The organism is Streptomyces sp. NPDC050422 (assembly GCF_044458665.1).
GTDB lineage: Bacteria > Actinomycetota > Actinomycetes > Streptomycetales > Streptomycetaceae > Streptomyces.
This window is the reverse complement of the sequence record NZ_JBITIE010000013.1, coordinates 1-230686: the sequence shown is the minus strand read 5'-3', so window position 1 is coordinate 230686 and position 230686 is coordinate 1. Positions and strand designations below refer to the sequence as shown.

Sequence of the window (230686 nt, the reverse complement as noted above, 5' to 3'; positions counted from 1 at the left end):
GGCCGACTGCACGCCGCTCGCCCCCGGACTGACCCGCCGCCTCGCCTCGGGCACCCTCCGGCATTTCGTGGAGCGCGGGGTGCCGGACGAGCGGGGACTGCTGACGCTCGGCTGGTACGACACGTTCCTGCCGTCCACCCAGCCGTACTCCGGGCCCGCTTCCCCGTACTGGGCGAGCAAGGGCTTCCTCGGTCTGCTGCTTCCACCGGACCACGAGGTGTGGACGGCGCGTGAACTCCCTTTGCCCGTCGAGGAGTCCGACACGTACACCGCGCTGCCCGCCCCCGGCTGGCTGCTGCACGGCACCCGGCACGACGGCATCGTGCGCCTCGTCAACCACGGCAGCGACCACAATCCGCCTGCACCGGACCTCCCCGCCCTCGAAACCGGCGCGGATCCGGACCGGGGGGCGGGTGAGGACGATCCGCACTACGCGAAGCTCGCGTACTCGACGGCGACCGCTCCCGAGTCCGCCCCGCACGCCCTGGCTCGCGATGTCGACAACCATCTGGCCCTGCTCGCCCCGGACGGCACCCCGTCCCGTCGCCGCCGGATCCATCCGCTGCGCTGCGAGGACCGCGTCGCCGCCTCCTGGTCGGCGGCGCGGCTGCCCGGCGACGAGCACCCGTACCGCATCGAGACGACGAGTGTGCTGCACGGCCCGTGGGAGATCCGGGTGCACCGGGTCGAGGCGCCCGAGGGCGCGGTGGTCCGGGAGGGTGGCCACGCGGTGGCGCACGCGCAGAGCCCGTTCGCGTCGTCGGGGCCCGACTGGGCGCTCGCGCGCACGCCCGACGGGCTGAGCAGCGCGCTGGTCGCGCTGTACGGATGGGACGGGGGCGCGGACGGCGCCGCCGTGGCGCGCGACGTCGAGTCCAATGCGTACGGCCCGCACTCGGCGGTGCCGTATCTGCGCAGCGCACCGCGTGCGGGCGGCCGTAGCGTCCATGTCTCGCTCGTCGTGCTGTCCCGCGACAGCATCCACCCCGAGGCGCTGCGCACGGCCGTGCGGGTGCGGGTGGACGGTGACGCGGTGGTGCTCACCTTCCTGGACGGCCGTACGGTCGAGGCCTGACGGCCCCAGGCGTTGTCCGGCGCTCAGATTCCGAGGATGTTCTCCTCCCGCTGGTGGATGTGTCCGACGAGCTCCTGCGCCAGGGACTTGATCGTGTCGAGCCCTGCCCGTCCCCACGGGCGGGGCACGACGTCGACGGCGCAGACGGCCCCGAGGGCGATGCCCGTGCGGTCGATGAGCGGCGCCCCGAGGTAGGAGCGGATGCCTATGTCGTCGACGACCGGATTCCCCGCGAAGCGCGGGTAGTCGCACACGTCCTCCAGGACCAGCGCCTTGCGCCGGACGACGACGTGCGGGCAGAAGCCGTGGTCGAGGGCCACATAGCGGCCCCTGCGGCCGCTGCCTGCCGCCGCCGCCCCCAGATCCGAGCCTTTCCAGGTACCCGCCGGGGTGTGCAGCCCGGCATGGAACTGGCGGTTCCCGTCAATGAAGTTGACCATCGAGAACGGCACGTCGGTCACTTCGGCCACCCTGTCGGCGAAGGCGTCGAAGTTGTCGAACGAGGCGTCGGCCCGCTCTCCCAGACCGAGACTGCGCAGCCGCTGGGTCCGGACCTGGGCGTCGCTGTCGACGGGCGTCAGCAGCAGTCGGCCGAGGGCGTGCGGGGTCGTCACGGATGGGCTCCGTAGCTTCCGTGGCCGGTCAGCGGTGCGGGTTCGTCGGTGGCGTTGATGAGGTGCTGGACGAGGGTGACGAGCGCACCGGTGCCCGAACTCGCGATGCGTGCGTCACAGAGGACGACCGGTACCACCGGGGCGAGGTCCAGGGCCGCTCGCACCTCCTCGGGGCCGTAGCGGAACGCGCCGTCGAACTCGTTGACCGCGACGATGAATCCGATCCCCCGCCGTTCGAAGAAGTCGACAGCGGCGAAGCACTCCTCCAGTCTCCGGGTGTCGGCGATCACGACCGCTCCGAGCGCGCCCTGGGAGAGTTCGTCCCACATGAACCAGAAGCGCTCCTGTCCGGGCGTGCCGAACAGGTACAGCACGTGCTGCTCGTCCAGCGTGATGCGGCCGAAGTCCATCGCCACGGTGGTGGAGGTCTTGGACTCGATGCCTTCGAGGCTGTCCGTCGCCTCGCTGACCTGGGTGAGCAGCTCCTCCGTGCTCAGGGGCGCGATCTCGCTGACCGCGCCGACGAACGTCGTCTTTCCGACGCCGAAACCGCCCGCCACCAGCACCTTGAGCGCGACGGGAAAGCCCTCGGGGCTACCGGGGGCTTCCTCGTAACCGGACGTGCCGGGGTCCTCCCCGTACCCGGACGTGCCGGTGTCGCCCCCGTAACCGATGTGGCCCGGCGGGTCCGCGTACCCGCCACCCGGGGCGTCCGCGTAGCCGACGTGTCCGGGGCCCCCGTTGCCCGCGTACGGGGCGGAGCCGTCGAAGCCGTCAGAGCTGTCGTCGTAAGCCATCGAGCACTGCCTCCAGCAGGGATCGGTCGGTGGGCATGTCATGGAAGGCGGGCGGGTGCGCGGTGACCGCGCCGCAGTCGACCAGGTCCGAGAGCAGGACCTTGGTGACGACCGCGGGCAGCCGCAGATGCGCGGCGATCTCGGCCACCGAGGTGGGGCCGCCGCACAGCCCGAGTGCCACGGAGTGCTCGGGGCCGAGGTGCGTCTGCGGGACGGTCCCGGTGGCCATCACGAGGGAGAGCAGGTCGAGCACGGTCGTGGGACGGGTACGGCCGTTGCTCACCGTGTAGGGGCGGATGAGGCGGCCTGCCGCATCGTCGAGCAACGGCCCGTCCTGCGTGGCCGGCACGGTCACAGCCCCGCGGCGCCCGGCACCCCGGCCGCTTGTCTCGTCGGCGTCATCAGATAGGGCCGGACGCTCTTGACCAGCATCGTCATCTCGTAGCCGAGCACGGCGGCGTCGGCGTTCCGCCCGGCCAGCACGGCCAGACAGGTGCCGGAACCGGCGGTGGCGACGAAGAGGAGCGTCGAGTCGAGCTCCACCACCACCTGGCGGACCTCTCCGTTGTCCCCGAACCGGGCCCCTGCACTGCGGCCGAGCGAGTACAGGCCGGCGGCCAGCGCGGCCATGTGGTCGGCGCTGTCGGCGTCCATGCCGTGGAGGGATTTCACCAGCCCGTCGGCGGAGAGCAGGACCGCGCTGCGCGTGTACGGCACGCGCTGTACCAGCCCGCTCAGCAGCCAGTCGAGGTCCGAGACCTGACCGGACGGCATATCGGTCGCCATGGTGCATCTACTCCTTGGTGGTGTTCGTGTTGGCTTCGAGTGGGTCTTGGTCGTTGTGGTACGCGCCTGCCCCGAGCAGTTCCACGGGAGCGGCCCCGCGGACCGGGAGCGGCTCCAGCGGCGCCCGGGCGGGCGCCGGGGCGTCCCCGCCGGTCCGCATGTCCTGCGGCTCGTCGGCATCCGTCGCGGTGTCGCCGTCCGATGAGGTCCCGGCCTCGGACTCCTCACGTGCTTCGGCGAGATCGATGCCGCGCCGGAAGGCCGCCACCAGGCCCGGGTCGTGCAGGGTTGGCTCCTCCTCGGTACGCGGTGCGGGAGCCTCCCTGAGCTGTGGGACCAGGCTTTCCTGGTTGGCCCGCCTGGGGAGCTGGGGCCGCCCCATCGTGCCGCGCACGACACCGGTCTCCTGGGGGAGTACGGGGACCGCGTCGTCGGTGGCCCGGATGCCGGGGAGGGCGTCGGCGGGGGTGGGCCGGTCGAGGCGTTCGGCACGCAGCGGGAGCGGGGGGCCCTCGCCCTGGCGCGGCGTCTGCTGCGGTGCCTGGTGCATCCGCAGTTGCTGCTGCGGTACGTAGGGGCGCCGCTCCGGTTCGGGGTCGGGGGCCGGGCCGCGGCGGGTCGCTGTGCCGTCCGGGGGTGGCGGGCGGTGCACGGGGCCGAGTGGCGGGGCCGGAGCGCCGGCGGGCTCGCCGGACACGTCCTCGTCGGCGCCGAGCAGCGACTGCGGGAGGACGAGCACGGCCTGGGTGCCGCCGTAGATGTTGCTCTGGAGGCGTACGGCGATGCCGTGCCTGCGGGCCAGGGACGCCACCACGAACAGGCCGATCCGGCCGTCCTGGAGCAGTCGGGCGACATTGACCTGGTCGGGGTCGGCCAGCAGGGCGTTCATCCGCTTCTGCTCGTCGCCCGGCATGCCGAGACCCCGGTCCTCCACCTCCAGGGCGAGGCCCGCGGTGACGCGCTGGGCGCGGAGCAGGACCTGGGTCTGCGGGGCGGAGAACACGGTGGCGTTCTCCACGAGTTCGGCCAGCAGGTGGATCACGTCGGCCACGGCGTGCCCACGGAGCGTGCCGTCGATCGGGGGGACGAGTTTGACCCGGGGGTACTGCTCGACCTCGGCGATCGCCGAGCGCAGCACCTCCGTCATGGTGACCGGGTTGCTCCACTGCCGCCGGGAGACGGCGCCACCGAGGACGGCGAGGTTCTCGGCGTGCCGCCGGATGCGTGTGGCCAGGTGGTCGACGTGGAAGAGCCCCTTGAGCAGGTCGGGGTCCTCGACCTGGTGCTCCAATTCGTCGAGCAGCTGGATCTCGCGGTGCACGAGCGACTGCAGGCGGCGGGCGAGGTTGACGAACACCTCGACCTTCTGGTCCTCGCCGGAGTGCTCCGTCAGCCGGAACGCCTGGACGACGGCGCCCACGGCCCCCTCCTGCTGGCGCCCGAGCTCCTGCGCGAGCAGCTCGAAGGCGTCGCTGCCGGGGGCGACGGGCTGCGGGGGGCGCCGCGCGGGTACGGGTTCGCCGTTGCGGAGCTGTTCCACCACCCGTTGCAGATCGGCCTGGCCCTGTGCGCTGGCCCGGCGCAGGGCCAGGCAGCGGCCGAGGACGGTGGTCGCGACCCGGTTGGCGGCCAGGAAGGCGGCCACCATGGCGGCGACGGCCAGCGCGCCCGCGGCGCCGAGCGCCGTCCAGAGCTCTCTGGAGGGCCGGGCGCCGCCGGAGCGGGCGGTGAAGATGACGGCCGCGGCACCGGCCAGTGCGACGGCGACGGCCGGCAGCACCGCGGTGCGCAGGAGTTGAGGGCGTATGCGCGCCTCGGGAGACGGCCGGGCAGAGCGCGGCCTGCCCGCGGCCGAGTGGGAACGGGGACCCGGTCGGCCGTGCCGTCCGCCCTCTCGTCGTTCCGGTCGCGCGTCGGGTGCGCGAAGTTGAGACATCAGCGTCCTCGGTACGTGGGGCCCCAGGCATCGGCGTTCATGTGGTGGCACCTACGGTGGTCGGTCATTCTCGGGTCATCGGCCGGGCAGGCTCGGAGAATATGAGCCCACCGTTGATCACCGGGCACACACGGTAGTCGCCTTGCGCGAGGGTGCGACGGGCAGTTGTGGAACTTGCCCGCCATCCGTCCCGCTCTGGTATGACCTCTCGCACAAGCGAACGATTTCGCCGGTCGGATACCCGGCCGGCCGACACCCGATCGGCGGTACCGCACCGCATGAACGCGGTACCACCCGCGAACGCGGCAAGCCCCCTCGACCGCCGTCGAGGGGGCTTGCCGGGTGCGGGCGTTATGCCGAGTAGCCCTTCGGCGGGATCAGCGTGGCGAGCTGATCGAAGGAGATCCAGTAGATCTGGTTGCCGCTGAAGGAGGCGGGGTCGGCTATGAGAACGGTGCGGTCCACCTCGTCGTAGCCGAAGACGGTGAAGTAGTGGTAGATCGTCTGGTCCGAGGGGTAACCGGGCGGCTGGTTGCCGGGCGGAGCCACGATGTTGGTCACCAGCGGGTAGTTGCGGTCGATGTCGAAGACGATGTCGTACCAGAGCAGGTCCCGCTGGGCCTGGGTGGGCGGGTCGTTCGGCATCTCCTTGGTCTCGTACCAGCCCCCGCCGAGGTTCGAGTTGAGCACGCTCGTGACCTGGCCGATGTGGTCGGTGCCGTTCTGGGTGGTGCCGAGCTGCCGGGCCAGGTCTGCCTGGCTGGGCGGTGCCATCCGGGCGGAGAGCGCGATGCGGGTGGCGGCCGGACCGCACCAGTAGCCGGTCTCCTGGACCTGGTAGTCGATCTGCAGCCAGTGGGCGCTCTGTGTACGTCCGGCGGCGACCTCCAGCCGGGTACCCGGCTCGTTGCGCCCGCTGACGACGGCCGTACCGGCCTTCGAACCGTGCGCGAGCACGGACACGGACGGGGAGTGCGGTGCGGGCGACGCCTGGGCCAGGGTGGGCTGGAGGAGAGCTCCGACGGCGGCGACGGCGATCGCGGCGGACACGAGTCTCTTGCGCATGAAGGCTCCTGAGGAGGGTGGGGGGCGGCCTTGCGGCAGAAGTGCGTTCGGGAAGCGCTGAGCCGTGCGGGTCAGCGTGAATCAGAGTCGCCGTTGCCGCACGAAGGGCGCAAGCGACGAAAGCCCTGGCTTACGCCGGGACTTGAGAGGCCGTCACACCCTTCCCGCTACCCCCGGGGCTTCATGCTCCGCCGGACCCCGGCGACCGGCGGGACCGCTCCTCGGCGGCCAGCAGGGCCCTGCCCTCCGCGGTCGCGACGTGGAAGGAGCGGCCGGCCTTGCGCACCGTGACGACCAGCCCGGCCGCCCGCAGCACGTTCAGGTGCTGGCTGACGGCGGGGTGGGTCACGTCCAGGAGCCGGGCCGCCCCGACGGTGGAACAGCCGGTGCGGGTGGCGCGCAGGATGCCCGCACGGGTGTGTCCGAGCAGCGGCCCCAGGGGCCCGGCGCCATCGGCGGAACGGGACCTGGCGGCGGGAGCCGGTTCGGCCCAGTCCGGGGCGTGGTGGATGGGATAGACCAGAACGGGCGGCAGGTCCCCGTCGGCCAGCGTGATCGGCGTCGGCCAGCAGAAAAACGATGGCTGGAGTACGAGCCCCCGACCGCGCAGGTGCAGATGCTGATCCACGGGGTACGTCACCTCCAGGACGGGTGACCGCCAGCGGAACTGCGGTCCGAGCCCGGTCAGCAGGCCCTCGGTTCCCCCGTCGAGCAGGCTGTACAGCCGGACGGCGCGATCGGCGTCGACGTGGGCGTGGACGCGCTGCCAGTACGGGGCGAGCGCCTCACGCTGGTACGCACCCAGGGCTCCGCCCAGCCGACGCAGCGCATCGGTGTCGCCTCCGGCCAATGAGCCTACCCACCCGGGCAGTTGACAGGAGGACGCGAGATGGGTCAGGTCGGTCCGCAGCCGTGGCCGCGGGGTGCTCATCAGGATGTCGAGAGCCGCCTGCAGTGTGGCGCCGCCGGATGTGGGAGTGAGGAAGTCGGGCGAGTAGCCGCGCGGAGGCAGGAGCGAGGACAGCAGCCGGGGGCTGTCGGAGAGCCGCGGCCGCACCCAGCGGCGCCATGCGCCGAACACCCTTTCGCCGTCGCGCCGTTGCAGGGTCTGCACACTGTTGCTGATCTCCCAGAGGAAGTCCGGACCGGGAGCCACCCTGACCCTCGCCAGGTCCTCGGACGTGAAGTGCACCCGCAGCATGGCCGCTCCCCCGGGAAGTGAGCTCCTCGGGCCGCAGCGTACCGCTGCTCGGCCGTCGCCCCACCCGGCCCGGACGTGACCGCGCCGGCCGTCCCGGTGCACCGCCGGGGAGGCGGGTCAGCGGGGCAGCCGGCGCGCCCGTCTCACGCCTGGGGAGCCCGGTCGCGCTCGGGGGCGGCTGCGGCCTTGGCCCCACCGGGAAGCTGTACGTGCACCGGGGGCCAGTTGCCCCATCCCGGTGCCGGTTCGGCGGCCACGGCACGCCACCACGGCTCGACCGCCGGTGTGGCGGCGGGTTCGAACGGCTGGCCCGGTCGCGGGGCCGCCATCGTCACTCCGGCGAACTGCGTGGCGCGCATGGACCATTCGGCGGGTTCGGCCCACGGATGCAGGGCGAGGTTGAACGTACCCCAGTGGATCGGCAGCATGACTCCCGCCGACGGGTCGTCGCCCTGGAGGTCGATATGGGCCTGGACCCCCTCGTCGGGGCTCATGTGGATGTCGGGCCAGGCGCCGGGTTCCGGCTTGCTGTCCGTCCGGTCCTTCGGCCAGTACTGGCTGTACGCGCCGATCTGGATCATGGTGGCGTCGAACGGGCCGTGCTCGGCGCCGATCTCCTTGAAGCCGGGGAAGTAGCCGGTGTCACCGCTGTGGTAGATCCGGTGCTCGGGGCCCGCCACGACCCAGGACGCCCAGAGGGTGTGCTGCTGGTTGCGCAGACCGCGCCCGCAGAAGTGCCGGGCGGGCGTCGCGGTCAGGCTGATCCCGGCGACGGTCGTGGACTCGTTCCAGTCGAGCTCGTGGATCCGGTCCAGCGGTACGCCCCAGCGCTCCAGGTGCGCACCGACGCCGAGCGGCACCGCGAAGACCGTGGCGGTGCCCGCGAGGGAGCGGATCGTGGGCAGGTCGAGGTGGTCGTAGTGGTCGTGCGAGATCACCACCACGTCGACCGGGCCGAGGGCGCCGAGCGGCACCGGTGCGGGGTGCACCCGCTTGGGCCCGGCGAAGGCGAAGGGGGAGCAGCGCTCGCCCCAGACCGGGTCGAAGAGCACCCGCCGTCCGTCGATCTCGGCGAGCACGCTGGAATGCCCCATCCAGGTGAGCCGCAGGCCGGAGGCGGGGGGCTCGGCGATGTCGGCGAGGGTCGTGGCGTGCACGGGCACGGTCCCGCTCGGCGCCCTGAGGACGCGCTCCTCCTTGCGGAAGTAGACCTTCGCGAACTCCAGCGCGGACCCGGAGGGTCTGATCCGCGCCCCCACCGGGTTCTGGAAGACCCCGTCGGCGAAGTTGGGAGAACGCCGGATGCGCTCCATACGGGCGCCACCCGGGTCGGCCCCGAAGGCTGCGGGGCGCAGCGCACGCAGCCTGGTGCGGAGCGGAAGGTTGGAGTCAGCGCCGGTCACAAGATCTCCTGAGGGAGTCGGTGTCGTCTCATTATGGACAGGGGGGACGACTGTGCGAGAGCGGAGCACCCAACGGGATGGCTCTCCGGGAGGACCCGTTCAGCCACGCTGCTGTCCGTACACGTGCTCGACGTGGAGCCGCAGGACGATCCGCCGGTCCCTGACCATGGCCTTGCGGTAGTCGTCCCAGTCGGGGTGCTCCCCCTGGACGTCGCGGTAGAGCGTGATCAGCTCCTCGACGGTGGCGTCGCCGGGATCGGCGGCCACCGGGGTGAGCTCGGCCGTGCCGTCCACAACCGTCCAGGCCCAGCGGTCCTGGCTGGTGACGTGGTAGCTCGCCCGCGGGTCCCGCAGCAGGTTCCGGGTCTTGGCCCGGCCCTCGGTGACCGAGACACGGACGATGCGCTCGTCGGGGTAGTAGAAGTGGTTGACATTGGAGAGCTGCGGCCTGCCGTCCCGCCGGAGCGTGACCAGCACACCGCCGTCCTCCTCGGCGACCAGCCGTAGCAGCGCCTGCTGCTGTGCGTCGAATCCCGTCATGCCGAATCCAACGTCCGGTCCGCCCGCAGGATTCCGCATCGAGTGGGGGCTCGTTCCACGACGTCCGGATCCGGCCACCGCCGGGTGCGGACCGGCACCTGGGCCGAGCGCGGGCCGACAGCAGTTCCGCGTGCCGGCCGGCACCCGTCGGGCAGACGCACTCCGGCCACCGGCCGACGATGCGGAGCGGGCCGCATTGACAGTGCGGCACCACCTCCCAATACTGACTGGCGATTCAGTAGCTGATCGTCGGCCGGCACCGGGGGCGGCGGGCCCTCTCCCCGGACCGCGGCACCTCCCCCCGGGCCCGCCCCGATCACCATGGCCGAGGAGTGCCCCCGATGACGACACCTCCGGTGTCCCCGCCCACCCCGTTGATCTCGCTGACCTGGACGGACCACGTCACGGGTCGCCAGGGGCACCTCGTCGTCGACCGACTGGTGCGCGGGGTGTCCAGCGGCGGGCTGCGCATGCGGGCGGGCTGCACCCTGGACGAGGTGGCCGGGCTGGCGCGCGGCATGACCATGAAGGAAGCTCTCCACTTCGACGCGGACCGGCCCGGGGCGCGCTACATACCGCTGGGCGGCGCCAAGGGTGGCATCGACTGCGACCCGCGTGATCCGGCGGCGTACGGCATCCTGGTGCGCTATCTGCGTGCGGTACGTCCGTACGTGGAGAGCGTCTGGACGACGGGCGAGGACCTGGGGGTCACCCAGGACCTCGTCGACCGGGCCGCCGTGGAGGCCGGGCTCGTCTCCACCGTCCAGGCGGTCTACCCCCTGCTCGACGACGAGGCGGGGGCGCGCAGGCGGCTGGCCGACGCCTTCGCCGTCGAGGTGGACGGTATCGGCCTGGACGAGCTGGCCGGCGGCTGCGGAGTCGCCGAGTCCGCGCTCGCCGCACTGGACGGGGCGGGGGTCGCCCACCGCGACGCCCGGGTCTCCCTCCAGGGGCTCGGCACCATGGGCGGGGCGACCGCCCGGTTCCTGTCCCGGGCCGGCCTGCGGGTGGTCGCCGTCGCCGACGTCAAGGGCACGATCGCGAATCCGGCCGGCCTCGACGTCGAGGCCCTCCTGGGCGCCCGCGACGCCTACGGCACGGTGGACCGCGGCGTGCTGCGCGACACCGATCAGGAACTGCCCGCCGACGCCTGGCTGGCCCAGGACGCGGACGTGCTCGTACCCGCGGCCGTCTCCTACGCCATCGACTCGACGAACCAGGCCCGGATCACCGCCCGTTGGGTCGTCGAGGCCGCCAACATGCCGGTCCGGCCCGAGGCCGAGTCCCTGCTCACCGCGCGCGGGATCACGGTGCTGCCCGACGTGGTCGTCAACTCCGGTACCAACGCGTGGTGGTGGTGGACCCTGTTCGGCGACATCGGCGCCGACGCGGACGAGGCCTTCGCACACATCCGACGCTCCATGCGCGCCCTCGTCGCACTCGTGCTGGCCCGCGCCGCGACGGACGGCTGCACTCCGCGTGCGGCAGCGCACGCTGTCGTCGCCGACCGGCTGCCGGTGATCGCCGACCGCTTCGGCTGGTACCGATGACGACGGTGCCGCCCCCGGACCGCTCCGGAGCGGTCATTGGCTAGGCTGACGCCGTGGCAAGAGTGCGGTTGGGTGTGGCGGAGCGACGCGAGGAGCTGCTGCGTGCTGCCGTCGAGCAGATCGAGGTACGCGGCGTCGCGGCGGTACGGATCGCGGATGTCGCATCCGTGCTCGGTGTGAGCAACGCCCTTGTGCTGTACCACTTCTCCACCAAGGAGAAGCTGGTCGCCGCCGCCTTCGCGCACGCCGCCGAAGCCGATCTCGCCCATCTGCGCAAGCTGCTGAGCCGACGCACCACCGCGATCCGCAGACTGCGTGCCGCCGTGCGCTGGTACGCGCCGACGGGTCAGGCCAAGGGCTGGCGGCTGTGGATCGAGGGCTGGGCGGCCTCCCTCCGCGACCCGGCGCTGCGCAATGTCGCGGGCGATCTCGACCAGCAGTGGAAGGCGGAGCTGGCCGAGGTCATCGAAGAGGGCGCGGCTGCGGGCGAGTTCCAGTGCGACGACCCCATGTCCGTCGCCTGGCGGCTGACCGCGCTGCTGGACGGCCTGGCGGTGCAGATGACCTCGTACGCGGGTCCGCTGTCCCGGACCACGATGCTGGAGTGGACCGAGGAGGCGCTAGCCCGCGAACTGGGCATCGACCACGAGACCCTGACGGCTTGACAGGTTGACGGCTCGTCGTCGACTTGTTGACCGCTTGACGATTTGTCGACAGCTTGACGGCTTCGTGGCGGCGGCCTCCCAGGGCGCCGGTCAGGTCTGACGCAGTGGCGCGTAGGACTCACCCTGGAGCCCGAACGTCCACGCGACGCCCTCCCTCGCCGTCCTGGTGCGCGGCGGCACTCGCAGCCAGTACGTGCGATGCGTCCCGTCCGGCTCCGGAGTGGAGTTGACCACCTCCACCATGGCCACGTCCTCGTCGCCTTCGAGCGGGATCCGCCAGAGGACGCCCGTCTCGTCCCGGTGCACCGGTTCGGCTCCGGACTCGGTGAGATAGCGGTCGTACCCGTAGAACTCCAGCATCACGCGGCGCAGCTCCGCGTTCTCCTCGGCACGGATCCGCTCGGGAGTCAGCGTGCCCAGCCCTGTGAGGAATGCGGCGGGGACGGGCATACCGCGCCAGGCGTACAGGGCGAAGCCGTCGCGGTAGGCGAGTGCGGGACCGTCACCGCTGTCCAGCCGGCCCGCCTCGTCCCGGTGCAGCGCATCGGGACGTTCGCTCATCACCACGGTGCGCTCGTAGGGCCACCACCAGCCCGCGTTCCTCGCGACGGCGGAGAGGCCGGCGAGCCGGTCGCCCCGCCCGTCGAAGGCGGCCAGCCAGGCCGCGTCGTGCTGGCCCAGGACGGCGTCGAGCAGCACCAGCCGGACACCCGACTCGTCCTCGGGCTTCACGGCCAGGTCGGCCACGACCCCCGCACGTATGCGGTCGGCGAGCGCCGACGTGCTCTCCCAGAGCTGTGCGCCGGTGGCGGACCACAGCGCGGACCAGCCGCCCGGGCCCAACTCGTCGTACATACGGCGCCGCTCCTCCGCCCAGGGCCGAGTCCGTACCTCGTCACGCACCGACCGCCCCGCGTCGGTCAGCTTCTCCACCGCCTCGACGGCGGCCCTGGGCGATTCGGCCCAGACGAACTCCGCCGGCTCGGCCAGTCCCGCGCTGCGGTAGGCGAGCCGCACCCCGTACTCGGCCGCTCCCCGGTCCGCCGCGCCGGTCGCCGCCGCCACGGCCCGCCAAGAGTCCACGTACTGCATCGGTTTCCCCGTCCCCTGTACCTGTGCGCCTGTGCGCCTGATGCTTTGAGCTTCTGAACGTTTCCGGTTTCTCAGTCCGCGACGATGCGGACCGCCCCCGGTGCGTACTCGCGCTGGCGCACCACCCGGAACCAGCCCTTGGGCAGCGAGATCACCGCGTGTTCCTCGTGCACCACACGTCCGCCGTCGGGGAGGTGGAGCAGCATCGGGCCGAACACCCCGGCCTCCCGGATCAGCCGTCCCGGCCCCGGCACGGCGTGCGCGTGTCCGGTGACCTCGCCGAGCGCGAGGACCAGCCGGCCGCGCCCGTCGCGCAGTTCGCCCGGTGCCTCCACCAGGTTCGCGGGCACCGCGGACTCCTCCAGCGCCATGATCAGTACGTCGCCCTGCCGGTACACAGACGTCTCCCCTCCGCGGCGGCACCCGCTGTGCCGGCCACATGGAAAACGCTACGGCGGGGGTCTGACACACGGCTCAACGACCGCCGGCGGACCGGGCCCGGTCGCCTCGTTGTCAGTGGGCCTTGATAAACCTTGCGGACATCAATCAGTCGCCGTCATCAGGAGCTCAGAGCCATGTCCGATGCGGACCACCTGCACGAGTTGCTCGGCCTCCCGGCCGTCGATTTCCAGTCCGGGACGAACGACAGCCGCCGGCCGGCCGCCGACGCGGCGGCCTGGCGTGTCTCGATCGAGCCGTACGAGGACGAGGACCGCACCTGGGAGCAGGAGTTCGCCGCGTTCCTGGACGAGGTGGACCCGGCGGGTGTCCGCGCGCTGATCATCGGGCAGTGGGGCGAGTCGTACGAGGAGAAGTCGTCGTATCCGATCGGCCTGGTCATCGCCGCGGCCGAGCGGCTGACGTCGCTGGAAGCGGTATTCGTCGGCGATCTGACGGGTGAGGAGGCGGAGATCTCCTGGATCGAGCAGAGCGATGTCACCGCACTGCTCAGCGCTTTCCCCGCGCTCGTGGAGCTCGGGGTGCGTGGCGGTACCGAACTCGTCTTCCCGGCCACGAAGCACGAGAAGCTGCGTTCACTCACCATCGAGACCGGCGGGCTTCCGGTGGCGGTGGTGCGCGGGGTGTTGGACAGTCAACTGCCCGCGCTGGAGCGGCTCGACCTCTGGATGGGTGTCTCCGCCTACGGGGGCGACACGAACGTGTCGGACCTGGCTCCGCTGCTGTCGGGGACGCGCTTCCCGGCCCTGCACCACCTCGGTCTGCGCAACAGCGAGGTGGAGAACGAGATCGCGGCCGCCGTCGCGTCGGCCCCGATCGTGGCCCGGCTGCGCACCCTCGATCTGTCCTGCGGCACACTCGGCGACGAGGGCGCGGCGGCCCTGCTGGAGGGTCAGCCGCTGACGCACCTCGACGTCCTCGATCTGCACCACCACTTCCTCACCGAGCCCATGGAGCGCCGGGTCGTGGAGGCCCTGGAGCCGCATGGGGTGCGGGTCGATCTGTCGGAGCGCTGCAAACCGTGGGGCGACCGCGGGGCAGCGGGCCGCTACGTCACGGTGTCGGAGTGAGTGCCCGATGACGGACGTCGAGCACCCCGAGACCTTCCACGGTCTGCCCGTCTTCACCCTTCCTCCCCCGAGCGACGAGGAGGCTGCCCCGGCTGCGCTGCCCGCGGCGGACACCGTGGCCTGGCGGCTGGAGTGCGTATGGGAGGGGCCGGGATTCCCGGCGCTCTGGCAGCACTTCCTCGACACGGTCGACCCTGCGGGAGTCCGGTCCCTGTTGATCGGCCCCTGGTGGCCGGACGACTACACGTCCTTCGCTCCGGTGGCCGAGCTGATCGCCTCCCACGCGAGCCGCTTCCCGGCGCTGCGCGGGCTGTTCCTCGCCGATGTCGTCGGCGAGGAGTGCGAGGTGTCGTGGCTGGAGATGTCGGACGTCACCGATCTGATCGAGGCTTTCCCTCAGCTTGAGGAGCTGGTGGTGCGCGGCGGCGGGGATCCCGTTCCCGAGAGGGAGAAGCTGCGGCTGCGCCGGCTGAGGCATACGGCCCTGACGTCGCTGAGGTTCGAGTCCGGCGGCCTGCCCGGACATGTCGTCCGGGCGGTCGCCGCCGGCGAACTGCCGGCGCTGGAGCGGCTGGAGCTCTGGTTCGGTGCTTCCTGGTACGGGGGCGACGCCACGGTGGAGGACATGCGGCCGATCCTGTCCGGCGGCAGCTTTCCCCGTCTGCGCCATCTCGGCCTGCAGAACAGCGAGATCCAGGACGAGATCGCCGCGGCGGTGGCCTCCGCCCCGGTCGTCGCCCAGCTGGAGTCGCTCGCGCTCTCCATGGGAACGCTCAGCGACACGGGCGCCCTGGCACTTCTCGGCGGTCAGCCGCTCACGCATCTGGCCTCACTGGATCTGCACCACCACTACCTCACCGATCCGGTGATGTCGCGTGTCCGGGAGATGTGTGCCCGCGAGGGCGTTCACGTCGACCTCGACGAGGCGGACTACTGGGACCCCGAGGACGACGAGCCACGTTATGTCGCGGTCAGCGAGTAGCGCGCCGCGGCTGGTGGCCGTCGGCAATCCCGGCAGCCGCCGGGTCGGCCTCTTCCAGGACGCCGTACGCGCCGCGGGGCTGCCGCGGGCCCGCACGGTGTCCTGGCTCGATGTGCTGAAGGGCGAGGCGGACTTCCTGCCCGGGGAGACCGTGCGCATCGACTCACCGGGCGAGGACCCCGAGGTCGACCACCTGCTGCGCGGGACCGACGACCCGACGCGGGTGGAGGGCTCGGCCCTCTGGTACGCGCGCTTCACCGCCGCCGTACGGGACGTGGCACGGGCCGCGACGACGGCGGGTGCGCGCCTGCTGGACAGCCCCGGCGACATCGCGGTGCTCTTCGACAAACGGCTGTGCCACGGGGTCCTGGATGCCGCGGGCGTCCCCGTTCCCCCCTCGCCGACATCGGGACCGGGCGTGCCTCCGGTGGGGGGCTGGGCCGATGTGCGTGCGCTGATGGCGGACCACCGCATGCCGCGGGTGTTCGTGAAGCCCGCGCACGGGTCCTCCGCCTCCGGGGTGATGGCCGTGGAGACTGCCGGTCCCGGCCGGATCCGGGCGGCCACCTCGGTCGAGCGGGATCCGGCCGGCCGGCTCTACAACTCGCTCCGGGTGCGTCGCCTCACGACGGAGCGGGAGGTCGCATCGATCGTCGACGCGCTCGCGCCGGACGGACTGCACGTCGAGCGCTGGCTGCCGAAGGCCTCGCAGCGGGGGCGGGTCGCGGATCTGCGGGTCGTGGTGGTCGACGGCCGCGCGACCCATGCCGTCGTCCGCACCAGCCGCTCCCCCATGACCAATCTGCACCTCGGCGGAGCGCGCGGCGATCTCGACGAGGTGCGGACCGCCGTCGAGGCGGCGGGCGGCAGCTGGAGCGAGGCGCTGGCCGTGTGCGAGAGGGCGGCCGCCGTCTTCCCGGACACGTTGTGTGTGGGCGTGGACCTCCTCCCCGCCACCGGCTGGCGGCGCTTCGCCGTCGGCGAGGTCAACGCCTTCGGCGATCTGCTGCCGCGGCTGACCGGTCTGCCGGGCAGCGGCGCAGAAGGCCTGGACACCTACGCGGCGCAGATCGCCGCCGTACTGAAGCGAGCAAGGAACCACCGTGTCAGCGCAACACCCTGAATCGCCCTCGGGCGTCACCGACGCCGTCGACCCGGACATGAGTCAGGTCGTGGGCAGCCACGATCTGCTCCTCGTCACCCTGGACACCCTGCGCCACGACGTCGCGGTGGAACTCGCCGCCGCCGGGCGCATCCCGAACCTGGCCAGGCATCTGCCGGGCGGCGTCTGGGAGGAACGGCATGCCCCGGGGAGCTTCACCTACGCCTCGCACCAGGCGATCTTCGCGGGGTTCCTGCCCACGCCGGCCTCCCCGGGGCCGCATCCCCGGCTGTTCGCCGCGCGGTTCGCCGGCAGTGAGACCACGGCGGATCGCACCTTCGTCTTCGATGCGCCCGACCTGGTCTCGGCGCTCGCGGGGGCCGGATACCGCACGGTGTGTATCGGCGGGGTGGGGTTCTTCAACCGGCAGGCGCCGCTGGGCTCGGTGCTGCCCGGGCTGTTCCAGGAGGCGCACTGGGAGCCGGAGTTCGGCGTGGCCTCGCCCACCTCGTTCGAGGCGCAGGTGGCCCGCGCCGAGCAGGTCGTCCGGGATCTCCCGGACGGTCAGCGGCTGTTCCTCTTCGTCAACGTGTCGGCCCTGCACCAGCCGAACTGGTTCCACCGGCCGGACGCCACCCGTGACGCGGGCGACAGCCGCGCCACCCATGCGGCGGCGCTGGAGTACGTGGACGCCCACATCGGCCGCCTCTTCGCGGCCGCGAGCAGCCGCCGCCGCGCCTTCGCCATCGTCTGCTCGGACCACGGCACTGCGTACGGCGACGACGGCTACACCGGTCACCGGCTCGGCCACGAATCCGTCTGGACCGTTCCGTACGCGCACTTCTTCCTGGAACCGGGGGCCACCGCACGATGACCAGTCGGCACACCACTCGCCCGTACCGGAGCTACGTCTACGCCTATCCGCACAAGACGGCGTACGCCAGGCTCGCCGAGCACCCCGCCGGCCGGCCCGCGCTGCGTGACCTGTGGGCGGGTGAGAGCAAGGACGCGCTCTCCCTGTACCTCCACATACCCTTCTGCGAGGTCCGCTGCGGCTTCTGCAACCTGTTCACCCGGATCGGCGCGCCCGAAGAGCTCACCACCCGCTATCTCGACGCCCTGGACCGGCAGGCGACCGCCGTGCGGGAGGCGCTGGGCGACGGGGAACCGGTGCGCTTCGCCGCGGCCGCGTTCGGTGGAGGGACGCCGACGTTCCTGACGGCGGGCGAGCTGGAGCGCCTGTGCGACATCGCGGAGAAGCGCATGGGCGCCGATCTGCGGTCCGTGCCGCTCTCCGTCGAGACCTCGCCGTCGACCGCCACGGCCGACCGGCTGGCCGTCCTCGCGGACCGGGGGACGACCAGGATCAGCATCGGGGTGCAGAGCTTCGTCGAGGCCGAGGCGCGGGCGGCGGTCCGCCCGCAGCGGCGGTCCGACGTCGAGGCGGCCCTCGGCCTGATCAGGGACAGCGGCATCCCGGTCCTCAACATCGACCTCATCTACGGCATCGACGGCCAGACCGAACGGAGCTGGCGCACCTCACTGGACGCGGCGCTCCGGTGGCGGCCGGAGGAGCTGTACCTCTACCCGCTCTACGTCCGCCCGCTGACCGGCCTGGGCAGGCTCGGGGACGCCCAAGAGGCCACCGATGAGGCCGCGGCGGACGCGGCCTGGGACGAGCAGCGGCTGCGGTTGTACCGGGCCGGCCGCGACCATCTCCTCGCCCACGGCTACGAGCAGGTGTCGATGCGGATGTTCCGCCGCGCCGGCGCCCCGCGGACCGAGGGCCCCGACGACTACGCCTGCCAGACCGACGGCATGATCGGCCTGGGCTGCGGCGCCCGCTCGTACACGTCGCGGCTGCACTACTCCTTCGACTACGCGGTGGAGATGCGCGAGGTGCGGGCGATCATCGACGGCTACACGGCCACCGAGGACTTCTCGCACGCCGAGGTGGGCCGGTTCACCGACGGCGACGAGGCGCGCCGCCGCCACCTCCTGCAGTCCGTCCTGCAGGCCGAGGGCCTGCGCCTGTCCGAGTACCGCGAGCGCTTCGGCACGGACCCGGACGAGGACTTCCCCGAGGAGCTCGCCCGGTTCGACGCCCGGGGCTGGCTCGACCGGGACGCTGCGGGCGCCGGCCTGCTGCGCCTCTCGCCCGAGGGGCTCGCCCACTCGGACGCCCTGGGCCCCGATCTCTTCTCCCCCGCCGTACGGGCCGCGATGGCCGCGTACGAGCTGAAGTGAGGCCCACATGGACCTGACGATCCTCTACCGCGGTCCGCTCGCGTCGTGCGATTACGACTGCCCGTACTGTCCGTTCGCCAAGCGGCGCGACAGCCGGGAGCAACTGCGGGCGGACCGGGCCGCGCTGGAGCGCTTCACGGCGTGGGTGGCAGCGCAGACCGGTGACCGGATCTCGGTGCTCTTCACCCCGTGGGGCGAGGGGCTGGTCCGCTCCTGGTACCGCCGTGCGGTGGTGGAGCTGGCCCTGCTGCCGCACGTCAGCCGGGTGGCGATCCAGACGAACCTCAGCGGCCGTACGCAGTGGCTGGCCTCGGCAGGTGCCGCGGGCCGCGACAAGATCGCGCTGTGGTGCACGTACCACCCGGGCCAGACACCGTACGAACGGTTCCTCGGGCGGTGCGGGGAGCTGGTGACCCTGGGAATCCGACACAGCGTGGGTGTCGTCGGGCTCGACGCCCACCTCGGCGAGGCGCGGCGGCTGCGGGCGGCCCTTCCCGAGGAGGTCTACCTCTGGGTCAACGCCGCCGAGGGGCACACCTATACGGACGAGGAGGCGGACCGGTGGACGGAGATCGACCCGCTGTTCCCCTACAGCCGGCATCCGCACCGCTCGGCGGGTCTGCCCTGCCGGACCGGTGAGTCGGTGATCTCGGTGGACGGGGACGGCACGGTGCGCCGCTGCCACTTCGTCCGCGCCGAGCTCGGCAATCTCTACGACGGCGGCTACCGCGCGGCACTGGGGCCCCGGGCCTGCCCGCTCGCCGTCTGCGACTGCCACATCGGGTACGTGCACCTGGAGACGCTGCCGCTGTACGACGTCTTCGCCGGCGGGGTGCTGGAGCGCATACCGGCGCTGCCGCTGTCCTCGGTCGCCCCGAGTCCCCGGGGCGACTGAGAGGGCCCGGTAATTGGGGGGTGGGTGAAGGAGCGGGGCTGGGCGCGTGCAGCTGCAAGGCGGAGGATTGAGGCATGGCGAATGGGCCTCCCCTGCTCGAGCGCAGCCCAGAGCTCGGGGAACATGGTGATTGACGACAACGCCGCAGATGCGCGTGACCGGCCCGGCGACGCCGCCCCCCAATTACCGGACCCTCTGAGGACGGCGGGCCCTCAGAGCGGCAGCAGGTCGGGCCGCTTGGCCTCCACATGGTCGCCCGAGGACTCGCCGCGCAGCCGTCGGCCGATCCACGGAACGAGGTACTCGCGTGCCCAGTGGATGTCGTCGCGCCGTACTTCGAGGGTTCCGCGCTGTGCCTGCGGCGGCCACTCCTGGTCCGGGTCGGCCGGCACGTCGAGGCCGAGGACCTGGGCGGCACGCAGTGCGACCCTGGTGTGCCCCTCGGGCGACAGGTGCAGCCGGTCGTTGTCCCAGGCCCGCCGGTCCTGGACCGAGCGCAGGGACCACAGGTCGAGGACCGGGCAGTCGTAGCGGTCGGCGATGGACCGCACATGGGCTGTGTAGGTGGCGATCTTGCCGCGCAGATGCCGCAGCACCGGAACGTTGCGGGTGTCGAAGCCGGTGGTGACCATGACCGTGCCGACCGACCGGGTCAGGTCGGCCACCGCACGCTCGAAGCGCTCGGCCACGTCGTCGGGATCGGTGCCCGGCCGGATGATGTCGTTGCCGCCGGCGCAGAAGCTCACCAGATCGGGGGCGAGTTCCTTGGCGCGCGGCACCTGCTCCTCGACGATCTGGTCGAGGAGACGTCCTCGTACGGCGAGATTGGCGTACCTGAAGTTTCCGTGAGCGGTGCCTGTCGCCGCACCGAGGTCCGGGAGCTGGTCCGCGAGGAGTACCGCGAACCGGTCCGCCCAGCCGACGAAGGTTCCGTCCGGGCCGGGGTCACCGACTCCCTCGGTGAAGCTGTCGCCAATCGCCGCGTACGACCCGATGGCGCCCCGTTGGTTGATGACGCCCTGCTGGATGTTGTTCGAATCGTCTGCCACAAGGGCATATCCTGCACCGCCGAATGTGACCTACGCGACCGTAATATGGGGTTGACGGGTGGTGAGATAGACCACCCGGTCAGTTTTTGGTAAAGGGGGAATAAGTGCGGCTCCCAGCGCCCACGTCCAAGTGCCGGACGCCATAAGCAGAGGGACGGTGCGCCACCGCGCACCGTCCCTCCATGCATTGCTCAGGCCCGGGTCACCGGACCGGTGTTGCCCGGATCAGACGTTGATCCCGTGCGACGCCAGGTAGGCGATCGGGTCGATGTCCGAGCCGTACGCCGGACCCGTGCGGACCTCGAAGTGGAGGTGCGGGCCGGTGGCGTTGCCGGTCGAACCGGACAGGCCGACCTGCTGGCCCGCGGTCACGGTCTGGCCGGCCGAGACGGACAGCGAGGACATGTGGCCGTACTGCGAGTAGTGGCCGTCGGCGTGCTTGATGACAACCTCGTTGCCGTACGCGCCGCCCCAGCCGGCGGTGACGACGGTGCCGGAGGTGATCGCCTTCACGCTCGTGCCGGTCGACACGGGGAAGTCGATGCCGGTGTGGCTGCCGCTGGACCAGTTGGCACCGGAGGCGCGGTAGGCGGTGGTGTGGTTGCCCGGGACCGGGTGCACGTAACCGGAATCGTTGCTCTGGGAGGCCGGGGCCGAGGTCTCCTCGGACGACGAGGCGTCGGAGGAGGAGTCCGAGGTCGTGGAGGCCTTCATCTCGGTCTTGACCGGGGCCTTGGAGGCGGCCTTCGACGGGGTGGTGGCACCCGTGGAGGCGGTCGAGTTCTGGCTCACGGTCTTGCCGCCGAGCGTCAGCTTCATGCCCGGGAAGATCAGGCTCGGGTCGTCACCGACGACCTTGCGGTTGTCCTGGTACAGCTTCTCCCAGCCGCCCTTGAGCTTGTGCTCGGCAGCGATCTTCGACAGGTAGTCGCCGGAGACCACGGAGTACGTCTTGGAGCCGGCCTGCTTGTTCGCCACCGGCTTGGCCGGGGTGGCGTGCGTGGCGGCGGCCGACTTCGAGGTGGCGGGAGCGGCCTGCTCCGCGGCGTTGGCACCGGTGGCGCCGAGCAGCGGAAGGGCGATAACGGCTCCACCGGCACTCGCGACGACGACGCCACGGGCGATGATGCTGGGCTTGGGACGACGGTGCTTACCCGATATGGGCATGAAGGTTTTCCTCTCCGGCGCCTACGAGGTGAGCTGTCGGGTTCGGACTGGAGATGTCCGGTCGCGACTGGCGCGACTTCACCCCGAGCCGGCCGGATTCCCGGTCGGCGGCTTACCTGGTTCCCCCGCTCCTGCCACGCGGTGAGTGGGTGCGAATTCCGGGCGGCGGCAGGATTAGGCGGTCCGTCCGGATTGCAGCGAACGTAAGCGAGCCGGGACGACGGAAACAAGCCACGGGTTCCGTACGGGATTCCGTTCCGCGAAATCGGCGAGGAATTCCGGTCACACTCCGTGGATTACGGATCTTGGCTTTCCGCACGGTGCACGGAATACCCCGACGCCCCACCGCCACACACCGTCACGGATATGATCCCGCTCACGAGGGGCCGACCATCTCCCGCGCAAGCGGGGCATGTTCATCCAAAAGCCCCAATTCAGACATGTCATGCCCATCGCCCCATCCCGTCATGACATCCACACCGATCGGGCCCCTCCCAGCCGTCACGCCGACCCGGCGCGCCGACCCGCCGGGCGGGCCCGAAGTGCGGGCACGCCCAAGATGATTGCCCGAGGAATCAATGTCGTATCGTCACGAGAGTGGACCCGCGGGCGACACGCGCCTGCGGCAGAGCCTCCAGGAGTGACCGTGACGCAGCAGCTGCCGCAGACCCCGTCGACGGAGCCCGAGCTGGCGGGTGTCCGCAATTTCCGTGATGTGGGCGGCCTGCCCACCTCGGACGGCCGCCGGGTGCGGTACGGGCGGCTGTACCGCAGTGGTCACCTGGCGCACGCCACGGCCGAGGACGCCGCGTTCCTCACCGGCCTCGGACTGCACACCGTCTTCGACTTCCGCAACGTGGCCGACCACAAGCTGGACGGCCTGGACGTCGAGCTGCCGGGCGTACGCAATGTGAGCATCCCGCTCAGCGACCCGGCGGACGGCGCCGAGTTCTGGCGGATGGTGCGCGACGGCGACATGGACGAGCTGCGGTCGATCCTGGCCGACGGCAAGGGATCCGACCGCATGATCGCTTCCTACCGCCGGATCATCCTCGACCGTACGGCCGAGCACAGCCGGGTACTGCACGCCCTGGCCGAGGACAGCGTGCCCGCCCTGATGCACTGCGCCGCGGGAAAGGACCGCGCGGGCCTCTCGATCGCGGTGTCCCTGCTCGCCGTCGGCGTCGAGCGCGAGGCCATCGAGGCCGACTACCTCAAGTCCAACGACGCGCACCGCCGCTACAAGGTGCGCCGCAGCGACCCCTCCCCCGCCGGAATGTCGCCCGAGGTGATGGAGCTGCTCAACCCGCTCTTCGGCGCCCACCCCGACTACCTCGCCGCCGCCTTCACCACCATCGACGAGACCTGGGGCACCACCGACCGTTACCTCGCCGACGGCCTCAAGATCACCCCGGAGACACGGGAGCGGCTGCGCGAGCGCCTTCTCGACGAGATCTGACCGGCCGGCGCCCGCGCCCGTGGCTACTGGTTGTGCATCCCGACGGCGAACAGCAGATAGAGGAAGCCCGCGATGATGTGCCCGGCCACCAGGTAGGCGAAGAGCCTGATGACGAGCCCGCGGGGCATCTTCTTCTCCTGCGGGTCGTAGTTCTTGGGGCGGCCCGGGCCGAGCGGGTCGTAGTTCTCGGAATCGGACATGACAGGTCCTCTCTGACGACCGGCGGGCCGGTTGCGGGGACGGCGCCTCAGCGACGGTGGATCCCGCTGCCGAGGCACAGCTCGGCGGCGGGGCTCTGCAGCAGGGTGTGGACGAAGAGCAGCTCGGCACCGTCGCGGTCCAGGGCCGCGATCCGGTGCGGAGTGAGCGAGTCGAAGTGCGCACTGTCACCGGGAGCGAGGTCGTGGACGGTGTCCCCGAGGGTCACCCTGAGGTGTCCGGCCAGGACGTAGAGCCACTCCTCGCCGGGGTGGACGCGCACCAGGTCGCCCTGGGCTCCGTGCGGGACGCGGACGCGCAGGGCCTGCATCGCCCGGCCGGGCCCCCCGGCCTGCTGATACATCCAGCCGTCCGCCTCGGCCCCCTCGAACCTGCGGCCGCGGACGATCGCGTCACGTTCCGGGGGGATCTCGCCGAGCAGCTCGGAGACCGTCGTACCGTAGATCCTGGCAAGTCCGAGCAGCATCGGCAGCGAGGGCTGACGCCGGCCCGTCTCGAGCCGGGACAGGTGGGCGGGAGAGAGTCCGGCCCGCTGGGCGGCGGTCTCCAGGGTGAGACCACGGCTGCGGCGCAGATCGCGCAGGCGCGGCGCGACGCCGGGCAGCTCGTCGGCCACCCCTCCTTCTGGAGGATTCATATCCTCATTGGGCCAGGAACTTTCCTCGGAGGCAAATTTCTTGCCTCCGAGGCAAATCCCTCGGAGTCGGTCAGCGGTTGGCGACGGCCTGCTTCACCAGGGTCCGTCCGAAGTCCCACATCAGTCCGCCGCCGCTGTGCGCGTCGTCCATCACGGCCGTGAACGCGCCCACAAAGCGATCCACGTCCCCCTCGTCGATCACGAGGGGCGGAATCAGCTTGATCACTTCGAGGTGGTCACCGGAGACCTGGGTCAGGATCCGGTGCTTCTGGAGCAGCGGCACGACCACCATCTGCGCGAAGAGTCCCTTGCGGGCCGCCTGCAGCATGGTCCAGCGGCTGCGCAGCTTGAGCGAGCTCGGCCGGCCGAACTCGATGCCGATCATCAGCCCGCGCCCCCGCACCTCGTGCAGCAGCTCGTACTGCCCGACGAGCGCGGCCAGCCGTTCGCGGAGCAGGTCGCCGGTGCGGCGCGCGCCCGCCACCGTCTCCTCGTCCTCCATCACCGCGAGGACCGCGAGTCCGGCCGCCATCGCCTGGGCGTTGGAGCCGAAACTCGCGGAGTGGACCAGGACCCGGTCCATCGAGGAGTAGACGCGTTTGAAGATCCAGTCCTTGCCGAGGGTCGCCCCCACGGGCACGTAGCCGCCGGAGAGCGCCTTGGCGACGCAGACCAGATCCGGTTCCACGCCCTCCTCGTGCTGGTACGCGTAGAAGTCCCCGGTCCTGCCGAGGCCCGTCTGCACCTCGTCCGCGATGAGCAGGGCCTTGTGCTTGTGCAGCAGCTCCTGGGCCTCCCGCAGGAACCCGGGCGGCGAGGCGTGCACCCCTTTGCCCTGGATCGGTTCGACGACGAGCCCCGCCACGTCGCCGCGCTTCAGCTCACGGCGCAGGGCGTCGAGGTCACCGAGGGCGATGGCGGTGTCGGGCAGCAGCGGCGCGAAGCCGTCCCGGAAACCGGCCTCGCCGTTGACCGAGAGCGAGCCGGTTGTCAGCCCGTGGAAGGCATGCGTGCAGTACAGGATCCTCGGCTTGCCGGTGGCGTACCGGGCGAACTTGAGGGCGGTCTCCACCGCCTCCGTGCCGCTGTTGCCGAAGAAGACCCGGTCCAGGTGCGGGCTGTGCGTGAGCAGCTTCTCGGCCAGCAGGCCCGGCAGCGGCTGGCAGTCGAACCGGGTGAGGTCGGCGAGCGAGGCGTCCAGGACGTCGTGCAGTGCCTTGCGTACGACGGGGTGGTGCCGGCCGAGCCCCATCACCCCGAAACCGGCGAGCATGTCCAGGTAGTCGTTGCCCTCCGCGTCCCAGAAGTGCGCGCCCTCGGCCCGTTCGTAGACCTTGTCGAAGCCGATGGTGTGCAGCATGCGCGGGAGCTGGTGGTTGAGGTGCTTGGTGTGCAGCTCGTAGCGTTCGGCGCCGCGCTCCGAGAGGAGCCGTGCCAGGTCGAAGCCCTTGGGCCCGTCGTCTTTCATGCCCCGCTCTCCTTGTGCCCGTTGTCCGGGGCGTCCGGCCCCTTGCCCGTGGCCGCGTCCCGGGCGGTCAGCGCGGCGCTGATCCGGCCCGCGATCTCGACCGGTGTGAGTCCGATGTCGGCCAGGATCTCGGCCCGTTTCCCGTGGGCGAGGAACTGGTCGGGAATGCCGAAGGTCCGCAGCGGTACGTCGACGCCCGCGTCCCGCAGCGCCTGTCCGACCGCCGAACCGACGCCTCCCGCCCGGCTGTTGTCCTCGACGACGGCGACGAGCCGGTGCTGCGCGGCGAGCGGCGCGAGCTGCTCGTCGACCGGCTTGACCCAGCGGGGGTCGACCACGGTGCAGCGGATGCCGGCGCCCGTCAGCAGATCCGCGGCCCGCAGGCAGACGGGGGCCATAACGCCGACCGCGACCAGCAGCACGTCGGCGTCCTCGGCGCGGTGCAGGACGTCCATGCCGCCGATGGTGCCGATCGCGGGGACCGGTTCCCCCACCGACTCCTTCGGGAACCGGATCAGTGTCGGAGCGTCGTCGATGTCGACGGCCTCGCGCAGTTCGGCGCGCAGCCGCTCCGCGTCGCGCGGTGCGGCGATCCGCAGGCCCGGCACGACCTGGAGGACGGACATGTCCCACATGCCGTTGTGGGAGGCCCCGTCCGGCCCGGTGACCCCGGCCCGGTCGAGCACGAACGTCACACCGCACCTGTGCAGGGCGACGTCCATGAGCAGCTGGTCGAAGGCCCGGTTGAGGAAGGTGGCGTACACGGCGACGACGGGGTGCAGTCCCCCGGTCGCCAGCCCGGCCGCCGAGACCGTGGCGTGCTGCTCGGCGATCCCGACGTCCCAGACACGGTCGGGGAAGGCCTCGGCGAACTTCGTCAGCCCGACGGGATGCAGCATCGCCGCCGTGAGGGCGACGACGTCCGGCCGCTCCGCGCCGATCAGCGCGATCTCGTCCCCGAACACGGAGGTCCAGGACGGACCGGCCGCGGGAGCGAGCGGGGCGCAGGTCAGCGGGTCCATCGCGCCGACGGTGTGGAAGCGGTCGGCCTCGTCCCGGAGTGCGGGGAGGTAGCCGCGGCCCTTCTCGGTGAGACAGTGCACGAGCACGGGGCCGTGGAAGCGTTTCGCGCGGTGGAGCGCGGACTCGACGGCCGCGGTGTCGTGGCCGTCGATCGGTCCGACGTACTTCAGGCCGAGGTCCTCGAACATGCCCTGCGGCGCGAAGGTGTCCTTGAACCCCTTCTTGGCACCGTGCAGCGACTCGTACAGCGGCTGCCCGATGACGGGGGTCTGCTGCAGGACTCCCTTGCCCCATGAGAGGAAGCGCTCGTAGCCGTCGGTGGTGCGCAGGGTGGCGAGGTGGTTGGCGAGGCCGCCGATGGTCGGGGCGTAGGAGCGCTCGTTGTCGTTGACGACGATGATCAGCGGGCGGTCCCCGGCGGCGGCGATGTTGTTCAGCGCCTCCCAGGCCATGCCGCCGGTGAGCGCCCCGTCCCCGATGACCGCGACGACGTGGTCGGGGCGGCCGAGGAGCTCATTGGCCTTCGCCAGACCGTCGGCCCAGCCGAGCACGGTGGAGGCGTGCGAGTTCTCGATGACGTCGTGCTCGGACTCCTCACGGGAGGGGTAGCCGGAGAGGCCGCCCTTGCCGCGCAGCTTGGAGAAGTCCTGCCGCCCGGTGAGGAGCTTGTGTACGTAGCTCTGGTGGCCCGTGTCCCAGAGGATCCGGTCCACGGGCGAGTCGAAGACCCGGTGCAGGGCGATGGATAGCTCCACCACCCCGAGGTTGGGCCCCAGATGGCCACCCGTCCTTGCCACCGCCTGGACGAGGAACTTCCTGATGTCCTCGGCGAGTTCACCGAGCTGCGGTTCGTTCAGCGCCTTGAGATCGTGCGGCCCCCGGATGGACTGCAGCAGCGTCATGCCCCGGGCCCCCTCTCTGGTCCTGTTATCGGCTCACAGTGACGGCGAGGACCCCCGGCGGTGTCCTCGTGCCGTCCCTGCCCTCGGCGGGCTCGCGCCCACCGGCCGCTGCGGGCCCGGCCCGGATGCGCCGCGTGAGCGGCGCATCGCGAACGGCCGGACCCGCAACGCGAGGAGACCCGGTACGACCGGCTCTCCGGCAGTCGTCACCTCACCGGTTCCCGCCGATGGTCTCCCGCGCCGCGCGCAAGGACTCCTTCAGCGACCCCATGGTGGCGAGGACGGCGGTGGGCTCGTAGCCGCAGTGCGCCATGCAGTTGGCGCAGCGCGGGTCCTTGCCGCGGCCGTACTTCTCCCAGTCGGTCTCCTCGATGAGCTCCCGGTACGTCGGCACGTACCCGTCGCTCATGAGGTAGCAGGGCCGCTGCCAGCCGAACAGGGAGTAGTTGGGAATGGCCCACGCCGTGCACGGGAAGTCCGCCTTGCCTTCCAGGAAGTCCAGGAAGAGCGGCGAGTGATTGAGCCGCCACTTGCCCCGGTTGCCGCCCGCGAAGGCCTTCTTGAACAGCTCACGGGTCTGCTCGACGCCCAGGAAGTGCTCCTGGTCGGGTGCCTTCTCGTAGGCGTAGGCGGGCGAGATCATCATCTCGTCGACCTTCAGGTCGTCGTTGAGGAAGTTGAGGACCTCGATGATGGTCTGGGGTGTGTCGGTGTTGAAGAACGTGGAGTTGGTCGTGACGCGGAAGCCGCGCCGCTTGGCCTCCTTCATCGCCGCGACCGCCTCGTCGAACACCCCTTCCTTGGCGACCGATTCATCGTGGCGCTCGCGCAGCCCGTCGATGTGGACGGCGAACGCGAAGTAGGGCGAGGGGGTGAACTTCTCGAGCTTCTTGCGCATCAGCATCGCGTTGGTGCAGAGGAAGACGTACTTCTTCTTCGCCACCAGTTGCCGGACGATCTCGTCGATCTGCGGATGCATCAGCGGCTCGCCGCCCGCGATGGAAACCATCGGGGCGCCCGATTCGAGCACGGCGCCGACGGCCTGGGCCACCGGCATGCGCTGCTTGAGGACTCCGGCCGGGTGCTGGATCTTCCCGCAGCCCTCGCAGGCGAGGTTGCAGGCGAACAAGGGCTCCAGCTCGACAATCAGCGGGAACTTTTCCCGCTTTCGGAGCTTCTGTTCAATGAGGTACGTCGCAACCTTGATGGACTGACGGAGCGGCATGGCCATCTAGCTCACCTCCTGGGGAGCAGCAAAGATCGGTGCCATTCATAGAAAGCCGGCAGGACGGCACGGAGAACGCGGAATGCCGATATTCCACCGCGGACCGTGCCGATGCGGACGAGCTCATGCTCCGGAGCGTCCACGACCACCCGTACGGCCGCAACCGGGCGTGGCCCGGACCGCAGGGCGATGTGCAGGGTCGCGGCGGACTCCATGTCCACCGCGATCGCTCCGGTGGCCCGCAGCTCGGCCCGCTCATGTCCTCGTACGACATGGTCGGAGCCGGTCAGCGGACCGGTGTGGACAGTACGTCCGGGTACGGCCCTGGCGAGTGCGTCGGCGAGCAGTCGCGTGCCGGTGCAGGCGTCCGACTGCCCGGCTGTCCGGGTCTCGTCGGCCACCACCAGGTCTCCGGGGTGCATGCCGGGTGCGAGCCCGGCACAGAACCCCGAGGCGATGACCGCGGCGCCGAGCGCCCGGCCCTCGCCGAGCGCCCTCGCCACGGCCGTTTCGGCCGCCTTCGGCCCCATGCCGGTACGGAGTACGGTCACGGGGCCCGGGGCGGTGCCCGCCCTGGCCCTGCCGGTGCGCAGGGCCAGGTGCTCGATGCCCAGCGCGCAGGCGATGAGCAGCGGGGCGGTGGGGCCGGCCGGCCCCGTGGCATCGCCCATCAGACCTCCCCGCGGACCGCCGTGCGGCCCGCGAACGGGTCGCCGTGCACGTACCGTCCGAGTGCGGTCAGCGGGAAGACCTGCCGGTAGAGGTGGTAGTTGATGGAGAAGTCCCAGGGGAATCCGGTCCCGGTGAAGTACGGCTCGTCCCAGGACCCGTCGGCCTGCTGGGTCTCCGCCAGCCAGGCGATGCCGCGGGATACGGCCACGGTGTCCCGCCGTCCGGCCGAGAGGAGTGCGAGCAGTGCCCAGGCGGTCTGGGACGCCGTCGAGGCTCCGTGGCCGATCCACTTGTCCTCGTTGTAGGAGCGCAGGTCCTCGCCCCATCCGCCGTCGTCGTTCTGGACGGATTCCAGCCAGCCGACCGCGCGGCGGATGGAGGGGTGCGAGACGGGCAGTCCGGCGGAGACCAGCGCGGGCACCACCGACCCTGTTCCGTAGACGTAGTTGACACCCCAGCGGCCGAACCAGCCGCCGGCCGCGTCCTGTTCGGCGAGCAGCCATTCGATTCCCCGCTGGGTCGCGGGATGCCGGGAGTGCCCCTCGATGGCCAGCATCTCCACCACGTGCCCGGTGACGTCGGCGGACGGCGGGTCGATGACCTCGCCGAAATCGCAGAACGGCAGCCGGTTGGGGAACGCGCTGGTGTTGTCGGCGTCGAAGGCGCCCCAGGCGCCGTTACGGGACTGCATGCCGACGTTCCAGCGCACGCCGCGCTCGATGGCCGCCTCGACCTTCGCCTGGTCCGGGTGGCGGACCCGGCGCAGCGCGAGGACCACCTCCGCGGTGTCGTCGATGTCAGGGTAGTTGTCGTTGTGGAACTCGAACGCCCATCCACCTGGGGCGAGTTGGGGCCTGCGCACGGACCAGTCGCCCGGCCGCGCGATCTCCTCGCCGAGCATCCAGTCCGCCGCCTTCACCAGCGCGGGGTGGTCGCCGGCGACCCCGGCGTCGGCGAGGGCGATGGTGGCGAGGCAGGTGTCCCAGACCGGGGACTGACAGGCCTCGATCATGCGGGCGCCGTCCTCGCGCCAGATGGCGAAGCGGTCGAGCGACTCGAGCCCGGCCCGCATCACCGGGTGGTCGAGGTCGTAGCCGAGCAGGTGCAGGGCGATGACGGAGTACACGGCGGGCGGCTGGATACCGCCCCAGCAGCCGTCGTTCTCCTGGCGCTCGATGATCCAGCGGGCGGCCGCGTTCATGGCGACCTTGCGCAGTCTGCGCGGGGCGATCCGGTGATAGAGGTGCAGCGCCTTGTCGAGGCGCTGGAAGACGCCGTCCCAGCTGGCGGCGGGGGCGGGGCGGCGGGGCGGGTTCGGTTCGCCCGGATCGGTGTGCAGTTCGTCCAGGGCGAAGGGGGCGGGCCGTACCGGCCGCTTCGCGGAGACGACGGTGAGCGGGACGATGGTCTGGCGGGCCCAGCAGCCGAAGTCGTAGATGTTGAGCGGGACCCACTTGGGGAAGAACATCAGCTCGGGCGGGAGTTCCGGCAGGTCGTCCCATTTCCACCAGCCGAAGAGGGCCAGCCAGATCCGGGTGAACACCCGGCTCGCCGCGATCCCGCCCTGTTCCCTGACCCAGCCCGCGGCGCGGGCCATGTGCGGTTCGTCCGGACGGTCCCCCGCCAGACGCAGGGCCACGTACGCCTCGATCGTGGCCGAGAGGTCCCCGGGGCCGCCGTGGAAGGTGGCCCAGGTGCCGTCACCGAGCTGCTCGCCGCGGATGAAGCGGCCGGCCGCCTGGACCGTGGCGGGGTCCTGGATACCGAGGAACTGCCGGAGCAGGAGGTCCTCGGCGTCCATGGTGACGTTGGTGGCGAGGTCGCCCTTCCACCAGCCCTGCTCGTCCTGCCTGCCGAGGAGGTGCTCCACCGAGCGTTCCGCGGCCCGCCGCGCGGCGGCCAGTACGTCGTCCGCGGCGATGGTTGATTCGGTTGTCGGTTTACTGGCCGAGGCTGCTCGGGGGTCCACAGCCCCGGTGCTTCCGTCGGTCGTCGCTGTCATGGCTTCCCCTTCGTGCAGTTGGTCCTCTGCTGTGCTGGGGTCTCCGTCGGCCGGCGCCCGTGAGGGGCGCCGGCCGGCGACTGCGAGTCATATTGAGGGGATGGTCATCATCTCTTTCGTACGACGACGAAGTCCGCGAGCGCCGTGAGCTGCGCCCGCACGGTTTCAGGCATGTCCACACCATGCAGCGCCTCGATGGCGACCGCATGCTGACGACGGGCCTCCTGGGCGGTCCACTCGCGGCCGCCCGCCTCCTCGATGAGCGCCGCACGGGCGGCGAACTCCTCTTCGGAGAAGCTGTCGAAGTCGCTGCTCTTCGCGTCCGCGGCGAGCAGTTCGCCCAGGCGCTCCGAGGCCGGTCCGCCCGCGGCGAGCGCGGCGACGACCGGCAGGGACTTCTTGCGCTGGCGCAGATCGCTCCACGTCTGCTTGCCGGTGGACTCCGGGTCGCCCCAGATCCCGAGCAGGTCGTCGACCGCCTGGAAGGCGAGACCGAGGTGGTAGCCGTACGCCTCCAGGACGTCGGCGGTGCGGTCGTCGGCGCCGCCGAGGACCGCACCGATGGAGCAGGCGCAGGCGAGCAGGGCGCCCGTCTTGTTGCCCTCCATCTCCAGGCACTCCTCGACGGTGACCCGCTCGCGGTGCTCGTAGGAGATGTCCTGGGCCTGCCCGTCGATGAGCTTACGGGTGGCCGAGGTCAGCCGCCGGGCCGCGCGGCCCGCCTCGACGGTGCCGAGCTCCAGCAGGATCTCGTTGGCCAGGGCGAACAGCGCGTCGCCGACCAGGATCGCCTGGGCGGGGCCGTGCACCTTCCACACCGTGTCGCGGTGACGCCGCTGCTCGTCGCCGTCCATCAGGTCGTCGTGCAGCAGCGAGAAGTTGTGCACGAGTTCGACGGCCACGGCGCCGGGGATGCCGGCCTCCGCGGCGGCGCCGGCCGCCTCGGCGGACAGCAGGGCCAGCGCCGGGCGGACGGCCTTGCCGCCGTCGCCGTCGGAGGGCCTGCCCTGGGCATCGATCCAGCCGAAGTGATAGGCGGCCACGGTGTCCATGGGCGGTGCGAGCCGGTCAACGGCGGCCCGGAGCACCGGCGCGGAAAGGGCCCGTCCACGCTCCAGAAGCGCGGTGACGTCCGTGGTGTCCGCCACGGTGTCGGAAGCCGGATTCGCCGGGGTCACTGACTCTCCTCTTGTTCCGGTGGTACTGCTCATGCCGCCTCCTGCAGCGGATGTTCGTGGGGGCGGCCGAGCGCCAGGAGTGCGGCGTCCGCGGCGCCGGCACCGCTACGGACGGCGCCCTCCATCGTGGCGGGCCAGCCGGTGGCGGTCCATGCGCCCGCCAGGAAGAGACCGGGGGCGCGGGTGCGCGTCCCCGGCCGCAGCCGGCCGACGCCGGGAGCGGGCGCGAAGGTCGCCGTACGCTCCCGGGTGACGAAGAAGTCCCTGATCCCGGCCCCGCGGGCGGCGGGCAGAAGTCGCTCCAGCTCGGGCAGGTAGCGCGCGCGGAGCTCGGCGACGGGCAGGTCGATCTCCTCGTCGGCGGCGGACTGGGAGACCGCGAGGTACTGGCCGGGGCCGGTGAGCCCGGAGGCCTCGGTCCGGTCGAAGACCCACTGGACCGGCGAACCGAGCGCGGCGAAGAACGGCTGCCTGAGCACCTTGCGGTCGTAGACCACGTGCACGTTGAGGATCGGTGAGGTGCCGATCTCCAGCAGCCGCTCGGGGGCGTCGAGCGCACCCTCGGGCAGCAGGTCATGGGCCTCGCGCTGCGGTACGGCCAGCACGACCGTGTCGGCCTCGATGCGCTCGGCGCCGGTGTCGACCACCCAGCGTCCGTCGTCGGTACGGGTGAGCGCTCCGGCCTTCGTCCGCAGTTCTGTGCGGACCCCGGCGGAGTCCAGGGCCTTGCGGCTGAGGGTGTCGTGGACGTCCCCGAGCGGCACGGAGGCCCAGCCGATGTCGGCGGCGCCGGGGTCGGAGAGGAGCCCGGTCTTGAAGACCTTCGCGGCGAGCGCGAGCGAGGAGTTCGGCGCGGTGGCGTTGAGGGTGGCCACGCCGACCAGATCCCAGAGGGCCTCGACGGTGCGCGGCGACTGGCCGTGCCGGGCGAGCCAGCTGCCGAAGTCGATGTCGTCGAGCGCGGGGTCGTCCGGGTCCAGCCGGCCGAGGGCCAGTGCGGCCCGCCCGACGCTCGCGCGCTCGGCGAGCGAGAGGTGCGGGTAGGCGGCGAGTCCGGCGGCGAGGTGGAACGGGACCGGGAGGCCGTTGCGGCGCAGCCGTCCGAGCCGTGGTCCGGCGAGCCGCCCCACGTCGAGAACCGGCACGTCCAAACGGTTTTGCAGGGGTGACAGACGTGCGCCGTCGACCCGGTCGAGGAACCAGCGGTAGGCGGTACAGCAGCGCAGGTAGACGTGCTGGCCGTTGTCAACCGTCAGTTCGCCGCGCCGGAAGGAGAAGGCGAGGCCACCGAGCCGGGGCCGTCCTTCGAGCAGGGTCACGTCAAGCCCGGTGTCGGCCAGGCGCAGGGCCGCCGTCATGCCGGCGAGCCCGCCCCCGATCACGACAGCGCGCGACGAACGCAGGGCTTCGTCCGTCATGCGTCCCCCTCTCGCCAGGTCTTTTCAGTCAGGGACGCATCCGTGTGGCAAGGGGTTGCCCGCCGTACGGAGTGATCATCCATGATGCACATGGTGCGCGAGATGTCCGTGTGGCGCATTCAGACACGCCCTCTGGTCGTGCGGCGCGAGATGTGGCGCGCGTCGAGACCCGACAGGCCGCGCACCGCCACGTACGCCTTCTCATGGCCGGGGAGCGAGACCCTGCCGCGCAGCACCGCCTCGGGGTCGCGCTCGATCCGGTCGAGGAGCCTGCGGTAGATGCCGGCCATGGCCGCCACACAGGCCCCGCTGCGCCGGTCGAGCATCGGCAGCAGCCGGTAGCCCTCGGCGAACAGGGCCCGGGCGCGCCGGACCTCGAAGTGGACGAGCCCGGCGAAGTCGGAGCCGGGCGGCGGGGTGGCCCGGTGGAAGCCGGCGGAGCAGCCGAACTTGGCGAGGTCGTCGGCGGGCAGGTAGGTGCGCCCGTTGCCCGCGTCCTCGCGCACGTCGCGCAGGATGTTCGTCAGCTGGAGGGCGAGGCCGAGCGTGTCGGCGTACTCGGCCGCGCGCTCGGTGCCCGGGGCGCCGGGTTCCGTACCGAAGACGCCCAGGCTGAGGCGGCCGATGGCGCCCGCGACGCACCGGCAGTAGATCTTCAGGTCGTCCCACGTCTCGTAGGTCGCGCCCCGCACGTCCATCAGCACGCCGTCGATGAGCTCGTCGAGCCCCTCGAGCGGCAGCGGGAACCGGCGGGCGGCGTCGGCGAGCGCGACGGCCACCGGATCGGTGTCGTCCTCGTCGACCGCTCCGTCTCGGATCCGGTCCAGCACCGCGCGGGTGCTCTCCAGGCGGACGCGCTTGGTCTCCGGCTCGAGTTCGCCGTCACCGATGTCGTCGACCCGCCGGGAGAAGGCGTACAGGGCCGACATGGCCTGCCGCTTCTCGGCGGGCAGCAGCCTGATGCCGTACGCGAAGTTACGCGCCTGTTGTCCGGTGACCGCCTCGCAGTAACTGTATGCGGCCTGTACCGGTGCCGACATGTACGTCGTCTGTCCCTCCACGGTCCGGCTCACCCCTCTCTACGCGCTCTTCGCAAAACAACTCCCACCTCGCGCAGCAGGCTGGGCTTGGTGGGTTTCGGGGGTCCGGGCAGTACGTCGAACCCGGCGGCCGCGATCGCGGTGAGGGCGGCACGCCCCCCTCCCACAAATCCGGCGAGAAGCAGCTTGAGCCTGCCGTGGACGCTACCCACCAGCGGGGTGCCTTCATTCAGCAGATGCCCTGCGCGTTCGGCTTCGTACGCGATCAGCGCCCGCACCGCTGCGCCCCCGGAGGGTGCCGCCAGGTCGGATTCGGTGACATGGAACCTGGCCATGTCGTCGGCCGGCAGATAGATCCGGTCACGGCCGAGGTCCTCGGTGACGTCCTGCAGGTGCTCGACGATCTGCAGCGCGGTGCAGACGGCGTCGGAGCGGCGGACGCGCTCGGGACTCGCGGTTCCGGTGAGCTGGAGGACCAGGCGGCCGACGGGGTTGGCGGAGAGCTCGCAGTAGGCGAGGAGCTCCTCGTACGTCCCGTAGCGGCGGATCTTCTGGTCCTGCCGGTTGGCCTCGATGAGGCCGAGGAAGGGTTCGGGGGTGAGCGTGCGGCGCCGCACGGTGGGGCGCAGTGCCTGCAGGAGTGGATGGTGCGGGGTCTCTCCGGTGGTGGCGAAGGTCCGGCGCAGGTCCGCTTCGAGCGCGTCGAGCATCGCAAGGCGGTCCTCGCCCTCCGCCGGGTCGAGACCGAGGTGCCGTGCGTCGGCGCCGCCGGGGGCGAGGTCGCCGTCGCCGATGTCGTCGACGAGGCGGGCGAAGCCGTAGACCGCCATCAGGTCGTCGCGCCAGGCGCGCGGCAGGAAGAAGGGGGCAACCGGAAAGTTCTCGTCGGCGGCCTTGTCAAGGGTTCCGGGTACGGCGGAATCAAGCCGCGCCTGCGGGGTACGGGTCACTGCGTACCGCCCTGCGCGAGGACGGCGTGAGTACCTCGGAGCTGGAGATCGTCCGTCATAGCCGTCACATCTCCCGTTCTACACTGCCGACCCAAAACATCCCATTCCGGACACGCCGCCCGCTCTCCCGAGTGCGGAGGACGACTACGAGCCGTCCACCCAGGCGGTATCGCCCCACTTGCAACGAATCAGCACCGGTACAGCTTACGTTGTACAACGCTCATCCATACGCCGGGGTGTGGGGCGCGCAACACCTGCGCGCTTTGCCCTGTCAACTTTCCCCTCGTGCAAGGAAATTGACGTCATCCGGCGGGAGGAGATCTTGCCGGGCGCCGTACACCGAGCCGTGGACGCCCGGGCCACGGTCCACGATCCGGAAGCAGCACAGCGGCCTTTGCCGGAATGCTCCGGCAAAGGCCGCTGCGGTACGCGACGTCGGCGACGCCCTACTTGCCCGTCTCGCGCTCGTACGCCTTGAGGACCTCGTCGGTCGGGCCGTCCATCAGCAGTTCGCCCCTTTCCAGCCACAGCACCCGGTCGCAGGTGTCCCTGATCGACTTGTTGCTGTGGCTGACCAAAAAGACGGTGCCGGCCTCCTTGCGGAGCTCCCGGATGCGCTCCTCGGAGCGGATCTGGAACTTGCGGTCACCGGTCGCCAGCGCCTCGTCGATCATGAGGACGTCGTGGTTCTTGGCGGCGGCGATGGAGAAGCGCAGCCGGGCGGCCATACCGGAGGAGTACGTCCGCATCGGCAGGGTGATGAAGTCGCCCTTCTCGTTGATGCCGGAGAAGTCGACGATGTCCTGGTACCGCTCGCGGATCTCCTCGCGGCTCATCCCCATGGCGAGCCCGCCGAGCACGACGTTGCGCTCGCCCGTCAGGTCGCTCATCAGCGCCGCGTTCACCCCGAGCAGCGAGGGCTGCCCGTCGGTGTACACCTTGCCCTGCTCGGTCGGCAGGAGCCCGGCGATGGCCCGCAGCAGGGTGGACTTGCCGGAGCCGTTCGTACCGATGAGGCCGATGGCCTCGCCCCGGTAGGAGGTGAAGGAGACGCCGCGTACGGCGTGCACCTTGCGGACCCCGCGCTCCTCGCCCTTGCCGCGGCGCAGCATCCGGCTCAGTGCCGCGGTGGCGCTGCCCCTGCCACCGCCACCGCCGTTGACGCGGTACACGATGTGCACATCGTCGGCGATCACGGTGGGGACGCGCCCCGCGGTGTTGTCCTCAGCCACGGCCGTACCGCTCCTCTGCCTTCCAGAAGTACACGAAGCCGACCGCGCCCACCACGAGCGCCCAGCCGAGACCCGCCACCCAGACGTGCGCCGGGAGGTTCTCGGAGCCGTATCCGTCGATCATCGCGAACCGGACCAGGTCCATGTAGATGGCCGCCGGGTTGTACTGCAGCACATCGGTGATCCAGGCCGGCTTGTCGGCGAGCATCACCGAGATGGAGAACATCACGCCGGAGGCGTACATCCACGTCCGCATGACGAACGGCATCAGCTGGGCCAGGTCGGGGGTCTTGGCCCCGAGCCTCGCCATGATCAGCGCCAGTCCGGTGTTGAAGAGGAACTGCAGCGCCAGCGCGGGAATCACCAGCAGCCAGGACAACCTCGGATAGCTGCCGAATCCCACGGCCACGGCGACCAGCACGATCATCGAGTACAGCAGCTGCTGGAGCTGCTGGAGCGAGAACGAGATGGGCAGCGAGGCACGCGGGAAGTGCAGCGCCCGCACCAGCCCGAGGTTGCCGGAGATCGCGCGGACCCCGGCCATCACCGAGTTCTGGGTGAAGGTGAAGACGAAGACCCCGGTCACCAGGAACGGGATGAAGACCTCCGGTGACATCCCCCTCTTCGTGCCGAGAATCAGGCCGAAGATGACGAAGTACACCGCGGCGTTCAGGAGCGGGGTGGCCACCTGCCACAACTGGCCCAGCTTGGCCTGGCTGTACTGGGCGGTCAGCTTGGCGCGCGAGAACGCCATGATGAAGTGGCGTCGCCCGCGGAGCTGGCGCACGTACTCGAAGAGCCCGGGCCGTGCACCGCTGACCGTCAGACCGTATTTCGTGGCCAGTGCGGCATGGCTCAGGCCGTCGTCGGCCGATGGCGGGGTGCTCAACGCAACAGCACCGTCATGGGTTGTGTCACTCACCAGATGAAACTCTCGTATTCAAAACGCGCAGCCAGTCGTGGGCGCGGCTCAGGGCGGACAGGTCCCGAAAAAGAAAACTTACGCCTCATGCTCCCAGAGGCGAACCCCTCAGATGACCGGAGGCCGGCCCAGTCTGGTCAGCCGCCACACCGTACGCCACTTCATCGGACGGCGTGGTCCGCAGGGTGTCGTCCAGCCTTCCCGGAAGCCGCCGAACCATGCCTTCAGTGCGGGGCCCGAGGGCTTGCGGAGCAGGGTCAGCAGCAGCCACACGCCGAGGTACACGGGGACCAGGGGCGCGGGCAGGTTGCGCCGGGCCAGCCAGACCCGGTTCCGGGCCACCATGCGGTGGTAGACGGCGTGCCGGGACGGAGCGGTCGTCGGGTGGTTGAGGACCATGTCCGCGCGGTAGTCGATCAGCCAGCCGGCGTCCAGTGCCCGCCAGGCGAGGTCGGTCTCCTCGTGCGCGTAGAAGAAGTCTCCAGGCAGCGGACCGACCTCGGCGATGACGCGGGTGCGTACGGCGTTGGCGCCGCCGAGGAAGGTCGTCACCCGCGAGGAGCGCATCGGGTCGGCGGCACGCAGCCGCGGCACATGGCGTCGCTGGGTCTCGCCGGTGTCCGGGTCGGCGATCCGGAAGCTGATGATACCGAGCCTCGGGTCGGCCTCGAACGCCTGCCGGCAAAGCTCCGCGGTGTCGGTGAGCGGCAGATGCCCGTCGTCGTCGAGGAAGAGCAACGCGTCGACGTCGGCGCCGGAGGGCCCGAAGGCCTCGATGCCCACGTTGCGGCCGCCGGGGATGCCCAGGTTCTCGGGCAGCTCGACGGTCCGCACGCCTGCGGGGACGTCCGGTACGGGGGAACCGTTGCCGACGACGACCACCTCGATCCGGTCGCCGTCCTGCTTGGCGACCGAATCGAGCAGCGCGCGCAGCTCGGCCGGGCGGTTGCCCATCGTGATGATGACCGCGCCGAGTTTCATGGGGGAGCTCACTTCAGCCTGCTCGATGCCAGGACCGACACGAGGTGGAGGAGGGTCTGCAGCAGGGCGATGCCGGCCAGCACCGCGACCGCGAGGCGGCTGAAGAAGAGGTCGTCGCGGACCGCGTCCAGGACGGCCGCGACCAGGATGACCAGCGACGCCTCGACGCACAGGATCAGCCGGTGGAACTTGAGCGCCCCGGCCGCCCGGCGGGCGAACGCCATGCCGGAGGAGCGCGGCTCGGAGGCGGCCTCCTTGACCGGCGGCAGCCCGCCCTGGTGGCGTGCGACCCCGACCAGGTCGGTCTCGGCCTTGATCAGGATGGCGCCCAGTGCGGCGAGCGTGCCCAGGAAGGCCCACAGCCAGTCGATGCGGCCGGTGCCCCACAGGTCCGCCGCGCGCAGGCCGAAGCCGACCAGCACGGCGGCGTCGCACAGGTAGGCGCCGACCCGGTCCAGATAGACCCCGCCCAGGGAGAACTGCTTCTTCCAGCGGGCGAGCTCGCCGTCGACACAGTCCAGCAGCAGGTAGAGCTGGACCATGAGGACGCCGAGCAGCGCGCCGGGGATGCCCGGGACGAGCAGGGCCGGAGCGGCGAGCACACCGGCGACGGTCATCAGGTAGGTCAGCTGGTTGGGCGTCACCTTGGTGTTCACCAGGTACCGGTCCACACGCAGCGAGACCTCGCGCATGTATATCCGGCCCGCCCAGTGTTCGCCGCTGCGCCGGTCCTTGACGCCCGGGGGGTGAACGACCGGGCGGAGTTCAGCTACTGATGGTCTTGGCATAGTCGACGTACGCGTCCCTGATCTGGTCGGTGGACAGGTTGAGGTGCTCCAGGATCGTGAAGCGTCCCGGACGGGTCTGCGGGGCGTAGTCGACGGCCTGCACGAACTCGTCGACGGTGAAGCCGATCTCCTCGGGCAGGACCGGCAGACCGTGCCGGCGGAGCACGTCGGCGAAGAGCCCGGACTCCGCGCGTGCGCCGCGCAGGTGCATGGCAAAGGCGGCGCCGAGGCCGACCTGCTCGCCGTGGCTGGCGGCGCGCTTGGGGAAGAGCAGGTCGAAGGCGTGGCTGATCTCGTGGCAGGCGCCGGACGACGGGCGGGTGTCGCCGCTGATCGAGATGGCGATGCCGGAGAGCACCAGCGACTCGGCCAGGACCGTGAGGAACTCGTCGTCGGCGACGGTGCCTGGGTGCCGCAGGACGGCTTCGCCGGCGGTACGGGCCATGGCGGCGGCCAGTCCGTCGATCTGTTCGTTGTTGACCTGGTGCGAAAGCTCCCAGTCGGCGATCGCGGAGATGTTGGAGATCGCGTCGCCGACGCCGGAGCGCACGAAGCGGTCCGGGGCCTCGCGGATCACCGAGAGGTCGATGACCATGGCGATCGGCATCGGGACACCGTAGGAGCCCCGGCCGTTGTCGTTGTCCAGGGTGGCGACGGGCGAGCAGAGACCGTCGTGGGCGAGGTTCGTGGCGACCGAGACCAGCGGCAGGCCGACCCGGGCCGCGGCGTACTTCGCCACGTCGATGATCTTGCCGCCGCCGAGACCGACCACGGCGTCGTAGCGCTTGCCCTTGATGTCGTCGGCCAGCTGTACGGCGGCGTCGATGTTGCCGCCCGCGACGCAGTACCAGTCGGCGCCCGGCAGGGCCGGTGCGAGCTTCTCGCGCAGGGCCTGCCCGGAGCCGCCGCTGATGGCGATCGCGAGCTTGCCGGACGCGGAGATCCGCTGGTCGACGAGGAGGCCGGCCAGGTCGTCCATGGCGCCCCGGCTGATGTCGACGAAGACCGGGGAGGGGATGAGTCGGGTCAGTACCGGCATGCGATCTCCCTGCCCTTCGCGAGGTCGTCGTGGTTGTCGATCTCGACCCAGGTCACGTCGCCGATGGGGGCCACGTCGACGGTGAAGCCGCGGTTGACGAGCTCCTGGTAGCCGTCCTCGTAGTAGAGGTCCGGGTCGCGTTCGAACGTCGCCTTCAGCGCGTCGGCGAGTTCCTCGGCGGCCTCGGCCTCGATGAGGGTGACGCCGATGTACTCGCCGGTGGCGGTGGCCGGGTCCATCAGCTTCGTGATCCGCCGCACACCCTTGTCACCGTCGGTGATGACCTTCATCTCCTCGTCGGCGAGCTGCTTCACCGTGTCGAGGGCGAGGATGATCTTCTGGCCCTTGCCGCGCGCGTCCAGCAGGGTGCGCTCGACGGAGACCGGGTGGACGGTGTCGCCGTTGGCGAGGATCACGCCCCGCTTGAGGATGTCGCGGGCGCACCACAGGGAGTAGGCGTTGTTCCACTCCTCGGCCTTGTCGTTGTCGACGAGGGTGAGCTTCAGGCCGTACTTCGCCTCCAGCTCCTCCTTGCGGTCGTAGACGGCTTCCTTGCGGTAGCCGACGACGATGGCGACCTCGGTGAGTCCGATCTCGGCGAAGTTGGCCAGCGTGAGGTCGAGGACCGTCTTCTCGCCGTCCACCGGCACGAGGGCCTTGGGGAGCGTGTCGGTGTAGGGGCGCAGGCGCCGTCCTGCGCCGGCTGCCAGTACGAGGCCGATCATGCGGGTTCTCCTTCGTCGTGAACGGCGGGCGCCCCGGAGGACACCCAGAAGCGGATGGACTCCACGAGCACGACCAGTGCGACGGCCACCGCCAGGGCGGTGAGGGCCACGGTGAAGTCGGAGGCCCCCGTGAGTACGGCGGCGAGTACGGCCACCACCAGGGTCCGGCCCTCGTGCCCGCCGATCGTGCGCACCAGCCACTGGGGCGGGGCGCCGGTGCCGCCTCGAATGCGGTACACCGTGTCGTAGTGATGGTAGGCGACCGCCGAAACGAGGCCGAAGGCCGCGGGGAGCGCACCGTCGATGTCGCTGCGTGCGGCCAGGATGAGGATCGTGCAGTACTCCGCCGCCCGGAAGACGGGGGGGACGAGCCAGTCGAGTGCGCCCTTGAGGGGGCGGGCCACGGCTATGCCGGAGCAGATCGCGTAGAACACCGCGGCAGCGATCATCTGCCGGCTGCCGAACGGCTGCTGCAGTGCGGCGGCGATCAGGGCGCCGGTGCCGACGACCGCGGCGACCGGGGCGCTCCAGGCTCCGGGAATCCGGGGACCGCGGGCCGCCACGAGCTGGGCGAGGGGGCCGGAGTCGGCGAGGTCGGCGAGGGCCTGGGCGGCTCGGTCGGTGCGGCGGGCCTTGCGGGTCAGCGAGCGCAGCACCCGGCCCGCGGTGGTGTAACAGGCCGCGAAGGCGCACCCGACGAGCAGCGCGTAGAAGACGATCCGCGGGGTGGTCACCGCGGTCAGTACGGCGATCATCGCCCAGCGCTCACCGATCGGGAGCACGATCATGCGGCGCACCCAGACCGTCCAGCCGACGCTGTCGAGCTTGTCGGAGAGGGCGGCCGTGGGGCTGGAGTTCGCGACCGCGTCGTGGTTCGCCTCGTTGAACGAGAAGTCGATGACGTGGCGGCAGGACTGGAGCACCATTGCGCCGAGGGCCAGCGCCCAGACGTCGTCGCCGCCGCGGGCGGCACCGAGGGCGAGGCCCGCGTAGTAGGCGTACTCCTTGGCCCGGTCGAAGGTGGCGTCCAGCCACGCGCCCATCGTCGAGTACTGCAGCGAGTAGCGGGCGAGCTGCCCGTCGGTGCAGTCCAGCACGAAGGAGAAGAGGAGCAGCAGTCCGGCGGCGACGTATCCGCCGCGGGTGCCGGTGGCCGCGCAGCCCGCCGCGACCAGCGCGGTCAGCAGGGAGGCGGTGGTGACCTGGTTCGGGGTGAACCCGCGGCGCGCGCACCAGCGTGCGATGTAGCGCGAGTACGGGCTGATGCAGTACGTGGTGAAGAAGCCGTCGCGGGCCTTCACGGCGCTGCGCAGCCGCACCGCCTCGTCGTCGACGGCGGCGATGCCGGACTGCGCGGTGGCACGTGTGGCCTCGTCCGCCGGAACGGCGGCGACGAGCGAGCCGAGCTCCGGGCGCTGGACCGCGGTGCCCTCGGCCTCCATCGTGGCGGCGAGCCGCCCGGGCACGGTGCGGTCGGTGACCACGACGGTGCTGCCGGGCGGACCGGCGGGGACTCCGGCGCCGACCGCCTCGGTGGTGGTGCGCAGGGCGCGGACCAGGGCGGGGCGTGCCTCGGGCTGTGCGGTGAGCGCACCGGCCACGGCGGCGGCGGGGAAGCGGGGGTCGGTCAGTCCGAGCCGCAGGGCGTGGACGTGACCGACGAAACGGGGATCGACGAGGGCGACGCGACTCTCGGCCGGCACCGCGGACAGCAACCGGGCCGCCTCGGTGACATCGGCGGCGGTCTGTACGTCGAAGCCCAGTGACCTCAGATCGTCCTGGAGCGACGATCCGGGTACCGGAGCACCTGTGAGAATGGCGGTCGACAGACGAACTCACTCCTTGGTGCTGACACGGGTCGGCGCGCGACAGTGCGGCCCTGAATGCGGCCGGCGGCATGTCGGCAGAGGCTATCGGATGAACGGAAGCGGGAGTTCACTGCCCGTTTGTGCTCCGTTCCGGGCGGACCGGCATCATCCGGCCCCGTTCGCGATCATCATCGTCGATCGCCGCCTCGCCTGACAAAACACGGGCCCTCCGTCACGGGGACGGGTGGGCGACGCCCCGCCCACGTCGCCGGACTAACCTGGCCGGCATGACATGGCTGATCACAGGCGGGGCCGGATACATCGGGGCACACGTGGTGCGGGCGATGAGGGGGGCCGGGGAGCGGGTGGTCGTCCTCGACGACCTCTCGACGGGCAATCCGGACCGGCTGCCGGACGACGTCCCGCTGGTCCGCGGCTCGGCAGCCGACCGCGCGCTGCTGGACCGGGTGCTCGCGGACCACGAGGTGACCGGTGTGGTGCATCTCGCAGCGAAGAAGCAGGTCGGCGAATCCGTCGAGAAGCCGCTCCTGTACTACCGGGAGAACGTCGCCGGGCTGAACGTCCTCCTGGAGGCCGTCGTGGCCGCCGGGGTGCGGCGCTTCCTGTTCTCGTCGTCGGCCGCGGTCTACGGCGTACCGGAGGCGGAGATGATCACCGAGGCGGCGCCCTGCGTCCCGATCAGTCCGTACGGCGAGACCAAGCTCGCCGGCGAGTGGCTGGTGCGCGCGGCCGGGCGGGCGCACGGCATGTCCACCGGCTGTCTGCGCTACTTCAACGTGGCGGGCGCCGCCGAGCCGCATCTGTCGGACACGGGCGTCTTCAACGTGATCCCGATGTTCTTCGACCGGCTGACCCGCGGTGAGGCGCCGCGGATCTTCGGGGACGACTACGCCACGCCCGACGGCACCTGCATCCGCGACTACATCCACGTGGCCGACCTGGCCGACGCGCATCTGGCCGTCGCCCGGCAGCTGACCGCGCAGGACGGTCCCGGGGACCTGACCGTGAACATCGGCCGCGGTGAGGGCGTCTCGGTGCGCGAGCTCGCCGATCTGGTGGCGGAGATCACCGGCTACGGGCTGAAGCCCGAGATCGAGCCGCGCCGGGCCGGGGACGCCGCGAAGGCGGTCGCCTCGTGCGACCGGATGTCCGGCGAGCTGGGCTGGACGGCCCGGCGCGGGGTGCGCGAGATGGTCGAGTCGGCCTGGCGGGGCTGGCAGCTCCACCACCCCGGCACGTCTGCGCCGTAGGGGTTCGCGCGGGCCGGTCCGTCGCTCTGACCTGCGAGCATTTCCGCAGGTCAGAGGAGTTGACAACGGTGTTCACTGCCGTGTTGCCCGATACCCCCCACCCGTAGTTCACTGACAGTGCCCGGGCCGTTCGCGTCCGGGCCCGCAGACGACCGGGAGGCGTCCCCATGGGGGCAGGGCACGATCACGGGCACGCGCACGGAGGACCCGCGCCCACGGGCACGGCGGCCGCCGCGTACAAGGGACGGCTGCGGATCGCGCTGGGCATCACGCTCGCCGTGGCGGTCATGGAGGTCGTCGGGGGTGTGCTGTCGGGCTCCCTCGCGCTGATCGCCGATGCGGCCCACATGGCGACCGACGCCCTCGGGCTGGGCATGGCGCTGCTGGCGATCCACTTCGCCAACAAGGCGGCCGGACCCAACCGGACCTTCGGCTACGCCCGTGCCGAGATCCTCGCCGCGCTGGCCAACTGTCTCCTGCTGCTGGGGGTGGGCGGCTATCTGCTCTTCGAGGCGGTGGAGCGTTTCATCACCCCGGCCGAGACCCGGGGCGGGCTGACGATCGCGTTCGCCCTGGTCGGCCTGGTCGCGAACATGGTGTCGCTGTCGCTGCTGGTGCGCGGGCAGAAGGACAGCCTCAACGTGCGCGGCGCCTATCTGGAGGTGCTCGCGGACGCCCTGGGTTCGGTCACCGTGCTGGTGTCGGCGGCCGTCATCCTGGCGACCGGCTGGCAGGCCGCGGACCCGGTCGCCTCGCTGGTCATCGGGCTCATGATCGTCCCGCGCACGGTGAAGCTGCTCCGCGAGACGTTGAACGTGCTGCTGGAGTCGGCGCCGCCGGGGGTCGACATGGGTGAGGTGCGCGACCACATCACGGCCCTGCCCGGGGTGATCGAGGTCCATGACCTGCACGCCTGGACGATCACCTCGGGGATGCCGGTGCTCTCCGCCCATGTGGTGGTGCATCAGGAGTTCCTCGACTCGATCGGGCACGAGAAGCTCCTCCACGAACTGCAGGGCTGTCTCGGCGACCACTTCGACGTCGAGCACTGCACCTTCCAGCTGGAGCCGAGCGGCCACGCCGAGCACGAGGCGAGGCTGTGCCACTGACCCGGGGCCGGGTGAAACCGAGGTGTAGGGTTTTCGCAGCGGTGTACGAATCTCTGCCCGCGTGAGTTCTGTGTACGTGAGAGGAGCTGGGACTGATGACCGCCGCGAAGGCGCCCACCCGGCGCACCCACCGGTCCTGCTCCCACTCCAGGGTTCTCGGCTGACACCCGGCTCACACCGAGTCGGCCCGTCGGCCGGAGCCCGCTCCCCCAAGGGTTTCCCACGTTGACCGACAACAATCACTCCTTCGATCACACCGCGCCTTCCTCGCCGCACGAGTGCGGGCCGGAGCGCCCGCGGGCCGTCGCCCACTGGTCCGCCCGTCCAGAGACGGCGGCCGACACCGCTGCCGTGCACGCGGTCAACGCCGCCGCGTTCCCGACGCGGGCGGAGGCCGATCTGGTCGACGCCCTGCGCGAGGACCCCTCGGCCTGGCTGCCCGGGCTCTCGTACGTCGCCGAGGCCGCCGACGGGTCGATCGCCGCATACGCCCTGCTGACCCGCTGCCTCGTCGGGGACGTACCGGCACTCGCGCTGGCCCCGGTTGCCACTGCCCCCGGGCATCAGCGCCGGGGCGCGGGGCAGGCCGTGGTGCGGGCCCTGCTCGACGCCGCCAAGCGGCGCGGGGAGCCCCTGGTGCTGGTGCTCGGTCATCCCGAGTACTACCCGAAGTTCGGTTTCGTGCCCGCGTCGCGGTATGGAATCCGGCCGGGCTTCGAGGTGCCGGACGAGGCGATGATGGCTCTGGTCCTGGACGCTTCCGTGCCCGTTCCGCGGGGCACGATTGAGTATCCGGCGGCTTTCGGGGTCTGACGCTCTGTCCGGCCCCGCCGCGCCCGGGTGGTGCGGCGGGGCCGGACATGCCAGGACCCGAAGTACGGGCAAGCCGCCTTTGTACGGCAGACTTGAGCAGACTCGACGGGACCGGCGCACGGGGCCGGGACCATAGCGAAGGATGGGTATGCCGACCACACCAGCCACCGCGGCGAACAGCTCGTCGAACGGCGCAGCAGAAGCGATCATGCTCGAACTGGTCGACGAGAACGGCACCACCATCGGCACGGCGGAGAAGCTCGCCGCTCACCAGGCCCCTGGTCAACTGCACCGGGCTTTCTCGGTGTTCCTCTTCGACGAGCAGGGCCGGCTGCTGCTCCAGCGCCGCGCGCTCGGCAAGTACCACTCCCCCGGTGTCTGGTCCAACACCTGCTGCGGTCACCCGTATCCGGGCGAGGCGCCCTTCGCCGCCGCCGCCCGGCGGACGTACGAGGAGCTGGGCATCTCGCCCTCGCTGCTGGCCGAGGCGGGCACGGTGCGCTACAACCACCCGGATCCCGCGTCGGGTCTGGTCGAGCAGGAGTTCAACCACCTCTTCGTGGGCATGGCCCAGGACCAGCTGCGGCCGGATCCGGAGGAGGTCGGAGAGACGGCTTTCGTGACGGCCGGAGAGCTGACCGAGCGGCACGCCCGGGCCCCCTTCTCCGCCTGGTTCATGACCGTGCTGGATGCCGCCCGTCCCGCGATCCGGGAGCTGACGGGACCGGCCGCCGGCTGGTAGCGGCGACGCGTCGGCGCGGAGGGGTCACAGGCGGGTGCGGAGCGGCAGCGCCGCCCAGATGACCTTTCCGCCGCCCGCGGTGTGCTCCACGTCGCAGATGCCGCCCGCTTCCCGGGTGATCTCACGCACCAGCAGCAGCCCGCGCCCCCCGGTCTGCGCGTAGTCCGTCTCCAGCGCCGTCGGCCGGTAGGGGTGGTTGTCCTCGACGGACACCCTGATCCACTCGGCGCCGACGGCGACCTCGACCGCGAGCTCCGGCGAGAGCAGCGCGGCATGCTTCACGGCATTGGTCGCCAGCTCGGAGACGATGAGCAGGAGGCCCTGGGCGATGTCGTCGTCCAGGGGGACGCCCTGGCGTTCCAGCAGATCGCGTACGGCGTGCCGGGCCTGGGGTACGGAGACGTCCGTGGCCGGGGCGGTGAACCGCCAGACCCCCTCGTACGACACGGGCCGGGCGGGGACACTCCCGCGGCTCTCCATTGTCCGGTACCCGCTCTCCACTCGGTGGTGACTGCACGTCGAGTACAGGGTGCGGGGCGTAGTCGGTTCGGTCCGTACCACTGAACAGAAGTCGACCCCAATCGACGGAACTTGACCGAATCGGTGTGGGTGCGTCAGCTTTCGGACCGCTTCTGGACTTCCTCCGGGGGTTCCGAAGGGCTGTCCGCGCCTGTGCCGGGCACCATCCGGTCCGAGACCATCGACACGATGCGGCGGCCCCCGACACCGACCGCGATGAGGCCGAGCCCGTCGAAGAGCAGGGCGAGCGAGAAGAAGCAGCCGAGTACGTAGAGGCTGCTGTGCGGCCAGTCGAAGAGGACCAGCAGCCCGAGCAGCAGTCCGAACGCGCCCTGCAGCAGCGTCCAGCCGAACTGGGGCCCGCGCACCACGACGCTGCCGACGAGGCGGAACACCCCGCCCGTCAGGAAGAGCAGCGCGGCGAACATCGTCAGCGCCTCCGCGGTGCCGTGGGGGTGACGGATGACGACGACGCCGGCGGCGATGTTCAGCGCCGCGACGACCACGCCCAGCCAGAAGTAGCTGGTGCCGCGTGACTGGACCGCGTGGAGCAGGCCGACCAGGCCGCCGATGAGCAGCAGCCAGCCGAAGAGGATCATCGAGGTGAGCGTCGCGACGCCCGTGTAGACGAGGCCGACCAGGCCGGCGACGACGAGCAGGATGCCGAGCAGGGCCAGACCGCTGAAACCGCGGTGGAGCTTCCTGCCCTCTTCTACGGGATCGGCCACCACGAACTCCTCAGGGTGCGTGCCTGCTTCGCGACCCCTTCTTGATCATAGGTTCGAACCGCATGGATAGCATCCGGCGTATGGACCGTACGGAACCCCGGCTGGAGCACGCCGTCGTGGACGGCGTCGCCACCGTCGTCATCAGCAACCCCGCCAAGCGCAACGCGATGACGGCCGCCATGTGGCAGTCGCTGCCCGTGCTGCTCGAAGGGCTGGCCGCCGACCCCTCCGTGCGCGCCCTGGTGCTGACCGGCGCCGGGGACACCTTCTGTGCCGGTGCGGACATCTCCTCGCTCCGCGATCCGTCCGGCGCCCCGCAGGGACTCGCTGTGGCGGCGGAGGAGGCGCTGGCCGCCTTTCCCCGGCCGACGCTCGCCGCGGTGCGCGGCTACTGCGTGGGCGGAGGCAGCCAGCTGGCCGCCGCCTGCGATCTGCGGTTCGCGGAGGAGGGGGCGTCCTTCGGCGTCACCCCGGCCCGGCTCGGGATCGTCTACGCGGCGTCCTCCACCCGTCGGCTGGTCGCGCTGACCGGCCCGGCGACGGCGAAGCACCTGCTGTTCTCCGGCGAGCTGATCGGCACGGAACGGGCGCTGCGGACGGGCCTGGTGGACGAAGTGCTGCCCGTGGGCGAGCTGGAGACGCGGGTCGGGGCGTACGTACGGACGCTGGCGTCCCGTTCGCAGCTGACCCAGGCGGCGGCGAAGGAGTTCGCCGCGGGGCGCGAGGACCGGGACGCGCACTGGGCGGAGCAGGCGCGCCGCAGCGGCGACACCGCGGAGGGTGTCGCCGCCTTCCTGGAGCGCCGCGCCCCGCGCTTCAGCTGGCCGGCCGGAAAGTGAGCGCTCCCTACTCGAGGATGAAGCGGCTCTTGGCCCGCCACTCCTGAACCATCGCGGCCGGGGCCTTCGCGGGTGACCCCGCGTCGTACGGCGGCTGCGGGTCGTACTCCGTGAGCAGTTGCACGGCCTGGGCGTACTCGTCACCGGCGATCCGGCCGAGCAGGGTGAGGCCCATGTCGATGCCCGACGAGACGCCTGCGGCGGTGACGTACTTACCGTCGGTGACCACGCGTTCGCCGGTCGGCTCGGCTCCGTACTCCTTCAGCGTCTCCAGCGCGAGCCAGTGCGAGGTGGCGCGCCGCCCCTTCAGGAGTCCGGCGGCCGCGAGCAGCAGCGATCCGGTGCAGACGGAGGTCGTCCAGGTACTGGTGGCGTCGGCCCGGCGCAGCCAGCCGAGGAGGTTCTCGTTGTCCATCTGGGCGCTCTGCCCGGGGCCACCCGGGACGATCACCAGGTCGGGTGCCGGGACGTCGGCCAGTGTCCGGTCGGCGACCAGCGCCAGACTGCCGCCGCTGTCGTTGCGCACCGCGCCGGCCGACTCCGCGACGAACACGGTCTCGGCGCCGGGCGCCCGGCTCAGGATCTCGTACGGTCCTACGGCGTCCAGCGCCGTGAAGCGGTCGAAGAGGAGGATGGCGATCTGCATGGGTGAGTTCCTGCCTTCCGGTCGGTGAAATCACTTCGGGTGGGGGCTGAACCGCCGGCGGTATTCGGCGGGTCCCGTGCCCACCGCCTTGAGGAATGCCCGGCGCATCGCCTCCGGGGTTCCGTATCCGCAGGTGCGCGCGATCCCGGTGACGCCGTCGGTGGTGTCCTCCAGGAGCCGGCGGGCCTGTTCGAGGCGGACGCGGTCGACGTACCGGCCGGGTGTCATGCCGGTCTCGGTCCGGAAGGCGCGGGCGAAGTGGCGGGGCGAGAGCCGGGCGCGGGCGGCGAGGGACTCTATGGAGAGGTCCTCGCCGGGGTGTTCGGTGATCCAGTGCTGGACCTCGCGCAGCGGTTCGCGACGGGCCGTCTGGGCGGTGAGCTGGGCACTGAACTGGGACTGGTTGCCGGGCCTGCGCAGAAAGACCACCAGGTGCCTGGCCACGGTGAGCGCCACCTCGCGGCCGTGGTCCTCCTCGACGAGTGCGAGTGCCAGGTCGATGCCCGCGGTGACCCCCGCGGAGGTGGCGAGCCGGCCGTCCCGCACGAAGATCGGCTCGGGGTCGACCTCGACGGCGGGGTGGGTGCGGGCGAGGTGGTCGCAGACGTTCCAGTGGGTGGTCACCCGGTGCCCGTCCAGCTGTCCGGCCGCGGCGAGGAGCAGGGCGCCGGTGCAGACGGAGACGAGCCGTTCGGGGTGCGGGCCGTGCACGCGCAGCCAGTCGACGAGAGCGGGGGCGGGATCCCGGGTGCCCGCACCGCCCGGGACGAGAAGGGTGTGGGGCGTCGCGGCGTCGGCGAGGCTGCCGTCGGGGACCAGTGTGAGGCCGCAGGACGCACGCACGGGCGCGCCGTCCGGCGAGGCGGTGCGCAGCTCGTACGAGACGTCCGGAAACCGGGAGGCGCCGGCGAAGACCTCCATGGGCCCGGTCACATCGAGGCTCTGGATGCCGTCGAAGAGGAGGACGAGTACGGATCGCTGCTTCATGCACGCCATCCTGGGCAGCCGGACGGATGGCCGCAATGACGAGATTCCCACCTTTCCTGCCATGCCGGTTGCGGCACAACTCACGCGGTTCCCGGGGTTCCGGCACGTACCGACCAGTCGGTAACGTGCGGGTATGAGTACTCTCCCGCCCCGTGCCGGTCGCCGCTGCCACAACGCCCTCAACCCGCTGCACTCCACGCTCTACTTCTCCCCCGACCTCAGCAAGGAGCTCGGCGGGATCGGGATCGACGATCCCGCCACCGCCTACTTCGCCGCGCGCGCCGCCGCCCTGGGCGCGGTCGGCCCCGGCACCGTCACCGCCACGTTCTACAACTTCAACCACGAGTTCGTGGCCCGGTACGTGCCCGCCGTCTGGGACATCGCCTCGCCCGAGACGGTCCTGGCGGCACGGCTGCGGGCCGCCGACTCGACACTGCGCCGGCTGCTCGGCGAGGAGGTCATCGCCTCCCCCGAGATGGCCGAGGCGGCGCGGCTGGCTCTGCGCGCCACCGAGGGCTGTACGCGACACGCCCGGCCGCTCTACGCGGCGCACGCGGATCTCCCGGTGCCGCAGCAGCCGCACCTGGCGTACTGGCACGCCGCGACGCTGCTGCGTGAGCACCGCGGCGACGCCCATCTCGCCACTCTCCTCGCCGCCGCGCTCGACCCGGTGGAGGCCCTGGTCAGCCACACCGCCACCGGCAAGGGCATGGCGACGCGCTGGATCCTGGCCAGCCGCGGCTGGCGGCGCACCGACTGGGAGGAGGCGTCCGCGCGGCTGCGCGAGCGTGGACTGCTCACCGCCGAGGGCGAGTTGACGGACGAGGGCACCGCGCTGCGGGCCGGCCTGGAGGAGGCCACGGACCGGATGGACCTGGCACCGTACGAACATCTCGGCGGCGCGGGCGTGGCCCGGCTGACGGAGCTGGGGCGCGGATTCCTCGGCATGGCGCTGGCGGCCGGTGCGTTTCCGGCGGAGGCGACCGGCTGACCTGCCGGAAACCAGCGGCCGGTAACTGGGGTGGTCGGGCGACACGGCACCCGGCCACCCGGCACAATGCAGGCGAGTGGCTCCGGCGCCGGTCCGAACGGCCGGCCCCGGGCCCGACCAGCACAGCCAGCAGGAGAAGGCGAGTCGGTAGAACCGTGACGACGTCCATCGAAGGCAGGATCGCCGAGGAGCTCGGCGTACGCGAGCGACAGGTGAAGGCGGCCGTGGAGCTGCTCGACGGCGGATCGACCGTGCCGTTCATCGCGCGCTACCGCAAGGAAGCGACCGAGATGCTCGACGATGCGCAGCTGCGCACGCTCGAGGAGCGGTTGCGGTACCTGCGGGAGCTGGAGGAGCGCCGCGCGGCGATCCTCGAATCCGTACGGGAGCAGGGCAAGCTCGACGAGGCGCTGGAGGCGCAGATCCGGGCCGCCGACACGAAGGCACGCCTGGAGGACATCTACCTGCCGTTCAAACCGAAGCGGCGGACCAAGGCACAGATCGCCCGTGAGGCCGGTCTCGAACCGCTCGCGTCCGGGCTGCTCGAAGACCCGTCGACGGACCCGCTCGCCGCGGCCGCGGCCTTCGTCGACGCGGACAAGGGGGTCGCGGACGCCGCCGCGGCCCTGGAGGGGGCCCGCGCCATCCTCACCGAGCGCTTCTCGGAGGACGCCGACCTGACCGGCGACCTGCGCGAGCGCATGTGGTCGCGCGGGCGGCTGATGGCCAAGGTGCGGGATGGCAAGGAGGAGGCGGGCGCCAAGTTCGCCGACTACTTCGACTTCGCCGAGCCGTTCACCGCGCTGCCCTCGCACCGGGTGCTGGCGATGCTCCGGGGCGAGAAGGAGGACGTCCTCGACCTGGTCCTGGAGCCGGAGGAGCCGTCCGAGACATCCGGTCCGTCGTCGTACGAGAACATGGTGGCCCGCCGCTTCGGGGTGAACGACCGTGGGCGCCCCGGTGACAAGTGGCTGGGCGACACGGTGCGCTGGGCGTGGCGGACCCGGATCCTCGTCCACCTCGGGATCGACCTCCGCCTGCGGCTGCGTACGGCGGCGGAGGACGAGGCGGTGCGTGTCTTCGCGTCCAACCTGCGCGATCTGCTCCTCGCCGCACCGGCCGGGACGCGGGCCACGCTCGGACTCGACCCCGGCTTCCGTACCGGGGTGAAGGTCGCCGTCGTCGACGCGACCGGCAAGGTCGTGGCGACCGATGTGATCTACCCGCACGTCCCGGCCAACAAGTGGGACCAGTCGCTCGCCAAGCTGGAGCAGCTGGCGAAGGCGCACGACGTCGATCTGATCGCGATCGGCAACGGCACCGCGTCGCGCGAGACGGACAAGCTCGCCGGTGAACTGTGCGACAAGCACCCGGAGCTGAAGCTCACCAAGGTGATGGTGTCGGAGGCGGGTGCCTCCGTGTACTCGGCCTCCGCCTTCGCCTCGCAGGAACTCCCCGACATGGACGTGTCGTTGCGTGGCGCCGTCTCGATCGCGCGCCGCCTCCAGGACCCCCTTGCCGAACTGGTGAAGATCGACCCGAAGTCCATCGGGGTCGGGCAGTACCAGCACGACCTGTCCGAGGTGAAGCTGTCGCGCTCGCTGGACGCGGTCGTCGAGGACTGTGTGAACGGGGTCGGGGTCGACGTCAACACCGCGTCGGCGCGGCTGCTTTCGCGCGTGTCCGGCATCGGGTCGGGGCTGGCCGAGAACATCGTGGCGCACCGCGACGCCAACGGTCCGTTCCGTTCCCGCAAGGGCCTCAAGGACGTGGCCCGGCTGGGCCCGAAAGCGTACGAGCAGGCCGCCGGCTTCCTGCGTATCCGGGGCGACGACCCGCTGGACGCGTCCAGTGTGCACCCGGAGGCGTACCCGGTGGTCCGCGCGATGGTGAAGCGGACGGGCAGCGATGTCGCCTCGCTGATCGGCAATTCGGGCGTGCTGCGGACGCTGCGGGCGGACGACTTCGTGGACGAGAAGTTCGGGCTGCCGACCGTCAGCGACATTCTCAAGGAGCTGGAGAAGCCGGGCCGCGACCCGCGTCCCGCCTTCAAGACGGCCACCTTCAAGGAAGGCGTCGAGAAGATCGGCGACCTGGCGTCCGGGATGGTGCTGGAGGGCGTCGTGACGAACGTCGCGGCGTTCGGCGCGTTCGTGGACGTCGGGGTGCACCAGGACGGTCTGGTGCACGTGTCGGCGATGTCGAGGACCTTCGTGAAGGACCCCCGCGATGTCGTGAAGCCGGGTGACGTCGTCAGGGTCAAGGTCATGGAGGTCGACATCCCGCGGAAGCGGATCTCGTTGACGCTGCGGCTGGACGACGAGGCGGGTGCGGGGGCCGCCGGTGCGGGCTCCGGTGCCCCCGCCGGTGAGCGCGGCGGGCGTCCGCCGCGGCAACGGCAGGGTCAGGGGCAGGGCGGATCGGGCGCGCGGGGCGGTCAGGCCGGCGGCCAGGGCGGCCAAGGGCGTGACCGGCGCGGTGGCGGGGGCGGCAACGGCGGCGCTCGTCAGGCTCCGGCTGCGTCGCCGGCCAACGGGGCGATGGCCGACGCGCTGCGGCGTGCGGGGCTGCTGGATCCGAAGCAGGGCGGCAAGAAGCGGTAGCCCAGGCGGGGGCGAGGTGGGGCGGAGCGGGGCGGGGTGCGCCTGCCGCGGGCCTTCCTCCCCGCCCCGCCCCTTCCCGTAACCGGGGCTCCGCCCCGGACCCCGCTCCTCAAACGCCGGAGGGGCTGGATTTGCCCGGCGGGCCGGACTGGCTCGGCAGGGAGCTGGGGCGGATCGGAAGGGCTGGCGGGTCAGATCTCCGTCAGGCGGCCCGCCGCCACCTCGACGCGGCGCGTCGTGCGGACCGCCTCCAGCATCCGGCGGTCGTGCGTGACCAACAGCAGCGTCCCCGTGTAGGAGTCGAGCGCGGACTCCAGCTGTTCGATCGCGGGCAGGTCCAGGTGGTTCGTGGGCTCGTCCAGCACGAGGAGGTTGACGCCGCGGCCCTGGAGGAGGGCGAGCGCGGCCCGGGTGCGTTCGCCCGGGGAGAGGGTGGTCGCCGGGCGCATCACATGGTCGGCGCGCAGCCCGAACTTGGCGAGCAGCGTACGGACCTCGGCGGGTTCCGTGTCCGGGACGGCGGCGCAGAACGCCTCCAGGAGCGACTCCGAGCCGTGGAACAGCTGCCGTGCCTGGTCGACCTCGCCGACGACCACGCCCGAGCCCAGGCTCGCGTGCCCCGAGTCCAGCGGGAGCCGGCCGAGCAGGGCCGCGAGCAGAGTCGACTTGCCGGCCCCGTTGGCGCCGGTGATGGCGACCCGGTCCGCCCAGTCGATCTGGAGCGAGGCCGGCCCGAACGAGAAGTCGCCGCGGACGACCTCCGCCTCGCGCAAGGTGGCCACGACGGAGCCCGACCGGGGCGCGGAGGCGATCTCCATCCGCAGCTCCCACTCCTTGCGCGGCTCGTCCACGACATCGAGGCGCTCGATCATGCGCTGGGTCTGGCGGGCCTTCGCGGCCTGCTTCTCGCTCGACTCGCTGCGGAACTTGCGGGCCATCTTGTCGGAGTCGCCGGCCTTGCGGCGGGCGTTCCTGACGCCCTTGTCCATCCAGGAGCGCTGCATCAGGGCCCGGCCTTCGAGCGACGAGCGCTTGTCCGCGTACTCCTCGAACTCTTCGCGGGCGTGCCTGCGGGCCCGGTCGCGCTCCTCCAGGTAGGCCGCGTAGCCACCGCCGTACAGGTTGATCTGCTGCTGGGCGAGGTCGAGTTCGAGGACCTTGGTGACCGTGCGCATCAGGAACTCGCGGTCGTGGCTGATGACGACCGTGCCGGCGCGCAGCCCGGAGACGTACCGCTCCAGTCGTTCCAGACCGTCCAGGTCCAGGTCGTTGGTGGGCTCGTCGAGCAGGAAGACGTCGTAGCGCGACAGCAGCAGCGATGCGAGCCCCGCGCGGGCGGCCTGGCCGCCGGAGAGTGCGGTCATCGGCAGGTCGAGTCCGACAGTGAGGCCCAGCTCCGCGGCGACCTCCTCGGCCCGCTCGTCCAGGTCGGCGCCGCCGAGGGCGAGCCAGCGCTCCAGTGACTCGGAGTACGCGTCGTCGGCTCCGGCCGCCCCGTCGACCAGGGCCTGCGTGGCGGTGTCCATCGTGGCCTGGGCGTCGGCGACGCCGGTGCGGCGGGCCAGGAACTCGCGCACGGTCTCGCCGGGGCGGCGCTCCGGTTCCTGCGGCAGGTGGCCGACCGTGGCGGTGGGCGGGGAGAGCCGCAGCTCGCCCTCCTCCGGCTGGTCGAGGCCCGCGAGCAGCCGGAGCAGCGACGATTTACCGGCGCCGTTGACTCCGACGAGACCGATCACGTCACCGGGCGCGACCACGAGGTCGAGCTCGGCGAAGAGAGTGCGGTCGCCGTGTCCGGCGGCGAGATCCTTGGCGACGAGAGTGGCAGTCATCAGGGTGCTGATCCTAATCGGCCGCCGGACCGCCCCGGGCGGGCAGGCCCGCCGGTGACGCGCGGGAGCGGCCGGCGGTCCCTCAGCCGTGCACCACGGGCGCGACCAGCACACTTCCCGTCGTACGTGCCACGAGGCAGGCGCGCCCCTTCACCGACCGCGCGTCCAGCGGGATCCGGTGCTCCCCCGGTTCGAGGAAACCGTTGAACGCCTCCTGGCTGCGGGGGCGGGACAGCCGGTCGAGGCGGTACGCGACCAGGCTGACGCGGCAGGCGGATGTGACCTCGACGGTGGCCGTGCCGTCCGTCGCGTCGAGCCGGACCAGGCGGCGCTGGGCGGGGGCGCCGCGGTCCACGGCGTGCTCGACCTGGGCGACGAGGACGGGGACGACCGGGACGAGGCCGTCGACGTACGCGAGGTCCGCGCCGGCCCGTTCGAAGGCCTGCCGCACGGCGGTGCGCTCCGGTTCGGTGACCGCGGGGCCGAAGGCGACGGCCCGGTAGGCGCGCAGTTCCTCGGCGGAGACCAGGGTCGCGTCCGCGGCGATGTCGGCGCCGATACCGATGGTGCGCAGTGCGGCGGCGAGCCGTGCCAGGACGGCGACGCGGGCGCCGATGAGCAGGATGCGGCGGGCGGCCGGTGCCGGTGCCGGGCCAGAAGGCGGGAGGAGTCGTTCCAGTTCGCGGCGGTACTGCTCGCCGTCGAAGCGGTACGGCCCGATGTCCCGGTACCCGCCCTGTTCCAGGTCGACGGACTCGTACGTCTGCCAGGCGAAGTCCCGCCACACGACGTCCGTCCCGTCGCGTTCGATGACGGCGGTGACCGCGCCGCATTCGAGGCTCTCGCACTCGGGGCAGCCGTAGATCACATAGCGTCCGCCGGCGAGCGGTGCCTCGGCTTCGAGCAGCAGCCGGCGCACATGGGTGGTGAAGATCGCGGGCGGTACGTCGGAGGCGAGCGGGGAGACGGCGTCGAGGTCGGAGAGACGGAACAGCAGCGGGCGGCCGTCGACGAGGAAGTCCATGAAGTCCCGGTGCACCTGGTGGTCACCGTTGGCCAGGACCCCGCCGGCCCGCATGGCGGGTGCCAGACCGAAGGTCGCGTACGGGGCAGACATGACCCGAGTATTCCCGTCCGGAGGCCGTTGTGAGCACGGCATCGTGGATTTCCGTTAGCGTCCGGCCATGAGTGAAGACGTGACGGGCAGGGGCGGCGGGGCGGCAGGGGCGGATGTGATCGTGGTGGGCGGTGGGGTCAGTGGTCTCACCACGGCGATGGTGCTCGCGGAGCGCGGCCACCGGGTGCGTGTCTGGTCCGCGGCACCGTCCTCGGCCACGACGTCCGCGGTCGCGGGCGCCCTGTGGTGGCCGTACCGGATCGAACCGCAGGACTGGGTGGGCGACTGGTCGCTGGCGTCGCTCCGGTGGTACGAGGAGCTGGCCGCCCGTCCGCGGGAGACCGGCGTGCGGCTGGTCGACGGAATGCACCGGGGTGAGCGGCTCGCCGCGCTCGGGCCCTGGGCGGGGCAGCTGGACGGTGTGGTGGAGACCGCCGAGGGGCTGCGGTGCCGGCTGCCGCTGATCGACATGCCCGTCCACCTGGAGTGGCTGGAGAGGCGGGTCAGGGCGGCCGGGGGCTCGGTGGAACGGCGGACCATCGCTTCCTTCGACGAGGCGGCCGCGGAGGCTCGGACCGTGGTCAACTGCACGGGGCTCGGCGCCCGGGAGCTGGTTCCCGACTCCGGGGTGCGCCCGGTGCGCGGCCAGTTGGTGCTGGTGGAGAACCCCGGGATCGAGGAGTGGTTCACCGAGGCGGACCCGGCGTCGAGCGAGACGACGTACTTCTTCCCGCAGCCGGGCCGGCTGGTGCTCGGCGGCACGGCCGGTGCCGACGACTGGGACACGGTGCCCGATCCCCGTACGGCACGGGAGATCGTGGCCCGGTGCGCCCGGATCCGGCCGGAGATCGCCCGGGCACGGGTCATCGGGCACCGTGTGGGACTGCGGCCGGCCCGGGACGCGGGGGTGCGGATCGAGGCCGAGCCGCTGCCCGGCGGCGGCCGCCTGGTGCACAACTACGGGCACGGGGGCGCGGGCGTGACGGTGGCTCTGGGGTGCGCGGAGGCGGCGGCCCATCTGGTGGGCTGAGCCGCCGCGTGCCCGGGGTGACGCGAATCAGTCGTCCGCGGGCGTCGAACCGCCGGGCTTGTCGTGGCGCTCGGTGGTGACCTGGCTGCCGCCGGGGCCGATCCGGATCTCGAAGTCGCCGTCGTACTTGGCGTGCCCCTCGATGACCGCGGACTCGACGGCTTCCACGCCGAACTCGCGGCGCACGATGAGCGGGTCCTCGCGCAGGTCCCGCATCAGGGCCACGCACATGCCGATCATCACGATGGTGAAGGGCGCGGCCACCAGAATGGTCAGGTTCTGCAGGCCCTCCAGCGCATTGCCCTTGCCGTTCCCGATGAGCAGCATGATCGCCGCCACGGCACCGGTGACGACACCCCAGAAGACGACGACCCACTTGGCCGGTTCGAGGATGCCCTTCTGGGAGAGGGTGCCCATCACGATGGAGGCGGCGTCCGCGCCCGAGACGAAGAAGATGCCGACCAGGACCATCACCAGCACACTCATCACGGTGGCGATCGGGAACTCCGCCAGCACGCCGAAGAGCTGGGCCTCCGGGGTGTCCGCCCCGCTCAGCCTGCCGGCCTCCTGAAGCTTGATCGCGGTTCCGCCGAAGATGGCGAACCAGACCAGGCTCACGGTGCTGGGCACCAGGATGACGCCTCCGATGAACTGGCGGATCGTCCGGCCCCGGCTGATCCGGGCGATGAACATGCCGACGAAGGGCGTCCAGGAGATCCACCAGGCCCAGTAGAAGACGGTCCAGTTGCCCAGCCACGTGGCCACCTTGCCCTCGCCGGTCGCCTCGGTACGTCCGATGAGCTGGGGCAGATCACCGAGGTAGGCGCCGAGCGAGGTGGGCAGCAGATCCAGCACGATGATCGTGGGGCCCGCGATGAACACGAAGACGGCGAGGATCAGGGCGAGCACCATGTTGATGTTGGACAGCCATTGGATGCCCTTCTCCACGCCGGAGACCGCCGAGGCGACGAAGGCGACGGTCAGCACGGCGATGATCAGGACCAGCAGCCCGGTGCCCGTCTTCTCCTGCCAGTTCAGCTCCTGGAATCCGCTGCCGATCTGGAGGGCGCCCAGGCCCAGCGAGGCGGCTGAGCCGAAGAGCGTGGCGAAGATGGCGAGGATGTCGATCAGGCGGCCGAACCCGCCGTGGGCGTGGCGGGCGCCGATGAGCGGTTCGAAGACCGCGCTGATCGTCTGCCGCCTGCGGCGCCGGAAGGTGCTGTACGCGATGGCCAGCCCGACCACCGCGTAGATCGCCCAGGGGTGCAGCGTCCAGTGGAAGAGAGTGGTGGCCATCGCCGTCTGCAGCGCCTCGGCGGCGTCGGCGGGGTGGGTGCCGGGCGGCGGGTCGGTGAAGTGCGCCAGCGGCTCGCTGACCCCGTAGAACATCAGGCCGATGCCCATGCCGGCGCTGAACATCATCGCGACCCAGGACACGGTCTTGAATTCCGGCTCCTCACCCTCCTGGCCGAGCGTGATCTTTCCGTACCGGCTGATGGCGAGCCAGAGGGCGAAGACCACGAACCCGGAGGCGGCCAGCATGAAGGCCCAACCACCGTTGTGGAGGAGACCGTTGAGCAGCGTGTCGGACACGTCCTCCAGGGAGTCGGTGGCGGTGGCTCCCCAGACCACGAAGGCGAGGGTGAGGACCGCGGCGACGCCGAACACCACCCGGTCGGTCGTGGGGCGCCGGCCCTGGGTCGGATCGCCGGGCAGATCCGCCGTCACCGACAGATCCCCCCTGCCGCCCGTTCTCTGATCGTCCTGCGACACGAATGGCACCTTTCACGGAAGCTGAAAATTCGCTCTCCGTAGGCAGTACCACACGCGGTGTGCATCTCCCGGGATCAACAAGCGGTATCGGGTTGACCGTTTGTGAGGTGAAATGTCGCCCGCCGGTCCAGGAGGAGCGGGATCAGCCTCCGGGCGGGCTGCCGCAGGGTCACGTACACACCGTCCCCGTCGGGCCGGGACGTGACGCCGTGCAGGGCCAGTTCGTCCCGCACGCCGGCGTACCGGTCCGCAGTGAGCCGGTAGCCGCAGGGCGGGTCGGTGAGGATCTCGCCGGGCTCCGCCGCCTCGTTGTCCGCTCCGCCGAGGTACACCGGCCCCGCGTCGGCGAACCCGGCGGCGCGCGAGCGGGCGGTGGCCGCACGGATCCGGTCGCGCTCCTCGTCCGCGTAGGCGAAAAGGGCGTTGAGCGCGGCGCGTTGGGAGCCTACGCGGCGTCGCTGCCCCAGGGCGGGTTCGGTCTGCTCGGCCTCGGAGAGCGCGTCCGCGCGGGATTCGACGAGCAGACCGATCGCGTGCTTGAGGGCCGCCGTGTTGCGCAGGATGCGTTCCTGTCCGTCGCCCGCCGTCTGCTTGAGCGTGCCGCCCGTCACCGGGTCGGTCCAGACCCCGTAACGGCCGCTGCTGAATCCGGCGTCCCGCGCGGCCGGTCGCACGTAGCGTTCGACCAGGCGCTCGGATGCTTCGTGCACCCGGTCGTCGGCGTTGAGGTTGCGGGGCCAGAGCGCGTACAGGTCCTTGTCGTAGGCGGGCGGGGTCGCGCCGTACTCGTGGAGGTCGTCGATGACATCGGGGGTGCGGTCCCGGATGACCGCGGCGAGGGCACGGGCCTCGGCGGTCCGCAGGGCGAGGTGGTCGCGGTTGATGTCCAGCCCGTCGGCGTTGCCACGGGTTCCGGCGGCCAGACCGTCGGGGTTGGCGGTGGGCAGGACGAGGATCTCGGTGCGGGCGAGAAGGGCGCGGGTCGCCGGGTCCGTGGCGTAGGCGAGGTCGCGGATCGTCTCCAGGCACACCTCGCGGCCGGCGGGTTCGTCGCCGTGCTGGCTGCAGACCAGCAGCACGGTGAGCGTGGCCGGAGCGCCGCCGCCGATCCGGACGAGGCGCAGGGGGCGTCCCTGCCGCGTCGTACCGATGCGGTCCACGGTCACCCGGTCGCTGTGCCGGTCGGCGGCGGCGAGCAGCGACCGCTCCTCGTCGGCGTCGGTCCACCGCGCGCCGGCGGCGGACTCGAATCCCGTACGGGGCGGAGTGTGCGCCGCTTCGGAGGGTGCGGTCACCATGAGGACGGCCAGTGCGGTGGCGACGGCGGTCAGGGTGAGGTTACGGATGCGGTGACGGCCGGGGGGCCTGCGGGGGCGGTTCCGGCCGGGTCGGGTCATCGGTCCGTTCGCCGGGTCACGCCCCGTGCGCGTATCGGCATGCGCGGAAGGTATCCCGAACGGCGCCCCGCGCGACAGACCTGCGCGGGGTTCGGCTGTCGGCCGGTTCCCAGGAGTCGTCGCACGACCATGTACACGACGCTTCTCGCGCGGGATGACAGACTGCGCAGATGATGGATGACCTTCCCGTCGGCCTGGTGGCCCGGCACCTTGCCGAGGACGACCATCTCCGCGTGCTCGCCGTACTGGACGCGTGGTGGGGCGGGCTCAAAGGCGAAGCGGGCTCGGTGGAACGCGCGTTGCTGCTGCCCCGGCTGTACTTCCAGCACTTCGCCACCACCGGTTTCCTGGTCGAACGCGACGGTGGCGAAATCGCCGCCTTCCTGGTCGGCTTCCTCTCGCAGACAGAACCCGAAACCGCCTACGTGCACTTCGTCGGCGTCGACCCGGCCCTGCACGGGCAAGGTGTGGGTCGGCTCCTCTACCGGGCGTTCTTCGCGCTCGCCCGGTCCCACGGGCGCCGTCACGTGCACTGCGTCACCAGCCCGGAGAACACCGCGTCGCGGGCGTTCCACACCCGGCTCGGCTTCACGGCGTCCGCGGTGAAGCCGGACTACGACGGCCCCGGACTCGACCGGGTGGCGTTCACCATCGACCTTTCCGCCGACCCGGCGGCCACGCCCTGGCTAAGGTGACGACGTTCGCGCTCACCGGCCGGGTCCGGCCGTTCCCTGCCTCATCCCGCGTCTCCCAGGAGCGTCTCTTGCCCGGTCCGACCCCCGATGCCCCTCGTGACGCACGCCCCACGCTGGAGGCAGTGGCGGCCCGTGCCGGAGTCTCCCGGGCGACCGCGTCCCGGGTGGTGAACGGCGGCGCGGGGGTGCGGCAGCCGCTCGTGGAGCAGGTCCGCAAGGCGGTCGAGGAGCTCGGCTACATTCCGAACCACGCGGCCCGGACGCTGGTGACCCGGCGCAACGGGGCGGTCGCCGTGATCATCGACGAACCCGAGGTCCGGATCTTCTCCGATCCCTTCTTCTCCCGGCACATCCGGGGCATCAGCCGTGAACTCGGCGTGTACGACGCCCAGCTGGTCCTGCTCCTGGTGGAGGGCAGCGGGGACTTCGAGCGCGTCACCCGCTATCTGGCCGGCGGCCACGTCGACGGGGTGCTCGCCTTCTCGCTGCACACCGACGACGAACTTCCCTCCGTCATCCGCCGGTTCCGGGTGCCCACCGTCTACGGCGGCCGCCCGGGGCGGCCGGGCGCCGCCTCCGAGCTCGCGGTCCCCTATGTGGACTGCGACAACCGCGGTGGCGCCCGCGAGGCCGTGCGCCATCTGGTCGCGCTCGGCCGCCGGAACATCGCGCACATCGCGGGTCCGCGCGACCAGACGTCGGCGCTCGACCGGATCGACGGGTACACGGACGTACTGCCGGGCGGCGATCCCGCCCTCGTCGCGGACGGCGACTTCACCACCGAGGGCGGCGCCCGGGCGATGGCCCGGCTGCTGGAGCGGCGGCCTGACCTGGACGCCGTCTTCGCCGCCAACGATCTGATGGCCTCCGGCGCCCTGAGGGTGCTGCACGAACACGGCCGCAGGGTGCCGCAGGATGTGGCGCTGGTCGGATTCGACGACATGGAGTCGGTCGCCGAGAACACCGATCCTCCGCTGACGACCGTCCGCCAGGACGTGGAAGGGATGGGGAGGCTGATGGTCCGGCTGCTGATGGAGCGGCTCGACGACGGGACAGCCGGAGCCGATTGCGTGATCACACCGACCGACCTGATCCGTCGCGCCTCGGCCTGACCTGCGCCGTACGGTGACCGGCAACCGCGGTCAGGAGGCTGCGCGCCGCCGTGCTTCCCGGTGGGCGGCCCGCGCCCGCCGCGCCCGCGGCAGGTACCGCAGCCGTTCCGGCAGTACCGGCACGACCACCCGCACGACGGAGCAGAACCGCCCCAGCCTGCGCTCCTGGGCATCCGTCCACTCCAGCCCGATCGCCTCGCGCGCGTCCGGCGGCATGAGGCCGACGGTGAGGAAGCCGCGGAACCGGGCCAGCGGCGGCAGCAGCACCGGCCACAGGGCCCTCAGCAGCAGCCGGAGGGCCAGGGGCCCCCGGTCCGGAGGCGGTACCGGCGCACCAGTGGCGACGAGCTCCTCGACGACGACGGTCCGTTCGACCTCGTCGGCGAGCATGGAGCGGTAGTAGGGCCAGAACTCCTCGATCGTCTGGGGCATGTCCCGGTCGTGGATCCCCAGCACCCGGCCCACCTGGAGCCATTCGCGGTACAGCGCCCTCTCCTGCTCCGCGCCGAGCGGCCGCAGGAGGTACTGCGCACCGTGCAGGTAGACGGGGAAGCCGGTCGCGTGCACCCATGCGTAGTTCGCCGGTGACAGCGCGTGGTAGGGGCGGCCGCGGGTGTCGGTGCCCTGGATGGTGCGGTGCAGCCGGCGGAGCCGGCGCCCCTCCTCCGCGGCTTCCTCTCCCCCGTACACCCAGAGCTGGAGCGAGCTGAGGGAACGCTCCCCGCGGCCCCACGGGTCCGTACGGAACACGGAGTGCTCGTCGACGCCCGCACCGACCGCCGGATGGGCGACCTGGAGGGTGAGGGCGGCCGGCAGCATCAGCAGCGCCCGGACGTCACCGGACAGGCTCCACAGCACACCCCCGGGCGGGGGCGGCGCCGGATCGGCGCCCCTGTCTGTCCGGCTGCTCATGCGGTGCTCCCGACGGTCGGCGGGCACACGGCTCGGCGCCCGGCCCCCGCGTGATCCAGTATGCGAGCGCTTCGGCGGTCGTGCGCACCGGCCCCGTGGAACACCCTGCCGTCAGCGGTGTTGACGGGGCTCATGAAACAAGTCAATAGTATTTGTAACTTTGACTCCCGTACCGGATGGCCCCTCATATCCCTTGCCACACAGATGAGTTGACGCCACAGACAGCGACAACCCGCAACAGCGGGCCGCAGGGAGTCGGTACACGGACAGGAGGGCGCACCATGGGGCGATACAGCCGCCTGCACGAGATACGCCGGATGGATCCGGCGCGCGACTACGCCGAGATCCTTCGGCTGATCTCCCAGTACGAGTTCCCGTGGGACTACCGGCAGGGGGTGAGCGTCGCCTTCCTCCGGGACTACGGCGTCCCCCGGATCTCCGTGCTCCTCGACCGGACCCAGGAGTTCGAACGGGCCGGGCAGAAGCGGTACGACGACACGGTGCTGATCGGGTACGAGATGGCCGCCGACGGCTTCGACTCGGAGCGCGGCCGGGCGGCCGCACGTCACCTGAACCGGATCCACGGCAAGTACAGCATCCCGAACGAGGACTACCGCTACGTCCTCGCGACCACGGTCGTGGGGCCCAAGCGCTGGATCGACCGGTTCGGCTGGCGCCCGCTGTGCGCCCAGGAGGTCCAGGCGCTCGTGGAGACCGGCCGCAAGATGGCGGCGGTCATGGGCATCGAGGGTGCGCCCGACACGTACGAGGGGTTCGAGCAGCTGCTCGACTCCTACGAGGAACGGATGTTCGCGTACGACCCGGCCAACCGGCGGGTCGCGAACGCCACCTTCCGCGTCATGGCGAGCTGGTACCCGCGTCCGTTACGCCCCCTGGTGGCGAGGTTCTCGCTCGCGCTGCTGGACGAGCCGCTGCTGAGCGCGCTGGGCTTCCGGGCGCAGCCGCGATGGGCGCAGGCCTCTGCTTCGGCGGCCCTGCGCCTGCGCGCGCGGTGCGTACGCCGACTGCCTGCCCGGCCGCGCCGGTTCCCCTCGCGCCCGCAGCCCCGTTCGTACCCCTTCGGCTGGCGGCTCGACGACCTCGGACCGCACTGGGCCCGCAACCGCCCTCTGGAACCGCTGCCCGACGAGGCCGACGGGGCCCCTGGGGGTTCTAGCCGGCAGCCAGCAGCGGCACCAGATAGCAGCGGGCGAACTCCCGCACCTGGGTCTCGTCGTCGAGCTCGAAACAGCTGACGGGGTTGAGGAGGAAGGAGACGGTGATCCGCACCATCAGTTCGGCGACCGGGGTCGCATCGGTCGCCGGCCGGCCCTCCGCGCGCCGGGCCTCGCGCAGCCGGTCGGCCAGGTAGTCGCGGATGGCGAGGAAGGCCGGTCCGCTCTCCAGCGTCAGGAAGGGGAGCATGGTCTCGGGCTCAAGCCGCAGCAGACCGCCGATGAGCGGATGCTCCCTGATGTGGCGGAGAACCGCGGCGAAGCCCTCGACGAGCCGGTCCTCCGTCGTCGGCAGTGCCGCCACGGCATCGTCCACCTCCACCAGGAAGCGGCGGTACTCGCGCAGCAGACAGGCGGAGACGAGACTGTCCTTGTTCCCGATCCGCCGGTACACGGTCACCCGTGAGACCCTGGCGCGCTTGGCGACGTCGTCCACGGTGGAGCGGCGCAGCCCGAAGGTCATGAACTGCTCACGCGCGGCGTCCAGGATCTGTTCGCTCAGTGCGTCGGAGGGCGGCGTCGCGCTGAGCGCCACGGCCAGCCGTGTCCCGTCGGTACTCCGTGCCGCCATGGGCCCTCCCCCGCTCCGCCGCTGCCCTCCACCATAGGAGCGGTTACGCAGTGACTCACCCCGTATCTCTGTAACAACGCGGGCAGGGCGCCCACCGGTGTCGGTGAGCGCCCTGCCGGTGTTGCGTTGCGGGCCGGGACTACTCGCAGGTCCCGGCGAACGTCTTGCGGGTCACCACGTCGGTGGCCGCCGCGCTCGTGTCCAGCCAGGCTGCGCGCTGGCCGTCACCGAGGGACGGGGCCAGCTGACCGCCGGAGGAGCAGGAGATCCGGCTGAAGTTGTTCAGCCCGGCGACCACGTCGGCGGTGGTGGAGACCATCGCCTTCATCGGTTCGCCCCACGCTCCGAGCGCGCCCCAGATGTCGTACGTGGAGTACGCGAAGTACTCGTCGGTGACCGAGAACTGGGCCATGTACGTGCCACCGGGGTACGCCAGCTTCGCTGTCTTGTTCAGATCACCGTGGGGCGCCGACCTGAACGTCGTGCTCGGGATGAAGAAGCCGCCGGTCTCACGCCAGAACACGCGATCCGAGGTGATCTGGATGTCCGAGACGTAGTTGAAGAGGAAGCCGGTGATCCGCTTGGTCTGTGTGGTGCCCTTCGCGATGTCGTAGATGTTCACGTATGTGCCGTCGGCGCCACCGGCCCAGGCGATCTGACCGTGCTTCATCGCGAGGTGGCCGGCCTTGGAGCCGGCGTCGGGCGTCACGTTGACGGTGGTGCCGTCCGCCTTGCGGAGCATGACCTCCTGCTCACCGTCGGCGGTGGTGCTGATGTAGGCGAGCGCGCCGTTGTCGGTCACGGGCTCGGTCTCGTCGGCGTCGGGGTGGTCGACGAGCTTCTTGATCGCGCCCTGGCCCTTGGCCCCGGTCCCGTAGATGCCGATGGAGTCGCCGGCGATGCGGGTGAAGGCGATGCGGTCGTCGTCCAGGGACGGGTCGAGCAGGTAGGCGTCCTTCTGGGCCAGTTCGCGGGTCGGCTTTTTGTCGAAGCGGCCCACGGTGATACCGAAGGCGGCGCTGCCCTGGTCCCAGGCGATGGCGTCGCCGTGGCTCATCGCGTAGACGTCGCCGTTGATCTGGGCGGCCTGCTCGTCGACCCCGCTGTAGACCTCGTACGCGGGCAGGATGTTGGCGCCGATGGTGGTGCCGTCGTGCGTGCCGCCCTTGTGCTCCCAGTCGTTCTCGATGCCGTGGCCGTCGAACGCCTTGGCGATCGCGGCGAGATCGGCCTTGGAGACGTTCAGGGACTTGGCTGCGAGGGTCACCGCGTTGCGCATGTCGGTGAAGCCGGAGAGCGGTGTGAGGTAGTTCTGCGCGGACCGGTAGACGATCTGGTCGGCGAGCTTGCTGTCGATGTTCTTGCGCATGTCCCACAGCGCGCCGCCGACGATGGTGGAGTTGGAGTGCACTCCGCCGTTGTCGATGTCGAGCGTGATGGGCTTGTAGTCCTTCTGCGCGTTACGGCCGTCGTTCAGGTCGCGCAGGGCGCACTCCTCCAGCGGCTTGGTGCCGTTGCAGAGGTACTCGCCGATGAGGCCGGACGTCGGGTCGCTCATCGCGATGCCCTTGTCGGCGGTCTCCATGGCGTTGCCGAAGTAGTCGGATATCGCCTCGTTGAGCGCGCCCGACTGGTTGAGGTAGACGAGCCCGGCGGAGTGCTCGGTGACACCGTGCGTCATCTCGTGGCCGACGACGTCCAGGCCGACGGAGAGCGGGACGCCGTCCATGTGGCCGTAGACCATCTTGGAGCCGTCCCAGAAGGCGTTGGCATAGTCGCTGCCGTTCGCGGAGACGTTGACGACGGAGTGGATCGTGCCGCCCTTGCCGTCGACGCCGTCGCGGCCGATCTGGTCCTTGTAGTACTCGTAGACCTTCGCGGCGTTCACGTGCGCGTCCACCGCACCCGACGAGGTGTTCGCACCGTCGAAGCGGTCGCTCGCCGATGCGGCCAACGGGATGTCGTCGGTGACGGGGCCGCCCGCGACGAGGTTGTAGTCCTTGCGCTGTGCGTCGTACGTACGGATCTGGCCGCCGGTGAGCGGGTACATGGCGCGCGTCGAGTCGGCCAGCGTGTACGAGCCGTCCGCCTCCTTGTTGGCGTCCAGCTTCGCCTCGCTGCCGTCGACGCGTACGCCCGTCCCCTGTGCGGGTGACGCGTCGGCGGCGTCGATGTTGTTGTACGAGAGCGCGATGCCGCCCACGCGGGCGTCGACGTACACCTCCTGCCGCACCGGGCCGCCGTTCGCCTTGCCGCCGGTGACGGTGAAGTGCCAGGCGAGCCTGCCGCCCTGGGCGTCGGGCAGCACGGACAGACCGTGCGCCGCGGTCTTCGCTCCCTGTACGCCGGAGAGGCCGCGGTCGAGGGTGAACATCCGATGCTTTGCGGTCGCTTCGCTCACCGTGGGCGTGGTGGAGACCGTGAGGTCGGTGTAGAGCGTGCCCGTGGCGGACGTGATCTGCTGGCCGCCGTCGGCGGCCTGCGTCTGCACCGCGTACTCGGCACCGAAGACGGGGACACCGTCATGCTTCTGCTGGAAGCGCACCGATGACTGCTTGCCGTCCTTGGTGGTCTTCACCGCGCTCAGATCGGAGACCGGGACCTTGTACGTGTCCTCATGAGCCTTCAGGTGGGCCCGGGCCGCCTGGGCCGGGGTGCCTGCCCGGGGGGCCTTGTCCAGGCCCTGGGTCATCGCGGGGGCGACGCCTGCCGGGTCGGCCGCCGGTGCTGTAGCGGTGTCGTCCGCCCAGGCCGGCGCGCCCATCAACGCTGCTCCGGTCGCGGCGGCGACCACCCCGGTCGCCAGAATCCGCAGCACGCTCGTTCGTCTCACTGGACCTCCCCATCGCACACCTGCGTCCGAGGCGCCGGGGCGGCTCGGACGTTGACGTGCCGATCGTTCGTCATGGGACGCTGTGTGAACAGGGGGTGACGCTGGCGCGAAAGCGCCGTGGCGTAATTACGCCTCAAAAATGCGACTGCGCGAGCGAGTTGTCCGATGTTTCGGGCAACCATCCCGCCCGGGCGGCGTACCAGCCGAGCTGGAATCGCGTCGCCGCGCCCACCTCGTCCATCAGCGCGTGCAGCCGGCGCTGCACCGTGCGATGGCCCATCCCCAACTGGCGCGCGATGGCGGCATCGGTCAGCCCGACGTGGAGAAGGGCCACGATCTGCCGGTCGATCGCCGCGACCGGAGATTCCTCGGGCCGTTCCGTGCCGGCCGGACTCAGCCGCCAGCCCTTCTCGAAGTGCTCCTCGAAGAGCGAGACCAGAGCCGTGAGCAGACCCGTCCGGTGCACGACGAGCGCTACCGGCTCCTCCTCGCGCTCCGGGTCCAGCGGCAGCAGGGCTATGCGGCGGTCCACGATGACGAGCTTGATCGGCAGCCGGTCCGTGACGGAGATGTGCTGGCCCTCGGCCACGCTCGACATGAGCAGGGCCGCGGTCACCGGCTGCTCCAGCCAGACGCGATCCACCACGCTGCGCTGGGTCACTCCGCGGCGCATCACCGCGGAGTCCATCTCCTGGTTGTCCTGGAAGGTGAGCACAGGCATTGGGCTGTTGGGCACCAGAGCGCACACCTCCCAGGTGGCCCGCTGCTGCATCGTCACCAGCCGTCGCCGGATCGCCGCCGGCCCGGACAGCACCTCGACCGGCGCGCCGGCCCCGTACATCTGCGCGGAGCGGTGCCGTTCGGAGAGGTCTCCCACGAGCGACTCGACCCTGTGCAGGGCGGACCGCCGGGATTCGAGGAGCGGTCCGAGCGCGAGGACGGGAGAGGCGGCCCGGTAGCGGACGGCGCCACCTGATTCCGGGCGGTCGGCACTGGCGAGCCCGCGTTCCACGAGGGAGTCGAGGGCTCGGGCCACCGCCTCATCGCTCAGCGGGCCCGCGAGCGCGTCCGGTTCGCAGTCCGGGCGGTCCACGAGCAGACGGTAGACCGCGTCCTCTTCCGCTCCGAGGCCCAGCAGCGTCAGCAGCGCCCCGTCCACCGGGCCGCGCTGCCCGATGTCCTCGGCCCGGCCCGGCTCCCCACCCCGCGTCTCAGTAGCCGCCATGCCCCGCCCCTTCCGGCCCGCCGCCTTGACGGCGTCAGGCTATCCGGCATGATCCGCACGAACGGCGTCAGTCGAAGTCGTACACCGTCACCGGTATGCCCCGTCCGGCCAGCCGCTGCTCGATCAGGGGCTCGATCCGGGACCACTTCCCGCCCGCCAGCCCGCAGCCGATCCGCGGCATGTGCACCGAGGCACCCAGTTCGGCCGCCCGGTCCGCCACCGCCCCCAGAGCCGTGTCGATCGCCTCGTACCGCACCGGTACCCCGTTGCTCCCCCTGCGCATCCCGCGCTGACCCACCGCGTTCGCCACCCAGACGTACGGGCTCACCTGCACGAACTGCACGGCACCGAGGCCGAAGTCGTTGCCGGCGCGCTCGCGGTGCCAGCTCCGGTAGGCCGCTTCGGGTTCCGGCCAACGGCGTGAGAGGGCCAGGACGAACCCCTTGCCCCAGCCACCCAGGTCGTTGCAGACATGGACGATCAGCTTGACGCCCTTGCCGCAGGGCGAGGTCGCGTCACCGCGGACGTAAGTGATCTCGGACATGAGTTCAGGCTAGAGGCCACCACTGACACCGGGCTCTTTCACATCACTGGTGAGACAGCAATACTGTTGCACCGGAGTGAGGAGCACGCACGAAGCGGCCCACCCCAGCGGAGACGAGGAGCGGACATGGCGACCGAGGGCGAGGAGCCGAAGCTCACCGTCGACGAACTGGCGGCACGCGCCGGGGTGACCGTGCGCACGGTGCGCTTCTACAGCACCCGTGGACTGCTGCCGCCCCCTGTCATCGGGCCGCGCCGCGTCGGGCACTACGGGCACGAGCACCTGTCCCGGCTGGCGCTCATCGAAGAGCTCCAGCACCAGGGCATGACGCTCGCCGCGATCGAACGCTATCTGGAGCAGTTGCCGCCCGATCTGAGCGCCCACGATCTGGCCATCCACCGGGCCCTGGTGGCGTCGTGGGCGCCCGATCCGGCGGAGGAGGCGACCCGTGCGGAGCTGGAACGCCGCTCGGGGCGTCCGCTGTCGCCGGAGGACATCGACCGGCTGGCCGCGATGGGAGTGCTGGAACGGTCCGGAGCGGACGACGGTGTGTACCGGGTGGACCCGGGGCTGCTGCGGCTCGGCGTGGAACTCCTCGACGTGCCGATCGCGCACGAGACGATCCTCGCCGCCCGTACGGTCCTGCTGGAACACACCCGCTCGGTCGCGCACGAGCTCAGCCGGCTGTTCCGGGACGAGGTGTGGGGTCCGTACCGGGAGCGGGAGTCGGATCCCGAGCATCTCAAGGCGATGAAGTCGCTGTCCGCGCACATGCAGCCGCTCGTCCTGCAGGCGCTCGTGACCGCGTTCCAGCGCTCGCTCAAGGAGGAGTTGCGGGCCGCCTTCGCGGCCGAGTAGCTGCCTGACGGGGCCGCACCCACGCATAGGTGTGGTGGGTGGGGCCCCGTCCCGGCGTCGTCAGTCGTGGAAGGTCTCGCCCTTCTCCGCCTTCTCCACGAGCAGCGCGGGCGGCAGGAAGCGGTCGCCGTACCGCTCGGCGAGTTCCCGGGCGCGGGCCACGAAACCGGGCAGGCCGCCCTCGTAGCCGTTGATGTACTGGAGCACGCCGCCGGTCCATGCCGGGAAGCCGATCCCCATGATGGAGCCGATGTTGGCGTCGGCGACGGTGATCAGGACGTTCTCCTCCAGGCAGCGGACACTGTCCAGGGCCTCCGAGAAGAGCATCCGCTCCTGCATGTCGGCGAACGGGATGTCCGTGTCCGGCTTCGTGAAGTGCTCACGCAGTCCGGGCCAGAGGCGGGTGCGCCCGCCGTTCTCGTCGTACTCGTAGAAACCCGCGCCGCCGCTGCGTCCGGGGCGGCCGAACTCGTCGACCATGCGGTCGATGACCGCGTCCGAGGGGTGGCCGGGCCAGGTGCCGCCCGCCTCCTCGACGGCCCGCTTCGTCTCGTTGCGGATCTTGCGGGGCAGGGTCAGCGTCAGCTCGTCCATCAGGGAGAGCACCTTGGCCGGGTAGCCCGCCTGGGCGGCGGCCTGCTCGACGGACGCCGGCTCTACGCCCTCGCCGACCATGGCGACGCCCTCGTTGATGAACTGGCCGATGACGCGCGAGGTGAAGAAGCCGCGCGAGTCGTTGACGACGATCGGCGTCTTCTTGATCCGGCGGACCAGGTCGAAGGCGCGGGCCAGTGCCTCGTCGCCGGTCTTCTCCCCCTTGATGATCTCGACGAGCGGCATCTTGTCGACGGGCGAGAAGAAGTGCAGCCCGATGAAGTCGACGGGGCGCGAAACTCCCTCGGCCAGCACCGTGATGGGCAGGGTCGAGGTGTTGGAGCAGAGCAGGGCGTCCGGCTCGATGATGTCCTGGATCTCCTGGAACACCTTGTGCTTGAGCGCGGTGTCCTCGAACACGGCCTCGATGACGGCGTCGCAGCCCGCGAGGTCGGCCGGGTCGCCGGTCGGGGTGATGCGGGCCAGCAGCTCGTCTCGCTTGGCCTCGGTCGTACGGCCCCGGGAGAGCGCCTTGGCGAGCAGCTTCTCGCTGTACGCCTTGCCCTTGGCCGCGGCCTCCACCGAGACGTCCTTGAGGACGACGTCGATGCCGGCCCGGGCGCAGGAGTACGCGATGCCCGCACCCATCATCCCGGCGCCGAGGACGGCGACCTTGTGGATCTGCCGCTCCTCGATGCCCTTGGGGCGGCTGGCGCCGGAGTTGACGGCCTGGAGGTCGAAGAAGAACGCCTGGATCATGTTCTTCGAGACCTGGCCCGTGACCAGCTCGGTGAAGTAGCGGGCCTCGATGGTGAGCGCGGTCTCGAAGTCGACCTGCGAGCCCTCGACAGCAGCGGCCAGGATGTTGCGCGGGGCGGGCATGGGGGCGCCGGCGAGCTGCTTCTTCAGGTTGGACGGGAAGGCCGGCAGGTTGGCGGCGAACTTGGGGTTCGACGGAGTGCCGCCGGGGATCCGGTAGCCCTTGACGTCCCAGGGCTGCTGGGACTCGGGGTTCGCGTCGATGAAGGCGCGGGCCTTCTCCAGCATCTCCTCACGGGTGGCGGCGACCTCGTGGACCAGGCCGTTCTCCAGGGCGCGCTGCGGGGTGTACTGGGTCCCCTGGAGCAACACCTTGAGCAGCGCGTCGGCGATGCCCATGAGGCGTACGGTGCGGGTGACGCCACCACCGGCGGGCAGCAGGCCGAGGGTGACCTCGGGCAGGCCGATGCGGGAGCCGGGGGCGTCGAGGGCGACGCGGTGGTGGGAGGCGAGGGCGATCTCGTAACCGCCGCCGAGGGCCGCTCCGTTGATGGCGGCGACGACGGGCTTGCCGAGGGTCTCGATGCGGCGCAGCGACCGCTTGATCGCGGTGCCGGCGTCGAACGCGGCCTGCGCGTTCTCGGGGCCGATCCGGATCATGTCCTTGAGGTCGCCGCCCGCGAAGAAGGTCTTCTTGGCGGAGGCGTAGATGATGCCGCGGATGGAGTCCTTCTCGGCCTCGGCCCGGTCGGCGACGGCTTCGATGGAGTCCCGGAAGGCCTGGTTCATGGTGTTGGCGGACTGGTTGGGGTCGTCGAGTACGAGGGTGACGACGCCGGTCTCGTCCTGTTCCCAGCGGATGGTCGTGCTCTCGGTCATGTGTCTGTCTTCTCCGTAGGAAGGGGGACGGTCAGAGACGCTCGATGACGGTGGCGACGCCCATGCCGCCGCCCACACAGAGAGTGGCGAGGCCGTAGCGCTTGTCGCGCCGTTCCAGCTCGTCGATGAGGGTGCCGAGGATCATCGCGCCGGTGGCGCCGAGCGGGTGGCCGAGCGCGATGGCGCCGCCGTTGACGTTGATCCTGTCGAGGGAGAGCCCCATGTCGCGGGCGAAGCGCAGGACGACACCGGCGAACGCCTCGTTGATCTCGACGAGGTCGATGTCGTCGATGGTCAGTCCTGCCTTCGCGAGCGCCTTGCGGGTGGCGGGCGCGGGGCCGGTCAGCATGATCGTGGGCTCGGAACCGGAGACGGCGGCGGAGACGATCCGGGCGCGCGGGGTGAGCCCGTAGCGCTCGCCGATCTCCTTCGAACCGATCGCGACGAGGGCGGCGCCGTCCACGATGCCGGAGGAGTTGCCCGCATGGTGGACGTGATCGATCTTCTCCACCCAGTGGTACTTCTGCAGCGCCACCGCGTCGAAGCCGCCCATCTCGCCGATCGCCGCGAACGACGGCTTGAGCCCGGCGAGCGAATCGGCGGTGGTGCCGGGACGCATGTGCTCGTCGTGGTCGAGGACGACGAGGCCGTTGCGGTCCTTGACCGGGACGACGGAGCGCGCGAAGCGGTTGTCCTTCCACGCCTCGGCGGCCCGCTCCTGCGACAGTGCGGCGAACTCGTCGACGTCGCGGCGCGAGAAGCCCTCAATGGTCGCGATGAGGTCGGCGCCGACGCCCTGCGGTGCGAACCCGGTCTCGTAGTTCGTCATCGGGTCCATCGCCCACGCGCCGCCGTCGGAGCCCATCGGGACGCGGGACATCGACTCGACGCCGCCGGCGAGGATGAGATCCTCCCAGCCCGAACGGACCTTGGCGGCGGCCAGGTTGACGGCCTCCAGGCCCGAGGCACAGAAGCGGTTCTCCTGGACGCCCGCGACGGTGTCGGGGAGACCGGCCGCGATCGCGGCGATGCGCGCGATGTCGGAGCCCTGGTCGCCGAGCGGGCTGACCACGCCGAGGACGATGTCGTCGATCGCCGCCGGGTCGAGTCCCGGGAAGCGGTCGCGGAGCTCGTGGATCAGGCCGACGACGAGGTCGATCGGCTTGGTGCCGTGCAGGGCCCCGTTGGCCTTGCCGCGGCCGCGCGGGGTGCGGATCGCGTCGTAGACGAATGCTTCGGTACTCAAGACAGCTGCCTTTCGAGGGTGGTTGCGCAACAGGGTTGACGGGGGCCGGGTCAGGCGAGCAGCGAGCGGCCGATGATCTCCTTCATGATCTCGGTGGTGCCGCCGTAGATGGTCTGGATGCGGCCGTCGGTGAACGCCCTGGCGACCGGGAACTCCGCCATGTAGCCGTATCCGCCGTGCAGTTGGAGGCACCGGTCGGCGACGCGCTTCTGCAGTTCGGTCGCCCACCACTTCGCCATGGAGGCGTGTACGGCGTCGAGCTTCCCGTCCGAGTGGTCGACGATGCACCGGTCGAGGAAGGCACGGGTGACGGCGCACTCGGTGGCCATCTCCGCGATCTCGAAGCGGATGTGCTGAAGCTTGGAGAGCGGGCGTCCGAAGGCCTCGCGCTCCTTGACGTAGGTGGTGGTGATCTCCACGAGGTGCTCGGCGGCGGCGATCCCGGCGACCGCTATGCCCATCCGTTCCTGGGCCAGGTTGGTCATCAGGTGGATGAAGGCTCCGTCGAGCTCGCCGAGGAGGTTCTCCTTGGGGACGCGCACGTCGTTGAAGAACAGCTCGGCGGTGTCCTGGGACTTCTGACCGATCTTGTCGAGGTTGCGGCCGCGCTCGAAGCCGTCCGCGCCGCGCTCGACGACGATCAGGGAGAGGCCCTTCGCGCCGCCGTCCGGGGTGGTCTTCGCGACGACGACCACGAGGTCGGCGAGGATGCCGTTGGAGATGAACGTCTTGGAGCCGTTGAGCAGCCAGTGGTCGCCCTTGTCCTCGGCGGTCGTGCGGATGCCCTGGAGGTCGGAGCCGGCGCCGGGTTCGGTCATCGCGATGGCGGTGATGATCTCGCCGCTGCAGAAGCCGGGCAGCCAGCGCCGCTTCTGTTCCTCGGTGGCGAGGCCGGTGAGGTAGGGGCCGATGATGTCGTTGTGCAGGCCGAGCGCGAGACCGGGGGTTCCCGCCCGGGTGAACTCCTCGGCGAGGACGGCGCTGTAGCGGAAGTCGGCGTTCCCGCCGCCTCCGTACTCCTCGGGCACGGCGAGGCCGAGCAGTCCCTGCCGGCCCGCGGCGCGCCAGGCCTCGCGCGAGACGATGCCGTCCTTCTCCCACTGCTCGTAGTGCGGGAGGACCTCCTTGGACAGGAAGGTGCGGACCGTCTCGCGGAACGCGTCGTGCTCCTCGGTGAAGATCTGCCGCTGCATCAGTCGGTCGTGTCCTTCCGGGTGGTCCGCAGGGCCGGTACGCCCCAGTCGGCGGCGACGGCCTCGGTGTCCGCGCCCGGCTGGGCCGGTCCGCTGTGCACCGAGGAGGGCGTGGCCGAGAACCGGGGCGCGGGCGCGGGCTGGGTGAGTCCGCCGTGTTCGACGAAGGTGGAGCGGGCGGCGAGGTGTGGGTGGTGGGGCGCCTCGCGAAGCGAGAGGACGGGGGCCACGCAGGCGTCGGAGCCGTCGAAGACCTCGGTCCACTCGGCGCGGGTGCGGGTGCGGAACCGGTCGGCGACGACGGTGCGCAGCTCGTCCCAACGGGCGAGATCGCCCCGGTCGGGGGCCGTGTCCCCGAGGCCGAGGAGCTCGGTGAACTCGGCGTAGAACCGCTTCTCGAGCGGGCCGACCGCCATGTACTCGCCGTCGGCTGTCTCGTACGAGCCGTAGAAGGGGCAGCCGCCGTCCAGGAGGTTGGAGCCGCGCCGGTCCTGCCAGCCGCCGGCCTGCAGCATGCCGTGGATCATCATCGTGAGGTGCGCGGTGCCGTCGACGATCGCCGCGTCGACGACCTGCCCGCTGCCGCCAGGGGTCCGGGCGTGCTGGAGGGCGGCAAGGACGCCGACGACGAGGTAGAGCGAGCCGCCCGCGTAGTCGCCGAGCAGGTTGGCGGGGACGGTGGGCGGTTCGTCCGGCTTGCCGATCATGGAGAGGGCCCCGGTGACGGCGATGTAGGCGATGTCGTGCCCGGCCCGTTCCGCGAGGGGGCCGTCCTGGCCCCAGCCGGTCATCCGCCCGTAGACGAGCTGCGGATTGCGGGCCAGGCAGGCCTCCGGGCCCACACCCAGCCGTTCGGCGACTCCCGGGCGGTACCCCTCGATCAGGACGTCGGCGCGTTCGACCAGGTCCAGGACGGTGTCCGGGCCGGCCGCGTCCTTGAGGTCGACGAGGACGGAGCGCTTGTTGCGGTTGGTGAGGTCGCGGGCCGGGTCGATGCCGAGGCCGGCGCCGCCGGGCCGGTCGACGCGCACCACGTCGGCGCCCAGATCGGCCAGGAGCATCGCGGCGAACGGGCCGGGCCCGATGCCTGCCAGCTCGACCACACGCACGCCCGCCAGCGGTCCGCGCGGAGCGTGCGAGCCGTTCCCTGTCGTTGCCATCGAGCCCCCAGCGGTATGACACAACTGATGTAACACCGATGATGCTAAGAATGCGCCGCGCTCCGCACAACCCCTTGGAGCGAGCAAGCGCTTAGTTGTTCTCCTGGGATCCTCCCTCACGAAGCCTCCCCGGCCGCACAGCGCCACGTCCGACTCCGCTACCCTCTGCCTGCTACATCGGCGCCGGCCCCCTGCGGAGGCACTCGTGAACAGGCAGAACGGGGCATCACGCCCCTATGACGTAGTCCTCTTCGGCGCCACCGGCTTCGTGGGTGAGCTCACGGCCGGATATCTGGCGGCCCACGCCCCGGACGGCTGCCGCTGGGCCCTGGCCGGCCGCAACCGCGCCAAGCTGGAACAGCTGCGCAACCGCCTCGCCGCGCGGCATCCGCACTGCGCGGACCTCCCTCTGCTGCACGCCGACGCCGACGACGCGGACGCGCTGCGCGAACTGGCCGAGTCCACCCATGTGGTGGCCACGACCGTCGGCCCGTACGTCTGGTACGGAGAGAAGCTGGTCGCCGCCTGCGCCGAGGCGGGCACGGACTACACCGATCTCTCGGGCGAGCCGGAGTTCGCCGACCGGATGTATCTGGAGCACGACGCCCGGGCACGCGAGACCGGGGCCCGGATCGTGCACGCCTGCGGTTTCGACTCCGTACCGCACGATCTGGGGGCGTACTTCACAGTCCTGCAACTACCCGAAGACGTCCCGCTGCGCATCGACGGATTCGTCCGGTCCAACGCCGTCTTCTCGGGCGGTACGTTCGCCTCCGCGCTCACCGCCATGGGCCGCGGCCCGCAGATGCTGAGGGCCGCCAGGGAACGCCGGCTGCACGAGCCCCGGCTGGTCGCCCGCCGCGCCGGCGCACCGCTCGGCGGGCCGCGCTTCAGCACGGAGACCGGCACCTGGGCGCTTCCGCTGCCGACGCTCGACGCGCAGATCGTGAAGCGCTCGGCCCGCGCGCTCCCCCGCTACGGCCCCGACTTCCGCTACCGGCATTACGCCTCGGTCAAACACCTGCCGGTGGCCCTGGGCGGCACGGCGGCACTGGGAGCCCTGCTCGGCGCGGCGCAGCTGCCGGCCGTACGGAACTGGCTGATGGATCGCTACGAGCCCGGGTCCGGCCCGGACGAGGAGCGGCGTCGCCGGAGCTGGTTCACGGTCCGGTTCGTCGGCGAGGGCGGTGGCCGCCGGGTCCTCACCGAGGTGTCGGGCGGCGATCCGGGCTACGACGAGACGGCGAAGATGCTGGCGGAGTCGGCGCTGTGCCTGGCGCTGGACGAGCTCCCGCCGACCTCGGGGCAGGTGACCACGGCCGTTGCCATGGGTGACGCGCTGCTTGAGCGGCTGCGCGGGGCCGGTCTGCGCTTCCACGTGGCGGACGTGCGCTGACGCGCCACCGGACGGACCCGGCCTAGAAGATCCAGGAGGCCAGGGTGTAGAGCATCGCCCCGGCCCAGACGAAGCCGACCGCACCCCCGATCAGCATGCCCACGGCCACACGGCGCTGAGCAGGGTGAAGGGGGGCGGTTCGGACGGTTGAGCGAGATGCGTTCATGTGTCCAGAGTGCCGATCAAGATCGGCGGGCGCTATCCGTACGCATACTCACATCGGGCGCCCGGCCCCCGGAGTCACCCGAGCGGCACGCGGCGGGGGCCGCGGCCTCACGGCTGCGGCCCCCGCGTGCGTACCTACTGCGCCCCGCTACAGGTTCCGCACCCGAATGTTGCGGAACTCGGCCAGGTCGTTGTTGCTGTGGTTCTGCAGTCCGATGTACCCGCTGAGGAACTGGCGCAGGTCCGTGGGCGGGTCACCCGCCCTGGACGACGCCTTGCCGGGTGTGTTGTCGAACTCGTTGATCACGACGCCGTTGCGGATGATCGAGTAGTGCTGTCCGACCGCGCGGATCTCGTAATCGTTCCACTCGCCCTTCGGGGTCACCCCCGCCTTGTCGAGACCCACTGGCTTGAAGTTGTACACCGAGCCGGTCTTCTGGGCCTCGCCGGTGGCTCCGTCGTAGATCTGGATCTCCTGTCCGCAGTAGACGGCGAGCCACTCCTGGGCCGTTCGGGCCGAACCGACCGTCCCGCAGCTGCCGGCCGGCCGGTCGGCCAGTGGTGTCCGTGGGTCCGGGAACCTGATGAAGAGGCCCGTGTTGGCATGGGCCTCGCCCGGTGCCACATCCCGGAACTGGAGTCTCACCGAGAAGTCCCCGAGCTCCTTCTTGGCGTACCAGAGCATCCCCATACCGCCGGAGGTGCGCAGGGTGCCGTCGGACTGGAGCGAGAACTTCCCCGGCCCCGCCTGCCGCCAGTCGGCCAGGCTTGCCGCCGTTCCGTCGAAGAGCGGACGGTATCCGGCAACCTTGCCGATCTGGCTCTGCGCGGCGGCCTTGCCGATCGCGGAAGCTTCCTTGTTGTCCAGGACGTCCTCCTTCCGGAGGTCGTTGACCACATGGCTGACGTGGCTGACGAACTCGCCGTGGTTCGACCAGGACGCCTCGTCGTCGATCAGGTCGTTGACGGTGCACCCGCCCCCGGCCTTGTGGTTGGCCACACCCGTGTCGGTGTCGAGCAGCCGCACGGTCTTGCGCGCGTCCGGAGCGGAGCAGCCGGCCTTCGCGTCGATCGTCGCGGTGGCCTTCTCACCGTCTGCGTAGGTGACCGTCAGCTTCGCGTGGTACGTGCCGTAGTCGGCGTAGGTGTGCGTCGGCGCGGCCTCGTGCGAGGGCGCGCTGCCGTCGCCGAAGTCCCACTCCCACGCCACGCCGCCGACCCCGGTGTCGGAGAACGCCACCGTCCTCGGCTTGCTCTGCGTCACCACGCGCGCCCCGGCGGCCTGCGGGTTCGGGGTGGCCGGGCCACCGTGGTAACTGATGCGGATGAGCTTCTGGTTGGGGTGCAGGCTGAAGAAGCCGCCCGCGTAGTCGAGCATGTACAGCGCACCGTCGGGGCCGAACTTGGCGTCCATCCAGCTCTGCATCTGAGTGGCGCCACCGCCGGGTGCGATGATGCTGCGGAGGTCCTCACCGAAGGCCGGCGCGCCCGCGTCCTTGACGCGGTCGGGGTCGACCGTCACCGCGACCCGGTTGTTGGCGTTGGACTCGTCGCCGATGAACCACTTGTCATCCCAGTACGCCGGCCAGGCGTCGCCGCTCTCCGTGTTCACCTGGGAGCGGTGGTAGGTCGGACCGGACATGACGGCCTGGCCGCCGCCCTTGAAGTACGGCTCCGTGTACGTGGCCTCGCTCTCGACGTACGACGGCAGGCCGCTGCCGTCGGAGCGCTCGGGGTAGACCGGGCCGCCGCCCTGGGGCGAGAACCAGATCATGTTGTCGCGGGCCGCCGGGATGTCCGTCAGACCGGTGTTGCGCGGCGACTCGTTCTTCAGGTGGTCGCAGTCGTACCAGCCGGTGAGCTCCTTGGCGTCGGTGGTGCTGCGGTCGCGGTAGGGCTGCTTGTTGCCCATGCAGTACGGCCAGCCCTGGTTGCCGGCGGAGGTGATCACCGTGGCCGTCTCGTACTTGGCCGGGCCCAGCTCCGGATCGGGTGCGCCGGCGTCCGGGCCGACCCAGCCGGCGTTGAGCCAGTTGTGCACCGGGTCGATGGACAGCCGGGCGATGTTGCGGACACCCATCACATAGATCTCGGGACGGGTCTTGTCCGTTCCCGGCGGGAAGAGGTTCCCCTTGGGAATGGTGTAGGTACCGTCCGGCTCGGGGTGGATCCGGAGGATCTTCCCGTTCAGGTTGTTCGTGTTGCCGGCGGTGCGGCGGGCGTCCTGGAAGGAGACTCCCTTGTAGTCCTGGGTCCAGTTGTTCCCGGAGTAACCTCCGGATCCGCCAGAGGAGTTGTTGTCACCGGAGCCGATGTAGAGGTTGCCGTCCTTGTCGAACGCCATTCCACCACCGGCGTGGCAGCAGCTGTGGATCTGAGTGTCCCAGTGCAGCAGGTCCTTGCGAGTGCCCTGGTCGATGGAGTCGGACCCGAAGTCGTAGGTGAGCCGGGAGACCGTCCGCTGGCCGATCCGCTTGTCGCGGTCGATCGAGTCGTGCGGCATCCAGAAGATGTACATCCACCCGTTCTTCTCGAACTTCGGGTCGAGGGTGATGCCGATGAGGCCTTCCTCGTTCTTGACCAGTTCGTCACCGCTGCCCCGGTTGCCCATCACGTCGAGCGTGGTCAGCAGTTTGACCTTCTTGGTCTTGGGGTCCCACTGGTGGATGGTGCCGCAGCCCAGACCGACCTTGGGGTCGTTCCAGTCGACGATCGCACCGGACGGGCAGGCGGCCTTGCCGATGTAGAAGGCCTTGCCGTCGGGGGCCATGGTCAGACCGTGCGGCTCACCGATCTGGTCCAGCTGCCCGGCCTTGTTCTGGGCGGTCAGCCGCTCGGTGGTGTAGTTGGACGCGATGGTGGCCTGACAGTCACCCCGTACCATGCCGGTGGTCCACTCGATGGCGCCGAGGAGGTGGCCCTGGAACTTCGGGTCGCTGGTGTAGCTCTCCTCGGTGCGCCCCATGCCTGTGTAGAAGGACCGGCCGCCCTCGTAGTCACGGCACCACGAGATCGGGTGGAAGGCACCGTTGGCGCTGAGGCCCGGCTTGTACTTGTTCTCCTCCACCTGTGCGAGCGTGTGGACCTTGCCGATGGGGTTGGGGTCCCAGTTGATCCACTGGTCGGAGCGGGTCCAGTTGAGGGGAAGCCCCTTGTTGGCCGGGTGCTGACGATCCGTCACATCAACGACGGCCTGCTGGACCCTGGAATCCTGCGGCGGCGTCGGGTTGGCGCTGAAGAGCCGCAGCTCGGCCAGTTGGATCAGCGGCTCACCGCTGTTCGCGGTGATCTCCAGCCGGTAGTTCTGGTAGGCCTCCTTGTTGGTGAACTGGAACTGCCTGGTCTGGCCGCGCGACGTGAAGGTCTCGCCGGTCCGGGTGTCCAGGGTCTTCCAGTCCTTGCCGTCGTCCGATCCCTGGAGCTTCCAGTCCTTGGGATCGCGTCCCGTGTAGTCGTCACCCGAGGTCAACGCGTAGTTGACGACGGCGACGGGCTTGTCCAGCTTCGCGGTGACCCAGCCGGTCGGCTCGAAGGTCAGCCACTTGGTGTTGTTCTTGCCGTCGAACAGCTTGTCCTTCGACTCGTTCGGCGGATTGTCCCCGCTGGCCGCGCTCTCGACGACCTTCTCGGCGTCGGGCAGACCCAGCGCCGGGCGGGTTCCGATCAGCCCCGTGAACCAGGAGGAGTCGGACTGGGCCCGTGCGGCGTCGTGCACGCCGACGAAGCCGCCACCGTCACTGATGTACGCCTTGAACGCGGCCTCCTGCTCGGCGTTGAGCGTCACGCCGTCGGCCGACAGGAACACCACGCCTCGGTAGGCGGCGAGGCCGGCGGCGTTGAACACGCTCGCGTCCTCGGACTCGACGACCTTGAATCCGTTCTCCGAGCCGAGCTTCTCGATCGCGGCCGCGGCCTTCTTCACCGGGTCGTCCTGCTTGGCTGCAGGCCCGTGGAACACCAGCACGTTCACCTGGGAATCGGCCGCGGCGGCCTGCTCCCCGGCGCTGTCGGCCGGCTTCGCCTGTGCCTGTACGGCGGGCAGCGTGGACAGCCCGACGCTCAGCGCGGCACTGGACAGCATGACGACCGCCCTACGCCAGGGACGCACCCGGCGCCCGGGGCGCCCGCCCGGCGCGGGCGGGGCTCCGCTTCTCCTCGACCATGTGAACGGGTCTCTCGTGCCCATGCTTACTCCTTGACTCGATCCGGAAGAGCGATCAGGGGATGGGGCCATGTCCTGTTCTCGAACTGCCGCTGCCGGGCCCGGCCGGCAGGAACCGGGCGGGGCGGCGTTCGGCAGGCGTTCACGATGCCCGGGAGGAGGAGTGCCGGAGCGGGGGGTAGGTACACCTCCGGTCCTGGCGGGCAGCGGGACCGGCCGACGGCAGGTCCGTACACGCCCGTCAGGCCGTCAGTCAGGCCTGACGGGCGTGGCTTCTGGGGCAGCGGGGGCCGGGGACGGGGGTCCGCCGCCGTATCAGGGGTGGCGCGGGGAGCACGCTAGTGGTGGGCCATCCCCTCCATTCCCGGCATCCCTTCCATCCCGCCGCCGGGGACGTTGCCGTCGGCATCGGCCACCTGGAAGATCCCGACCATTCCCATGTCCGCGTGGCTCTGGACATGACAGTGGTACATCCAGTTGCCCGCGCCGACCCGGGCGCCGGCCACCACCTGGAAGCCGAAGGAGTCCCCCGGCCCGACGGTCTTGGTGTCGATGACCTGGGTCTCGTCCTTGGGGCCCTGCATGATGCCGGTGCGGTTGTCGACCCAGCGGTGTCCATGCACGTGGAACGTGTGGAAGAACTCCCCGTGGGTGATGACGATGAACTCCACCCGCTCGCCGACGACCGCCTTGAGCGTCGGAACGTCGTGGTGGGCCCTGTTGTTGATCGTCATGTCGTTGAACACGACCGTGAACTGCCTGTCGGGCAGCACGTCGCCCTTGCGGCGCACGACGACCGGCCCGTACAGGCCCTTCTTGAGGCCGCCCGTACCATGCTCGGTCCCCACGTTGTGATCGTGATAGTGCCAGTAGCCGGCGCTGCCGGTCTCCCACGTACCGTCGTGGTTCGGCCCCGGGGCGTGGGTTCGCCAGACGTACGTCCGGCGGCCACCCGGTTCGACAACGCTGTCATTCATCTTGGTTCCGTCACTCGCCACGTCGTAGTCCACACCGTGCACATGCAGACTCGCGGCGACGTTCAGGTTGTTGACGACCTCGATGTTCATCGTGTCGCCCTCGGTCAACTCGATGAGCGGGCCGGGAACCGACGCCTTGCCGGGCTCCAGGCCGTAGCCCATCTCCCCGTTCGGCAGGTTCTCCATGTACAGCGTCAGCTCACGGACGGTGCCCTTGCCGTTCCCCTGTCCGTTGCCCGCAGCGGGCTTGTCCTTCGATACGGCCGCGGTAGCGCCCAGCACCGTGGGCACGACCGCCGCGGCTGCCGCCGCGGTGGCGAACGCCCGGCGGGAGAAAAGGCGGCTCATGCCTGCGTCTGAGTCGAACATCGCTCTCCAATCCTCGAAACGCGAAGGTGCACACGGTCGTTTCGTGGTCGTGGTCTGAGCCGCCGACGACGGCAACTGTCCTGTCACGGCGGTACGCGTGGTGCGCCTGGCGTGCGGTCCCGCCGGGGGCGGGACGGTCACCGGACCGAACTGCGGGTGGCGGCGGTCGGACTCGGCCAGGACCTGACGTGAGCTCTCTGACTCGGCTCGATGAGCCGGCTGCGGCCGGGATCGGACCGACTGGATGGAGGGATTCACCTCGGAACGCTGGACACCGTAGCGGGCAAGCGTCCAGTTTTTCCAGACTCAGGTCAAAGTTGGTTGGATTCTCGTCATAGGTCTTGGCGAATCGTCAAAAGAGCCGCTAGCTTCCCGACGTTGCCACGTTGGAAAAGGCTGCGCGCCCCCTCCCGCCCGGGCCGGGGTGCCGGTCCGGTGAGCAGCCACTCGCACCTCGGAACGCGCTCATCCCGGCGACTGATCGTCCAGCAGGCGGGGCCGTGAGTCCCATGCGGTGCCGCACCAGCGATTTCCCGAAAGGTGCAGCAGTGTCCAGAAGACTGCTCCATGACCAGACGGATCCGCCCCCCTCAAGATCTGCGCCACGTTCCCGGTTCGGCGAGCATCCGCTACTGATGGCCCTGATGGCCGTCGTCTTCACCGCTTTCGCCCTGGCTGTTCCGGCCGCGTACGCGGCGGTGAACCGCTCGGCGGAGCCGGCGGCCAACCAGACGCTCACCTGGACAGCCGGCGACGACTACACCCAGTACACGTCGGCTCCCGCCACCGCGGTGGCGGGGAAGACGACCATCGTGTTCGAGAGCAGCGCGGCGACGGGCAACACGACGGGGCTGACGCACACGCTGACGTTCGACACGGCGAACGGCGATTACAACAAAGACGTCAGCCTGAACATCCTGGCGAGCCCCTTCGATTCGGAGGGGGGACGGCACACGGCGGAGGTCACGCTCACGCCTGGTGTCTACCGGTACTTCTGCGCCATGCCGGGCCACCAGATGATGGTGGGCGAGCTGGTCGTCACGGCCGCTCCGGGCGAGGACACCACGGCGCCGCAGGCGTCCGCGTCCGTCGCCGGAACGAAGAACGACGCCGGCGAATACGTCGACACCGCGACGGTCACCCTGTCCGCCACGGACACCGAATCAGGCGTCGACACCATCGAATACGCACTCGACGACGCCCCCTACAAGCCGTACACCGCCCCCGTCGCGGTCAGCGCCACCGGGCAGCACACCCTCGCCTACCGAGCCACCGACAAGGCCGGCAACACCTCCACCGCCCAATCGGTGAACTTCACCGTCACCGCCCCCGAACCCCCGAAGGACACCACCGCACCCGACACCTCAGCCACCGTCACCGGAACCAAGAACAGCTCCGGGGAGTACGTCTCCGACGCGACGGTCACAGTGTCGGCCACGGACGCGGAATCAGGCGTCGACACCATCGAATACGCACTCGACGGCGCCGCCTACAAGCCGTACACCGCCCCCGTCTCCGTGAACACGGCGGGACAGCACACCCTGACCTACCGAGCCACCGACAAGGCCGGCAACACCTCCACCGCCCAGTCGGTGAACTTCACCGTCGCAGCCGCCCCGCCCAAGGACGAAACCGCACCCGCGGTCTCGGCCTCCGTCGCCGGAACGAAGAACGACGCCGGCGAATACGTCGACACCGCGACGGTCACCCTGTCCGCCACGGACACCGAATCAGGCGTCGACACCATCGAATACGCACTCGACGACGCCCCCTACAAGGCGTACACCACACCCGTCTCCGTGAACACGGCGGGACAGCACACCCTGACCTACCGAGCCACCGACAAGGCCGGCAACACCTCCACCACCCAGTCGGTGAACTTCACCGTCACCGCTCCCGAACCCCCGAAGGACACCACCGCACCCGACACCTCCGCCACCGTCACCGGAACCAGGAACAGCTCCGGAGAGTACGTCTCCAACGCGACCGTGACCGTGACCGCCTCGGACACGGAATCAGGCGTCGACACCATCGAATACGCACTGGACGGCGCCGCCTACAAGCCGTACACCGCCCCCGTCGCGGTCAGCGCCACCGGGCAGCACACCCTCGCCTACCGGGCCACGGACCGGGCGGGCAACACCTCCGCCGCCCAGTCGGTGAACTTCACCGTCGTAGCCGCCCCGCCCAAGGACCGGACAGCGCCCGAGGTGTCGGCGTCCGTGTCCGGGACGAAGGACGACGCCGGTGCGTACGTCGGCAGCGCGACGGTGACGGTGACCGCGTCCGACACGGAGTCGGGTGTGGCCGGAATCGAGTACTCGCTCGACGGCGGACCCTACCTCGGCTACTCCGGCCCGGTGGCGATCACCAAGTCCGGGAGCCACACCGTGCTCTACCGGGCCAGTGACAAGGCCGGCAACACGTCCACGCCGAAGTCACTGTCCCTCACGGTCGTCGATGGCAGGCCGCCGGCCGGCTGCGCCGAGACGGACGACCGGCCCACCGTGTTCACCGGCCTCGTCAACACCGGTGTCCCGAACCGTGTCACCACCAACGGCTGCACGATCAACGAGTTGATCGAGGACCACCGGGCCTGGAAGAACCACGGCGCGTTCGTCTCCCACGTCGGGGACATCGTCAACACGCTGCGGAAGGAAGGGGTCATCGACCAGCGCGAGGCCGCGGCGATCAAGAAGGCCGCCGCCCGGTCCGACGTCGGAATGCAGGATCGCGGCCCCGACGGCCGCTGAGCCGTGATGCGGCCGGACGATGCGAGCAGTGCACCGGGCCGGGCCCGGTGGGTGGAGTCCGCACTCCACCCACCGGGCCCGGCCGCCTGCGTACGGAAGAGGCCGGCGCCGAACCGGCACGCCGCTCACCGGCTTTGTCCCTGTCCGGAGGAAAGTTCTGCGACTCGGCGCATAAGTTTCTTTTACCATGGGCGGCACAGTGCTACCGTCCGACGCAGTCCGGACCCGAACTCCGGGCAGTGGCACGGCATTTACCACCACGGGGGCGGCGTGAGGAGCTCGACGGTCCGACCGGCCAATCTACATCAGGCCCACCTGCTCCGCCTGCTGCGCGACCACGGACCGCAGTCCCGGGTCGCGCTCGGCGATCTGGTGGAACTCTCGCGTTCCAAGCTCGCGTTCGAGATCGAGCGGCTGATGGAATCCGGGCTGATCGTCCCGGACGGCCTCGCCGCCTCCCGTGGTGGCCGCCGCTCGTACAACGTCCGGGTCGCCCCGTCGTTCCGATTCCTCGGTGTGGACATCGGCGCCACGTCCGTCGATGTCGCGGTCAGCAACGCCGAGTTGGAGATCGTCGGCCACCTGGCGGCACCGCTGAACGTGCGTGACGGCCCGGTCGCGGTCTTCGAGCAGGTGCTGGCACTGGCCGGCCGGCTGCGCCGGACGACTTCGGTGGAGCACTTCGACGGTGCCGGGATCGGTGTGCCGGGGCCCGTCCGGTTCCCGGAGGGTGTCCCCGTGGCACCTCCGATCATGCCCGGGTGGAACGGTTTCCCGGTCCGCGAGGCGATGAGCCGTGAGCTCGGCTGCCCGGTCCTCGTCGACAACGACGTGAACCTGATGACGCTGGGCGAACAACAGGCCGGAGTCGCCCGGTCCGTGCGCGACTTCCTGTGCGTGAAGCTGGGGACGGGGATCGGCTGCGGCATCGTCGTCGACGGTGAGGTCCGCCGGGGTGTGACCGGGAGCGCAGGCGACATCGGTCATATCCAGGTGGAACCGGACGGGCCGCGCTGCCTCTGCGGCAACACCGGCTGTCTGGAGGCCTGCTTCAGCGGGTACGCGTTGGCGCGCGACGCGACGGAACTCGCCCGGTCGAGCCGCTCGGCCGCACTGGCCGAGCGGCTCGCGTCAGCCGGTCGGCTGACCGCGGAGGACGTGTCGGCCGCTGCGGGCGCCGGGGACACCGCTGCCCAGGACCTGATCCGGGAGGGTGGAACGCGCACCGGTCACGTCATCGCCGGCCTCGTCAGTTTCTTCAACCCCGGCCTGGTGGTCATCGGCGGCGGGCTCACCGGTCTCGGCCACAGCCTCCTGGCGAGCATCCGCACCCAGATCTACCGCCAGTCACTACCGTTGGCGACCGGCAATCTGCCGATCGTGCTGGGCGAACTCGGCCAGGTCGCCGGTGTCGTCGGCGCCACCCGTCTGATCAGCAACCACCTCTTCTCGCCGGCCTGACGCTCCACCCCGCGACGGCATTCCGCCGTTCTCGCCGGGCGGCCACCGGAAACCGGTTCAGGCTGTCGCCTCCCGAAGCGCACGCCTGCACAGCGCGTCGGCCCTGCGGGTGGTCTCCGGCTGGCGGAAGTCGCGGGCCAGCAGCAGCGTGTGCGCGCAGGCGTTGTCCAGGCCGGTACGGTGCCCGACCGAGACGTACACCGGTTTGGTGCCGTCCTGGGTGCGCAGCGCCTGTCCCACCACCTCGTCCCCGTCGAGCAGCGGCGACCGGTCGCCGCGGTGGGGGCCGGGCTGTTCGTACGAGAAGGTGAACGGGTTCTTCGCAACGCCGATGACGGGCAGCCCGGTGAGCACGCCCAGATGGCTGGCGAGGCCGAACCGGCGCGGGTGCGCCCGTCCGTAGCCGTCGCAGACGACCAGCCCCGGGTCGACGGGCAGGGACTCCAGCGCGGCCAGCACGGTGGGGATCTCGCGGAAGGCGAGGAGTCCCGGAATGTACGGGAAGGTGACCTGTCCGACGGCGGTGGACTCGGCCACCACCTCCAGGGTGGCCGCGTCCAGCACGACGGCCGCCGCCACGACGACATCGCGCTCGTCGTCGTAGGCGACGTCGACGCCCGTCACCCGGCCGGTGCCCGGCGGCGGCCCGTCCTCGTCGAGCACCACGCGGGTGCGCAGGGTGTCCTGGAGGGCGCGGGCCCCGGCCTCGTCGGCGGGCATGCGAAGTGTCGTCATGATGCCGGTCAGTCTAGGCAGGCCGCTCCCGTAGCCTTTGGATCATGTTCGTACTCGATCTGTCGTACACCGCCCCGCTGCACCGCGTCGACGCGGTTCTGGAGGATCACGTCGCCTGGCTCGACGCCCAGTACGCGGCCGGGGTGTTCATCGCCTCCGGCCGCAAGAACCCCCGCGAGGGCGGGGTGATTCTCGCCGTCGGGGACGACCGGGCCGCGGTCGAACGGCTCGCTGCGTCCGACCCCTTCGTCGTGCACGGCGTCTGCGCGTACCGGATCACGGAGTTCATCGCGACGAAGACCTCGGACGCGCTCGCTCCGTACCGTCAGCAGGTGTAGGAGCCCTTCAGCGGACGACCGCGCGTGCGGCCCGCCCCTTTTCGCCGGCCTCCCAGCAGCTCCCGTCCGCTGTGCAGTCGACCGTGTCGTACGAGCCGGTGTCGACCGTGCGCCAGGTGCGGCCGCCGTCCGTGGTGAGGTCGGTGCCGGTCGGACCGACCGCCAGCGCGGACGACCGGCTGTGCGGCAGCCAGGCGACGCCGGAGCGGTAGGCGGCCGGCGGCGTCCGGGACGGCTGCCAGCCTCGGCCGCCGTCGGAGGTGACGGCCGAGGCGCGGGGCGACTGCTGGTCGGCGCGGTAGTCGCCGCCGACCGCGATGCCGTGGGTGCGGTCCCGGAAGGCGAGGCCGAAGACGCCCCGGGCCGGGTCACCGGCCGGGATCGGCGACGCGGTCGCGGTCCAGGTCAGTCCGCGGTCGCCCGAGTGCAGGACCCGGGCGGTGGCCGCCCCTCCCGTCGCCAGCCACACGTCCTTCGGACCCGCGCTGACCAGGCACTGTCCGCCGGCCGCGAACCCCGCCTCGCCGTCCTGCGCCCGGGGCATGCCGGCGCTGGGCAGCACGTGCCAGCTGCGGCCTCCGTCGGCGGTGGACAGGAGGCGGAACCGCCCGTCCACGGGGTCGCTCATGGCGAGGCCGTGGCGGCTGTCGAAGAAGGTGAGGCAGTCGTAGAACGCGCGTGCGTCGGTGTTGCGGAAGGACTCGGTCCAGGTGGCCCCGCCGTCCTCCGTGCGCAGCACCCGGGAGGCCTCGCCCTCACCGATGGCCAGGGCCACCGCTCGCCGGGCGTCGAAGGCCTCGATGTCGCGGAACTCCAGTTCCGCCGCGGCAGCGCCGGGCGGTGAGACGTCGCGCCAGTGCCGGCCGCCGTCGGTGGTGCGCAGTACGGTGCCCTTCGATCCGGCGAGCCAGGCCGTGCGGCTGCTGACGGCCGCGAGGCCGCGGAAGCGGGCGTCGGTGCCCGTGTCGGTGGACGTCCAGGCCGGCCCGTGTCGTTCGACGGGCGCCGCGTGGGCGGCGGGTGCGGCCGACGCGGCGGTCAGCGCCGCCGCGCACAGTCCCAGTGACATCAGTCGTCGCGTCTTCCCCATGGCCTTCATGGCGCTGGAAGCTAGCCCACGGGCCCCGCCCCGTCCAGGGTGCATCGCCGGGAAGTGGGCACCCGTGCAAGGCGGCGGTGTGCGGTGACGCAGCTCACGCCGCGCTCCGGTGCACGGATCGGCGGAATTCTCCGTCTGTATGAGTGCCGGAAACCGTTCATCCGGTCGCGAGAGGGAGCAGGTCTTGTCCACCGTAATCGAACAGTCCGTGCAGGCCCGCATGGTCGCATCCGCACCGCAGATGGAAACGCTTCCCGCAGTACTGAGTTACGACCGCACGGACCCCTTCGCCGTACGCATGGCGTTCCCCGCGCCGGCGACGCTGGAGGGCACCGAGGTGTCCTGGGAGTTCTCCCGGGAGCTGCTGACGGCGGGGATGGACGCACCGGCGGGGGTCGGGGACGTACGCGTCAGGCCCTTCGGTTACGACCGCACGGTGCTGGAGTTCCACGCCGCCGAGGGGATCGCCATGGTGCACGTGCGCACGGCGGAGCTGCGCCGGTTCCTGCGCCGCGCGCAGGAGCTGGTCCCCGCCGGGGACGAGCACCGCTTCCTGGATCTGGACGGGAGCCTGACGGATCTGCTCGGCGGTTCCTGCTGACTCCAGGCCCTCGGTGGGACTGCCGGGCGCCTCGGGTTAATTCGCTTGCCCCGTCCCGGGGCCCGCCGTACCTTCGTTGTTGTCCTTGTTGTCGCCGATAGGAGTAGGACGTTGCTCGTCTGAGGTCTTGAGACACCGTGTCGCACGCTGTGCCATGTCCGCACATGTCCGCGTGCCCGAGTGTGACCTCAGCTCTTCGAGCCGTCCTCCGCGACCAGGGCCTTCCTCTTCTCCACTTCCGGAACTTCTTCCGTGGAATGCCAGTGACCGGTGTCTCTCGCCCCGTTGCCCCTGCCCTTCCTCGCAACCGGGAGTCTGCTCATGTCTACCCCCCTCACCCACATCACCTGCTCGTCGCTCTCCTTCGCCTGGCCCGACGGCACCCCGGTGCTCGACGACTTCCACCTCACCGTGGGGCCCGGCCGTACCGGACTCATCGGGCTCAACGGCTCGGGCAAGTCGACTCTCCTGCGGCTGATCGCCGGTGAACTCGCTCCCGCCGAGGGACAGGTCAGGACGACGGGCGAGGTCGGCTATCTGCCGCAGAACCTGGTCCTGGACACCGCATTGCGCGTCGACGCCGCGCTGGGCATCGCCGAAACCCGTGCGGCGCTGCACGCCATCGAGGCGGGCGACGTCGGCGAGGAGCGGTTCGCCGCCGTCGGTGACGACTGGGACGTGGAGGAGCGTGCGCTGGCCACGCTCGACCAACTGGGCCTCGGCCGCATCGGGCTCGACCGCACTATCGGTGAGATGTCGGGCGGCGAGTGCGTGCTGCTGCGCCTGGCCGCGCTGCTGCTGGCCCGGCCCGACGTACTGCTGCTGGACGAACCGACGAACAACCTGGATCTGTACGCACGCGGCCGCCTCTACGCGGCGGTCGACGCGTGGAACGGCGTCCTCGTCGTCGTCAGCCACGACCGGGAACTCCTGGAGCGGGTCGACCAGATCGCCGATCTGCGGGAGGGCTCGGTCACCTGGTACGGCGGGAACCTCTCGGCGTACGAGGAGGCGCTCGAAGTGGAGCAGGAGGCGGCCGAGCGCATGGTGCGGGTCGCCGAGGCCGATGTGCACCGTCAGAAGCGCGAACTCGCCGAGGCCCAGGTCAAGCTGGCGCGACGCAAGCGCTACGGGCAGAAGATGTACGAGAACAAACGCGAGCCGAGGGCCGTCATGAAGGTCCGCAAACGCACGGCCCAGGAGTCCGCGGGCAAGCACCGCATCATGCACGCGGAGAAGCTGGCCGAGGCGAAGGAGCGCCTCGACGGCGCCGTCGAAGCGGTACGGGACGACGCCGAGATCAGGGTCGAACTACCGCACACCAAGGTCCATCCGGGCCAGGGCGTGCTGATGCTGAGCGATCTGGAACTCGCTTACGGGGCACGGGTGCAGGGGTCGTTCGAGGTGCGCGGTCCGGAGCGCATCGCGCTGGTGGGACGTAACGGTGCGGGCAAGACCACACTGCTGCGGACGCTGGCCGGCCGACTGTCACCGGTGTCCGGCGAGGCGTCGGTGCAGTTGCCGATGCGTTTCCTGCCCCAGCGGCTGGATGTGCTGGACGACGGGCTGAGCGTGGTGGAGAACGTGGCCCGGTTCGCGCCGGAGGCCACGGACAACCGGATCAGGGCGCGACTGGCACACTTTCTGTTCAGGGGTGCACGGGCGGACCGGCCTGCCGGGACTCTGTCCGGGGGCGAACGGTTCCGTGCGGCGCTGGCCTCGCTGCTGCTGGCCGAGCCTGCGCCTCAGCTGCTGATGCTGGACGAACCGACGAACAGCCTGGACATGGCGAGCGTGCGCCGGCTGACGGCGGCACTCGACGCGTACGAGGGGGCGCTGATCGTGGCGAGCCACGACGTGCCGTTTCTCGAATCGCTCGGGATCACGCGCTGGCTGCTGCTCGACGGCAGCCTCCGGGACACCACGGCCGAGGAGGTGCGCGCCGGCCTGTGACGTGCGGGGACACGGGGGGCGAGAGCTCCGGGGACGCTATCGGTGGAGTAACGCCCAGGTCTTGGAGCCGCCGGACGCCGTCAGCGCGGGGGCCAGCCCCCAGTCCCCGCCGTGTTCGTCCACCGCGGCGGCCAGCAGCCACATGCTGGCGCTGCGGTGCCCCCGGCACTCCTCGGACTTCTCGGAGGATTCATGCGCCGGGTGCTGGTCGTAGAGGGTGATCCGCAGCGCGTCGAACTGCCAGTGGACGCGTAGGAGCATCTCCCGGTCGGGGGTGAAGCGGTAGGCGGCGGCGACGAGTTCCGAGGTGGCGAGGACCGCCGTCTCGGCCAGTTCGGCAAGACCGTGCCGGCTGAGCAGTTCGTCCACGGCGCGGCGGGCGAGGCCCGCACAGAAGGCACCTCCGGGCAGGGCGAACGAGTAGCTGAGGTTGTCCGCCGCCGGTGGTTGTGGTCCGGCGGGTGCGAGGGCCGGGAGACAACGCAATGCGCCCTTCATCAAGTGCTGCTCACATTTCTCGTACGAGTGGTGACGATCACACACAAGGGCACGGTCGCCCCGTGTGAGACTTGCGCTACCGACCGTAGCGTACGCCTGGAGCACAGTGCTACTACTTGTGCGGTTCGGGTCATTTCGCCGCTCTCCGCCCCCGGAAGGACACCCTCCGTGCCACCCAGGACCACGCCGACCGCACGACAACAACGCCTCGGGTACGAACTGCGCAAACTGCGCGAGCAGTCGGGAATGACAGCACAGCAGGCCGCGGCACTGCTCGGCGTGGACCGCACCCGCATTCCGAACGTCGAGTCCGGCCGGTTCGGCATAAGCGCCGAGCGGGTCCGCACCCTGGCCTTCAACTACGGCTGCCCGGACACCGGACTCGTGGACCTGCTCGCCGAAATGGCGCAGGAGCGGGCCAGGGGCTGGTGGGAGGAACATCGCGGCCTGCTCCTGCCGAGCCTGCTGGACATCGCCGAACTCGAATATCACGCGGTGGAGTTGAACACCGCCACCACCACACACATCCCCGGCCTGCTGCAGACCGAGGAACACGCGCGTGCGGTCTTCGACACCGCCGACCCCCGACTGCCGGGCCCCGACCTGATGGCCCGGCTCTCCCTGCGGCTGCGCCGCCAGGAGGTGCTCGAACGGGACCGGCCACCGCTGTACGAGGCGGTGATCCACGAGGCGGCGCTGCGGATGCAGTTCGGCGGCCCCAAGATCACCCGGGCACAGCTGGAACACATCCTCGACCAGTCCGAGCGCAGCCGGATCACCGTCCGGGCCATCCCGTTCGCGGCAGGCGGTTTCCCCGGCGCCGGACAGTCGTTCACCTACGTCGGCGCGGCGGTCCCGCAGCTCGATACCGTACAGCTCGATTCCTCGCACGGCTCCATGCTGCTGGACGCGGATATGCAACTACGCCGGTACCGGGGCCTGTTGGAGCGCCTGCGTACGCTCGCGCTGCCCGTAGAGGAATCACGCGATTTCATCCGATGCATAGCCCAGGACCTCTGAGGAGAGAGATCATGAATGACATCTGCTGGGAAGAAGCCTTCTGCAGCGAGGGCGCGAACTGCTTCCGTTTCGGACTCGACGACCAGGGCCGCGCCTACATCGGCTCCACGACCGACACGGCCACCTACGTCAGCGACTCCATGGAGGCGCTGCAGGCACTGATCTTCGCGGTGAAGGCGGGCGCGGCGGACCACCTGCTCTGACCCGGCCCACCCCCCGACCGTGCCCCTTGCGCGCTGTGCTCCGAGTACGCCGACTGTTCAGAGCCCACCGCCACGGGGCCCGGCCCGGCCGATTATTCGAATTCCCCGCCTCTCCCCCCTCTCCCCACACACCTCCCTGACCCTCTGTGTACACGCCTGACCTGCACATATGACACTGTGTAAACGATTGTTGCCCGGACGGGCTTGGCGGAGGCCTTACTGCCGCTTTAACCTACGGTCTCGTAACCTACGAAGCCGTAGGTAATTCTCCCGTCCCCAGGAGCCCCCCCGTGACGATCACCTCTCCCCACCCCGGCAGTTCACAGGCGTGGACCGACGCCCAACTGCTGTACGCGCTGGAAGAGGTGGTGGAGAAGGAACTCAACCGCCATCTCAAGGTCGCCAAGGACTGGATGCCGCACGAGTACGTGCCGTTCTCCGACGGCCGGAACTTCCCCGGCATCTTCGAGGACGGTCAGGCCTGGGAGTCCGAGCAGTCCAAGGTCACCGACATCGGCAAGATCGCCCTGGTCGTGAACCTGCTGACCGAGGACAACCTCCCCAGCTACCACCACGAGATCGCCTCCCTCTTCGGCCGCGACGGCGCCTGGGGCACCTGGGTGCACCGCTGGACGGCCGAGGAGGGCCGCCACGGCATCGTGATGCGCGACTACCTGCTCACCTCGCGCGCCGTGGACCCGGACAAGCTGGAGCAGTTCCGGATGGCTCACATGGCGGAGGGCTTCGAGTCCGACAACCGCCACTCGATGCTGCACTCCGTGGCGTACGTGGCGTTCCAGGAGCTGGCCACCCGGGTCTCGCACCGCAACACGGGACACCAGTCGGGCGACCCGGTCTGTGACCGCATGCTGGCGCGGATCGCGACCGACGAGAACCTGCACATGGTGTTCTACCGCAACCTCCTCGGTGCGGCCTTCGAGCTCGCCCCGGACCTGACGATGCAGTCCGTGCGCGACGTCGTCGTGAACTTCCGGATGCCCGGCCACGGCATGCCCGGGTTCGAGCGCGCTGCCGCGCAGATGGCCATCGGCGAGATCTACAACATGCGGATCCACCACGACGACGTCATCCAGCCGGTGCTGCGCTACCTGAAGGTGCTGGACATCGACGGCCTGGGCCCGGAGGGCCTCAAGGCGCAGGAGGAGCTCGGTCTGTACATGAGCGGACTGGACAGCGAGGCGTCGAAGTTCGACGAGAAGCTCGCAGCGCGCAAGGCGCGCATGGCGGCCCGCGCCCAGGCCTGACGGCCGGCACACCACCCCGACGGGGGCGGGCCTCCCCGGGCCCGCCCCCGTTTCGCGTACCGGTCAGCCGCGGCGGTGACGGCGGCGGAGCGCGTTCAGCCGGGTGCCTGCCGTTACGGGGGCGGGCCCGTCCCGGCGGCGCGCGGACCGTACTCTGTGCCGGTGAAACCTGTGACCCGCGTTGTTCTCTTCGGTGCGCCGATAGCCATCGCCGTTTCCCTGCTCCTCAACACCGGCGGCGGCCCGGAGCTGCCCACGGCCTCTCCCCGGGCGACCGCATCGGCCGCCGCTGACACGGGAGCGGACCCGTTCACCGGTGCGGACGACGAGGAGCGGCGGGAACTGGACGCACGCGTGGCCGCGATGCCTCCCGGGCTGGCAGCGCCGAAGATGCGTGAGGTCGCCTGGAAGCTGCTGGCCAGCGCCGAGGGATCGACGCTGGACTGGCGCACCCAGTACGGCACGATCGAAGACAGTGACGACGGCACCGGGTACAACGCCGGAATCGTCGGCTTCTGCTCCGGTACGCACGACATGCTCGCGTTCGTCGAGTCGTTCACCGGGGACCACCCGGACAGCCCGCTGGCACCGTTCGTCCCGGCTCTGCGCAAGGTCGACGGCACTGCTTCGCACGAGGGGCTGGACCCCGGCTTCACGGCCGCGTGGAAGAAGTCGGCCGAGGACCCCGCGTTCCGCGCCGCCCAGGACCTGGTCCGGCTGAAGCAGTACTTCGAGCCCGCCGTCCGGCTGGCGAAACTGGACGGTCTCGGGGCCCTGGGCCAGTACATGTACTTCGACGCCATGGTTCTCCAAGGGCCCGGGGCCGGCACGGACGAGTTCTACGGCATCCGGAAGGCGGCTGTGGCCGAGGCCGACACGGTCGAGGAGGGCGGCGACGAGACGGCCTATCTGGACGCCTTCCTCGAAGCGGCGCGGGCCGTGATGAAGTCGAAGAAGAACCAGCAGGACACCTCGCGCCTCGACACCGCCCAGCGCGTGTTCCTGGAGGACGGGAACCTGGCTCTGGAACTGCCGCTGACCTGGAAGATGTACGGCGATACGTTCCGCATCCCGTCCTGACCCGACCCGGCCGCTACGCCCCACCTCGCGCGGCCGAAGCCGGCGGCACGGCCTCGGCGAGCCCGGGTGAGGGAACGGTCACGCCTGGTCGCCGTCTACTCTGCGCAGCCGGTCGCGCTCCTTCTCGGAGAGACCGCCCCACACACCGAAGCGCTCGTCGTTGTCGAGTGCGTACTCCAGGCAGGCCAGACGTCCCTCGCAGGCGTTGCAGAGCTGCTTGGCCTCACGTGTGGAGCTGCCGGGGGCGGGGAAGAAGAACTCGGGCCCCGTCTGTGCGCACAGCGCTGTCTCCTGCCAGGCGAGAGCGGGGTCGGTCGCGGTGTTGATCAGCATGGGGCACACAGTGCCCTGCCGCGATAAACGACTGATCAACGATCCATCAACCGACCGGGTGAGACCCTCGCGACGAGCCGGCTACTGGACGCTCCTGATCACGGCGAAGGCGGCACCGTACGGATCGGTGACGTTGGCGAAGGTGCCCACGCCCTCCATCTCCATCGGTTCCAGCGTCAGCTTGCCGCCCAGCCGCTCGACCGCCGCCACCGTGGCATCGCAGTCGTCGACCTCGAAGTACGGCAGCCAGTGCGGACCCGCGGCGGCCCTGACGGGTACGGCGTCCAGCGGGACGAGCCCGCCGAAGGAGGTCTCCTCGCCGCCGCCCGCCGTCCTGATGACGGTGTACGCCCCGCCGCCGCCCGGGTAGGGCGTCTGGGTGGTCTCCCAGCCGAAGACGGCGTCGTAGAACGCCGCCGCCGCCGGCACGTCCGGGGTGTAGAGCTCGGCCCAGCAGAGGCTGCCCTGCTCGTTCACGACACCGAGGCCCGGATTCTGCTTCGGCTGCCAGACGGCGAAGTACGCCCCGGCCCGGTCGGTGAACCCGCCCATCCGGCCGTACTCCAGAACGTCCATCGGTTCGAACGGCACCGTCCCGCCGGCGTTGCGCACGGCCTGCGCGGTGGCGTCGACGTCCGATGACCGGAAGTACACCGACCAGGACGGCTTCCCCTGTTCCTCGGTGACCGTCATCGCACCGCCGACCGTCTTCCCGTTCAGCGTGAACATCCCGTAGCCACCGGTCTCGGGGCCTCCGGGGGCGAAGTCCCAGCCGAGGAGAGCGGTGTAGAACGCCTTGGCCCCTTCGAGATCCGGGGTGCCGAGATCCATCCAGGTGGGCGATCCGTCAACAAAACGGGTGGTGAGCATCGTGCGCTCCTTCGGTGGGTCCCGTCCTCGCACAGCAGGAATTCCTGACTCTCCGAGTCTTGCACCGGGTACTGACAACCGCAGTCCCTGCGTTACCGCGCGTCCCCACCGCCGGCCGCGAGCTGTCAGGTCGAGCTGTCAGGTCAGGCCGGCGATCCAGGCGTCGAGGTGGTGACATCGGCCTGGCGCGGGAAGACCTTCTCCGTCAGGACCCGGTGGACCTCGGGGTCGGCGTCGGCGCCGTGCAGCACGAGGTCGAGGTCGCTGCCCGCGAAGGCGCTCACACGCTTCTTGGTGACGACACACTCACCGGGGAGGGGCTCGACGCCGGGGTGGATGGCGGCCCCGGGGTCGCTGTCGGTGAACGCTCCGTCGGGCAGGGCGCCGAAGAGCGGGCTGGACTTGGTCTCCGGGTGGCCGGGGCGGAAGCCGATGAAGACGTCCCATGCGTTCGCCGTCGGCACCGCCCCCAGCATCATCGGGGCCAGCAGGCGCCGGTCGAAGCCGCCCGCCGTCCCCCCGGTTCCGCCGGGGCGCAGCCGGCGGAGTCCGCGGGGCAGGCTTCCGGTCACGAGCGGACGACCCGCTCCAACGCGCCGCCGCCTCGATCAGGAGGCGCCGCTGCTCCTCCGTGCACCGGTCCTCCAGGGCGCGGGTGAGCCGGCCCTCCCCCACCCGTCGGCGGTCCTCGAGGAAGACATGGCCGCTGTCGGTCACGAAGACCAGCTGGCGGCGACCGTCCCCGGGGTCGGGGCGACGCGCCACGAGGCCGCGTTCCACCAGGATGCCGACGGTGGCGGCCACCGACTGGTGCCGGACGCGTTCGGCGGCCGCCAGGCCCGTGACCGACGCCTCGCCGTCCTTGTCCAGCCGGCTGAGGACGGAGGTCTGGGACCGGGTGAGGTCACCGGGGTCGTACGTCTCGCGCATGCGACGCCTCAGCCGGCTGTAGACCACGCGGACGTCGTGGGCCGCGCGTACAGCCGATTCGGACACGCCGGCGGGGGTGCTGGTCTCCTCATCCATATAGGCAGACCAACTTGCGCAGTCCAGACTGCGCAATGCTGGGTGCGCAATCTTGGTGCGCAATCTTGGGCCGGCTGCGCACCCCAAGCCGCGCGCACCCCCCGGCCGCGCCACGCGGCAGCGCGCCCCGTCAGCGGGTGACCCCCAGCGCCGGCAGCACCGTCTCCGCCACCCGGTACGCCTCCTCCAGCAGGGGGTTGCCGGAGAGGATGAAGGTGTCCACTCCCAGCTCCTCGAACTCCTTGAGCCGCTCGACGACCTGCGCGGTCGATCCCACCACCGCGGTGCCCGGACCCGGCCGGAACAGGCTCATGCCCGGCCACATGTTGGGGTGGACCTCCAGCTCTCGGGCGTGCGCGGGCACCTTTCCGCCGTGCTGGCGGAACTGCCGCTGCCAGCCGACGCCGTCCTCGCCCGCCCGGTCGCCGAGCTGACGGGCGTACGTCGCGTCGCTGGTGACGTCGAGGAGCCGGTCGGCCGCGGCCCAGGCCTCCTCCTCCGTGTCCCGGACGATCAGGTGCAGCCGCAGTCCGAACCTGAGCGTGCGGCCGTACGCGGCGGCCCTCGCCCGGACCTTCTCCAGCTTCTCCTTCAGCAGGTGCGGCGGCTCTCCCCAGGTCAGGAAGACGTCCACGTGCTCGGCGGCCATCTCGATGCCGGGGTCCGACGAGCCGCCGAACCAGAGCGGGATGTGCCCGTCCTGTACCGGCTTCAGCTCCCGGAAGGAGGCACCGGCGTTCTTGAGGTCGTAGAAGCGGCCCTTGTGGTCGAAGACCTCGCCGGCCGTCAGCCGCTTCACGATCGACCAGTACTCCGCGCTCAGCTCGTACCGTTCGTCGTGCTCCACGTGGAGTCCGTACTCCTGCAGCGACTTCGTCGAACCATTGACCACGTTGAAGCGCAGCCGGCCGCCGAAGAGCGTGTCGAAGCTGAGCGCCATCTTGGCGAGCAGGGTCGGTGAGACGAGCCCCGGGTGGACGGCGAGCAGCGGCTTGAACCGGGTGCTGGTCGAGGCGGCCAGGGCACTGCCGAGCGGCCAGACGTCGTACAGGTCGGTGGCGAGCAGCGCGCCGCTGTAGCCGAGCCGCTCGACCGTCCCGGCCAGTTGTGCCAGGTAGCCGAGGTCGACGGGGCGTCTGCCCGCCGGCTCCCAGGGGTAGGCACCTTCGCGCGGAATGATGTACCAGAGGACTTCGGTCGCCATGTCGTCATACCGCCTTGTCGGCTGCGGCACGGGCGCGCGCGTGAGCGACGGTGACCGGCCGGTCGATGAATCCGGTCCGGTGGAAGATGTCGGCGGCCTCCTGCTGCTCGGCGATGAACGCGTCGGAGACGGGCTCGATCGTCCAGGGCAGCGAGGCGAGCGCGGTCTCCCAGTCGTCGGCCGCCCCTCCCAGGTCGGCGGCGGCGATCTCGGCCGCCTGCCGGGGGTGAGCCGCGGCCCAGTCGTCGGCCCGCTGGAGCGCCCTGGTCAGGGCCTCGATGACCTCGGGCCTGGATTCAGCGAGGTCACGGCGGGTGAAGAAGACGGAACGGTCGCTGATGACGTCGCCGGTACGGACCAGGGTCCGGAGTCCCCCGGTGCGCCGGGCGGCCGCCAGCTCGGCGCCCTGGGCGACCCAGGCGGCGATCTCGCCGGTGCGCAGCAGTTCTTCGCTGTGCCGGTCACCGCGGACGGCCGTGATGTCCTCGGCGTAGGACAGCCCGGCGTCGTCGAGGGCCTTGGCGATGAGATGGGTCTGCCAGGATCCGATCGCCAGGTGCACGGTCGTGCCCTTGAGGTCGGCGACGGTGCGCACGGGACTGTCCTCGGGGACGAGGAGCGCGCCGTGTTCGGGGCGTGGGGCGGAGACCGCGGTGTAGACGATGTCGTGGCCGGCTGCCTGGGCGGTGACCGGCGGGGTGGAGCCGGTGCCGCCGAAGTCGATGACGCCCCGGGTCAGGAGTTCTCCGGTACGAACGCCGTTGGTGTACGGGTGGAAGACGACGGTCTCGCCCAGCGGGGCCAGCTCCTCCTGGGCGAAGCCCAGCCGGGAGAGGTGGTAGAGGTGGTAGAGGGACGGGTTGCTGCTGTGGACACCGATGGTGAGGGTCATTCAGATCACTCCGGCTTCGGTACGGGCGGGGGACGGAAGGGAAGGTGTGGGGGCGTCGACGCCGAGGTCGGCCAGGAGCCGCCGGCGCAGAGCCGCGAACGCGGGATCACCCGGGTCGCGCGGCCGGGCGACGTCCACGGTCTCGTCGGTGACGAGGCGGCCGTCTCGCAGGACGGCGACCCGGTCGGCCAGCCGTACGGCCTCCTCGACGTCATGGGTGACCAGCAGGACGGCGGGGCGGTGGCGGCGGCACAGCTCGCCGACCAGGTCCTGCATCTTCAGCCGGGTCAGCGCGTCGAGGGCGGCGAACGGCTCGTCGAGCAGCAGCAGTTCGGGCTCACGGACCAGGGCACGGGCGAGCGCGACGCGCTGGGCCTCGCCGCCGGAGAGGGTGGCCGGCCAGGCCTCGGCGTGGCGTTCCAGGCCGACTTCGGCCAGCGCGCGCAGCCCGTGGGCGGAGCGGCTGCGGGGCAGGGCGACCGTCACATTGGCCAGGACCTTCTTCGACGGTACGAGCCGGGGCTCCTGGAAGACGATGGTGCGGGCCTCGGGGACGAGCACCTCTCCCCCGTCGGCACCGTCGAGGGCCCCGAGGATGCGCAGCAGCGTCGTCTTCCCACTGCCGCTGGCACCGAGCAGGGCCACGAACTCGCCACGGGCGATGTCGAGTCGCAGGTCGTCGAGGACGGCGCGGTCACCGAAGACCCGGCGCAGCCCCCGCACCCGTACCGCGGGAGCGGCAGTGGATGTCGTGTCGGTGGTGGTCATCGGGTGGCCCCCTGGGGGGTGCGCCACGGCATCAGTACGCGCTCCAGCAACCGCACCAGGATGTCGGCGGTCAGCCCGAGGACCCCGTAGACGAGGATGCAGACGGCGAGGATGTCGGTGCGGGCGTAGCTCTGCGCCTGGGACATCAGATAGCCGATGCCGGCGGTCGCGTTGATCTCCTCGGCGGCGATCAGCGCGATGACGCTGAGCGTCATCGACAGGCGCAGTCCGGCGAGCAGGGACGGCAGGGCGCCGGGCAGGACCACTTCGCGTACGAGGGCGAGGCGTCCCATGCCGAAGCTCCGCATCGCCTCGATGAGTTTCGGGTCGGTGTTGCGTACCCCGCTCGATGTGGACACGTACATCGGGAAGGTGGTGGCGACGGCGATGAGGAGGATCTTCGCCGTCTCGTTGATCCCGAACCAGACCATGAACAGGGGGACCAGGGAGAGGAAGGGGATGGTGCGCAGGGTCTGGAGCGAGGAGTCGAGGAGTTCGTCGCCGAGGCGGGTGAATCCGGTGGTGATGCCGAGGGTCAGTCCGGCGGCGAGCCCGATGAGGAGGCCGAGGCCGGAGCGGGTGAGGGAGGTGGTGAGAGCGTCGGGCAGCTGGCCGTTGCCCCACAGCTCACCTACGGCTCGCAGCACTTCGCCGGGTGAGGCCAGGACGTCGGGGGTGAGGAGTCCGGTGGCGGAGGCCGCCCACCAGAAGGCGAGCAACGCGACCGGGCCGAGGGTGCGGACGGTGAGGGCGTAGCCTCGGCCGCGAGCCTTGTGGAGCCTCGGGCGCGGCCGGACGAGTCCGGGGGGCGCGACGGTGTCGCTCATGTCAGGTTCCGGACGTCGAGCAGGTGGGCGGCGACGTCGACCTCGGTCCTGGTGACCTTCTGCTCCGCGTAGAAGGCCGCGACGGCCTTGAAGCGCTCGATGTCCTGCGGGCCGATGGGATCGACGGTCCCGCCCTTCGCGACGAACCCGTTCTGGACCTCCTCGGCCTTGCCGGTCACTGCGGTCGGGCCGACGTCGGTGAAGACGTTGAGGTACGCGGACGGGTCCTGCTTCTCCTTGGCGCTGGCCTCGTGGAGGTACTGGTAGAGGGCCTCCACGACCTTCGGGTGCTGCTCGGCGAACTCTGTCCGTACGGCGTTGAGGCTGTAGTTGTCGGAGCCGATCGCCGCACCGTCGGCGACGAAGTGCGCCTTGCCGCTGCCGATCTCGGCGACCGCGTACGTGGCCCAGACGGCCCAGGCGTCGACCTTGCCGGCGTTGAACACCGCCGCGGTCTGGTCGGGCCTGAGGTAGACACGGGTGACCTTGCCGGCCGGGATCCCGGCCTTCGCGAGGGCCTTGAGCAGCAGGTACTCCCCGGTGCCACCCTGGTTGACGGCGACCTTCTTCCCCACGAGGTCGGCCACCGAGCCGATGTCCGATCCGTTCCTGACGAGGATGCCCTCCCCCGCGGCGTCCGGGTCGACGGCGGTGAAGAACTTGAAGCCGGGCCGCTGGGCGAGCGAGGTGATGCCGGAGGTGATGGAGCCCGTGGCGACGTCCAGCTGGTCCGCGTTCATCGCCTGGGCGGCCGGGGCGAACGGGCCGGCGCTGCCGGTCCAGCTGACCTTGGCACCTGCCTTGGACAGCGCCTTGTCGAGGCTGCCGTCCTTCTTGCCGAGGGCGAGCACACCGGAGTTGCCGGGGTCGGGGATGCGTACGGTCACCGCGGCCTTCGAGCCCCCTGCGGCGCTGTCGGCCTCGGACGTGCCGCAGGCGGTGAGGGCGACGAGCGCCGAGACCGTGAGGAGCGCCGGAACGGCTGTGGTACGCAGTGGTCGGGCGAGATTCATGACGAGGGTTCCTCTGTGCTCAGGGGGCGGGGGTGCGGCGGGCCAGGGCGGCTGCGCGGCCGAGCGGTGCGGGGTCGGCCCACGCCGCGACGTCGACCGGTTCGGGCAGGAAGCCGTGGGCGCGGAGCCCGGCCTCCTGTGCGGCGAGCAGGGCGAGGCGTTCGGCGGACAGGTCGGGGTGGAGGGTCAGATGGGTGCCGGGCCGGTAGGCGCCGGCGACTCCGTCGGCGCCCGCCCCGGTCTCGGCGCCGAGGATGCGGTCGACCTCCTCTGGCTGCCCGGCGGCCCAGTCGGCCGCCCTCAGCAGGACAGCGAGGAACCGGTCGACGAGGTCGGGGTGGTCGTCCAGTAGCTGCTGGTGGACGGTGATGGGGCGCGGGGTGCCGTTGTTGACGCGGAACCGGCGGTCGGGGAGCTCGTCGAGTTCGACGGCCACTTCTGCGCCGGCCCGGCGGGCCGCCTCGACGGCCAGCGCGCCCTTCACGTACACGGCGTCGACGTCTCCGCGTCGCAGCGCCGCGAGTTCGGCCGCCCACTGGCCCTCGTGTCCGTCGGCGGGTACGTCGACGAGCGAGGCGTCGTCCGGCGTGAGTCCGGCGGAGGCGAGCGCCCCCTCGAAGCCGCGCAGGGCCATGGCCCGCCAGAAGTCGATGACGATGTCGTGCTTCGGCACGGCGAGCCGAAGCCCGCGCAGTGCCCCGGCGCCCCGGATGCCGGAGCCGGGGGCGACCAGGACGGTCTGGCGTTCCTCGATCCAGGTGAGACCGATCAGCCGGGTGCGCTCTCCTCGTGAACGGGCCCACAGGGCGGGGACGTTGCCGCCCTCCCGGAAGAGGCCGGGCAGGGCGTGGGTGTAGTGCGCGGCGCGGTCGGCGTCCGGGGAGGCGTCCTGGAGGGAGCGCACGGAGATGCCGTCGGCGGCGAACTCGTCGGTGAGCCACTCCCGGTCGGCGGCGATGCCGGTGGCGGTGGGGACGGGACAACGGGTGAACCAGAGGGTCCGGGGCAGGACGGCAGACGTCATGGAGTCTTCCCGAGGATCGGCGCAGCGGAGGGAGGGGTGGGCGGGCGCGCCACGTACGCCCCGGAGCGGGGAGGTACGTGCGGCAGGAACCCGTGAGGCGTCGGAGCGACGCGTCAGCGTGAAAAAGCGGGGAGGGTCAGCGACAGGCGGCGCTGGACACGCGGGCCAGGTCGATGTGGCGGCGCAGCGTGAGGGCGAGCAGGACCGGAGCGGCGTGGGCGGGGGTCGCGGATCGGCGGCCGGCCATGGCACTGCTCCCTTCAGCTCGTCGGTGGTGAGGGCTGCAGCCTGCCACGGGCGACGCCCGCTCACAACTCGCTTCCCATGATGTGGGATTGGGCATGAACGGCATGTTTCGTCAGGGGGTTCGGGACCGGATCGGCTCCCGTAATGTGGCAACGTCGGGCCCCGCACCCCCACGAGCGGAGAGTGACCCCCATGACCGAGGCCGCAGCGGCACGCGCTCCCGGCGGGGCGCAGGCAGTACAGCGCGCCCTGGATGTCCTGCACTGTTTCCACGACAACGGTCCGGATCTGAGCGCCTCCGACCTCGCACGCCGTCTCACGCTGTCGGTCTCCACCGCACACCGGCTGGCGCGCACCCTGCTCGGTGCCGGATTCCTGGAGCAGGACGTTCGGACGTCGCGTTACCGGCTGGGGCCCGCCGTGACCGAGCTGGGCCGGCTCTCCTACCACCAGCGCGGTCTGCATCTGGCCGCCCCCGAGCTGGCCGATCTCGCCGATCGCACGGGCGCCACCGCCGACCTGGCGCTGCGCAGCGGGCCGCACGCGGTGATCGTCGCGGGCGGTTCGGTGACCCCCAAGGTCGGGCTGCGCCGGCCACTGCACTCCACCGCGCTGGGCAAGGTGCTGCTGGCCTGGGCGAGGCCGGGTGAGGGCGGCCCTTCCTCACTGCCGCCGCTGCCCGCCTTCACCGACCGGACGATCGTCGAACCGGCGGCCCTGGAGGCGGAGCTGGCCCGGGTGCGGTCCGACACCTATGCCGTCAACGACGGCGAGTCGGCCCACGGGGTGCGGACCCTGGCGGTGCCCGTGCTGGACGGTGCCGGGTACGCCCGCTTCGCCCTGGCGGTACGGGCCACCCCGTCCGTGATCACCGAGGAGCGCGGCGACTGGTTCCTGACGCAGGCGCGTTCCTGCGCACGCGCCCTGGAGGTGCTGCTGCTGTCACCGGCACAGCGCCGGCCGCCCGCGCCCTGAGCCGTCCGCCGGGCCGGGCTGTCAGTCGCGCGTGGGACGATATGAGTCGCTCCGGTCGCAGGCCCGTGGGCGCACCGGCAAGGCGGCGGGGACAGAAGGTACGACATGACTGAGGCCGGGTCCACGCAGGGCGGGGCGCCGACCGGGCGGGCGGCGCGGGAACTGCTGGCGCGGGCCGACGGGCTGCTGGACGCCGCGCGCGGCGTCCTGGCGGATCACACCCGTGCGGTCGGTGCCGTGCGCACGGCTCTGGATCCACTCCTGGACGTCCTCGTCCGCAGGGAGCTTTCGGCCATCCCGGTGTCCCGGCTCAAGGACGTCACCGAGGGCCGGCTGCGCCTCGGCGCAGTCGAGCAGGCCGGTTTCACGACGGTGGAGCAGGTGTACGGGGCAGGGCGCTACGAGCTCCGTCAGATTCCCGGTGTCGGCGCGCAGACGGCCGACCAGACCCTGGCCGCGGCGGGCCAGATCGCGCACGCGGTGCGGGACACCGTCGCCCTGCGGATAGACGTGGACACCCCTGACGATGCCACGACCTCCCTGGTCACCGCGTTGTACCGACTGGTCGAGGCCGGTCCGGACGTGCGGCGGGCCGTGGACGGGGCCCGCCGGCTGGCCGACTGCCTGGAGCCGTTGCTGGCCGCTGCCGCACCTGCCCGGGGGCGGCTGCGGATGGTCTTCACCCGGCGGGCCGCCCGGACGCGGACGCTGGCGGCCGTCGCCTCCGTGCGGGCGGCCGTCGCCGACGCGGTGGAGCGCGAGCTTCCGCTGCTGTTCGGTCAGGTGTCGGTCGACCTGCTGCGGGACCCGGAGTCCGACGTCGCGGCCTGGGTCGACTTCGAGCTGCGCTCCGCGGAGTACTACAGCCTGCTGGCCGAGATGTCCGGCACCGGTCCCGACCGGGACGCGGCCGAGGGGTTCCTGCCGTCCGGGATCGCCGAGCGGGTCCGCGGGCTGCGGCTGGACGACGCCCGGCTGCGGGTCTCGCTGCGCGGCTACCAGTCCTTCGGCGCGCGCTTCGCGCTCGCGCAGAAGCGGGTGATCCTCGGCGACGAGATGGGGCTCGGCAAGACCGTGCAGGCGATCGCCGCGCTGGCCCATCTCGCGGCGCGCGGGGAGACGCACTTCCTGGTGGTGTGCCCTGCGAGCGTGCTGATCAACTGGACGCGGGAGGTCCGGGCCCGGTCCACGCTGCGGCCCCTTCCGGTGCACGGGCCGGAGCGGCAGGAGGCGTTCGCCGAGTGGCGCGAGAGCGGCGGGGTCGCGCTGACCACCTTCGACGCCCTGCACACTCTCCCCCTCGCCGGCGACAGCGGGGTGCGGCCCGGAATGCTCGTCGTCGACGAGGCCCACTACGTCAAGAATCCGGCCACCCGTCGCGCCCGCGCGGTGTCCGGCTGGTCGGAGGGGGCCGAACACGTGCTCTTCCTCACCGGCACGCCCATGGAGAACCGGGTGGAGGAGTTCCGCAGCCTCGTCCGCCATCTCCAGCCCGAGCTGGCCCCGTCGGTCAACACCACGCACGGCGTCGCCGGTTCACAGGCGTTCCGCCGGGCCGTAGCCCCCGCCTATCTGCGCCGCAACCAGCAGGACGTGCTCACCGAACTCCCCGCGCTCGTGCAGGTGGACGAGTGGGAGGAGTTCAGCGACGCCGATCAGCTGGCCTACCACGAGGCGGTGGCCGCCGGGCACTTCATGCGGATGCGCCGGGCCGCGTACGCCCACCCGGCCACCTCCGCGAAGCTGAACCGGCTGCGCGAGCTCGTCGCGGAAGCCGAGGGCAACGGCCTGAAGGTCGTCGTCTTCTCCTACTTCCGCGAGGTCCTGGAGACGGTCCGGCAGGCCCTGGGGGAAGGCGTGTTCGGCCCGCTGTCCGGAAGTGTGCCGGCCGCACGGCGCCAGGAGATGATCGACGGTTTCGCCGCGGCGGACGGCCACGCGGTGCTGCTCAGCCAGATCCAGGCGGGCGGGGTCGGGCTGAACATGCAGGCCGCGTCGGTCGTCATCCTCTGCGAGCCGCAGATCAAGCCGACGATGGAGCACCAGGCCGTGGCCCGTGCGCACCGGATGGGCCAGATACGCACGGTCCAGGTGCACCGGCTCCTCGCGGCGGACAGCGTCGACCAGCGGATGCTGGACATCCTGGCCCGTAAGGAGCGGCTGTTCGATGCCTACGCACGGCGCAGCGACGTCGCGGAGACGACGCCGGACGCCGTGGACGTGTCGGACGGTTCGCTGGCCCGCCGCATCGTCGAGGAGGAACAGCAGCGCCTCGCCGCGGTGGCGGACGCGGCGGATCAGTGACCCTCGTGCGCGGATGTACTGCCGGAGGTCTTCGCCTCCGGCGATGACGCCATCGTGTGTCCGTCGTGTCCCGGCACGGTCCCGTCCGCCTTGGCGACCAGCAGCATTCCGGCCATGCCCATGTCGGAGTGGCTCTGCACATGGCAGTGGTACATCCAGGCGCCGGCGCCCACGTGTTCACCCGCGATGACCTGGAAGCCGAAGGAGTCCGCAGGCCCGACGATCTTCGTGTCGACGACCCGGCTCGGGTCGTCGGGCCCGGTGAGCAGCCCCGTGCGGTTGTCCGCCCAGCGATGGCCGTGGATGTGGAACGTGTGGTAGTACTCGCCGTGCGTGATCATGACGACTTCGAGCCGGTCCCCCACGGTGGCCTCGAAGTCCGGGCTCTTGTCGGCGGGCTTGTTGTTGATCGTCATGTCGTTGAAGACGATCGTGATGGTCTTGTCGGGCAGGATGTCGCCCTTGCGCCGGACGATCACCGGCCCGTACAGCCCCTTGCGGATGCCGCCCGTGCCGTGGTCCGTGCCGACGACGTGGTCGTGGTAGTGCCAGTAGCCCGCGCTGCCCGGCTGCCAGGTGCCGTCCTTGCGCCGGCCCGGGGCGTGGGTGCGCCAGGTGTACGTGCGGGTCCCGCCCGGCTCGACGATGCTCCGGTTCATCCGGGTGCCGTCGCTCGCGATGTCGTAGTCGACGCCGTGCGCGTGCAGGCTGGCTGCCACGTCCATGGTGTTCTCGAACTCGATGTGCAGGGTGTCGCCCTCGTTGATCTCGATGAGCGGCCCGGGGATCGACGCCTTGCCCTTCTCGAACCCGTAGCCCATCGAGCCGTCCGCCAGCTTCTCCGCGTACAGCTTGAGATGGCGGACCACCCCTCCGGCGGGCGCCGTCCGGGGCGGGTTCTCCGCGGAGGTGGCCTCGATCGCGCCGAGGGACAACGATGTCACGCCGGTCGCCGCCGCCACCCCGCCGCCCATCAGAACCCGCCGGTTGAAGCTCCTTCGGTCCATGTCGAACTCCCCACTGTGGGACGAATGTTGCGGAGAACGGGCCATACCGTAGCCCGGGGAGCTTCGTTTATCCACACTAAGGACAAAGTTCGTGTCATTGCTGCCATAGCTATTGGCGAGTCGCGAAAAGAGGTCTAGCTTCATGCGCTGTTGCAGTGCCAAAGCTGTTGCAGTGACCAGAGAGGGGTGGGTGACCACATGCAGCGCACACCACATCACAGGTCCAGATCGCGACGCGGACTTGCGGCGGCCGTAGCGGCCGGCGCACTGACCGCATCCCTGCTCGGTGGCAATGCCGCCAGTGCCAGGCCGGATCCCGGAGCTCCCGGGTCCATGGCGACAACGTTGTCCCTGCCGTCGCCACCGGGCGGCGCCAACGTCAAGGTGCTCGTCTTCCATGCCTCCGCAACCGACGAGTCGCCGACGGTCGACGCCGGAATCGCGGCGATCGAGCGGATCGGGCTCACCGGGCCGGAGGCGGGCCGGTTCAAGACCGTGGCCACCGACGACGCCGCCGTCTTCACCAACGGCAAACAGCTCGGCAGGTACAACGCCGTCGTCTTCCTGACGGGTGGCGGCGACGTCCTCGACCCGGAGCAGGAGGCCGGTCTGGAGGCGTACATGGAGGCCGGCGGCGGCTTCCTCGGCATCCATGACGCGGCGCGCACCGAGCCGTACTCGGACTGGTTCACCGGACTCGTCGGTGCGCGCCCGGCGGCCGGCAGCCCCACCGCCGTACAGCGTGCGACGGTGGAGATCGGCGACCGACAGCACCCGGCGACCAAGAACCTGCCGCTGGAGTGGAAGCGCCCGGACAAGTGGCTGAACTGGAAGGACAACCCTTCCGGCGACGTCCACACGGTGGCCCGGGTCAGGGAGATCACGTACAAGCCGGGCACGAGCGCCAACGGCTGGGACCACCCGGTCTCCTGGTGCCGTGACTACGACGGCGGCCGGTCCTTCTACACCGCGATGGGCGGTACGGTCGACAGCTTCGCCGAGGCCGACTTCCGCGACCACCTGCGCGGGGCGCTGGACTGGACGACCCGGATCTCGCAGGCCGACTGCAAGGCGACGATCACCTCCAACTACACGGCGGAGCGCGTCACTCAGCCGAACCAGCCGGGCAAGAACGACCAGATCGGCGAACCGCACGGCCTGGTGACGGCGCCCGACGGGCGGGTGCTGTACATCGGCCGCGGCGGCGCCGACAGCAGCGTGCCGGTCGTCACCGACTGGGCCGACCCGAACGTCGGCAAGGGCCTGGGCCAGATCCACGTCTACGACCCGGCGACCAAGAAGGTCACCCTCGCCGGTGAGCTGACGATCTTCGGCAACAAGGGCGGCGGCGACGAGCTGATCAAGGTCGAGGAGGGTCTGCTCGGCATCGAGCTCGACCCGGACTTCGAGAAGAACGGCTGGGTGTACCTGCACTACACACCCCACGACAAGATCGACCGCGACAAGCAGATGGCGGTCCGTCAGGTCTCCCGTTTCACCCTCGACCTGGCGACGAACAAGCTGGATCTGTCCTCCGAGAAGGTGCTGCTCCACTGGCCGGTGCAGATCCACAGCTGCTGCCACGCCGGCGGCGGCATGGCGTGGGACTCCAAGGGCAACCTGTACATCGCGACCGGTGACAACAACTCCTCCGGTTTCAGCGACGGTTACTCGGGCAACAACCCGCAGCCGAACTACAAGGGCGTCTCGTTCTCCGACGCCCGCCGCACCGCGGGCAACACGAACAACCTCAACGGGAAGATCCTGCGGATCCACCCCGAGGACGACGGCACCTACACGCTGCCCGCGGGCAACCTCTTCACCGGCAAGGAGCCGGACGAGGGCGGCGGCAAGACCCGCGGCGAGATCTACGTGATGGGCGTGCGTAACCCCGCCCGGATCTCCGTCGACAAGTCGACCGACACGCTGTACGCGGGCTGGGTCGGCCCCGACGCGGGCGCCCCGAGCACCACCTGGGGCCCGGCCAAGTACGACACGTTCGCCGCGATCACCCAGGCGGGCAACCACGGCTGGCCGTACTGCATGGGCAACAAGCAGCCCTACCGGGACCGCAATCTGCCCGATCCGAGCAAGCCGCTCGGCTGGTACGACTGCGACCACCCCAAGAACGATTCGCCGAACAACGACGGTCTGGTGAAGCTGCCGCCGATCACCTCCAACACCATCTGGTACTCGCCGCAGGGCGGTGGCGTGGACTACCCGCGCGACGCCAACGGCATCCCGAGCTACAAGGTGGAGGACCAGAAGGAGCTCCTGCCCTGGCTCAAGGGCGGTGGCCAGGCCACGATGAACGGCCCGGTCTACCGGTACGACGCGGCGAGCACCAGCGCCGACAAGTGGCCGTCGTACTGGGACGGCAAGTGGTTCGTCGGTGACTTCTACGACGACACACAGCCGCGGCACGCCGTGCTCACCGATCCGAAGACGGTCGGCAAGGGCGGTCTGCCCACGCACGCCGAGTCGCTCAAGGAGATCATCCCGGTGGGCGCGAACGGGATCCGCAACCTGATGGACTGGAAGTTCGCCCCGGACGGTTCGCTGTACGTCGTGGACTACGGGCGCGGCTTCTTCACCTCCGACTCCAAGTCCGCGCTGTGGCGCGTGACGTACAAGGGCGGCGGACCGACCCCGGCCGTCAAGGATCTGGCCAGGAAGGTGGCAGTGCAGTGAGACACCGTTCGATCTTCTTCCGACGGCGGTTGCGGCCCGCGCGGCTGTGGCTCGCGCTGCTGGGGTCCTTCCTGATGGTGCTGGGGCTGACGTCGACGGCGGCGTACGGCCGTACGGCGGCCCCGGCGGACGCGGCAGCCGACCAGGTGCTGACCTGGACGGCGGGCGACCCCATCGACCACTACCTGTCCGCGCCGAAGACCGCGGTGGCCGGCAAGGCGACCATCGTCTTCGAGAACAGTGAGGCGACCGGGAACACCACGGGTATGCCGCACACGCTGACCTTCAGCGTGTCGGACCCGGAGTTCAACAACGACGTCAGCCTGAACGTGCTGGCCAACCCCGGCGACGACCAGGGCGGCAAGCACACCGCCGAGGTCACGCTCACCCCCGGCCGGTACTTCTACCACTGCACGATGCCGGGGCACGAGACGATGCAGGGCATCCTGACCGTGACCGACGGGGGCGGCGGTGAGGACACCACCGCACCCGAGACCTCGGCGAAGGTCGACGGCGACAAGAACGCCGACGGCGCGTACATCGGTCAGGCCACCGTCACCCTCGCCGCCACCGACGCGGGTTCGGGCGTCGACACCGTCGAGTACGCGGTCGGGGCGGACGGCGCCTGGCAGCCGTACACGGTGCCGGTCGTGGTGAACGAGGTCGGCTCGCACCTCATCCGCTACCGCGCCACCGACAAGGCAGGCAACGCGGCCGCGGAGAAGACGGCCGAGTTCGCGGTCGCCGCTCCGCCGACGGACGACACCACGGCGCCCGAGACCTCGGCGACCGTCTCCGGGGAGAAGGACGACCAGGGACAGTACCTGGGCATGGCGACGGTCACCGTCACCGCGTCCGACACCGGTTCCGGCGTCAACACCATCGAGTACGCGGTCGGGGCGGACGGCGCCTGGCAGCCATACACCGGTCCCGTCATGGTGCACGCGGTGGGGGCGCAGCACGTCCGCTACCGCGCCACCGACAAGGCGGGCAACGCGGCCGCGGAGAAGGCGGTCGACTTCACCGTCGTCGAGCCGCCCACGCAGGACACGACGGCGCCCGAGACGTCCGCGAAGGTCGAGGGCGACAAGAACTCGGACGGCGCCTACCTCACGAGCGCCAAGGTGACCGTCACGGCGACCGATGCCGACAGCGGTGTGGACAAGGTCGAGTACTCCCTGGACGGCGGTCCGTACCTCGCGTACACGGCCACCGTCATCGTCGACCGGATCGGCTACCACACGCTCGCCCACCGGGCCACGGACAAGGCGGGCAACACGTCCGGGGCCAAGCAGGTGTCGTTCACCGTCGCGCAGAGCGGCGGCGTACCGGCGCCGAACTGCCCGGAGTTCGACGAACGGCTCACCGTCATCGTGGGCACCGTCGACACCGGGGTCCCCAACCGCATCACCGGCAACCGCTGCACGATCAACGAGCTGATCGAGGACGAGAAGGACTGGTCCTCGCACGCGCTGTTCCTCAAGCACGTCGACACGGTCCTCGTCAAGCTGCTCACCGCCGGGGTGATCGACGCCCGCGAGCACAAGAAGATCTACCGGGCGGCCAAGCAGTCCGGCATCGGCAAGCCGGGCCAGGACGAGGGCTACCGCAAGCTCTTCGACGGCACGGCCGCCTCGCTCGCCAAGTGGCAGCAGGTGGGTGGCGGGCAGTTCGCGCTCAACGAGGCGGACGGCGCGATCACCAGTTCCACCACGGTGGACGGCATGGGCATGCTGTGGTTCCCGGAACGCCAGTACGGGGACTTCTCGCTGAAGCTCCAGTGGCGGGACGACGCCCCGGGCACCGGCAACGCCAACGGCGGGGTGTTCGTACGCTTCCCCAACGTCCACGACAATCCGGAGGAGCCGCGTCCGGAGTGGGCCGCCATCAAGTTCGGTCATGAGATCCAGGTCAACGACCGGCCGGACGGCGACATGTACAAGACGGGTTCCGTGTACGGATTCGACCGGGTGGGTCTCGCCGGTGCCGGGGTCACCCCCAAGGGCACCTGGAACGACTACGAGATCCGGGTGGTGGACCAGCACTACTCGATCTACCGCAACGGTGTGCTGCTCAACGAGTTCGACAACACCGGCGGCCAGGCCTTCGAGCCGCCGCGGGATGACGACCCGGGCACCGACGGCCGGCGGTACGCCTCCGGCTACATCGGGCTCCAGGTCCACAGCACCTCGGACGTGATCTCCTACCGGGACATCCGCATCCAGGAGTTGTAGCCCAACCGTTCGGCATCAGGTGGCCGCGGCCGCATGCTCCGGCATGTGGTCGCGGCCTCCCGGGTGCCGGTGGCGCCACACCCAGAAGACCGTGATCGAGGCCACGCACCAGACCGCGAGCACCAGGAAGGGGAAGAGCTTCTGATGACCCTGGTAGTAGACGGCGGTGTGCTGGGCGTTGACGGAGGCGCCCGGCGGCAGCCAGCGTCCGATGTGCCCGAGCAGTGAGGGCAGCAGCGGCCAGGACACGGCTCCGCCGGAGGAAGGGTTCCCCAGAATCACCATCAGGCCCCAGGTCGGGAGCATGGCCCAGCGCCCCATCAGGGTGTTGAACATGGTGAAGACCATGCCCGAGGTGAACATGGTGAGCGCCAGGATCAGCCAGGACTCCGCGAAGGGCAGATCGACGGCGCCCAGCAGCCAGTCCACCACCGCGGCGATGGAGAAGGCTCCCAGCAGCGAATAGGCGATCGTGAAAGCGATCCGTTCCAGCGGGATCAGACTCCTGGCGTGCACGCTCAGCTGGATGGAGCCGACGAAGCCGATGATCACGGCGGCGAGCGAGATGTAGAAGAGCGCGAGTCCACGCGGGTCGCCCTTCTGGAGCGGTTTGACGTCCGCGACGGCGACCTGGATGCCAAGCGCGTCCCCCACCTTCACCGCGGACTCCGCGAGCAGTTGGGCGACAGCGGCGCCGGAGGCACTGGCCACGTCGAGTTCCACCCCGCGGCTGCCGGAGCGCACGATCGTGAAGACCTCCTGCTCCTCCAGCGCCTCACGCGCCGCGGCGGGCGTCCGGTAGACATGGATGACGAGGGAGGCGTCCAGGGCCTTGTCCATCGCGGCGACGAACTCCTTGCCGCGGGCCGTGTCCGGCTGGCTGACCACGGCGGTCGGAATCCGGTGGGGGGTCGGATTGGCCATCGCGTACGTGTACGAGCCGGCGAAGAGCCCCGCGGCTGCCGCGAGGATGAGCACCAGCACCGTCGCCGGGAAGTAGGGCGACTCCTTGTACGCCGCCCACTTCTCGGCCCTGGTCAGCGGCCTGCTGTGCGCCCCGTGGTGCGACTCGGGCTGCATCCCTTGGCGCGGCTCGGGCTGCGACTCGTGGGGCGGCTCGGGCTGCACCCCGTGGGGCGGCTCGGGCTCCTGTCCGGATGTGCTCATGCGTCGCCGTCCTCGTCATGGCGGGCGCGGCTGGGCTGCACCCGTTTCGGTTCGCCCGGCATCTTCGGGTACTCCGGCGGGTACGGCAGGTCGCCGGGGCCGCCGTCGCTCTCGTGGCGGTCGGCGAGTTCCAGCAGCGAGTCGAGCCGGAAGGCCTCCTGGTCCATGTCCGCGTGCACATCCCCCAGTTCCGCGTAGCGGACCGGCATGGTCCGGATGTCGAAGTCGCGCGGCTCGGCGTCATCGACCTCGTCCCAGCGCAGGGGGGCGGAGACCGGGGCGTGGGGCCGGGGGCGCACGGAGTAGGCGGAGGCGATCGTCCGGTCCCTGGCGGTCTGGTTGTAGTCGACGAAAATCCGCTCGCCGCGCTCCTCCTTCCACCAGGCGGTCGTCACGCGGTCGGGCATCCGGCTCTCCAGCTCGCGTCCCACCGCGATGGCCGCCCGCCGGACCTCGGTGAACGTCCAACGGGCCTCGATCGGCACGAAGACGTGCATGCCGCGGCCGCCGGAGGTCTTGGGCCAGCCGCGCAGCCCGTGCTCGTCCAGGACCGAGCGCAGCTCATGGGCGGCGCGGACGGCGTCGGCGTAGTCGGTGCCGGGCTGCGGGTCGAGGTCGATGCGCAGTTCGTCGGGGTGGTCGGTGTCGCCGCCGCGAACGGGCCAGGGGTGGAAGGTGAGCGTCCCGAGGTTGGCCGCCCAGAGGACGGCGGCCACCTCGGTGGGGCACATCTCGCGGGCGGACCGGCCGCTGGGGAAGGAGATCTCGGTGGTGGGGATCCATTCGGGGAGGTTCTTCGGGGCGCGCTTCTGGTAGAAGAACTCGCCCTCGACCCCGTCCACGAACCGCTGCAGGGTGGTGGGCCGGTTGCGCAGGGCACGCAGGATTCCGGGGCCCACGGCAAGGAAGTACTCGGCGACGTCCCTCTTCGTGTAGCCCTTCTCCGGGAAGTAGACCTTGTCCGGATTGGACAGCCGTACGGCCCGTCCCGCCGCTTCCAGCTCCACCGCTTTACCCGCTGCTGCCATGTCGGCCACGGTAGGCCGGGCACACATATGCCGCATATCGGAAGACTCCGGTCGCCGCGCGGTTCACAATCGGGGCATGGACCTGCCGGTGATGCCGCCCGTGAAGCCGATGCTCGCGAAGTCCGTGAAGCAGATCCCGCCGGGCATGCAGTACGAGGCGAAGTGGGACGGCTTCCGCGCGATCGTGCACCGGGACGGTGACGAGGTGGTGATCGGCAGCCGTACCGGCAAGCCCCTGACCCGCTACTTCCCCGAGCTGGTCACCGCGGTCCGGGAGAACCTCCCGCCGCGCTGCGTCGTGGACGGCGAGATCGTGGTGGCGTACGACGGCCGGCTGGACTTCGACCGGCTCAGCGAGCGCATCCACCCCGCCGACTCCCGGGTACGGCTGCTGGCGGAGCAGACCCCGGCGAGCCTGGTCGCCTTCGACCTCCTCGCGCTGGGCGACGACTCGCTCCTGGACACCCGGCAGTCGGACCGGCGCGTGGTGCTGGAGGCCGCGCTCGCCGATGCCTCGGCCCCGGTCCATCTCGCTCCGTCGACCACCGATCCGGCCGTCGCCCAGGAGTGGTTCGAGCGGTACGAGGGAGCGGGTCTGGACGGGGTCGTCGCCAAGCCGCTCGATCTGCCGTACCGGCCGGACACCCGCGCGATGTACAAGATCAAGCACGAGCGGACCGCCGACTGTGTGGTGGCGGGCTACCGCTTCCACAAGAGCGGTCCGGTCGTCGGCTCGCTGCTGCTCGGACTGTACGACGAACGGGGAACCCTGCAGCACGTGGGCGTCTGCGCGGCCTTCCCCATGAAGCGCCGCGCCGAACTGATCACCGAACTCGAACCCCTGGTGACCGATGCCTCCGAGCACCCGTGGGGTTCCTGGGGGGATGCCGAGGCGCACGAGGGATCACGGATGCCCGGCGCCCCGAGCCGCTGGTCGGGGAAGAAGGACATGTCCTGGGTGGCGCTGCGTCCGGAGCGGGTCTGTGAAGTGGCGTACGACCACATGGAGGGCGACCGGTTCCGGCACACGACCCAGTTCCGCCGGTGGCGGCCGGACCGCACGCCTGACACCTGCACGTACGCGCAGCTGGAAGAGGTGGTGCGCTACGACCTGGCCGAGGTGCTGTCGGCGGGCGGCTGAATACGCCGCCCGCCGGGAATCAGTCGGCGGCCGGCGGCACCGACGCCGTGGAGCAGGGCTCCTCGGTGTCCGTGGGGTCGGGCGTCGGTGTCTCCGTGCCTCCCGTGGTGTCCGTCGGGTCCGGCGAGGCGGGGTCCGTCGGGCAGCCGGGCTCCCCCGGGTCGGGCGGCGTGGTGGTCGGGCCGGGGTCGGGGGTGGTGCCCGGTTCGGGGGTGGTGCCCGGGTCGGGAGTCGTCGTCGGGTCCGGGCTCGCGGAGCCGGTGTCGGTCGGATCGGGCGTGGTGCCCGGGTCCGTGGGGCCACCGGGGTCCGGGGACTCCGTGCCGCCCGGCGAGGGGGTCGTGCCCGGGTGCACGGTTCCCGGTGTCGTCGGACGCGTGGAGTGGCTGGGCTGCGGGCCGACCTCGATGCCGCCGTCGCCTCCCGTCCCGGGCCCGCCCACTGGGCGCCTGGGCTCGTTCGGGCTGCCGGCGCCGGGGCTCCTGGGCAGCGCCCCCTTGCCGTCGGGCACCACATGGACGCCGTTGCGGTAGAACTCCATCCAGGACAGCACGGTCCGCAGATAGGTGTCCGAGTGATTGTAGCTCAGGATCGCCCGGTCGAGGTCGCCGCGCACCGTCAGATCGCGGGTGCCGGCGCAGAGATACGCGCCGGCGGCCAGGGACGCGTCGTAGATGTTGCTCGGGTCGCTGCGGCCGTCGCCGTTGCCGTCCCTCGCCCAGTGCGCCCAGGTCGAGGGGATGAACTGCATCGGGCCGACGGCCCGGTCGTAGGTCTTGTCCCCGTCGTACCCGCCGCCGTCCGTGTCCGGGATGTTCGCGAACCCGGCGCCGTTGAGCACCGGCCCCAGGATCGGGGAGAGCGTCGTGCCGTGGGCGTCCACCCGGCCGCCGGCCGCGTGCCCGGACTCGACCTTGCCGATCGCCGCCAGTAACTGCCACGGCAGCCCGCACCCGGGGTCACTGCGCCCGAGCGAGCTCTCCGCCTTGCGGTAGGCCGCGAGCACCGTGGACGGGATCCCCGCCTCGGCCCACGACTGGACAGCGGCCCTGCTCTGCTTGACGCCGGGTTTCGGCGGCTCGGGGCTCTTCAGGGGCGGGAGTTCGGTGTGGTACGAGTCGTCGTTGGGTGCCTCCGACCACGTGACCTCGTCCGTCTCCGTGGTCTGCTTGAGCGCCTCGTCGTGCGCGACGAGTCCCGGCGCCTGGGACGCGGTGAGCGCTGCCATCGCGGCGACGGCCGCTGCGGTGCCGCCGATGCCGCGGCGCATGGTGCCGTTGAACCTCATGCGTGCTCTCCTCTGCCCCGGGTCACCGGGTGAACGTATCGATGGCAGATATCCGCCAGGTGCCGCCCCGGCGAACAGCGTCCACGGCGAACATGGCCGCGGCGTACGTGGTCTCTTCCGACTTGCCCGTACGGGTGTTGCTCTGGTCGGCGAAGATGATCAGCCGGGCGCGGTCGCCGTCGAGCAGCTCCACCCCGCTCTCCGTGACCGTCGTGGTGAGGACCAGCTTCTGCTTCGGCGCCTGCGCCCGTACCTCGGCGAGCATGTCCTCGTGCTGCTGGACGGCCTTGCCCGTCAGGTACTTCTTCACCGCGGCATCGGCCTTGGCGGGCGATGCGTAGTCGTACGAGAACACGGCGCCGACGGCCTCGGTGATCTGCCCCTTCACCTCGCTGGTGCGGGCGATGTCGGTGAGCGCGGTGTTCTGCCGGCTCGGGTCGTCGTTCAGCGTGGCGGCCGAGGTGAACGCCCAGACGGCGAAGGCGCCGAGGAGGACGGTCGCTGCGCACAGCGCGGCGGGCAGCCGGATCCGGAGGCGAGGTGGCCGGCCGGAGCGCGGCTCCTGCTCCTCCTGCTCCCCCTCCTTCTGTTCCTTCTGCTGCTCAGGCTCCTCCCGTGGTTCGTCCGCGCCGGTCCCGGGGTCCACGGGCTCGTGTACGGAGGCGGGTGCGGCAGTGCGTTCGGCGGCGACGGTGGCCAGACGTCGCTGCCGGTTCACGAGGTGACGGGTCGTCGACATGTCCGGGGTCCTCTCGGTGCGGGGTGGGGGTCGGTGGCGTCAGCCGGCGGTGTTGCCGACGGGCGCCTGGCCGAGGGCGCTGAGCTTCCACCCCTCGGAGGTGCGGGTGAGCTGGCCCAGCATCCGGCTCTCCTTCACCGCGGGCTTGCCCTTGGGCGCCGTCACGGTCACCCGCAGCGCCACCATCACTCCCGCCTTGCCGCCCCGGTCGTCGAGCTCGGTGACCGCGCCGGACAGCACCTTGGCCGTGCTGACGGTCTTCGCCTCCTGGATCTGCTTCACGAACCCGTCCCGCCCGTCGACGAGTTGCTGGTGAAGGTCCCCGGTGGTGGAGTCCTCCCAGCTGTCGAGCCCCTCGGCGAGCTGTTCGTGGTCGAGCGTGTTCATGTTCTGTACGGCCTGCTCGCCGGCGGCCAGGGCGTCGTCACGCGCCTGGGCGTACGCCGCCGAGCCGTCGTGCTCCGCCTGGTACCAGGACACTCCGCCCCAGCCCGCGGCGCCGGCCGCCGCGACCGTCAGCACGATCGCTGCCGCAACCAGCGGATTCCTCGTCGTCCGTACCCGTGCCATCGTTGCCTCTCCCTGCCGGCCGGTCTGTGCTGTGCTGTGCTGTGCTGTGCTGCGGTACTGCTCCACGTGGGACTATCTGGAGTTGATCTCTACGATCGTCCAGCGCCCGTCGCGGAGTTGAGCGGTGACCGAGAGCTGAGCGGCGGCCCTGCTGGCGGCCTTCCCCTTGCGTTCGTAGACCTGGTCCAGGAAGACGAGCAGGTGGGCGCTCTCGTCCGTCAGCCTGGTCACCCCGGCCCGCACGACGTGGGTGGTGAGGGTGAGTTTCTGGTCGGCCGCCTGCTTCTCCACCTGGCCGAACAGCGCCGCGTACTGCTGGAGCGCCTTGCCGGCGAGGAGTTGCTTCGCGGACTCCTTGGTGACGCCGGTGTCCTCGGGGCTGTAGGAGAACACCTTCCCGAGCGCGTTGGTGACGTCTCCCGCGACCCGGGTGGTCGCCTCGCTGTCGGTCAGCGCCTTGTTGGAGGTGGCGGGGGTGTCGCGCAACTGGCGTCCCGCGGCGAAGAGTCCGCCGCCGGCTGCGAGCAGCGCGACCACCAGTACCGCCGCCACCACACGCAGCCGGCGGTGGCCCGCGTCCGGTGCCGGCTCGTCCTTGCCGGGCCCGGGTCCACCGTCCGCCGGGGCGTCCTTGCCGGGCTCGTCCGCCGGCGCCCCGTCCGCCGTGGCGTCGAGTTCCCCGACGTCCTCCACATCCGTGCCGGTGGTCACGACCGCCACCCCTCCCTGCCGCTTCATGCGCCGCTCCCGACCGGAATCGCGGTCAGCGCCTTGACCTTCCAACCGTCCGCGGTGCGGGCGAGGGTGGCCTCGAAACGCTTGCGTTCGGTGCCGCCCTTGCCGGTGCGCGGAGTGACCTGGACATCGACGGTCGCGATCATCTGTGCCGTACCGGTCCGCTCGTCGAGCGCGGTGAGCGCCGCGTCGGTCACCTTCCCGCGCGCCGTCGACCCGGATTTCGTCAGCTCGCTCGCGTCCTTGCTCCGGGTGCGTTTCAGCTGATCGTGCAGCGGACCGGTGGAGGACCGGAGCCAGCCGCCGAGACCGGCTTCCACACTGCTGGCGTCCTTGCCGTCCAGGCTGTTGAGCCGGGCGAGGTGCTGCTTCCCGTCAGCCAGCGCGGTGTCACGGCTCTTGGCGTACGCCAGGTCGTCGTCGCCGCGCGCCTGGGCGTAGGACCAGCCGCCGAGTGCGCAGATCAGTAGGGCGGCGAGCAGTACGGCCCAGCCGCTCAGGGTCCTCGTACGGGATGTCATGCGCCGCCTCCCTGGCCGAGGCCCAGCAGGCCGGCCATGCCGCCGGTGGCCGGGGCGGTGTCGGCGGGTACGCCGAGCGCACCGGGGAGCCGGTCCGTCGTGCCGTCACCGAGGAGCATCGAGCCCGGCTTGGCCGGCTCGGGTACGGCCCCACCCTTCGGGGCGTTCGCGCTGCCGCGGACGTTGACGCCGGTGCCGGGCGACGAGGTGCAGCGGGCCGCGGTGTTGAGTGCGGGTCCGGCCGTGACGTCGAGGCCGTTGCGGTAGGTCGTGCCGCCGTACCCGGCGGTGCAGGGCAACGGCTCGAAGAAGGTGATCGACATGCCGAACCTGGCACCGTTCTCGTCGACCGCGCTGGAGCCCGCCGCCGCGACGGCCGGAAGCTTCACCAGAAGCTCCTCCAGTCCGCGCTGCCGGGTGACGGCGACGTCCGACGTGGTGAGGAGGTTGGCGACGACGACACCGAAGCTGGGGTCGAGGTCCCGCAGCAGTCCGCTGATCTGGCTGGTCGCGTCGGGGGCGACCGTGATCAGCTTGCGCAGGTCGGTGTCGGATCCCTTCAGCTCGGCGGCCAGTTCCTTGGCGCCGGAGGCGAAACCCTTGAGCGCTTCGCCCTGTTCGGCCTGCGTGCGCAGCACGGTCTCGCCGTCGATCATCAGCCGGGTGTTGACCGGCAGTGCGTCGTCGGCCGCCTGGACGAAGTCGCTGCTGGTGTCGAGCAGCACCTGGAGGTCGTCGCCGCGGCCCTCGAAGGCGGTGCCGAATTCGTCGACAACCGTGCGCAGCGATTCCAGGTCGACGGAGCCGGCGAGGTCGTCGACGCTGGTGAGAACGTCGGTGACGGGCGCCGGAATGGTCGTGTCGGCCTGGTCGATGACGGAGCCGTTCGCCAGGTACGGCCCATCGGCGCGCGTCGGCCGCAGATCGACGTACTGCTCGCCGACCGACGAGAGGTTGGCGACGACGGCCTTCAGCCCGTCCGGGATGGGCGGGGAGTCCTTCTCGATGCGCAGTTCGGCCTCCACTCCGTCGTCGGTGAGCTCGATGGGGCCGACCCGGCCCACGGAAACGCCCCGGTAGGTGACGTTGCTGTGGGTGAACAGGCCTCCGGTCTGCGGGAGCTGGACCTTGACCGTGTAGTAGCTGCGCATGCCGATGTAGTGGCCGAGGTCGGCGTAGCGGACTCCCAGATAGCCGAGCACGAGCACCGCGATGATCAGGAAGGCGATGTTCTTGAGCCGGATGGCCAGGGTGATCATCAGTTGCTCCCCTTCGTCGTCGAGGTGACCGAGGGAAGGGGCAGCGGCAGCGCCGAGCCCGACTTCTGGGCCGTGCTGCCCGGGACCGCCGGGGGTGTGGAGCCGGCGGGGTCGAGCGGCGGAATGATCTGTGTGCCGGGCATGGCCGTCACATCCAGGTAGACGTTGAGGTAGTCGCCCTTCACCCCGCGCAGCACCTCGTCCGTGAACGGGTAGGTGAGCAGCACCTGGAGGGAGTCGGGCAGGTCCTGGCCGGAGTCGGCGAGGGCCTGGAGTGTGGGGGCGAGGGCCTTGAGGTCGGCGACCATGTCGGCCTTGCTCCTGTTGACCGTGTCGACGGCGACGGTGGAGAGGGTGTCGAGCGAGCGGAGCATCGTCATGAGTGATCCGCGCTGCTTCTCCAGGACCTTCATGCCGGGGCTGAGCCCGGTGAGGACCGTACCGACGTCCTGTTTACGGGTGGCGAGGGTGGCGGAGAGCCGGTTGACCCCGTCGAGGGCGTCGGTGATGTCCCCCTTGTGGTCGTCCAGGTTCGTCACGAGGGTGTTGACCCGCTTGAGCATGGAGCGGACCTGCGGCTCCTGCCCGGCGAGTGCCTTGTTGAGTTCGGTGGTGATGGTCTTGAGCTGATTGATGCCGCCACCGTTCAGGAGCATCGAGAGCGCGCCGAACACCTCCTCGACCTCCGGATTCCGGTTGGTCCGGGTCAGCGGGATGCGGTCGCCATCGGCGAGCGCCCCCTTGGCGGTGCCGGCGGCGGGTGGTGCGAGCTGGATGTACTTCTCGCCCAGGAGGCTGGACTGCTCCAGGTGCGCATAGGCGTTCGCGGGCAGTTTGATCCGCCCGTTGACCCGCATGGTGACCTTGGCGTTCCAGTTGCCCGAGGCGAGCGAGATCTTGGTGACGCGGCCGACGGCCACGTCGTTGACCTTGACCGAGGCCTGCGGGGCGAGGCTGAGTACGTCCCCGAACTCGGCAGTGATCTCGTACGGGTGGTCCCCGAGGTCCGCGCCACCGGGCAGGGGCACCTGGTCGATGCCGGTGAACGTCGGCAGGTCGACCGTGGTGGCGACCAGGGCCAGGCCGACGCCCACCGCGAGCACGGCGGCGACGCCGGTCGCGCGGGCGCCGGGTCTGCGCAGGACGCGGCTCATCGCTTCGCCCCCTTCTTCTGCGTGGCGGTCTTCTCGGGGGTGCCGTAGACGGTCCCCACGGCGGGCAACGGCAGCGAGGGCAGCGCCTTCTGCCGGGCCTCGTCCACGGGCGAGAGCCCGGACAGGGCGGCGGGCTCCTCCGTGAGCGGTCCGCCCATGGAGAGTTCGTTGAGGTTGGTGCGGCCGTTGAGGGTGCGGTTCAACGGGTCGTAGGCGTTGATCACGTTGGTCGCGGCAAGCGGCAGGGTGTCCATGGACTCGGCGAGCGACGCGCGCTGGTCGACCAGGGCCTGGGTGATCGGCACCAGGGCGTCCACGTTCGCCTTCAGGGCGCCGCGGTTGTTCTTGATGAAGGTCTTGACCTGGCCGAGGGCGGTGCCCAGTTCCTTCAGGGCCGCGCTGAGGTTCTTCTTGTCGTCGGCGAGGAATCCGGTGACCGAGTTGAGCTGTTGTTCGGCGGCGCGGACGTTGCCGTCGTTGTCCTTCAGCATGGTGGTGAAGGTCTGGAGGTAGGACAGCGTGTCGAAGAGGTTGCCGCTGCTCCTGTCGAGGGTCTTCGTCGCCTTGCCGAACTGCTCGATGGAGTCCCCGATGGCCTTTCCGTTGCCGTCGAGGTTCTTGGCGCCGGTGTCCAGGAGCTTCGCCAGCGCCCCGTTCGCATTGGCACCCTCGGGGCCGAGCGCGGTGGAGAGCTCCGTGATCGAGGCGTAGAGCTGATCGACCTCGACCGGGGTCGCGTTGCTCGAAGCCGGCAGTTCGGCCTCGTCCGCCAGCACCGGCCCCCCGCTGTACGCGGGGGCGAGCTGCACGTACCGGTCGGCGACCAGGCTGGGGGCGACGACCACGGCATGCGCCTCCTTGGGCACCTTGACGCCCTTGTCCACGCGGAGCCGGACCTTGACCTCCTTGCCCTTCGGCTCCACGCTTTCGACCCTGCCGACTTTCACTCCGAGGATCCGCAGGTCCGATCCGGCGTACACACCGGTGGCCTGGTCGAAGTAGGCGGTGACGGTCGTCGTTCCCTCCTCGTCCATGGCCATCACTCCGGAGGTGGCCGCGACGGCCACGACGGCGAGGCCGGCGCCGATGCCGACGATGCGCGTGATTCTCATGTCAGCGGCCGCCTTGCTGCTTGGGTGGCATGCATCCGGTTGCCGGAGGTGTGGAGGCGGGCAGGTAGTCCTTGGGGACGACCCCGCAGACGTAGTTGTCGAACCAGCGTCCGCTGCCCAGGGTGTTGCCGACGAGCCGGTTGTACGACCCGGCCAGGGACAGCACCTTGTCGAGGCTCTTGCGGTTCTTCACCAGGACGGCGGTGACCCGGCCGAGCGAGTCCAGGGTCGGCTTCAGCTGCTTGTTGTTGTCCGCGACCAGGCCGGTGAGCTGGATGCCCAGGTTCCGGGTGCCGGTGAGCAGCAGGTGGATGGAGTCGCGGCGGGCCTGGATCTCTCCCAGGAGCAGATTTCCGTCCTCCAGCAGGGTTTCGAAGCTGCTCTTCTTGGTGGCCAGCGTCTTGGTGAGCTGCTTGCTGCCCTTGAGCAGGGTGGCCAGCTGGGCGTCGCGTTCGGAGACCGTCCGGGAGAGGGCGGAGAGCCCGTCGGCAGCGCTCTTCACGTCGGGGGGCGAGTCCTTGAAGGTGGCCGAGATCGTCTCGAAGCTCTTGGCGAGCTGCTCGGTGTCGATCTCCCCGATGGTCTCGCCGAGCCCGTTGAACGCCTGGGTGACGTCGTACGGGGAGGTGGTGCGGCTCGCGGTGATGCGCTCGTCCGGATCCTGGGGCCCGGTACCGAGCGGGTCGACGGCGAGGTACTTCTCGCCCAGCAGCGTCTTGATGGCGATGCCCACGGTGGAGGAGTTGCCGATCCACGCGTCCTTGACCCGGAAGCCGACCTTGACCTTGGCGCCGTCGAGGGAGACACCGGTGACCTCTCCGACCTTGACGCCGGCGATCCGTACCTCGTCGCCCTCGCCGAGACCGGCGGACTCGGTGAAGTCGGCGGTGTAGGTGGTGCCACCGCCGATGAAGGGCAGCGAGTCTGCGCGGTAGGCGCCGAAGCCGACGAGGGCCAGGACGAGGAGCCCGACGATGCCGATGGCGACGGGACTGCGTTCCCGCAGGGGTCTGATTCTCATGCCAGGCACCTCGACTGGGTGATCGCGATGCCGGTGGGTGGTGCGCTGCCGTCCTCGGTCGTCACACCGCCGACCTTGGCCTCGCAGAGGTAGAGGTTGAGCCAGGAGCCGTACGAGGCGAGGCGGCTGATCGCCTCCATCTTGGCCGGGGTCTTCTTCAGGAAGTTCTCGATCTGCGGGGTTCCCTTGCCCAGCTGGTCCGAGAGACGCCCGAGTTGTCTGATGTCTTCCTTGAGGGGCTTGCGGCCGTCCTGCAGCAGGTCGGCGGTGACCGTGGTGAGTGCGCCCATCGCCGTGACTGCCTGGCCGAGCGGTTTGCGGTCGCCGGCGAATCCCGTGACGAGCTGCTGAAGCGTGTCGACCAGGTCGTTGAAGCCGGCCTCCCGGTCGTTCACGGTCTTCAGAACCGTGTTGAGGTTCTTGATCACCTCGCCGATCACCTTGTCCTTGGCCGCGACCGTGCTGGTCAGGGAACCGACGTGCTGGAGGATGCTGTCCACGGTGCCGCCCTCGCCCTGGAGCACCTGGACGATGGAGCCCGCGAGCTGGTTGACGTCGGGCGGGGACAGCCCTTCGAAGAGCGGCTGGAAGCCGTTGAAGAGCTGGGTCAGGTCGAGTGCCGGCGTGGTGCGCGAGAGCGGAATGGTCGCTCCGGCGGCGAAGCTCCGGCCGACCGGTCCCGCACCCTGGTCCAGGTCGATGTAGCGCTGGCCGACCATGTTGAGGTACTTGATCGACGCGGTCACCGAGGCGGGCAGTTCGCGTCCCTTGCGGACGGCGAAGCCGACCTCGGCAAGTCGCTTGTCGGCCACCTCGATGGACTCGACCTGCCCGACCTTGACCCCGGCGATGCGGACGCTGTCGCCGACGATCAGACCGGTGGCGTCGGTGAACCTGGCCTTGTACGTGGTGGTGTCGCCGACCCCGGTGTTGGCGATGGACAGCCCAAGGACGGTGGTGGCCAGGACGGTCACCAGAATGAAGACGATCGATTTCGCGAGCGGTCCCGCGAGGGAGCGGCGCTTCACTTGAGCTTCACCTCCGCACCGCGGAAGGCCGGACCGATGAGCACGCTGCTCCAGTCGGGCAGGGTCTGCGGCTGGACTTTCAGTGAGGGAGCGACCAGCTCGTTGACGAGCCGGCTCTCCTGCGGGGAGTTGGGCATGCCGAGTGCGGTGTCCAGGGCCGTGGGCGCGGTGGCGCTCCGCCCGTCGGCGTCCGCCTTGTCGCCGGGGGCGGGCGATGCGGCGGCCCGTCCGGCGGCGGTCGGCTCGGTCGTCCCGACGTACGGCACCGAGTAGCAGTGCGGTCCGCCGGTGGCGTCGTAGACCGGCGTGTCCTTGCCGGGTACGTACTTCCCCTTGGATTTGACGGACTTGACGGTGACGTGCAGGCCGGGCTGATCGGTGCCCTTGCCGAGCGCCTTGTCCATCGCCGGGACGAATCCGGCCACGGTGCGCAGGGTGCAGGGGAATTCGTCGGAGTACTTCGCCAGGAGCTCCAGCGTCGGCCTGCTCGTGGCGGAGAGCCGGATCAGGTTGTCCTTGTTCTCCCGCAGGAACGAGGTGACGTCCTGCGCGGTGGCGGTCGTGGAGCCGTAGAGGTCGGCGAGTTCCGCCTGCTGCTCGGCGATGGTGCCGCTGGTGGTAGTGAAGTCCGTGAGTGCGTCCAGGACGTCGGGGGCGGCGTCCCCGTACACCCTGGTCACCTTGACGAGTTCCTTGATGTCCGCGTTGAGCGTGGGGAGTTGGGGGTTGAACTTCTGGAGGTGCGCGTCGAGCGTGACGAGGGTGTCGCCGAGCTTCTCGCCGCGTCCCTGGAGTGCCTGGGAGACCGCGTTGAGGGTGGCGGAGAGCTTCTCCGGCTGCACGGCGGTCAGCAGCGGCAGGACGTTGTCGAGGACCTCTTCCAGCTCGATGGCGTTGCTGGAGCGGTCCTGCGGGATGACGGCGCCGGCCCGCAGGGTCTGCGCGGAGGGGACGGCGGGCGGAACGAGCGCCACGAACCGTTCGCCGAACAGCGTGGTGGGCAGCATCTGAGCGGTGACGTCGGCCGGAATCCGGTCGAGTTTGTCGGGCTTGATCGCGAGGGTGAGCCGGGCTCCCTCGCCGTCGGCCGAGATGTTGCGGACCTGTCCGATGACGACTCCGCGCAGTTTCACGTCGGCGTTGTCGTGCATCTCGTTGCCGACGCTTCCGGTACGTACCGTCACGGTGGCGTCGTCGGTGAAGTCCTTCTCGTACACCGCGACCGACACCCATATGAGGACGGCGGGCACGAGCAGGAAGGCCACTCCGGCAAGTCTGCGGCGGGTGGACTGCGTGGTCCGGGAATTCATCAGCCGGCCACCTTCACGGTCGTCGTGGCGCCCCAGATGGCGAGCGAGAGGAAGAAGTCGGTGACGCTGATCAGCACGATCGCGTTGCGCACCGAGCGGCCGACCGCCACGCCCACCCCGGCGGGTCCGCCGGTGGCGTGGAAGCCGTAGTAGCAGTGCGCGAGGATCACCATCACGCTGAAGATCAGCACTTTGAGCACCGACAGCAGGACGTCCTGCGGGGAGAGGAAGAGATTGAAGTAGTGGTCGTACGTGCCGGCCGACTGTCCGTTGAACAGGACGGTGACGTAGCGGGAGGCGACGTACGAGGAGAGCAGCCCGATCGCGTAGAGCGGGATGATCGCGACGACACCGGCGATGATGCGGGTGGTGACGAGGTAGGGCATGGAGCGCACGCCCATCGACTCCAGGCCGTCGATCTCCTCGTTGATCCGCATGGCGCCGAGCTGGGCGGTGAAGCCCGCGCCGACGGTCGCGGAGAGGGCCAGCCCGGCGACGAGCGGGGCGATCTCACGGGTGTTGAAGTAGGCGGAGATGAATCCGGTGAAGGCCGCGGTGCCGATCTGGTTGAGGGCCGCGTAGCCCTGGAGGCCGACGACCGTACCGGTGGCGAGCGTCATCGCGATCATCACGCCGATGGTGCCGCCGACGACGCCGAGGCCGCCGCTGCCGAAGGCGACTTCGGCGAGGAGGCGCTGCACTTCCTTGAGGTAGCGCCGCAGGGTCCGGGGTATCCAGACCAGGGCCCGCACGTAGAAGGTGAGTTGGTCACCGGATCGGTCGAGCCAGCTGAGCATCGACATCGGTCAGCTCCCCTTCGCGGGGACGATCTGGAGATAGATCGCCGTGAGGACCATGTTCACGAAGAACAGCAGCATGAAGGTGATGACGACGGACTGGTTGACCGCGTCCCCGACCCCCTTCGGCCCGCCGCGCGGGTTGAGGCCGCGGTAGGCGGCGACGATGCCGGCGATGAATCCGAAGATCAGGGCCTTGATCTCGCTGATGTACAGGTCGGGCAGCTGGGCCAGGGCGGAGAAGCTGGACAGATAGGCCCCGGGGGTGCCGTCCTGCATGATCACGTTGAAGAAGTAGCCGCCCATCGTGCCGACGACGGAGACGAGGCCGTTGAGCAGGACAGCCACCAGCATGGTGGCCAGGACCCGCGGGACGACGAGGCGCTGCACGGGCGAGACGCCCATGACCTCCATCGCGTCGAGTTCCTCGCGGATCTTGCGCGATCCGAGGTCGGCGCAGATGGCCGACCCGGCGGCCCCGGAGACCAGCAGCGCCACGATGATCGGACTGGCCTGCTGGATGACGGCGAGGACGCTGGCGCCGCCGGTGAACGACTGGGCGCCGAGCTGCTGAGTGAGCGAGCCGACCTGGAGGGCGATGACCGCGCCGAAGGGGATGGAGACGAGGGCGGCGGGCAGGATCGTGACGCTGGCGACGAACCAGAACTGCTCGATGAACTCGCGTACCTGGAAGGGGCGGCGGAAGGTCTCACGGCACACGGCTCCGGCGAGGGCGAACAGCCTCCCGGTCTCGCGCAGCGGGGCGAGCAGCCGGGTCGGGCGTCTCTCCTCGGGCGCCTTCTCCGGCACCCGGTCCGCCGGCGGCTCGGGCGGCCGCACCGGCATGGGGGCGGTCACGGGCGCCCACCGCCCGCGGCTGGGCTGTAGCTGTTCAGAATGGCGGTACGGGCGGCCTCCGGCAGCTGCCCCATCATCGACATGACCCGCTCCCGGCGGCGCAGCGCGCCCTGTCGTACGGGCAGGCCCGGCGAGGGCTCCAGCTGCGGGACGACGGTGCGGGGGGCGTTGGCCGAGCTGATGCCCTGCCCGTAGCCGCTCCGCTCCTCGGCGGCGAGGGTGGCGGCGTCCTTCTCCTCCGACATGCCGATGGGCCCTTCGCGCCGCCCGGCGAGGAACTGGGAGACGACGGGCAGATCGCTGGTCAGCAGCACCTCGCGCGGTCCGAAGGTGACGAGGTTGCGGCAGAAGAGCATGCCCATGTTGTCCGGGACGGTGGAGGCGATGTCGAGGTTGTGGGTGACGATCAGCATCGTCGCGTCGATCTGCGCGTTGAGGTCGATGAGCAGCTGCGAGATGAACGCGGTGCGGACCGGGTCGAGTCCGGAGTCGGGCTCGTCGCAGAGAATGATCTGCGGGTCCAGGACGAGTGCGCGGGCCAGACCGGCCCGCTTGCGCATGCCTCCGGATATCTCGCCGGGCAGTTTGTCCTCGGCACCGAGAAGACCGACGATGTCGATCCGCTCCATGACGATGCGGCGGATTTCCGACTCCTTCTTGCGGGTGTGTTCACGCAAGGGAAAGGCGATGTTGTCGAAGAGGGACATCGAGCCGAAAAGCGCACCGTCCTGGAACATGAGCCCGAAGAGCTTCCGGGTCTCCATGATCTGCCGCTCGGGGCTGTTCACCATATCGACGCCGTTGATGAGCACGCGCCCCTGCTCGGGCTTCAGCAGGCCGATGATGGATTTGAGGAAGACGGTCTTTCCGGTACCGGAAGGACCGAGCATCACGCTCACTTCGCCGGCGGGCAGGGTGAGACTGACGTCCTGCCAGATGTTCTGCTTACCGAAGGATTTCGTGAGGCCTTCGACGACTACTTCGATTCCCATCGGCCCTCCCTCGACGTGTCGGTGAACGAAGTCATCTGTCAGCGCTCCGGCTCTGAGAAATCCAATGGCGGCTCGTCACACATGCACCAGGAGGCGCACGTTATGTCCGCCGAAACCGCCAGGACAAGCCGTTGAACAGCGGAAATCGACGAACCAGGTACTCGATGTGGATCACTTGTCACCGAGTGACAAAGTCGCTGAACGGCTTTGTCGAAATCTGCGCAAGATCTCCGGTGTGCGGGTCGGGCCCCACGGCCCCTGAGGGGTGGAGCCACGAGGCCCCGACAGCGGGAACGCCGCCCCTTGGACGGAGAGTCCGGGGCCCGAACCGTTCCCGGTGCGAAATCCGGGTCAAGGGGGGCGCGACCTGGACTCCACGTGCGTCGAACGAGCAGTTACGGACGCGTTTCCGTGCTGCTCACCTGGGACGCTACGGCTCAGTAACCTGCCTTCGCAATAGCGGTTCCTGAACTTTCTGCGCAGCTGTTGATGGCAGCGTTGTTTTTGTACGGAGGTGAGTACGGGCCCCCACGGGGTTGTCGGCAAGTGAGCCATTCCGCAGCACCCGCCACCTATGCCTGTGCTCACTTCCTGAGAAACCCCGCACGACGATGCCCGCCTCGTCCAGGAAATTCCCCGGACGGGGCGGGCATCGGCTGTACGGCATGGAAACGCGCAGAGCAGCGAGCCCGGGCAGCGCACTCAGCGCGTCGGCCGGTACTACTTCACTGCGGAGTGCCAGTACTGGGAAAGCACCTTGCCGGCGTTGGGCAGGACGATCCCCGGCGAGGTGAGTGCACCGCTGTACGTCGACGCGTTGTTCAGGGTGAGGTGGTTGTCCCCGGAAAGCGACGGCAGCCCGGTCTTCAGGTTGACCGCCCAGCTCAGGACTCCGCCCAGGCCGCAGCCGGTGGCCTTCGGCACGTAGAACGTGTCATCGCTCTGGGTGTTTCCGGTGAGCGCGAACCGCAGCATCGCACCCTCGTCGGCATTGGGCGTGCCGTCGCCGTCGAAGCGCTGGATGGCGACGGACGGAGCCGTGCTGTTCTGAGGCCGGAGAATCACGGGGTCCGCGGCCGTGCCGATGTAGCAGTTGGAGCCGAGAAGCGGGTTCTCCAGGTGGATGCGTACGGGCAGCTTCACGATCGGCTGCCCGACGGTCAGCCCGGCCAGCAGATTGAACTCGGTGGGCGTGCCGGCGGACTCCACCGTGGCCTGCACCTTGTTCAGACTGACGTCGGTGATCTGGTTGCAGACGGCGCTGACGACCGGGACGTCACTGGGGCACATAAGCCCGAGCAGGCCACCGGGTATGTTCGTCGGCGCTCCCACGAGGGCCCCGCCCGCGGGCGGAATGACCTTGAACGTACCGGCGGCCGTGTCCTGGATGACACCGAACTGCATGTCGTTGGAGCCCGTGGTGGCCACGGTGGTGCCCAGCTTGATGGCTCCGCCGGGCGAGTACGAGGACACGCAGGAGGCGACGAGGTCCTGGCCGTCCGCGGCGAGCATGGCGGGATTATCGACCGGGCAGCGGGAGAAGGGCGCCCAGTCCCCGTTCAGGTTCGCGGCGCTGACGGCGGCCGAGGCGGACAGCGGAGTCAGCGGGATCGCGACCACCGCTGCGGCGACGGCAGCGAAAAGGCCGGTGCGCCATCTCTTCGGGACAGCTCTCATTACACCCTCGATTCATAGTGGGCCGAGCGGACTGGAATGACTCGTTTTCGGTGGAGAAGGCGGGACAGTAAGCGGTTCAGCGCTGCGGCTTGGGAATCTGAACCGGCTCGCCGTCCTCCGTGCACGCGGTCGGCACGGACTGCGCCGCCGCACAGGGAGCCCCCTGGATCTGCTTCACGGCACCGGGAACACCCGAGATGGAGGCGGTGAAGAGGTCGTCGAGATCCTCGTCGACACCGCACCCCGAGAACGGCGGCACGGTGACCTGCCCGGTGAGCACGCCCCCGGTGACCAGGGTGTAGCCCGACTGGACTTGGTCCTTGAGCACCATCTCCCCCCGCAGTGACAGGGGGAACGGGCGCTCCGTACGGCAGTTGGGGCCGACGTCCAGAGCAACGCCGTTCACCTTCACGTCGCTCAGCCGGAGCCGGAGATTCAGGTCGATGGTCGTCGTGCCCACACTGTTGCCGGGGCTGAGGACCGTCAGGTCGGAGTGGATGTTGGGCAGCGGTTTGCCGTCCGGACCGGCAGCCGGAGGAATCTGGGTCATCTCCAGGGTCGCGGTCGTCGGCATGAAGCCGAACGTCAGGAACGTGCCTCTGGCCGGCGGTAGTTGAGGCTTCCCCTGATAGTCGAGGGTCGCCGTGGAGTCCTGGATGATATGGATCAGGCCGTCCTGGAACTTGATCTGGGTCACCCCCTGCTCGATCTGTGTGCAAGCGAGCGGGAAAAGCGTGGCGCTCTTGAGCTTGGGAACGTCCGCGTAGCCGGTGACGTAGGCGTTCAGGCTGAACTGGTTGTTCTCGTCGCCCACACAGGGCGGCGCCTTCCCGTCCTGCGGGGCCGCGCTCCCCGGTTCCCCGACCTTCGGTGTCGTCTCACGGGCATCGGCGTCGGTGTCGCCGCTGTCGCTGGACGCCTTCCCCTTCCCGGCCTCGGGGGGCTCCGGGGAAGGCCATTCGGGGTCCCCGGCGATGCGCACCGTGGCGAGAGCCAGGTCCTGGTCCGGCTCCGGAGTACATGTCAGCAGCAGTGCCGAGGGCTTGGCGGAGGGATCGTCCGAAGGCGGCGCGGTCAGCAGCGCGGTCAGCTTTCCCGCCGTGAAGGCGAGAGCCCCGGACGCGCCCGCGGTCACCGAGGGGACGTCGCCGGAGGACGTGAGGGTGGGGTGCTCGGCGTCCGGCACGGCCACCGGATCCTCGGTCGTCCCGATCCACACCGTCTCGGCGGTGTGTTCGCCCTGCGCCACCCCCACCGTCAGCTTCGTCTCCACCTCGACCTGGTCCGTCCCCACGGCGGCCAGGTCCGGCAGCCCCGCTTCGGGCAGGGTCAGTTCGGTGCTCACATCAGTGAGCTGAACGGGCTTGTCGACCTCACCCGCCTCCGGGGCCGTCGCGGACACCCGGACCGCGACCTGCTCGGCCCCGGAAGGAAATTCGCAGCCGTACTTCACGTCGATGCGAACGTCGCGACCACCGGCGGACGCCTGCGCACCCGGAATCATTCCGGCCATGAGGACCGCGGCCAGGACGGCTCCGCCCCGCACTGTCGCACGCCCGCGGCTCCGCCCCGCTGTCCCGCGCACCTTCATCCTCTGCCATTCCCTTCCATCGACGGTGCAGACCGCACTGCAGGGAACCCGCGGTGCGGTCTGCTGGAGCATTCGGCTGCCGGGCGGTCCGTCAGGTGCCGATGATGCTGGTGATGCCGGTGACGCTGTAGTCGCCCGTGAAGGTCGGGTGGGATCCGTTGGCGACGATCCCGGCACAGGCGGCGGTAGCGCCCGAGACGGTCAGCTGGTGTGCGCTGGAGTTGGAGACGTTGAGCTTCTTGGTGCTGTTGGTGTACTTGGCGTTGACCTCACCGGCGACGTTGAAGGAGCAGGTGAGGACGGTGAGCTTGGCCTGGATGTTCTTGATGTAGCCGGTCGTCACACCCGAGGTGTAGTCCTGGGCGACGAGCTGCCAGGCCGGCGAGGTGATGGCGACCGGCGTCACGGGGCCGAGTGCACTCGTGCACGGGGCGGCCGTCGTTCCGAAGGTGGCCGAGGTGATGTTGCCGACCGTGGCGGGGTTGCCGGTGGCGCTGAACGCGGAACCGCCGGCGCTCGCCGTCGGGCACGTGAGCGGAATCCCGCTCACCGAGAGGACCGTGTTGGTCGACACGGCGGTGAACGGTGCCGGGTTCGCCGTGACTGTCCACGTGGTGGCGGCGAATGCCATGGCCTGGGTGGCCCCGAGCACGACAGCGGCAGAAGCGACGCCGGTTGCGACGGCGATCTTCTTGAGGGTATTACGCACAGTTAGTTCCTCCGATTCGACAATGCGGGTGGCACTGCTTGCGGGGACGCGCTCCACAGCTGCCCAAGAGGCAGGAAGCACGTCTACGAACCACTTCTCCGAGGGGAGACGTACACTCTCGGCCACATATAATCTGTGACAGGCCGTGACGTTACTTGCGAGAAACTTCCAGCACAATCCTGCTGGCCAAGATTCCCGCCAGCAGCTTTTTTTGTCATCCGCAGGTCACTAAATGGCGCAGATCGATTGTCACTTGGTGCGCAAATTCCGGGCCGGACCCGCCCTTCGGACCCACCGCCGCCGGACTCACCGGCCAACGGACCCGCCCGCCGGCAGCCGAGGCGATACCAGCCACACCCCCGACGGTTGTCCGAAATTGACCACTCCCTCCCCACCTGCACCGGAGCCCCGCAACCGCGCAGAAGTGTGTGCACCCTGCACTTCGATCTTGCACAAGTGGTGTGCACGGCCGCAGACTTGGACTATCTTCATCGCGAACTTGGTACGCACCTGTCGGTTCGTGGGAGCGCTTTCCCCCACCGCCTCACCCCCACCGGGCGCTGGAAAGCAAGGGGACACGTCATGCCGAAAGTCATTTCTCCATTGGACACGGGGGACCCGCTGGGGCCGCTTCCCCAGGAGTTCGCCGCGATTATGCGGCCAGAACTCCCCAGCCTCACCAAGGAGATCGGCGTCGAGGTCACCCGCGCCTATCCGGAATACGCGCGCCTGCTCAGCGGGCCCAACGGCCAGGCCATTCGCGTCGGGGTGGAACGGAGCCTCTCCTCATTCGTGGACCTGGTGGCCGAACCATCCACATCGACCTCGTTGCGTGACGACATGTGCCGTCGATTCGGGCGCTTCGAGGCCTACGAGGGCCGCACCATGGAAACGCTCCAGGGCGCCTATCGACTGGGTGCCCGCATCGCCCTGCGACGGGCGAAGAAGGTCGGCCGCAGTTACAACTTCTCCCCCACACTGATGCTCAGCTTCGCCGACGCGCTCTTCACCTACATAGACGAGCTCGAATCGCTGTCCCGCGAGGGATTCCTGGAAGTGCAGTCCCAGACCGGCGAACAGGGCGAGGCCATGCGCCGACGCCTGCTCCATCTGATCCTGGCCGGGCGCCCCGTCCCCCGTTCCGCCATCGCCGAGCTGTGCGAGCAGACCGGGTGGATGCTGCCGGAGGAGGTCACCCTCGTCGCGGCCCGGTCCCCTGCCGGCCTCGACCGGGCCAGTGCCGACCACGACATCCTGGTCGACCTGAGTGACCCCCAGCCCCACCTGCTGATCCCGGGCCCCCTGGACGACGCACGAAGATCCATGCTCGACCATGCGCTCCTCGGCACCCGTGCGGCGATCGGACTGACCGTCCCCACCGCCCTGGCCTCGGACTCGATCCGCTGGGCCAGGCGAGTCCTCGAACTCGTCGACGCGGGTGTCATCGACGACGCACCGTTCATCCTGTGCGAGAACCACCTCATCACTCTGTGGCTGCTGTCCGATCCGGTCCTCCTGGACCAGCTCGCCCAACGGGAGCTCGCCCCCGTCGCCGGCATCAGCGCCACCCGGCGGGAACGGCTGATCGAGACACTGCGCATCTGGCTCGACACCCGCGGCACAGCCGCCCACATGGGCGAACTCCTGGACGTGCACCCACAGACCGTCCGGTACCGCATGCGCAACCTGGAGTCCATCTTCGGCCGGCAACTGACCGATCCGGAGAGCAGGTTCTCCACCGAGGCGGTCCTGCGGGCGCTCCAACTGCAGGACCGCGCCGACGGCTCCCCCCTGTAATCCGCCCACAGAACCGTTTCCGGCCAGAACACGGCCTTCACTGCGCGTCAACTTACTTATGGGTAAGGCGAAATACCCGGTCACTCCCAAACGGTTGCCACACGGAGACGTTCTCAACGAGAAACCTGGAACTGCGTCCCGTACATATGGAGGAGTCGACCGCCCACCCGGCGGCCGCAACGCACGACCTCCTGGCCACCATTCGAGAGGGAACCCCCATGACCGCCTCGCACCTGCTCGTCCCCGTACCGATCCCGGACCGCATCGCGGCGCTGATCGGCTCCTGCATCCCGGCGCACATCCTGGAGGCCGAGTTCGACGCCGAGTGCGCCGCGCGCGAGGTCCGCAGCTTCCGCGGCCCGCGGCTCGACATCGAGGACCAGGCCGACCGCGAGCAGGCCCTCTCCGAGTTGGCCCGCGCCAACAAGGTGCTCTCCGCCCACCACCCCCGGCTGACGGTGCACCCCGGCAGCTCCTGGTGACTCCCCGCCGCGCCTCAACCTTGCGGAGACGCCGCCCTGCGCTTACCTTACTCAGAAGTAAGTTTACTCCAGAGTAAGGAACTGGCGTGGCCGACAACAGCAGCGGCAACCTCACCGACGAACTGACGGCACTCGACTTCGCGGCCGTCTCCCCGCAGGAGTTCGCACGGATCGTGAAGGGCCTGTCGGCCAAGCAGCTCGGCGAGGTCATGCACGGCGAACTGCGCACCCGGGTGCTCGGCGAGGTCTTCGGCCGGATGAAGCAGCAGTTCCGCCCCGACGCGGCGGGACAGCTCAAGGCGCTGATCCGATGGAAGATCACCGGTGACACCGACACGGTCTACGAGACCGCGATCGCCGACGGCACCTGCACCATCAGCGAGGGCCGCTCCGACGCCGAACCGCGCACGACGCTGGTGATGGCCGACGCGGAGTTCCTCAAGCTGGTCTCCGGCAACGGCAATCCCGTGACGATGTTCATGATGCGCAAGCTGAAGGTGGCCGGCGATGTCGGCCTCGCCTCGGGCCTCACCCGCTACTTCGACATCCCGAAGGCCTGAGGCCGATGAGCTACTTCTCCCTTGCCCTCACCGAGGAGCAGCAGGACCTGCGCAACTGGGTGCACGGCTTCGCCGCCCAGGTCGTGCGCCCGGCGGCCGCCGAATGGGACGCCCGCGAGGAGACGCCCTGGCCCGTCATCCAGGAAGCGGCCCGGATCGGTCTGTACGGATTCGAGTCCCTGGCCGACATGTACGGCGACCCGTCCGGCCTCTCCCTCCAGATAGCCAACGAGGAGCTGTTCTGGGGCGACGCCGGAATCGGCATGGCGCTCTTCGGCACCTCCCTCGCCGTCGCCGGAATCTTCGCCTCCGGCACACCGGACCAGCTCGCCGAGTGGGTGCCCCAGTGCTACGGCGACGAGGACGACCCGAAGGTGGCGGCGTTCTGCGTATCCGAACCGCAGGCCGGCTCCGACGTCTCCGCGATGGCCACGAAGGCGCGTTACGACGAGGCCAAGGACGAGTGGGTGCTCTCCGGCCAGAAGGCGTGGATCACCAACGGCGGGATCGCCGAGATCCACGTGGTCGTCGCCTCGGTCGACCCGTCGCTCGGCGCCCGCGGCCAGGCCGCTTTCATCGTGCCGCCCGCCACGAAGGGTCTTGAGGCGAGCCGCACCATCAAGAAGCTGGGCCTGCGCGCCTCGCACACCGCGGACGTCTTCCTCGACGACGTACGGGTGCCCGGACACTGTCTGCTCGGCGGCAAGGAGAAGCTGGACGCCCGCCTGGCCCGCGCCCGCGAGGGCGGCAACGCCAAGGGGCAGGCAGCGATGGCGACCTTCGAGGTCAGCCGCCCGACCGTCGCCGCCCAGGCGCTGGGCATCGCGCGCGCGGCGTACGAGTACGCACTGGAGTACGCCGGTCAGCGCGAGGCGTTCGGCCGGCCCATCATCGAGAACCAGTCGATCGCGTTCGCGCTGGCCGACATCCGTACGGAGATCGAGTCCGTACGGCTGCTGATCTGGCAGGCCGCGTGGATGGCCCGCAACGACCGCACCTTCGACGCGGGACAGGGCTCCATGTCCAAGCTGCGCGCGGGCGAACTCGCCGTGTCCGCGACGGAGAAGGCAGTTCAGATCCTCGGGGGCGCCGGGTACAGCCGCGAGCATCCGGTGGAGCGGATGTACCGCGACGCCAAGATCTACACGATCTTCGAGGGGACCAGCGAGATCCAGCGCCTGGTCATCGCGCGGGCGATCTCGGGGCGCCACATCCGCTGACGCGGGGTCACGGGGCGGCGGCCGCACACCGACGCGAGGTCACGGCATGGCGACCGGGGTGAACCGTACCGGCAGCGACGCCGGTCCTCGAGTGAAGACGCCCTGTTCGGACGGGGTGAACCCGTCCGCGAGCCGTACGTCGGGCATCGCGTCGAGCAGCACGTTCACCCCGGTCTGCACCTCGGCCCTGGCCAGCAGCGCGCCGACGCAGAAGTGCCGGCCGAGGGCGAACGCCAGGTGGTCGGCGGCTGCCGAGAACGCCGTGGTGCTGGTCAGGTCGGTGCGGAAGATGTCGAAGCGGTCGGGGTCGCGGTACCGGACCGCGTCCCGGTTGGCCGAGCCGATCAGACAGGTGACGGTCGACCCGGCCGGCACCCGGCCGCCGCCGAGCTCCACGTCGACGGCCGTCTGTCGCATGATCATGTGCACCGGCGGGGTGAGGCGCAGCGTCTCGGCGAAGGCCCGGTCGATGAGGCTGCGGTCCTCCCGTACGGCGGCGAGCTGCTCAGGATGGGTCAGCAGGTTGGCGAAGATCGAGGCGATGGCCTTGTCGGTGGTCTCGCCACCGGCGGCGAGCAGCAGACTGCAGAACGCCTTGATGTCCTCGTCGCTCATCCGGACGCCGTCGACCTCGGCGGCGCAGAGCGCGGAGAGCAGGTCGTCGCCGGGTGCCTTCCGCCGCTCCTGGATGACCGGGATCATGTACTCGGCGAATTCCTGCCGGGTCCGGTCGCCGGCCGCCGCCACTTCCGGGTCGCCCGCAAGGTTGCCGAGGAAGGCGATGACGGTGGTGTACCAGCCGTGGAAGCGGTCGTGGTCGGCCTTGTCGAGGCCGAGCATGTCGGCGATGACGAGGACGGGGAAGCGGGTCGCGAACGCGTCGACGAGGTCGGCCTCGCCGGTGTGCCGGAAGGTGTCGATCAGCTCGCGTGCGTTGCGTTCGATGACGGGGAGGAACTTCTCCTGGAGGTCGGTGCCCCGGAAGGCCGGGGCGACCAGGGCCCGGCGTACGGAGTGCTCGCGTCCGCTGAGCTGGAGGATGGTCTTGCCGTGGACGGGCTCGATCTGCCAGTCGTAGTTGTCGGTGGTGAACTCCCCCGCCTTGTCCTTGAAGACCCGCTCGACGTCCTCGTACCGGGAGACGACGTAACTGTTCGTGGCCTCGTGCAGGATCAGTGGATGGCTCTCGCGCATGATCCGGTAGGCCCCGTAGGGATCGGCGGCGAAGGCGGGCGAGAGAATGTCCGGCACGGGCGGTGCTTGCGAGGCGAGTGACTCTTGTGGGGCAGATGTCATGACGCTCCAGGGTCGTTGACGGGCAACGCCGCCAAGGTAATTGACCCACCGTCCGTCCCGAAACCCCCAGGGGGAACCATGCCCGTCGGCCCGCGCCCGTCCGTTCTCTTCGTCACCGATCTCGCCTACGAGGCCCGCGGACGCCGCTACTGCGACGAGGACATCCGTCTGACGTCACGGCTGCGCGAGGACTTCGACGTCGCTCTCTGTCACCCCCGCGACGCCGCCGCGCTGCTGGAGGGCTTCCACGCCGTCGTCGTACGCAACAGCGGTCCGGTGCTGCACTACCAGGAGGCGTACGACGCGTTCTGCGCGCGGGCACGGGAGCTGGGCACGCGGGTCTACAACCCGCTGACCGGCCGGGGCGACATGGCGGGCAAGCAGTACCTGGTCGATCTGAGCCGGGCCGGGTATCCGGTGATCCCGACGGTGGACCGGGCGGCTGATCTGGGGCTGCTGCCCGAGGCCGATGGCTACGTCATCAAGCCGAAGCTGGGTGCGGACTCGGTCGGGCTGCAGTTCGTCCGTACCCCTGAGCTCCCGCCCGAGGCGGACGGCACGCAGTTGGTCCAGCCGCGGATCGACTTCCAGTACGAGGTGTCCTTCTACTTCGTCGACCACGACTTCCAGTACGCGCTGTACGCGCCGCACCCGGAGCAGCGGTGGGTGCTGGAGCCGTACGAGGCGAGTGCGGCGGATCTGGCGTTCGCACGCTCGTTCATCGACTGGAACACCCTCGACCACGGCATCCAACGGGTCGACGCGTGCCGGACCGCCGAGGGGGAGCTGCTGCTCGTCGAACTGGAGGACCTCAATCCGTATCTCTCGCTGGACCGGGTGGCGCCGCCGGAGCGGGAGGCGTTCGTGGCCCGGATGAAGGCGTCACTCAAGGATCTGCTGGGCTGACACGTCCGGCCGTCCCCCGCATGCGGGTGACAGGGGGCGGTGTGAGGGTGCAAAGGTGACCACTGCCAGCGAGACCGCCCCCGCCGCGCAGGTTGCCGGCGCACCGCCCCTGCTCGATCCGCGCCGCCGGAACATCGTCTTCGCGACGATCGTGCTGGGCATTCTGCTGGCCGCCCTGGACCAGACGATCGTGGGCACCGCGCTGCCCACGATCGTCTCGGATCTCGGGGGCGCCGAGCACATGTCCTGGGTGGTGACCGCGTACCTCCTCGCGGAGACCGTGGCGACGGTCCTGGTCGGCAAGTTCGGCGACCTGTTCGGCCGGAAGATCGTGTTCCAGCTCTCGGCGATCATCTTCATCACCGGCTCGTTCCTCTGCGGTCTCGCGACCAACATGACCCTGCTCATCGTGTGGCGGGGCCTGCAGGGCATCGGCGCGGGCGGTCTGATGGTCACGTCGATGGCGCTGATCGCCGATGTGATCCCGCTGCGCGACCGCGGCAAGTACCAGGGGGCGATCGGCGCGGTCTTCGGCGTCGCGACGGTGATCGGGCCGCTGCTGGGCGGCCTCTTCACCGACCATCTGACCTGGCGCTGGGCGTTCTACGTCAACGTGCCGATCGCGATCGTGGTGGTCATCGCGGCGGCCCGCACCATTCCGTCCGTGAAGGCGGCGGGGCGGCCGGTCATCGACTACCTGGGCATCGCGATGGTCACGGTGGGCGCGAGCTCTCTGATCCTGGCGACGAGCTGGGGCGGCAACGAGTACGCCTGGGGCTCCCCCGTCATCATCGGTCTGTTCGTCCTCGGTCTGGTCGCCCTGGCGGCCTTCTGTTTCGTCGAGTTCCGGGCGAAGGAGCCGATGCTGCCGATGCGGCTGTTCGGGAACCCGGTCTTCACGGTCTGCTCGATCCTCAGCTTCATCGTGGGCTTCGCGATGCTCGGCGCGATGATCTATCTGCCGACCTATCTGCAGTACGTGGACGGGGACTCGGCGACACTCTCGGGTGTCCGGACCCTGCCGCTGGTCATCGGTCTGCTGGCCGCCTCCATCTTCAGTGGCAACGTGGTCAGCAAGACCGGCCGGTACCGGATCTTCCCCATCGTGGGCTCGCTGGTCATGGCGGTCGGACTGTTCCTGCTCTCCCGGATGGGTCCGGGCAGCGGTGCGTGGCGGGAGTCGCTGTACATGCTGGTGCTCGGGATCGGCATCGGGCTGTGCATGCAGGTGCTGACGATCGCGGTGCAGAACACCGTCGACTACGCGGATCTGGGTACGGCGACCTCGGGCGTGACGTTCTTCCGTACGCTCGGCAGTTCCTTCGGCACGGCGGTGTTCGGGACCATCTACGCCAACTCGCTCGGCCCGAACCTCAAGGACGGGGTGACGGAAGCGGTGCGGGCGGGCGGTGATCCGGCGGTGGTGGCGAAGGCCTCGCAGAGCCCGCAGGCGTTGCATGCCCTCCCCGGTGCCCAGTCGGCGCCGCTGGCCCAAGCGTACGCCGACACCCTGCACACCGTGTTCCTGTGGACGGTGCCGGTCGCGTTGCTCGGGTTCGTCGTGGCGCTGTTCCTGAAAGAGGTGAAGCTGCGGGACACCGCGCGGGCCGGCTCGACCGACATGGGTGACGGATTCGCGTCGCCGAGCACCGGGGACTCGGCCCGGCTGCTGGAGTTCTCGGTGGCCAAGGTCCTGCGGCGGGTGGACCCGGACACGGCCCGGCGGATCGTGGCGTCGTCCGACACCCGGCTCGACATGGCGGGGGCCTGGGCGGTGATGCAGGTCGAGCTGTTCACCCGGATGGTCGGGCACGCGGGGCTCCGGCTGATCGCGGCCCGGCACCGGATTCCGCCGGAGGTCCTGGTGCCCGTCTTCGACCGGATGATCGAGGAGGGCTATCTCACCGGGGACGGCCATCTGTTCACGCACACCGAGGCGGGCAGCCGGGAGGCGAGGACCATCAACGACGCGTGGTCCCACTGGCTCACCGAGCAGCTGGGCGACCAGCAGGAGCAGGCGGACGACGCCCGGTTGCGCGCGGCGGTCGACGTGATCGCCAAGCGGCTGCTGGCCGAGGACCTCACGCAGGAGCTCTCCCCGGCGGCCCCGGCGGGGGCGCCGGTCTGAGGTCTGGACCGGCCTGTCATCGCCCCGTCAGTCGGCGAAGACGGCGGATTCGTAGACCCAGGCGCCCTCGTGCCGGACGAAGCGGCTCTTCTCGTGCAGCGAGTCGCGCTGACCGCCGGTCGTGTAGTGCGCCCGGAAGGTGACCGTGCCCGTGGTGTGGAAGGCGCTGCCCTCCGTCGTCTCCAGGATCTCCAGCCCCTGCCAGCGCTGCCCGGGGTCGAGGTCGAGGACGTCCGGCCGGTGGTCCGGGTGCCAGGTCCGCAGCAGGTACGCGACGTCCCGTACGACGAAGGCGGCGTAGCGCGAGCGCATCAGCGCCTCGCACGTCGGCGCCGGGGCCCCGGCGTGGAACCGCCCGCAGCACTCGCCGTAGGTGGCGGGCAGCCCGCACGGGCACGGCAGGGCGGCCGTGACCTGAAAGGTGGGGGCGGCGGAGGGCCGTCGGGGGCGTGAGGTGCGTCGGGACATGGGTCCATTGTGGCCTGCGGCGGCACCGGACCGGGCGGCGGAGGTCGCCAGCCGCACCCTGAGGTCCGAACGGCTCGGCGTGGAGGCGGGGTTGACTTCCCATGGGCGCGCAGGTCAGAGTCCCGGCGATGGAGATCACCGAGCTGACCGCCGCCGAACGCCGCGTCTGGGACGCCTTCCCCCGCGGTGCCACCGTCGACTTCCGTACCGGGGACGAGGCAGCGGACGATCCGGAGGCCGCTGACGGCTGGGGCACCGAACGCACGGTGCGCGGCGAGGTGCTGCGCGCGCTGCTGGTCCTCAGCCCGCAGGAGGACGGCGAGGTGGCCGCGCTGCGGGTGATCGGCGCACGCATCACGGGCGTCCTGAACCTGCGGTTCGCGGCCGTCCCCTGCGCGGTGACGCTGAGCGGCTGCCGTTTCGAGCAGGCCCCCCACCTGTACGGGGCGCAGATGAGGCAGCTCAACCTGAGCGATTCGGTGCTGCCCGGGCTGTCCGCCGCCACCCTCCGGGTCGACGGCGTGCTCCGGATCACCGGCTGCCGGATCCCCGGCCCGGTCCAGCTGGGCGGCTCGAAGATCACCCAGGCGCTGTTCGGTGACCGGGCGAGGATCGGGGTGAACGCGGACGGCTCGACCGCGTTCAACCAGAAGCCCGTACTCCAGCTGAACCACACCGTCATCGAGGACGATCTGTGGCTGCCGGGGCTCGTCGTGCACGGCGAGTTCGGGCTGAACGGCGCCACCGTGTCCGGTCAGGTCCGGCTCGACGACGCCGAGCTGACGCATCCCGGGGGGACCGCTCTGCAGGCGGAGACCCTCACTGCCGGGTCGGACCTGCACGCGATGAGGATCCGCATCCAAGGCACCGCCAATGTGCGCGGAATGCACATCCCGGGGCAACTGAACCTCTCGTACGCCCGGCTCTCCAATCCCGGCGGAACGGCGCTCCGCGCGAGCAGTTGCACCATCGGCGAGTTCTGGCTGCGGGCCGCCGCTCCCGTTCAGGGCTCCGTGAATCTGCGTCGCACCCAGATCGACCTCATCCACGCCGAGCCCGCCGTGTGGCCGCGGGATGTGCGGCTCGACGGGCTGAGCTATACGGCCCTGCTGCCGAGCCTGCCCGCCGCGCAGCGGCTGCCTCTGCTCGAGCGGGAGCGCGACGGGTACACCCCGTACGCCTACGAACAGTTGACGTCGTCGTACCGACGGATCGGGGACGACGGCGCGGCGCGCACCGTACTGCTCGCCAAACAGCGCCGTCATCGCGGCACCCTGCCCCGGTACGCCCGGCTCTGGGGATACCTCCAGGACGCCACCGTCGGATACGGGTACCGTCCGGTCCGGGCTGCCGCCTGGCTGCTGTCGCTGCTGCTGCTCGGCACACTGGCGTACTCGCTGCACGCACCGGTCCCGCTCAAGGCGGACGAGCATCCGCCGTTCAACGCACTCTTCTACACCCTGGACCTTCTCCTGCCGCTCGTCGACTTCGGCCAGGAGAAGGCGTTCGATCCGCAGGGCTGGTACCAGTGGCTGTCGTACGGGCTGATCGTGCTGGGCTGGCTGCTCGCGACGACGATCGCCGCGGGCATCACCCGTTCGGTCAGCAGACAGTAACGCCGCACGGCCCGCCGCTCAGGCCTTACGGGCCACGCCCGCGTACCCGGGGATCGGCTCGTCGCCCGGGACCTCGATGACCTCGCCGAGCTCCGGGTGCCAGTCGGCGGAGAGCGAGACGCCGGGGTCGACGAGTTCGAGGCCGTGGAAGAAGGCGGTGAGTTCGGCGCGGCTGCGCGGGCGCAGGGTCATGCCGCGGGCCCTGTACATGGCGGCGGCCTGGGCCGCGCCCTCCGGGTCGAAGTCGCCGGTGGTCTGCGAGAGGACGAGGTAGCTGCCGGGGGCGAGCTGGTCGACCAGGCGGTCCACCAGTTCCGCGGCGCCGTCCTCGTCGTCCAGGAAGTGCAGCAGCGCCAGCAGGGACAGGGCGATCGGCTGGTCGAAGTCGAGGACCTTGCCGGCCGCTTCCAGGATGGCCTCGGGCCTGCGGGCGTCGGCTTGGATGTACTCGGTGGCGCCTTCCGGGGTGGAGCGCAGCAGGGCCGCCGCGTGGGCGAGGACGATCGGGTCGTTGTCGCAGTAGACGATGCGCGCGTCCGGTGCGGTCCGCTGGGCGATCTGGTGGAGGTTGGGCTCGGTCGGTATGCCGGCGCCGATGTCGAGGAACTGCCGGATGCCGTTCTCCGCGAGCCAGCGGGTGGCGCGGTGCATGAAGGCCCGGTTGACGCGTGCCATGTCGCGGCCGCGTGCGTCCACGGCCAGCAACTGCCGGGCCATCTGCTCGTCGACCGGATAGTTGTCCTTGCCGCCGAGGAACCAGTCGTACATCCGCGCGGGGTGCGGCTTGCTGGTGTCGATCTCGACGGGGGGCTCGTGCCCGGTCATAGCGCGCTCCTTGGATCCGTGTCGGCGAACAGAGAACGAATGCGGTGCGCGGCGACCGGGAACCGTCCGCGCGATGAGGTCAGGTCAGGTCAGGTCAGGAGGAAGTCTGCCTGACCGGCCTTGGCGCCCTGGATGAAAGCGGCGATCTCGCGGTGGGAGTAGATGAGGGCGGGACCGTCGGGGTCCTCGGACTGGCGCATGGCGATTCTTCCGTCGGAGAGCTTCATCGCCTCGACGCAGTTGCCGCCGTTGCCACCGCTCCACGGCTTGTACCAGCCCTCGGAGCCGAGATCGGCGGCCGGCATGCCGTTGTATATGGGTGTCATCACAGCTCCTTGCGGAAGTCCCGGAGGATTTCCTTCGTGCGTTGTGCAGTCGCGGCCTGGGCCGCCATGCGGTCCATGACCTCGAGGTAGGAGGCCACCTCGGGGCGCGCGTCGAAGTACACGGCCCCGGTCAGGTACTCGCTGTAGACCATGTCGGGAAGTTCGGGGACGGCGAACCGGAAGAGGACGAACGGCCCGTACGTGCCCGGGTGATGGCCGGTCGAGAACTCGGCGATCTGGAGGGTGACGTTGGGCAGCTCGGTCGCTTCCAGCAGCCGGTCGGCCTGGGCGCGCATGGCGTCGGGGCTGCCCACCGGGCGGCGCAGCACCGTCTCGTCCATGACCACCCAGAGCCTCGGGGCGTCCGGCCGGGTCAGCAGGGACTGCCGTTCCATCCGCAGCGCCACATGGCGTTCGATGTCCTCCGGCCTGGTCTGGCCGACGGCTCCGGTGCGCATCACCGAGCGTGCGTAGTCCTCGGTCTGCAGCAGTCCGGGCACGAAGTGCGGCTCGTACATGCGCAGGAGGCTCGCGGCGCCCTCCAGGCTGACGTACATGCTGAACCAGTCGGGCAGCACGTCGTGGAACCGCTGCCACCAGCCGGGCTTGTTGGCCTCCTCGGTGAGGTCGACGAAGGCGTCGGTCTCCTCCTCGGCGATCCCGTAGGCCTTCAGGAGCGACTGCACATAGGGGACCTTGAGGGCGACCTCGGCGGTCTCCATCCTGCGGATCGTCGCCGGAGCGACGCGGAGCACCTTGGCTGCCTGGTCCCGGCTCAGGCCGACACGCTCCCGCAGATCCTGCAGGCGCTTGCCGAGAACGACCTGACCCACGGTCGGGGCGGACCGCGGTTCGCTCACTTCAGACCTCCCGATGCGCTGTTTGGCAGCAGTGTGCCATGTGCGCGGCATCAAAGACACAGCCACTCTGAATTTTTCAGAGTGCCTCTTGCCAAGTGTTCACGACAGGGGGAGAGTTGGTCAGCGAACCAGTTCACTCGTCATGCCCGCCCTTTTTCAGGAAGATCGCGAAGCGTGACACAGCCCCCACTGTGAGGATTCGGTCGTGGCACCTGGCAGTGCGCTCATCCCCCGGCTCATGGACCTCAGCCCCGGGACCGAAGCGCTCCGGTACTGCTTCGCGCTGCCCGCGCAACCCGAGTCGGTCGCCGGCGCCCGGCGGCTGACACGCGCCCGGCTGGACGAGTGGCGGCTGGACGACGACGCCTACGACGCGGCGGTCCTCATCGTGTCCGAACTGGTCACCAACGCGGTGGTGCACACCGCCAGCGCGCGCGTCGTGTGCGAGTTGCGCTGCCTCGACACCCGGCTGCGCATAGCCGTACAGGACCAAGGACACCAGCCCGGCGGGCCGCGCCTCGGCGCCGGCGCCGACGACGAGCACGGACGCGGCCTGCTGCTCGTCGACGCGATGTGCAGCGCCTGGGGGTCCCGCGACGCCGGGAACGGCTCGGGCCGCATCGTCTGGGCGGAACTGCCGCACGGCTCGGAGCACTCATGCTGAAGAACGCCATGTCCCATCTGCTCGGAGCCAGGCGCTCCCGCGAACCCGGCTGCGCCCCGGGCGGCGGTGGCATGGTGCAACTGCCACTGCCTGCGGCCCTCTCGGCGAGCCTGGGCTGTGACGCGGTGGGGGTGCCCGCGCGCTACGGCTTCCGGCTGATGTCTCATCTGCCGCGTACGGGCTGCGTCTTCGCGGACGCGGACCGCTGGTGGTGGATCGTGCCGTCCGGCTCCGACCTCGATCTGGACTGGCCCGCGCAGGCCGCGTACGCGCGAGGGGCGTGCGTCCCCGCCGTGCGGCCCCGGCTGATCCACCAGCCCGACAGCCATACGCCGTACACCCCGCCCATTCCCCTGTTCCTGATGGTCTGCCAGGTGACGGGCGTGACACCTTCGTGGGCGCCCGCGGGGGGACCTCGCGTGGTCTCCGCTCCCTGATCCGATCCCGTGTGCGCGGGTGGGGCGGAGGCGGGGCTGCCCTTCGACGAGGAACTGGTGCGCTACGGCGACTTCACCCATGGCCTGGCCCACCAGCACGCCCTTGACCTGCTGCGACTCCCGGACCGGCCGACCGCGGTCTTCGCCGGGAGCGACCATCAGGCGCTGGGCACCTACCGGGCCGCCGCCTCGCTCGGCCTGCGGGTACCGGAGGACCTGAGTGTGGTCGGCTTCGACGACCTGCCGTTCGCGGACTGGGTGACCCCGCGCCTGACGACGGTCCGCACGCCGCTCGCCGAGATGACCGCACTGGCCGCCCGGATGGTGCTGCAGCTGATCGCCGGGGAGCAGCCGGAGACGACCAGGGTCGAGGTCGCCACGGAACTGGTCGTGCGGGAGAGCACGTGCCCGCCGGGCGCGGCGGAAGCCGGCGCGGGAACCGAGGGGTAGCCGGCTCGACAGGCTTGCGTTTTCGCAGATTTTCGAAATAGTCGCCTCATCTACCGGTGATCATGTGGTGATCAGCCGGACTCCTGCCGATCGGAGCACCCCCGTGGCGCATGCCCGTCCCTCTGCGCTTCTCGCCCTCGACCGCGCCACGCACCGGAGCTCTTCCCTCCGGAAGTACTGGCCCGGCTGGCCCGGCTCGTCGACATCGATGCCGGGCGGCCGCTGATCGCCGAGCGGTTCGACGATCCGGCGGACACGGCGGTGCGGGCGGCGCTGGCCCGCGCCGAGGTGCTGGTGACCGGCTGGGGCTGCCCGCCGGTCGACGCGTCCGTGCTGGCCGCCGCACCGAGGCTGCGGGCCGTCGTGCACTCCGCCGGAAGCGTCAAGTCGCTGGTGACGGAAGCCTGCTGGGAGCGGGGCATCACCGTCTCCTCGGGCGCGGACACCAACGGGGTGCCGGTCGCCGAGTTCACCCTGGCGGCCGTCCTGTTCGCCGGCAAGGGGGTGTTCGCCGCCCGGGAACGGATGCGGTCGGAACGCGGTGCGCTCTCCCCCTTCGACCTCGGCACCGGGATCGGCAACTTCAGGCGCCGGGTCGGCGTCATCGGAGCCTCACGCATCGGCCGCCGGGTGATCGAACTGTTGCGCCCGTTCGATCTGGAGGTGTGGCTCAGTGATCCGTACGTCGACGAGGCGGCCGCACATTCCCTCGGGGTACGCCTTTCCGGCCTCGACGAACTCCTCGCCGGATGCAAGGTGGTCAGCCTGCACGCCCCGGCCGTTCCCGAGACCCATCACCTGCTCGGCCGCGGCCGGCTCGCGCTGCTGCCGGACGGGGCGGTGCTCATCAACACCGCGCGGGGGACGCTGATCGACACGGCCGCGCTGACGGAGGAGGTGGCGAGCGGCCGGATCACCGCCGTACTCGATGTCACCGATCCTGAACCGCTGCCGCCGGATGCCCCGCTGCTGAACCTGCCGGGCGCCTTTCTGACCCCGCATCTGGCGGGCTCGCTCGGCAATGAGCTCCAGCGGCTGGGCAGCGCGGCGGTGGACGAGGTGGAACGCCTGGTCACCGGGGTGCCGTTCGCCCGCGCCGTGCACAGGGAAGACCTTGCGCGCAGCGGGTGACCTGATCCTTCACCCGTCCCGGACCCCGGTCACGCCGCATGTCCTAGCTCAGATACGAGAGCCCCGGATGGACCTTCGTGTAGCCGTCGACCAGCCGGCGCGCCACCGAGACCGAGTCCACCAGCGGATGCAGCGCGAAGGCGCGGACGGCGTCGGCGCGTGAGCCGGTCGTTGCCGCGTCGAGCACCGCGCGTTCGACGGCCTTCACGGCGGTGACCAGGCCGACGGCGTGGTACGGGAGCGGGTCGACGGCGACGGGGCGGGCGCCGTTCGCGTCGACGAGGCACGGCGCCTCGATGACGGCGTCCGCGTCGAGCACGGAGAGGGTGGTGCGGTTGCGGACGTTCAGGATCAGGGATGTCTGTTCGTTGCGGGCGACGGCCCGCATGAGGGCGAGCGCGACCTGCTCGTAGCCACCGGAGTCCAGATCGCTCTCGTCCCGCTCCCCCGCCCCCGCGACATCCCGGTTCTCCGACATGTACGTCGCCTCGCGCTCGGCGCGGGTGCGGTCCCACGTGGCCAGGGCCGGCGTGGTCGGGTCCTTCATCCGGCCGTAGAAGCCCTCCTGCTGTTCACGGAGGAAGGCACCGCGGGTCTGCTCTGCGTCCTGGTAGGCGCGGACCGCCTCCCGGTTGAAGTAGTAGTAGTGCAGGTATTCGTTGGGGATCGCGCCCAGGGAGCGCAGCCAGTCGGCGCCGAAGAGCCGGCCCTCCTCGAACGACCCGAGCAGCTCCGGGTCGGCGAGCAGGCGCGGGAGTTCGTCGCGGCCGTCGACGTACAGCCCGCGCACCCAGCCGAGGTGGTTGAGGCCGACGTAGTCGATCCGGGCCCGGTCCGGGTCGGCACCGAGCACGCGGGCGATGCGGCGGCCGAGGCCGACGGGTGAGTCGCAGATCCCGATGACCCGGTCGCCGAGGTCGCGGGACATGGCCTCGGTGACCAGGCCTGCGGGGTTCGTGAAGTTGATGACCCAGGCGCGCGGGGCGAGCCGGGCGATGCGCCGGGCCAGATCGACGGCGACCGGCACGGTGCGCAGCCCGTACGCGATGCCGCCGGCGCCGACCGTCTCCTGGCCGAGGACGCCTTCGTCGAGTGCGACCCGTTCGTCGGCCGCCCGGCCTGCGAGGCCGCCGACCCGGATCGCGGAGAAGACGAAGTCGGCGCCGCGCAGTGCCTCGTCCAGTTCGGTGGTGGCGACGACGGTGGGCGCGTCCGGGATTCCCGCGGCCTGTTCGGTGAGGACCCGGGCCATGGCGGTGAGCCGGTCGACGTCGGTGTCGTAGAGGGTGACGGCCGAGACGCGGCCCTCGGCGTGGTCGGCGAGCAGCGCCCCGTACACGAGTGGAACCCGGAATCCGCCGCCGCCCAGAATTGTCAGCTTCACGCTTCCGCATGGTACGTGGGGTGGCGGAACGGGGCGCGGACGACCGGCCGGTGCCGGAGCGCCCGCGCCCGCCGCCTGCGGTCAGTACCCGTTCCACCAGCGGGTCACGACGCGCCACAGCCTGGCCGGGGCCGCGGGCCTGCGCTGCTGGGGGATCATCCCGGCGGCGGAGCCCCCGTCGGCCCGTCCGTCGACGGATCCGTCGACGGCGACGGTCACTCCCGCCGGTCCTGTGCCGGCCGTCGCGCCGGCCGGTTCCGAGGGGATGGTGGCACGGACCGGGGTCGGCGCCATGTGCCGTACCGCGGACTGCACCTCCCAGTCCTGACGGGTGGGGTTCGGCTTGCCCATCGACGGGGCTTCCCGGTCATCCTGCGGGGAGCGGGGCGCGAACTCGGCGGGGAGTTCCACCAAGTAGCGGCTCATGATGTTGCCGACCCACCGCAGTTCGCTCTCCTCGACGGCGAGTTCGAGGTCGGGCAGGCGCATCAGCAGGGCGTCCACGCCCACGTCCGCGATGGCACGCCCGATGTCCTGACCCGGGCATTCGTGGGGTCCGCCGCTGAACGCGAGGTGGGCGCGGTTGCCCTCCATGTTGGCGTCGAGGTCGGGCCGGACCACCGGGTCGGTGTTGGCCGGGGCGATGCCGACGATCAGGGCGTCGCCCGCCCTGATGCGCTGTCCGCCCAGTTCCGTGTCGCCAACCGCCCAGCGGCCGAAGACCCCGGTGAACGGTGGCTCGTCCCACAGGGTCTGCTCGACCGCCTCGGGGACGGTCATGTGCCCGCCGCTGAGCCGGGCCCGGAAGCGCGGATCGGTGAGCACCATGCGGAGCACGTTGGCGATCAGGTTGGTGGTGGCCTCGTAGGACGCGATCAGGATGAGCCGCAGATGTTCGGCCACCTCCTGGTCGGTCATGTCGGCCGGGTGCTCGACGAGCCAGGTGGCGAAGTCGTCCGCGGGTTCGCGGCGGCGGCGCTCGACCAGGCGGTTCAGTGCCGCCAGCACGTAGGCGTTGCTCTGGACGGCCGTCGCGGTGCCCCGGATCATGTCGCGGGCGGCCTGCACCATCCGGTCGTTGTACTCCTCCGGCATGCCGAGGATCGCGCACATCACCATCATCGGCAGCCGTTCGGCGAAGGAGCTGACCAGGTCGGTGCGGCCCTCCCGGCAGAAGTCGTTGACGAGCCGGTTGCTGTAGCGGTTGACGTGGCGGCGCACGCCGCGGGTGTCGATCCGGCCCACGGAGTCGGTGACGGCGCCACGCTGGCGCTCATGGGTGGCACCGTCGGCGAAGACGCAGATCGGCTGCCAGGTGAAGATGGGCGCCAGGGGGTGGTCCGGCGCGACGCTGCCGTCCTGCAGGGCCCGCCAGCGGCGCGAGTCCCGGGAGAACTGCGAGGGCGTCCGGGTCATGTGCAGGTTCTCGCTGTGCCCGAGGACCAGCCAGGCGGGTACGTCTCCGTGCAGCAGCACGGGCGCCACCGAGCCGTGTTCGGCGCGCAGTTTGTCGTACAGGCCGCGGGGGTCCTGTTCCGCCTCGGGGCCGTAGAGGCGACGCACGCCGCCGGGGCCGATACCGAGGCCGTGGGCCGGGCACCCGGGGGGCGGAACCGGCCCCGTGGCCTCGCCGGGTTCGTCATGGAATGGGGATGTCACGATCGCTCCAGTGATCAGGCTGCCAAGGGCCGGACGGATGAGGTGCGCGGTGGGGGCGCGCGCGGATCGGGTACGGGCGACGTCAGCCGAGTGGGACGGCCAGGCTGTGCAGATAGCGCATGAGGGTCATCAGCACATCGCGGCTGGAGGCGCGCAGCCGGGCGTCGCAGTCGATCATCGGGACCTCGTCCGGCAGGTCCAGGGCGCTGCGCAGCGCCTCGACGGGGTGTTTCGGCGCGTCGGGGAAGGTGTTGACGGCGACGACGAAGGGCACGCCGCGCTCCTCCAGCCGCCCGATGACGTCGAAGCTGACTTCGAGCCGGCGCGTGTCGATGAGCACGACGGCGCCGAGTGCGCCCTCGAACAGTCCGTTCCACAGGAACCAGAAGCGCTCCTGGCCCGGGGTGCCGAACAGGTAGAGGATCAGCTCCTCGCTGATGCTGATCCGCCCGAAGTCCATGGCGACGGTGGTGGCGGTCTTGCTCTCCACCCCGAAGTTGTCGTCCACGCCGACGCCGGCCTGGGTCATGGTCTCTTCGGTGGTCAGCGGCCGGATCTCGCTGACCGAGCCGACCATGGTCGTCTTGCCGACCCCGAACCCTCCGACGATCACGACCTTCACCGCGGCGGTGGCCGTGGTGGGGAGGACGTCCTCGCTCCGGGGGCCCGTGATCGTGTCAGAGTTTCTGAAGTCCATGCATCACCGCTTCGAGGAGGGACCTGTCCGGGAGGGTCGCGCGGACGATCGGGGCGCGCGATTCGATCAGTTCCGTGGCGAGGAGTTCGGTGAGGAGCGACGTCACCACGCTGAAGGGCAGGCTGAGGTAGGCGGAGATCTCGGCGACGGATAACGGTGCCTGGCAGAGCCGCAGGATCACGGCCTGCTCGGGCTGGACCGTAGGTGTGGGCTGCGACTTCGCAACCACCATCGTGACCAGGTCGAGCGCTGCCCGCTCGCTGCCGTCGGGATCGCCGGTGATGACGTAGAGCCGTTCCGGATCGCTCAGTGCCGGATCGGCCTTGCGGCGTTCTCGTCGGGAAGAACTCATCCGGCCTGCCCGTCGTGTCGGGGCGGGCTCGTGAGGTGGGCGCCGATCCGTACGACCATGTCGCGCATCCGCGATCCGACGAGTCCCGCGTCGACCGTCTCACCGGCGAGTACCGCGAGGTACGCGCCGGCGCCGGCAGCCATCAGGTAGAAGAAGCCGCCGGTCACCTCGATGACGACGAGCCGCATTCTGCCGTCGCTGTACGGGATTTCCGAGGCGACCGCGGCGGCCAGGCTCTGCAGCCCGGCGCAGGCCGCCGCGAGCCGGTCGGCGACATCGGGGTCGCCGCCGTGCCGGGCGATGCGCAGGCCGTCCGCGGAGAGCACGACGATCTGGTGGATGTCGGGGACGTCGTCGGCGAGCTCTTTGAGCATCCAGTCCATGTTGCCCCGCTGCTGGATCACTTCAGGTCTCCCTTGTCCCACGCGTCGTCAGAGTCTTCGTCAGCCCTGGGCTCCTGGGGCACGCCGTTGGCGGCCTTGGTGAACGCCTCCAGCCAGATTCCGGGAGGCGGCTCCTTGCCGTTGGACGAGCCGTTTCCGTGGCCGTTGCTCCGTCCGCCGGCGGGGTCGGTGGACTGGGCGGGGAGGTTGTGCGAGCCCAGCGGCGCGCGGCCGCGGCTGCGGCGCTGCGGGAGTCCGCCCGAGGTCCATTCGGTCACCACCGGGACCTCGTCCTCCATGGCGACGGCCGGGGTGACGGGGCGGGTCTCGGGTGCGACGGGTCCGGTGGCCGGGCGGGTGGCGACGGGCCGCGGCTTGCGGTGGGCGCTGCGGGCCGGGACGACGTGCTTCATGTCGGCGAGGTCGATGTCGCTGGTGGGCCGCGACGTGGCGCCGATGCCGTGGGCGATACCGGGAGCGGGGCCGGTGGTGATCATGGCGCGGGGCACGATGAGCACAGCACGGACACCGCCGTACGCGGACTGCCGCAGCGAGACCTGGAGGTCGTACATCCGCGACAGCCGGCCGACGACCGCCATGCCGAGGCGCGGGGACTCGCCGAGGTCGTTCATGCTGGAGCCGGCCTGGGCCCTGGCGAGCATGTTCTCGGCCCGGGCGCGGGCCTCCTCGCTGAGACTGACGCCGCCGTCCTCGATCTCGATGGCGATACCGGTCTGGACCTCGACGGCGGTGACGTGCACGCGGGTCTGCGGCGGCGAGTACCGGGTGGCGTTGTCGAGGAGTTCGGCGCAGGCGTGGATGAGCGGTTCGACCGCGGTGCCGATGATGGCGACCTTGGCGATCGAGTGCAGATCGACGCGCGGGTACTCCAGGATGCGCGACATGGCGCCGCGCAGCACGCTGAACAGCGGTACGGGCTTGGGCCACTGACGGCTGGGGCGGGCGCCGCCGAGCACGGCGATGGAGTCGGCGAGCCGGCCGATCAGCGCGGTGCCGTGGTCGATGCGGAGGAGGTCGTCGAAGACGTCGGGGTTGCGCCCGTGGTGCTCCTCCATCTCCCGCAGTTCACTGGCCTGCCGGTGGACGATCGCCTGGACACGGCGGGCGACGTTGACGAAGGCGCGCTGCGCGGAGTCACGCGTCGCCTCCTCGTTGTCGATGATGTCCAGCACGGTGTAGACGAGCGAGCGCTGGGCGTCGGGGAGGTGGCGGTAGACCTCGTCGCCGTCGACGACGTCGCGCAGCACCTCGTCCGGCGAATTGCCCACGCGCAGCCGGTGGATCGCGGCGGGAAGAAGCTCCTTGCTGATCCGTACGGTCTCTTCGTCGTGGTTGGCGAGACGCCGCTCCAGCGAGGTGACGCGCTGCTCGTAGTGGGCGCGCTGCCGACGGTTCGTACGGGAGCGGCGGGCGAGTTCGGCGGTGAGCACGGCGACCACGACGGTGGCGAAGACGCCGCACCAGACGACTGGTATCCGCGCGGCCTCGGCAACCAGCGCCACGGCGGCCGCAGTTGCGCCGGCCATCACGACGACGGGCAGCAACACGGCGCGGACGACGGGTGTTTCTCGGTCGATCGGTGGTGATTCAACACGAACCATCTAAAACCTCTGGCGGTTGATTCGGGAGGTAATCAGGAGGTACGGCGCTTGCAGGGCAGTAGGGAACAAGCGCTCGAATTCATATCAACTCGACTTCACTGCGCGTGAGCTTAGTCAGATCGAAACAGTGCTTCGGCACATTCGCCCAACCCCCTGCGCGAGCGCTCCTGCGGTAATACACTCACGAGTTTTTGCACACACCGCCAACAGGCGTGTGCGGGGAGTGACGGGGCGAGGGGGATCCGGAGGAATCACCCACGGGCCCGGGGGCGGGGGACGGGGGTTGGCCACTGCTTGCTGAAGAGTGCGCACAAGGTCGCTTTAGCTCGATGGGGTGATGGTCGGGCTGTGTGCTTGCGATGCCTTGGGCCGGTCGGCGTAACGTGATCGTGCGACCTGGGACAGCGGGTGCGGTGTCAGCGTGGGTGCCCCTGCTCCACCAGCGAGACGGTTCGGGGCCTCCCCGTCGCCCCTGGCCGTACCCACTTGGCCCGGCCGTGGGGGAACCGGCCTCCCGGGACCGGACCACGGACAGGATCCGTGTGGCCACCCCGGGGTTGAGTACGCCGGGGACCAGTGCGCCCAAGACCCTTCGGGGCGTGCGGCCGCGCAGACCTACTCCTGCACAGCCCTCAGAAGCGGTACCCGGCCGTCCCGAACTGGTGCTGCCGGGCCACCCGGTACGGGTGATGCCGGAGCGGAGCCGCATCCGCCCCGCGCACTCCACGGCGGGCGGGAAGCCGCTGCTCTCCAGGATGACCACGGAACAGATCTGCGCCCTCTAGCCGCTATCTGCTGTCCGCTGTCCGCAGGAGCGGCTGGACGCGGTCCCGCCCGACACGCCGGCCTCCCGGCCGGACCTCCTCGCCGAGCCGGCCGGGATCCGCGAGCGCGGATACGCGCTCAGCCGCGGCGAGTCCGGCGCCGGGCATGAACGCGGTCGCCGTACCGCCGGCCGGTTCCACCTGGCGCGACCGGCCGGCCCTGGCCGCGTGCGCACCGGCCGGCCGCGGCGACGGCGCCGCGCTTGAGCGTCGCGTCGGTGAAGTGCTCCGAGGTCAGCGGCGGGCGCCGCCGAGGCGGCCCTCCAGCTGGACCAGCAGCTCGCTGAGCTGGGCGCTGAGCCGGTCGCGGGACTCCGCGTCGAGGCCGGAGAGCACCGCGCGTTCGTACGCGAGCTGCTGCGGCAGCAGTCCGTCGACCAGCTCCCGCCCCTCGTCGGTGAGACCGACGTGCGCGACCCGGCGGTCCCGGGCGTCGCTGCGGCGGTCGATCAGACCGCGCTCCTGGAGGACCCGGAGCCGTTTGGTGACCGCGGCGCCGGAGGAGAACGTCTCCCTGGCCAGTTCGCCCGGGGTGAGTTCCCGGTCGGTACGTCGCACGGCGCCCAGCAGGTCGAACTCGGCGCGGGTCAGTCCGGCGCCCCGCAGCGGCGCGTCCTCGGCCTGCTGGAGCAGGGCGGAGCAGCGGTTGATGCGGCCGATGAGTTCCATCGGACCGGTGTCGAGTTCCGGGTTCACGGCCTGCCACTGCCGTACCACCGAGGCGACGATGTCGTCGGTCACACCGCTCCGTTCTCCTGGGCCGGGGCGATCATCCCCTGCCGTGTCGCTGTCGCCGCGAGCGTACGGTGTCCGGCCTGCTCGGCCGCGAGCACCGCCTCCTGCGGCAGGGCGCGCTGCCACCATTCGCCGGCCGCGGTGTCATCCGCCTCGCGCAGTTCGACCAGGGATCCGGTGAGCCTGCGGCGGGCGGCGTCCAGGGCGCCGGGCGTGGGCGCGGTTGCCGCCAGGGTCTGCACGGCGTGGGCGCGGGCCTGCTCGGCGTCGGCGAGGGCCTTCTCCACGCGGCCGGTGGCGCGGCGGTTGGTGACGAGCACCGCGGCGAGGAACCCGACACCTGCGCCGATGACGGTGTCCAGGACCCGGTCACCGATGAGCTCACCGGCGGGGTGGCTGCCGGCGTACTCCAGGACGAGCAGCGCCATCGGGGTGACGGCCACGGAGCCGAGCCAGTAGTTACGGGTGATCAGGGCCTCGGCGGCGAATCCGAAGAGGAGGCAGAAGCCGATCAGGGCCAGCGGGTCCATCCGGGCGGCCGGGAGCACGGCGGCGAAGACCAGGACGCCGAGCAGGTTGCCGAGGGTGCGCTGCAGGGTGCGGTTCCAGGAGAGCGTGACGTTGGCCTGGTAGAGCGAGGCGGCGGTCACGATCGCCCAGTAGGGGCGGCCGACGCCGGCGGCCGAGCAGATGTACCCGGCCAGGGCGCAGCCGATGAGTGTGCGGGCGGCGACGGGCAGCAGCGGGGACCCGGGGGCGAGGCGCCGGAGCAGGGCACGCAGGGCGCCGCTGCCGGCGTTGCGTTCGGCGTCGACGCCGAAGAGTTCGGCGGCGGTTCCGGGGGCGGGTTCCGGTGTGGGGACGGGCCCGCGCGACCGGGTCTGCCCGGCCCACTCGCGGAGCCGGGCGGCGTCGGCTGCGTGGTCTCCCGGACCTGCGCCGAGTGCGGTTTCGGCGTGGACGACGAGGCGTTCGAGTGCGCTGCGTACGGGGGTGGGGCGTCCGGTGGCGAGGAGGGTCTGCCAGGCGGCGTGCACGGCGGCGACCGCGGTGCGGCGGGTGCGGTGGCCGGGGTCGGCGGTGTAGGCCGCCGCGGCGTTCAGGGCGCGGGCCGTGGCACGGCGCTCGGGTCCTTCCCTGCGGACCAGCGCGGGGGCGACGGTGATGAGCCAGGACACCGCGCCCGCGCCGAGGGTCAGGGCGAGGTGACCCGGCACCTGGCCGATCTCCTGCGGGGCGAACAGGGCGGCGGAGCTGACGAAGGTGAAGATCACCGGTCCGGGGGGTCCGATGCGGGTGGCGTCGCAGAGCAGCTTCTGCCCGGCTGCCAGGAGTGCGCCGACGGCGATCAGGACCGAGGTCGAGCCGGTCAGCGAGGCCGCGACCAGGGCGACGGCCAGTCCCGCGAGCATCCCGAGGACGACGCCGACGACCGTCCTGGCGCGGCGCGCGTACGGCAGGTTGTGGCCGTACAGCGCGCAGAGCGAGCCGGCCATCGTGTACATCACGAGGTCGAGACGGTCCAGGGAGTAGAGCACCAGGTTGGGGATCGCCGTGGCCACGACCACGCTGGTCGCCGGCTTGAACCACATGTCCGAGGGCCGGGCCAGGCGCAGCGGGGCCGCCAGCGGGATTCTGCGGACGGAGGACTGCCGGGACCTGGTGCTTGTATTACTCACCCAAACACCTTAGCAGGTATTACACCCGTAAACGACTTCATCGGCGGGCGTGCCCGATGGCCCGCCCCGGCTCACGGTCATAGCGTGCAGCTGTGCCAGGAAGCCCGGCGCACATCCACCCACGCACGGAGGATTCCGAATGAAGCTCACCGCACCGGTGCCCGGCGGTCCCTGCTGGATCGAGCTGAGCACCTCCGACGTCCCGGCGGCCAAGTCGTTCTACACGGCCCTCTTCGGCTGGCGGTGCGAGACGGATCCGCGCGAGGAGGCGGGCGGCTACACCACGGCACACCTGGGAGACGACCGGGTAGCGGCACTCAGCCCCGTCTACCAGCCCGGGCAGCCGCCCGCCTGGACGGTCTCGTTCGCCGTCGAGGACGCGGACGAGACGGCCGGGAAGGCGACGGCGGCGGGCGGCTCGCTGCTGGTCGGTCCGATGGACGTCTTCGAGGAGGGCAGGTTCGCCGTTCTCGCGGACCCGTCCGGTGCGGTGTTCTCCCTGTGGCAGGGCCGCGCCTTCGCGGGTGCCGACCTGTTCAACGAACCGGGCGCACTGGGCTGGACGGAGCTCGTCACCCACGAGAGGGAACCGGCACTCGCCTTCTACCCCGGCGTCCTCGGCTGGACGGTCACCCCCTCGGACACGTACCCGCAGTGGGGAATCGACGGGAAGGACTTCGGCGGTCTGCTGGCGATGGACGAGAACTTCCCGTCCGACATGCCGTCGCACTGGCTGCCGTACGTCGCCGTCACGGACGTCGACGCGACGGCGGCCACCGCGCAGAGCGGTGGCGGTGACCTGCTGATGCCCCCGACGGACATCGCGAGCGGCCGCAGGATCGCGGTGGTACGCGACCCGCAGGGTGCCGCGTTCGGCATCTACCGGGCGGCGGACGAGGGGTAAACAACTGTTCCCATTTCTTTCAGTAGTTGTGCGGTGTTGTCTGTGAATATGCTGATGTGGTGAAGCTATGGAGCTGTTGCCGCTGCCCCGGCGGGGTGACTGCGTGAAGAAGAAGTTCACGCCGCGACCGGGCTTCACCGTGTCCGCGCACAGGCTGGCCCTGGATCCGAATGCCACGGTCGTGGGTCGTCTGCATTCGCATGCGGGTGCGGCGCGGGCTGCGTACAACTGGGCGGTCAGGTATGTCACGGCGGTGTGGGGGCAGCGCAGGGCCGAAGCCTCGTACGGCATTCCCGAGGATGAGCTGACTGCGTGGCGGTCGTGGTCGCTGCCGTCGTTGCGGAAGGCGTTCAACGAGGCCAAGCGGGCCGACCCGCGGTTCGCGGGGTGGTGGGAGGAGAACTCCAAGGAGGCCTACAACACCGGCCTCGCCAACGCGTCCGCAGCCTTCGACAACTACGCACAATCCAAGAACGGGAAACGCAAGGGCGCGAAGGTGGGCATCCCGCGCTTCAAGTCGAAGCGGAAGGCGCGTCCGGCCTGCCGGTTCACGACCGGCACGATCCGTATCGAGGCGGACGGCCGACATGTCACCCTGCCCAGGATCGGAACGGTCCGCCTCCACGAGGACGTCTCCGGCCTGCGCGCCCGTGTCGACACAGGGCGCATGCGGATTCTGTCCGCGACTGTACGTCTGGACCGGGGACGCTGGTTTGTCGCCTTCCAGGTCGAGGAACAACAACCTCTGGTGAAGGTCGCCCGCCCCGATGCTGCTGTCGGGATCGACCTGGGCATCAAAACCCTCGCGGTCCTCGCCGACAGCGACGGGAAGGTGACCGAGGAACCCAACCCCCGCCACCTCGACCAGGCACAGAAGCAACTGCGCCGCGCCAGTCGTGTCGTCTCACGCCGCCGGGGCCCCGACCGGCGCACGGGGCGCAGGCCCTCTCGCCGGTGGGAGAAGGCGAACCGGGTCCGGAACAAGGTGCATCACCGGGTCGCGAACCTGCGCGAGGACACCCTCCACAAGCTGACCACCCGCCTCACCGCCGAGTACGGCACCATCGTGGTCGAGGACCTCAACGTCGCCGGGATGGGCCGCAACCGGCGGCTTTCCCGCCGGGTCGCGGATGCCGCGTTCGGCGAGATCCGCCGCCAGCTCACGTACAAGACCCGTCGGTACGGCACCCGCCTGATGGTGGCCGACCGGTGGTTTCCCTCGTCGAAGACGTGCTCACGCTGTGGTGCGGTGAAAGCCAAACTGCCCCTGAGCGTGCGCGTCTTCGAGTGCGATACCTGCGGGCTCGTCCTGGACCGGGACGAGAACGCGGGACACAACCTGCTCGCCCTCGCAACGACCCACAACACCCGCAGTATCCGTCTCACAGGTACCGGAGTGGCCGGAGACCTGGACCCCACCGCGGTGGGGTCGAAGCCCCGTGGAGCCGACCGCAAGACCCGCGCCACCCGCCCACGCCCCACGGCGTGTGCGGGGCGGGCAGGTGGCACAATCCCCAGCCCCCGGGCCGGGACAGAAACGGGAGACCGTCAACAGGACACCAGGACACAACTCGCACTCTGGTGACACCGTCACGGACCATTCCAGCAGAAACGCCGGAATTGCTGAGATCTACTGATACCCAAAGCAACGGTAACACCCGGCTGGATAACCTGCCCGTACGACAAGGGGAGGCAGCGGTGGACGGCATGAGCGCGGACGACCGGCACCAGGAATGGGCGAACACCCGCGCCTGGGTGGACAACGGGCTGCCCGAAGGGGCGCGCGTCGTCGCCGCCGAGCGGCTGCGCGGAGGCTGGACCTCGCAGATGCGACGGCTGAGTGTCACGGGCGGCGACGCCACCGGGCAGTTGGTGCTGCGCTCCTTCGTCAAGCCGTTCTTCGTCCGGCATGCGGAGGGCCTGCTCACCCGTGAGGCCGACGTGCTGGCGCTGCTGGGCGGTACGGACGTACCGGCGGCGGAGCTGCACGGGGTGGACGCGACGGCGGCGCACTGCGATCACCCGTCGCTGCTGATGTCCCTGCTGCCCGGAGGTGTGCGCCTGTCCGACGAGGGAGCCGGATCCCGGGCGGAGCTGCTGGCCGGCCAGCTGGTCCGCATCCACCGCGTCCGGGTCGGCGCGGAGAACCGCCCCCGCACCTATGAGGCCTGGACCGCGCCTGACCGGGTGCGCCTGCCGGAGGCCACCGGACGGCCCGAGCTGTGGCGGCGGGCCGTCGACGTCATCCGCCGCGACGCACCGGAGTACCGGCCCCGCTTCCTCCACCGGGATTTCCATCCCGGCAACGTGCTGTTCGACGGGGAGGGGGACTCTCTGCGCATCACCGGCGTCGTCGACTGGGTGGAGACGTCCTGGGGGCCGGCGGACCTGGACGTGGCCCACTGCTCGACGGCACTGGCCCTGCTCCATGGCGCCGCCTCCGGCATGGCGTTCGCCGACGCCTATCTCGCCGCGGGCGGCCTGCCGGCCGAGGAGCCCGGTGACCATCTCTACTGGCGCCTGCTGGACGCACTCGCCTTCGCCCCCGACGCCGAGAAGGTGGCCGACCCCTGGCGCGAACTGGGACGGGACGATCTGACGGCCGAACTGCTGACCCGAAGGCTGGAGGACTACGTGCAGGAGCTGTTCCTCCGCTACGGCTGAGGCACGCCGCGCCCCGGGACGGCGGACCTCAGCCGCCGGGGGGCCGCTTGCACCCCGTGACGCGGCGTGCAGGCGGACTGCGGGTTCAGCCGAGGCCGCGGGCGTCCTGCTTGAGGGCCGTGTCCACGGTCAGCGCCGTCGCCACCACGAGGCTCAGCAGCGGCTCGGGCAGCTGGTAGTGGATCTGCAGCACGTAGTTGTCCGCCGTGGTGAACATCGTCTTCGCGAGACCTTCCCAGGTCTTCGTGATCCGGGCGATCTCGGCGTCGTTGTGGTCGACGATCGCGAAGTTCCAGGCGCGCCAGTTCTCCGCCTTGATCGCGCCGACCTTCTGGCCGTCGACCATGATCGCGAAGTTGATCTTTCCGATGGCGTTCTGCTGGACGATCTCGCCGACCGGCTGTCCGTCGGGGCGCTGCACGATGACCTTGGACTTGATGAACTTCGCCGGACGGGTCAGCAGCAGCTGCGGCTGACCGTACGCGTCGCGGATCTCGAGCCGGTGGGTCAGGTACTGGTCGATGCTGCTCACGAAACGCAGCACCTTGCGCATGGCGCTCTGGCCGACCTGGATGACCGATCCGATGGTGTTGCCGTGCTGGTCGAAGACGCTGTACTCGTTCGTCACCTCGATCAGCTTGGCCTTCTGGTTCACGACCAGGACCTGCTGGTTGAAGAGCGTGCCGGCGCCGGGGGCACCGCCCTGCTGCTGGTGCATGCCCTGCTGCGGCACGGCGGCGGGCTGCTGCTGGGCGGCCGCCTGCTGGTGGTACTGCTGCGGGGCCGCCTGCTGCTGATACTGCTGCTGCGGGGCCGCCTGCGGCTGGTGCTGCTGCGGGGCCTGCTGCGGCTGGGCCTGCTGCTGCGACACCTGGGCAGGGGACTGCGCAGCCGCCTGGGCCTGCTGCTGTCCGCCGTCGGCCGGACTGGTGTGCTCGGTCCACTGGGAACCGTCCCAGTAGCGCAGCAGCTGGGGGGCGCCGTGCGGATCCGGATACCAGCCCGCAGATACGTTCGAGTGCGTTGTCACCGGGGCACACTATCCCGGCGCGCCAGGAGGGGAACCCTTTCCCCCGAGATCCACAGCTTCGCCGCATCCCGGTCCCACACTCATTGAAACTTCACACACCGGTACGATGCCGGGATGAACTGGCTGAGCGAACGCACGGACCGGCGGCGGAGCGCCCGCGCGTCGGTGGTGCTCGGCTGGGTGTTCGTTCTGGTCGCCCTGGTGTCGTGCTGCTGGCCGGCGTCCGGATCGTCCGCCTCCGCGCACCAGGGCCCCGCCTCGGCGGCCGCGCCCCGGACCACTCTCGCCGTTCAGGTACCGGTCGTGCGGGTCGTGGTGGCCGATGCCCCGGGCGATCGCGGGGTGGGGAGTTCCTGCCACGGCGCCTCGGAGCACTCGGCCCCGATGGTGCTGCCCGGTCAGCCCGCTCCGGCGGGGCTCCCCTCGGCCGCCGCTCCTCTCGCCCCCGCCCCGCTCACCGGCGCCGCCGCCATCCGTGGCCCGTCGAACGACGTCGTGGACGACGTGGACCATCTGCGCCTCCAGGTTCAACGGATCTAGCCGGCCGCGACCGCTCTCGGACCCCCGAGACCGCTCCCGCATGCCCGCACCCCATCCGTGTCACGAACCGAAGGACCCATCATGGCCTCCGCCAAGAAGCAGAACACCCCTGCCGCCGCCCGCCGCGCCAAGCTGGACGAGGCCCGCCGCAAGGAGCGCGCCCGCGAGCGCCGCAGCCGCGTCATCACGATCACCGCGGCCGTCGTGGTCGTGGCCGGTCTGGTCGCCGGTGGCGGCTACCTGATGAACGAGGCCGACGAGCAGGACAAGGCCGAGACGGCTGCCAAGTCCTCGCCCGTCGAAGGTGAGAAGAGCTGGGACAAGCTCACGCAGAACCATGTCGAGAAGAAAGTCGACTACCCGATGAACCCGCCCGTCGGCGGCGACCACAACCCGGTGTGGATGAACTGCGACGCCGATGTCTACACCGAGGAGATACCGAAGGAGAACGCCGTCCACTCGCTGGAGCACGGCGCCGTCTGGGTCACGTACACGAGCAAGGCGAGCCCGGCCGACGTCGAGAAGCTCGAGAAGAAGGTCAAGGCCACCCCGTACTCCCTGATGAGCCCGGTGGAGGACCAGGGGTCCCCGCTGATGCTCAGCGCCTGGGGCAAGCAGCTGGCCGTGAAGAGCGCAGCGGACGCCCGCGTCGCGCAGTTCTTCACGAAGTACGTCCAGGGCCCGCAGACCCCGGAGCCGGGCGCCGCCTGCTCCGGCGGGATCGCCAAGTGACGTCCGCGGCCCGCGCGTCACGGCCGATGGTGCTGGCCGGCGGGGCGGTGCTGCTGCTCGCACTCGGTCTGGTCGTGCTGATGCTCGTACGTCCCTCCTCCTCGGCGCCCGCAGCCGTGTCGTCCACGGCCGCTCCCGCCGAGGCCTCGGCCGATGTCGGATTCGCGCGCGACATGGCGGTCCACCATCAGCAGGCGGTGGAGATGTCGTTCATCGTGCGGGACCGCACCCCCGACGTGGCGGTGCGCCGGCTCGCGTACGACATCATCAACACCCAGGCCAACCAGCGCGGCATGATGCTGGGCTGGCTGGAGACGTGGGGGCGCGCGAAGAGCTCCCCCGGGCCGCCCATGGCGTGGATGGGCCACACGGTCACCGCGCGGGACGGCGCGCTGATGCCCGGCATGGCCACCGACACCGAACTGGACGCGCTCCGGGCGGCGAAGGGCCGGGACGCCGAGGTGCGCTTCCTGAAGCTGATGACCGCGCATCACCGGGCCGGCGCGGAGATGGCCCGGGCGGCCGCCGCCGCGGCGGGGACCGACGAGATCCGGAACCTGGCCTCGGGCATGGTCCTGGGCCAGCAGTCGGAGATCGCGCTCATGGCGGACATGCTCAAGGCGCGCGGGTCCAAGGCCTGAACCGCCGCCGGGTTCCGTCCACTCGCGCGCGGGTGGACGGAACCCGCTTCACCCGCATCGCGACCGTACTGACGTACGGGATCGCATAGGCTCGGGACCGATATGAAGAGCAACCTCACGCCGCTGGGGCCCAAGGCCGACAAGGACACCGTCCGGCGCAGCAACCTCAGCCTCGTGCTGCGGGCCGTCCGTGACGAGGGCGAGGGCGAGGCGACCCGGGCGGGCGTCGCCGCGCGGGTGGGACTGACCCGGGCCGCGGTGTCCTCGCTGGTCGAGCAGCTGCTCGACAGCGGGTTCCTCACGGAGTCGGGCAAGACGTTCAGCGGCCAGGCGGGCCGGCCCGGAACCGCGCTCAAGACGGCCCGCACCGGGCCGGCCGGACTCGGCGTCGAGGTCAACATCGACTACGTGTCCGTGTGTGTCGTCGATCTGGCCGGCACCGGCCGGGTCCGCCTCACCGAGCACCTCGACAACCGGGGCGCGCCGCCCGCCGAGGTGCTGGCCCGGGCGGCCAGGATCGCCGCGCGCACCCTGGAGTCGGCGCGCGAGCAGGAGCTGTTCCCGGTCGGCGTCGCCCTGGCGCTGCCCGGTCTGGTCTCCGGCGGTTCGGTGCGTCAGGCGCCGAACCTGGGGTGGAACCAGGTGCCCGCCGAGGAGCTGTTCGCCGCCGCGCTGGCCGCCGAACGTCCCGGGCACGAGGCGCTGACGGTGAGCTCGGAGAACGAGGCGAATCTCGCGGCGCTGGCCGAGCTGTGGTTCGGCGGGCTGGGGCGGGTGCGCAGCTTCCTCTATCTGACCGGTGAGATCGGTGTCGGCGGCGCCCTGGTCGTCAACGGCGAACTGCTGCGCGGCGCGCACGGCTTCGCCGGGGAGATCGGGCACGTGGTGGTGGACACGGCGGGCCCGCAGTGCCGCTGCGGCTCGCGCGGCTGCCTGGAGCAGTACGCGGGACAGGCGGCGCTCCTGCGGGCGGCCGGGATCGAGGCGACCGGCAGCGGGATCGGGGTCGCGGAGCTGGAGCGGCGTACCCGGGCCGGGGACGAGCGGGCGGTGGCGGCGGTCGCCGAGGCCGGCCGGAAGCTGGGGCGGGTGCTGTCGGGCGCGGTGAACCTGCTGGACCCGGACGCGGTGGTGCTCGGCGGGATCTACCGCAACCTGATGCCGTGGCTGGCGCCGTCGGCCGACGAGGAGCTGACGGACCGGGTCGTGTCCGGGCTGTGGTCGCCGGGCAGCGCCCGGCTGCGCGCCTCGTCCGTCGCGGGTGACGCGGCACGGGGCGCGGCGGCGCTCGTGATGACGGATGTACTGGCCGACCCGGTCGCGTACGCGGGGCGGACGACGGCCTGAACGTACGCGGGGCGGGGGGGTGCGTCTATGTTCTTCGTCACGTTCGAGCTGCCGGTTTTGAGGGCCTTCCTCCCGCTCAGAACCCGCTTTCAATCCCCTGTTGATGAGTAGCCTGAGCCCCACGCTGGTGCGGTGGTTCAGGGGGTCGACAGGGCCGGGGAGAGGGTCTGCGAGGGCTGTGGTGAACGGCTGGGGGCGGATGCCAGGCGACACGCGGTGTTCTGTTCGGCGGCATGTCGTTCCAGGCAGTGGCGGTTACGGCGTCGGTTGCGCCGACCCCTGGCGGCGGTCCGCAGCGAAGACGACTTGAGGTCGTGCCCGGTCTGCGGGACGGGCTGGACGGCCGAGGTCGTGGTCGTGGTCGTGGTCGTGGTCGTGGTCGACCGGAGTGTGCGGGCGGTCTACTGCTCGAAGCGGTGCAAGGTGGCCGCCTGACGGTCACGGAAGGAAACGTTCGGGACTCGGTCACAGTGACCGTGAGGCGCGCGTCTCGCGCGCAAGGGTGCCGCCCGAAAGCGGGCTGGGGAATCCGAGCCGACCAGCGTCTGAACCACTTCCCGTGCCTCCCTCGGGATACTCCTTGATCGATTGACGGTCGGTTCCCGTCGGTCGTTCGATTCGCCCGAACCCGCCCTCGCGGCCGACGGGGGCAAGCTCCACCTGGCCCACCGCGGCGGCGGCAGAGACGTCAGCCTCTACCACGCCTCCTTCAACGGCAGCTCCTGGAGCACCGACCTGCGGACCGGCAGCCACCGCAGCGGCACGGGCCCGGCCGTGATCGCCTACCGTGACTCCAACGCCTCCCAGAGCCAGCTCCTGGTCGTCCACCGCGGCGTCCGGACCCGGGCCGCAGGCGCCGACACCGCCGAAATCGCATCACTCCTCGCCACCGAAGCAGAACAGCAGACACCCGGTACTACCGACTCCCCCTGACCGGCCGGAGCCCGGCAGCCCGGAGTCATGACGGCTCGGAAGCGGCACTGGGCAATCCGGCCGGACAGCAACGCTCAGGAGCGGGCCCTCGAAGGCCGTCATCCGCAGAGCCGGGTCCGGGGCCGAAGCGCCCTTCTTGGATCGTTGGATCAGATTGTGCCGAGAGCCTGCCTGCTACGCGATGTTCGGCCTCGCTGCTGGCCACGCTGGTCGTGCTGCCGCTGGTCTTCTCCCGGCGGAGGCTCGGCACTCTGTTGTGCTCCAGCTCTGGGGCAGGACCGCCAGGTGGGGCTGGGCCAAAGGCGGTGCGTTGGGTTTCGGGTAAGCGTGGCGAGCAGGAGTGAAGGGATCTTCGCCTGTACTAATGCCAGCCCATGGCTACCTGATCAAGTGTGGCCACCGTCCGTCCGTACGGCACGATGGGAGCACGCTTAGATGCGTGGATACTCCGGCGGGATGCGCCTGCGCGCCCTGGCCGTTACCGCTGTGGTTTTGGGAGCTCAGGCAGTGGCGTTGAACGCCACAGCAGCCGCACCAACCGTCCAGGCCACCACCCCGGGTACGCCCGGGGTGCCACAGGCACCGACTGTGGTGTACGCCGAGGACTTCGAGAACAACACGGGGGCGACCCCGATCCTGCTTCCCGCGTATGTGGGTGCGCCGCCGCTGAACGAGACGTACACGGCGGACCCCGCATGGCTCTCCGCGACGAACTGCAACGGAATCATTCTCGACCAGGCGGGCGGCAACCAGCCGAACTGCCAGGACCGGAATCCTGCGGGCATGCAGACGCTCAAGAACCAGGCCAACGTGCTGGGGCAGGTGAACGGGGCAGCTGACCCCACCCTCAACCACGTGGTGTCGGCGTTCACGGACGGGGCGAACCCGGGCGCCAACAAGGTCGAGTTCCAGACGGTCAACCAGATTCCGCTGGCGACGACGAACCGGTTCATCACGTTCTCGGTCGACGTCGCCGCGTCCAGCTGCTCCGCTTCCGCGCCGCTGCTGGAGTTCTACCTCACGGGCAGTGGTGCGGACGTCCCGACGTTCACCTCACCGATCAACCCGTGCACGGACCCCCGGTCCAAGTCATATCCCAGCAGTGTGGGGAGCATGATCCAGGCCGGGTCGTTCCCGAGCGACGGATCGGTGCTGGTCAGCGACGCTTCGCTCGGTGTGAAGATGGTCAACGCGAACGGCAGCGGGACCGGCAATGATCACGCGTACGACAACATCCGGATTCTCGATGTGACGCCGCAGCTGGACAAGGCGTTCAGCCCCGCGACGATCACCGAGGGCGGAACGTCGACGCTCACGCTGACTGTCACCAACACCACCGATCTGGCGTCGAAGAGCGGCTTCGCCCTGACCGATACGCTCCCGTCGGGTGTTTCGGTCGCTGCGACTCCGAACGCGGCCACCACCTGCGGCGCCGGCACGGTCACGGCTGCCGCCGGAGGCAACCAGCTCGCGCTGACCGGCGGCGTACTCGCGGTCGGCCAGGCGTCCTGCACGGTGAGCGTGGACGTCACTTCCCCGACTGCCGGGGACTACGTCAACGGGCCCGGCAACACCACGACGACGGGCATCAACCCGCCCGCCGACACCCCGCTGACCGTCCTCAGCCCCGCACCCTCGATCACGAAGGCGGCAGCCGAGGCGTCCTTCGTCGCGGGTGAGACGATCCACTACACGTACACCGTCACCAACAACGCGAGCCAGCCGCTGACCAACCTTCAGGTCACCGACACCGGCCCGGGCACGCCGACCGTCACCTGTCCTTCCGGGCCGCTGGCCCCGGGTGCTTCGGTCGACTGCACCGCGTCGTACACGGCGACCGCCTCGGACGTGGAGGCCGGTGAGATCGTCAACACGGCCAAGGTCACCGGGACCAGTCCCGGAGGCCGGACGGTGACTGCGACAAGCAACAAGGTCACCGTTCCGCTCCGGTCCCTGACCATCACCAAATCGGTGGCCGAGACGAAGTTCACCGCTGCCGGGCAGACGCTCCACTACACCTTCACCGTGACGAACAACGGCGAAGTCCCGCTGACCGGCATCGCCGTCACCGACAACGGCCCGGGCACGCCGACCGTCACCTGCCCGTCGGGGAGCCTCGCTGTCGGCGCGTCTCAGGACTGCACCGCCACCTATGTCACCACAGCGGCCGACGTGACTGCGGGCAGGGTCGTCGACACCGCGACCGTGACCGGCACCGCGCCGGACGGCCGGCCCGGCACCGCCACCAGCAACACCGTCACCGTCCCCTACACGACCGAGGTCGACCTGGCCGTCGTGAAGACCGGACCGGCGACAGTGGCCGAGGGCGGCAAGGTCTCGTACACGATCACCGTCACCAACAACGGTCCGGACGGGTCCACCGGCTACACGATCTCGGATCCGATCCCGGCGGGCCTGAACAACGCCGCGACCACGACAGCGGGCTGTGCGGTCGCGAGCGGCAAGCTGACCTGCACCGGCGGACCGCTCGCCAACGGTGCAAGCCGGACCATCAGCCTCACCGGAAAGGCCGCCGCGGGCACGAAGACCATCGTGAACAAGGTGACCGTCACCGGCAAGAACCCCGACCCGAACCCCGGGAACAACACGTCGACGACCACCACCAAGGTCACCGGCACTCCGGGCCTGACGATCACCAAGAAGCAGAACGGCTCCGCGACCGTCAAGGCCGGCGCCACCGTGAAGTACACCATCACGGTCAAGAACACCGGAACCACCACGTACGCCAAGGACAAGCCGGCGTCCTTCAGCGACGACCTCACCGAGCTCCTCGACGACGCCCGCTACGACGACAACGCCACCTCCAGCAGCGGGAAGGTCTCCTACAGCAGGCCCACCCTGAAGTGGTCCGGCGCACTCGCTCCCGGCCAGAGCGCCACCATCACCTTCTCCATCACCACCGACGCCCGTACCTTCGGCGACCTCAAGCTGGACAACACGGTCGTGTCCAACACGCCCGGCAACAACTGCCCTGCCAAGTCCAAGGACACTCGCTGCACCACACACGGCAAGGTGAAGGCCAAGGACAAGGACAAGAGGAACAAGGCCAACACGCTGGGCGCAGACGGCTCGGAAGCCTGACCCTCCCAGACAGCGGCACCTGACCACCGCCCGAGACCTCTCGACCCTGACCGGCGGCCAGAATGCCATCACACCCGTGTGGGGCCGGTCCGGCGGATGTCCGCCGGACCGGCCCCACACGTTTCGACCGCGCCGGATCGCCATCTACGCGGGCTGGCCCCTGCCTCTGCTCGTGCTCGACGTGATGCTGCGGTTGCGCTCCTGCCTCCGAACCTCGATAGGTGCAGCGCCGACGCCGGGCATCTGAGGAACATGCGGCCGTGCCGGTTGTCCGCGCGATCCGTGCACCCGACTACCGGCGCGGCTCGCTCGCATCCCCCACAGGGCGCGGTTCACTCATCCAGTCCTTGACCGAGTGAACCGTTGAGAACCCGGCAGCAACCTCTGCTCAGGGCAGCGAAGGGAGGCCTCTTGAGCCGTCGTCACACATCAGTACCCGCAGCTGCGCTCTCTCCCGACAGGCACCGCCACCCGTCCATGCACACGTGCTCACCGCTCCCGGCCAAGCAGCCCCATTCACCGTCCGCCGGACAGTCGCCCAGCCGGTACCCCTCGACAGCCCATAGACCAAGGCGTTGCTCACAGAAAGCGCTTCCGACTCAGCCCTCCCGGCGCTCCCAGTGAAGAAGATCGGCACGGCAACCGATCTCATCAAGCACTACACCAGCGCGGACCTGGCCACTCCCTCACATCAGCCGCCGGTGCGCCGGCCCCACACGTAGACGGAGTCACCCAGCGCGAGACCGTTCCACAGAGCCTTCGCTTCGTCGTAGCGGAGGTTGACACAGCCGTGGGATCCGGGGTCCTCCCAGATGTTGCGGTAGCTGGCGTGAAGAGCCTGGCCACCGTCGAAGAACTGAGCGAAGGGCATCGGGCCGTCGTACAGGGTGGACCAGAACTCCTTCTTCCGGCTGTAGATCTCGTGCCATCCGCTGCGGGTCGGATAGTCCGGCGCCCCCGTCCGTGCGGGGACGGGCCGGAAGATGACCTTTCCGGCGTCCTCCACCCAAAGAACCTGCCGGTTCATGTCGATGCACACCACGATCCCGGACCTGTCCGGGCACCCCTTGATGGCGTCTCCGGCGGCCAGGGCCTGCTCCCACATCACCGCTCGGTACGTGTAAAGGCCGGCGTACCCCTGGTCGGGGCTGATCTCGTGTTTGCGCTGGAACTTCTGGATCGTCGCGCAGTCGCGGGCCGACTGCTTCCCGTCCACGACAAGTCCCAGGTGTTTCTCGATCTCCTTCTGGTAGGGGCCGGTGGACAGACTGCAGGAGGCTCCGTCCTGGAGAGCGGACTCTTCCGCGACCGGCCGCCCTGCGGAAGAAACATTGCGGTCATCCGGACCATGCCCCGCAGGGGAGGCCGCTGTGGTCGCCCCCGCCAGAGCGAGGAGAACCCCGGTCCCCATCAACCGCCGGCTACGTCGGGCGGACCGTGAACTACCCAGCCACCACGGCACCATCGTTATCCTTACCCCCCACGTCCCGGGCTGCGGCAGTCACCGGCCTCCTGACGTACGGTTTCAACCGGCAGCCATAGCCCAACGCGGCCGGAGGGAAACAGACGCGCCACAGGAGTCGCCCCACCATCTGAACGGCATCACTCGGACAGCCGCAGCCCTACCGCACGCCGAGGCCCCTTCAGCTCGACGCGGGCGCAGGTGATGGCACTCACCCGACCGGTTCTGCAGCCACACCACTGCGGGTACCGATCGGCCCTTTCTGCTTGCTCGGTGCCGAGGGCAAAAGCGCGCCACACCGCCAGATCCCACTCACGTGGCCGAGCTCCGGGCCGAAGGAGGGCACGGGGGATGGTGCGAGCCGGGTCGCGGACCTCCTCGCCGAGGGTGGCGATACGGGCGTACCCGGCGAAGGCGAAGAACAGCAGGCCCGTGGCAGCCCCGAACCGGCGGCGCCGGCCGCATAACGGGGACGCCGACGCCGCCCCTCCCCCTCCCCTTTCCCGTGCGGTCAGCGGACTCCGAGCAGGTGGTCCATCGCCAGCTGGTCCAGGGCCTCGAACGCCATGCCGCGCTCCGCGGCCGCGGTCACGTCGAAGTCCTCGAAGGCCGAGCGGTCGGCCAGCAGACCCGCCACGCCGTCCTCGGCGGTGCGCTGCGCCAGCTCGTCCAGGCGGGACGCCCGCAGCGCCTCCTGGACCGCCGGGTCGGCGCGGAAGGCCGCGGCGCGCTCCTTGAGGATCAGGTAGTTGCGCATGCAACCGGCGGCCGAGGCCCAGACGCCGTCGTAGTCCTCGGTCCGCGGCGGCTTGAAGTCGAAGTGGCGGGGGCCCGCGTAGTCCGAGTTCTCCAGCAGGTCGACGAGCCAGAAGGCCTGGCGCAGGTCACCGGCGCCGAAGCGGAGGTCCTGGTCGTACTTGATGCCGGACTGGCCGTTGAGGTCGATGTGGAAGAGCTTGCCCGCCCACAGCGCCTGCGCGATGCCGTGCGCGAAGTTCAGCCCGGCCATCTGCTCGTGACCGACCTCCGGGTTGACGCCCACCATCTCGGGGCGCTCCAGGCGCTCGATGAAGGCGAGGGCGTGGCCGACGGTGGGGAGCAGGATGTCGCCGCGCGGCTCGTTCGGCTTGGGCTCGATCGCGAACTTGAGGTCGTAGCCCTGCTCGGTGACGTAGTCGCCCAGCAGGTCGAATGCCTCCTTCATCCGGTCGAGGGCGACGCGGATGTCCTTCGCGGCGCCGGACTCGGAACCCTCACGGCCGCCCCAGGCGACGTAGGTGGTGGCGCCGAGCTCGACGGCGAGGTCGATGTTGCGCAGCGTCTTGCGCAGGGCGTAGCGGCGGACGTCACGGTCGTTGGCGGTGAACGCGCCGTCCTTGAAGACGGGGTGGGTGAAGAGGTTCGTCGTCGCCATCGGCACGACGAGTCCGGCCGCGTCCAGCGACTGCCGGAACCGCTTCACGATGCCTTCGCGCTCGGAGTCCGTCGAGCCGAACGGGATCAGGTCGTCGTCGTGGAAGGTCACGCCGTACGCGCCGAGCTCCGCGAGCCGCTGGACGGAGTCGACCGGGTCGATGGCCTCCCGGGTCGCGTCCCCGAACGGGTCGCGGCCCTGCCAGCCCACGGTCCACAGGCCGAAGGTGAACTTGTCCTGCGGGGTGGGCGTGAAGCGTTCCGTCATGGTCCTGCCGCCTTCTGTGCCGTGGGTCCGCGGCCGGTCGAGCGGCCGAACCTCAATTTGTTTACTGCCATGACTAATCATGCACGGACCACCCCTTCGGCGTAACCCCTCGTCCCGGAAAATCCGGAGCGACCTCTGTTGCGGACGGGTTCCGTCACGTAATTTGTTCATCGTACGATCAAATCCCGGCGGCGTGAGAGACCGCAGCGCGAGAGCCCACACCCGGGAACCCACGAGCCAGAGATTGAGGTCAGCCATGCCGCCGCATCAGGTCGTCATCGGTGTGGACAGTTCCACCCAGTCCACGAAGGCCGCGTTCGTCGACACCGCCACCGGCCGGCTGCTCGCCGTCGGCCGTGCTCCGCATGTCGTCACCGGCGAGGGCGGGGCCCGCGAGACGGACCCCGAGGTGTGGTGGCAGGCCCTGCGCGACGCGGTCGCCGCCGGGCTGAAGGAGTCCGGCGTCGCCGCCGCCGACATCACCGGGATCGCCGTCGCCGGGCAGCAGCACGGACTGGTCGTCCTCGACGGCGCGGGCCGCCCGCTGCGCCCCGCCCTCCTCTGGAACGACACCCGGTCCGCCCCGCAGGCCGCCGCGCTCACCGCCGCACTGGGCGGGCCCGACGCCTGGACCGCGCGCACCGGTTCGGTACCGGTGGCCTCGATGACCGCGTCGAAGTGGCAGTGGCTGCGGGAGAACGAGCCGGAGACCGCCGCCAGGGCCGCCGCGATCCGGCTCCCCCACGACTTCCTGACCGAGCGCCTCTCCGGCCGCGCCGTCACCGACCCGGGCGACGCGTCCGGCACCTGCTGGTACTCCACCGCCACCGGTTCCTACGACCCCGAGCTCCTCGCCCTCCTCTCCATCGACCCGGCCATGCTGCCGGAGGTGGCGCCGAGCGGGGCGGCGCGCGCCGGTTCGCTGACGGCCGAGGCCGCCGAGGCGCTCGGCCTGCCCGCCGGGATCGCCGTCGCCGCGGGCACCGGTGACAACATGAGCGCCGCCGTCGGCCTCGGGCTGGGCGGCGCGGGACTCCTCGACCACCCGGTCCTCAGCCTGGGCACCTCGGGCACCGTCTTCACGGCCTCCCGGACCCGGCCGGCCTCCCCCGCGCTCGCCGGTTTCGCCGCGGCGGACGGTACGTACCTGCCGCTGGCCTGCACCCTCAACTGCACGCTCGCCGTGGACAAGGTGGCCACCCTGCTGGGCCTGGACCGCAACGACGCGACGCCGGGTGGCGAAGCCGTACTCCTGCCGTACCTGGACGGCGAACGCACCCCCGACCTGCCGGGCGCCTCCGGCCTCCTCACCGGCCTGCGCCACGACACCACCCCGCAGCAACTCCTGGGCGCCGCCTACGAGGGCGCGGTCGTCACCGTGCTGCGCGCGCTCGACGAACTGCTGCGGGCCTGTGGGCTGGACCCGGACGACCCCGAGGTGGCGAACCGGCCGCTCCGGCTGATCGGCGGGGGCGCCCAGGGGCGCGCATGGGTGGAGACCGTGCGCCGCCTCTCCGGTCGGCCGGTGACCGTGCCCTCCAGCGGGGAACTGGTCGCCCTGGGCGCGGCCGCGCTCGCCGCCGCGGCGGCCACGGGTGCGGACCCGGTCGCGATCGCGACCGGCTGGGACACGGGTGAAGAGGTGCACCTGGAGGCGGTCGAACGGGATCTGACGACCTGGGAGCGGGTCGGTTCCGTACTGGAACGGGCGGCCGGCCCCCTGTTGGGAGCCGGCCGGTGACCGCTCACTCCGACCGCTCGACCTGACCGGCTGTCATGTCCCGTCGCACGCTGCACACAAGCGCGTGCGGCGGGCACCGGCCGTTTTGGATAGCGAACTGATGTTCACTACTATCCGGCGATGATCATAAGAAGAAGGCTGACGGTCGGGGTGGGCATTCTGCTCGCCACCCTGACCGCCGGGCTCGGCTCGGCGCTGCCCGCCTCGGCCGATGAAACCCCCACCAAAGCCTCCCCCAAGGTCGAGCTGGTGCTCGACGTCAGTGGTTCCATGCGGACCCGCGACATCGACGGCCAGTCCCGGATGACCGCGGCGAAGCAGGCGTTCAACGAGGTCCTGGACTCCGTGCCCGAGCAGGTACAGCTCGGCATCCGCACCCTCGGCGCCGACTACCCGGGCGACGACCGGAAGGTGGGCTGCAAGGACACCAAGCAGCTCTACCCGGTCGGCCCGCTGGACCGCACCGAGGCCAAGACCGCGGTCGCCACCCTGGCGCCCACCGGCTGGACCCCGATCGGTCCGGCCCTGCTGGGCGCCGCCGACGATCTGGAGGGCGGCGACTCCACCCGCCGGATCGTGCTGATCAGCGACGGCGAGGACACCTGCGGTCCGCTCGACCCGTGCGAGGTCGCCCGGGACATCGCGGCGCGCGGCATCAACCTGGTGATCGACACGCTCGGCCTGGTGCCGAACGAGAAGATCCGCCAGCAGCTCACCTGCATCGCGGAGGCCACCGGCGGCACGTACACCGCCGTCCAGCACACCGATGAACTCTCGGGCCGCGTCAAGCAGTTGGTGGACCGGGCGGCTGATCCCGTCGTCACCCCGGTCGCCACGAAGGGCGCCGACAGCTGCACGGACGCCCCGCAGCTCAAGGCCGGCCTCTACACCGACCGTGAGAAGTTCGCCGAGCACCGCTGGTACCGGGTCGACGTGCTTCCCGGCCAGGAACTGCGCGCCTCGGTCAGCGTGTTCGCCGACCGCGCCGTCAACAACGACTACGGCATGCTGCTGCGTGCGGTGACCGTGCACGGCCGGGAGATCGTCAGAGGCGCGGAGTCCGGCACCGGACGCACCGACGCGATCTCGTCCGGGCTGCGCTACCCGAAGCCCGAGGCCGACAACGACGGCGACGAGAAGCCGGCCGCGGAGACCGTCTGCCTCCAGGTCTCCAACTCCTTCTCCGCCCCCGCCTCGGTGAAGACCTCTCCCGGCATGCCGGTCGAGCTGACGATCGACCTGGTGGACGCCCCCGACGCGGCGGCCGACCCCGCGGCGTTCGGACTCGGCCGCGGCTGGTGGCTGCTGGGCGTGCTCGTCCTGACCGGGCTGATCGCGGGTCTGCTGACCGGCTGGATCACGCGCTGGCGCTTCGCCGTCTGGAGGACCCACTGATGTTCCGTACGAGACGCGTGCTCGCGGGCGCGCTGCTGACCGGTCTCGCCCTGCTGACCGGGGCGGGTGCCGCCGTCGCGGACGGCCCTTCGCCGAGCCCGAGCGAGTCCGGTGACGGGTCCGCCCCCACGGAGGCGGGCACCACCTTCCGTACCGCCACGGCGATCGAGCAGGACCAGCTCGCCACCGCCGGGGCGTCCACCGGCGACTACCTGTACTGGGTGTTCCCGGCCGACGCCGGACAGCGGGCCACGGTCAGGGCGAAGGTCACCCTTCCCGAGACCGCCACCCGGCACGGCGCCTCGACCTGGCAGGTCGATGTGTACGACGGGCTGCGCCGCCGCCAGTCCTGCATGTACGGGAAGCAGACCGGCAAGGCCGCGGCCGATGCCGCCACGGTCGAACTCACCTGCGTGCTGCGTACGGTGCGGGCCTGGTCCGAACCGTGGGCCAACGATCCGCTGCCCGGCAGCTACTACGTCCGCCTCACGGTCGTGGACCTGCCGTCCGCCGACCTCGGACTGCCGGTACGGACCGAGGTCGAGGTCACCGCGGCCGACAAGGGCGGTGCCGCGGATGTCGACGGCAGCCTCTCCGAGCCGCTGGTTCCCGGTGTGTCCTCGGTCGAGCAGGCCGCCGACGGCGCGTCGCCCGCCCCGGTCGCCCTCGCCGGCGAGCCGGAGGACGGCTGGTCCTCCGGCTGGTGGACCGACCGCTGGCTGTGGACGGTCGGCGGCGGGGTCCTCGGCGCGTTCGCGGCCGTCTTCGGCTACTCCCTGACGCGCGGCAACGGCCGCCCGTCCCGGGTCCCGCCGGGCGTCTGATCAGGGCTTCAGCCGCCGCGCCGGGCGACCGGCCCGCCCGGCGCCGCGGCTGAACGGATTGGGCCGCAGGAGACAGCGGCCCGGGACATCGTGCCTTCGCACGACGTCCCGGGCGCTTCTCCTGCGCGTTCAGCAGGCAGATTGTCCGCAGCCGCGTGACGCCCGGGAGTCAGACCGCGAACGGCCCGTCGCCGCCGAACACCAGCCCGGCGAAGCGTTCGCCCATCCGCAGATGCGTGGCGGCGTCCGGGTGGAGCTGGTCCGGCAGCGGAAGTTCGGCGGAGTCCTTCTCGCCGTAGAGCCTGCGGCCGTCGAGGTGGTGGAGGTTCGGGTCGTCGGCCGAGCGCTGCTTCACGATGCGGCTCAGTTCGTCCCGGATGACGTTGAGCGTCAGCTTTCCGGCGGCCCGTTCGGCAGGGTCGCCCATCGCCGCGAACTGGAGCCTGCCCTCGGCGAGGTTGCTGAAGTCCGGGGCGCTGGGGCCCGGGGTGTCCTCGTGGATGGGGCACAGGATGGGCGAGACGACCAGGAGCGGCGTGGTGGGGTGACCCTCCCGGATGGTGTCGAGGAAGCCGTGCACCGCCGGGGTGAAGGCGCGCACCCGCATCAGGTCGGCGTTGACGAGGTTGATGCCGATCTTGACGCTGATCAGGTCCGCGGGGGTGTCGCGCATCGTGCGGGCCGTGAACGGGTCGAGCAGGGCGCTGCCGCCCAGGCCCAGGTTGATGAGCTCCACCCCGCCGAGCGAGGCGGCGCGCGCGGGCCAGATGGATGTGGGGCTCGCGGCGTCGGAGCCGTGGCTGATCGAACTGCCGTGGTGCAGCCACACCTTGCGGCCGCTGACGGGTGCGGGCTCGACCGGGGCGTCGGTGCGCAGGGCGACGAGTTCGGTGGTCTCGTTGTACGGCAGCCAGATCTCGATGTCCTTGGCGCCCTCGGGCAGTTCGGTGAACCGGGCGGTGCCGACCGGGCCCGGCCGGGTCTCCGTGGATCCGGCCGTCATGTCGACCACGAGGACGTTCCCGCCGGTGGCGCTCGCCTGTCCGGCGAGGCGGCCGTCGACGAGCAGGTCGTAGACGCCGTCCGGCCGGGGCGGCGCGCCCACATAGGCCGTCTTGGTGCGCAGGGCGTCCAGTTCGATGGTGGTGGCGCGGGTACGGAAAACCAGCCGTACGCCGGAGGGCTGGGCCTCCGCCATGGCCAACTGGCCGTCGGCGGACTGGGCGCGGGCCCACGCGGGCAGTCGGTGCGGGCGCAGCCCGTGGGTGGTGCGTTCGAGGTCGAGCGCACCACGCAGGAGGGCGGCGGTGATCGGGGTGGTCTGCATGTCTCTCCGCCTGTTGCTCGGAACGCGTGAGGGGTCGGGCATCTGCGGGCCCGCGGTCGCCGCGGGCCCGCAAGGGGTATCGGGCCCGCAAGGGGTATCGGGCCCGCAAGGGGTATCGGTCAGGGCGCCGGCCAGTTGCGCAGCAGGGCGTCGAGGGCGTCCACGATCCGCGACCAGGATTCCTGCGAGTCGGGGGCGCTGTGACTGAACCCGCCCTGCATCTCCAGGCTGACGTAGCCGTGGAAGACGCTGCCCAGCAGCCGGACGGCGTGCGTCTGATCCGGCTCGCTCAGGTCGTAGCCGCGCAGGATCGCCCGGGTCATCTGCGCGTGCCGGCCACCGGCACTGGCGGCGGCCGCCTCCGGGTCGAGTCTGTACTGAGCGGCGGCGTACCGGCCGGGATGCTCGCGGGCGTAGTCCCGGTAGACATCGGCGAAGGCCCCCAGGGCGTCCTTCCCGGCCCGGCCCGCGAGAGCTGCCGCGCCGCGGTCGGCGAGCTCCTCCAGGGCGAGCAGGGCGATCCTGGTCCGGAGGTCGTGGGAGTTCTTCAGGTGCGAGTACAGGCTCGCGACCTTCACGTCGAACCGCCGGGCGAGTGCCGAAACGGTCACCTGGTCGAAGCCGACCTCGTCGGCCAGTTCCGCACCCGCCCGGGTCAGACGCTCCGGGGTCAGTCCCGCACGCACCATCAGCTGCTCCTCACATCACCTATACCCATCATGCATCTACCTAAAGGATTTAGGCAAATGCGAAATATACATAGGCGTGACTGATCATGCCACCGGGCCGCCCCGCCGCCTGTGACATGTCCCGGCTACCCTCGACAACTCACGTACTCCACAAGGCCGGTGGCGGGTGACCGCCCGCCCGGACCCCCAGAGCGAGCGGAGACCCTTCATGTCCACGGAGACCGGCCCGGCCGTCGATGCCGGGCCGCGCGGCCACAGGATCGTCCCGGGCCCGAAGGGGCTCCCCTTCCTCGGGAACATGCCGCAGTTCGCGAAGAACCCCCTGGCGTTCTTCGAGCGGCTGCGCGCCCACGGAGATCTGGTCCAGTGGCGATTCGGCCCCAACTCCTGCGTGTTCGTGGCCGATCCGGAGTGCATCGGCGAACTGCTCACCGAGACGGAACGCACCTTCGACCAGCCCGCGCTCGGCATCGCCTTCCGTACGGTGATGGGCAACGGCGTCGTGGTGGCGCGTGGCACCGAGTGGCGGCGCAAGCGGTCGCTCGTGCAGCCGTCCGTACGGCCCAAGCAGGTCAGGTCGTACGCGGCGACCATGGCGGGCAGCACGGTGGAGCTCGCCGACACCTGGTCGGGCGGCGAACGCATCGACATCAAGCGGGAGATGGCGGCGCTGACGCAGAGGATCGCCGTCCGCACGATCTTCGGCGTCGACACCCCCGCCGACGCCGAGGCGATGGGCCGGGCCATGGACGTGGCCCAGGCGGAGATCGGCAAGGAGTTCGCCGGCATCGGCGCACTGCTGCCCGACTGGGTGCCGACCCCGGGGCGGGCCAGGATCAAGAAGGCGGCCGCCGTCATCGACGCCGAGGTGGGCCGGGTCGTCGCCCGGCACCGTGACGGGGGTGACGAACGGCCCGACCTGCTCAGCCGGCTGCTCACCGCCGTCGACGAGAAGGGCACGAAGCTCGACGACCGGGAGATCCGCGACGAGACGGTCACGCTGTACATCGGCGGCCACGAGACGACGAGTTCGACGCTGGTGTGGGCCTGGTACCTCCTCTCCCGCAATCCCGGAGCGCGGGCCGCGCTGGCCGAGGAGCTGGACCGGGTGCTCGGTGACCGCGAGCCGGGGTTCGACGACTACGCGCAGCTCACGTACGCCCAGGCAGTGGTCAAGGAGACACTGCGGCTGTACCCGACGATCTGGCTGGTCACCGGGGTCGCGAAGGAGGGCGCACGGATCGGCGGCCTGCCGATTCCGGAGGGCACCAGAGTGTGGAGCAGCCAGTGGGCCACTCAGCGGGACGAGCGGTGGTTCCCCGAGCCGGAGGAGTTCCGCCCGGAGCGGTGGGACGCGGAGAGCGGCGACGAGATCGCCGAGTACGCCTGGTTCCCGTTCGGCGGCGGACCCCGGGTCTGCCTGGGCACCCGGTTCGCGATGGTCGAGGCGGTGCTGATCCTGGCGGTGCTCGCGCGGCGCTTCGAGCTGGACGTCGATCCGGGGACGGTGAATCCCGTGCCGACGCTGACACTGCAGCCTGATCGCGAGGTGATGGCCACGGTCCGGGCACGGTAGCGATGCCTTCGGGGTGGGCACGCCGGCCACAGATACTGAACCGATATGTCCGATCTATCGCCATGAACCGGGCATACCGTTCAGAATGTCCGTGTCGGCCGTACCGGCCGCCGGGGCCTTCGGGTCACGACCGCAGGCTGTCGATCCAAGGGGAGAAACTTCATGCGTCCGAGCTCCACTCTCACCGCCGCGCTCACCGCGGCGGCCACCCTGGCCCTGACGGTCACCGGCGCGTCGGCCACGGCCGGCGCCGCCACCCTCGGGGCGTCGGGCCGCCCGGCCCACTGCCAGGAGAAGGCCCTCAGGATCTCCGCCTCCCCCGGCGGGCAGCGCAACGTGGCGCGGATCGCCGTCACCAACCGGGGCGGCCGGACCTGCGTCGTGGACCGCATCCCGACGATCACGTTCCGGGGCCTCGACGGCTCGGCCCAGCCCGTCCCGCCCGCCAGCAGCGGTTCGTACGTGCTCTCGCCGGGCGAGCGCGGTTACGCGGCCGTGCGCACGGCGGAGCGCGGCACCCACCAGGGACATGTCGTCCGCAGCCTGTCCGTGGCGGCGGACCCCGCGCACTACGGGGTCACCTTCGGTGCGGCCACGGTGGGCATGGACCGCGGGATCCGGGTGTGGGAGCCGGTGACCACCCTGTGGCACACCTCGCGAGGCGCGGCGGACCGGGCCCTGGCCTCGGCGACGCGCTGAGCGTACGGGGGCGGGGAGCCGCGGCCGTTACGGCTGTGGCTCCCCGCCCCGCATACACGCTAGAGCGTGACCGTGCCCGTCCCCTCCGCCGTGACTCCTGTCGCCTCCGCGACCACCCGGTACGGGCGGTCCGTGCCCTCGGAGGTGACGGTCAGGGCCTCCCCGTCCCGCACCACCCGGAACGCGGCGGCGGTCGCGCCCGTCAGGCCCGGCACCGTGACGGTCGTGCTCCCGCCGGTGGAATCGGCGGCCGCGCCGCCGAAGACCCGCAGCGTGAGCCCGTCCAGCCAGTCGCCGTCGGGGCGCTGGTCGTCCGCGCCCCAGGGAAGCACCGCACCCGGACGCACCAGGACCGGCAGGCTGTCGAAGCCGTGGGTCTCGTGGCGCCAGACCGGCCCGGTGACGGTCTCACCGGTCAGCAGGACGGTCCAGGTGCCCTCGGGGACGTAGTACTCGACCTGCCCGTCCTCCGTGAAGACGGGCGCGACCAGCAGGTCCGGTCCGAGCATGTACTGGCGGTCCAGCATCCGCGTCGTCGGGTCGCCGGGGAACTCCAGCAGCATGGGACGCATCACCGGGACGCCCGTGCGGTGGGCGGTAGTGGCTGCCCCGTACAGATACGGCATCAGCCGGTGCTTGAGCAGGGTGAACTTCCGGGCGACGTCCACCGCCTCCTCGCCGAACGCCCACGGCACCCGGTAGGACACGTTGCCGTGCAGCCGGCTGTGCGAGGACATCAGGCCGAAGGCGAGCCAGCGCTTGAAGACCGCCGGATCGGGCGTGCCCTCGAAGCCGCCGATGTCATGGCTCCAGAAGCCGAAGCCGGACAGCGAGAGCGAGAGGCCGCCGCGCAGCGACTCGGCCATCGCGGTGAACGAGGCGAAGCAGTCGCCGCCCCAGTGCACGGGGAACTGCTGGCCGCCGGCCGTGGCCGAGCGGGCGAAGAGCACCGCCTCGCCGTGGCCCCGCTCCTTCTCCAGGAGTTCGAAGACCGTGCGGTTGTAGATCTGTGCGTAGTAGTTGTGCATCCTCTCCGGGTCGGAGCCGTCGTGCCAGACGACGTCGGTGGGGATGCGCTCGCCGAAGTCCGTCTTGAAGCAGTCGACGCCCTGGTCGAGCAGCGCCCGCAGTTTGCTGTTGTACCACTCGCACGCGGCGGGGTTGGTGAAGTCGACGAGGGCCATGCCGGGCTGCCACAGGTCCCACTGCCAGACGTCGCCGTTCGCCCTGCGCACCAGGTAGCCGAGTTCGGCGCCCTCCGCGAACAGGGCCGACTTCTGGGCGATGTACGGGTTGATCCACATGCTGATCCGCAGGCCGCGTTCCTTGAGCCGGGCCAGCATGCCCTCCGGATCGGGGAAGACGTCCGGATCCCACAGGAAGTCCGACCACTGGTACTCGCGCATCCAGAAGCAGTCGAAGTGGAAGACGGAGAGCGGGATGTCGCGCTCCGCCATGCCGTCGACGAACGAGGTGACGGTCTCCTCGTCGTACGAGGTGCAGAACGAGGTGGTGAGCCAGAGACCGAACGACCAGGCCGGCGGCAGCGCGGGGCGGCCGGTGAGCGCGGTGTACCGGGCCAGCACCTCCTTGGGCGTGGGCCCGGCGACGATGTAGTACTCCAGCGTCTGGTCCTCGACGCTGAACTGCACCTGGCCCACCGACTCCGAGCCGACCTCGAAGGAGACCTTGCCGGGGTGGTTGACGAAGACGCCGTAGCCGCGCGACGAGAGGTAGAACGGAATGTTCTTGTAGGCCAGTTCGCTGCTGGTGCCGCCGTCCGCCTGCCAGATGTCGACGGTCTGGCCGTTCTTGACGTACGGGGTGAAGCGCTCGCCGAGGCCGTAGACGTTCTCGCCGACGTCCAGGGCGAGTTGGGCGACCATGTGGTGGGCGCCGTCCGGAGTGGTCGCGAAGGCGGTGCCCTTGGCGTCGACACCGGTGAGGCACCGGCCGTCGGCGTCGAGGAAGGCCAGGCCCCACGGGCCGTCGCCGTCCATGCGCAGGGTCAGCGGACCGCTGGTCAGTTCGGTGACCGCTCCGTCCCGCCGGGTGCGGGCCCCGGCGGCTGCCGGGTCGAGGCCGGGGAGGACGAAGTCGGGCCCGTGCTGTGCCTTTCCGGCGTGATGGGTGGTGCGCACGCCGATGATTCCCTCGGCCGGGGAGAAGCATTCGACGGTGATGAGCGGGGAGTTGAGGGTGTCACCGCGTGCGGCGACGTGCTTGACCGACGCGTAGGCGGTGAACCGGTCGGCGCCGACGCGCAGATCGCGGATCTCGGTCGCGTAGGAGGCGTGTACGCCCTCTCGCATGAGCCAGAAGCCGTCGGTGAACTTCATGCGGACTCCTTGCCGGGGGCAACTGGAGGGACGGGGACAGGGGTGCGGACGGTGCGGCTCATGCGCCGTCACCGGTGAAGGCGATCCGGGCCAGACGCACCGAGCCGCGCAGGGTGACGCGCAGATCGGCGGTGCCGGAGGTGTTCAGAGCGGCCCGCACGGTGCGGTAGTCGTACGGCCCGTCGGTGGCGGCGACCGGGACGGTGACCGTGGCGTCCGCGACGGAGATCAGTACGGCTCCCTCCCCCGCCGCGGAGACCTCGACACTGCTTGCTCCGGCGGCGAAGCCGCAGCGGCGGTAGAGGAGTTCGTTGCTTCCGGTGACGGCGGTGACCGCGTCGCCGTCCGACTTCGTCCGGTCGACGATCTCGGTGCCCAGCTGCTCGTCGTAGTCGGCGGCTTCCAGACCGCGGGTCAGGACGGGTCGCGGTGCGGCGGGTTCGCCGTCGACCTCGACGACGGCGACGATCCGGATGTCCGTGCTCGACGCGCCCGCCTGGATCTCGTACGTGCCCGGCTCGACGGTCCAGCGGCCGTGCGCCACGTCCCAGTGGCCGAGCTCGGTGACGGGGACGAGGAAGTCGACGCGCTCAGCCGCGCCGGGCGCCAGGTGCAGCCTGTGGTGCCCTGCCAGCTGGCGCAGCGGCCGGACGACGGACGGGTTCACCGCGCGCACGTACAGCTGGGCGACCTCGTCGGCTGCCACGGCCCCGGTGTTGGTGACGGTCAGCGAGACCCTCAGCAGGTCTCCGTCGCGCTCCGCGTTCAAGGCGCTGTAGGTGAACGCGCTGTACGAGAGGCCGTGGCCGAACGGGTAGAGCGGGGCGCCCTCGTAGTAGAGGTAGGTCTGCCGGGATCCGATGATGTCGTAGTCCAGCAGGCCGGGCAGCTCCGCGTCGGAGGTGTACCAGGTCTGCGGCAGCCGCCCGGCCGGGGATACGTCACCCGCGAGGACGCGGGCGAGCGCGGTGCCGGCGGCCTGGCCGCCGTGCGCGGTCCACAGCAGTGCGGGGAGCGTGGCCGCCGCGTCGGTGAGGGCGTACGGGTAGGCGGAGGTGACCGCGAGGACGGTGCGCGGGTTGGCGGCGTGGGCGGCGCGCCACAGGCGTTCCTGCTGGGCGGGGAGGTCGAGGGTGGTGCGGTCCTCGGTCTCGCGGCCGTTGATGTGCGCGTCGTTTCCGGCCACGACGATGACGACGTCGGCTGCGGCTGCGGCGCGGGCGACGGCGTCCTCGCCACGTTCGGTCACCTGCATCTCGAAGACCGTTCCGGCGGCTTCCGCGGTGCCGGAGATTTCCTCCGCGGGGGCGGCAACCTTTACGCCGTCGGCGGCGACAGACACATACCTACCCGTTCCCACGTGCAGAAGGCGGTGACCGCCGGCATGATCCTCCACCGCTTCCCACCGGAACGTCTCCTGGACGATCCAGCCGCCCGGCTCGTCCGCGGAGGCACGTACGAAGCCGTCCTCGGCGACGGACAGATAGCGGCCGGCCGGTTCCCGCAGGGTGATCACGCCGTTGCCCCAGTCGACGAGCGCCAGCTCGGACGGGGTGTCGCCGCACGTCAGCGGCGGAAGGTCGGTGCGGCCCGCGAGCAGCGCCGGGTCGAGGGCGCCTTCCGCGCCGCGCACGGGCTCCTGGTTCGGGTCCGCCGCGGGAATCCGGAGCCAGCCGTCCGCGCACTTCAGCCGGACCAGGTCGACGCCCTCCGCGTGGACGATGTGCTCCGCGCCGAAGCGTTCCCGCAGTCCGTCGAGCGGGGTGGAGCGGTGGATGAGCGTGCCGCTGTACCAGTCGAGCTTGCACGCGTCCGCGAGGAGACCGACGACGGCGACGGTCCTTCCGGCGGCGGGGTCCAGCGGCAGCAGGCCGTCGTTCTTGAGCAGCACGACCGCCTGCTCGGCGGCCTCCAGGGCGAGCGCCCTGTGGTTCTCGGTGTCGAAGTCCGTGGTGTGCGCGTACGGGTCGAGCGCGGGGTCGAACTCGCCGAGTGCGAAGCGCAGTTCGAGCAGGCGCCGGACGGCGGTGTCGATGTCGTGGTCGTCGAGGAGGCCCTGCTCCAGGGCGCCGCGGATGCGGCCGGTCATGATGCCGGAGTCCTGGCCGTGGTCGGTGAAGCTGTCGACGCCGGCACGCAGGGAGGCGGCCGTCGCCTCCTCGTGGGTTTCGAAGTAGTGCTCGGAGTCGACGAGGTTGGACGGCGCCCCGGCGTCGGAGCAGACGACCAGCGACCGGTCGGTCCAGGCGCGCAGCTGCTGCGACAGGTGCGGCGAGACATGGTTGGGACGCCCGTTGACCAGGTTGTACGCCGGCATGACACCGGCCACCGCGCCCGCCTGCACGGCGTCGCGGAAGGCCTTGAGGTCGTACTCGTGCAGGACCCGCGGGCGGACCGAGGACGAGGAGGTGTCGCGGTCGGTCTCGTTGTTGTGGGCGAGCCAGTGCTTGAGGACGGGGGCGGTCCGCCAGTACAGCGGGTGGTCGCCGCGCAGTCCCCGGGTATACGCGACCGCGATGGCCGAGGTCAGTCCGGCGTCCTCGGAGTACCCCTCCTCGCCGCGCCCCCAGAGCGGGTTGCGCAGCAGATTCACGGTCGGGGCCCAGACGTTGAGGCCGACGCGGTCGTCCTGGGCGCGCTTGGCGCGGACCTCGTTACCGACGGCCTCGCCGACCCGGCGCACCAGTTCGGCGTTCCACGTGGCGCCGAGCCCCACGGCCTGTGGGAACACCGTCGCCGGACCCATCCAGGCCACACCGTGCAGGGCCTCCTGGCCGGTCCGGAAGGCGCCGAGACCGAGCCGGTCGACCGCCGGTGCGAACTGGTGCAGCATCGCGATGCGCTCGTCGAGAGTGAGCCGCTGGAGCAGATCGTCGACGCGCTCGGCGAAGGGCAGCTGCGGGTCGCGGAAGGGCTGCGGTTGTTCCGTCACGTGCGGGTCCCCTTGGAGAGGTGGGAGGTATTCCGGTGCCAGTGCCTCGCACGAGCGCCCGAGGAGCCTCGGAAGATCTTTCGAAGCGCTTCGATGCTCGGTGGCCAACCCCGCGCATGTCAAGGGCTCGCGTGCGACCTCCGTACCCGACAGCCCCCCAATGCGCCAGGAAACGGTTCGGAAACAGGTCGGAGGAATGTGGAAACGGACTCTTGTGCGGCCGTGCCCCTTCACTTAACCTCGCTGCAACATCGAAGCGCTTCGACGGAGCTTCGATGGGGCGCCCGGCGCCCGTGATCCTCCCGGGACGGCGACAGCTCCTGCCGCCTCCCTGTTGAACCGCTTCACCTGCGGCCGGTCACGCCGGCTCAGTCAGCAACGCTCCACCTCAGACACAGGAACCGAACGGCGGTCGCCCGCCACGTGTCGTCCTGGTGCGCCTCGAAGGGTTGACGCAATGACGCCGAATTCCACCCCCTCCTCCACGGCTCCCAGCCGGAGAAGCTTCCTCGCCACGGGCGCGGTCGCCGCTGTCGCCGTGGCCGGCGGGGTACCGCTGCTCGCCGCGTGCGGCGGCTCCGGTTCAGGTTCAGGGAGCAAGGAGGGCACGACCACGGGCAAGGCGCTCAAGAAGGTCGTACCGTCCTATGCTCCGCTGAACCTGGTCCAGCCCGACGTCGCGGGCGTCAACGGTTCGAGCCCCGGCTTCACCAAGCTCCCCGACCCGCTGGTCGTCTCCGTGAAGTCGGTCCCGGGCAAGGGGTCGTCGTTCCGCGTCATGACGCCGCTGTGGGGCACCGTCCCGAAGAAGAACAACCCGTACTACACGGCGGTCGACAAGGCGGTCGGCGCGACGCTCAACTTCGACCCGCAGGACGGCAACACGTACCAGGACAAGATCGGCGCGGTCCTCGCCGGTTCGGACATCCCGGACGTCATGACGATCCCCGGCTGGAACATGCAGGGGCAGATCCGCAACGCGATCACCGCCAAGTTCGCGGACCTGTCCCCCTACCTGGCGGGCGACGCCGCCAAGAAGTACCCGAACCTGGCGAACATTCCGACGGGTGCCTGGCAGTACTCCGTCTTCGGCGGCAAGCTGCGCGGCCTGCCCATGCCGACCTCGATCATCGGCAACGCGCTCTTCTACCGCAAGGACCTGATCGGCTCCGGGGCCGTACCGGCCAGCGCCGACGACCTGCTGGCCTTCGGCAAGGAGCACACCGCCCCCAAGCAGAAGGTCTGGGCGTTCGACGACCTCTGGACCTGCATCCAGATGATCTTCGGTGTGCTCCCCGACGCGCCGCACTACTGGCAGCTGGAGAACGGCAAGCTGGTCCACAAGATCGAGACGAAGGAGTACCGCGAGGCGCTCGCCTTCGCCCGCAAGCTCCACGACGGCGGGTACGTCCACCCGGACGCCGAGGCCGGCAAGGACGCCGACGCCAAGATCCGCTTCACCAGCGGTCACACCGTGATGTACAACGACGGCACCGGTGGCTGGAAGGGCATGGTCACCGAACAGCAGGCAGGCAACCCGAAGTTCGACATGCAGGCACTCGACTTCTTCAGCGCCGACGGCGGCAAGCCGACCCTGTGGCAGTCCGACCCGGCCAGCATCTTCACCTTCCTGAGCAAGAAGCTCCCCAAGGAGAAGATCGAGGAGTTCCTCGCGATCGCCGACTACGCCGCCGCACCGTACGGCACCGAGGAGTTCATGCTCACCAACTACGGCGTCAAGGACACCCACTACACGATCAAGGACGGAACCCCGACCTACACCCCGCAGGGTGTCCAGGAGGCACAGCCCTCCACCTTCCTGTTCCTCGCCTCACCTCCCCACGTCATCGCCTACCCGGACCAGCCGCAGCTGGCCAAGGACTACGCCGGCTGGATGGCGCGCCAGGCCCCGAACACCAAGAAGCCCCTGTTCTTCGGCATGCAGGTCGTCGAACCGCAGCGGTACGCCTCCCTCTACACGCCGTTCGACGACCTCCAGAAGGACATCCGCCGCGGCCGCAAGAAGGTCAGCGACATCGACGAGGCCGTGAACACCTGGAAGAAGAGCGGCGGCGACAAGCTGCGCGCCTGGTACCAGGACGTTCTCGACAAGAACGGCTCCGGCAACTGACGCGTACGACGCGCACCAACCGTACGCAGCACAGCACAAGGGCCGCCGGGCGCACGAAGTCCGGCGGCCGGGGCGGAGAGCACGACATGGGGAGCACACGGTGAAGCCACGGGCCACGGTCACGACCGACCCGGACCGCACCTCCGACGGGGCCGACGCCCCGGCCGGCGGCGGCAGTGAGGGCCGGGACGGAAGCGGCACACGGACGGACAGGTCCCGCGCGATCGGCACGCGCGGACCCCGTACGGCGAAGAAGGCGAAGAAGGGGTCGGCGAAGAGCGGGCCAACGGGAACCGGACCGCAGCTCGGCGGCATCACCTGGCGCCAACGGCTGTACCGCGACCGCACCCTGGTGCTCATGACGTTGCCGGCCATCGCGCTGTTGCTGATCTTCAACTACATCCCGTTGCTCGGGAACATCGTGGCCTTCCAGGACTACGACGTGTATGACCTGGGCATCACCGGCAGCCCCTTCGTCGGCTTCGACAACTTCACCCGGATCTTCGAGGACTACCGCTTCTGGGAAGTCCTCATCAACACCCTGGTCATCTTCGTCACCCAGCTCGTCCTCTTCTTCCCCATCCCGATCGCCATCGCGCTGCTCCTCAACACGATCATGAGCGCGCGGGTCCGGGCCTGGGTCCAGGCAGTCGTCTATCTGCCCCACTTCTTCTCGTGGGTGCTCGTCGTCACCGTGTTCCAGCAGATGTTCGGCGGTGCGGGACTCGTCGCCCAGTGGGCGCGCGACCACGGTCACGAGGGCTTCGACCTGATGACCAACCCGGGCTTCTTCAAGTTCCTGGTCTCCGCCCAGGCCGTGTGGAAGGACGCCGGCTGGGGTGTCATCGTCTTCCTCGCCGCGCTCGCCGCCGTCAACACCGATCTGTACGAGGCCGCCGCCGTCGACGGCGCGGGCCGCTGGCGCCGGATGTGGCACGTCACGCTGCCCGCCCTGCGTCCGGTCATCGCGCTCCTGCTCGTCCTGCGGGTGGGCAGCGCGCTCAACCTCGACTTCGAGCAGATCCTGCTCCAGCGCGATCAGGTCGGCTCCGGGGCTTCGGAAATCCTGGACACCTACATCTGGTGGACAGGCATCAAAACCGGCGACTTCGGCTACGCGGCCGCCGCCGGCGTCTTCAAGGGACTGTTCAGCGTCGCCATGGTGCTGGGTGCCAACAAGGTCGCCCACATGCTGGGCGAGCAGGGGGTGTACTCCAAGAAATGACAACTCTCCTGGAACTTGAGAAGGACCCGGCAGAGCCCGCGCCGCGCGCGGAGACTCCGCTCCAGCGCGCCCTGCGGATGGAACCCCGGCCCGTGTGGGAGGAGGAGCCGACCAAGGCTGGTCTCGCCTTCAAGGGGGTCGGGCTGGTCGCGATCTGCGCGATCGTGATCATCCCGATCTGGGTGGTGCTCGTCACCAGCCTCTCGGACACGAAGGCGATCAACGACGCGGGCGGCCTGGTCGTCTGGCCGAAGAGCATCACCTTCGTCGCGTACAAGGAACTCCTCAGCGGTGGCGCGGTGACCCGCGCGGCCGCCGTGAGCGTCGGCCTCACGGTCGTCGGCACGGTGGTCAGCATGGTCGTCTCGATCCTCTGCGCGTACGGGCTCAGCCGCCGCGACTCGTACGCCCACCGTCCGCTGCTGATGACCCTGATGGCGACGATGTTCTTCGGCGCCGGCCTCATTCCCACGTACCTGCTGGTCACGGGCATCGGGCTGAGCGACAGCTACTGGTCGATGATCCTGCCCAGTGCGATCAGCGTCTTCAACGTGCTGGTGCTGCGCGGCTTCTTCATGGACACCGCGCCGGAACTCATCGACGCGGCCCGCATCGACGGCGCCGGCGAGTGGCGCATCCTGCTCCAGATCATCATGCCGCTGTCGCGTGCCGTGATCGCCGTCATCTCGCTGTTCTACGCGGTGGGCTACTGGAGCCAGTGGTTCAACGCGATGCTCTACATCCAGGACAGCGACAAGTACCCGCTGCAGATGATCCTTCGCCAGTTGGTCCTCCAGCACCAGGTGCCCCCGGGGGCCATGGGCGCGGCGGTCAGCAGCGGCGCGATCAACAGCCTCGCCGTGCAGATGGCGGTCATGATCCTCGCGCTGATCCCGGTCGCCGTCCTGTCCCCGTTCGTCCAGAAGCACTTCCAGAAGGGCATGCTCACCGGCGCCGTGAAGGGCTGATCCGCGGCACGGCCCCCGCTCGGGGCCGCCTCGCGGGCTTCCCGGGACCGGCCCCCGCTCTTTCGTCCCCTCCCCCTTGTCCGGAAGGTGTTCTCGCCATGCGCGCTTCCTCCTCGCCCACGCCCAGTCGCAGAACCGTGCTCGCGGGAGCTGCCGTCGCCGCGGCCTCAGTGGCCCTGCCGGCCGCAGGCCCCGCCGCGGCCGCGTCGAAGCACCACTCGGACGCCGCCTCCGAGCCCCACCGCTGGCGGACCGCCGCGATCGGCGGGACGGGATTCGTCACCGGCGTGCTGTTCCACCCGTCGGTCAAGGGCCTGGCCTACGCCCGTACCGACATCGGCGGCGCCTACCGCTGGGATGGGCGCAAGGCCCGCTGGACGCCGCTCACCGACCACCTCGGCTGGGACGACTGGAACCTGCTCGGCATCGAGGCCCTGGCCGTCGACCCGGCGCACCCGGACCGCCTCTACCTGGCCTGCGGCACGTACGCCCAGTCCTGGGCGAGCCCCGGTGCGGTGCTCCGCTCCGAGGACCGGGGTGCGACGTGGCAGCGGGCCGACCTGACGGTGCGTCTGGGGGCCAACGAGGAAGGGCGAGGCGCCGGCGAGCGGCTGCTCGTGGATCCCCGGGACAGCGACACGCTCTGGCTCGGCACGCGGCACGACGGGCTGCTGCGCTCCACCGACCGGGGCGCGACCTGGGCTCCGGCCGACTTTCCCGCGACCGCGTCGGCGAGCGGCCAGGGCGTGACGTTCCTCGCCGCGGCCGGCCGGGCGGTGTACGCGGGCTGGGGCGACGGAGGCAGCGCGCTCTACCGGACGGACGGTTCGGGTGGCTGGGAGGCCGTACCCGGGCAGCCGGCCGGGAGCGCGGCGGCGAAGGTGCCGGTCCGGGCCGCGTACGACGCCCCCGGCCGGGCGCTGTACGTCACCTACGCGGACGCGCCGGGCCCGGGCGGCCAGTCCGACGGGTCGGTCCACCGGCTCGACACGGTGACGGACACCTGGAGCGAGGTGACCCCGGTGAAGCCGGACGCCGCGGCCGGTGACGGCTTCGGGTACGGCGGTGTCGCGGTCGACGCGCGCCGCGCCGGCACCCTCGTCGTCACGACCAACAACCGCTGGTCGCAGATCGACACGGTGTTCCGCTCCACCGACGCGGGCGCCACCTGGACCTCCCTGAAGGACACCGCGGTCCTCGACGTCGCGGAGACCCCCTATCTGCGCTGGGGCGGCGAGTCGGCCAAGTTCGGCTGGTGGATCCAGGCCGTGGCCGTCGACCCGTTCGACTCGCGGCACATCGTGTACGGGACCGGCGCGACGATCTTCGGCACCCGCGACCTCGTCCACTGGGCCCCGGAGATCCGAGGGCTCGAAGAGACGTCGGTACGGTTCCTGATCGCCCCGCCCGGAAAGGGCGCCCGCCTCCTGAGCGGCCTGGGCGACATCGGAGTCATGTACCACGACTCGCTGACGGCCTCCCCCTCGCGCGGCATGGCGTCGAACCCGGTCTTCGGCACGGCCACCGGCCTCGCCCTGGCCACGCTCAAGCCCTCGTACGTCGTACGGACGGGCTGGCCTTCGGGCTCGACGTCCGCCGGGGCGTCCTCGGACGACGGCGGCCGCACCTGGCAGCCGTTCGCCGCCCAGCCGGAGATCGCCGCCTCGGCCCCCGGGCCGGTCGCGGTCTCCGCCGACGGGGCGGTCCTGCTCTGGTCGTTCGTCCACTGGGACGGCACCAAGTACCCGGCCCACCGCTCCACCGACGGCGGTGCGAGCTGGACCGAGATCGCCACCTTCCCCAAGGGGGGAGCCCCGGTCGCCGATCCGCTCGATCCTCGCCGCTTCTACGTCTACGACACGGACACCGGAGCGGTCTTCCACTCCGCCGACGGCGGGGCGACGTTCGCCCGCGGCGCGGCCGGACTCCCCTCCGGCGACGTGCAGTTCAAGATCGCGGCGGCGCCCGGCCGCAGCGGCGACCTGTGGCTCTCCGCGAAGGACAACGGACTGTTCCGCTCGACGGACGGCGGGCTGACGTTCACGCCGGTGGCCGGCTGCCAGGCCTCGCACGCCCTGGGCTTCGGCAAGGCCGCGCCGGTCACGGGCCGCAAGCGCCCGGGCGCGGGCTACCCGGCGGTCTTCCAGACGGGCCGGGTCTCCGCGACGCACGACGGCGTGGCGGTGCTGCGCTCGGACGACGCGGGTGCCACCTGGGTCCGGATCAACGACGACTCCCACCAGTGGGGCTGGACCGGCGAAGTCATCACCGGCGACCCCCGCGTCCACGGCCGTGTCTATCTGGGCACCAACGGCCGCGGCATCCAGTACGCAGAACCCGAATAAGGAAGAAGAGACGCCATGCCGTCCCTGCGCGACGCAGCCCGTGGCCGCATCCTCTTCGGAGGCGACTACAACCCCGAGCAATGGCCCGAGGAGGTGTGGGAGGACGACGCCCGGCTGATGAAGGAGGCCGGGGTCAACTCCGTCACCCTCGGCGTCTTCTCCTGGGCGAAGATCGAACCACGCCCAGGTGCCAGGGAGTTCGGCTGGCTGGACCGGCTGATGGACCTGATGCACGCCCACGGCATCGGCGTCGTGCTGGCCACCCCGACCGCGTCCCCGCCGCCGTGGATGGGGGCGCGGCACCCGGAGACCCTGCCGCGCACGGAGGACGGCTCGGTCGTCTGGTACGGCTCGCGCCAGCAGTTCTGCGCCAGCTCCCCCGTCTACCGGCGCTACGCCGCGGCCCTCACCGAGGACCTCGCGGCGCGGTACGCGGACCATCCGGCGCTCACCGTGTGGCACATCAACAACGAGTACTGCACCCACTGCTGGTGCGACGAGACCGCCGCACACTTCCGCCGGTGGCTGCGCACCCGTTACGTCACGGTCGACGCGCTCAACGAGGCGTGGGGGACGGCGTTCTGGAGCCAGCGCTACGACTCCTGGACGGAGATCCTGCCGCCGCGCAAGACGCAGTACATGAAGAACCCGGCGCAGGTGCTGGACTTCAAGCGGTTCACCTCCGACGCGCTCATGGAGTGCTACGTCGCGGAGCGCGACATCGTGGCCCGGCACACTCCGCGCATTCCGGTGACGACGAACTTCATGCCGCTGTGGTCGGGCCAGGACGCCTGGGCCTGGTCGGCCGAGGAGGACATCGTCTCCGTCGACATCTATCCGGACCCCAGGGATCCGCAGGGCGGCCAGTACAACGCGATGCTCGCCGACATGACGCGCTCGCAGGCCGCAGGCCCGTGGATGCTGATGGAACAGGCGGCGGGTCCGGTCAACTGGCGGGGCGTCAACCACCCCAAGCCCGAGGGCCTGAACCGGCTCTGGTCACTGCAGGCCGTGGCGCGCGGCGCCGATGCCATCTGCTACTTCCAGTGGCGGCAGTCCCGGCAGGGCTCGGAGAAGTTCCACTCCGGGATGCTCACCCACGCCGGCGAACAGGGCCGCACCTTCCGCGAGGTCAAGCGGCTGGGCGCGGAACTCGCCACGATCGGCCCGGCCGTCGGCGGCAGCGACGTGCCGGCCGACGTGGCGATCCTGCACGACTGGGACGCGTGGTGGGCGGGCGCACAGGAGGGCAGGCCGTCCTCGCTGCTGGACTACACCGAGGTCGTGCAGCGCTGGCACCGGGCCCTGTGGGAGAACGGTGTGGTCACCGAGTTCGCCCGCCCGGAGGCCGACCTGAGCCGGTTCAAGGCCGTCGCCGTTCCGCATCTGTATCTGCTCAGCGACGCCTCGATCGACAATCTGGTGGCGTACGCGCAGGGCGGCGGGACGCTGGTCTGCGGCTTCTTCAGCGGGATCGCGGACTTGGACGACCGCATCAGGCCGGGCGGCATGGACGCGCGGCTGCGTGAACTGTTCGGGATCCGCACGCTCCACGAGTGGTGGCCGCTGGACGCGGGCTCGGCCGTGGCGTGTGACGGCTTCGACGGCACCCTGTGGTCGGAGGAACTGGAGGCCGCGGAGGGCACCGAGGTGGTGGCCGCGTACCGCGACGGCGAACTGGCCGGGCTGCCGGCGGTGCTGCGCAGGGGCAGGGCCCGCTATCTGTCGACGCTGCCCACGCCGGTGGCGCTGCGCGGGCTGCTCGGTGACGTGGTCCGGGAGGCCGGCGTGGAGCCGGTCCTGGCCGGCCTGCCCGACGGCGTGGAGGCGGTCCGCCGCGGCGACCTGCTCTTCCTGCTCCACCACGGGCGGGACACCGTCTCCGTGGCCGTGCCGGGCACCCACGAGGACCTGCTGACCGGCGAGAAGGCGGTCGACCGGGTGGAGCTGGGCCGCCACGGCGTGGCCGTGCTGCGGAGCGCCGCTCCATGACCGACCGCACCCACATCGACGGCACGTGGGAGCCGCGCCCCGCCGCCCGCTGGGAGGACGCCTTCCTCGGCGGCAACGGCCGGCACGGGGCGATGGTGTACGGGGACCCGGCCGACGACCGGGTCATCGTCAACCACCACACCCTCGTCCGGCCCAACGGCAGCGAGCACCTGCGTCCGCCCGAGCTCGCGGGCCGGCTGGACCGGCTGCAGAGCGCGCTGCTGGCCGGGGACACCACGGCCGCCGAGGCGTTCGGGGCGGGGCGGCCGCTGGTGTGGGTGCAGCCCTTCCACCCGGCGTTCCAGACCAGGATCCGGCCCGTCCCCGACGCGTCACCCGTCCCCGACGGCTCGGAACCACCCCCGGGCTACCGCCGTACGGTCGACTTCACCACGGGTGAGATCACGGCCGTGTGCGAGGGCCGGCACAGTCAGGTCTTCGTCTCCCGCGCCGACGACGTGATCGTGCAGTACGTCACCGGCCCCGGGCTCGCGGTGGACCTGGTCCTGGACCACGCGCTGCCGGGCGCCCCGCCGCGCCTGGCCGTCGGGCGCAGCACCGTGCTGACGCCCGGCGGCGGCCGGCTGTCGCTGCGGGTGGGCTACCCGGACAGCGAACTCGCCTACACCGGGGTGACCGTGATCCGGGCGGACGGCGGCAAGGTGTCCGTCGCGGGCGAGGGAATCAGGATCGAGGGGGCCCGGAGCCTCCTGCTCCTCACCCGGGTACAGCGCCACGCGGGCAGCCTGGACCTCGCGGCGGAGTGCGCCGCGCTGCCGCAGGACGACTACCCGGCACTGCTCGCCCGGCACCGCGCCCTGCACACCCCTGCCTTCCGGCGGGCCTCCCTGACCCTCGACGCAGATCCGGACGAACGCGCTTTGCCGGGCAGCGAGTTGCTACAGCGACCGAGCAGCCCCGCACTGCTGGAACGGCTGTTCGCGGCGGGGCGCTACCACCTGTACTCGGCCTCCGGCGTCCTGCCGCCCCGGCTGACCGGCCTGTGGACGGGCGACTGGGACACCGCCTGGTCCGGGGCGTTCACCACCAACGCCAACCTCAACCTCCAGATCGCCTCGGCGGCCGCCGCCTCGCTGCCCGAGGTGTCCCAGGCCCATGCCGCTCTGGTGTACGGGCAGTTGGCCGACTGGCGGGACAACGCCCGGGCGCTCTTCGGTGCACGGGGCCTCGTCGCCCCGTCCCACACGGACGGCGAGTCCGGCCACACCCGCCACTACCAGCGCGCCTACCCGCTACACCTGTGGACGGCCGGTGCGGACTGGCTCCTTGAGCCGCTGATCGAGCACGCCGAGACGAGCGGGGCGACGGACCCCCGGCTCGTGGGCGCGCTGCACGAAACCGCCCTGTTCTACGAGGACTTCCTGACCCGCGCCGCTCCGGACGGCACGGTGGCGATCGTTCCCTCGTACTCGCCGGAGAACCGGCCGGCCAACGCGAGCTGGGGGACGGTCAACGCGACGATGGACCTCGCGGCGGCCCGTCACGCGCTCACCGCGTCGGCCGACCGCTCCCCCACCTCCGCGTCCTCGGCCCGGCGCCGGGCGCTCGCGGACCGGCTCCCGGCCTACCGGGTCAACAAGGACGGCGCGCTCGCCGAGTGGGCGTGGCCGGGGCTGGAGGAGACGTACGACCACCGCCACCTCAGCCACCTCTACCCGGTGTGGCCGCTGGACGCGATCAATCCGTACGACACCCCGGAGCTCGCGACCGCCGCGCACCGCGCACTGGAGCTGCGCGGATCGGAGAACGACTCCGCCCACGGCCATCTGCACCATGCGCTGATCGCCGCACGACTGCGGGACGGCGCACGTGTCTCGGCGGCACTGGAGGCCGTACTGGCGGGCGACTTCTTCCACGACTCGCTGATGAGCGCCCACTACCCGTCCCGCAACGTCTACAACGCGGACGCCGCCCACGCACTGCCCGCGGCGGTCATCGAGTCGCTCGTCCAGTCGACACCCCACCGGCTGGTCCTGCTGCCCGCACCCCTGACCGGCTGCCCGAGCGGCGAACTACGCGGTGTGCGAACCCGGTTCGGCGCCGCGCTGGATCTGCGCTGGTTCGCCGACGGCACCGCGACCGCGGTGCTCCGTCCCGCCCGTGACGCCCGGATCGACCTCCGCACGGGTGACGGGCACACCTTCACCGATGCCTCCGCCGGAACACCGCCGGCCCCGCTGGAGCTGACGGCCGGCGTGGACCGCGTCCTCGAACTGGGGCCACGGTAGCGCTCCCCCACACCATGGAAGGACAACCATGGCACCACGTACCCGCACCCTCAGCAGGTTCGTTCTGGCCCCGGCAACGGCGGTCGCGGCCCTCATCGGCTTCGCCGCCGCCCCGGGCTGAGCCGTACGCACAAGAAGCCGGCCCCCGCTCGGGGACCGGCTCGTGTCCACGCTGTCGCCGTCCGCTACCGCGGGGCGGGCCCGGTGCTCTCCCGTACCGTCAACTCCGGTGCCAGCAACTCGACTTCGTCCGTTCCGCGACCGGAGAGCTTGGCGACGACCTGCTCGACCGAGCGGCGCCCCATCTCCTGCGCGGGGATGGCGACGGAGGTGAGCCGCACCGAGGCCTGGGAGGCCACCTGCTCGGGGCAGATCGCGACCACGGACACGTCCTCGGGCACGGCCCGGCCCTGCTGCCGCAGGAGGTTGAGCAGCGGCTCCACCGCCGACTCGTTCTGCACGATGAACCCGGTGGTGCCGGGGCGCTCGTCGAAAATCCGCGACAGAGTCTGCGCCATCGCCGGGTAACCACCCTCGCAGGGGCGGTGCAGCACACGCACGCCGGTCTCCTGCGCCTTGGCTCGTATGCCGTCGACCGTCCGCTCGGCGAATCCGGTGTGCCGCTCGTACACCGCGGCCGCCTCGCCGATCACGGCGACCTCGCGGTGGCCGAGACCGGCGAGGTGTTCCACGCAGAGCGCCCCGGTGGCCTCGAAGTCGAGGTCCACACAGGTCAGCCCGTCGGTGGCGGCGGGGAGTCCGATGAACACGGCGGTCCGGTCGGTGTCACGCAGCAGCGGCAGCCGCTCGTCGTGGAGCTCGACGTCCATGAGGATCATCGCGTCGGCGAGCGAGCTCCCGGCGATGCGCCGCACCGCCGCGGGCCCCTCCTCGCCGGTGAGGAGGAGGACGTCGTAGCCGTGGGTGCGGGCCGTGGTGGCGACCGCGATGGCGATCTCCATCATCACGGGGACGTACATGTCGGTGCGCAGAGGCACCATGAGCGCGATGATGTTCGACCGGCTGCTGGCGAGCGCCCGCGCACCGGCGTTGGGGTGGTAGCCGAGCTGCTGGATGCTCAGCTCCACCCGCTCCCGGGTGGTCACCGAGATGGACCGCTTCCCGCTGAGGACATAGCTCACCGTGCTCGCGGAGACTCCGGCGTGCTGCGCGACCTCGGCAAGGGTGACCATTCAGCTCTCCATCAAGGGACGTCGTCGGACAGCGGCGCGGAGACCGGCCTGAACCGGCAGTTCCGGTGAGATGTGGCGAAGCGCTTCGACTTCATCCGTTTCGCCTATGACGTGTACGGATGATGCGAGCCTAGACCCGCCTGCAAGGAGTGTCCAGACCACTGTCGAAGCGCTTCGACTCAATGTGTCGCGGCAGCCGTTCCGGCTACCCGCCACGATATGCCCGCCACCCGGTTACGAACATCAGCGGGACCGGCGGGAGCGGGGCAGTGGAGCGGCTCAGGGCGCCGACGGGGTCCAGCCGCCGAGCCAGTCGGCGACCGCCTGCCCGGCCGCCCCGCCGTCGCTGAGCTGCGGCCGGGGAGGACCACGAGGGGCCTTCTGCGGGTGGTACGGCTCATGAGGGGACCTCAGAAGAGACAGAGTGAGTCAGTCAGCGCGATAGCGGCCGTCCGGTTGCCCTCTCAGTTCTGCCGGGGCAGAAGTTCCGCCTCGAATCGGTCCAGGAAGGAATCGAAGGACCGGCCCCCTGCGGAATAGACGACGAACTTGCTGAGACCGGCTTCGGTATAGCAGTCCAGCAGCCGGTGCAGTTCCGGCCACCCATCGGCGACGAGATCCCGTGGGTCGCTCTCCGGAGCGCGTCGGTGAATCACCTCGGCCAGCTCCTGCGGAATTCCGTTCTCCGCCACGGTGACACTGATCCCGAAGTGGTCGGGCTCGATCTCCCGCCCCGCTTCCGCCGCCGCGGCCTGAATCGCCTCGCGGGCCCGAGCCGCCGCTTCGGGCGTGAGGAACGACCCGAGCCATCCGTCCCCGTACCGCCCGACCCTGCGCAGACCCGCGGGTGCGCTGCCGCCGAGCCAGATGTCCAGGGGCTTGTCGGGCAGCGGCCCGATCCGCGCGGCATCGACCCTGAGGAACTCCCCTTCGAACCCTACGACTTCGTCGCTGAGCGAGGCCCGCAGCAGCTCCAGGGACTCGTCGAACAGCGCCCCGCGCCGTCCCTCGGGTGCGGGGAACAGCTCGCGCTCGCCGGTCCGGGCGGGCTGGAGCCCGAACACCGGGAGCACGCGCCGGGACGAGAGCCCGGCCAGGGACGCCAACTGCTTGGCGACCAGGACCGGATGCCGCCCCGGGAGCACCGCGACCGACGTACCGACCTTGAGCCGGGTCGTCCTCGACAGGGCGTGGGCCATGCCGACGAAGGGGTCCACTGCCTCCGAGTAGATGTGCTCGGACAGCCAGAGCGAATCGACACCGTCGTCTTCGAGTCGGTCGACGATCCGGCTGAAATCCGACAACAACGAACCTGCACCGAGCCCGACTCCGAAGCGGATCTTCATGACGACCACACTACGCGCGCCGCCTGCCGATCGGATTCAGGCGTTGAGTAGAACGGGAAAGGCCTCCATGTCGTTCTGCGTCATCACGGGAAGCTTGCGGATGTCGGCGTCCGGCACCGCGAGCCGCAGTTCCGGGAAGCGCCCGAAGAGCGCCGGCAGGGCGATCCCCGCCTCGACACGGGAGAGCGCCGCACCGGGGCAGATGTGCGGACCGTGGCCGAAGGTGATGTGCCGGATGGGGGTGGTACGGGTGATGTCGAACGCGTCGGCGTCGGAACCGTGCTGCTTGGGGTCACGGCCGATCACCCGGTAGGAGATGACCACGCCCTCGCCCTTGGCGATGACACCGTCACCCACCTGGATGTCCTCAGTGGCGAAGCGCATCAGCAGGTGGGTGGTCGGGGTGTCCCACCGCAGCGTCTCCTCGATCACGGTCTCCCAGGAGACCTCCCCGTCGAGGACCATCCGCAACTGGTCGGGGTGCGCCAGCAGGGCGCGTACGGCATTGAGAATGAGCCCGATCGTGGTCTCGTGCCCGGCCGCGACCATCGCCTTGAGGTTGCCGATCACCTCTTCCTCGGTCAGCGGCTCGCCGCCCTCGTCGGCGAGGATGAGCGCGGAGGTCAGGTCGTCGGTCGGCTGCGCGGTCTTCTCGCGTACGAGCCCGGCGTAGAAGACGTCCAGGTCGGCGAGGAGGGCCAGGCGTTCGTCCTGCGGGGTGAGCATCGAGAAGAAGGCCTTGTACTGACGGGTCAGCATGGCGTTCGAGGCGGGGTCGACCCCCATGAGCATGCCGACGACCCGCATGGGCAGCGGCTGCGCGAACACGGACTTGAGGTCGACGACCGCCCCGTCCTTGCCGCCCTCGGCCAGCGCGTCAAGCAGTTCCTCGGTGAACTTCTCGATGTCGGGGCGTATCGCCTCCAGCCGGCGGGGCGTGAGCGCCTGGGAGGTCTTGGTCCGCAGCCGCCGGTGCTCGTCGCCGTCGACGGTGAACATGGAGCGGCCGGCGTCGATCATCCCGATGAGCGGCCACTCGTGCGTCACCTCGCCCTTCTGCCACAGGCTCCAGGCGTTGAGGTCCTTCACGAGCCGTGAATCGAGCAGGAGTTGCCGCGCGTCGGCATGCCGCGTGAGGGCCCAGGCCGGTACGCCGAGCAGCTCGATCCGGGCCAGCGGACCGGCATCGCGCAGGCGCGTCGTCTCACCGTCCAGGTCCTGGACCATCGGGTCGATGACGACGGTCCCGCCGTTCTTGGCTGCTGCCTGGGCGGCGGCGTGGGGGCAGTTCACGAGAGGTCTCCTGTCGTACGAACGGGGGTGAACCGAACGGGGAGCGAGGTGGTGCCACGCAGAAACGCGGAGGGCCGTCGTTCGAGATCGTCGACGGGGACGGCGAGCTGGAGATCGGGCAGCCGGTCGAGCAGGACCTCGATGCCGGTACGGGCGATGATCTCGGCGATCTCCTGGGCCGGGAACGGGCACCGGTACTCGCCGTGACTGAAAGCGAGATGGGCGCCGTTGCCGCCCTGCGCGGGCGCTCCGGTGCCGGACAGGCCCTGTCGGATCAGCGGGTCGGTGTTGGCGGCGCCGAGCCCGAGCAGCAGCATGTCCCCGGCCTTGATCCGCTGCCCGCCGAGCTGGGTGTCCCGGACGGCCCAGCGGCCGGCGAGGATCTGGGTGGGCGTGTCCTCCCACAGCACCTCGTTCATGGCCTCGCCGATGCTCCGCCGGCCTCGGGCCATGGAGTCGGCGAACGCGTCCTCGGTGAGCATCAGCCGCAGGGAGTTGCTGACCCAGTCTGCGGTGGTGAGGTGCCCGGCGGCCGTGATGGCCATCAGGTCGAGCATGTACTCCTCGTCGGTGAACGCCTCGGGGAAGGCGAGCATGCGGGAGGTCACGTCGTCCCCCGGCACGGCCCGCTTCGCGGCCACCAGCCGGGCCATGTGTTCCCCGAACCGCAGATGGGCGCTCTGCGCGTCGGGGCCGCCGTCGGCGAGGTCCTTCAACACCTGGGCGATGTCGGCGCCTTCGTCGTCGGGGAACCCGACCAGACGGGCGAGGACGAGTACGGGGAGGGGCTCGCAGAAGTCGGCGACGAGATCGGCCGTGCCACGGCTGCACACGTCGTCGATCAGCCGGTCCGCCAACTGCTCGCAGTGGCTGCGGATTTCGAACGGGTCAGCACCTTCGAGGGCCGGTCCGACCATGCGCGCGTGCCGTCGGTGTTCCTCCCCCGCGCTGAAGTAGATGGAGGGCAGGGGTCGCCCCACCATCGGCAGCAGGGGCCAGTCGTCGGGGATATGGGGCCACTGGTTCCACAGTCCGACGTCGCGCGGGAACAGCTCGCCGTCGCTGGTGACTTGGTGGAGCTCCCGGTACCCGATGACCAGCCAGGCGGGGAAGCCGCCCGGCAGCTCCACGGGGACGACGGGCCCGTGATCACGCCGCATGGCGCGGTACACGGCCTGCGGTTCGGTCTGGAACCCGGGCCCACCGAGCGGCACGGCACCGGCGTGAGCCGGACAGTCGGGGGGCGGAGAAGGAGAGGGCGGCGCGGGCTCTGTGGAAGAAGGGCGCGTCATGAGTCCTGACTCCTGTGGCGACAGCTGAACGCGTCAAGATCATGCGATCAACGCATGTTCACTATAAGGATTTTGTGTGACCTCGGAACGGTCAACAGCGATCAATCCCACGCCATGAACGGAACAACAGGACGACATCTCAGCACAATTACTGAGCATCGCGATGTACCGCACGAGCTCACCGAGCGGCCGCGACGGGACGGACTACGCCAGAGAGGCACGCCCCCCGGCACAGGCGCCCTCGCACAGCTCGCCGCCCTCCAGCCCGACGTTGACCAGCCCGGCAGCACCCCCGGCCCTGGCACCGGCTCCCCCACCGTCGCCGTCGCCGTGCACGAGCTTCAACGCATGCCAGCGCGCCAGCCAGTACACCCGCCCGCGGTGGCCGGCGAGGGTCTCCCGCAACGCTCCGGGAGCGTGCGTCCACACTGCGGGGAGGCCGCCCGCGTAGTCGAAGGCGGCCCGCAGTTCGACCCACCCGTCGTCGCGGACGTCCCCGGAGGTGAGCAGGATCTCGACGGCCTGCCCCGGCTCCTGGCGGCACTTCTTGGCGTGGATCCAATGCACGCGGTGACCCGCGGCGTAACGGGAGCAGTCGTCGCTCCGCACGGAGTCGTTCTGGGTGAGATGACGCAGCATGGTGAGGTTCGCCTTCCGGGGTGTGGACCCCGGATGCCCTGCACCGCGGTCCGCTGTTCCCCGTACCCTTCGCACGGGGCAGGTCGTCACCCGGAGCACCCGCAGCGGAGCGGGGTGCCGTCCAGCAAGCCGGGGCTGTGCACTGGAACTCATGACCCGAACAAGACTCTAACTCACGCACACCGCACGACCCGACGGGCGGTCAGGGGCGAGTGGCGCCCACGCACGGACACCGCCCGCCCCCCCCCGAACCGTCCCGAGGCGTATCCACTCACCCGGTGACGAGACCCGGGTCGCTCCTGCCGGCCCGGCCGGTCTCGACGTGTCCGGCGTAGCGCCGCAGGAACGTGGCGTCCACGTCGGAGACGACGGTGACGTCGTACCAACTCCTGCTTCCCCGCAGGTCAAGCACGTGTTTCACGGTCGCACCCGCACGGACCGCGAAGGTCTGCACCCCTCCCCCGTACCCGGCGGCGCTGCGTACGGTCAGACGCACGTTCGCGGACCCGGCGTTGACGAAGGTGAGCTCCAACCCACCGCCTGCGGCGACATGACGTGCCGTCACCTCGGGGCCCGCCGCCACCTTCCCGCCGGCCCTGAAGGTACGCAGGAAGCCGTTGGGCCCATGGACGGTGAGGTCGGTCACTCCCTTGGAATAGGCGGTGTTCCAGCTGTCCGCGAGGGACTTGCCGGCCTCGGTGGTGTAGGTCCAGGGCCCGTCGGTGCGGTTCGCGGAGCTCACCAGGAACTGCGCCCCCGCGGCGGCGCCACCGCTGAAGGTGAGGCGGTACTTGCCGGTGGCCGGATCGGCGGCCCCGTCGACGAAGGGTGCGTAGCGCAGCGGCCGGGTGGGCCGGTCCCCCTTCTCCTGCTTGGGCACGCTGCCGGTCGCGGGCGGTACGGGAACGTAGTCGGGGTGCCGGAGGCGGTCCGGCGGCTCGTAGGCGTCGGTCGACGGCAGCGAGATGTCCGAGGCGTCCGTACGACCGAAGTCGAACGCGGAGGTCAGATCGCCGCAGACGGCGCGCCGCCAGGGCGAGATGTTGGGCTCGTGCACGCCGAAGCGCTGCTCCATGAAGCGGATGACGGAGGTGTGGTCGAAGACCTCGGAGCAGGCGAACCCGCCGGTGCTCCACGGTGAGACGACCAGCATGGGCACCCGCTGACCGAGCCCGTAGGGCCCGGCGGTGTACCGGATGTCGCCGGGAAAGTAGTCGGCGGAGGTGTCGACGGTGGACAGCCCCTGCGCGGGTCCCGACGGCACGAAGGGCGGCACGACGTGATCGAAGAAGCCGTCGTTCTCGTCGTAGGTGATGAAGAGGGCGGTCCGGCCCCAGACCTCGGGGTCGGCGGTCAGCGCGTCCAGGACCTGCGAGATGTACCAGGCGCCGTAGTTGGCCGGCCAGTTGGGATGCTCGCTGTATGCCTCCGGAGAGACGATCCACGAGACCTTCGGCAGCGTCCCGGCCCGGACGTCGGCCTTCAGGTCGTCGAGGAGACCGCCGCCGTTCTTGATGTCGGTTCCGGTGCGGGCCTTGTCGTAGAGCGGATCGCCGGGCGCGGCGTCGCGGTAGCTGTTGAAGTAGAGCAGCGAGTTGTCACCGTACGTACCCCGGTAGGCATCACTGATCCACCCCCAGGACCCGGCGGCGTCGAGCCCGTCGCCGATGTCCTGGTAGACCTTCCACGACACTCCGGCCTGCTCCAGCCGCTCGGGGTAGGTGGTCCACCCGTACCCCGCCTCGTCGTTGCCGAGCACGGGACCGCCACCGGAACCGTCGTTGCCCGTGTGTCCGCTCCACAGGTAGTAGCGGTTCGGGTCGGTGTTCCCGATGAACGAGCAGTGGTAGGCGTCGCAGACGGTGAACGCGTCGGCGAGGGCGTAGTGGAACGGGATGTCCTCGCGGGTGAGGTGAGCCATCGTCGTCGCGGTCTTGGCCGGCACCCACTGGTCGTACGCACCCTTGTTGAACGCCCGGTGCCCGCCGGCCCAGTCATGGTTCAGGTCCTGGAGGAACTGCATGCCGAGCTCGTCGGCGGGCGGCCGGAACGGCAGCACCTCCTTGCCGAGGAGGTCCTTCTGATGCCAGACGGGCTTCCCGCTGGGCAGCGTGACCGGACGCGGATCACCGAAGCCGCGGACGCCGTTCATGGTGCCGAAGTAGTGGTCGAAGGAACGGTTCTCCTGCATGAGGACGACGATGTGCTCGACGTCCTGGAGGCTGCCCGTGCGGCCCCGCGCGGGGAGGGAGGCGGCGCGGGCGATGCTGCTCGACAACGCGGTGTAGGCGGCCGTGCCTCCGGCGAGTTGCAGGAGGCGGCGACGGTCGAGTTCTGCCATGGGTGGGGGCCTCTGCGGGGTGAGGGGGCGTGGGGGCGAAAGCGACTGGAGTGTTCCAGAAGCGGGCGGCCCTACGGAAGACCCGTGCGGTGTGCACGCGGTGGCGGTCGGCGGAACATCCGGCGACGGAACAGGCCACGACACACTGCCCGCGCGACCACGAACGCGCCATCCCCCGGTCCGCCCCCATCGCCCCTACGCCTTCACCCCCACGCCTCCGAAGGCGTCCACATCGGCCGCCACCGTCGCACTGTCGGCATCGGGATGCCATGCGCTGAGGCGTACGAACCCGGGCTCGATCATGCGCAGGCCGTCGAAGAGCGTCTCGATCTCCTGGGGCTCACGGACGTAGTACGGCACGGCACCGCTCTCGATGTACGCCTTCTCCGCGGCGATCATGCCCTCGCTGGTCCGCGTGCCGTCGTACACGACGAGGAGACTCCCGGACGGCAGCCCGTCCATGAGAGCGCCCACCACCTCGCGCGCACGGGCGAAGTCGTCGGCATGGCCGAGTATCCCGAGCAGCATGAGCGCGACGGGCCGCTCGAAGTCGAGGGTCTTCGCCGCCTCGGCCAGGATGGCGTCCGGCCGGTAGAGGTCGGCGTCGATGTAGTCGGTGACACCCTCCGGCGCACTGGTGAGCAGGGCCCGCGCATGAGTGAGCACCAATGGGTCGTTGTCGACGTACACGATGCGCGCGTCCGGAGCGATGGTCTGGGCCACCTGGTGGGTGTTGTCGGCGGTGGGCAGCCCGGTCCCGATGTCGAGGAACTGCCTGATGCCGTGTTCCTGGACCAGATGGCTCACGGACCTGCGCAGGAACTGCCGGCCCGCCACTGCCACATCGACGAGCCCGGGGAAGAACGTCTTGATCTGATCTCCGACCTCACGGTCGACCTCGTAGTTGTCCTTGCCCCCCACGAAGTAGTTCCAGAAGCGGGCCGAGTGAGGGCGCGTGGTGTCGATCCGCGCCGATATGTCAGCCTGGGCAGTCACTTGGTTCTCGCTCACGAGTGCCTCCTGGCACAAACGATGTTGAGGGACGCGTTCAATCTATCCGGGGGCATGGCCGGCTCTCGTCACCGCTGCGAACGGCAACTCGGATCAGGCCACTGCGGCCGTGCACGGGGCATACGTAGCGGAGGTCACGGGCGGAGGCGCGCCTACGGCTTCCACGATCCGTCCCCGGCCCCGGTACGGCACCGGCCAACACTGGTAATTTTGCGGCACATCACGTGTTGGTCCCGGCGGGGTACCGCCGGGTCGAGAGGGCGGGCTGCGTACGTGCAAATCTCACAGATCCTGGACAAGGTCGACGCCGGCGATATCGCCCTCCCGGAGTTCCAGCGCGGGTATGTATGGACCCGCGACCAGGTACGCGGATTCTTCCAGTCGCTGTACCGCGGCTATCCCATCGGTGGATTCCTCACCTGGAGCACCAAGGCAGAAGGTGCCGACACGCGAGGCGACTCGTCGGGGAAGGACGGCACCATTCATTTGCTGCTGGACGGGCAGCAGCGCGTCACCACCCTGTACGGCGTGACGCGTGGCCGGCCGCCCCGCTTCTTCGAGGGCAACCCCGCCACGTTGACGGGTCTGCACTTCAATCTGCAGGACGAGACGTTCGAGTTCTACGCGCCGACGAAGATGAAGGGCTCCCCGGTCTGGGTGGACGTCACGGCCCTGTGCCAGGGCGGCCTGGGGACTCAATTGCTGGCTGTCACCCAACTCGCCGAAGGCGACACGGCACTCCAGTCGACGTACATCGAGCGCCTCAATCGCATCACGCAGATCAAGGAACGCATCGTTCACATCGACGAGGTCACCGGCAAGGACAAGACCCTCGACGTCGTCGTCGACATCTTCAACCGCGTGAACTCCGGTGGAACCAAACTCTCCAAGGGCGACCTGGCGCTGGCCGCCATCTGCGCGGCGTGGCCGGAAGCGCGACCGACCATGAACCGGGCTCTGGCCGACTGGTCCGCGGCCGGGTACGACTTCAAGCTGGACTGGCTGCTGCGCAACGCCAACGCCGTCCTCACCGGCGAGGCCCAGTTCTCCAAACTCGACAAGGTGAGCGTGCCGGAGTTCCGCACCGGTCTGACGGAGACCATTGACGCGGTCTCGTACCTGCTCAACGCACTCGGCGGACGGCTCGGCCTGGACCACGGCCGGGTGTTGAACGGCCGGACCGCCGCGTTCCCCGTCATGAGCCGGCTGCTTCAACGGCACGGCGGGCGGTTCCCGGACGCCATGACCCGCGACCGTCTCTTCCACTGGTACGTGCACAGCTTCCTCTGGGGCCGCCACACGGGTGCGACCGAAACGGCCCTGAACCAGGACCTGCAGGCACTGGACGACGGTGGCATCGACCAACTGATCGACGTGCTGCGCCGCAGCCGCGGTGGCCGGCTCGACGTACGCGCGGACGACTTCATCGGGTCCAGCATGGGCTCGCGCTTCTATCCCCTGCTCTACCTGCTGACGCGAGTGTACGGAGCCCAGGACTTCGTGAGCGGGGTGCCGCTGAAGGACGGCATGCTCGGTCGGCTCAGCTCCCTCCAGGTGCACCACATCTTCCCCAAGGCCCGCTTGTACAAGCATGGTTACACCCGTGCCGAAGTGAACGCGGTGGCCAACTTCTGCTTCCTCACGCAGGACAGCAACCTGCACATCGGCGCCAAGGACCCGGCCGAGTATCTGCAGGAGGTCGAGGACCGGATGCCGGGCACGCTGGCCACCCAATGGGTTCCGATGGACCGTGACCTCTGGCAAATCGAAAGGTACCCGGAATTCCTCGCCGCCCGCCGCGAGCTTCTGGCCGACGCCGCGAACGGCTTCCTCCAGGCCCTCCACGACGGCCCGTCCCCCGTGGAACTCCAGACGACGAGGACGCTCATCCCGGCCCAGGCGCCGACGGCCGTCACCGACCCGCGTGACGAGGACGAGGTGCCGGGCCTGGCGGAACTGCTCACCGAGCTGACGGACGCCGATCTCACGTCCCCGGAACTGGACTGCGAGGTCAACGACCGGCGCACAGGCGAGGCGATCATCGTCGCCGCCGCGTACTGGCCGCACGGCCTCCAGGAGGAGGTGGGGATTCCGGTCATCCTCGCTCCGGACACCACCGCGGACGAGCTGGCGGTACTGGAAGCCGGTAACTACCGCGTGTTCCACAGCACCGATGCGCTACGGCGCTACATCGGTCGCCTGCGAGCGGAGCAGACTGCGGCCTGACGACCGCCCGTCCCGGCGTCCCGGGCCCCCGGCTGCTGCGTACTGCGGCGCGGGGGGCCTGTCACGGATGGACGCGCCCGGAATCGGCTGCGCCGTTACCCGGATAAGCCGGGCGGCGTGGCGGATGATCCGCCACGAGTAGAACGTGGACGAATAGGCCCGCTGCACGTCAGGAGGGGGTCCCACCGTTGCGCCTTCGCGGCGCGCGGTGGGACCCCCTCCCGACGTTGTGTGCGTCAGTCGGCGACGAGGCCAATGAATCCGGCCCACGCGCCCGGACCGACGGACAGCATGGGGCCGCTGAGCTGCTTCGAGTCGCGGATGTGCACGTGGGTGGCTGCGGCGGCGAACTCCACGTATTCACCGCCATTGCCGGTGCTGTAGCTGCTCTTGCGCCAAGCGACCTCGACGCATTCGCCGCCTTCGCCACTGCTGTAGCTGCTCTTGAACCATGCCTCGTCCGGCACGCTCGGCATCTCCATCCGGCCCATCACCCCTCTCCCAGAAGTCCCTTGACGACATCCAGCGATTCGCTCGGTGTCAAAGCCTGAGCTCGGATGATCCCGTACTGCTCCTCGACATCCCGCACAATGCCGCGCTCGGTGTGCAGACGGCTGTCTCGCTGAACTTCAACGTATGCCATCCTGCGCCCGTCGCCCTTTTCGATCAAGGTGAACGGCCCAGCAAGCCCGCAGTGTCCATGCCGATCGGTCGGCATGATCTGGATCTCCACGTTCCGCCGCTGGCCATGCAGGATGATCTGTTCCAGCTGGCCACGTTGCACCTCCCAGCCCCCGACCGGGCGTCGCAGCACCGACTCCTCGATCACGAAGCTCACAGTTGGCATCGGTTTCCGAGCAAAGATGACCTGGCGCGCCAGACGTGCCGATACGCGTTGCTCGATCGTCTCCTCATCCAGAAGCGGCCTCCGCACAGCAAATACCGATCGCGCGTAATCCTCAGTCTGCAACAGACCAGGCACAGCCATCGTTGCGTACACATGGAGGGTGATGGCCTCCGCCTCCAGCCGCGCCATGTCCCGGAAGAACGGCGGATACTGCGCCCGCGCCAACTCCTCCTTCAACGCCATCAACAAGCCCCCGGCATCCAGCACCGCATCCGCCTTGTCGATGAACGCCGGCTGCGGGATCCGGCGCCCCTGCTCGAACGACGCGATCGACTGGGGTCCTCACCAGGGACACTTGCTGGAGGTCTTCGCGCCGCATGCCTGGCGCATCCTCCTCCACTCCTCCCAGCACAAGGTCGCCTACCGGGCCAGCTACTCGGGGCCTGCCCAGGTGACCGGCGGCCCCGGCACGGGAAAGACCGTCGTCGCGCTCCACCGCGTGCGGCACCTTCTGGGGTTCCTGCTCGAGGGCGAGCGCATCCTGCTCGCCACGTACACCGACGTTCTCGTCGACGCGCTGGCAGCGGTCTCGCGGCCCTCGTCGAGGACGCGCACCTGCGCGAGCGGGTGGACATCACCACCGTGGACGCACTGGCGAGCCGGGCCGTCGCCACGTCGCGCAGCCCACTACGGGGTGGCGAGGAGCAGACGCGCTGGGAGCAGGCCGCGAGCACTACCGGTTTCACCGGCACGGCCCGGTTCCTCGCCCGCTGTCAGGTGGTGGGAGACGTTTCGACCTTGAACATGGCGTGCTCCAGATCCTCGTCGAACTCGAGGACCCCGGGCTGATCGTCGGGCACCATGAGGACTGTCGTGGCACGGACGAACTCTCCGGGCCTGGGCTCCGGCGCGTCGAGGAAGCTCTTCTTCTCCAGCCCGAGTTCGGCGCAGTCGACTCCGATCGCCTGGTCGACGTTCTCGGTCTCGCCGTCCTTGCCGGTCCAGCGTGCGTCGGCGAGGTACGTCGTCTTGAACGTCTCGTTGCTCGTGTTCTTCACCTTGAACTCAAGGCAGATGTACGTCGTCCCCGGATCGGCCGTCGCCGGTGACAGGTACTCACCCTGCGAGATCCGATGCGCCTGCTTCACGTCCGTCAGCGTCACCTCGGCCGAACTCGCCGGGATGTCGAGGACCTCGTTGGGCGTGACCGCGACAGGCAGGGTCTTACCCTCCTTGAGCGTCCGCACGTCATCCGGGGACGGAGTGGCGGAGGAGGCCTCAGCCAGCGGAGCGGCCATCTCGGTTCCGGGCGCTGGTCCTGCGGCAGCCTCCGGCCCGCCGTACCCCACCAGCATGCAGCTTGCGGCGGCCACCGCCATCAGCAGCGGGACGCGATTGCGGAGCCTGCCTCGTCCTTGGTACATGGCGAGGTTCCTTCCGACCATCCACCAGTCTGCGCCTGCGGGGCGCTCGCCGCAGTTCGGAGACTCTACTGTCCGAGTCCGATCCGGTCCGCTCCCGCCGCTCGGGTGGGGGTTGTCCCCCAGGCCCCCCCTGGGGGACAACCCCCAGGAAGGTAGGGGAGAAACCGGGTCGTGCGGAGGACGCCGGGTCCGTAGGTTCTGGAGTGGAATAAGCACACCGCTTCACACAGTCTTCGGAGGCCCACTCGTGACCGCCCCTTCGCTCCAGCCGACGCGCACGCTTCACCCGGCCCTGGCGGCCTTCGTGCGCTTTGTGATCTGTGGTGGCGGGGTCGGGGTTGCGTCCAGTGGTGTGCTGGTCCTCCTCCACGACCGGATGCCGCTGGTCCTCGCCAATGCTCTCGTCACCGTCGTCTCCACCGTGATCGCGACCGAACTGCACAGTCGGGTCTCGTTCCGCAGTGCCCGCAGGGGGTGGGGCGTCCACCTTCAGTCCGGGCTGACCGTCGCGGTGAGCTACGCCTTCACGACCGCGGCCCTGTTCTGCCTGTACGCGGTCCAGTCCGAGCCTTCGGCGCTCGTTCAGCAGAGCGTCTACCTGTCGGCGTCGGCGATCGCCGGTGCCGGGCGGTTCGCACTGCTGCGGGTGGTCGTCTTCGGGGAGCGCAAGGCGGGCGGGACGCAGAACGCGCCGTTCGGCAAGGCGTCCGTGGCCATGGCTGCCTGAGCGTGACCCGCTGGGCAGGGGGTTGCGCCGCTCGGCCGCCCCGCGCCCCCATTGGCTATCGTGACGGGTCGGCCGGGCAGCTGCGCGGCCCGTGAGTCGAGCGGGGGCCACCGGTGGCACAGGGGCGGGACGGGTGGGTGCGGGTGCCCGTAGGGGGCGATGCGGCGCGGTGGATCACACGCGGGACGTGCCTGCGGGTCCTGGTCGTCGTGCACAACGTCACCGCCGCCACCCGCCTCCTCGATGTGTTGCCGCTCTTCGACGACGATCTGCGGATCCAGCTCCTCGCCACCTGTCCGGGGTCCTCGGCGTTCTCCGCCGGCACGGCCGACGTGCTTGCCGGGACCGGAGTGCCCGTCCTGTCGTGGGAGCAGGCCATCCGGACGCCGGTCGACCTGGTGCTATCCGCCAGTTTTGGCGGCCAACTGGAGGCTTTTCGCGGGAAGTTGGTCGTCCTCTCGCATGGCGTTGGATACACTAAGAGGCTGGCAACACCGGACACCGGACACCGGACACCGGACACCGGACACCGGACACCGGACACCGGATCGGGGTCGGGGTCGGGGTCGGGGTCGGGGTCCTCGGCCACAAGCGCAGCGCCCGTGTTCGGGAACGCGCCCCAGTGGCTTCTGGCCGATGACGGCGTGCCCCTCGCCGACGCGCTCGTCCTGTCCCACCCCGAACAGGTCGACCGGCTGCGCGCCGCCTGCCCCGAGGCCGCGCCGACCGCCGTTCTCGCCGGTGATCCCTGCTTCGACCGCATGCTCGCCGCCCGCCCCTACCGCGAGCGGTTCCGCCGCGCGCTCGGAGTGCGGGCGGGGCAGCGGCTGATCGTCCTCAGTTCCACCTGGAATCCGGAGTCCTTCTTCGGGGACGGCAGTGCGGAGGGCGTCGACGTGCTGCCCGCCCTGCTGCCCCGGCTCGCGCGGGAGTTCCCCGTGGACGCGTACCGCTTCGCCGCCGTCCTGCACCCCAATATCTGGCACGGCCACGGACCCGGCCAGGTCCGCGCCTGGCTCGACCGGGCGCGGCGTTGCGGGCTGGTGCTGATCGATCCGCTGGAGGGGTGGCGGCAGGCGCTGATCGCCGCCGATGCCGTGATCGGGGACCACGGCTCGGTGACGTACTACGCGGCGGCTCTCGGTACGCCCGTGCTGCTGGCCGCCGCCCCGCTGCACGCCCTCGATCCCGATGCGCCGATCTCCGCCTTCATGCGGGACGCCCCCCGGCTCGATCCCGGGGCGCCGCTGCGTGAGCAGGTCGATCAGCTCGTCGAGCGTCATCGGCCGCTGCCCGGGCCGGCCCGGTTCACCACCTCCGTGCCGGGTGAGGCGGCGGTCCGGTTGCGGGCGTTGTTCTACTCGATGATGGGTGTGGCGGAGCCGGAGTGGGCCGCCACCCTGGAGCCGTTGCCCCTGCCGCGGCTCGAGGCGGTCGCCGTCACCGCACCCCTCCACGTGGTCACCCGGCTCGACGGTCCGGGCGCGGTGTCCGTCACCCGGTGGGCCGGCCCCCCGCCGGCCACCGAGGCCGGCGGCGGGGACGTACACATCGCGGTGCATGAGGACACCCGTGACGTGGACCGGCTGGAAGTCGCCGACGTCATCCTCCGGGACGGGCCGCCCGACGATCCTCGCTTCGGGTCTCCGGCCTTCTGGACGGACGAGGTGGTGCAGCGGTACCAGGGGTGCTCGCTGGCCGCGTTCGTCGTCGGGCCGGACACCTGCGTCGTCCGCCTGCGGAGCGGTGGACTCCTGCGGTTGGTGGGGGCCGGTGTGGATCCCGGTGCCTGCGCCTCGGCTCTGCTTGCCCTGCTCGAGGGCGGAGGTGTCGAAGACGTACGGGGGCGGCTCGCGCGTCTGGTGGATGACGGGTTCCTGGTCCGCGTCGGGGGCCGCGCCGCACGATTGCGGGTGATCCCGGTCCCCGGCCACGGTGAGGAGTGAGGGGACGGCGTCAGTCGGTGTCCCGCCGCTCATCGGCCGCACAGCGCTCGCGCATGCCCCGCAGATAGGCCACGTGGTACTCGGCGCTCTGCCCGTCGAGCGTCGTGATGGCCTCCTCGATCAGGGGGCGCGCGGCCCTGGTCTCCGACGTGTCCAGCCACGTCTCGGCCAGGTCGGTGAGGGTCCTGGCCGTGTTGTACGTGTCACCGTGGTCCCGGAAGTACCGCAGGGCCGTCTCCAGCCGTCCCCGGGAATCGTCGAACCGGCCCTGCCCGCGCAGGGCCCGGCCGCGGTGGCGTTCCAACAGGGCTCGTGCGCGCGGGACGTCGGCTGTTCCCTCGTCCGTCGGCAGCATCGTGTCCAGGATGGACCCCGCCTCGTCGAAGCATGCGTAGGCCTCCTGCCAGCGCCACTGCCGCAGGCGGAGCAGTCCCAGGAACTCCGCGGCCGATGCGTGGCCGCGTCGGTGGCCGGCTGCTTCCTCCGCCCGTGCCGCCGCGAGTGCCTCCGTCTCCGCCTCCTCCCAGCGTCGCAACTCGGTGAGAGTGTGGGCCAGTTGCTCGTACAGGGCGCCCGACTCCGCCGTGCCCGGCCAGTGGGTGTCCGCGAGGCGGGCTCCGATGCGGAGGGCGGGCAGCAGCATCTCGTGGTGGCCCGCCTTGAGTTGCAGCGGCCACAGGGAACGGCAGATGCGTACGGCGGATTGCGGGTCGCCCGACTCCTCGGCGCAGTGCACCGCCTGGACCAGGTTGCCCGACTCCGCGATCAGCGCGTCCAGGGCCTCGCCCCGGCTCTCGTACGTACGGCCCCTGCGTGTCGTGGAGGGGGCGGGGACGCGCCAGCTCTCCGGCAGTGCCTGATGGGCCGCGGATGTCGACAGGTCGACGTACCGGTTCAGCATCCGGGCCATCGCGGCCGAGCAGCCGGCGATTCCGTCCACCTGGACGGCGACGGCCTCCGCGTGGCGGCGGACCGCGGCGCGGTAGTGGTAGCGGGCGGGGCCGTCGGCCGTGGTGTTGCACTCCAGGAGGAGGACCGCTGCCAGCTTCTCCAGGTGTGCCGCCGCTTCCTCGGGGGTCGTACCCGTCACGTGGGCGGCCGAGGCCGCGTCGACGGCGGGCCAGGCGCGTACCGCCATCAGGCGGTACAGCCTCGCCGTCGCGGGCTCCAGCAAGCGGTACGTGTCCTCTGCCGCTCCCCGTACGGGGTCGGCGTCCGCGGTCCTGCCGGATGCCGGAACGGTGAGGCGGGGTGCTGCCGCGCGCAGGGCGTACGGCGATCCGCCGCACCGTGCGAGTACGGAGGGGAGGGTGGCCCTGGCCTCGGCGAGGGCGGGCTTGTCGAGGAGCTTGGTCAGCAGCCTGACCGCGTCCTTGTCCGTGAGCGGGCCGACGGGGACACGTACCGCGTCGAGGCCCGGGAACGGGTTGCGGGCCACCACGATCATGAACACCGCGGGTGCCGAGGTGAGGAGCGGCCGGACCTGGGCGGCCGAGTGTGCGTGGTCGAGGATGATCAGCAGCTTGCGGTCGGCCACACAGCGGCGGAAGTACTCGCCGAGGTGGGCGGCTGATGTGGGCATCTCCTCTGCGGGTAGGCCGAGTTGGCGCAGTAGGTCGCGCAGCACCGCACCCGGTTCGCGTACGCCATCGGGGCCGGAGGAGGCCCCCAGGTCCGTGTGCAGTTGGCCGTCGGGGAACCTCCCGGCCTGCCGCGTACCCCAGTGCACCGCCAGCTCGCTGGTACCCATGCCCTCGGCGCCGTGCACGAGGGCCAGTCTCGGGGTGCCGTCCGCGCGGCGGGAGGCCTCGCGGTCGAGGGCCTTCAGCGCCTCCTTGCGGTCGGTGAAGAACCTCGTCGGCACGGGGAGCGACGGCCGGCCGGCCCCGAAGGCGGCTCCGCCGCCCGCCCCGTGCGCGCCGCCGTTCATGCGGGCCGCGAACGCCGTCCAGGAGGCGGCCAGTCGGGGGTCGCGGCGGAACTGGTCCACCATCAGCCGCGCCACGTCGTCCAGTTCGCCCGGGGTGGTGGGTGCCGGAACCTCGCGGCCGGCGATGCGGCGGACGAATCCGCCGGTGGACTCCCAGGCCCATTTCCCCGCCTCGTTGGCCATCCCCGAACCGACCGCGCCGAGCACCGTCGTCACGGCCGATACGGCCGACAGCGAAATGGGATCCAGCATGTATCGCACTCCCCGTTCCCGGTGCTCCGCGCGATGCGCCCTCCCCGGCACCGCCGCTGCCACCGTGCGACTGCAATCTATCGACAATCCACCCCGGTCGGGCGGCATCCCGGATGCCCGGCGCGCGGCACCCACGTCAGCGCGTGGCGCGTGAAGGTTGGTTATCCTGACCAGCGTTCCAGGTCACCAGGGTGGGCCCCGTCGGCCGCCGGCGCGGGCTGCGCGCTCGATGAGGGGGAAGCACGTGCAGGGTCCAGCCGCGAGCCGTGGTTCGGTCAGGAAGGCCGAGCAGGCGTGGTGCCAGGCGATGGCGCTGATCCAGTGCGGGGACACCTCCGGCGCGGGCGCACAGTTCGCGCTCGCCACCACCCACGACCCCTTCGCCGCCGACGCGTGGCTGGGGCTGCACGCGACCGGTCAGCGGCAGCAGGAGGCTCTGGATGCGATGCTCCGGTGTTCCGGGACCTTCGGTGCGCTGCGGACGAAGTTCGGGCTGCCGCTGCGGTCCACGTTCCAGATCGGCCACTACGTCACCTTCCGCCTGGAGAACGCGCGCGACCTGTGGCTGGCGGCCATGTCCTCGCTGCTGGACAGGAAGCGGGTCGACGAGGCGTGGGCGGGGCTCGCGACCGCGCAACTCGACTGCGACGAGACCCGGTTCGTCTGTACACGCTACGCGTTCGTCAAGGAGGACTGGGCCCTCGTTCTGAGGTTCGCGACCGGTATCGGCGACGCGTTCCTGTACGACGAGGCGCAGTTGTACGTCGGTGCGGCACTCTTCGCCCAGGGCGTCTACCACGAGGCGCTGAACGTCCTGGCGCCGTTGCCCCGGAAGCTGGAGACGGGCAGCCGGTTCGACGCCGAGACCAAGTACTTCAGGGGGCGCTCGCTGGAGGAACTGGGTCGGCAGGAGGAGGCGTTGAAGCAGTATCAGTACGCCTTCCGGTGTGCGCCCGGCCTCTTCGACGTGAACGTCCGTGCACAGGCCCGGCCGGTCACCGCGCCTGCCGCTCCCGCACCCCCGGCTCCCATGGCCCAGGACCTGCTTCCGCCGACGCCCCGGCAGCCGGAGGCGCCTCCGGTCGTCCCGGCCCCGGCCGGACCCGAGCCGTCCACCAGCGGCGCCGACGGTGCCGATCCCGGCTCCGGCGGCCTGCCCGCCGAGGAGCGGGCCCGGCTGCTCGCCGAGGCGCAGAAGTCGCTCGACGACATGATCGGCCTCGAACCCGTGAAGCGACAAGTGCTCACCATGATGGCCCAGTTGCGCATGGCCGCGCTGCGGGAGGAGCAGGGGCTGCCCGGAGGTGCCCAGCCCCGGCACTTCGTCTTCGCGGGGCCGCCCGGAACGGGCAAGACGACCGTCGCCCGCATCATCGGCAAGGTCTTCGCCGGGCTCGGCCTGCTGAGTTCGGGCCATGTCGTCGAAGCCCAGCGCGTCACCCTGGTCGGGCAGCACCTCGGGTCCACGGCCCTCAAGACGAGCGAGGTCATCGACTCGGCGCTGAACGGGGTGCTGTTCGTCGACGAGGCGTACGCGCTGATCAACACCGGGTACAACGGCGGAGACGCCTTCGGGAAGGAAGCCCTGCAGGTGCTCCTGAAGCGTGCCGAGGACGACCGGGACCGGCTCGTCGTCGTCCTCGCCGGTTACCGCGCCGAGATGACCGAACTCCTGCAGACCAACCCCGGCCTGATCTCGCGCTTCACGACACGGGTCGACTTCCCGTCGTACTCCGCGGACGAACTGGTTCTCATCGCCCGCTCCGTACTGGCCGCTCACGGCGACGAACCCGATGCCGGGGCTCTCCAAGCCCTCGAATCCCTCTGCTCCGCGATCGTGGACGGCGGGATGGCCGACACGGTGGGCAACGCGCGGTTCGCGCGCGAGCTCTGTCAGAAGGCCTCCGCGCATCGGGATCTCCGGTTGTACGCCACGCACGCCGAGAGCACACCGACCCGTGCGGAGATGGTGACCGTGCTCGCTGAGGACGTGGCAGCGGCGCACGAGGAGCTCATGGAGTCCCACGGGGGTGGGAGCAGCGATTGACTCGTAACCCCGCTCTGAAGGGCGGAGGTTCTGGCCTTCTCGATCGTTGCTGTGCAGCTACGCTGCACGGGCTTTGGTCGGGAATCCGTGACTTCCTGTTTTTTCGCGCTGTGCCGGGACGAGTCCAGGTCTTACCGACGCTCCGCAGGCCGATACCGCCAGTCCGGCGGCCGTTTTCACGTTGAGTGCGGCATTGTGGTCACGGTCGTGGACGGTGCCGCAGGCGGCGCAGGTCCATTCCCGTACGTCGAGGGGTTTTGGTCCGTCCTTGACGCCGCAGGTGGAGCAGGTCTGGCTGGTCGGCTCGAACCGGCCGATCTTGATGAAGGTGCGGCCGTACCGGGCCGCTTTGTATTCCAGCATGTTCACGAACTCCGACCATCCGGCGTCGTGCACGCTTTTGGCCAGCTTCGTGCGCGCCAGTCCCGTCACCGACAAGTCTTCCACGGCGATTCCTTGGTTCTCGGAGATCAGCCGGGTGGAGAGCTGGTGGTGGAACTCGTGGCGGGCGTCGGTCACCTTCGCGTGAGCGCGGGCGACTTCGAGGCGGGCCTTCTCGCGGTTCTTCGAGCCTTTCTGCTTGCGGGACAGGCCCCTCTGGGCCTTCTTGAGCTTCTTCTCCGCGCGGCGCAGGAACCTCGGGGAGGTGATCTTCTCGCCGGTGGACAGGACGGCGAAGTGGGTCAGGCCCAGGTCGATCCCGATGGTCTGGTCGGTGTTGGGCATCCGTTCCGCGTCCGTGTGCGGGTCGGTGTCGATGACGAAGGAGGCGAAGTACCTTCCCGCACTGTCCTTGATGACGGTGACCGAGGTAGGGGTGGTGGGCAGGGGCCGGGACCATTTCACCTTCACCGCACCGATCTTGGGCAGGTTCAGCTGACCCCGGTCGGTGATGTTCCAGCGGGCGTTGGCGGTGAAGCGGATGGACTGCCGGGTGTCCTTGCGGGACTTGAAGCGGGGCGGGCCCAGCTTCGGGCCCTTCCGGGTGCCTTTCAGGGAGGCGAAGAAGTTACGGTAGGCGGTTTCCGTGTCGCGCAGGGACTGCTGGAGGACAACTGAGGAGACCTCGCCCAGCCAGGATCGGGCCTCGGTCAGCTTCGCCTGGGTGATCAGCGTCTTCGACAGTTCGCCGGCCTTGGGGAAGGCTGTACCTGCCTTCCGGGCGTCTTCGCGAGCACGCACTGCGTCGTTGAAGATGACGCGGGCGCACCCGAACGCCTTGGCCAGCGCGATGCGTTGGCCTCTGTCCGGATACAGCCGGAAGCTGTACCGAAGTTGCATGATGGTCACGATACGTAATTGGGTTATGGCTGAGATGTAGCAGATCAGAACTGGTCGGCACTGTGCTTTCGTGATGCATGTTCACTTGGTTTTCGTGACGAAGTTCCGTCACAAGGTGTTCTCCGATGTCCATCTGGTACGGATGGAGGAAATCATGCGATCGGTGTGCACGGACTTCGAGTGCGAACTGGTCGATTTCAACGGCGAGGACAACCACGTCCATCTTCTGGTGGACTTCCCTCCCAAGGTCGCCGTCACCAAGCTGGTGAACTCCCTCAAGGGCGTCTCCTCCCGTCGACTGCGTCAGGAGTGCCCCGACCTGGTCCGCCACTACTGGCGGGCGAACAAGCTGTGGTCCGGGTCCTACTTCGCCGGGACCGTCGGTGGCGCCCCGCTCACCGTGGTCAAGCAGTACATCGAGCAACAGAACCGGCCCGCGTGAGCCCTGCCCGGCTCCGCCGGGTCCAGCTCTGGTGACGCTCCGCGCCACCAGCCACATCCAGCTCAGCCGGACCGGAATCCGCGACGCCCCGCGACCCGATCACAGATTCGCTTCACCACCGGGCCGAAGCCCGATGCACTGCGAATGAATCCCGGTAGCTCAGGGCCCCCTTCGCCTCACGGTGCCTTGAAGTACGCGGGGAACCGCGGCCCCATCCATGGCTTGCGGCCCCACGCGAAGACGCGTCCCCGGGCCATGGCGCCCACCGGCGAGCTGCGGCCGAGCCCCATCAGCAGGAACGTGACCGGCTCGATGGAGATCGTGCAGTCCGGGCGGTCCGGGCGGTCCGGCGGTTCATGGCCCACCGCCACCGTGCCGTCGGTGAACGTCACGCCGAAGCGGCCGCCGCCCCACAGCCGTACCGCGTAGCGGGCGTTCAGCCCCGTCGTGGCGGCGGGATCGGTCACCCGGGGCATGGCCTGGATCATGAACGGGAGCGCCAGACGGACCCGGGCGGGGTCGACCATGTGCGGGCGTTTCAGTGCGCGGGCCAGGTCGTAGCCGTGGCCCAGCATGTGCGTCAGGAGGTACGAACCGAGGACCACGCGGTTCATCGGCCCCATCGGGGTCATCAACGTCTCGTCCGGCGGCCGGCTGGTCACCCCGTCCAGACAGGCAGCCGCCTGCGCAACGATCAGCCCGGCCAGGGGCTCCGCCGCCCGCTCGCCGAATGCCGCGAGGGCCTCCTCGTTGGCTGCGGCGATGCCCTGCGGGGTGCCGTCGCCGTAGGCGTGCGGGTGCCCGGCCGCCACATCGGCCATCAGCGCGTTGGCCTGCGCCAGGTGGGCGGCCACCTCCCCCACAGTCCAGGTCAGTCCCGGTACGGGAGCCCCGGTGTCGGGGGCGGCGCGCAACAGCTGCGCGATCTCCTCGGCCGTCGTGCGTATCGCCTCGGCCAGCCCCTCGGGCAGCACGCCACGCACCTCCTGCCCCGCCTTCGGCTCCACTGCGCCACCGTCCGTCCGAACGCCGCCCGCGCGTCCACCGTCCACTTCTGTTACCTGCGGGTACACAAGAGCAGTTCGCGCGGCCTCACGGCAAGAGGTCCGCACCCACTGTTCGAACCCCTCTACGATCGAGCGCGTGTGCGCAAACGTGATCATCGCCGAGGACGACGAGAAACAGGCGGAGCTCCTCCGCCGCTACCTCGAACGGGAGGGGCATGCCGTCACCGTTGTCGGTGACGGCCTCGCGGCCCTCGAGCAGGTCCGGCAGCGGGAACCCGACCTGCTGGTCCTCGATGTGATGATGCCCCGGGCCGACGGTCTGGACGTCGTACGCGTACTGCGCGCCGAGTGCCGGGAGCTGCCGGTGCTGATGCTGACGGCCCGCACCACGGAGGACGACCTGCTGCTCGGTCTCGACCTCGGTGCGGACGACTACGTGACCAAGCCGTACAGCCCGCGTGAGCTGATGGCCCGGGTGCGTACCCTTCTGCGCCGCAGCCGGCGGACCACCGGAGCCGATCCAACCGATACGTCGCTGCTGACGGTCGGTGCGCTCGTCGTCGATCCCACCCGGCACGTGGTGTCGGTCGACGGCGAGGCCGTCGAGTGCACACCGGGTGAGTTCAGGATCCTGGCCGCGCTCGCGGCCGAGCCCGACCGGGTCTTCTCCCGGCAGCAACTGCTCGCGGAACTGCACGGCTTCGACCGGTACATCAGCAACCGCACGGTCGACGTGCACGTCATGAACCTGCGCAAGAAGATCGAACCCGCACCGCGCCGGCCCGCCCGGCTGCTCACCGTCTTCGGTGTCGGCTACAAACTGACCGACCCGGCGAAGGCGGCGGCACGTGCGTCGTCGTAGCGAAGGGCGCCCCCGGCGCGAGACGCACGGCGCGGCACCGGAGTCCGGGTCGTCGAGGACGCGGCTGCCGTTGCGCAGGAGCCTGTTCGCGCGGCTGCTGGCCGTATCGGCTCTGGTGGCGGCGTGTTCGGTCGCCGCCACGGCCTGGCTCGCCGTCCAGACGACGTCCGGCGCGATCCTGCAGGAGCAGGGGCAGAACCTCACCGCCGACGCCCGGATCTACCACAGCCTGCTCGGATACGCCGCGGCTCATCCCACCTGGGACGGTGTCGAGGAGACCGTGCGCGACCTGGCCGAGCAGTCCGGCCGGCGGATCGCGCTGACCACCGAACAGCGCGCGCCGCTCGCCGACTCGGCCGCCCCGGAGAAGGCCGCCGCGCTGCCGGACCAGGCGTCGGCGATCGTGGACCCGCTGTCGGTGGACACCGCGCTGGCGGCCGAGAACGCGGGCCCGTCCGGCACCCCGGCGGACCGTGTCGATCCGCGCGCGGTCGGGCCGTTCCGGCTTCCGGCCGCGGAACGTAAGGCGTTGCGGCAGATCGCGGAGCGGGGCGTTGCCTGCCTCAACGATTTCGGGATCGCCTCGGACGTCGTCTCCACCGAAAGCGGGCGCCCGGTGATCCAGATGGTGGGCAACGATCCCGAAAGGCTTCAGGGAACCCGCTGCACCACCGACGCCCTCGACGCCCCGACGGCCACGGAGAAGAAGGCCCTGAAGGCGCTCAACCAGCTGGCCGACGCGTGTCTGAAGCGCCAGGACCGCGACGGCGTGGACCTGAAGCTCGATCTGTCCTGGGGGCAGAGCGCGGAACCCGTACCCACGGCGGTGCCCACCATGCCGCCGAGCGAGGCGCCCCGCACCGCACCCGGCATCGAACCGGAAGCCGCGCCGACCGAGACGCCCAGCGTCATGCCGAGCGCCGCCCCCTCACCCGCCGTCGGGACCGGCGAGGACGACCGGGCCATCGCCTCCTGCGTGGGCACGGCCCGGCGTGAGCAGCTCAGCTCGTACGTCGCCTCGCCCGCGCTGCTGTTCATCAGCGACACCGGCGGTACCACCGTCCCCGGATTCGACCTCTCCCCCGCCAACACGGCCAAGATCGCGGGCGCCGCCGCTCTCGTCCTGGCCCTCGCCGTCGGCGCGTCGGTGCTCGTCGGCGCCCGGCTCGTCCGCCCCCTGCGCGCCCTGACGGGTGCCGCGCAGCGGATGCGTGACGGGGAGGACACCGCGCCGGTGCTGGTCACCGCGGACAACGAGATCGGGCGGCTCGCCGCCACGTTCAACGACATGGCCGCCCACCGCGCCCGGCTGGAGGCCCAGCGCAAGGCCATGGTCAGCGATGTCGCCCATGAGCTGCGCACCCCGCTCAGCAACATCCGCGGCTGGCTGGAGGCGGCGCAGGACGGGGTGGCCGACCCGGATCCGGCGTTCATCGCGTCCCTGCACGAGGAGGCCGTGCAGTTGCAGCACATCATCGACGACCTCCAGGACCTGGCTCAGGCCGATGCGGGCGCCCTGCGGCTGCATGCCGAACCGGTGCGGATCGAGGAGCTGCTCGGCCAGGTCGCCGCCGCGCACCAGGCCCGCGCGGAGACGGCCGGGGTGGCGCTGACGGTGCCGGCGTCAGCGCCGGGCCGTACCGTTCCCGGCCTGATGGCCGATCCGGTCCGGCTCCGTCAGGCGGTCGGCAATCTGGTGTCGAACGCGGTCCGCCACACCCCGTCCGGTGGGAAGGTCACCCTGTGCGCGTACGGCTCCGAGTCGGGCGATGCGGTCCTGGTGGACGTGACGGACACGGGCACGGGCATCCCGGCTGAGGACCTCGTCCATGTCTTCGACCGCTTCTGGCGCGGTGAGAAGTCCCGCAGCCGCCGCACCGGAGGCAGCGGGCTCGGGCTGGCGATCGTACGGAAACTCGCGGAGGCGCACGGCGGCACGGCGACGGCGTCGAGCGTGCCGGGAGAGGGCTCGGTCTTCACCCTGCGCCTTCCGGCCGACCGCCCGTGGGACACCGCCGCGACCGGCTCAGGGGCGGGCCACGCAGCCGGCGCCTCAGTCGGTGCCTCAGCCGGCCCCTCGGGGGGTCCCTCAGCCGGCCCCGGGGAGCCCTGATGCGATGACCACAGCGTCCTGACAGCTTCTTCATAACTTCGCGCCAGCCTGTCGGTACGCCTCGCGCCACGGTGCCCTCCCGCACCGCGGCGCCGTCGAGGCCGACCTGGAACGGAGCCATCTACATGCCCCTGCGTACGTCTCTGCGTACCGCCGTCCTCACCGCTGTCGCGCTCGGCGCGGTCTGCGTACCCGCCACAGCCGCGTTCGCCGACTCCTCGCCCACGCCCACGGTCGCGCCGTCGGTCGCCGGCACCTCGCCGAGCGACGAGCCCTCCGCCGCACCGACCCGGACGCCCTCCGCCGCCACCCCGACCGAGATGCCGCGTGGCGGCGTGGCCGCGGGCGACAGCCCGACGCCGGTCCCGCCGACGGCCACCCCGTCGGCCGCGCCGTCCAAGGCCCCGATGGTCGCGCCCCGGGGCGGTGTCGCGGCCGGTGAGGAGCCGGCCGGTACGTCGACCGACAACACCGCCGCCGTCACGGGTTCCGTCGTGGCCGCACTGCTGGTCGCCGGCGCCGGAACGGTCGTTGTGCGCCGTCGCCACACCGGTCGCCGCAACGGCTGACCTGCCCCGCAGCCGAACAGCCCGCAGTGGCGCCGTCCTTCACCGGGCGGCGCCTCTGTTGTCGCCCGAACGTCTCAGGAGCCCGTTCTCATGTCCCGTACGACCTCGTCCGTTTGGCGCATTCGCACTGCGCTGCCGGTGTACGCCTGCCTCGCACTGACCGCGCTTCCCGCACTGACGGGCTGCTCCGGCGCATCGCCGTCGAAGTCTCCGGCCGCCGTGGCGCAGGCGCCCACCACGGTCGGCACCCCTGACACCGAAGCCAAGGACACGCCCCCGGCGAAGGCCGCCGCCCAGGCACCGGTCCACGTCTCCATCCCCTCCCTCGGGGTGGACAGCGACATCATGCGCCTCGGTCTCAACACCGACGGCACGGTCGAAGTGCCGCCCGCCGAGAAGGGCATGACGGTCGGCTGGTACACCGGCGGCGCCGTACCCGGCGAACCGGGGCCGGCCGTACTGATCGGCCACAACGACACCCGCCTCGGCCGCGCCGTCTTCCACGACCTGAAGAAGATCACCAAGGGTGCGGACATCACCGTCCGCGACGAACGCGGCACCGAGGTCCACTTCAAGGTCACGGGACGGGAGACGGCGAGCAAGACCGCCTTCCCGACCGCTCGGGTCTACGGAAAAACCAAGGACCGCGCCCTGCGACTGATCACCTGTGACGGCGCGTTCGACGCCCAGGGGCACCCGGTGGACAACCTGATCGTGTACGCGATGAGGAAGTGAAGGACGCCGGGGCGGCTGCGTCCGCAGGGTCCGCGCACCGCGTGTACGGCGTGGGCCGCCCCGCTGCGCTTCCCGCGTGACAGCCGAGATTCCGGGCAAGCCGGGCCGGTGCCGTACGGACATACGAATGAGGTTCCCACCTGGCGCAGGCGTCCCTCCGCTCCTCCCCGTTCCCCGTGGTGGCAGAGCGTGACCGCCCTGGGAACCGCACCGCCCCGCCGTTCCGTCTCACAGACGTTGGTCACGTTGCATCGGGGGATAGCATGCTGCGCATCCACTTCACCACCGAAGATCTGGGCCGTGTCCGACTGGCACAGCAGCCGGACGACCTGTGGGAAACGATTCTGAGCCTGCATCAATTGGTGGAGGCAGCACCGTTCTTCGCGCCGTGGAGCCGTCAGGCCCGTGGCGCCCTCGCCGCCGCGGGCGTCGTTCCCGACGCCAGGATGCTGGCCACCCTTGCCCCACCCAGCTCCTACTTCCCGGACTTCCTCACCCCGCCTGTCGACCTCGGACGCTCCACCGATCTGGGCACAGGTATCGACAGGGTGCTGTCCACAAGCAAGCGCCGACTGCGCACCGACACCAACCGCCTGGCCTCTGATCTGCCCAGCCCGCCCTCATGGCTCGACGACATCGCCTCAGGTCGGCCCAGCGCCCTGCGCCGCCTGGGCACTGGGCTGCGTCGCTACCACGCCTGCGCGGTGGCCCCGCACGCCGCCGCTTCCGCCACATGCGTCGGCCACGACTGGGCGAGACTGACACGACGCGCACTGGAGCACGGTGCCGAATCCGTACTCACCACTCTGGGTCCCACCTTCCGCTGGAACCCACCGGTCCTGGAGACCGACTATCCAGTGGAGCAAGACCTGCACCTGGACGGCCGCGGCCTCATGCTGGTTCCCAGCTTCTTCGGGATCCACCGCCCGGTCACGCTGGCAGACGGGGAATTGCCACCCGTCCTGATCTCCCCGGTCACTCGTGGACCGCTGTGGATCCCGCAGACCGCACCCGGCCCGTGTGACGGGATGGCCCTGGACGAACTGCTCGGTCCCAGCCGCGCGACGGTGCTGCGGTGCCTCGACGTGGGCCAGAGCACCACCACGCTCGCGGCACGCAGCAGCATCTCCCTCTCCATGGCCAGCCGCCACGCCGCCGCACTGCGCCGGGCGGGCCTGGTGGCCACCGAGCGGATGGGCAGCTCCGTACTGCACACCCGGACCGCACTGGGTACGGCCCTGGTGCACGGGGGCTGAGCATCAACCCGCCATCACCGCAGAGGTTTTGCGCAAGGACGCAAAGGCTTTGTCACGGTCAGGGCCTGGCCTAGCGTCGTATCCGAGCGGCTCCACCGGGGCGAAGCCACACCCCACGGGAACCGCGACCACATCAAACGGGGGAACTGCAATGCGTCTGACCAAGGCCACATTCTCCGCAGCCGTACTCGCTGCGGGACTCGCGTTCACTGTCCTGCCCGCAACGGCCCAGGCGGCGTCCGCGACTCCGCAGGGCGGTTGCTGGGGCTCCAGCTGCACAGGAAAGGATCCCGACGCGTACTGCTCCGGAGACGCCTACACCGTCTCCAGCGCCAAGATCGGCAAGAGCGCCGGAGTCATCGAGCTCCGCTACTCGCCCTCATGTGAGGCAGCCTGGGCCCGCGTCACCGGGAAGAGGGACATCTACAACGCCGGCGCCCCCTGGGCGAAGGTCATCCGCAATGACGGCCGTACGTACTCCTGCGAGTACAGCCACACCAACGGCAACCAGACGAGCTGCTATACCAAGATGGTCAACGACCACAACTTCACTTCGTACGCCAAGGGTTGGTTCGACACCGGGGTCATGGCGTACACAGCACGGACTTCGGCCTACTGACCTCGGCCGGAACGCAGGTCGTACGGCCCACGTTCGGCATGGTTTCGGGGCGCTGAAGACGCACCCGCCAACGCCTGACTCTGCCCCTGGACGCCGAACTCAAGCGCCCGGGGGCCCCTGGCTGCCCGCCGGCTCACGTCGGACGCGTACGCCGGCAGTTCCGCCTCAGCGCCGCTGTCGACGTGCCACACGGCGACGGCCGGGGCCCCGATGTCGCTCAGAGCCCCGGGACCTTGGTCCGGGGGCCGGCATCGCAGCTGGAGTTCCGCTGCGTCGCGGTCATCGGCGTGAGCGAGGGCGCCCTGCCCTACCCCCGGGCCGTGACACCGGTCGAGGTGGATCGTTTCCAGCACGCCTCGGACCTGATGGCGGAACGCTGTCTGCTGTTCGTCGCCTGCACACGGGCTCGTGACGGGCTGCACGTGTCGTGGTCCGGTGCGCCGAGCAAGTGCCTGGTCGAGGCCGGGGTGGGGGTGAGGCGGGACTCGTAGGGCGTCGGCGCACGAGTTCTGGCGCCTCTACTTCGAAGTCGGGCGTCAGGCGGCTACAGAAGCGACGAGGATTGTCCGGGACGCGCTGCCCCTCCCTGGAGGGAGGCTCTGGCCGCCAGCGCCTCCCTCCAGCCGGTGCTTGTACAACTTCGCAAAGACCTGAACGGAACGGAAGCGCCGACCCGCTTCGAAATCGCGGCGTTCCGCCGGTGTCCATGCTTGCGCGCTGTGGAGGTCCTTGCGCTGCCCAACTGTCGCGCACTCCGCACAGCCTTGCCGGAAGCATGCGTTCCACTCGGCCGAAAACAGCGCCCTGGGTAGCACTATTCACTGCCGGGCAGGTTCTCGAGCCTGTCGGGCCTGCTGGACTTCGAACGGCTGATACGCCCTCTCAAGGGACCAGCGTGACCGTGCCCGATGTCATGGCTGGGCAACAACGGCAATGTGACCGATTGCTGATTGCAGAAGCGACGCACGAGTTGATAGACATGCATTCGATCAAGAGTGCGCACGATCGAGTGAGTGGGGGGCGTCAGTGACGGCGTGGGACATCAAACCGCAGGGTGTGCAGGGCGGGCTGAAGGTGGTCGGCACGCATGCCGGTGATCTGGAGAAGGCGCTGACCGCGATGGTCACCGCGATGTCGGAGGCGGCGACCCATGCGGGTACGGCGGTTCCGGGCACGGCGGCGTCACTGCCGGTGGCCGGGCCGGTGGCGGTGGGGGCGGAACCGTTGTCGCACCCCACGCTGGGGCCCGTCGCGGCGGCGCTGGGCGAGTACATGACGGCGCGGAAGCCGCAGCTGAAGTCGATGGCGGAGCGTATCCAGGCCGCCGTGCTCGGGGCGGCGACGGCGACGAACGAGTACGTGGAGGGCGACCTGGACGCGGCGAAGCAGGCCCAGGACGCCGCCAAGTCCGTCCGCCTGGACCTGCTGAAGGACATGGGGGCCGGCAAGTGAGCAAGAACGAGGCGGTCACCCCGTCCGGCATCCCGGTCTTCACCGGCAACCTGGCCCTGCTGGACAGCAGCGTGACCTCGCTGACGAA

194 protein-coding genes, 9 pseudogenes and 2 riboswitches (1 of these 205 cut by a window edge) are annotated in these 230686 nt (G+C 70.5%); of the genes and pseudogenes, 83 read left to right on the top strand and 120 right to left on the bottom strand.

Annotated features, from left to right (window positions below; translation table 11 throughout):
• Positions 1-1075 carry the 3' portion of a DUF2264 domain-containing protein gene (locus tag ACIBJG_RS22345; protein ID WP_399309718.1) on the top strand. Its footprint begins 863 nt before the window's first position, so 1075 of the gene's 1938 nt are visible here — the last part of the coding sequence; the start codon falls outside the window, past its left edge; the stop codon is at positions 1073-1075.
• A gap of 23 nt (positions 1076-1098) precedes the next feature.
• Here ACIBJG_RS22345 and ACIBJG_RS22340 read toward each other — a convergent pair whose 3' ends face one another.
• The 9 genes from ACIBJG_RS22340 to ACIBJG_RS22300 form a co-directional block, all read right to left on the bottom strand.
• The gene (locus ACIBJG_RS22340; protein WP_399309717.1) at positions 1099-1689 is read right to left on the bottom strand and encodes a GAF domain-containing protein; all 591 of its coding nucleotides are present in this window, start codon (positions 1687-1689) and stop codon (positions 1099-1101) included.
• Positions 1686-2255, bottom strand: a complete 570-nt coding sequence (locus tag ACIBJG_RS22335; RefSeq protein ID WP_399309761.1) for a GTP-binding protein — start codon at positions 2253-2255, stop codon at positions 1686-1688. The genes ACIBJG_RS22340 and ACIBJG_RS22335 overlap by 4 nt, the downstream gene beginning before the upstream one ends.
• Positions 2256-2463: 208 nt before the next feature.
• Positions 2464-2835: a DUF742 domain-containing protein gene (locus tag ACIBJG_RS22330; RefSeq protein ID WP_148017001.1), complete on the bottom strand. Its 372-nt coding sequence runs from the start codon at positions 2833-2835 to the stop codon at positions 2464-2466.
• A gap of 2 nt (positions 2836-2837) precedes the next feature.
• Positions 2838-3272 (bottom strand): roadblock/LC7 domain-containing protein, encoded by a 435-nt coding sequence (locus tag ACIBJG_RS22325; RefSeq protein WP_306084018.1) that lies wholly within the window; start codon positions 3270-3272, stop codon positions 2838-2840.
• Positions 3273-3279: 7 nt separating this feature from the next.
• The gene (locus ACIBJG_RS22320) at positions 3280-5208 is read right to left on the bottom strand and encodes an ATP-binding protein (RefSeq protein WP_399309715.1); all 1929 of its coding nucleotides are present in this window, start codon (positions 5206-5208) and stop codon (positions 3280-3282) included.
• Positions 5209-5559: 351 nt separating this feature from the next.
• The gene (locus ACIBJG_RS22315; protein ID WP_399309713.1) at positions 5560-6273 is read right to left on the bottom strand and encodes a C39 family peptidase; all 714 of its coding nucleotides are present in this window, start codon (positions 6271-6273) and stop codon (positions 5560-5562) included.
• A gap of 181 nt (positions 6274-6454) precedes the next feature.
• Positions 6455-7474 (bottom strand): ArsR/SmtB family transcription factor, encoded by a 1020-nt coding sequence (locus tag ACIBJG_RS22310; RefSeq protein WP_399309711.1) that lies wholly within the window; start codon positions 7472-7474, stop codon positions 6455-6457.
• A gap of 143 nt (positions 7475-7617) precedes the next feature.
• A complete protein-coding gene (locus ACIBJG_RS22305; protein ID WP_399309708.1) occupies positions 7618-8877 on the bottom strand; it encodes an MBL fold metallo-hydrolase in 1260 nt (419 codons plus the stop codon).
• Between the two features lie 99 nt (positions 8878-8976).
• The gene (locus ACIBJG_RS22300) at positions 8977-9417 is read right to left on the bottom strand and encodes a PPOX class F420-dependent oxidoreductase (protein WP_399309706.1); all 441 of its coding nucleotides are present in this window, start codon (positions 9415-9417) and stop codon (positions 8977-8979) included.
• A 341-nt stretch (positions 9418-9758) separates the two neighbouring features.
• Here ACIBJG_RS22300 and ACIBJG_RS22295 point away from each other — a divergent pair, with 341 nt between their 5' ends.
• Positions 9759-10967 carry a Glu/Leu/Phe/Val dehydrogenase dimerization domain-containing protein gene (locus ACIBJG_RS22295; RefSeq protein WP_399309704.1) on the top strand — a complete coding sequence of 403 codons (1209 nt, stop codon included), beginning with the start codon at positions 9759-9761 and terminating at the stop codon, positions 10965-10967.
• Between the two features lie 74 nt (positions 10968-11041).
• Positions 11042-11632, top strand: coding sequence for a TetR/AcrR family transcriptional regulator (locus ACIBJG_RS22290; RefSeq protein ID WP_399309759.1), 591 nt, complete (start codon positions 11042-11044; stop codon positions 11630-11632).
• Positions 11633-11722: 90 nt separating this feature from the next.
• On the opposite strand, the gene ACIBJG_RS22285 is transcribed toward ACIBJG_RS22290, so the two are convergent.
• Entirely contained in the window at positions 11723-12724 is a 1002-nt protein-coding gene (locus ACIBJG_RS22285; RefSeq protein ID WP_399309702.1) for a DUF6745 domain-containing protein, read from the bottom strand.
• Positions 12725-12795: 71 nt separating this feature from the next.
• A complete protein-coding gene (locus tag ACIBJG_RS22280; protein ID WP_399309700.1) occupies positions 12796-13122 on the bottom strand; it encodes a hypothetical protein in 327 nt (108 codons plus the stop codon).
• 177 nt (positions 13123-13299) lie between these two features.
• On the opposite strand from ACIBJG_RS22280, the gene ACIBJG_RS22275 reads away from it, so the two are divergent.
• The 6 genes from ACIBJG_RS22275 to ACIBJG_RS22250 are packed head-to-tail and all read left to right on the top strand — an operon-like array spanning position 13300 to position 19479.
• Complete coding sequence (locus ACIBJG_RS22275) at positions 13300-14253, top strand: STM4015 family protein (RefSeq protein ID WP_399309698.1); 954 nt, start codon at positions 13300-13302, stop codon at positions 14251-14253.
• 7 nt (positions 14254-14260) lie between these two features.
• The gene (locus ACIBJG_RS22270; protein WP_399309696.1) at positions 14261-15235 is read left to right on the top strand and encodes an STM4015 family protein; all 975 of its coding nucleotides are present in this window, start codon (positions 14261-14263) and stop codon (positions 15233-15235) included.
• On the top strand, positions 15216-16358 hold the full coding sequence (locus ACIBJG_RS22265; RefSeq protein ID WP_399309694.1) for an STM4014 family protein: 1143 nt from the start codon (positions 15216-15218) through the stop codon (positions 16356-16358). Before ACIBJG_RS22270 ends, ACIBJG_RS22265 begins: the two co-directional genes overlap by 20 nt.
• 37 nt (positions 16359-16395) lie before the next feature.
• Positions 16396-17211 (top strand): STM4013/SEN3800 family hydrolase, encoded by an 816-nt coding sequence (locus tag ACIBJG_RS22260; RefSeq protein ID WP_399309757.1) that lies wholly within the window; start codon positions 16396-16398, stop codon positions 17209-17211.
• Entirely contained in the window at positions 17208-18584 is a 1377-nt protein-coding gene (locus ACIBJG_RS22255; protein ID WP_399309692.1) for an STM4012 family radical SAM protein, read from the top strand. The genes ACIBJG_RS22260 and ACIBJG_RS22255 overlap by 4 nt, the downstream gene beginning before the upstream one ends.
• Positions 18585-18591: 7 nt before the next feature.
• Positions 18592-19479 (top strand): STM4011 family radical SAM protein, encoded by an 888-nt coding sequence (locus tag ACIBJG_RS22250; protein ID WP_399309690.1) that lies wholly within the window; start codon positions 18592-18594, stop codon positions 19477-19479.
• Between the two features lie 212 nt (positions 19480-19691).
• Here the strand turns inward: ACIBJG_RS22250 and ACIBJG_RS22245 are convergent, their stop codons facing one another.
• Positions 19692-20528: an SGNH/GDSL hydrolase family protein gene (locus ACIBJG_RS22245; protein ID WP_399309688.1), complete on the bottom strand. Its 837-nt coding sequence runs from the start codon at positions 20526-20528 to the stop codon at positions 19692-19694.
• 225 nt (positions 20529-20753) lie between these two features.
• Positions 20754-21695, bottom strand: a complete 942-nt coding sequence (locus ACIBJG_RS22240; RefSeq protein ID WP_399309686.1) for a peptidoglycan DD-metalloendopeptidase family protein — start codon at positions 21693-21695, stop codon at positions 20754-20756.
• Between the two features lie 5 nt (positions 21696-21700).
• Positions 21701-21853: riboswitch (cyclic di-AMP (ydaO/yuaA leader) on the bottom strand.
• A gap of 488 nt (positions 21854-22341) precedes the next feature.
• On the opposite strand from ACIBJG_RS22240, the gene ACIBJG_RS22235 reads away from it, so the two are divergent.
• Positions 22342-23154: a tyrosine-protein phosphatase gene (locus ACIBJG_RS22235; protein WP_399309684.1), complete on the top strand. Its 813-nt coding sequence runs from the start codon at positions 22342-22344 to the stop codon at positions 23152-23154.
• 23 nt (positions 23155-23177) lie between these two features.
• On the opposite strand, the gene ACIBJG_RS22230 is transcribed toward ACIBJG_RS22235, so the two are convergent.
• The 18 genes from ACIBJG_RS22230 to ACIBJG_RS22145 all read right to left on the bottom strand — a co-directional run bounded on the left by ACIBJG_RS22230 (position 23178) and on the right by ACIBJG_RS22145 (position 43347).
• Complete coding sequence (locus tag ACIBJG_RS22230) at positions 23178-23354, bottom strand: DUF6126 family protein (protein WP_326740262.1); 177 nt, start codon at positions 23352-23354, stop codon at positions 23178-23180.
• 47 nt (positions 23355-23401) lie between these two features.
• Entirely contained in the window at positions 23402-24010 is a 609-nt protein-coding gene (locus tag ACIBJG_RS22225; protein WP_399309683.1) for a helix-turn-helix domain-containing protein, read from the bottom strand.
• 70 nt (positions 24011-24080) lie between these two features.
• Positions 24081-25478: an aspartate aminotransferase family protein gene (locus ACIBJG_RS22220; protein WP_399309681.1), complete on the bottom strand. Its 1398-nt coding sequence runs from the start codon at positions 25476-25478 to the stop codon at positions 24081-24083.
• Positions 25475-27403, bottom strand: a complete 1929-nt coding sequence (gene dxs, locus ACIBJG_RS22215) for a 1-deoxy-D-xylulose-5-phosphate synthase (RefSeq protein ID WP_399309680.1) — start codon at positions 27401-27403, stop codon at positions 25475-25477. Before dxs ends, ACIBJG_RS22220 begins: the two co-directional genes overlap by 4 nt.
• A 211-nt stretch (positions 27404-27614) precedes the next feature.
• The gene (gene hpnH, locus ACIBJG_RS22210; protein ID WP_399070221.1) at positions 27615-28634 is read right to left on the bottom strand and encodes an adenosyl-hopene transferase HpnH; all 1020 of its coding nucleotides are present in this window, start codon (positions 28632-28634) and stop codon (positions 27615-27617) included.
• A 5-nt stretch (positions 28635-28639) separates the two neighbouring features.
• Positions 28640-29299: a 1-hydroxy-2-methyl-2-butenyl 4-diphosphate reductase gene (locus ACIBJG_RS22205; RefSeq protein ID WP_399309678.1), complete on the bottom strand. Its 660-nt coding sequence runs from the start codon at positions 29297-29299 to the stop codon at positions 28640-28642.
• Complete coding sequence (gene shc, locus ACIBJG_RS22200; RefSeq protein WP_399309676.1) at positions 29299-31302, bottom strand: squalene--hopene cyclase; 2004 nt, start codon at positions 31300-31302, stop codon at positions 29299-29301. Before shc ends, ACIBJG_RS22205 begins: the two co-directional genes overlap by 1 nt.
• A 107-nt stretch (positions 31303-31409) precedes the next feature.
• On the bottom strand, positions 31410-32513 hold the full coding sequence (locus ACIBJG_RS22195) for a polyprenyl synthetase family protein (RefSeq protein ID WP_399309674.1): 1104 nt from the start codon (positions 32511-32513) through the stop codon (positions 31410-31412).
• Complete coding sequence (gene hpnE / locus ACIBJG_RS22190) at positions 32510-33898, bottom strand: hydroxysqualene dehydroxylase HpnE (protein ID WP_399309672.1); 1389 nt, start codon at positions 33896-33898, stop codon at positions 32510-32512. The genes ACIBJG_RS22195 and hpnE overlap by 4 nt, the downstream gene beginning before the upstream one ends.
• Before the next feature lie 119 nt (positions 33899-34017).
• Positions 34018-34938 (bottom strand): presqualene diphosphate synthase HpnD, encoded by a 921-nt coding sequence (hpnD, locus tag ACIBJG_RS22185; protein WP_399309670.1) that lies wholly within the window; start codon positions 34936-34938, stop codon positions 34018-34020.
• Positions 34939-34967: 29 nt separating this feature from the next.
• Positions 34968-35888, bottom strand: a complete 921-nt coding sequence (gene hpnC, locus ACIBJG_RS22180) for a squalene synthase HpnC (protein WP_399309668.1) — start codon at positions 35886-35888, stop codon at positions 34968-34970.
• 446 nt (positions 35889-36334) lie between these two features.
• A complete protein-coding gene (locus ACIBJG_RS22175) occupies positions 36335-37120 on the bottom strand; it encodes an ABC transporter ATP-binding protein (protein ID WP_399309666.1) in 786 nt (261 codons plus the stop codon).
• Complete coding sequence (locus ACIBJG_RS22170) at positions 37113-38042, bottom strand: ABC transporter permease (protein WP_399309664.1); 930 nt, start codon at positions 38040-38042, stop codon at positions 37113-37115. The genes ACIBJG_RS22175 and ACIBJG_RS22170 overlap by 8 nt, the downstream gene beginning before the upstream one ends.
• A gap of 108 nt (positions 38043-38150) precedes the next feature.
• Positions 38151-39023, bottom strand: a complete 873-nt coding sequence (locus tag ACIBJG_RS22165; RefSeq protein WP_399309756.1) for a glycosyltransferase family 2 protein — start codon at positions 39021-39023, stop codon at positions 38151-38153.
• A gap of 8 nt (positions 39024-39031) precedes the next feature.
• Positions 39032-39811 carry a CDP-alcohol phosphatidyltransferase family protein gene (locus ACIBJG_RS22160; protein ID WP_399309662.1) on the bottom strand — a complete coding sequence of 260 codons (780 nt, stop codon included), beginning with the start codon at positions 39809-39811 and terminating at the stop codon, positions 39032-39034.
• The gene (locus tag ACIBJG_RS22155; RefSeq protein WP_399309660.1) at positions 39789-40850 is read right to left on the bottom strand and encodes an iron-containing alcohol dehydrogenase family protein; all 1062 of its coding nucleotides are present in this window, start codon (positions 40848-40850) and stop codon (positions 39789-39791) included. The genes ACIBJG_RS22160 and ACIBJG_RS22155 overlap by 23 nt, the downstream gene beginning before the upstream one ends.
• Positions 40838-41575 (bottom strand): sugar phosphate nucleotidyltransferase, encoded by a 738-nt coding sequence (locus tag ACIBJG_RS22150; protein ID WP_399309658.1) that lies wholly within the window; start codon positions 41573-41575, stop codon positions 40838-40840. Before ACIBJG_RS22150 ends, ACIBJG_RS22155 begins: the two co-directional genes overlap by 13 nt.
• Complete coding sequence (locus ACIBJG_RS22145) at positions 41572-43347, bottom strand: DUF5941 domain-containing protein (RefSeq protein ID WP_399309754.1); 1776 nt, start codon at positions 43345-43347, stop codon at positions 41572-41574. The genes ACIBJG_RS22150 and ACIBJG_RS22145 overlap by 4 nt, the downstream gene beginning before the upstream one ends.
• Positions 43348-43670: 323 nt before the next feature.
• On the opposite strand from ACIBJG_RS22145, the gene galE reads away from it, so the two are divergent.
• The 4 genes and pseudogenes from galE to idi all read left to right on the top strand — a co-directional run bounded on the left by galE (position 43671) and on the right by idi (position 47318).
• A complete protein-coding gene (galE, locus tag ACIBJG_RS22140; RefSeq protein ID WP_399309656.1) occupies positions 43671-44654 on the top strand; it encodes a UDP-glucose 4-epimerase GalE in 984 nt (327 codons plus the stop codon).
• A gap of 167 nt (positions 44655-44821) precedes the next feature.
• Positions 44822-45763 carry a cation diffusion facilitator family transporter gene (locus ACIBJG_RS22135; protein ID WP_399309654.1) on the top strand — a complete coding sequence of 314 codons (942 nt, stop codon included), beginning with the start codon at positions 44822-44824 and terminating at the stop codon, positions 45761-45763.
• Positions 45764-46075: 312 nt separating this feature from the next.
• Positions 46076-46576: pseudogene (locus tag ACIBJG_RS22130) on the top strand (GNAT family N-acetyltransferase); the annotation flags it as partial.
• 148 nt (positions 46577-46724) lie between these two features.
• Positions 46725-47318, top strand: a complete 594-nt coding sequence (gene idi, locus ACIBJG_RS22125) for an isopentenyl-diphosphate Delta-isomerase (protein ID WP_399309652.1) — start codon at positions 46725-46727, stop codon at positions 47316-47318.
• Positions 47319-47342: 24 nt separating this feature from the next.
• On the opposite strand, the gene ACIBJG_RS22120 is transcribed toward idi, so the two are convergent.
• Entirely contained in the window at positions 47343-47798 is a 456-nt protein-coding gene (locus ACIBJG_RS22120; protein ID WP_399309650.1) for an ATP-binding protein, read from the bottom strand.
• A 134-nt stretch (positions 47799-47932) separates the two neighbouring features.
• Complete coding sequence (locus ACIBJG_RS22115; RefSeq protein ID WP_399309648.1) at positions 47933-48565, bottom strand: HdeD family acid-resistance protein; 633 nt, start codon at positions 48563-48565, stop codon at positions 47933-47935.
• A gap of 80 nt (positions 48566-48645) precedes the next feature.
• Between ACIBJG_RS22115 and ACIBJG_RS22110 the strand changes: the two genes are divergently transcribed.
• Positions 48646-49404 carry an enoyl-CoA hydratase/isomerase family protein gene (locus ACIBJG_RS22110; RefSeq protein ID WP_399309646.1) on the top strand — a complete coding sequence of 253 codons (759 nt, stop codon included), beginning with the start codon at positions 48646-48648 and terminating at the stop codon, positions 49402-49404.
• A gap of 7 nt (positions 49405-49411) precedes the next feature.
• Here the strand turns inward: ACIBJG_RS22110 and ACIBJG_RS22105 are convergent, their stop codons facing one another.
• Entirely contained in the window at positions 49412-50050 is a 639-nt protein-coding gene (locus ACIBJG_RS22105; protein ID WP_399309643.1) for a DJ-1/PfpI family protein, read from the bottom strand.
• A gap of 30 nt (positions 50051-50080) precedes the next feature.
• A complete protein-coding gene (locus ACIBJG_RS22100; RefSeq protein ID WP_399309641.1) occupies positions 50081-51037 on the bottom strand; it encodes a GlxA family transcriptional regulator in 957 nt (318 codons plus the stop codon).
• Between the two features lie 133 nt (positions 51038-51170).
• Between ACIBJG_RS22100 and ACIBJG_RS22095 the strand changes: the two genes are divergently transcribed.
• Together ACIBJG_RS22095 and ACIBJG_RS22090 are read left to right on the top strand one after the other, a co-directional pair.
• The gene (locus ACIBJG_RS22095) at positions 51171-52028 is read left to right on the top strand and encodes a hypothetical protein (protein WP_399309640.1); all 858 of its coding nucleotides are present in this window, start codon (positions 51171-51173) and stop codon (positions 52026-52028) included.
• A gap of 155 nt (positions 52029-52183) precedes the next feature.
• Positions 52184-54631, top strand: a complete 2448-nt coding sequence (locus ACIBJG_RS22090) for a Tex family protein (protein WP_399309638.1) — start codon at positions 52184-52186, stop codon at positions 54629-54631.
• 191 nt (positions 54632-54822) lie between these two features.
• Here ACIBJG_RS22090 and ACIBJG_RS22085 read toward each other — a convergent pair whose 3' ends face one another.
• Positions 54823-56460, bottom strand: coding sequence for an ABC-F family ATP-binding cassette domain-containing protein (locus ACIBJG_RS22085; protein ID WP_399309636.1), 1638 nt, complete (start codon positions 56458-56460; stop codon positions 54823-54825).
• Positions 56461-56542: 82 nt separating this feature from the next.
• On the bottom strand, positions 56543-57577 hold the full coding sequence (locus tag ACIBJG_RS22080) for an oxidoreductase (RefSeq protein ID WP_399309634.1): 1035 nt from the start codon (positions 57575-57577) through the stop codon (positions 56543-56545).
• A 67-nt stretch (positions 57578-57644) separates the two neighbouring features.
• On the opposite strand from ACIBJG_RS22080, the gene ACIBJG_RS22075 reads away from it, so the two are divergent.
• Positions 57645-58607, top strand: coding sequence for an FAD-dependent oxidoreductase (locus ACIBJG_RS22075; RefSeq protein WP_399309632.1), 963 nt, complete (start codon positions 57645-57647; stop codon positions 58605-58607).
• A gap of 27 nt (positions 58608-58634) precedes the next feature.
• Here the strand turns inward: ACIBJG_RS22075 and ACIBJG_RS22070 are convergent, their stop codons facing one another.
• Both ACIBJG_RS22070 and ACIBJG_RS22065 read right to left on the bottom strand, forming a co-directional pair.
• The gene (locus ACIBJG_RS22070) at positions 58635-60380 is read right to left on the bottom strand and encodes a BCCT family transporter (RefSeq protein WP_399309631.1); all 1746 of its coding nucleotides are present in this window, start codon (positions 60378-60380) and stop codon (positions 58635-58637) included.
• A 74-nt stretch (positions 60381-60454) separates the two neighbouring features.
• On the bottom strand, positions 60455-61777 hold the full coding sequence (locus ACIBJG_RS22065; protein ID WP_399309629.1) for a M14 family metallocarboxypeptidase: 1323 nt from the start codon (positions 61775-61777) through the stop codon (positions 60455-60457).
• 170 nt (positions 61778-61947) lie between these two features.
• On the opposite strand from ACIBJG_RS22065, the gene ACIBJG_RS22060 reads away from it, so the two are divergent.
• Complete coding sequence (locus ACIBJG_RS22060; RefSeq protein WP_399309627.1) at positions 61948-62472, top strand: GNAT family N-acetyltransferase; 525 nt, start codon at positions 61948-61950, stop codon at positions 62470-62472.
• 68 nt (positions 62473-62540) lie between these two features.
• A complete protein-coding gene (locus ACIBJG_RS22055) occupies positions 62541-63584 on the top strand; it encodes a LacI family DNA-binding transcriptional regulator (protein WP_399309625.1) in 1044 nt (347 codons plus the stop codon).
• Between the two features lie 30 nt (positions 63585-63614).
• Here ACIBJG_RS22055 and ACIBJG_RS22050 read toward each other — a convergent pair whose 3' ends face one another.
• Positions 63615-64496 (bottom strand): oxygenase MpaB family protein, encoded by an 882-nt coding sequence (locus ACIBJG_RS22050; RefSeq protein WP_399309623.1) that lies wholly within the window; start codon positions 64494-64496, stop codon positions 63615-63617.
• A 281-nt stretch (positions 64497-64777) separates the two neighbouring features.
• Here ACIBJG_RS22050 and ACIBJG_RS22045 point away from each other — a divergent pair, with 281 nt between their 5' ends.
• Entirely contained in the window at positions 64778-65752 is a 975-nt protein-coding gene (locus ACIBJG_RS22045) for an oxygenase MpaB family protein (RefSeq protein WP_399309621.1), read from the top strand.
• On the opposite strand, the gene ACIBJG_RS22040 is transcribed toward ACIBJG_RS22045, so the two are convergent.
• From ACIBJG_RS22040 to ACIBJG_RS22025, 4 genes are all read right to left on the bottom strand, one after another.
• Positions 65670-66302, bottom strand: a complete 633-nt coding sequence (locus tag ACIBJG_RS22040) for a TetR/AcrR family transcriptional regulator (RefSeq protein WP_399309619.1) — start codon at positions 66300-66302, stop codon at positions 65670-65672. The two genes, ACIBJG_RS22045 and ACIBJG_RS22040, sit on opposite strands and share 83 nt — an antisense overlap.
• Positions 66303-66441: 139 nt before the next feature.
• Positions 66442-69135 (bottom strand): M4 family metallopeptidase, encoded by a 2694-nt coding sequence (locus ACIBJG_RS22035; RefSeq protein ID WP_399309617.1) that lies wholly within the window; start codon positions 69133-69135, stop codon positions 66442-66444.
• 133 nt (positions 69136-69268) lie between these two features.
• Positions 69269-70360 (bottom strand): helix-turn-helix transcriptional regulator, encoded by a 1092-nt coding sequence (locus tag ACIBJG_RS22030; RefSeq protein WP_399309615.1) that lies wholly within the window; start codon positions 70358-70360, stop codon positions 69269-69271.
• Between the two features lie 67 nt (positions 70361-70427).
• Positions 70428-70904 (bottom strand): macro domain-containing protein, encoded by a 477-nt coding sequence (locus tag ACIBJG_RS22025; RefSeq protein ID WP_399309613.1) that lies wholly within the window; start codon positions 70902-70904, stop codon positions 70428-70430.
• A 126-nt stretch (positions 70905-71030) separates the two neighbouring features.
• On the opposite strand from ACIBJG_RS22025, the gene ACIBJG_RS22020 reads away from it, so the two are divergent.
• The gene (locus ACIBJG_RS22020; protein ID WP_399309611.1) at positions 71031-71762 is read left to right on the top strand and encodes a MerR family transcriptional regulator; all 732 of its coding nucleotides are present in this window, start codon (positions 71031-71033) and stop codon (positions 71760-71762) included.
• Between the two features lie 60 nt (positions 71763-71822).
• Here ACIBJG_RS22020 and ACIBJG_RS22015 read toward each other — a convergent pair whose 3' ends face one another.
• Genes ACIBJG_RS22015 through ACIBJG_RS22000 form a run of 4 tightly spaced genes read right to left on the bottom strand, consistent with a single transcriptional unit; the run spans position 71823 to position 77593 of the window.
• The gene (locus ACIBJG_RS22015) at positions 71823-73994 is read right to left on the bottom strand and encodes a 3-hydroxyacyl-CoA dehydrogenase NAD-binding domain-containing protein (RefSeq protein ID WP_399309609.1); all 2172 of its coding nucleotides are present in this window, start codon (positions 73992-73994) and stop codon (positions 71823-71825) included.
• A gap of 31 nt (positions 73995-74025) precedes the next feature.
• Entirely contained in the window at positions 74026-75240 is a 1215-nt protein-coding gene (locus tag ACIBJG_RS22010; protein WP_399309608.1) for an acetyl-CoA C-acetyltransferase, read from the bottom strand.
• A 50-nt stretch (positions 75241-75290) separates the two neighbouring features.
• Positions 75291-76433, bottom strand: coding sequence for an acyl-CoA dehydrogenase family protein (locus ACIBJG_RS22005; RefSeq protein WP_399309606.1), 1143 nt, complete (start codon positions 76431-76433; stop codon positions 75291-75293).
• Positions 76433-77593 (bottom strand): CaiB/BaiF CoA transferase family protein, encoded by a 1161-nt coding sequence (locus tag ACIBJG_RS22000; RefSeq protein ID WP_399309605.1) that lies wholly within the window; start codon positions 77591-77593, stop codon positions 76433-76435. Before ACIBJG_RS22000 ends, ACIBJG_RS22005 begins: the two co-directional genes overlap by 1 nt.
• 205 nt (positions 77594-77798) lie before the next feature.
• Between ACIBJG_RS22000 and ACIBJG_RS21995 the strand changes: the two genes are divergently transcribed.
• Positions 77799-78989 carry a saccharopine dehydrogenase family protein gene (locus tag ACIBJG_RS21995; protein ID WP_399309603.1) on the top strand — a complete coding sequence of 397 codons (1191 nt, stop codon included), beginning with the start codon at positions 77799-77801 and terminating at the stop codon, positions 78987-78989.
• Positions 78990-79011: 22 nt separating this feature from the next.
• Here ACIBJG_RS21995 and mmpA read toward each other — a convergent pair whose 3' ends face one another.
• From mmpA to ACIBJG_RS21970, 5 genes and pseudogenes are all read right to left on the bottom strand, one after another.
• Positions 79012-79155, bottom strand: coding sequence for a morphogenic membrane protein MmpA (gene mmpA, locus ACIBJG_RS21990; protein ID WP_399309602.1), 144 nt, complete (start codon positions 79153-79155; stop codon positions 79012-79014).
• A gap of 147 nt (positions 79156-79302) precedes the next feature.
• Positions 79303-80439, bottom strand: a pseudogene (locus ACIBJG_RS21985) (family 16 glycoside hydrolase); the annotation flags it as partial.
• Between the two features lie 6 nt (positions 80440-80445).
• Positions 80446-82395: pseudogene (locus ACIBJG_RS21980) on the bottom strand (ThuA domain-containing protein); the annotation flags it as partial.
• A 27-nt stretch (positions 82396-82422) separates the two neighbouring features.
• Positions 82423-83235 (bottom strand): annotated as a pseudogene (locus ACIBJG_RS21975) (ThuA domain-containing protein); the annotation flags it as partial.
• A 419-nt stretch (positions 83236-83654) separates the two neighbouring features.
• On the bottom strand, positions 83655-84662 hold the full coding sequence (locus ACIBJG_RS21970) for a multicopper oxidase domain-containing protein (RefSeq protein WP_399309600.1): 1008 nt from the start codon (positions 84660-84662) through the stop codon (positions 83655-83657).
• Positions 84663-85297: 635 nt separating this feature from the next.
• Between ACIBJG_RS21970 and ACIBJG_RS21965 the strand changes: the two genes are divergently transcribed.
• Both ACIBJG_RS21965 and ACIBJG_RS21960 read left to right on the top strand, forming a co-directional pair.
• Positions 85298-87415, top strand: a complete 2118-nt coding sequence (locus ACIBJG_RS21965) for an OmpL47-type beta-barrel domain-containing protein (RefSeq protein ID WP_399309598.1) — start codon at positions 85298-85300, stop codon at positions 87413-87415.
• Between the two features lie 270 nt (positions 87416-87685).
• Positions 87686-88876 (top strand): ROK family protein, encoded by a 1191-nt coding sequence (locus tag ACIBJG_RS21960; RefSeq protein WP_399309596.1) that lies wholly within the window; start codon positions 87686-87688, stop codon positions 88874-88876.
• Positions 88877-88933: 57 nt separating this feature from the next.
• On the opposite strand, the gene ACIBJG_RS21955 is transcribed toward ACIBJG_RS21960, so the two are convergent.
• Positions 88934-89611, bottom strand: a complete 678-nt coding sequence (locus ACIBJG_RS21955) for an endonuclease V (RefSeq protein ID WP_399309594.1) — start codon at positions 89609-89611, stop codon at positions 88934-88936.
• A 44-nt stretch (positions 89612-89655) separates the two neighbouring features.
• On the opposite strand from ACIBJG_RS21955, the gene ACIBJG_RS21950 reads away from it, so the two are divergent.
• A complete protein-coding gene (locus ACIBJG_RS21950; protein WP_399309592.1) occupies positions 89656-89949 on the top strand; it encodes a YciI family protein in 294 nt (97 codons plus the stop codon).
• A 7-nt stretch (positions 89950-89956) separates the two neighbouring features.
• Here ACIBJG_RS21950 and ACIBJG_RS21945 read toward each other — a convergent pair whose 3' ends face one another.
• On the bottom strand, positions 89957-91048 hold the full coding sequence (locus ACIBJG_RS21945; protein ID WP_399309590.1) for a WD40/YVTN/BNR-like repeat-containing protein: 1092 nt from the start codon (positions 91046-91048) through the stop codon (positions 89957-89959).
• A 184-nt stretch (positions 91049-91232) separates the two neighbouring features.
• On the opposite strand from ACIBJG_RS21945, the gene ACIBJG_RS21940 reads away from it, so the two are divergent.
• Both ACIBJG_RS21940 and ACIBJG_RS21935 read left to right on the top strand, forming a co-directional pair.
• Positions 91233-91649, top strand: a complete 417-nt coding sequence (locus ACIBJG_RS21940) for an SsgA family sporulation/cell division regulator (RefSeq protein ID WP_399309588.1) — start codon at positions 91233-91235, stop codon at positions 91647-91649.
• 321 nt (positions 91650-91970) lie between these two features.
• Positions 91971-93602: an ABC-F family ATP-binding cassette domain-containing protein gene (locus ACIBJG_RS21935; protein WP_399309587.1), complete on the top strand. Its 1632-nt coding sequence runs from the start codon at positions 91971-91973 to the stop codon at positions 93600-93602.
• A gap of 36 nt (positions 93603-93638) precedes the next feature.
• Here ACIBJG_RS21935 and ACIBJG_RS21930 read toward each other — a convergent pair whose 3' ends face one another.
• On the bottom strand, positions 93639-94100 hold the full coding sequence (locus ACIBJG_RS21930) for an ATP-binding protein (RefSeq protein WP_399309585.1): 462 nt from the start codon (positions 94098-94100) through the stop codon (positions 93639-93641).
• Between the two features lie 168 nt (positions 94101-94268).
• Here ACIBJG_RS21930 and ACIBJG_RS21925 point away from each other — a divergent pair, with 168 nt between their 5' ends.
• From ACIBJG_RS21925 to ACIBJG_RS21910, 4 genes are all read left to right on the top strand, one after another.
• Positions 94269-95120 (top strand): helix-turn-helix transcriptional regulator, encoded by an 852-nt coding sequence (locus ACIBJG_RS21925; protein WP_399309583.1) that lies wholly within the window; start codon positions 94269-94271, stop codon positions 95118-95120.
• Between the two features lie 11 nt (positions 95121-95131).
• Positions 95132-95323, top strand: coding sequence for a hypothetical protein (locus ACIBJG_RS21920; RefSeq protein WP_399309581.1), 192 nt, complete (start codon positions 95132-95134; stop codon positions 95321-95323).
• Positions 95324-95613: 290 nt separating this feature from the next.
• Positions 95614-96588 carry an acyl-ACP desaturase gene (locus ACIBJG_RS21915; protein WP_399309580.1) on the top strand — a complete coding sequence of 325 codons (975 nt, stop codon included), beginning with the start codon at positions 95614-95616 and terminating at the stop codon, positions 96586-96588.
• 171 nt (positions 96589-96759) lie between these two features.
• Positions 96760-97668 carry a chitosanase gene (locus ACIBJG_RS21910; RefSeq protein ID WP_399309753.1) on the top strand — a complete coding sequence of 303 codons (909 nt, stop codon included), beginning with the start codon at positions 96760-96762 and terminating at the stop codon, positions 97666-97668.
• 78 nt (positions 97669-97746) lie between these two features.
• Here ACIBJG_RS21910 and ACIBJG_RS21905 read toward each other — a convergent pair whose 3' ends face one another.
• The 11 genes and pseudogenes from ACIBJG_RS21905 to ACIBJG_RS21855 all read right to left on the bottom strand — a co-directional run bounded on the left by ACIBJG_RS21905 (position 97747) and on the right by ACIBJG_RS21855 (position 105872).
• Entirely contained in the window at positions 97747-98001 is a 255-nt protein-coding gene (locus ACIBJG_RS21905) for a WhiB family transcriptional regulator (RefSeq protein WP_399309578.1), read from the bottom strand.
• Between the two features lie 81 nt (positions 98002-98082).
• Positions 98083-98871, bottom strand: a complete 789-nt coding sequence (locus tag ACIBJG_RS21900; RefSeq protein ID WP_399309576.1) for a VOC family protein — start codon at positions 98869-98871, stop codon at positions 98083-98085.
• Positions 98872-99014: 143 nt separating this feature from the next.
• Positions 99015-99443 (bottom strand): cysteine hydrolase family protein, encoded by a 429-nt coding sequence (locus ACIBJG_RS21895; RefSeq protein ID WP_399309574.1) that lies wholly within the window; start codon positions 99441-99443, stop codon positions 99015-99017.
• Positions 99440-99897: pseudogene (locus ACIBJG_RS21890) on the bottom strand (MarR family winged helix-turn-helix transcriptional regulator). The gene ACIBJG_RS21895 and the pseudogene ACIBJG_RS21890 overlap by 4 nt, the downstream one beginning before the upstream one ends.
• Before the next feature lie 130 nt (positions 99898-100027).
• A complete protein-coding gene (locus ACIBJG_RS21885) occupies positions 100028-101101 on the bottom strand; it encodes an LLM class flavin-dependent oxidoreductase (protein ID WP_399309572.1) in 1074 nt (357 codons plus the stop codon).
• Positions 101102-101105: 4 nt separating this feature from the next.
• Positions 101106-101993, bottom strand: coding sequence for an ABC transporter substrate-binding protein (locus tag ACIBJG_RS21880; RefSeq protein ID WP_399309571.1), 888 nt, complete (start codon positions 101991-101993; stop codon positions 101106-101108).
• Positions 101994-102761 carry an ABC transporter ATP-binding protein gene (locus tag ACIBJG_RS21875; protein ID WP_399309569.1) on the bottom strand — a complete coding sequence of 256 codons (768 nt, stop codon included), beginning with the start codon at positions 102759-102761 and terminating at the stop codon, positions 101994-101996.
• Positions 102758-103588: an ABC transporter permease gene (locus ACIBJG_RS21870; RefSeq protein WP_399309567.1), complete on the bottom strand. Its 831-nt coding sequence runs from the start codon at positions 103586-103588 to the stop codon at positions 102758-102760. The genes ACIBJG_RS21875 and ACIBJG_RS21870 overlap by 4 nt, the downstream gene beginning before the upstream one ends.
• Entirely contained in the window at positions 103585-104601 is a 1017-nt protein-coding gene (locus tag ACIBJG_RS21865) for an NrtA/SsuA/CpmA family ABC transporter substrate-binding protein (RefSeq protein WP_399309565.1), read from the bottom strand. The genes ACIBJG_RS21870 and ACIBJG_RS21865 overlap by 4 nt, the downstream gene beginning before the upstream one ends.
• Before the next feature lie 19 nt (positions 104602-104620).
• Entirely contained in the window at positions 104621-105625 is a 1005-nt protein-coding gene (locus tag ACIBJG_RS21860; RefSeq protein WP_399309563.1) for an ABC transporter substrate-binding protein, read from the bottom strand.
• A 136-nt stretch (positions 105626-105761) separates the two neighbouring features.
• Positions 105762-105872, bottom strand: a complete 111-nt coding sequence (locus ACIBJG_RS21855; RefSeq protein ID WP_399309561.1) for a putative leader peptide — start codon at positions 105870-105872, stop codon at positions 105762-105764.
• 191 nt (positions 105873-106063) lie between these two features.
• Between ACIBJG_RS21855 and ACIBJG_RS21850 the strand changes: the two genes are divergently transcribed.
• Together ACIBJG_RS21850 and ACIBJG_RS21845 are read left to right on the top strand one after the other, a co-directional pair.
• Complete coding sequence (locus ACIBJG_RS21850) at positions 106064-106846, top strand: IclR family transcriptional regulator (RefSeq protein ID WP_399309559.1); 783 nt, start codon at positions 106064-106066, stop codon at positions 106844-106846.
• 105 nt (positions 106847-106951) lie between these two features.
• Positions 106952-109150 (top strand): DEAD/DEAH box helicase, encoded by a 2199-nt coding sequence (locus ACIBJG_RS21845; protein WP_399309557.1) that lies wholly within the window; start codon positions 106952-106954, stop codon positions 109148-109150.
• Here the strand turns inward: ACIBJG_RS21845 and ACIBJG_RS21840 are convergent.
• Positions 109144-110157, bottom strand: coding sequence for a multicopper oxidase domain-containing protein (locus ACIBJG_RS21840; RefSeq protein WP_399309556.1), 1014 nt, complete (start codon positions 110155-110157; stop codon positions 109144-109146). The genes ACIBJG_RS21845 and ACIBJG_RS21840 overlap by 7 nt on opposite strands.
• A gap of 198 nt (positions 110158-110355) precedes the next feature.
• Here ACIBJG_RS21840 and ACIBJG_RS21835 point away from each other — a divergent pair, with 198 nt between their 5' ends.
• Entirely contained in the window at positions 110356-112848 is a 2493-nt protein-coding gene (locus ACIBJG_RS21835) for a ThuA domain-containing protein (protein ID WP_399309554.1), read from the top strand.
• On the top strand, positions 112845-115082 hold the full coding sequence (locus tag ACIBJG_RS21830) for an OmpL47-type beta-barrel domain-containing protein (RefSeq protein WP_399309552.1): 2238 nt from the start codon (positions 112845-112847) through the stop codon (positions 115080-115082). The genes ACIBJG_RS21835 and ACIBJG_RS21830 overlap by 4 nt, the downstream gene beginning before the upstream one ends.
• A gap of 15 nt (positions 115083-115097) precedes the next feature.
• On the opposite strand, the gene ACIBJG_RS21825 is transcribed toward ACIBJG_RS21830, so the two are convergent.
• Complete coding sequence (locus tag ACIBJG_RS21825) at positions 115098-116162, bottom strand: ABC transporter permease (RefSeq protein ID WP_399309751.1); 1065 nt, start codon at positions 116160-116162, stop codon at positions 115098-115100.
• A gap of 83 nt (positions 116163-116245) precedes the next feature.
• Positions 116246-117256: a non-homologous end-joining DNA ligase gene (gene ligD / locus ACIBJG_RS21820; RefSeq protein ID WP_399309750.1), complete on the bottom strand. Its 1011-nt coding sequence runs from the start codon at positions 117254-117256 to the stop codon at positions 116246-116248.
• A 97-nt stretch (positions 117257-117353) separates the two neighbouring features.
• Between ligD and ACIBJG_RS21815 the strand changes: the two genes are divergently transcribed.
• Complete coding sequence (locus ACIBJG_RS21815) at positions 117354-118418, top strand: ATP-dependent DNA ligase (protein WP_399309550.1); 1065 nt, start codon at positions 117354-117356, stop codon at positions 118416-118418.
• A 19-nt stretch (positions 118419-118437) separates the two neighbouring features.
• On the opposite strand, the gene ACIBJG_RS21810 is transcribed toward ACIBJG_RS21815, so the two are convergent.
• The 17 genes from ACIBJG_RS21810 to ACIBJG_RS21730 form a co-directional block, all read right to left on the bottom strand.
• Positions 118438-119706: a lytic transglycosylase domain-containing protein gene (locus tag ACIBJG_RS21810; RefSeq protein ID WP_399309548.1), complete on the bottom strand. Its 1269-nt coding sequence runs from the start codon at positions 119704-119706 to the stop codon at positions 118438-118440.
• 22 nt (positions 119707-119728) lie between these two features.
• Entirely contained in the window at positions 119729-120445 is a 717-nt protein-coding gene (locus ACIBJG_RS21805) for a hypothetical protein (RefSeq protein ID WP_399309546.1), read from the bottom strand.
• 39 nt (positions 120446-120484) lie between these two features.
• Positions 120485-121015: a nuclear transport factor 2 family protein gene (locus tag ACIBJG_RS21800; RefSeq protein ID WP_399309544.1), complete on the bottom strand. Its 531-nt coding sequence runs from the start codon at positions 121013-121015 to the stop codon at positions 120485-120487.
• 72 nt (positions 121016-121087) lie between these two features.
• Positions 121088-121753 carry a hypothetical protein gene (locus tag ACIBJG_RS21795; RefSeq protein WP_399309542.1) on the bottom strand — a complete coding sequence of 222 codons (666 nt, stop codon included), beginning with the start codon at positions 121751-121753 and terminating at the stop codon, positions 121088-121090.
• The gene (locus ACIBJG_RS21790; RefSeq protein ID WP_399309540.1) at positions 121750-122271 is read right to left on the bottom strand and encodes a hypothetical protein; all 522 of its coding nucleotides are present in this window, start codon (positions 122269-122271) and stop codon (positions 121750-121752) included. Before ACIBJG_RS21790 ends, ACIBJG_RS21795 begins: the two co-directional genes overlap by 4 nt.
• Positions 122268-123530, bottom strand: a complete 1263-nt coding sequence (locus ACIBJG_RS21785) for an MCE family protein (RefSeq protein ID WP_399309539.1) — start codon at positions 123528-123530, stop codon at positions 122268-122270. The genes ACIBJG_RS21790 and ACIBJG_RS21785 overlap by 4 nt, the downstream gene beginning before the upstream one ends.
• Complete coding sequence (locus ACIBJG_RS21780) at positions 123530-124684, bottom strand: MCE family protein (RefSeq protein WP_399309537.1); 1155 nt, start codon at positions 124682-124684, stop codon at positions 123530-123532. The genes ACIBJG_RS21785 and ACIBJG_RS21780 overlap by 1 nt, the downstream gene beginning before the upstream one ends.
• Positions 124681-125796, bottom strand: a complete 1116-nt coding sequence (locus ACIBJG_RS21775) for an MCE family protein (protein WP_399309535.1) — start codon at positions 125794-125796, stop codon at positions 124681-124683. Before ACIBJG_RS21775 ends, ACIBJG_RS21780 begins: the two co-directional genes overlap by 4 nt.
• Before the next feature lies 1 nt (position 125797).
• On the bottom strand, positions 125798-126817 hold the full coding sequence (locus ACIBJG_RS21770; protein ID WP_399309533.1) for an MCE family protein: 1020 nt from the start codon (positions 126815-126817) through the stop codon (positions 125798-125800).
• Positions 126814-127845, bottom strand: coding sequence for an MCE family protein (locus ACIBJG_RS21765; protein ID WP_399309532.1), 1032 nt, complete (start codon positions 127843-127845; stop codon positions 126814-126816). The genes ACIBJG_RS21770 and ACIBJG_RS21765 overlap by 4 nt, the downstream gene beginning before the upstream one ends.
• On the bottom strand, positions 127842-129155 hold the full coding sequence (locus tag ACIBJG_RS21760) for an MCE family protein (RefSeq protein WP_399309530.1): 1314 nt from the start codon (positions 129153-129155) through the stop codon (positions 127842-127844). Before ACIBJG_RS21760 ends, ACIBJG_RS21765 begins: the two co-directional genes overlap by 4 nt.
• Positions 129155-129958, bottom strand: coding sequence for an MlaE family ABC transporter permease (locus tag ACIBJG_RS21755; protein ID WP_399309528.1), 804 nt, complete (start codon positions 129956-129958; stop codon positions 129155-129157). The genes ACIBJG_RS21760 and ACIBJG_RS21755 overlap by 1 nt, the downstream gene beginning before the upstream one ends.
• Before the next feature lie 3 nt (positions 129959-129961).
• On the bottom strand, positions 129962-130810 hold the full coding sequence (locus ACIBJG_RS21750) for an MlaE family ABC transporter permease (RefSeq protein ID WP_399309526.1): 849 nt from the start codon (positions 130808-130810) through the stop codon (positions 129962-129964).
• Positions 130807-131802: an ABC transporter ATP-binding protein gene (locus ACIBJG_RS21745; RefSeq protein ID WP_399309524.1), complete on the bottom strand. Its 996-nt coding sequence runs from the start codon at positions 131800-131802 to the stop codon at positions 130807-130809. Before ACIBJG_RS21745 ends, ACIBJG_RS21750 begins: the two co-directional genes overlap by 4 nt.
• Positions 131803-132522: 720 nt before the next feature.
• The gene (locus ACIBJG_RS21740; RefSeq protein WP_399309522.1) at positions 132523-133479 is read right to left on the bottom strand and encodes a hypothetical protein; all 957 of its coding nucleotides are present in this window, start codon (positions 133477-133479) and stop codon (positions 132523-132525) included.
• A 76-nt stretch (positions 133480-133555) separates the two neighbouring features.
• Positions 133556-135070, bottom strand: a complete 1515-nt coding sequence (locus ACIBJG_RS21735; RefSeq protein ID WP_399309520.1) for a DUF6801 domain-containing protein — start codon at positions 135068-135070, stop codon at positions 133556-133558.
• Positions 135071-135161: 91 nt separating this feature from the next.
• Entirely contained in the window at positions 135162-135779 is a 618-nt protein-coding gene (locus tag ACIBJG_RS21730; protein ID WP_399309518.1) for a hypothetical protein, read from the bottom strand.
• Between the two features lie 582 nt (positions 135780-136361).
• On the opposite strand from ACIBJG_RS21730, the gene ACIBJG_RS21725 reads away from it, so the two are divergent.
• The 4 genes from ACIBJG_RS21725 (at position 136362) to ACIBJG_RS21710 (ending at position 139838) form a co-directional block, all read left to right on the top strand.
• Complete coding sequence (locus ACIBJG_RS21725) at positions 136362-137576, top strand: helix-turn-helix domain-containing protein (RefSeq protein WP_399309516.1); 1215 nt, start codon at positions 136362-136364, stop codon at positions 137574-137576.
• Positions 137577-137794: 218 nt separating this feature from the next.
• Complete coding sequence (locus ACIBJG_RS21720; RefSeq protein ID WP_399309514.1) at positions 137795-138058, top strand: hypothetical protein; 264 nt, start codon at positions 137795-137797, stop codon at positions 138056-138058.
• Between the two features lie 86 nt (positions 138059-138144).
• On the top strand, positions 138145-138618 hold the full coding sequence (locus ACIBJG_RS21715; RefSeq protein WP_326656336.1) for an SCP2 sterol-binding domain-containing protein: 474 nt from the start codon (positions 138145-138147) through the stop codon (positions 138616-138618).
• A gap of 5 nt (positions 138619-138623) precedes the next feature.
• Complete coding sequence (locus ACIBJG_RS21710; RefSeq protein ID WP_399309511.1) at positions 138624-139838, top strand: acyl-CoA dehydrogenase family protein; 1215 nt, start codon at positions 138624-138626, stop codon at positions 139836-139838.
• A 39-nt stretch (positions 139839-139877) separates the two neighbouring features.
• On the opposite strand, the gene ACIBJG_RS21705 is transcribed toward ACIBJG_RS21710, so the two are convergent.
• Positions 139878-141134, bottom strand: coding sequence for a cytochrome P450 (locus tag ACIBJG_RS21705; RefSeq protein ID WP_399309509.1), 1257 nt, complete (start codon positions 141132-141134; stop codon positions 139878-139880).
• Positions 141135-141212: 78 nt separating this feature from the next.
• Here ACIBJG_RS21705 and ACIBJG_RS21700 point away from each other — a divergent pair, with 78 nt between their 5' ends.
• On the top strand, positions 141213-142040 hold the full coding sequence (locus ACIBJG_RS21700; RefSeq protein WP_399309507.1) for a hypothetical protein: 828 nt from the start codon (positions 141213-141215) through the stop codon (positions 142038-142040).
• A gap of 55 nt (positions 142041-142095) precedes the next feature.
• Entirely contained in the window at positions 142096-144168 is a 2073-nt protein-coding gene (locus ACIBJG_RS21695; RefSeq protein WP_399309505.1) for an MDR family MFS transporter, read from the top strand.
• Positions 144169-144195: 27 nt separating this feature from the next.
• On the opposite strand, the gene ACIBJG_RS21690 is transcribed toward ACIBJG_RS21695, so the two are convergent.
• Positions 144196-144636 (bottom strand): YchJ family protein, encoded by a 441-nt coding sequence (locus tag ACIBJG_RS21690; RefSeq protein ID WP_399309503.1) that lies wholly within the window; start codon positions 144634-144636, stop codon positions 144196-144198.
• Positions 144637-144764: 128 nt separating this feature from the next.
• On the opposite strand from ACIBJG_RS21690, the gene ACIBJG_RS21685 reads away from it, so the two are divergent.
• Positions 144765-146252, top strand: coding sequence for a membrane-associated oxidoreductase (locus ACIBJG_RS21685; RefSeq protein ID WP_399309501.1), 1488 nt, complete (start codon positions 144765-144767; stop codon positions 146250-146252).
• An 18-nt stretch (positions 146253-146270) separates the two neighbouring features.
• Here the strand turns inward: ACIBJG_RS21685 and ACIBJG_RS21680 are convergent, their stop codons facing one another.
• The 3 genes from ACIBJG_RS21680 to ACIBJG_RS21670 all read right to left on the bottom strand — a co-directional run bounded on the left by ACIBJG_RS21680 (position 146271) and on the right by ACIBJG_RS21670 (position 148263).
• Complete coding sequence (locus ACIBJG_RS21680; RefSeq protein WP_399309499.1) at positions 146271-147077, bottom strand: SAM-dependent methyltransferase; 807 nt, start codon at positions 147075-147077, stop codon at positions 146271-146273.
• An 89-nt stretch (positions 147078-147166) separates the two neighbouring features.
• Positions 147167-147403 (bottom strand): DUF397 domain-containing protein, encoded by a 237-nt coding sequence (locus ACIBJG_RS21675; RefSeq protein WP_399309497.1) that lies wholly within the window; start codon positions 147401-147403, stop codon positions 147167-147169.
• Complete coding sequence (locus tag ACIBJG_RS21670) at positions 147403-148263, bottom strand: helix-turn-helix domain-containing protein (protein WP_399309495.1); 861 nt, start codon at positions 148261-148263, stop codon at positions 147403-147405. Before ACIBJG_RS21670 ends, ACIBJG_RS21675 begins: the two co-directional genes overlap by 1 nt.
• Positions 148264-148468: 205 nt before the next feature.
• Here ACIBJG_RS21670 and ACIBJG_RS21665 point away from each other — a divergent pair, with 205 nt between their 5' ends.
• The 4 genes and pseudogenes from ACIBJG_RS21665 (at position 148469) to ACIBJG_RS21650 (ending at position 150945) form a co-directional block, all read left to right on the top strand.
• A complete protein-coding gene (locus tag ACIBJG_RS21665) occupies positions 148469-148927 on the top strand; it encodes an ATP-binding protein (protein ID WP_399309493.1) in 459 nt (152 codons plus the stop codon).
• On the top strand, positions 148921-149364 hold the full coding sequence (locus ACIBJG_RS21660) for a hypothetical protein (RefSeq protein WP_399309491.1): 444 nt from the start codon (positions 148921-148923) through the stop codon (positions 149362-149364). The genes ACIBJG_RS21665 and ACIBJG_RS21660 overlap by 7 nt, the downstream gene beginning before the upstream one ends.
• A 30-nt stretch (positions 149365-149394) precedes the next feature.
• Positions 149395-149814 (top strand): annotated as a pseudogene (locus ACIBJG_RS21655) (substrate-binding domain-containing protein); the annotation flags it as partial.
• 261 nt (positions 149815-150075) lie between these two features.
• Positions 150076-150945 (top strand): hydroxyacid dehydrogenase, encoded by an 870-nt coding sequence (locus tag ACIBJG_RS21650; RefSeq protein ID WP_399309489.1) that lies wholly within the window; start codon positions 150076-150078, stop codon positions 150943-150945.
• 43 nt (positions 150946-150988) lie between these two features.
• On the opposite strand, the gene ACIBJG_RS21645 is transcribed toward ACIBJG_RS21650, so the two are convergent.
• From ACIBJG_RS21645 to ACIBJG_RS21610, 8 genes are all read right to left on the bottom strand, one after another.
• Entirely contained in the window at positions 150989-152329 is a 1341-nt protein-coding gene (locus ACIBJG_RS21645; protein ID WP_399309487.1) for a 6-phospho-beta-glucosidase, read from the bottom strand.
• A gap of 81 nt (positions 152330-152410) precedes the next feature.
• Positions 152411-153988: a cytochrome P450 gene (locus tag ACIBJG_RS21640; RefSeq protein ID WP_399309485.1), complete on the bottom strand. Its 1578-nt coding sequence runs from the start codon at positions 153986-153988 to the stop codon at positions 152411-152413.
• An 82-nt stretch (positions 153989-154070) separates the two neighbouring features.
• Complete coding sequence (locus ACIBJG_RS21635; RefSeq protein WP_136324767.1) at positions 154071-154685, bottom strand: ATP/GTP-binding protein; 615 nt, start codon at positions 154683-154685, stop codon at positions 154071-154073.
• Positions 154666-155037 carry a DUF742 domain-containing protein gene (locus ACIBJG_RS21630; protein WP_399309483.1) on the bottom strand — a complete coding sequence of 124 codons (372 nt, stop codon included), beginning with the start codon at positions 155035-155037 and terminating at the stop codon, positions 154666-154668. Before ACIBJG_RS21630 ends, ACIBJG_RS21635 begins: the two co-directional genes overlap by 20 nt.
• Entirely contained in the window at positions 155034-155441 is a 408-nt protein-coding gene (locus ACIBJG_RS21625; protein ID WP_024494673.1) for a roadblock/LC7 domain-containing protein, read from the bottom strand. The genes ACIBJG_RS21630 and ACIBJG_RS21625 overlap by 4 nt, the downstream gene beginning before the upstream one ends.
• On the bottom strand, positions 155438-157042 hold the full coding sequence (locus tag ACIBJG_RS21620; protein ID WP_399309481.1) for an ATP-binding protein: 1605 nt from the start codon (positions 157040-157042) through the stop codon (positions 155438-155440). The genes ACIBJG_RS21625 and ACIBJG_RS21620 overlap by 4 nt, the downstream gene beginning before the upstream one ends.
• Before the next feature lie 1058 nt (positions 157043-158100).
• Positions 158101-158607, bottom strand: coding sequence for a MarR family winged helix-turn-helix transcriptional regulator (locus tag ACIBJG_RS21615; RefSeq protein WP_399309480.1), 507 nt, complete (start codon positions 158605-158607; stop codon positions 158101-158103).
• Positions 158604-160280, bottom strand: a complete 1677-nt coding sequence (locus tag ACIBJG_RS21610; RefSeq protein ID WP_399309479.1) for an FUSC family protein — start codon at positions 160278-160280, stop codon at positions 158604-158606. The genes ACIBJG_RS21615 and ACIBJG_RS21610 overlap by 4 nt, the downstream gene beginning before the upstream one ends.
• Before the next feature lie 139 nt (positions 160281-160419).
• Here ACIBJG_RS21610 and ACIBJG_RS21605 point away from each other — a divergent pair, with 139 nt between their 5' ends.
• The 3 genes from ACIBJG_RS21605 to ACIBJG_RS21595 all read left to right on the top strand — a co-directional run bounded on the left by ACIBJG_RS21605 (position 160420) and on the right by ACIBJG_RS21595 (position 163848).
• A complete protein-coding gene (locus ACIBJG_RS21605) occupies positions 160420-161184 on the top strand; it encodes a VOC family protein (protein ID WP_399309477.1) in 765 nt (254 codons plus the stop codon).
• A 67-nt stretch (positions 161185-161251) separates the two neighbouring features.
• The gene (tnpB, locus tag ACIBJG_RS21600; RefSeq protein ID WP_399309476.1) at positions 161252-162769 is read left to right on the top strand and encodes an IS607 family element RNA-guided endonuclease TnpB; all 1518 of its coding nucleotides are present in this window, start codon (positions 161252-161254) and stop codon (positions 162767-162769) included.
• A gap of 122 nt (positions 162770-162891) precedes the next feature.
• On the top strand, positions 162892-163848 hold the full coding sequence (locus ACIBJG_RS21595) for a phosphotransferase family protein (protein ID WP_399309474.1): 957 nt from the start codon (positions 162892-162894) through the stop codon (positions 163846-163848).
• A gap of 85 nt (positions 163849-163933) precedes the next feature.
• Here the strand turns inward: ACIBJG_RS21595 and ACIBJG_RS21590 are convergent, their stop codons facing one another.
• On the bottom strand, positions 163934-164878 hold the full coding sequence (locus tag ACIBJG_RS21590; RefSeq protein ID WP_399309472.1) for a phospholipid scramblase-related protein: 945 nt from the start codon (positions 164876-164878) through the stop codon (positions 163934-163936).
• Between the two features lie 114 nt (positions 164879-164992).
• Between ACIBJG_RS21590 and ACIBJG_RS21585 the strand changes: the two genes are divergently transcribed.
• From ACIBJG_RS21585 to ACIBJG_RS21555, 7 genes are all read left to right on the top strand, one after another.
• The gene (locus ACIBJG_RS21585; RefSeq protein ID WP_399309470.1) at positions 164993-165418 is read left to right on the top strand and encodes a hypothetical protein; all 426 of its coding nucleotides are present in this window, start codon (positions 164993-164995) and stop codon (positions 165416-165418) included.
• Positions 165419-165499: 81 nt separating this feature from the next.
• Positions 165500-166150 (top strand): DUF3105 domain-containing protein, encoded by a 651-nt coding sequence (locus tag ACIBJG_RS21580; RefSeq protein WP_399309469.1) that lies wholly within the window; start codon positions 165500-165502, stop codon positions 166148-166150.
• Complete coding sequence (locus ACIBJG_RS21575; protein ID WP_399309467.1) at positions 166147-166791, top strand: DUF305 domain-containing protein; 645 nt, start codon at positions 166147-166149, stop codon at positions 166789-166791. The genes ACIBJG_RS21580 and ACIBJG_RS21575 overlap by 4 nt, the downstream gene beginning before the upstream one ends.
• A gap of 102 nt (positions 166792-166893) precedes the next feature.
• On the top strand, positions 166894-168138 hold the full coding sequence (locus ACIBJG_RS21570) for an ROK family protein (protein WP_399309465.1): 1245 nt from the start codon (positions 166894-166896) through the stop codon (positions 168136-168138).
• A 306-nt stretch (positions 168139-168444) separates the two neighbouring features.
• Positions 168445-168573 carry a hypothetical protein gene (locus tag ACIBJG_RS21565; RefSeq protein WP_399309464.1) on the top strand — a complete coding sequence of 43 codons (129 nt, stop codon included), beginning with the start codon at positions 168445-168447 and terminating at the stop codon, positions 168571-168573.
• Positions 168574-168726: 153 nt separating this feature from the next.
• Positions 168727-169071, top strand: a complete 345-nt coding sequence (locus tag ACIBJG_RS21560; protein WP_399309462.1) for a hypothetical protein — start codon at positions 168727-168729, stop codon at positions 169069-169071.
• A gap of 513 nt (positions 169072-169584) precedes the next feature.
• On the top strand, positions 169585-172173 hold the full coding sequence (locus tag ACIBJG_RS21555) for a hypothetical protein (protein WP_399309460.1): 2589 nt from the start codon (positions 169585-169587) through the stop codon (positions 172171-172173).
• A gap of 691 nt (positions 172174-172864) precedes the next feature.
• On the opposite strand, the gene ACIBJG_RS21550 is transcribed toward ACIBJG_RS21555, so the two are convergent.
• A complete protein-coding gene (locus tag ACIBJG_RS21550; RefSeq protein ID WP_399309459.1) occupies positions 172865-173389 on the bottom strand; it encodes a L,D-transpeptidase in 525 nt (174 codons plus the stop codon).
• A gap of 757 nt (positions 173390-174146) precedes the next feature.
• Positions 174147-175316, bottom strand: a complete 1170-nt coding sequence (gene xylA, locus ACIBJG_RS21545; protein WP_399309457.1) for a xylose isomerase — start codon at positions 175314-175316, stop codon at positions 174147-174149.
• Positions 175317-175572: 256 nt separating this feature from the next.
• Here xylA and xylB point away from each other — a divergent pair, with 256 nt between their 5' ends.
• The 3 genes from xylB (at position 175573) to ACIBJG_RS21530 (ending at position 179276) form a co-directional block, all read left to right on the top strand.
• Positions 175573-177057, top strand: a complete 1485-nt coding sequence (gene xylB, locus ACIBJG_RS21540) for a xylulokinase (protein WP_399309455.1) — start codon at positions 175573-175575, stop codon at positions 177055-177057.
• A 120-nt stretch (positions 177058-177177) separates the two neighbouring features.
• Complete coding sequence (locus ACIBJG_RS21535) at positions 177178-178452, top strand: VWA domain-containing protein (protein ID WP_399309453.1); 1275 nt, start codon at positions 177178-177180, stop codon at positions 178450-178452.
• Positions 178452-179276, top strand: a complete 825-nt coding sequence (locus ACIBJG_RS21530) for a hypothetical protein (RefSeq protein WP_399309452.1) — start codon at positions 178452-178454, stop codon at positions 179274-179276. The genes ACIBJG_RS21535 and ACIBJG_RS21530 overlap by 1 nt, the downstream gene beginning before the upstream one ends.
• 169 nt (positions 179277-179445) lie before the next feature.
• Here the strand turns inward: ACIBJG_RS21530 and ACIBJG_RS21525 are convergent, their stop codons facing one another.
• Both ACIBJG_RS21525 and ACIBJG_RS21520 read right to left on the bottom strand, forming a co-directional pair.
• The gene (locus ACIBJG_RS21525; RefSeq protein WP_399309450.1) at positions 179446-180603 is read right to left on the bottom strand and encodes a GDSL-type esterase/lipase family protein; all 1158 of its coding nucleotides are present in this window, start codon (positions 180601-180603) and stop codon (positions 179446-179448) included.
• Positions 180604-180722: 119 nt separating this feature from the next.
• The gene (locus ACIBJG_RS21520) at positions 180723-181292 is read right to left on the bottom strand and encodes a TetR/AcrR family transcriptional regulator (protein WP_399309448.1); all 570 of its coding nucleotides are present in this window, start codon (positions 181290-181292) and stop codon (positions 180723-180725) included.
• 208 nt (positions 181293-181500) lie between these two features.
• Between ACIBJG_RS21520 and ACIBJG_RS21515 the strand changes: the two genes are divergently transcribed.
• Together ACIBJG_RS21515 and ACIBJG_RS21510 are read left to right on the top strand one after the other, a co-directional pair.
• Positions 181501-182868, top strand: coding sequence for a cytochrome P450 (locus ACIBJG_RS21515; protein ID WP_399309446.1), 1368 nt, complete (start codon positions 181501-181503; stop codon positions 182866-182868).
• A 162-nt stretch (positions 182869-183030) separates the two neighbouring features.
• A complete protein-coding gene (locus ACIBJG_RS21510; protein ID WP_399309444.1) occupies positions 183031-183567 on the top strand; it encodes a DUF4232 domain-containing protein in 537 nt (178 codons plus the stop codon).
• Positions 183568-183626: 59 nt separating this feature from the next.
• Here the strand turns inward: ACIBJG_RS21510 and yicI are convergent, their stop codons facing one another.
• A complete protein-coding gene (yicI, locus tag ACIBJG_RS21505; protein ID WP_399309443.1) occupies positions 183627-185906 on the bottom strand; it encodes an alpha-xylosidase in 2280 nt (759 codons plus the stop codon).
• A gap of 58 nt (positions 185907-185964) precedes the next feature.
• A complete protein-coding gene (locus tag ACIBJG_RS21500; protein WP_399309441.1) occupies positions 185965-188838 on the bottom strand; it encodes a glycoside hydrolase family 3 C-terminal domain-containing protein in 2874 nt (957 codons plus the stop codon).
• A 457-nt stretch (positions 188839-189295) separates the two neighbouring features.
• Between ACIBJG_RS21500 and ACIBJG_RS21495 the strand changes: the two genes are divergently transcribed.
• The 6 genes from ACIBJG_RS21495 to ACIBJG_RS21470 all read left to right on the top strand — a co-directional run bounded on the left by ACIBJG_RS21495 (position 189296) and on the right by ACIBJG_RS21470 (position 199748).
• Positions 189296-190969 (top strand): extracellular solute-binding protein, encoded by a 1674-nt coding sequence (locus ACIBJG_RS21495; RefSeq protein ID WP_399309439.1) that lies wholly within the window; start codon positions 189296-189298, stop codon positions 190967-190969.
• A 100-nt stretch (positions 190970-191069) separates the two neighbouring features.
• Positions 191070-192194, top strand: coding sequence for an ABC transporter permease (locus ACIBJG_RS21490; RefSeq protein ID WP_399309437.1), 1125 nt, complete (start codon positions 191070-191072; stop codon positions 192192-192194).
• Positions 192191-193162: a carbohydrate ABC transporter permease gene (locus ACIBJG_RS21485; RefSeq protein ID WP_399309435.1), complete on the top strand. Its 972-nt coding sequence runs from the start codon at positions 192191-192193 to the stop codon at positions 193160-193162. Before ACIBJG_RS21490 ends, ACIBJG_RS21485 begins: the two co-directional genes overlap by 4 nt.
• Before the next feature lie 98 nt (positions 193163-193260).
• Entirely contained in the window at positions 193261-195507 is a 2247-nt protein-coding gene (locus ACIBJG_RS21480; protein WP_399309433.1) for a 1,4-beta-glucanase, read from the top strand.
• 15 nt (positions 195508-195522) lie between these two features.
• Positions 195523-197499: a beta-galactosidase gene (locus ACIBJG_RS21475; RefSeq protein WP_399309431.1), complete on the top strand. Its 1977-nt coding sequence runs from the start codon at positions 195523-195525 to the stop codon at positions 197497-197499.
• On the top strand, positions 197496-199748 hold the full coding sequence (locus tag ACIBJG_RS21470; RefSeq protein ID WP_399309429.1) for a glycosyl hydrolase family 95 catalytic domain-containing protein: 2253 nt from the start codon (positions 197496-197498) through the stop codon (positions 199746-199748). The genes ACIBJG_RS21475 and ACIBJG_RS21470 overlap by 4 nt, the downstream gene beginning before the upstream one ends.
• A 185-nt stretch (positions 199749-199933) precedes the next feature.
• Here the strand turns inward: ACIBJG_RS21470 and ACIBJG_RS21465 are convergent, their stop codons facing one another.
• The 7 genes from ACIBJG_RS21465 to ACIBJG_RS21435 all read right to left on the bottom strand — a co-directional run bounded on the left by ACIBJG_RS21465 (position 199934) and on the right by ACIBJG_RS21435 (position 208863).
• Complete coding sequence (locus tag ACIBJG_RS21465) at positions 199934-200941, bottom strand: LacI family DNA-binding transcriptional regulator (protein WP_399309427.1); 1008 nt, start codon at positions 200939-200941, stop codon at positions 199934-199936.
• 464 nt (positions 200942-201405) lie between these two features.
• A complete protein-coding gene (locus ACIBJG_RS21460) occupies positions 201406-202287 on the bottom strand; it encodes a TIGR03854 family LLM class F420-dependent oxidoreductase (protein ID WP_399309425.1) in 882 nt (293 codons plus the stop codon).
• 36 nt (positions 202288-202323) lie between these two features.
• The gene (locus ACIBJG_RS21455; protein WP_399309423.1) at positions 202324-203580 is read right to left on the bottom strand and encodes a cytochrome P450; all 1257 of its coding nucleotides are present in this window, start codon (positions 203578-203580) and stop codon (positions 202324-202326) included.
• Positions 203577-204872, bottom strand: coding sequence for a cytochrome P450 (locus tag ACIBJG_RS21450; RefSeq protein WP_399309421.1), 1296 nt, complete (start codon positions 204870-204872; stop codon positions 203577-203579). Before ACIBJG_RS21450 ends, ACIBJG_RS21455 begins: the two co-directional genes overlap by 4 nt.
• Before the next feature lie 204 nt (positions 204873-205076).
• The gene (locus ACIBJG_RS21445) at positions 205077-205511 is read right to left on the bottom strand and encodes a hypothetical protein (protein WP_399309419.1); all 435 of its coding nucleotides are present in this window, start codon (positions 205509-205511) and stop codon (positions 205077-205079) included.
• A 47-nt stretch (positions 205512-205558) separates the two neighbouring features.
• A riboswitch (SAM riboswitch) is annotated at positions 205559-205668 on the bottom strand.
• Between the two features lie 114 nt (positions 205669-205782).
• Entirely contained in the window at positions 205783-207852 is a 2070-nt protein-coding gene (locus tag ACIBJG_RS21440; RefSeq protein ID WP_399309417.1) for a phosphocholine-specific phospholipase C, read from the bottom strand.
• A 195-nt stretch (positions 207853-208047) separates the two neighbouring features.
• Entirely contained in the window at positions 208048-208863 is an 816-nt protein-coding gene (locus ACIBJG_RS21435; RefSeq protein WP_399309415.1) for an SAM-dependent methyltransferase, read from the bottom strand.
• A gap of 273 nt (positions 208864-209136) precedes the next feature.
• Here ACIBJG_RS21435 and ACIBJG_RS21430 point away from each other — a divergent pair, with 273 nt between their 5' ends.
• Complete coding sequence (locus tag ACIBJG_RS21430; RefSeq protein WP_399309413.1) at positions 209137-211089, top strand: DUF262 domain-containing protein; 1953 nt, start codon at positions 209137-209139, stop codon at positions 211087-211089.
• A gap of 236 nt (positions 211090-211325) precedes the next feature.
• Here ACIBJG_RS21430 and ACIBJG_RS21425 read toward each other — a convergent pair whose 3' ends face one another.
• Positions 211326-211580: a DUF397 domain-containing protein gene (locus ACIBJG_RS21425; RefSeq protein WP_399309411.1), complete on the bottom strand. Its 255-nt coding sequence runs from the start codon at positions 211578-211580 to the stop codon at positions 211326-211328.
• Positions 211580-212269: pseudogene (locus ACIBJG_RS21420) on the bottom strand (DUF5753 domain-containing protein); the annotation flags it as partial. The pseudogene ACIBJG_RS21420 and the gene ACIBJG_RS21425, both read right to left, overlap by 1 nt.
• Before the next feature lie 46 nt (positions 212270-212315).
• Here ACIBJG_RS21420 and ACIBJG_RS21415 point away from each other — a divergent pair.
• Positions 212316-212707: pseudogene (locus ACIBJG_RS21415) on the top strand (UvrD-helicase domain-containing protein); the annotation flags it as partial.
• Between the two features lie 2 nt (positions 212708-212709).
• Here ACIBJG_RS21415 and ACIBJG_RS21410 read toward each other — a convergent pair.
• Positions 212710-213360, bottom strand: a complete 651-nt coding sequence (locus ACIBJG_RS21410; RefSeq protein WP_399309409.1) for a hypothetical protein — start codon at positions 213358-213360, stop codon at positions 212710-212712.
• 247 nt (positions 213361-213607) lie between these two features.
• Here ACIBJG_RS21410 and ACIBJG_RS21405 point away from each other — a divergent pair, with 247 nt between their 5' ends.
• Entirely contained in the window at positions 213608-214087 is a 480-nt protein-coding gene (locus ACIBJG_RS21405; RefSeq protein WP_399309408.1) for a hypothetical protein, read from the top strand.
• A gap of 209 nt (positions 214088-214296) precedes the next feature.
• Positions 214297-216033, top strand: coding sequence for a hypothetical protein (locus ACIBJG_RS21400; protein WP_399309406.1), 1737 nt, complete (start codon positions 214297-214299; stop codon positions 216031-216033).
• A gap of 10 nt (positions 216034-216043) precedes the next feature.
• On the opposite strand, the gene ACIBJG_RS21395 is transcribed toward ACIBJG_RS21400, so the two are convergent.
• Positions 216044-218215, bottom strand: a complete 2172-nt coding sequence (locus ACIBJG_RS21395) for a tetratricopeptide repeat protein (RefSeq protein ID WP_399309405.1) — start codon at positions 218213-218215, stop codon at positions 216044-216046.
• Between the two features lie 244 nt (positions 218216-218459).
• Here ACIBJG_RS21395 and ACIBJG_RS21390 point away from each other — a divergent pair, with 244 nt between their 5' ends.
• Positions 218460-220262: an AAA family ATPase gene (locus tag ACIBJG_RS21390; RefSeq protein WP_399309403.1), complete on the top strand. Its 1803-nt coding sequence runs from the start codon at positions 218460-218462 to the stop codon at positions 220260-220262.
• 57 nt (positions 220263-220319) lie between these two features.
• Here ACIBJG_RS21390 and ACIBJG_RS21385 read toward each other — a convergent pair whose 3' ends face one another.
• Positions 220320-221543 carry an RNA-guided endonuclease InsQ/TnpB family protein gene (locus ACIBJG_RS21385; RefSeq protein ID WP_399309401.1) on the bottom strand — a complete coding sequence of 408 codons (1224 nt, stop codon included), beginning with the start codon at positions 221541-221543 and terminating at the stop codon, positions 220320-220322.
• A 43-nt stretch (positions 221544-221586) separates the two neighbouring features.
• Between ACIBJG_RS21385 and tnpA the strand changes: the two genes are divergently transcribed.
• Positions 221587-221985 carry an IS200/IS605 family transposase gene (gene tnpA / locus ACIBJG_RS21380; protein WP_399309748.1) on the top strand — a complete coding sequence of 133 codons (399 nt, stop codon included), beginning with the start codon at positions 221587-221589 and terminating at the stop codon, positions 221983-221985.
• A 176-nt stretch (positions 221986-222161) separates the two neighbouring features.
• On the opposite strand, the gene ACIBJG_RS21375 is transcribed toward tnpA, so the two are convergent.
• A complete protein-coding gene (locus tag ACIBJG_RS21375) occupies positions 222162-222992 on the bottom strand; it encodes a maleylpyruvate isomerase family mycothiol-dependent enzyme (RefSeq protein ID WP_399309399.1) in 831 nt (276 codons plus the stop codon).
• A gap of 136 nt (positions 222993-223128) precedes the next feature.
• Between ACIBJG_RS21375 and ACIBJG_RS21370 the strand changes: the two genes are divergently transcribed.
• The 8 genes and pseudogenes from ACIBJG_RS21370 to ACIBJG_RS21335 all read left to right on the top strand — a co-directional run bounded on the left by ACIBJG_RS21370 (position 223129) and on the right by ACIBJG_RS21335 (position 230598).
• Positions 223129-223854: a response regulator transcription factor gene (locus ACIBJG_RS21370; protein WP_399309397.1), complete on the top strand. Its 726-nt coding sequence runs from the start codon at positions 223129-223131 to the stop codon at positions 223852-223854.
• Positions 223841-225967 (top strand): sensor histidine kinase, encoded by a 2127-nt coding sequence (locus ACIBJG_RS21365; RefSeq protein WP_399309395.1) that lies wholly within the window; start codon positions 223841-223843, stop codon positions 225965-225967. Before ACIBJG_RS21370 ends, ACIBJG_RS21365 begins: the two co-directional genes overlap by 14 nt.
• Before the next feature lie 125 nt (positions 225968-226092).
• Entirely contained in the window at positions 226093-226536 is a 444-nt protein-coding gene (locus tag ACIBJG_RS21360) for a sortase-dependent protein (protein WP_399309393.1), read from the top strand.
• A gap of 90 nt (positions 226537-226626) precedes the next feature.
• Entirely contained in the window at positions 226627-227271 is a 645-nt protein-coding gene (locus ACIBJG_RS21355; protein WP_399309391.1) for a class F sortase, read from the top strand.
• Positions 227272-227534: 263 nt separating this feature from the next.
• Positions 227535-228527, top strand: a complete 993-nt coding sequence (locus tag ACIBJG_RS21350) for an ArsR/SmtB family transcription factor (protein WP_399309389.1) — start codon at positions 227535-227537, stop codon at positions 228525-228527.
• A gap of 151 nt (positions 228528-228678) precedes the next feature.
• Positions 228679-229146 carry a DUF2690 domain-containing protein gene (locus ACIBJG_RS21345; RefSeq protein WP_399309388.1) on the top strand — a complete coding sequence of 156 codons (468 nt, stop codon included), beginning with the start codon at positions 228679-228681 and terminating at the stop codon, positions 229144-229146.
• A gap of 257 nt (positions 229147-229403) precedes the next feature.
• Positions 229404-229637 (top strand): annotated as a pseudogene (locus ACIBJG_RS21340) (3'-5' exonuclease); the annotation flags it as partial.
• Between the two features lie 535 nt (positions 229638-230172).
• Entirely contained in the window at positions 230173-230598 is a 426-nt protein-coding gene (locus ACIBJG_RS21335; protein WP_399309386.1) for a DUF6507 family protein, read from the top strand.
• The last annotated feature ends 88 nt before the right edge of the window (positions 230599-230686 follow it).

Excerpts from the sequence above, each read along its gene's own strand:
- ACIBJG_RS21875 (WP_399309569.1), bottom strand. The coding sequence starts at position 102,761 with ATGACCACCACCGACACGACATCCACTGCCGCTCCCGCGGTACGGGTG.
- ACIBJG_RS21740 (WP_399309522.1), bottom strand. The coding sequence starts at position 133,479 with ATGAGAGCTGTCCCGAAGAGATGGCGCACCGGCCTTTTCGCTGCCGTC.
- tnpB (WP_399309476.1), top strand. The coding sequence starts at position 161,252 with ATGGAGCTGTTGCCGCTGCCCCGGCGGGGTGACTGCGTGAAGAAGAAG.
- ACIBJG_RS22050 (WP_399309623.1), bottom strand. The coding sequence starts at position 64,496 with ATGAGCAGCCGGACAGACAGGGGCGCCGATCCGGCGCCGCCCCCGCCC.
- ACIBJG_RS21770 (WP_399309533.1), bottom strand. The coding sequence starts at position 126,817 with ATGAGAATCAGACCCCTGCGGGAACGCAGTCCCGTCGCCATCGGCATC.
- ACIBJG_RS21595 (WP_399309474.1), top strand. The coding sequence starts at position 162,892 with ATGAGCGCGGACGACCGGCACCAGGAATGGGCGAACACCCGCGCCTGG.
- ACIBJG_RS21345 (WP_399309388.1), top strand. The coding sequence starts at position 228,679 with ATGCGTCTGACCAAGGCCACATTCTCCGCAGCCGTACTCGCTGCGGGA.
- ACIBJG_RS21440 (WP_399309417.1), bottom strand. The coding sequence starts at position 207,852 with ATGGCAGAACTCGACCGTCGCCGCCTCCTGCAACTCGCCGGAGGCACG.
- ACIBJG_RS21745 (WP_399309524.1), bottom strand. The coding sequence starts at position 131,802 with ATGGGAATCGAAGTAGTCGTCGAAGGCCTCACGAAATCCTTCGGTAAG.
- ACIBJG_RS21870 (WP_399309567.1), bottom strand. The coding sequence starts at position 103,588 with ATGAGCGACACCGTCGCGCCCCCCGGACTCGTCCGGCCGCGCCCGAGG.
- ACIBJG_RS21970 (WP_399309600.1), bottom strand. The coding sequence starts at position 84,662 with ATGTTCGACTCAGACGCAGGCATGAGCCGCCTTTTCTCCCGCCGGGCG.
- mmpA (WP_399309602.1), bottom strand. The coding sequence starts at position 79,155 with ATGAACGCATCTCGCTCAACCGTCCGAACCGCCCCCCTTCACCCTGCT.
- ACIBJG_RS22270 (WP_399309696.1), top strand. The coding sequence starts at position 14,261 with ATGACGGACGTCGAGCACCCCGAGACCTTCCACGGTCTGCCCGTCTTC.
- xylB (WP_399309455.1), top strand. The coding sequence starts at position 175,573 with ATGCCGCCGCATCAGGTCGTCATCGGTGTGGACAGTTCCACCCAGTCC.
- ACIBJG_RS22300 (WP_399309706.1), bottom strand. The coding sequence starts at position 9,417 with ATGACGGGATTCGACGCACAGCAGCAGGCGCTGCTACGGCTGGTCGCC.
- ACIBJG_RS21535 (WP_399309453.1), top strand. The coding sequence starts at position 177,178 with ATGATCATAAGAAGAAGGCTGACGGTCGGGGTGGGCATTCTGCTCGCC.
- ACIBJG_RS22275 (WP_399309698.1), top strand. The coding sequence starts at position 13,300 with ATGTCCGATGCGGACCACCTGCACGAGTTGCTCGGCCTCCCGGCCGTC.
- ACIBJG_RS21360 (WP_399309393.1), top strand. The coding sequence starts at position 226,093 with ATGCCCCTGCGTACGTCTCTGCGTACCGCCGTCCTCACCGCTGTCGCG.
- hpnE (WP_399309672.1), bottom strand. The coding sequence starts at position 33,898 with ATGACGGACGAAGCCCTGCGTTCGTCGCGCGCTGTCGTGATCGGGGGC.
- ACIBJG_RS22165 (WP_399309756.1), bottom strand. The coding sequence starts at position 39,023 with ATGAAACTCGGCGCGGTCATCATCACGATGGGCAACCGCCCGGCCGAG.
- ACIBJG_RS22100 (WP_399309641.1), bottom strand. The coding sequence starts at position 51,037 with ATGAAGCAGCGATCCGTACTCGTCCTCCTCTTCGACGGCATCCAGAGC.
- ACIBJG_RS21920 (WP_399309581.1), top strand. The coding sequence starts at position 95,132 with ATGAATGACATCTGCTGGGAAGAAGCCTTCTGCAGCGAGGGCGCGAAC.
- ACIBJG_RS21480 (WP_399309433.1), top strand. The coding sequence starts at position 193,261 with ATGCGCGCTTCCTCCTCGCCCACGCCCAGTCGCAGAACCGTGCTCGCG.
- ACIBJG_RS21570 (WP_399309465.1), top strand. The coding sequence starts at position 166,894 with ATGAAGAGCAACCTCACGCCGCTGGGGCCCAAGGCCGACAAGGACACC.
- ACIBJG_RS21840 (WP_399309556.1), bottom strand. The coding sequence starts at position 110,157 with ATGGACCGAAGGAGCTTCAACCGGCGGGTTCTGATGGGCGGCGGGGTG.
- ACIBJG_RS21865 (WP_399309565.1), bottom strand. The coding sequence starts at position 104,601 with ATGAATCTCGCCCGACCACTGCGTACCACAGCCGTTCCGGCGCTCCTC.
- ACIBJG_RS21350 (WP_399309389.1), top strand. The coding sequence starts at position 227,535 with ATGCTGCGCATCCACTTCACCACCGAAGATCTGGGCCGTGTCCGACTG.
- ACIBJG_RS22105 (WP_399309643.1), bottom strand. The coding sequence starts at position 50,050 with ATGCAGATCGCCATCCTCCTCTTCGACCGCTTCACGGCGCTGGACGCC.
- ACIBJG_RS21660 (WP_399309491.1), top strand. The coding sequence starts at position 148,921 with ATGCTGAAGAACGCCATGTCCCATCTGCTCGGAGCCAGGCGCTCCCGC.
- ACIBJG_RS22015 (WP_399309609.1), bottom strand. The coding sequence starts at position 73,994 with ATGACCGAGAGCACGACCATCCGCTGGGAACAGGACGAGACCGGCGTC.
- ACIBJG_RS21845 (WP_399309557.1), top strand. The coding sequence starts at position 106,952 with ATGACTGAGGCCGGGTCCACGCAGGGCGGGGCGCCGACCGGGCGGGCG.
- ACIBJG_RS22065 (WP_399309629.1), bottom strand. The coding sequence starts at position 61,777 with ATGACCCGACCCGGCCGGAACCGCCCCCGCAGGCCCCCCGGCCGTCAC.
- ACIBJG_RS21935 (WP_399309587.1), top strand. The coding sequence starts at position 91,971 with ATGTCTACCCCCCTCACCCACATCACCTGCTCGTCGCTCTCCTTCGCC.
- ACIBJG_RS22310 (WP_399309711.1), bottom strand. The coding sequence starts at position 7,474 with ATGCTGCGGGTGCACTTCACGTCCGAGGACCTGGCGAGGGTCAGGGTG.
- ACIBJG_RS21675 (WP_399309497.1), bottom strand. The coding sequence starts at position 147,403 with ATGACACCCATATACAACGGCATGCCGGCCGCCGATCTCGGCTCCGAG.
- ACIBJG_RS21470 (WP_399309429.1), top strand. The coding sequence starts at position 197,496 with ATGACCGACCGCACCCACATCGACGGCACGTGGGAGCCGCGCCCCGCC.
- ACIBJG_RS21525 (WP_399309450.1), bottom strand. The coding sequence starts at position 180,603 with ATGCAGACCACCCCGATCACCGCCGCCCTCCTGCGTGGTGCGCTCGAC.
- ACIBJG_RS21635 (WP_136324767.1), bottom strand. The coding sequence starts at position 154,685 with ATGGACTTCAGAAACTCTGACACGATCACGGGCCCCCGGAGCGAGGAC.
- ACIBJG_RS21855 (WP_399309561.1), bottom strand. The coding sequence starts at position 105,872 with ATGGCCGGCCGCCGATCCGCGACCCCCGCCCACGCCGCTCCGGTCCTG.
- ACIBJG_RS21530 (WP_399309452.1), top strand. The coding sequence starts at position 178,452 with ATGTTCCGTACGAGACGCGTGCTCGCGGGCGCGCTGCTGACCGGTCTC.
- ACIBJG_RS22205 (WP_399309678.1), bottom strand. The coding sequence starts at position 29,299 with ATGGGCGATGCCACGGGGCCGGCCGGCCCCACCGCCCCGCTGCTCATC.
- ACIBJG_RS22320 (WP_399309715.1), bottom strand. The coding sequence starts at position 5,208 with ATGTCTCAACTTCGCGCACCCGACGCGCGACCGGAACGACGAGAGGGC.
- ACIBJG_RS21800 (WP_399309544.1), bottom strand. The coding sequence starts at position 121,015 with ATGGCACGGGTACGGACGACGAGGAATCCGCTGGTTGCGGCAGCGATC.
- ACIBJG_RS21850 (WP_399309559.1), top strand. The coding sequence starts at position 106,064 with ATGACCGAGGCCGCAGCGGCACGCGCTCCCGGCGGGGCGCAGGCAGTA.
- ACIBJG_RS22220 (WP_399309681.1), bottom strand. The coding sequence starts at position 25,478 with ATGAAAGACGACGGGCCCAAGGGCTTCGACCTGGCACGGCTCCTCTCG.
- hpnH (WP_399070221.1), bottom strand. The coding sequence starts at position 28,634 with ATGGCCATGCCGCTCCGTCAGTCCATCAAGGTTGCGACGTACCTCATT.
- ACIBJG_RS21725 (WP_399309516.1), top strand. The coding sequence starts at position 136,362 with ATGCCGAAAGTCATTTCTCCATTGGACACGGGGGACCCGCTGGGGCCG.
- ACIBJG_RS22120 (WP_399309650.1), bottom strand. The coding sequence starts at position 47,798 with ATGGAGAGCCGCGGGAGTGTCCCCGCCCGGCCCGTGTCGTACGAGGGG.
- ACIBJG_RS22160 (WP_399309662.1), bottom strand. The coding sequence starts at position 39,811 with ATGCCAAGACCATCAGTAGCTGAACTCCGCCCGGTCGTTCACCCCCCG.
- ACIBJG_RS21780 (WP_399309537.1), bottom strand. The coding sequence starts at position 124,684 with ATGAGCCGCGTCCTGCGCAGACCCGGCGCCCGCGCGACCGGCGTCGCC.
- hpnD (WP_399309670.1), bottom strand. The coding sequence starts at position 34,938 with ATGTCGGCACCGGTACAGGCCGCATACAGTTACTGCGAGGCGGTCACC.
- ACIBJG_RS22155 (WP_399309660.1), bottom strand. The coding sequence starts at position 40,850 with ATGCCGGTACTGACCCGACTCATCCCCTCCCCGGTCTTCGTCGACATC.
- ACIBJG_RS22110 (WP_399309646.1), top strand. The coding sequence starts at position 48,646 with ATGGACCGTACGGAACCCCGGCTGGAGCACGCCGTCGTGGACGGCGTC.
- ACIBJG_RS21720 (WP_399309514.1), top strand. The coding sequence starts at position 137,795 with ATGACCGCCTCGCACCTGCTCGTCCCCGTACCGATCCCGGACCGCATC.
- ACIBJG_RS21475 (WP_399309431.1), top strand. The coding sequence starts at position 195,523 with ATGCCGTCCCTGCGCGACGCAGCCCGTGGCCGCATCCTCTTCGGAGGC.
- ACIBJG_RS21450 (WP_399309421.1), bottom strand. The coding sequence starts at position 204,872 with ATGACGCGCCCTTCTTCCACAGAGCCCGCGCCGCCCTCTCCTTCTCCG.
- ACIBJG_RS21445 (WP_399309419.1), bottom strand. The coding sequence starts at position 205,511 with ATGCTGCGTCATCTCACCCAGAACGACTCCGTGCGGAGCGACGACTGC.
- ACIBJG_RS21860 (WP_399309563.1), bottom strand. The coding sequence starts at position 105,625 with ATGACGTCTGCCGTCCTGCCCCGGACCCTCTGGTTCACCCGTTGTCCC.
- ACIBJG_RS21885 (WP_399309572.1), bottom strand. The coding sequence starts at position 101,101 with ATGGCGACCGAAGTCCTCTGGTACATCATTCCGCGCGAAGGTGCCTAC.
- ACIBJG_RS21775 (WP_399309535.1), bottom strand. The coding sequence starts at position 125,796 with ATGAGAATCACGCGCATCGTCGGCATCGGCGCCGGCCTCGCCGTCGTG.
- ACIBJG_RS21690 (WP_399309503.1), bottom strand. The coding sequence starts at position 144,636 with ATGTCCCGACGCACCTCACGCCCCCGACGGCCCTCCGCCGCCCCCACC.
- ACIBJG_RS22095 (WP_399309640.1), top strand. The coding sequence starts at position 51,171 with ATGAGTACTCTCCCGCCCCGTGCCGGTCGCCGCTGCCACAACGCCCTC.
- ACIBJG_RS21395 (WP_399309405.1), bottom strand. The coding sequence starts at position 218,215 with ATGCTGGATCCCATTTCGCTGTCGGCCGTATCGGCCGTGACGACGGTG.
- ACIBJG_RS21510 (WP_399309444.1), top strand. The coding sequence starts at position 183,031 with ATGCGTCCGAGCTCCACTCTCACCGCCGCGCTCACCGCGGCGGCCACC.
- ACIBJG_RS21585 (WP_399309470.1), top strand. The coding sequence starts at position 164,993 with ATGAACTGGCTGAGCGAACGCACGGACCGGCGGCGGAGCGCCCGCGCG.
- ACIBJG_RS21355 (WP_399309391.1), top strand. The coding sequence starts at position 226,627 with ATGTCCCGTACGACCTCGTCCGTTTGGCGCATTCGCACTGCGCTGCCG.
- ACIBJG_RS21710 (WP_399309511.1), top strand. The coding sequence starts at position 138,624 with ATGAGCTACTTCTCCCTTGCCCTCACCGAGGAGCAGCAGGACCTGCGC.
- ACIBJG_RS21825 (WP_399309751.1), bottom strand. The coding sequence starts at position 116,162 with ATGCAGCCCGAGTCGCACCACGGGGCGCACAGCAGGCCGCTGACCAGG.
- ACIBJG_RS21520 (WP_399309448.1), bottom strand. The coding sequence starts at position 181,292 with ATGGTGCGTGCGGGACTGACCCCGGAGCGTCTGACCCGGGCGGGTGCG.
- ACIBJG_RS21965 (WP_399309598.1), top strand. The coding sequence starts at position 85,298 with ATGGCCCTGATGGCCGTCGTCTTCACCGCTTTCGCCCTGGCTGTTCCG.
- ACIBJG_RS22045 (WP_399309621.1), top strand. The coding sequence starts at position 64,778 with ATGGGGCGATACAGCCGCCTGCACGAGATACGCCGGATGGATCCGGCG.
- ACIBJG_RS22225 (WP_399309683.1), bottom strand. The coding sequence starts at position 24,010 with ATGAATCCTCCAGAAGGAGGGGTGGCCGACGAGCTGCCCGGCGTCGCG.
- ACIBJG_RS22315 (WP_399309713.1), bottom strand. The coding sequence starts at position 6,273 with ATGCGCAAGAGACTCGTGTCCGCCGCGATCGCCGTCGCCGCCGTCGGA.
- ACIBJG_RS22020 (WP_399309611.1), top strand. The coding sequence starts at position 71,031 with ATGGCGACCGAGGGCGAGGAGCCGAAGCTCACCGTCGACGAACTGGCG.
- ACIBJG_RS22085 (WP_399309636.1), bottom strand. The coding sequence starts at position 56,460 with ATGACTGCCACTCTCGTCGCCAAGGATCTCGCCGCCGGACACGGCGAC.
- ACIBJG_RS22265 (WP_399309694.1), top strand. The coding sequence starts at position 15,216 with ATGTCGCGGTCAGCGAGTAGCGCGCCGCGGCTGGTGGCCGTCGGCAAT.
- ACIBJG_RS21630 (WP_399309483.1), bottom strand. The coding sequence starts at position 155,037 with ATGAGTTCTTCCCGACGAGAACGCCGCAAGGCCGATCCGGCACTGAGC.
- galE (WP_399309656.1), top strand. The coding sequence starts at position 43,671 with ATGACATGGCTGATCACAGGCGGGGCCGGATACATCGGGGCACACGTG.
- ACIBJG_RS21950 (WP_399309592.1), top strand. The coding sequence starts at position 89,656 with ATGTTCGTACTCGATCTGTCGTACACCGCCCCGCTGCACCGCGTCGAC.
- ACIBJG_RS21495 (WP_399309439.1), top strand. The coding sequence starts at position 189,296 with ATGACGCCGAATTCCACCCCCTCCTCCACGGCTCCCAGCCGGAGAAGC.
- ACIBJG_RS21790 (WP_399309540.1), bottom strand. The coding sequence starts at position 122,271 with ATGACATCCCGTACGAGGACCCTGAGCGGCTGGGCCGTACTGCTCGCC.
- ACIBJG_RS21795 (WP_399309542.1), bottom strand. The coding sequence starts at position 121,753 with ATGAAGCGGCAGGGAGGGGTGGCGGTCGTGACCACCGGCACGGATGTG.
- ACIBJG_RS22285 (WP_399309702.1), bottom strand. The coding sequence starts at position 12,724 with ATGCAGTACGTGGACTCTTGGCGGGCCGTGGCGGCGGCGACCGGCGCG.
- ACIBJG_RS21385 (WP_399309401.1), bottom strand. The coding sequence starts at position 221,543 with ATGCAACTTCGGTACAGCTTCCGGCTGTATCCGGACAGAGGCCAACGC.
- ACIBJG_RS22150 (WP_399309658.1), bottom strand. The coding sequence starts at position 41,575 with ATGATCGGCCTCGTACTGGCAGCCGGCGCAGGACGGCGCCTGCGCCCC.
- ACIBJG_RS22000 (WP_399309605.1), bottom strand. The coding sequence starts at position 77,593 with ATGGCAACGACAGGGAACGGCTCGCACGCTCCGCGCGGACCGCTGGCG.
- ACIBJG_RS21485 (WP_399309435.1), top strand. The coding sequence starts at position 192,191 with ATGACAACTCTCCTGGAACTTGAGAAGGACCCGGCAGAGCCCGCGCCG.
- ACIBJG_RS21810 (WP_399309548.1), bottom strand. The coding sequence starts at position 119,706 with ATGAGGTTCAACGGCACCATGCGCCGCGGCATCGGCGGCACCGCAGCG.
- ACIBJG_RS22135 (WP_399309654.1), top strand. The coding sequence starts at position 44,822 with ATGGGGGCAGGGCACGATCACGGGCACGCGCACGGAGGACCCGCGCCC.
- ACIBJG_RS21460 (WP_399309425.1), bottom strand. The coding sequence starts at position 202,287 with ATGAAGATCCGCTTCGGAGTCGGGCTCGGTGCAGGTTCGTTGTTGTCG.
- ACIBJG_RS22195 (WP_399309674.1), bottom strand. The coding sequence starts at position 32,513 with ATGAGCAGTACCACCGGAACAAGAGGAGAGTCAGTGACCCCGGCGAAT.
- ACIBJG_RS22025 (WP_399309613.1), bottom strand. The coding sequence starts at position 70,904 with ATGTCCGAGATCACTTACGTCCGCGGTGACGCGACCTCGCCCTGCGGC.
- yicI (WP_399309443.1), bottom strand. The coding sequence starts at position 185,906 with ATGAAGTTCACCGACGGCTTCTGGCTCATGCGAGAGGGCGTACACGCC.
- ACIBJG_RS21425 (WP_399309411.1), bottom strand. The coding sequence starts at position 211,580 with ATGGGCCGGATGGAGATGCCGAGCGTGCCGGACGAGGCATGGTTCAAG.
- ACIBJG_RS22240 (WP_399309686.1), bottom strand. The coding sequence starts at position 21,695 with ATGCCCATATCGGGTAAGCACCGTCGTCCCAAGCCCAGCATCATCGCC.
- ACIBJG_RS21835 (WP_399309554.1), top strand. The coding sequence starts at position 110,356 with ATGCAGCGCACACCACATCACAGGTCCAGATCGCGACGCGGACTTGCG.
- ACIBJG_RS21515 (WP_399309446.1), top strand. The coding sequence starts at position 181,501 with ATGTCCACGGAGACCGGCCCGGCCGTCGATGCCGGGCCGCGCGGCCAC.
- idi (WP_399309652.1), top strand. The coding sequence starts at position 46,725 with ATGCCGACCACACCAGCCACCGCGGCGAACAGCTCGTCGAACGGCGCA.
- ACIBJG_RS22325 (WP_306084018.1), bottom strand. The coding sequence starts at position 3,272 with ATGGCGACCGATATGCCGTCCGGTCAGGTCTCGGACCTCGACTGGCTG.
- ACIBJG_RS21465 (WP_399309427.1), bottom strand. The coding sequence starts at position 200,941 with ATGGTCACCCTTGCCGAGGTCGCGCAGCACGCCGGAGTCTCCGCGAGC.
- ACIBJG_RS21605 (WP_399309477.1), top strand. The coding sequence starts at position 160,420 with ATGAAGCTCACCGCACCGGTGCCCGGCGGTCCCTGCTGGATCGAGCTG.
- ACIBJG_RS21755 (WP_399309528.1), bottom strand. The coding sequence starts at position 129,958 with ATGTCGATGCTCAGCTGGCTCGACCGATCCGGTGACCAACTCACCTTC.
- ACIBJG_RS21930 (WP_399309585.1), bottom strand. The coding sequence starts at position 94,100 with ATGAAGGGCGCATTGCGTTGTCTCCCGGCCCTCGCACCCGCCGGACCA.
- shc (WP_399309676.1), bottom strand. The coding sequence starts at position 31,302 with ATGACAGCGACGACCGACGGAAGCACCGGGGCTGTGGACCCCCGAGCA.
- ACIBJG_RS21705 (WP_399309509.1), bottom strand. The coding sequence starts at position 141,134 with ATGACATCTGCCCCACAAGAGTCACTCGCCTCGCAAGCACCGCCCGTG.
- ACIBJG_RS22250 (WP_399309690.1), top strand. The coding sequence starts at position 18,592 with ATGGACCTGACGATCCTCTACCGCGGTCCGCTCGCGTCGTGCGATTAC.
- dxs (WP_399309680.1), bottom strand. The coding sequence starts at position 27,403 with ATGACGCTGCTGCAGTCCATCCGGGGGCCGCACGATCTCAAGGCGCTG.
- ACIBJG_RS22075 (WP_399309632.1), top strand. The coding sequence starts at position 57,645 with ATGAGTGAAGACGTGACGGGCAGGGGCGGCGGGGCGGCAGGGGCGGAT.
- ACIBJG_RS22255 (WP_399309692.1), top strand. The coding sequence starts at position 17,208 with ATGACCAGTCGGCACACCACTCGCCCGTACCGGAGCTACGTCTACGCC.
- ACIBJG_RS21945 (WP_399309590.1), bottom strand. The coding sequence starts at position 91,048 with ATGAAGGCCATGGGGAAGACGCGACGACTGATGTCACTGGGACTGTGC.
- ACIBJG_RS21785 (WP_399309539.1), bottom strand. The coding sequence starts at position 123,530 with ATGATCACCCTGGCCATCCGGCTCAAGAACATCGCCTTCCTGATCATC.
- ACIBJG_RS22260 (WP_399309757.1), top strand. The coding sequence starts at position 16,396 with ATGAGTCAGGTCGTGGGCAGCCACGATCTGCTCCTCGTCACCCTGGAC.
- ACIBJG_RS22030 (WP_399309615.1), bottom strand. The coding sequence starts at position 70,360 with ATGGCGGCTACTGAGACGCGGGGTGGGGAGCCGGGCCGGGCCGAGGAC.
- ACIBJG_RS21955 (WP_399309594.1), bottom strand. The coding sequence starts at position 89,611 with ATGACGACACTTCGCATGCCCGCCGACGAGGCCGGGGCCCGCGCCCTC.
- ACIBJG_RS21580 (WP_399309469.1), top strand. The coding sequence starts at position 165,500 with ATGGCCTCCGCCAAGAAGCAGAACACCCCTGCCGCCGCCCGCCGCGCC.
- ACIBJG_RS21700 (WP_399309507.1), top strand. The coding sequence starts at position 141,213 with ATGCCCGTCGGCCCGCGCCCGTCCGTTCTCTTCGTCACCGATCTCGCC.
- ACIBJG_RS22060 (WP_399309627.1), top strand. The coding sequence starts at position 61,948 with ATGATGGATGACCTTCCCGTCGGCCTGGTGGCCCGGCACCTTGCCGAG.
- ACIBJG_RS21680 (WP_399309499.1), bottom strand. The coding sequence starts at position 147,077 with ATGACCGGGCACGAGCCCCCCGTCGAGATCGACACCAGCAAGCCGCAC.
- ACIBJG_RS21880 (WP_399309571.1), bottom strand. The coding sequence starts at position 101,993 with ATGACCCTCACCATCGGTGTCCACAGCAGCAACCCGTCCCTCTACCAC.
- ACIBJG_RS22040 (WP_399309619.1), bottom strand. The coding sequence starts at position 66,302 with ATGGCGGCACGGAGTACCGACGGGACACGGCTGGCCGTGGCGCTCAGC.
- ACIBJG_RS22005 (WP_399309606.1), bottom strand. The coding sequence starts at position 76,433 with ATGCAGCGGCAGATCTTCACCGAGGAGCACGACGCGTTCCGCGAGACG.
- ACIBJG_RS21685 (WP_399309501.1), top strand. The coding sequence starts at position 144,765 with ATGGAGATCACCGAGCTGACCGCCGCCGAACGCCGCGTCTGGGACGCC.
- ACIBJG_RS22295 (WP_399309704.1), top strand. The coding sequence starts at position 9,759 with ATGACGACACCTCCGGTGTCCCCGCCCACCCCGTTGATCTCGCTGACC.
- ACIBJG_RS21805 (WP_399309546.1), bottom strand. The coding sequence starts at position 120,445 with ATGTCGACGACCCGTCACCTCGTGAACCGGCAGCGACGTCTGGCCACC.
- ACIBJG_RS21900 (WP_399309576.1), bottom strand. The coding sequence starts at position 98,871 with ATGCTCACCACCCGTTTTGTTGACGGATCGCCCACCTGGATGGATCTC.
- ACIBJG_RS21760 (WP_399309530.1), bottom strand. The coding sequence starts at position 129,155 with ATGAATTCCCGGACCACGCAGTCCACCCGCCGCAGACTTGCCGGAGTG.
- ACIBJG_RS21620 (WP_399309481.1), bottom strand. The coding sequence starts at position 157,042 with ATGGTTCGTGTTGAATCACCACCGATCGACCGAGAAACACCCGTCGTC.
- ACIBJG_RS21735 (WP_399309520.1), bottom strand. The coding sequence starts at position 135,070 with ATGAAGGTGCGCGGGACAGCGGGGCGGAGCCGCGGGCGTGCGACAGTG.
- ACIBJG_RS21410 (WP_399309409.1), bottom strand. The coding sequence starts at position 213,360 with ATGTACCAAGGACGAGGCAGGCTCCGCAATCGCGTCCCGCTGCTGATG.
- ACIBJG_RS21905 (WP_399309578.1), bottom strand. The coding sequence starts at position 98,001 with ATGCTGATCAACACCGCGACCGACCCCGCTCTCGCCTGGCAGGAGACA.
- ACIBJG_RS22230 (WP_326740262.1), bottom strand. The coding sequence starts at position 23,354 with ATGTCCGATTCCGAGAACTACGACCCGCTCGGCCCGGGCCGCCCCAAG.
- ACIBJG_RS21815 (WP_399309550.1), top strand. The coding sequence starts at position 117,354 with ATGGACCTGCCGGTGATGCCGCCCGTGAAGCCGATGCTCGCGAAGTCC.
- xylA (WP_399309457.1), bottom strand. The coding sequence starts at position 175,316 with ATGACGGAACGCTTCACGCCCACCCCGCAGGACAAGTTCACCTTCGGC.
- ACIBJG_RS22080 (WP_399309634.1), bottom strand. The coding sequence starts at position 57,577 with ATGTCTGCCCCGTACGCGACCTTCGGTCTGGCACCCGCCATGCGGGCC.